This is a genomic window from Thermotoga sp. 2812B (assembly GCF_000789335.1).
Taxonomy (GTDB): Bacteria; Thermotogota; Thermotogae; order Thermotogales; family Thermotogaceae; genus Thermotoga; species Thermotoga maritima.
Genome location: NZ_CP003408.1, coordinates 515669 through 746354, shown reverse-complemented (window position 1 = coordinate 746354; position 230686 = coordinate 515669). Strand labels below are relative to the sequence as shown.

Here is a 230686-nt window from a genome sequence, read left to right as displayed (position 1 = left end):
TGCTTGTCGAAGCTCGTGGCTCCGAAAGAGTTTTCACTGAGTATAGAAAAACCTTTCCTTGAACTTCCAAGAACTCCTTCAGACGCCAGTTTCATTCTGAGTTCATAGACGTTGTAACTGTCAGGAACGTATATATCTCCCCCAGGGGATACTTTGTAAGGAACGTTCATCTCTTCGAGCTTCTGGATGATCACACCTGCCTCGTCTTCGTTGAGGCCAGCCACAAGGAGTCTGTAGTGAGGAACGGACGCAACAACGGCGAACAGAACGATCGTTATTACAAGGGCAATCCCTATTCCTCCCACGAGGAATTTCCTTTCCCGAGGCATGGAGCTCCACATGTCTACTATCTTTTTCCACAGGTCTCTCAATCGTTCAACAATGTTCATAGAGTCATTCACCTCTCGTTAAATTTTACCACGTGATATAATCTTCAACATGAGGATAGAAGTGGTCAACGTCTCTCACATCTTTCACAGGGGAACACCCTTGGAGAAAAAAGCACTCGAGAATGTAAGCCTTGTGATAAACGAAGGAGAATGTCTCCTTGTTGCTGGGAACACGGGATCTGGGAAGTCGACCCTTCTTCAAATTGTAGCAGGTTTGATAGAACCCACTTCAGGTGCTGTGCTTTACGACGGAGAAAGAAAGAAAGGTTACGAGATAAGAAGGAACATAGGAATCGCTTTTCAGTACCCCGAGGATCAGTTCTTCGCGGAGAGAGTTTTTGACGAAGTGGCTTTTGCTGTGAAAAACTTCTATCCAGATAGGGATCCTGTTCCCCTGGTGAAGAAAGCGATGGAGTTCGTGGGGCTGGATTTCGATTCTTTCAAAGACAGAGTACCTTTTTTCCTGTCCGGCGGTGAGAAGAGAAGGGTAGCGATCGCTTCTGTGATCGTTCACGAACCGGATATTCTCATCCTCGATGAACCTTTAGTGGGGCTGGACCGGGAAGGGAAAACAGACCTTCTGAGAATTGTGGAGAAGTGGAAGACCCTTGGAAAGACGGTCATCCTCATTTCTCACGATATAGAAACAGTTATAAATCACGTGGATCGTGTGGTGGTACTCGAAAAGGGAAAGAAGGTCTTCGATGGAACCAGGATGGAATTCCTTGAAAAATACGACCCTCGCTTCTTCACGAGCAAGATGCTGGTTATGAGAAGATTAGTTTTGAAAGGAGAAGACCCCTTCTCAATGAGCGATGATGAACTGTTGGAAAGGGTGTGCAATTCATGAGATTAGATTTGTTTCTTAAGATCTCGGTAGTGAAGAGAAGAACGATTGCCCAGAAACTGCTGAAGGGGCAGAGGGTCCTGGTGAACGGGAGGCCCGCGAAAGCCTCGTACGAGGTAAAGGACGGAGACATCGTGGAGGTGTTCTTACCAACCAAGAAAATAACCCTAAGGGTTGTGGGAAATGGAGGCTACGAAATCCTCAGTGAGGAGAGAGTGAGTAAACCCTTCTGATCTCTCCGTCGAAGTCTATCAACAGACTATTGGGGTTTATCTTTACGATCTTTCCCTTCTTTCCTTCCAGAGATATGATATCTCCTTCTTTCTGAAGAAGGTACCTCTTCCAGATCCTCGTCAGAGCTTCTTTTTTCTTTGAATACTTTCTGAAAATCACGCGTGCGTTCTTCAATATCGACTCCATGAGTTTCACAATGCTGATTTCTTTTCCCATGATTTCCTTCAGACTGATCGCTCTTGTTTTCAACTCGGCTGGGATTTCGTTGTTCACGTTCATGCCAACTCCCACGACAACGGCGAGAGGTTTTGCACCTTCAAAAATTCCTTCTGAGAGAACTCCCGCGAGCTTTCTCCCGTTTATGTACACGTCGTTGGGCCACTTTATGTTCGCATGTATTTTCATGTTTTCGAGAGTCTTCACAACCGCTACTGAGAACACCCTTGTGTAAAACGAAAGCTCCAGTGGCTTTCTCGGTTTGAAAAGCACAGAGAACCATAGTCCCCCCCTTGGAGAGTGCCAGTGTCTTCCGCTTCTTCCATATCCTGAGGTCTGCTCCAACGCGACCACCACCGTGCCATCGGGATAGAAGCGGTAATTCTCTTTCAAGAAACGATTCGTGGAGTCTATGGATTCGAAAGAAATGATCTTTTCTCCTATCAATCTCTCTCCCTCCCGTGCTACAATTCTAACAAACAAAAAGAGGGGGGAGACGAATGAGAATCGATCTTTCCCTTAAACCCACACCTGTTCAGTTTCTCAAAAGACTCTCGGAAGAATACGGGTTCAACATCTACGTTAAAAGAGACGATCTCACAGAGCTTGTGGGATCGGGCAACAAAATCAGAAAGCTGGAGTATCTTCTATGGGAAGCTCTTAAAAAAGGAGCAACGACTGTCTTCACCTGTGGAGGTCTTCAGTCGAACCATGCCAGAGCAACGGCATACGTTTCGAGAAAACACGGTTTGAAACCTGTTCTCTTCCTCAGAAAAGGGGAGAAGGTACTGAACGGAAATCTTCTCCTCGACATTCTCCTCGGTGCTGAAATAGTGGAGGTATCCCCGGAAGAGTACGAACGCATCGATGAGATCTTCGATGTTCACAAAAAGATGAGAGAGAAGAAAGGTGAAAAGGTGTACGTGATACCCGAAGGGGGATCGAACTCCCTTGGGGCCTTTGGCTACTTCAATGCGGTGCTGGAGATGAAAGATCAATTGAACCTCGAATCTTTCGATGCTATCGTGTGTGCTGTTGGAAGTGGGGGAACCATAGCGGGCTTGTCAGCTGGAATTTCCTTTCTGGGATACCACGTACCCGTAGTGGGTGTGAACGTCACCACGAAAAACTCGGATTATTTTGTGAGGAAGGTGAAAAGAATAATTAGTGGTATGGAAGAGTATGGTCTGAGGATCAACGAAACCGTTTTCGAAGTGGTGGACGATTACAGAGGGCCGGGATATGCGATCCCGTCCAGTGAGGATGTGGAGATCTTGAAGGAAGCAGCTTCGATAGAAGGCATCATCCTCGATCCGGTCTACACGGCGAAAGCCTTCAGAGGAATGATCGAAATGTTCAGAAATTCGGGAAAGAACGTTCTTTTCATCCACACGGGGGGAATATTCGGTCTGTTCGCGCAGAGCGGGAGGTTGGTATGATGTTTCACTACGCTGTTCTTCTGAACGCACTTGGGGTTTTGATCGGTGCGTCCGTGGGCTTCCTGTTCAAAAGAAAGATTCCTCAGAGGTTACACGACATCCTTTTCACGGTGATAGGACTCACCACACTGGGTATAGGTATCCGGATGGTCACGCAGGGTGATGATTTTTTGATGATTCTCCTAGCACTCGTCGCAGGCGGCATCATCGGAGAGTTGTTCAGAATAGAGGACAGAATAGAAGGTATTGGGAAAAAGTTCAGTAATTCTCAGGGGTTTGCGGAGAGTTTTCTCACTTCTTCGCTTCTCTTTCTGGTTGGTCCCATGACCATAGTGGGATCCATAAACATAGGACTCACGGGAAACGCGGATTTGATACTCGTGAAAACGGTGCTCGACACAGTATCAGCCACAGTGCTCACGGCAACCTTAGGAACAGGGGTTTTTCTCTCGGCAGTTTCTGTGTTCCTCGTTCAGGGACTTCTCGTTGTTTTCGCAAAGAGTTTGACTTTTCTCACAGGTGATGTGTTTATCTCCGATTTTGTTGGCACAGGTGGTGTCATGATTCTGGGCCTTGGAATAAGGATTCTTAAACTGAAAGAGGTGAAGGTTGGGAACCTACTTCCGGCGCTGGTTTTGATTCCTATTTTTGACTGGTTGAAAAACCTTTTTTAAATGGCACAGAAAAAGTGGTATAATTTTTCGTGAATAATTGTGAAATTTTTGACGAGGGGGAGTGAAGATGAGGGAGGTAATAGCAGAGATCGTCCAGAAAGCTAAAGAGACAGCAGAAGAGAGAGACGTTTTGATAAACACCCTACACGAGATACAGAAGCGCTTTGACAACTTCATACCACCGGAGGCTGCTGAGATCGTGGCTGAAGAGCTCGGTGTTCCGCTCTCCAGAGTGTACGAGGTGTTGACGTTCTACACCATGTTCTCGACAAAACCGAAGGGAAAATACGTGATAAGGGTTTGTGAGAGTCTTCCGTGTCATGTTGAAAACGGAAGAGAAGTGGTCAAAGCCCTCAAGGAAATTCTGAAAATCGACTTCGGACAGACCACTTCTGATGGTCTTTTCACACTCGAAATGACGAGTTGTCTGGGCCTTTGTGGTGTTGCACCGGTGATCATGGTGAACGACGAGTATTACGGTAACATGACGCCCGATCGTGTGAAGGATCTCATAGATAGACTGAGAGGTGAGTCGCTATGAAACCGATAACAGTCCTGGTTTCAGTGGATTCGAACAGTGTGTTGATGGGTGCTCGTCACTTTCTCAATTACTTCAGAGATCTTGTGAAGGAACACAATCTCGAAGATACCGTCGATGTACTGGAAACGGGTAGCATGGGAATTTATCCAGAAGGAGTGATTGTTTCCGTTCTTCCCGACGGTGTTTTCTACGTTGTGAGGAATGAATTGGATGTGAGGAGGATCTTCGAAGAGCACATTCTCAAAGGAAGGAGAGTGCTCGATCTTGAAATTCCCGAGAGTCAGATAAGAAGAACCGTTGAGGTAGAGAAAGTGGCTGAAGAAACTCGTATCGTTCTAAAGAACGTAGGAGAGATAGATCCCACTCGTATAGAGGAATACATCGCAAGAGACGGTTACTTTGCCCTTGCCAAGGCGCTCCAGATGGAACCGGGAGAGGTAATCGAAGAGATAAAGAGAAGTGGGCTGAGAGGAAGAGGTGGAGCCGGTTTTCCAACGGGTCTGAAATGGGAATTCACCTACAAAGCTTCTGCCGACCAGAAATATGTTCTGTGCAACGCCGATGAAGGAGAACCCGGTACCTTTAAAGACAGGCTCATCATGGAGGGTGATCCTCATTCTTTGATAGAGGGTATGATCATAGCGGGGTACGCGGTTGGTGCAACGAAGGGTTACATATACATAAGGGGAGAGTATCACAGTTCGATAGAAATCTTGAAAAAAGCTGTAGAACAGGCTTACGAGTACGGATTCCTCGGTGAGAACATTCTCGGAAGTGGATTCAACTTCGATCTGAAAATAAGGCTCGGGGCGGGAGCTTACGTGGCGGGAGAGGAGACGGCGTTGATAGAGTCCATAGAAGGAAAACCCGCTCGACCCAGGCTGAAACCTCCTTACCCTCCCACCTTTGGCCTCTTTGGAAAACCCACCGTTGTGAACAACGTGGAAACTTTTGTGAACGTTCCAAGGATAATAATGAACGGCGCGGAGTGGTTCAAAAAGTTCGGCACCGAGTCTTCTCCTGGGACGAAAGTGTTCTCCCTCGTGGGTAATGTGGTGAGAAAGGGAATCGTGGAAGTGCCAATGGGGGTGACGGTGAGAGATCTCATCTTCAAATTTGGTGGGGGGATTGAGGGTGGCAGGAAGTTGAAAGTGGTGCAAACGGGTGGTAGTGCAGGAACGTTCATCGGACCAGACAAACTCGGCATTCCACTCGATTTTGATTCTTACGCAAAGTACGGAGTTTCTCTCGGATCAGGAGTGATTCTCGTTGCTGACGAGACTCACTGTGTGGTGGATCTCGCACTCACCGTTATGAGGTTCTTCGAACACGAGTCGTGTGGGAAGTGTACACCGTGTCGGGAAGGTACGAGGATGATCGTCAATATTTTGGAGAGAATAAGCAGAGGCGAAGGCAAAAAAGAGGATCTCGATACGTTGAGGGAGATCGCTCGAAACGCGGGGGAAACTTCTTTCTGCGGACTGGGTCAAAGCATTCCGGTTCCTCTGCTCTCCATCGTTGACAACTTCGAGGAAGAGTTCAAAGTCCACATAGGCGCTGATAAATGTCCGGTGGGTGTGTGTGAGTTCAAGAAAAAGAAGGAAAGGAAGAAAATTGGTGTTAGAAAACCATAAAGAGGGCGTCAAAGAGACGCCCTCTTTTTCTGGTAGAATTCCTCTCAGGGGTGCACTGAATGGAATTTTCGATCATCATACTGATCGGTTATCTGACGAAGAAATTTTTCGAAAGAGATACTGGTAAGGTCCTTTCAAAGCTTGTGGTGAATTTCACACTGCCTGCGGCGATCTTCTACAGTTTTTCCACTTCGCGTTTTCACTTTTCGAAGTTCGCCTTCACCGCAACTGGTATTTTGAGTAACCTTCTTCTCATCTTTCTTGCCTTTCTGTTTTTCTCGAGAATAAAGGACCCAAGAGTGAGAATCCCGATCATTCTCTCTTTCGTTGGTTTCAACACAGGGTTGTTCATGTATCCTCTGGCAGAAAGTCTGTGGGGAGAAGCATCGGTGGTTAACTTCGCTCTGTTCGACCTGGGGAATTCTTTCTTCATATTTGGTGTGGGGAAAGCAGTGGCTGAGCGGAACAAAAAGGGAATACTGAAGGTTTTCACCTTCCCACCGTTTCTGGTTCTTCTCGTCGGAATAACAATGAACAGCCTCAAAGTGGTTCCACCTGATGTCGTTCTAGATGTGGCACGAACGATAAAGAACGCTAATGCCTTCCTCGTGTTTTTTCTTGTGGGATACTATCTCAGCTTCAGATCGGTTTACGACAAATTCCTTCTGATTTTAATGGCGGGACTCGTAAAGTATGCTGCCGGGTTGCTTGTTGCTCTGATTGCAGTGAAGATCTTCTCTCTTTCTTCTTTCGAAGAGATGAACCTGTTTCTTTCACCGCTTCTTCCTTCTGCCATCATGACACTCGTGTACTCGGTTGAAAAGGGTTACGATGCGGAACTCGCGAGCGGGCTCGTCACTTTCTTCACGATCGTTTCAACGTCCATAATCATGGCGGTAAACTATACATGGGGGTGATGTGAATGTGGCTGATACTCAGTGACACTCACGATAACATGGAAGTTCTGAAAAAGGTGGAAGAACTTCTATCTGAGAAGAACATCGAAAAAATTTTCCACTGTGGTGACTTCGTTGCGCCGTTCACACTTGGAAGATTGATCAAAGAAGGGGTGGATTTCTACGGTGTTTTTGGAAACAACGACGGAGAAGTACTGCTGCTGGACAAAAGATCCGGCGGAAGAATTAAAAAACCACCCATTTCCCTGGAGATCGATGGTTTAAGAATAGCAATGATGCACGAACCCGTTCTTCTGGATGCGATCGTTCGCTCCCAGGAGTTCGATCTGATTCTCTACGGGCATACTCATAGAGTGGATGTGAGAAAAGAAGGAAAAACTCTCGTGGTGAATCCCGGAGAAGCGTGTGGTTATCTTTCCGGTAAGAGCACCGTCTATTTGTTCGATCCCAGGACGCGCGAAGGAGAACTTTTGGAGCTCTGATAACGTTCCACGAACCTTCTGGAAGAGTAGATGATATCTCCGGCACCAACGAAAAGGAAGACGGTGTTTTCACTCACGGGGATTACCTTTTCCAGTTCTGGAAGCTTCTCAACGAAGTACGCCTCTTTACCGAGCGATCTGAGAGAGTCCCAGATCATCTTCCCTGAGATGCCGTTTTTCTTTTCTTCGAACGCGTCGTAGACTTCCGTGACCACAACTTCATCCGCCAGCTGAAGCGCCTTTGCGAAGTTTCCATCTTCTCTTTCCAGTCTGGAATATCGGTGCGGCTGGAATATCACCACGATTTTTTCATTTTCGAAGACTTCTTTTGCTGTCTGAAGAAGGTTTCTTATCTCATCTGGTGTGTGGGCGTAGTCGTCTATCACATAGATGTTCGTTTCCGGATCGTGAAACGCGATGGAAAAACGTCTGTGAACTCCCCGGAATTCTTCCAGTGCTTCGAGTACTGGGGTCAGATCGTACCCGAGCGAGTCGAAAAGCGCTATCACTGCCAGTGCGTTCAAAACGTTGTGAAAACCGGGAACCTTGAGTTTGAGTTCGAGATATCTCTTTCCATTTTTCTCCACTACTGCTTTTTGTTCGGCGCGAGAAGCGCTTCTCATCTCGAGGGTGTATGTGCCTTTCTTCACGCCAAAAGTTACATCACCCAGATGGGATGTGAGTTCGTCCTCTGCGAAGGTGACTACCAGATCGGTGTTCCTGCTGATCTTTTCGAAGGCCGATCTGTATCTGGACAAAGAGTTGCCGTAGTTTTCCAGATGATCTCCTCTGGCGTTTGTGATTATGAGGTAGTTTGGAGAGAACTCTGAGAAAAACTCTTCGCTCTCGTCGAGTTCGTAAACTACAGGTCCGTTTCCTTTCTCGTAGTTTCCGTGTTCGAGAGAATCCATTATGCCCCCAAGGAACACCGTTGGAGACTTTTTCAAATGTTTCAAAACGTACGCAACCATAGCGGTTGTTGTGGTTTTTCCATCGGTTCCGGTCACAGCGAACTCTTCCTTTTTCTCCCGTTTCAAAATGTCTCGGAAATAATGCAGTCTGTTTTCGATCGGGACCTTTTCCATCCTGGCGCGTACTATCTCCGGGTTGTCGTCACGAACGGCGGGGGTTTTTATAACCAGATCGGGATCGTACCAGTTGTCTGCGGAGTGTGGCACAAAAATCTGAATTCCTAATTTTCTTAAATAAGCGGTTCTTTCTGTTTCCTCTATATTTGAACCGTAAACATCGTTTCCATTCAAGAATTCGTGCAAAGCCACGGCACTCATTCCAATTCCACCAATTCCTACGAAATGAATTTTCACATTATCTCCCCCAGTATTTCCTCAGATATTTTGGAAGCAGGGTTTTCTTTCATCTTCTCTATTTTACCTTTTTTCACTACTTTATCAATAGACTCGATTATTTTCCGAGGAGACGCCTCGTTTTCTCTGATAACGATGCCATACCCCAATCTTTCCACTTCCAGGGCGTTTTCAAGCTGGTGCGATTCGGCGGAACTTTCCCACGGTATCAGTATTCCGGGAACACCGTAGTACATCATCTCTGCGATTGTACTCGCCCCTGCCCTTGAAATGGACGCGATCGCTTTCTTCCAGTAGGCTCCCACAGGATCTATGTAGGTGAGTGCTGTTACATTTGGAAAAGCGGAAAGCCTTTTTGTCCAATCGTCTGATCCCGTGGAATGTACGAATTGAGTTTCCTGAAGTTCTGGATACACCTTTTCCATCAACTCGTTTATCGCTTCACTCCCCAGACTTCCACCTAGGACAAGCACGAAATCCTTCAGAGGTGCTTCTTTTTCCGTTTCTCTCACCGGACATCCAGTGACGACGATTTTATCCTGCCATTCTCTCAGATAATTTCGGGTTCTTTCGAAAGAGACGAAAACTTTCTTCGCGTACTGTGAGAGAACTTTCACTGCGAGTCCTGGAACGATGTTTTGTTCGTGAACAAAGATGGGTATCCCAAGATCCTTAGCGGCTAGCCCCACAACTCCAGATATGTATCCACCCGTGAGAACCACTAAATCCGGTTTGAAGCGCTTCAAATGTTTCTTTACTTCGATCGTAGCAATTCCTATCTTCAAGGTTCTCCACAGGTTTTTTGGATGATGGAGTGGCCTGAGCAAACCTCTGACATCGATTGAAACTGTTTCGAACTCTGGATGATCTTTTCTCACAACTCTCTCATCGATTTTGCCTTTTACAGCGAAGAACAGGACCTTCACGTCAACTCTTTTCGCGAGCGTCTCGAGGATAGCCAGAAGTGGATAGAGATGTCCACCGGTGCCACCGCCAGCTGCAGCGATCTTTATCACTCTCTTTCACTCTCCAGAATCATATTTCCGATTATTCCAAAACCTATCATGATGGAAAGAAGTGAACTCCCTCCATAGCTTACCAGAGGAAGGGTTACTCCCGTGACTGGAAGAATTCCGGATATGACACCAACGTTCGTCATCACCTGAAGCATTATCAAAATAGCGAAACCGGAGATGAACGTTCTGACTGATGGAACCATGTGCATTTTCGTAGCGACCTTCACAAGGCTGTGAACCAATCCGTAAAATGAGAACAGGACAACTCCCAGACCTATGAAGCCAAGCTCTTCTCCCACTATAGCTAACACGAAGTCGCTTGTCACCACAGGCACGAAGAGCTTTTCCTCGCCGAGAACCAGTCCTTTACCAAGCGTACCACCGTTTCTTATAGCGTTCACTGCTTCAACAACCTGTTCTGAAACGTTCCCTCTCAGATACGATATGAGTCTTTCCATCTGGTAATTTTTCAGGAAATGTTCCAGAACACCGGTTTTATACATGGAAATAAAAAGAGAAATTATCACCAGAAAGAAACTCAGCACGTAAATCCCGCGAGTTTCAGCAGCGTAGAGTGTGAGGATAACCATTAAAACAAGAAGCACAAAAGTACTGAAATCGGGTTCTATCAGAACAAGGAAGAGTAGAGGAGAAACAAGAAGAATCGGCTTCAAAAATCCCCTGAAGAATTTTTTCATGAACAGGGAGTTTTTTTCAACGTACCACGCGAGAAACAGAAGAATGTAGATTTTGACCAGTTCGGATGGCTGGAATGAAAAGCTGCCAAGATCTATCCACCTGTGTGCACCTCTCTCACCCGAGGGGAGAAACAGCACGACCGTCAGAAGAACAAGGGAGAGGACGTATCCCCCCACGATGATTTGTTTTGAGAAAAGCAATCTGTGGTCCGTGTAGAGGAAGACAACGAAAAAAGCGATGGCCACCGCGAGCTTCATCAAATGGTTCAGCACCACATGTGTGCTGTCGCTGACTGGCTTCACGTAATCCCGAACTATTTCAAAACTGCTGAGAGATATGAAGCCCACGCACAGAAGTACGATGACAAAGAACACGAGAGATTTTTCGTTCAAACTTTATCCCCTCCGTGTCGTTTGAAGAGCTCTCTGAAGTGTTCACCTCTTTTTGCGTAGTTTTCGTACATGTCAAAGCTCGCTCCTCCCGGACTGAGAAGAATCACATCACCTTTTTCGGAGATTTCCAGTGCTTTCTCAAAGGCTTCTTCCATGTTTTCGACGATGCTGTGAGGAATTTTCCCCACAAACGGAGCGAGTTCCTTAGATATCTCTCCGAACATGATGAGATGTTTCAGCTTTGGACTGGCTTTTTCCACGAAGAGAGAATAGTTTTCTTTTTTGCCGATTCCACACATTATGAGAACCACCCTGTCGAAGTTGGAGAGTGCACCCAGTACCGCGTGTGTCGACGTGGCTTTCGAGTCGTTGTAGAAATGTCTTCCATCTATTTGACCCAGATATTCCATTCTGTGCGGGAGCGGCTTGAAATCTCTGAGAAGTTCCAGAAAACTTTCCAGTTCGTTGAACATCTCCGTGTAAAGAACGGAAACTGCCAGTATGTTTTCCCTCGTCTGATACAGATAGTTCCCAGGAAGTGTGTATTTCTTCCCGTGGACGATCAGTTCTCTTTCTGTGGCAAAGTTTTCATCCGTCCAGAAAGGGATTTTTCTGGATCTCACACCTTCCAGATCTTTCAAGCGCTCTATGTGCTTGTTGTAGACGAACAGATCTCCTTCTGTCTGGAGAAAAGCCGGTTTCAACTTTGAATCAACGTATTCTTCGAAAGAGGAGTGCCAGTCTAAATGATCTTCGGATATGTTCAGAACGAGGAAGTTTGAAAGATACGGTCTTTCGCTCCAGAAAAGCTGGAAACTGCTCATTTCCAGTACGTAATAGTCGTACTCTCCTTCCAGGGCTTCCACAGCCGGTGTACCAAAGTTTCCACCAAGGAAAGTCTTGAATCCTCTTCTGGAAAGCACATGATACATGAGAGCGGTGGCGGTGCTTTTTCCGTCAGTGCCCGTGATGCCCACGACCTTTTTTGGATCTACATTGTCCAGGAAAAGCTGAAGTTCTGTGGATAGTTTTACACCTCTGGAGGAGAGGAGTTCGATCGTGCTCGTGTCTGGTTTTATCCCGGGACTCACGTAAACAACATCACAATCCAGGAGTTTTTCGGTGTGGCCTCCTTCTTCGTATTCCACCGAATGTTCTTCCAGAAATTTTTTCGTTTCACCGTCCAGAGTTTTTGCTTCGCTCACGAAAAATTTCGCTTCTTGATGATTCAAAAGATATTTCAGAAGGGACCTGTTGCTCTTTCCAAAACCCAGAAAGCCTATTTTCATCCTATCACCCCGAAGATCTCAAGAGCGACAAGAGAAGATATCAGATTGAAAACGGTGAACACCGCCACGATTTTTTCCTCGCTCCATCCAATCAATTCGAAGTGATGGTGCAGAGGAGACATTTTGAATATTCTGCGTTTGAAGATCTTGAAAGATCCCACCTGAAGAATAACGCTCAACGTTTCGATGACGGGAATCATAAAGAAAAGCACCAGATAGAACTCCGTTTTTGTCAGAACGGAAACAGTTCCCAAAACCCCACCGAGTGTGATGGAACCTGTGTCTCCCATGAAGATCTTTGCGGGTTTCGAGTTGAACACGAGAAAGGCAAGAACACCGACTCCAAGGATCAACAGAATATCCTCCGAGACTCCCCTTTCTTTGAGGAAAAACCAGTAAGGGATGCTCCCACTCACGTATATCCACCCGGCTAGGCCGTCTAGTCCGTCCGTCAGGTTCATGGCGTTCGAACTTCCCACGATGACCAGGAGCGCGAAGAGGTAATACCACTTCCCCATTTCAATCGTGGAGCCAAAAAAGTCGACGTTCGTGTCGGGACGTATCAGAAGCAACATAATGAAGGCTGCGAGGGTCTGAAGCAGAGCCTTCTGATAAGTTTTCAACCCGGTGGAATCTTTTCTTGCCACACTGAGAAAGTCATCCAGAAAACCGATGAGGAAGAAGAGAAACATGCCGAGCAACACCATCGTATTTGTCTTCGAAATCATTCCAAACAGAAAACCGGTCAGAACGAACAGAATACCTCCCATGGTGGGGGTACCCTCTTTGTAGCCGTGAAGGTCTGGGCCTTCTTTCCTTATGTACTGCCCGATTCTTCTTCGTCTGAAGAGTTTTATGAGGATCGGATAAAGAAAAAGGTTCAGGAGAAAATTCGCTGCTATCATCTTTTCTCCAGCTCCTTTTCAAACATTTCCAGAACTCTTTCTATTCTCACCGCTCTTGAAGCTTTGAAGAGAACCACATCCCCTTTTTTTACCCTGGTGGCGAGATCTTTCGCTATCTTTTCGGGATCGTCTGACTTCAGAATGATCTTTTTGGATTTGATCCATTCCGCTTCGGGTTCTGACAAGAAAATGTACACCCCATCCAGAACGTTCAATCTCTCTCCGAGCTCTTCGTGAAATTCCTTCGACCTCTCCCCGAGCTCTTTCATCGCTCCCACAACAGCGAATTTCTTTCCGGGGAAACGAAGAAGCGCCTCTATGGAAGTTTGAAACGCTTCAGGGCTTGCGTTGTACGTATCATCCACGATCAGCACACCTTTTTTTTCTCTCACGTTGAAACGGCCGGGAACTGTTTTCAGGCTGGCAAGATCGAAGATATCCACAGTTTCGCCCAAAGTTCTCATGACACACAGAGAAGCGGCGATGTTCAGAAGTTGCCCTCCATTCCAGTATCCGGAGAGTTTCACTGTGAAAAGAGAATCAAAAGCTTCGAACTCTGCGATCGTGGAACCCTCATAGTACCACCAATCCTTTAGAACCGAGTCACCGCCTTCTTTGCCGAAGAACAGTGTATTTCTGTAGCGAGGCACTTCTTTTCTCAGATCAGGATCGTCAAAGAGTGTTACGGCTATCGCATTTTCTTTCGAGTGCTTGATGATCTCCATCTTGGTTTCCATGATTCTTTCTCGTGTTCCAAAAAACTCGAGGTGAGCGCTTCCAACGTTGAGGAGAACGGCGACATCCGGAGGAGCGATTTTACACAGGTGAGCGATATCACCGGGCCTGCTCGCGGCCATTTCGAGAACCAGGATTTCTTCTCCTTTGTAGTCGTTGAGAATGGAGAGTGGCAACCCGTACTCCGTGTTCATGTTTCCCGGTGTTTTGAAGACACTTCTCTTGTTTTTGAGAAGGTTGTACAATATTTCTTTCGTGGTGGTTTTTCCCGATGAACCTGTTACACCAACGACTGTACCGGAAAAATTCCCGAGCTTTTCTCGGGCCAGCTTAGCAAGCGTGTCAACGGAACTTTCTACGAGAAAGATTCTATCAGAATTCACCGTTTTTCTCTCGGCAATGATCGCATAAGCGCCGTTCCTGAGGGCTTCATCTATAAAATCGTGACCATCGAATCTTTTCCCTTTCACGGCGACGAACACGTCACCTTCTCTCACTTCTTTCGAATTCAGAACGAAACGCCTTGTGAGTAGATCTTTCATTGGGCGTATTTCCTCCCCTTCAGCTTGTCTCTTATGATCTCTTCCACGACTTCTCTGTCTTGGAACGGCACCTTCTTTTCTTCATCGATTATCTGGTATCTTTCATGGCCTCTCCCCGCTATGACAACAGAATCTCCTCTGTTGGCGATGGTTAGAGCCGTTTCGATGGCTTCTCTTCTGTCGAAGAGCACCAGATACGGTTTGCGTTTATCTATACCCTTTATCAGGTCTTCCATTATCTGTTCCGGGTCTTCCCCTCGTGGATCATCGGTTGTGAGGATTACGACGTCAGCGAGTTTTGATGCAACTTCGGACATCATGGGACGTTTTCCCCTGTCGCTGTTTCCCCCGGCCCCGAAGACAACTATCACTCTTCCCTGAGAGATCTTCCTGACATTTTTCAGTAATTTTTCCAGTGCATCTGGAGAATGAGCGAAATCGACGACGACGTTGAGCCCGATCTTCTTTGCTCCCCGTACTACTTCGAATCTTCCCTCGACCCCTGTGAACGTCTCAAGGGAACTCGCCAGATCTTTTGGATCGTATCCGAGCTGGTGAAGAGCCGCGATAGCGGCCGCGGCGTTGTAGGCGTTGAAATCTCCTATCGCTCTTGTGAAAACCTTCAGCAAACCATCGGGAGTTTCCAGAACGAACTGTGTTCCTTCCCAGCTCACTTCTATGTTTCCCAGCCTGTAATCGGCGTTTTTCGATGTTCCAAAGGTGATTTTTCGCGACTTCCGATTGAAAGCGTCCGCCAGTGATTCGTTCAGAACAGCGACCCCATCATCTTTCAGCAGATCGAAGAGGTGAAGCTTTGCTTTCAGATAGTTTTCGAATGTGCCGTGAAAATCGAGGTGATCGCGTGATATGTTGGTGAATATTCCTACATCGAATCTGACTCCTTCGACCCTTTGTTGGACCAGTGCGTGGGAAGAGACTTCGAGGGCGAAGAACTTCCCTCCACCTTCCCTGTTTTCTTTCATGGCGGAAAGGATGGTGATCGCATCCGGTGTGGTGATGTCGTCGTAGTAGGAGTTTCCAAGGATTCTCTTCACAGCGGTGGTGAGAACGCTTCCTCTTTCTCCAAGAGAGGTGAGCATGTGGTAGATCATCATGGTTGTTGTGGTTTTGCCATTTGTTCCTGTGACTCCAAAGGTTAAAACGTCTTTCCAGGGATCTTCGAAGAAAAGGCTGGCCACTTTCGCCTCAAAATAGCGCGAGTCAAAAACCTGAATGTAGGGAAAATCCAGATCTATTTCCCTTTCAACGACAACAGCCACTGCTCCTTTTTCCATCACTTCGGGTATTATCTCGTGGGAATCGAACTTCTCCCCTCTTCTGCAGATGAAAAGATCTCCTTTTTTTACCTTAGAAGAGTGGTTGGACACACCTGTTATTTCGAGATCATAGGGTGCACGAACTTCCAAAATGAGATCCTTTAAATTCGACACGATAGTTGATATATTCATAGTAGAACCACCTCTGAAGGAATTTTAACACTTTATTTAAAGCTTTTCCAGACGGGAGGTAGGAAAAATGATTTTAACTTACCATCTTGAGAAATGGAAAGACAGAGAAATTGTGAAGTTAGAACTGATGGAAGATGAATTCAAGGGAGGTTCGACTATAGTTCCCGAAAGATCGCTGGGAGAGCATTACAAGATTTTTGTGGCCGTGCTTGAAGAGTACGAAGGCATCCTCAAGGAAGCAAAATCGAGTCAGATTTTTGGTCTCTTCGAGAGACTCGAGGCGCATTTTCCAGAGCATCCGAAGGTGCTTTTCTCGTTATCGTGTGCCATGTTAGAGCTCTTTTCCAGACGTTATGGAGTAAGGCTCGAAGAAATGTTCGATCTGCCAGACTTCGAACCAGAAGAACTCGATTTTCCTTCCGGTGATTTTCTGATCTTCCCCGAAATGATCGGTCACGTTCTCAGGGTGATGGGATTCATGTCTGCCATGAGAAGCTTTGGAGAGAGAGTTTATCTTGTTGTGAGAGAATATCCGGATTCTAACACCAATTTCATTGTAGATTTACTGAAAAAACTTTCGGACGGTTTTATAGAAGAGGAGTGGAGGTGATAGAATTCTTTAGTGAACGAAGGAGGAGAGGTGTGAAGAATGAGGGTGCTTGGTTTGATTCTTGCTGGAGGGAAAAGTGACCGTTTGTGGCCTCTGACGAAGGTGAGAGCCAGTGCGGCGGTTCCTGTGTTCGGAAAGTACAGGGCGATAGACTTCACCCTGAGCAATATGGTGAACTCCGGTATCAGAAAGGTGGGTATCCTCACTCAGTACAATCCAAGGAGTTTGATGGACCATCTGGGTTCCGGAAAAGAATGGGACCTCGATCGGAAAAGCGGGGGATTGTTCATTCTCCAACCCTACGTTGGGCCGAACAGAGAGGTTTGGTACAGGGGAACGGCAGATGCCATCTTCCAGAACATGACAATCCTGAGAAGAGGCGAGGAAGATCACGTTTTGATAGGTTCGGGAGATCATATCTACAAGATGATCTACAGGGATCTTTTCAACTACCATCTAAAAAAGGGAGCGGACATAACTCTCGTAGTTAAAGAACTCGATGAAACGTACAACTTGAGTGAATATGGAATAGTTCAGCTCGACGATGACATGAGAGTGGTGGAGATAGAAGAAAAACCGGCACATCCAAAAGGGAACATCGCGTTTCTTGGGGTTTACTTCATGAACAAAGAGCTGCTCAAGGAGCTTCTTTATGCAACGGTTCCCCAGGGGAAGTACGATCTTCTTCTCGACATAGTGATTCCCAACCTCGACAGGTTGAAGGTCTACGCTTACAGGTTCGATGGTTACTGGAGAAACGTAAAGAAGGGAATAAAAGAGTACTACAGGATAAACATGGATATATTGAAAAAGGAAGTGCGCGATGAGCTCTTCTACAGAAACGGTAAGGTTTATACGAAGCTGAAGGATCTTCCTCCTCCAAAATTCACGACCACGGCTGTTGTTGAGAATTCTTTGATTGCAGATGGGAGCATAGTTTCTGGTACGGTGAGAAATTCTGTCATTTTCAGAAACGTGCGGATAAAAGTCGGGGCAGTAGTAGAAAATTCCATCATTATGGAGAACACCGTCGTGGAGGAAGGAGCAGTTCTGAGAAACGTGATCCTGGACAAGAACTGTATCGTGAGAGAAGGTCGTGTCATCGAAGGAGACACAGAGTTACCTGTTTTCGAAAAAAGAGCAGTTTTGTGAGGTGAAATCTTATGGGAAATACCGTTGCGATGATACTGGCGGGTGGTCAGGGGACGCGGCTCGGAGTTCTCACGGAGAGAATAGCGAAACCTGCGGTTCCTTTTGGAGGGAAATACCGTCTCATAGATTTTACTCTGAGCAATTGTGTGAATTCTGGAATCTATAGGGTAGGAGTTTTGACCCAGTACAGACCCCATGTTCTCTCGAAACACATAGGTATTGGAAGACCCTGGGATCTGGACAGAAAGGACGGAGGGGTTGAAATTCTTCCACCTTACGTCGGGAGGCACGAGTCTGACTGGTACAAAGGGACTGCCAACGCCGTCTATCAGAATCTCGAATTTCTCGAAGAAAACGATGCGGAACTCGTCCTCATCCTCTCAGGAGATCACGTGTACGCCATGAATTACAGCGATCTCATAGATTACCATCTGCTCAAAGAGGCGGATGGAACGATAGCCTGCATGGAAGTGCCCATCGAAGAAGCGAGCAGATTCGGTATCATGATAACGGACGTGGATGGAAAAATCGTCGATTTTGAAGAAAAACCGGCAAAACCCCGGTCGAACCTGGCATCTCTGGGAATCTATGTCTTCAACTATGAATTCCTGAAGAAAGTTCTCATCGAAGACGAGAACGATCCAAACAGTTCCCACGATTTTGGAAAAGACGTGATTCCAAGAATTTTGAGGGAAAATCTCGGTTCTCTCTACGCGTTCAGATTCGACGGGTACTGGAGAGACGTTGGTACGCTCAGATCTTACTGGGAAGCCAATCTGGAGCTTGTTCTTCCAGTGCCGCCTTTCAATCTCTACGATCCAAACTGGAGGTTTTTCACCCACACCGAAGAGATGCCGCCCGCTTACGTAGCTCCTGGTTCGAAGGTTTCCACCTCCCTCGTGAGTGAAGGAGCAGAGGTTTATGGCAACGTTTTCAACTCCGTTATTTTCCAGGGTGTGAAGATCGGTAGAGGAACAGTGGTGAAAAATTCAGTCATAATGACCAGAACTGAGATAGGAGAGAACTGTTATCTGGAAAACGTGATAATAGCGGAAAATGTAAAAATAGGAAGCAACGTCAGGATGGGAGTGGGTGAAGACGCTGAAAGCAAACTGGATCCAAAGGTGTACTCGGGTCTTCTGACAGTGGTTGGGATGAATTCTGTGATTCCCGACGACATGGTGATAGGAAAGAACTGTGTTATAGGTATTGGTGTAAGACCTGAAGACTTCAAATCGAAAACTTTAGAATCGGGAGATTATGTGATAGTCAGGGAGGAGTAGTGAGTGGATCTCTATTTTGTGAAGTTCAGGGTCACATCGAAGCTCACATCTGAAATCGTTCAGGGGTATTTCCTCGGCAAACTCAACCAGATCCCCGAGTACGATTTTTTTGTGATACCGGGTCGGTACGCCCGGAAATATTCTGTAGATTTGAATCTTGGATTTGAAGATTTCCTTGAAGATTTTAAAGCGAAAAAGGAATCGGCTTTGAAAGAAGTACTGGAAGCTTCTGCCATAACGGATGAATTCTTCGATTTCTGGCTGATTCAAAGCAGAAAACAGAACCTCCGGTTGGTGGGGAGCGAGTTTTTCAGGCTCGTTGAAAGCGGTGATCACGAGGCGCTCAGGGTCTTCATAGCCGACCTTTTCAGGGAGTGGTCTGAAAAACTAGAGGTTGAAGTGGTAGGAGTGCCTCTGGACTATGAAGACGTTTCTCTTGAAGTGGTGAAAGAGCACTTCGAAGAACTCTCGACTGATGAAGTTTTCAAATTGTTTCAGAGAGAAGACTTGAGAAATCTGCCGGAAGTGTTTCCGGTTCTTGATCCCTTGAACGGCGTGACCATAAGAGAGATAGATGTGGAAGAGAGGATAGATTTCGTGATCCTGAACTATGGAAATGAAGAGTTTTCGGAGAAGTTCAAGAGGTTTCTGAAGGAAAAGTTCGGGACGGAAAACGTAGCGAGTCTCCCCGGAAAAGTCCTTTCAAAAGAAATCGTGAAGACCAGGGAAGGAACTCTTTATCTTTTGAAGGTAGAGTTTGAAGAAGGAATAATTGGAAAAGCCATAGTATCCCCGAATTTGAAGATAAAACGCGGTGAAAGCAGGGTGAAGATTTCCGATGAAGAATGGATGGAAAAAATAGGAGAGATGCTCAAGGAGGGGGAAGAATCGAAGCAAGAAAAGTTGAAACTGAGAAACTCTCCTCAGCCCGTTCAAAAAACGACGAGTTCGGATTTTCTCCTCGCTCTCGTGCTGGCGCTTCTTGTCATGGGAATTCTTCTGATACTTTCTTATCTTCTTTTCAGTTAGGTTCTCTTGTCATGGAAGTCCTTTTTGCTCTTCTCATCGTCACAGTGATCTTTTTCACGGTTTGCAGTGTTTCCATTCATGCGAGAAGGATATTTTTACTTTACAGGGAAAGAGAAATAGCTGAAAGAACCGCAGATGGTGTGCTCATGCGATTGGAAGCAAAACAGTCGATTCCTGAGTTTTTGAACGGTTTCGAGATCAGTGTAGAAGGGAGCAGGGTTCGCCTGAGAAAACAAGAAAGAGAATACGAGTTTGAGGTGGAGAAATGATGCTCAGAGCATCTTACGGAACGATTCGGAAAGTAAATGGAAACTCGTCCTTAGAGATGGACACCGCTTATCTCATGCTTGGAGAAAGGTGTGTTTACAACTGTCTGTACTGCGCGCAGTCACGCTCTTCCACAAGCCCATCTCATTTTCTCTCCAGGGTCACCTGGAAAGAGGTTTCGGAAGATTTGCTTGGCAAATTGAACGATCGTTTCAAGAGGGTTTGTATCCAGGTTGTTTCTTATCCTAGCTACGGAAAGGATCTCAGGTTGATCATTCCAAGGTTTCGTATACCGGTTTCAGTGAGTGTCAGAGCAGTCAGCATAGAAGAAGTTGTGGAGTACTTCGAACTGGGAGCAGACAGAGTGGGTATCGCTGTGGATGTCCCCAACAAAACTCTCTTTGAAAAAATCAGAGGAGGAAAGTACGAGAGACACCTTCATATCCTCGAAAAGGTATCAGAAATGTTTCCTGGAAGGATCACAACACACGTGATAGTCGGACTGGGTGAAAGCGATAAAGACATCGTTGATTTTACAGTGTGGGCAAGGGAAAGAAATATCGTGGTTTCTCTGTTTGCTTTCACCCCTATCAAGGGAACAGCCTTTGAAAACAAGGGAATGCCTTCCCTGGAGCGTTACAGGAAAATTCAGCTGGTAACTTACTTGCTCGAGAAAAACCTGATAAAGCCAGAGAACATAATTTTCGACTCAAATGGTAAAATTATTGACGTTGAATGGAACGGCGAGTTTCCAGAAGAGGCTTTAAGAACCCGCGGATGCCCTCACTGCACGCGTCCCTACTACAATGAAAGCCCAAGAGGTCCCATCTACAACGTTCACTGGAGGTGAAAACGTGCTCACTTTCAAGGGAGGGGTTCATCCCCCGGAATTGAAGGAATGGTCGAAAGATAAACCCATTGAAAGGGCACCTCTACCTCAGAAGGTTTTCGTCTTTCTTTCCAATCATGCGGGGAACCCGGCGAAACCAGTGGTTTCTCCCGGTGACGAAGTGAAGACCGGTCAGGTTATAGGAGAACCTGAAGGTTTCATTTCCGCTTATCTGCATTCTCCTGTGACAGGAAGAGTACTCGAGATAAAGAAGATCCTGCACCCAATCCTTGGAAAGCCCATCGAAGCGATCGTTATAGAAAGAACCTCTGACGATGAGTGGGTTCACATAGAAACTGGGGATTTTGAACGCATGTCGAAAGAAGAAATCCTGGAAATCATCAAAAAAGCGGGAATCGTTGGTCTGGGTGGAGCGATGTTTCCAACCCACGTTAAACTCTCACCTCCTCCCGAGAAAAAAGTGGATACCTTGATCGTCAACGGGGCGGAGTGTGAACCCGTTCTCACGATAGATCACAGACTCATGCTGGAAAGGGCAGAAGACATCCTCCAGGGAATCCTGATAATGATGAAGGTTCTGGGGGTTCAAAAAGCCGTAGTCGGTGTAGAGAGCAACAAGATGGATGCGTACCACAATTTGAAAAAGGTTTTCAAGGGATATCCCGTTGATGTTGCTCTCCTCAGGACCAAATATCCGCAGGGTGCAGAAAAGCAGCTCATATACGCGATAACCGGAAGGATGGTACCGAGAGGCGGTCTTCCAATGGATGTTGGAGTGGTGGTCCAGAACGTCGGTACCTGTGTTGCTGTGAAGGAAGCGGTCGTCGATGGAAAACCGCTCGTGGAAAGAGGTATGACAGTCAGCGGTGATGCCGTGAAAAATCAGAAAAATCTGATCGTCAGAATAGGGACACCCGTGAAGGATGTTATCGACTACTGTGGTGGAATAGATGAGAACACGGAGCGTGTCATCCTCGGTGGCCCGATGATGGGAATATCCATCACAAATCTGGACATCCCTGTTATGAAAGGAACTTCTGGAATAACCGCGTTTCTTCCAAAGAAGTCTCGACCTCAGAAACCCTGTATTAGATGCAGTGAATGTGTTCAGGTGTGTCCGATGAACCTTCAGCCTTACCTTCTCTATCTCCTCTCCACGAAGAGAAAGTACGACGAAGCTGTGGAAAACGGTTTGATGGACTGTATAGAGTGCGGATCGTGTACTTACACCTGTCCTTCGAAGATAGAACACGTAAGGTACATAAAACTCGCAAAAACAGTGTATCGCGCTACAAGGAGGGGTAGAAGATGAAGCTGATAAGCGCTTACGCTCCCCATATTCGAGAAGAGGATGATGTGAGAAAGATCATGCTGGATGTGCTCATAGCCCTATCACCAGCGGTTATTGGGGCGACTTATTTCTTCGGATGGTATGCTCTATTTCTCTGCATTGCAGGAGCGGTGATAGGTGAGTTGTTCGATATACTCGTCATGAAGTACCTGAGAGGAATAAAAAACTTCGTCCCGGATGGCAGCGGGGCAGTGACAGGACTGCTTCTGGCGATGAACGTGAGCACAAGGCTTCCTTTCTGGGCTTTTTTGTTGGGGCTTGTTTTCGCTCTGGGGATCGGGAAACACGCGTTCGGAGGACTCGGCCAGAACATTTTCAACCCTGCGCTCGTCGGAAGAGCGTTTCTGCTCATTTCTTTTCCCACTTACATGACCACCTGGGTTGTACCCGGAGCAGGATTCTGGAAATCTCCAGCGGATTTGGTAACGGCAGCAACTCCTCTTGCACTTTTCAAGGAACACGGTGTTTTCACACCCTATTGGGATCTGTTCATAGGTAAGGTTGGAGGATCTCTTGGTGAGACGAGTGCTCTTCTTCTCATAATTGGTTTCATCTATCTTCTCTTGAGAAAAAGAGTGAAGATATTCATTCCTGTCTCCTATATAGGAACTGTTCTTGTGTTTTCTTCGATAGCTTATTTGATGAATCCAAGGTACGGTGATCCTCTCTTTCACCTCCTCAGTGGTGGTCTCATGCTCGGCGCGCTCTTCATGGCCACCGATATGGTGACGAGTCCCATCACCGCAAAGGGACAGGTGATCTTCGGGATCGGATGTGGCGTTCTCACGATGGCTATAAGACTCTTTGGAGCGTATCCTGAAGGTGTTTCATTTTCGATCCTTTTCATGAATGCACTGGTTCCCCTGATAGACAGGTACACCAGACCGCGCATCTTCGGTGAGGTGAAAAAATGAAGGATATCCTGAAGACTGGATTGATTCTCATGGTTTTCACGGCTATTTCTGGACTCTTTCTTGGGCTCGTGTATGTGGGAGTCAAAGGAAAGATCCAGGAAGCGGATAACGCAGCTAAGTTGAGCGCCATCAAATTCGTTCTGAAAGATCCCCTCACGGGAGATTATCTGGTGGATGAAAAAGAAATCGAGGAAATCGTCAAAAAAACAGGCATAGAAACAGTTGTTCTGAAAGAGTACAAAGAAGGGGTAGTCCTTGGTCCCTTGTATGAATTCGTGACGAAGGATGGCAGAGACGCATACGTTCTGTCGGGATACGCCCCCGGTTTTGGAGGAAACGTGACCGTTGTAGCTTGTTTTATAAAAACGGAAGATGGATTCATGCTCAATTCCGTGAGAGTAATAGATTATTCTCAGGAGACACCCGGACTCGGCGCAAAGATAGGAGAAGAAAGTATACAGAGGCGTTTCTTTCCAGTTCCACCCGAAGGACTGAAGAACGGCCTGAGGGTCGACAAAGATGCGGGACTTCCGAAGGGTTCTCCTGAGGAGTTGAAAAAGCAGGGTATTGTGAAGGTAAGCGATGTAATGACGGGAGCAACGATCACACCAAGGGCCGTGGTGACCGCTCTGAATCTCATGTACAGGTACCTCGAGGAGGTGTCGAAATGAGCCGCTTGAGAGAATTCACGAAGGGGATCATAAAAGAGAATCCCACTTATGTTCAGGTTCTTGGAATGTGTCCCACACTCGCCGTCACCACGAGTGCCATCAACGGTCTGGGGATGGGGCTTGCTACAACGGCCGTTCTCACCATGTCAAACGTGGTTATTTCACTGATAAGAAAGATCGTTCCTGATAAGATCAGAATTCCTATATTCATCGTTGTTATCGCATCTTTCGTTACCATGATAGATCTCCTCATGCACGGTTTTGCCTACGATCTGTGGAAGACCCTGGGTCTCTTTATTCCTCTCATAGTGGTGAACTGTATCATAATGGGAAGGGCGGAATCGTTCGCTTCCAAGCATGGTGTTCTGGATTCCATGCTCGATGGCCTGGGAGTGGGTCTCGGCTTTACAGGTTCGCTTGTTCTCCTTGGAAGCGTCAGAGAACTCTTCGGTAACGGTACGATCTTCGGTTACAAAGTGTGGGAGCTGAAGATATTCCTCGAGATTCTTCCACCGGGAGCCTACATAACACTCGGCCTTCTCTCTGCACTCTTCACCTACATCGGCATCAGGAGAAAGAAAAGAGGTGAAGCGAAATGAAGGTGTTTTTGCTCTTCTTTTCTGCCATATTCGTGAACAACTTCGTTCTGGCGAGGTTTCTCGGGATTTGTCCCTTCCTGGGGGTCTCCAAAAGGTTGGAAACGGCAACAGGAATGGGTATAGCCGTTACGTTCGTTATGACGGTTTCTGCTGCCATCAGCTGGTTTCTGGACAAGCTCCTTATCTCCACAGGACTTGAATTTCTGAGAACGATCGTCTTCATACTCGTCATCGCTTCTTTCGTCCAGTTCGTCGAACTGTTTTTGAAGAAAACCAGCCCGGATCTCTACGAAGCGCTTGGTATTTTCCTGCCTCTCATCACCACAAACTGTGCGATCCTTGGTATGGTGCTTTTGAACAGTCTCATGAAGCTCAACTTTGTTGAGGCGGTCTTCCACGCACTGGGATCTGGCCTTGGATTCGCTCTTGCTCTTGTAATATTCGCCGGAATAAGAGAAAAAATGGATCTCTACGATCTGCCGGAGCCTTTCAAAGGCACCGCCATAGCCCTCATTACTGCGGGACTTCTTTCGCTGGCTTTCATGGGATTCCAGGGCATGGTGAAGCTGTGAGGAGGTGAAGGAGTTGGAAGTCATCTACTCAACGCTCTTGCTCGCTGTTCTGGGTTTTGGGTTCGGTGCCTTTCTTGCCTATTCTGCGCAAAGATTCAAGGTGGAAGAAGATCCACGTGTGAAGATGATAACGGAGGTTCTTCCTGGAATAAACTGTGGCGCGTGCGGTTTTGCCGGGTGTGAAGCCTACGCGAAGGCGATCGTGAAGGGTCAGGCGGAAACGAACAGGTGTCTCCCCGGAAGACCTCAGGGTGTCGAAGAGAAGATAAAGAAGATTCTCGAGGAGTACAAGAATGTCTCCTCTTGAGATGGCTCTGCTCGTTCATCGTGGTGGGTTCCATCTTCGGGAACTGGAACCGGAGTTACCTCTCGAAAAATTTCTGAAGAACGCGGATCCAAAAAAGACGAGGAAGTTTCTTGAAAAGTGCGGAAAAGAAGAATTAGAAAGGCAAAAGGAACTGATAAGGAAACACAATGTGAAGCTCATTTCGTTCTGGGAAGATGACTACCCCCAGCACTTGAGGGAGATCAGGTATCCGCCGGCTGTTCTTTTTGTGAGGGGCGATGCTGAGCTCTTGAAAGAAAAGTGTGTGGGAGTTGTGGGAACAAGAAGACCCACAAGTTATGGAGTGAACGTTACAAAGCGTTTTGTTAAACTGCTGAGCGAATACTTTGTGATCGTTTCCGGCATGGCGTTTGGAATAGATTCCATTGCACACAAGGAAGCTCTGAGTTCTGGAGGAAAGACGGTGGCGGTTCTCGGCACAGGAGTGGATGTTGTTTATCCGCAATCGAACGAACGACTCTTCCATGAAATTGTGAAAAACGGGTGTGTTGTCAGTGAGTATCCAATGGGAACTCGTGCTCGAAAACATCATTTTCCAGCGAGAAATCGAATCATAGCGGGTCTTTCGGATGCGATTATCGTCACAGAGGCTCCCATCAAAAGCGGTGCACTCATAACGGTGAAGTTTGCTCTGGAAAGCGGTCGTGATGTGTTCGCCGTTCCTGGTGATATAGATAGGAAGACCAGCGGAGGCACGAACTATCTGATAAAGTCGGGTGCCTATCCCCTCACCGACGAGGAAGACCTTGAAACTCACTTTGGAATCAGAAGAATCGCTTCCCCATCGCTCGATGACGACAGAAAGAAAATTTACGATCTATTGAGAAGTTCGCCAAGGACTGTCGATGAGCTTGTTGAAGAATTGGGGTGGAGCGTTTCGGAAGTCCTCGGGGTAATATCGGAGATGGAACTGATGGGAATGATCTGGTTCGACGGCGGTGCATATAGATTGCTGGGGTGATAACGTGCTGGTTCTCACCAGAAGAGTAGGGGAAAAGATCGTGATCGGTGAGGACATAGTGATAACTGTCCTGAAAATAGAGGGGAATTCTGTTAAAATTGGCATAGAGGCACCCAAACATGTGAAGATTCTTCGTGAGGAACTCTACGAAGAACTCAAGAGTGAGAACATAAAAGCTTCTGAAGTTTCAAAAGATGACCTGAAGGGGGTTTTAAAAAATGATAAAGGTTACAAAGGACCTGGTACTTCATCTTGAAAATCTGGCAAGGTTAGAACTCTCCGAAGACCAGAGAGAAAGTCTGATGAAAGATTTTCAGGAGATACTCGATTACGTGGAGCTCCTCAACGAAGTCGACGTGGAGGGTGTGGAGCCGATGTACACACCCGTTGAGGACAGCGCCAAACTCAGAAAAGGAGATCCGAGGTTCTTTGAAATGCGGGACCTCATAAAGAAGAACTTCCCTGAAGAAAAAGATGGTCACATAAAAGTCCCCGGAATCCACAGATGATGAACTGGAGGGAAGCGGAAGAACTCGCATGTAAATTTTTGAAGAAAAAAGGCTACAAAATTCTTGAAAGAAACTACAGAACGAAATACGGTGAGATAGACATAGTGGCGCGCGATGGGAGAGAGATAGTTTTTGTGGAAGTCAAGAGCGGAATCGGAAAAGTAGATCCCCTTGAAAGAATAGATCTCAGAAAGGTGAGAAATCTGGAATGGGCAGCGAGATTTTACATGATTCAGAACAAATTAAAAGGACCAGCGCGGGTTGATTTTGTGAGGGTGACTCCTGAAGGAATAGACCATTTTGAAGGTATCTGGCTGGGGTGAGATGGTGAAGGTTGTTGCCACGAACAAAAAAGCCTACACGGACTACGAGATCCTGGAAACTTACGAAGCGGGGATCGTTCTCACAGGAACGGAAGTGAAATCCCTGAGGAACGGCTCAGTCAATTTCAAGGATTCCTTCTGTAGATTCAAGAACGGGGAGCTTTACCTTTTGAATTTACACATTCCACCCTACAGTCACGGTGGAGTTTACAACCACGATCCTGAAAGGCCGAGGAAGCTGCTTCTTCACAAAAGGGAACTGAAGAGACTCATGGGTAAGGTACAGGAAGAGGGAGTAACGATAGTTCCACTGAAGATATACTTCAACGATCGCGGGATTGCAAAAGTGGAGATAGCCGTTGCTCGAGGAAAAAAGAAGTATGACAAGAGAGAAGCGATAAAAAAGAGGGAAATGGAAAGAAAGATCAGGGAGTACATGAAGTATTCGAGATAGTTATGGTATACTCTTGGAGAGAGAAATCAGACTCACGGGAGGGCATGATCATGGCAAAGAGATGTGAGGTGTGCGGAAAAGCTCCTAGATCCGGAAACACCGTTAGTCACTCAGACAAGAAGTCAGGAAGATGGTTCAGACCCAATCTCCAAAAAGTAAGAGTGGTGCTTCCAGATGGAACGATTAAAAGGATGAGAGTCTGTACATCCTGTTTGAAGTCTGGGAAAGTGAAAAAGTACGTTGGACAAGTTTCGGAGGTGTGAGCGGGCTGTTGGCCCGCATTATTTATGGCTGTAATAAGATTCAGGGTCCCTTTCTGGTATAAGTTCATCATGATTCTGCTATGGGTTGTGAGCTTTGACCTCACAATTTTCCTTTTTTATAAACCTCTCCATTCAGTCTTGCGATATTCCATTCTGATTTTGGATATAATCTTTGGTGTATGGGTGTTCTCACTCTTCAGAAAAGAGATAGTGATCGATGTAGAAAAAAGCAGACTGATTCTGGGAAAGGAATCGTTTGACCTTTCTTCGATTGAGAGAGTTGAAAGGTACGGGATGTCAATTGTTTTTCATTTAAGTGATGGAACACGTCGTGTTTTCTCTCATCCCATAGAGGACTTTGAACTTTTGAGGAAATTGATTGACGAGAAGGGAAGTGGTTGGTTTGAAACTCGGTGATTTGATGCCAAGAGATCTGCTAAAACAGGAACTGTTTGTTCAGGATTTGAAAAGTCATATCAACGACAACGTAGAAATTATCTTGAAGATTAGGAGTAAAAAACTCCAGGAAACAAAAGACAGTAAGAAATTCCTGATCATGACACTGGAGGACAGGACGGGAACCGTCAGGGCTGTGGACTGGTACAACGCTGAACTCAACGATCAGCGTCTGAAAGAAGGAAACGTCGTCAGAGTGAAGGGCAGAGTGGTATTTTTTGAGAACAGGATACAGATAAACGTGGATAACGATTACGGTGCCATAAAGATTCTGAAGAGCGACGAGTACGATTACACGAAATTCGTCGCACAGTCGAAAAAAGACCTGGAGATTTTGAAGAAAAAGCTCTTTGTCCTTCTGGATCAAATAAAGGATCAACACTACAAAAAACTTCTGAAGGCATTCTTTGAAAATAAAGAGTTCTCCGAAAAATTCTTCAGATCACCGGCGGGTATGAGAGTACATCATGCCTACATAGGAGGACTTCTAGAGCACAGCGTCACGGTCGCTGAGATTTGCAAAGAGATCAGTAAATATTACTCCCTCGATAGAGATCTTCTCATAACTGGTGCCCTCCTCCATGATGTTGGAAAGGTGGAAGAATACAGAATCACAGAATCCGGGATCGAAGTGACTACCGAAGGGGAGTTGAAAGGGCATATAGCAATAGGGGCGGCTATGGTTAGAGAAATGGCGAAGAAATTGTCTATTCCAGAGCACAAGATCCTCGAGTTAGAGCACATAATTCTTTCGCACCACGGAGAGCTCGAATGGGGTTCACCCGTGGTTCCAAAGACGATAGAGGCTTTAATAGTTCATCACGTTGAGAACCTGGATTCCAAGATAGCTCGATTCATCGAGGTTATGGAAAGTTCCGAATCGAATCAGGGTTGGACGGAGTACGACAGGAATTTGGGAAGAAGAATCTTTTTAAGAGGTGGAGGAACTGATGAGTAAGAAGGTGAAGAAATATATCGTTGTTGAATCTCCTGCCAAGGCGAAGACGATCAAGAGTATTCTTGGGAATGAGTACGAAGTATTCGCTTCGATGGGGCACATCATAGACCTTCCCAAGAGCAAGTTCGGTGTGGATCTGGAAAAGGATTTCGAACCGGAATTCGCGGTGATAAAAGGGAAAGAGAAGGTAGTTGAAAAGCTGAAGGATCTTGCAAAAAAAGGCGAACTGCTCATCGCTTCTGATATGGATAGAGAAGGGGAAGCCATAGCCTGGCACATAGCCAGGGTAACGAACACACTGGGGAGAAAGAACAGGATCGTGTTCTCTGAGATCACTCCTCGTGTGATAAGAGAAGCCGTTAAGAATCCTCGAGAGATTGACATGAAGAAAGTTCGTGCGCAGCTTGCAAGAAGGATTTTAGACAGGATCGTTGGTTATTCTCTGAGTCCGGTTCTCTGGAGAAACTTCAAATCCAATTTGAGCGCTGGTAGAGTCCAATCAGCAACCTTGAAGCTCGTTTGTGACAGAGAGAGAGAAATCCTCAGGTTTGTGCCAAAGAAGTACCACAGGATCACCGTCAATTTCGATGGTCTCACAGCAGAAATAGATGTGAAAGAAAAGAAGTTCTTCGACGCTGAAACGTTGAAAGAGATCAAGAGTATAGACGAACTCGTTGTAGAAGAGAAAAAGGTTTCTGTGAAAAAGTTTGCGCCTCCAGAACCCTTCAAAACCAGTACCCTCCAGCAGGAAGCGTATTCTAAACTGGGTTTCTCCGTTTCCAAAACCATGATGATTGCCCAGCAGTTGTATGAGGGCGTGGAAACAAAAGATGGGCATATCGCGTTCATAACCTATATGAGAACAGATTCAACGCGTGTTTCGGACTACGCGAAAGAAGAAGCCAGAAATCTGATAACGGAGGTCTTTGGAGAAGAGTACGTTGGTTCAAAGAGAGAAAGGAGAAAGAGCAACGCAAAAATACAGGATGCGCATGAGGCAATTCGTCCCACGAACGTTTTCATGACACCTGAAGAAGCGGGAAAATACCTGAATTCTGACCAGAAAAAACTCTACGAGTTAATATGGAAGAGATTTCTCGCATCGCAAATGAAGCCTTCTCAATACGAGGAAACTCGTTTTGTCCTGAGAACAAAGGATGGGAAGTACAGATTCAAGGGAACGGTGCTGAAGAAGATTTTCGATGGGTACGAAAAGGTGTGGAAGACGGAAAGAAACACGGGAGAGTTTCCTTTCGAAGAGGGAGAATCTGTGAAACCGGTGGTTGTAAAAATAGAGGAACAGGAAACCAAACCGAAACCAAGGTACACAGAGGGTTCTCTTGTAAAAGAAATGGAAAGACTCGGTATAGGTCGTCCCAGCACATATGCGTCCACGATAAAGCTCCTGTTGAACAGGGGTTACATAAAAAAGATCAGGGGCTATCTCTATCCAACGATTGTTGGAAGCGTTGTCATGGATTATCTGGAGAAAAAGTACTCTGATGTTGTTAGCGTTTCCTTCACAGCTGAAATGGAAAAGGACCTCGATGAAGTCGAACAGGGTAAGAAAACGGACAAAATCGTTCTGCGGGAGTTTTATGAATCCTTTTCCAGTGTGTTCGACAGGAACGACAGAATTGTGGTTGATTTTCCGACGAACCAGAAATGTTCGTGTGGAAAGGAAATGAGGCTCTCTTTTGGAAAATACGGCTTCTATTTGAAATGCGAGTGTGGTAAAACCAGAAGCGTGAGGAACGACGAAATTGCGGTCATAGACGATGGAAAGATATTCCTGAGGAGGAAAGACAATGAAAGTGGCACTTCTGATGGGAGGAGTGTCGAGGGAAAGGGAAATCTCCCTGAGAAGCGGAGAAAGGGTAAAAAAGGCTCTTGAAAAACTCGGGTATGAACACACCGTTTTTGACGTTAGAGAAGATTTTCTCAGGAAAGTGGATCAGTTAAAAAGTTTTGATGTGGTCTTCAACGTTCTCCACGGAACTTTCGGTGAAGATGGGACGCTTCAGACAATTCTTGATTTTTTGGGAGTCAGATACACCGGGTCCGATGCGTTTTCAAGCATGATATGTTTTGATAAACTCGTGACTTACAGGTTTTTAAAAGGCATCGTTGAGATACCTGATTTTGTGGAGATCAAGGAATTCATGAAAACTTCTCCCCTCGGGTATCCCTGTGTGGTAAAACCAAGGAGAGAGGGTTCAAGCATAGGAGTGTTCGTTTGTGAATCGGATGAAGAGTTTCAACACGCGCTCAAGGAAGATTTACCACGATATAGAAGCGTGATTGTTCAAAAGTACATCCCCGGCAGGGAGATGACTGTGTCTATTTTAGAAACGGAAAAAGGTTTCGAGGTCCTTCCCGTTCTTGAGTTGCGGCCAAAGCGTCGTTTCTACGATTACGTTGCGAAGTACACGAAAGGTGAAACGGAGTTCATTCTTCCCGCTCCTTTGAATCCTCCAGAAGAACGCCTCGTTAAGGAAACAGCTCTCAAAGCGTTTGTAGAAGCTGGTTGCAGAGGTTTTGGGAGAGTGGATGGTATTTTCAGCGATGGCAGGTTCTACTTTCTGGAAATCAACACGGTACCGGGTTTAACGGAAACCAGTGATCTTCCGGCAAGTGCGAGAGCGGAGGGAATCGAGTTCGAGGAACTCGTTGATATCATCTTAAAAAGCGCTTTTTTGAAAGAAGGGGTGAGAGTATGAAATTTATAGAAAAAATGCTCCCGGAGGAGTCTCCCATCGATCTTCTCATAAATCTTTCCAGAAGAGGCGAAGCGGTCGTTGTGCTTCTCAAGGATGCCATCGAGGATTACTTCACCGGAAAATTCGGAGAAGGTCACCTCAATCGTGTGATCTCTCTGGAGCGAGAGTCAGATGAGATCAAGTCAAAGTTGAAGAAGATGTATCTCAAAATGAAGTACACCTACTTCGAAAAGGACGACTTTCTTTACATAGTTCACAAAGCAGATGAGATTCTTGACCTTGTCAGGGATATCGTCATCATGCTCGACATGAACAGAGTTGAAGATGTACCGGAGAATATCAAAGAGTTATTCGCGGAACTCGTTGAAAACGTTCTGGATACTATCAGAGAAACCACCGAGGCAATCGAACAGCTTCGCACACTCGCGGAGAGCGGTTTTTCACCTTTTGAAAAAGAAAAGGAAGAAAGAGAAATCTTTGACGTGTCCATGGAGGAGAGGGAAGTCGACACAATATCGAGGAATCTTGGTAAAAAACTCTATTCCCTCAAAAACAGTATGAATCCGGTAGATCTGATTTTCTTGAACAAAGTGGCAAGACTTATTTCAAAGATTGCCGATCAGGGCAAAGATATCACAAAGAGGATAAATTCCATCCTTAGGTGAGGAGGGAATAACGTGACAATACTCATCATAGCTGGCATACTTGGTTTCATCATGGCTTTCTCCATAGGAGCCAACGATGTGGCGAACTCCATGGCGACAGCTGTTGGGGCAAGGGCTATAACTGTGAGACAGGCAGCTCTTATAGCGATGTTTCTCGAGTTTCTTGGAGCAGTTATGTTCGGCTCCCATGTCTCCCAGACGATCGTCAAAGGAATAGTGGAAGTGGAGAAAGTTCAACCGGTAGAACTCATGTATGGTGCACTGTCAGCCTTGATCGCAGCTTCACTCTGGATCCTGATAGCGACCAACTGGGGTTATCCCGTTTCCACCACCCATTCTATAGTCGGAGGAATGATGGGATTCGGTCTTGTGGCGGTGGGCATAGATGGCGTGAACTGGAAAACGTTTCTCTTCATAGTACTTTCCTGGGTTGTTTCACCTGTTCTCGGCGGTTTGATTTCCTTTGTGATGTTCAAACTGATCTCTCTTTCGGTGTTCCACACAAAAAATCCGAAGAAATCTTCCACTGTCGCTATTCCGTTTTTCATATCTCTTGCGATTTTCACAATGATATCTCTTTTTGTAAAAAAGACGCTCAAACAGCCTCTCAGTGAATCTCTTCTGCTCGGTATCGCTTTCTCTCTCGTAACATTTTTTGTGGTTCACTTCGCTGTGAGAAAGTTGATAAACAAAAAGAAAGATGTGTACGATGCGGTTGAAAATGTGTTCAAGCGCGCTCAGATTCTCACTTCATGCTACGTTTCTTTTTCTCATGGAGCCAACGACGTTGCCAACGCGGCGGGCCCTGTAGCGGCGGTCATGATCGTTGCGTCAACGGGTGTTGTTCCAAAAACCGTCGAGATTCCGTTTCTGGCGCTTCTTCTTGGGGGAATCGGTATCTCGCTCGGTGTGTTCTTCCTTGGACAGAAGGTCATGGAAACGGTGGGTGAAAAGATAACTACGCTCACAAATTCCAGGGGATTCACAGTGGATTTTTCCACTGCGACGACGGTTCTACTCGCTTCGTCACTAGGGCTTCCTATCTCCACGACACACGTTGTGGTTGGAGCTGTCACGGGTGTTGGCTTCGCCAGAGGGCTTGAGATGGTGAACGTTGGTGTGTTGAAGAACATCGTTATATCCTGGCTTCTCATAGTACCAACGGTGGCTGCGACTTCCGCGGCTGTCTATTGGGTTTTGAAACTGATACTAAAATTCTAATGGGGGTGAGACGATGAAAGTAACTGTCACGACTCTTGAATTGAAAGACAAAATAACCATCGCCTCAAAAGCGCTCGCAAAGAAATCCGTGAAACCCATTCTTGCCGGATTTCTTTTCGAAGTGAAAGATGGAAATTTCTACATCTGCGCGACCGATCTCGAGACCGGAGTCAAAGCAACCGTGAACGCCGCTGAAATCTCCGGTGAGGCACGTTTTGTGGTACCAGGAGATGTCATTCAGAAGATGGTCAAGGTTCTCCCAGATGAGATAACGGAACTTTCTTTAGAGGGGGATGCTCTTGTTATAAGTTCTGGAAGCACCGTTTTCAGGATCACCACCATGCCCGCGGACGAATTTCCAGAGATAACGCCTGCCGAGTCTGGAATAACCTTCGAAGTTGACACTTCGCTCCTCGAGGAAATGGTTGAAAAGGTCATCTTCGCCGCTGCCAAAGACGAGTTCATGCGAAATCTGAATGGAGTTTTCTGGGAACTCCACAAGAATCTTCTCAGGCTGGTTGCAAGTGATGGTTTCAGACTTGCACTTGCTGAAGAGCAGATAGAAAACGAGGAAGAGGCGAGTTTCTTGCTCTCTTTGAAGAGCATGAAAGAAGTTCAAAACGTGCTGGACAACACAACGGAACCGACTATAACGGTGAGGTACGATGGAAGGAGGGTTTCTCTGTCGACAAATGATGTAGAAACGGTGATGAGAGTGGTCGACGCTGAATTTCCCGATTACAAAAGGGTGATCCCCGAAACTTTCAAAACGAAAGTGGTGGTTTCCAGAAAAGAACTCAGGGAATCTTTGAAGAGGGTGATGGTGATTGCCAGCAAGGGAAGCGAGTCCGTGAAGTTCGAAATAGAAGAAAACGTTATGAGACTTGTGAGCAAGAGCCCGGATTATGGAGAAGTGGTCGATGAAGTTGAAGTTCAGAAAGAAGGGGAAGATCTCGTGATCGCTTTTAACCCGAAGTTCATCGAGGACGTTTTGAAGCACATTGAGACTGAAGAAATCGAAATGAACTTCGTTGATTCTACCAGTCCATGTCAGATAAATCCACTCGATATTTCTGGATACCTTTACATAGTGATGCCCATCAGACTGGCATGAGGTGATTGGTTTGAGGCCTGAGGACGATCGTGTCTATGATGTGATCGTTGTGGGAGCCGGTCATGCGGGAATAGAGGCAGCTCTTGCGGTTGCCAGAATGGGTTTCAGAGTACTTGTCCTCACGGTGAATCCGGACACCGTGGGATGGGCCCCGTGCAATCCCGCCATAGGTGGTCCGGCAAAGGGTGTTGTGGTTCGCGAAATAGACGCTCTCGGTGGAGAGATGGCCAAAACCACCGACGAGACGATGATAAACGTGCGAATGCTGAACGTGAGCAAAGGGCCCGCTGTGAGGGCTTTGAGGGCTCAGATAGACAAGATTTCGTACAGCAGAACGATGAAAAGAAAGCTGGAAACGAATCCGAACATAGTGTTGAGACACGGTATCGTTGAAAGGATTCTAACGGAGAAGGGAAGAGTTAAGGGAGTTGTAGACAATTACGGGATAGACTATCTGGGAAAAGCCGTGATCGTGACAACAGGGACTTTTCTGAGGGGAAAGATATTCATCGGCCGTTCCACATTCCCAGCGGGTCGTATGGGAGAGTTTCCAGCGACAAAACTCACGGAAAGTCTCATAGAACTGGGATTCGAAGTTGGTAGATTCAAAACAGGAACGCCGGCTCGTGTGTTGAAGCGCTCTATAAACTTTTCCGTTATGGAAAGGCAGGACACCTCGGATGAACCCCTTGCTTTTTCCTTCTTTGACGAACCGAGAGTTCTCCCGAAGGATTATCCCTGCTGGCTGACCAGAACGAACCCGGAAACCCACAGCATAATAAAACAGTATCTGGAATTTTCGCCCCTTTATGGAACGGTCAAACTCATAGAAGGAATAGGACCAAGGTACTGTCCTTCTATAGAGGACAAGGTTGTCAAATTCAAAGACAAAGAATCGCATCAAGTCTTCGTAGAGCCAGAAGGAAGAGACACGGAGGAATACTATCTGAACGGTTTGAGTACGAGTCTTCCCTATGAAGCACAGATAAAGATGATAAGAAGCGTGAAAGGACTCGAGAACGCAATCGTTACTCGTCCTGCCTACGCGATAGAGTACGACTACATAGATCCCAGGCAGCTCTATCCCACACTTGAATCCAAGCTTGTGGAGAATCTCTATTTCGCAGGTCAGGTGAACGGGACGAGCGGATATGAAGAAGCGGCTGGTCAGGGCATAATCGCTGGTATAAACGCTGCTCTCAAACTCCGGGGAGAGCCTCCTCTCATTTTGAAGAGATCTGAGGCTTACATTGGTGTTCTGATAGATGATCTGGTAACAAAGGGAGTGGATGAACCATATCGGCTTCTCACTTCGAGGGCTGAGTATCGTCTTCTTCTACGCCATGACAACGCTCATCTGCGCCTGGCAAAGTACGGCTATCGGGTGGGGCTGATTCCCAAGTGGTTCTACGAAAAGGTGCTGAGTCTTGAGCGTAGAATAAACGAAGAGATCGAACGTTTGAAGAAGGTCATTGTGAAACCTTCTGACAGGGTCAACGATCTTTTAACTTCCTTGAGAACCAGTCCTCTTAAAGAACCGGTTTCTTTTTATCAGCTCTTGAAACGTCCTCAATTGAGTTACAGTGCGCTGAAGTTTCTGGATCCGAATCCTATAGACGATCCGGAAGTTGTGGAACAGGTGGAAATAAACGTGAAATATGAGGGATACATTCAGAAGATGTTCGAAGAGGTCGCCGTCTTTGAGAAGTATGAAAATTACGAGATACCACACGATTTAGATTACGACGCGGTTCCAAATCTCTCCACAGAAGCGAGAGATAAATTGAAGAAGATCAGGCCAAGATCCATCGGTCAGGCCATGAGAATCCCGGGAATAAATCCTTCCGATATTTCGAACCTCATAATCTACCTGGACAGGAAGAAACAATGAGACTGGACAGGTATCTTTCGAATAGTGGTGTGGGAACGAGAAAAGAAGTGAAAAAACTGATAAAACAGGGCAGGGTGACCGTTAACGGGAGAGTAGTGCTCGATCCTGGACATCCTGTGTCGGAGAACGACGCAGTTGCGCTCGATGGTGAGGTGGTGAGATTTCACAAAAAGGTTTACATTCTCTTCTACAAGCCTTCAGGATACGTGACCAGCACGAAAGATCCCCATTCGGAAACCATCATGGAATTTCTTCCCCCATTGAAAGGAATTTTCCCTGTTGGAAGACTCGATAAAGATGCCGAAGGTCTCCTGATAATAACGAACGATGGTGATTTCGCTCATCGTGTGATTTCGCCGAAATGGTCTGTAGAAAAAGAGTACATTGTGAAGGTAGAAGGAGAAGTCACAGAAGACAAGATAGAAAAGTTGAAAAATGGTGTGACTTTAAGGGATGGTTTTTTCGCGAAAGCAAAGCGCGTGGAGAAGCTGTCGAACGACACGTTGAAGATAGTTATAACGGAGGGTAAGTATCATCAGATCAAACGAATGACAGCCGCTGTGGGTCTAAAAACAGTGCACTTGAAGAGAACAAGAATCGGTGGACTCGTTTTACCCGATGACATGAAACCCGGAGAGTACAGATTCTTGAGTGAAGAGGAGGTGAAGAAGGTTTTTGAAAGAGAAGATCAGAAAGAAGATACTCCTCGCTCCTGAAGAACCTGGTGTTTACATCTTCAAAAACAAAGGGGTTCCCATCTACATAGGAAAAGCAAAGAGATTGTCCAATAGATTAAGGAGTTACCTCAATCCCCAGACGGAGAAAGTGTTCAGAATCGGCGAAGAAGCTGACGAACTGGAAACGATCGTTGTGATGAACGAAAGGGAAGCGTTCATACTCGAGGCAAATCTCATAAAGAAGTACAGGCCGAAGTACAACGTTCGTCTCAAAGACACAGATTTCTATCCTTACATCAGGATATCCGATGACGAGATACCGTACGTTGAAATTGTGAAGAGAAAACTGTGGGATGGAACGTACTTTGGGCCCTACACCAGCGTTCAATTCGTCAGAAATCTGCTGGAAATCCTTCAGAAAATAATGGGATTCAGAACCTGTAAATCCGATTTGAAAAGGATAAAGAGGCCCTGTTTTCTTTACCATCTTGGCAGATGTATCGGCCCGTGCATTGGAAACATAGAATCGCATGAAGAAGCAATAAGAAAGCTGAGAGAGTTTCTCTCGGGAAACATGGAAGAAGTCTTCGATTATCTGAAAGAAAAGATGGAAACTCATAGCAAAATGCTCGATTTTGAGAACGCTGCAAAGTACAGGGACCTTCTTTTGAATCTGTCGAATGTTCTGGAATCTCAGGGTGTGGTTTTTGAAGAAAATATCAATTGTGATGTTCTGGTCCATGCACACGACCTGTTCGTAGTTCTGAGAGTCAGGAATGGTTACCTGGTAGGGAAGATCTCCTTTGAAATGGAAGGGGGAAATGTGGAAGATTTCATCAGAGAATACTACATATCTGGGAGAGGTGATATCCCGAAAACTCTCATTCTGGAGAGTGATCTGGACGAAATGGATTACTCGTCTCTCGGTTTTGAGTATGTAGGACCGCCACGCTCCACCACAGAAGAAGATCTTCTTGAGAAAGCAAAGAAAAACCTGGAAAACGAGTTAAAAATGAGAGGATTGAGGAAGGAAGCGCTCGAAGAATTGATGAAGCTCCTGAACATGAAGGATTTTCCGTACAGGATAGAAGGGATCGATATTTCTCATCTTCAGGGAAAATACACCGTGGCTTCTCTGGTGGTGTTTGAAGATGGATTTCCCAAAAAGGGCGATTACAGACGTTATAAGATCGAACAGGATCATCCCGATGATTACGAATCGATAAGAACAGTTGTGAAAAGAAGATATTCGAAACACCCGCTTCCGAATCTTCTGTTCGTGGATGGTGGAATAGGTCAAGTGAACGCTGCTATCGAAGCGTTGAAGGAAATAGGAAAGGACTGTCCTGTGGTTGGTCTCGCGAAGAAGGAAGAGACCGTTGTCTTTGAAAACAGAGAAATACACCTTCCACACGATCACCCGGTTTTGAGGCTTCTCGTTCAGATAAGAGACGAAACACATAGATTCGCTGTGAGTTACCACAGAAAGCGGAGGGAGAAAGAATCACTCAGGTCTGTTCTTGACAATGTACCCGGAATAGGTCCCATCAGAAAGAAAAAGCTCATTGAACACTTTGGTTCCCTGGAGAATATTCGTTCTGCATCCCTGGAGGAAATAGCAAGGGTCATTGGTAGTACTGAGATAGCACGAAGGGTCCTGGATATTTTGTAAATTTTCTGTAACTGATTCTAATTTTTGTCCTATTTTTCGAAATCCCGCTTTTTATGGGGATTTTAGAACTTTCAGACTTCGAAGTGCTTTTCTAAAGGGACTTGCAACACCCCGCTGTAAAATGGTATATTTACAAGCAGTGAGAAGAGTGCTTTACAACCCTAGAAAGGAGGGGGTTTCATGAACAAGAAGGAACTCATCGACAGGGTGGCGAAGAAAGCAGGTGCGAAGAAAAAGGATGTAAAATTGATTCTCGACACCATCCTTGAAACGATCACAGAAGCTCTCGCAAAGGGTGAAAAGGTTCAGATCGTTGGATTCGGAAGCTTCGAAGTGAGGAAGGCCGCTGCAAGAAAAGGCGTGAATCCTCAGACAAGAAAACCCATCACCATTCCCGAAAGAAAGGTCCCGAAGTTCAAACCCGGAAAAGCCCTCAAAGAGAAGGTCAAGTGATAGGGGAAGGGGAAACCCTTCCCCTCATTCATTTTCCAACGCAGAAATTGGAGAATATGGTATCCAGCAGATCTTCCCTGAAGCTCCTTCCTGTCACTTCATCGAGAAGATTGAGAGCCCTCTCTAGATCTATAGAAGCCATATCAACCGGCATTCCTTCCTTCAAAGACTTTATAGCGTCTTCCAGATGTCCTTTAACGTTTTCAAGCAACTGTTTTTGTCGAAGATTTGTGATGAGAGAATCAGAACCTCTTTCAAAGATCTCCTGAGTTTCTCTGTAGATGGATTCTTCCAGCTTTTCAAGTCCTTCTCCTTTCAGGGCAGATATCTTCACCATGTGTCTGTCTGTTCCGAGTTTGTTTTTTATCTCCTCTTCATTTATCTTCTCCACCACATCTACTTTGTTTATCACCACAAGATAGCGTTTGTTCTTTATCCTTTCGAGGATTTTTCTGTCCTCTTCGTCAAGTGGTGAAGAAGCATCGAGCACAAACAGTACTATGTCAGCTTTCTCTATTTCCTGAAGAGTTCTCTCTATCCCCAGTCTCTCGACCAGATCGTTCGTTTCCGATCTCACACCCGCTGTGTCGACTATCCTGAAAAGAATTCCTCTTATGACGATTTCTTCACTGATAACATCCCTTGTTGTTCCGGGTATATCTGTGACGATCGCCCTGTCCTCGTTCAAAAGTCGATTCAGAAGAGTAGATTTTCCCACGTTGGGCTTTCCCACGATGACCATCCTGAGTCCTCTGTTGAGAAGAATACCCGCATCTGCTTTTTTCAGTTCTTCTGTGAGCTTTTCTTTTATTCGCTCCAGTCTGGTCACCACTTCGCCCGTGTTCGTTTCTATCTCGTCTGGATAATCGAGCTCTACCCGTATCTCAGCAAGGACTTCTATGAGTTCTCTTCTCAAGCTATCAACGAAGTCTCTCAATCCTCCCTTGAGGTTCCTCAGGGAGAGTTTCAAACTAGTTTCACTTTTCGCCTCTATGAGATCTCTTACAGCCTCTGCCGAAGTGAGATCCATTTTTCCGTTCAAAAAAGCTCGTTTTGTGAACTCGCCGGGTTCAGCCATTCTCGCTCCAGATTTCAAGAAGAGATCCAGCAGCTTTTTCACCACGAGCGGTCCTCCGTGGCACATCACCTCTACCATGTCCTCTCCTGTGTAGCTCTTTGGTGATTTGTAGAAAACGACCACTACCTCATCCACATCTTCTCCGTTTTCGTGGATCCAGCCGTGGATTGCCTTTCGTGGAACGATTTTCGATCGTGTTCGAAGGTGTTTCTGAACGATCTTCCAGCTATCTGGACCGCTCAACCTGAGAATCGCGATTGCTCCTTTTCCGGGAGGGGTAGCTACAGCGACAATGGTATCCACACTCTCATCTCCCAAGAGATTTCAATATTTTTACCGCTTCGGAAGCATTCTTTGCGTAATAGTCCGCTCCAAGCTCTTTTGCTAGTTTTTCGTTCAGGGAAGCACCACCCACTATGACAGGGATTTTCAGGTTCTTTTCTTTGAGCTTTTCCACAACTTCCTTTATTCTGCCGACGGTGGTTGTCATCATTGCAGACAGACCGAGTGCAACGGGTCTTTCTTTTTCCACGGCTTCCACTATTTCCGATGTGTCCACGTCTTTTCCAAGGTCCACCACGCGGTACCCGCTGCTTCTGATGACAGATGCCACTATGTTCTTTCCTATGTCGTGCACATCACCCTTGACTGTTGCAATGACGAACGTTTCACCCTGACTGTCTGATGGAAGCATCGATGTCAGTTTGTCGAACACGGGTTTCACCGTTTGAGCGGCGAGGATGAGTTGCGGCAGAAAGATCTTTCCCTTATCGTAGAGTTCTCCAATACGTTCCATCGCTGGCCTCAGGTGTTCTTCTATGACGGAAAGAGGATCTTTTTCCTTCAGAAAATCCTCCACAAGCTTCTCGAGTTCCGACCGGTTCCCGGAGAGTATGATTTCAACCAGTTTTTCTTCCTTCACTTCAGCCCTGGGAAGTTCCTTCTTTTCAAGTATCACAAGTGTAGCGTTCAAGGTCTTCATTAGTGTTTCGTCGAGGGGATTCATGATGGCAGAGCTCAGGCCTTTAGATATTCCAAGAACGAGAAAAGCGGTGTTGTAATAACTTCTGTCAGGAAGTCCGAAAGACAGGTTGGAAAGACCAACAGTCGTGTTGAAACCCCTGCTTGAAATGAATTCTATGGTCTTCAATACTTCTACCGGTTTTCCTTCTGCACCGAGGGGCAGAACTCCTGGATCGAAGATCACCCTGTCTGAGAAATCGTGTCTCTCCAGGATTTTCAAAGCCTTTTCGAAGTACTCTTTTCTCTCTTCGAAGCTTTTTGGAACGTCTTTTCCCATCAATAGTACGATGAGTGTACCTCCGTATTTCTTCAACAGGTTTATTTTCATTTCGAGTTCTTCTTCATCCACCTTGGCCGAGTTGAAAAGAGATCTTCCCGGATAGGCTCTGAGCGCTCTCTCTGTGAGGTCGACGTTCTGGATGTCCAAGGAAAGAGGAACGTTCGAAACATACGGAAGTGTTTGAACGATCTTTTCCACGTATCGTACGTCTATCTGAGATTCTATCCCGAAGTTCACATCAAGCACTTCCGCGCCTTTTTCCACCTGTGTTTTCGCTTCCTTGATCACAATTTCTTCGTTTCCTTTCTGCATCTCCGCCCATAGCTTCTTTCTACCTGCCGGGTTTATCCTCTCTCCTATGACGACGAAATGATCGAACGTCACGAGTTTTGAAGGAGAAGAGACAGCGAATATTCTCTTTTTCTTTCTTTGAAGAGGCTTTCTGTTTCCGAGAACTTTTCTGAAGAGCTTCACGTGTTCAGGGGTGGTTCCGCAGCAGCCTCCGAATATGTTCACGCCGAGTTCGTAATAGGAGTCTATGTGAACGGCAAAATCGTGTGGTTTTAAAGGATACACAGTTTTCCCGTTCTCCACGATGGGCTTTCCCGCGTTAGGTTCCACTACGAGAAACTTGTCTGTGTACTGGGACAGTTCCTGAAAAATGGGAAGGATCTCTTCGGGCCCGAGTGAACAGTTTATACCGAGGGCATCGATATCCAGTTCATCGAACGTGATGGCAAAGTTTGCGGGATCTGTCCCTGTAAGACTTCTTCCCTTCTCATCGAATGTCATGTGGGCAATCAGGAAAACATCCCGGGATACTTCCCTTGCCGCAAGCACAGCGGCTTTCAGCTCGAGAATGTCCGAGAACGTCTCAAAGATGATTCCGTCCACACCTTCTTCGACCATTATCTCCACGGTTTCTCTGAAGTTCTCGTAGAATTCCTCGAACAAAGTGCTTCCGAGTGGATAGGGAAGTTCTCCCGTCGGTCCGATATCTCCAAAAACAAGCTTTTCTCCAGCTGCTCTTCTTGCGATTCTCACAGCGTTTCTCACAATAGGGTCCAGTTTGTCCTCCAGCCCGTGTTTTCTCAGTTTCATCCTTGTGGCACCGAACGTGTTCGTCAGAATGACATCCGATCCACTCTCTATGTAACTTCTATGAACTTTCAGCACCACATCGGGTGCTTTTATATTCAGCTCTTCGGGAAGGTCATCGTATCCGTACTTCATGAATTCTGTTCCGTAAGCACCATCTAGGAGCAACACCCTTTCTGAAAGCAATTTTGAAACCTCACGTCTGTTTCTCATTCTTCTCCCTCCAGCCCACGAACGCTGTGATGGTTTTTCTGGGAACGAGCACGTAGGAGTCTTCGATCACATTGACGTCCACTTCTTCCTTGAAAATTTCGGCGATTTTCTTGTTCAAGGAAAGTGGAAGGTCTCCATATCCGGGTGAAATTCTAAAACTTCCCTCCAGGTTGGATCTTTTCATTCTGAGCTCCGCATCTACCTTTCTCAAAGCGTACTCCACCATCTCTGAAGCGATTCCATCGATGAAAAACGCGAGAAGATCCTCTCCTTTTCTAAAGTATTCCTCTATCTTTTCGTCCACCTTTTTTCCGAGGGTCGCAAGAAAAACTGTGATGATCTTACTCCCAGAAAGGTGTTTCGTTGCAAGTTCACCCGTGAGTCTCATGTCGTCGAAAGAGAGAGAACCGTCCACCTCGAAATCTCGCCACAGAACCACAGGTTTTGCCGCATCGAGAAGCTCTTCGTAAGCCCTGTTCACCGTTTTCCTGAATTCTTCAGGTATCTCCTCTGCTCCTCCAAAACCGAGCTTTGCCTTCAAAACGTTGTCTGGAATCTTTATCTCGCTGGGGGCTATTTCAACTTTTGGCAATTTCTACCACCTTCCTGATTTTTTCGAGATCTTTCACTATAGCCACTATGTAGAAACCATCCAGTACACCTTTTGTTTCTTCAACGAATCTGAGTACACTTTCAAAACTTTTTTCTTTCAGGTAATCGTCACCCTTCTCCGTGGAATTCACTATCTCATCGGGTATTTCTATTCCAGGAACACTCGAGAAGTAACTCATCTGTTTTGCGTTTTCAAAGAAGACTATAGAAGCGAGAATTTTCGTGTTCAGTTCTTCCTTGATCTTTTTCGCCACCTCGCTGTTGAAAAGTGGCTGGGTGACAAGGAAATCCACACCGGCTTCAATCTTCTGTTTAGCTCTTTTTATATCCTTATCACTGAAAGGGTTCAGCGCACCACCAACGAAGAAATCGGTTTTTCCATAGATCTTGTTTCCGGCAAGATCCGTTCCTTCGTTCATAAGTTTTGTGAGTCTTATGAGGTCCAAAATGTCTATATCGTTAACGGAGGTCGTGTCAGGGTAATCACCGTGGGAAGGATTGTCCCCAGACAGAAGAAGCAGATTCTTCACTCCGAGGGCATGACAGCCCAGAAGGTCAGATTGTATTCTTATCATATTCCTTGTGTTCCTCGTGAAATGCATGAGAACATCTTTTCCGCTTTCCACAAGAAGGTGGGAAGCAGCCCAGGGAGCCATTCTCACTCTTCCCATCGGCATGTCGGTCACCGTGAACGCGTCGATACCTGTCTTCCAGGCTTCTTCGGTGAACTCCATGAACCTACCCAGATTTGTGCCTCTTGGTGTCAGCACTTCCAGAACAACACATTTTCCTATCTCGAGAGATTTTCTCAACGTGCTACCTCCTTTCCTGTGTTATCATAAGTTTTGGTGAAGAAAAAAGAAGGAGGTTCTGAACATGAAGAAAGGGATAATCTTTATCCTGCTGATTCTCACGGCCCTCTCTTTTTCACAAATATTAAACTATGTACCGGAGAATTTCAAGGTGATTCGATATGTGAAGGATTTATCAGAGTTCTACTCCGAGATCAAAAGTCTTCCCACCGGCCGTTTCCTGACAGAGAGCCTCGGTCTTGAGATGATGATACAGGGTGTTCTGGAGTCCCAGCTTCTCAGCAGGGATATAGAGCCTTCCGACTTCTACGATCTCCTCTCTCACGAATTTCTCTTTGTACAGCTCAACAGCGAAGACACTTGCTTCGTTCTGGGACCATCTGAAAAGGCAAAGAAACTGAAAGACAGCATAAAGTCTCTTGTGGTTGATCTGCTGGGAATGGAAGATGTGGTCGTTGTTGAAAAAGATGGGTATCTCTTCTTAGGAACAGCTAAAGCAGTGAACGCTTCTTTGAAAGGTGGAGGGAAGATTCCCGACACTCTGAAGACCGCAGATTTCTTTGGCTACGGTTTGCTGCAAGGTGAGAAGTATTCCTTCACCGTTGTGAGCACAAAAGAATCCGCGAGTGATCATCTCTCGATAAAGGTGGAAATCGCTCCAGCGGATGATACTTCCAGAAACTTCCTCGAAAAAGTAGGACAGCCAAGGAAAGTCCCATCTGATTACTACACGTTCGGAGAATTGACGGTGATTTTCAACACGGAGAATTACGATGGACTGTTGGATGTTCTCTCCAGTGCTGGATTTTCTATAGAAAGCGAGAATCTACCTGTTCAACTCCCCGAATCGGACATTGAGAAAGTTGTCAAAAATCTCTTTGAAGAACTCGAACCTCCAATGTTCTTGAGTGCGAATGTATCTTCAGCGGTTATGGACCTGATAGCCGGATCCACTCCCACCAATCTCGAAGTTGTTGCAAAAGCCAGGCTGAAAACCCCTGATGCAGTGGAAAACGCTTTAAAAGCCGCGGGAGTTCAGTACAGGAAGGAAGGCAGGTGTTTTGTTCTGGAAAATGGATTATCGATTTGCACAGAGGGAGACACAGTCGTTCTGAAAAGCGAGCAATTTTCTCCCAGAGATCTCGATATCACGCCTGCAAAGAACGACGTTTTCTTCCTCTTTCTCGATATGAAAGCTGTCATGGAATCGCTTGTGGGAGAGGGTGAGGAGGCTTACATCTTTGCGAGGGGCTTCTACAAAGATGGGAAGATGGTTTTCTATGTTAACGTGAAATGATACCGAAGTTAATCGTGCGGTTTTGATTTTATAATAAATTCTTGGATACGAAAGGAAAAGGAGGGAGTCAGAAGATGGCAAAGAAATACGTGTACTTCTTCGCAAACGGTAAGGCAGAAGGCCGAGCGGACATGAAAGATATCCTCGGTGGAAAAGGTGCCAACCTCGCAGAGATGACCAACCTTGGAATTCCTGTTCCTCCCGGATTCACCATTTCCGCAGAGGTCTGTAAGTACTACTACGACCACGGAAGAACTTATCCAGAAGAACTGAAAGAACAGGTTGAAGAGGCAATGAGGAGACTCGAGGAGGTTACTGGAAAAAAGTTCGGTGACCCCAACAATCCACTCCTTGTTTCCGTCAGATCTGGTGCAGCCATTTCAATGCCTGGAATGATGGACACCGTTCTCAATCTTGGTCTCAACGATGAGACAGTGAAGGGGCTTGCAAAGCAGACGAACAACGAAAGATTCGCCTACGATGCTTACAGAAGATTCCTTCAGATGTTCGGTGATGTGGTTCTGAAGATACCACACGAAAGATTCGAAAAGGCACTCGAAGAACTCAAGAAGGAGAAAGGTGTGAAACTCGACACTGAACTGGACGCAGAAGACCTCAAAAAACTCGTTGAGAGATACAAACAGATCTACAAGGAAGCAGGAAAAGAATTTCCACAGGATCCCTGGAAACAACTCTGGCTTGCCATCGATGCGGTGTTCGGTAGCTGGATGAACGAGAGAGCTATCAAGTACAGGCAGATTCACGGAATCAAGGAAGGAGATCTCCTCGGTACGGCCGTGAACATCGTCGCGATGGTGTTTGGAAACATGGGAGAAGACTCCGGAACGGGTGTCGCCTTCACAAGAGACCCGAACACTGGAGAGAAGAAACCTTACGGAGAGTTCCTGCCCAATGCTCAGGGTGAGGACGTTGTTGCGGGTATCAGAACTCCTCTCAAACTTGAAGAGTTGAAAAACAGAATGCCAGAGGTCTACAATCAGCTCCTTGAAATAATGGACAAACTGGAAAAACACTACAGAGATATGCAGGACATCGAGTTCACCGTTGAGAGAGGAAAGCTCTACATCTTGCAGACAAGAAATGGAAAGAGAACCTCTCAGGCAGCTATCAGGATCGCCGTTGACATGGTCCACGAAGGACTCATCACCAAAGAGGAAGCTATTCTCAGAGTGAGACCTGAAGACGTCGAACAGGTGCTTCATCCTGTGTTCGATCCAAAAGAAAAGGCCCAGGCAAAAGTCATCGCGAAAGGGCTTCCTGCATCTCCAGGTGCCGCAACGGGTAAGGTCGTCTTCAACGCGAAGAAAGCTGAGGAGCTCGGCAAAGCAGGTGAACAGGTCATTCTTGTGAGACCTGAAACCAGCCCCGAAGACGTTGGAGGAATGGCCGCTGCGCAGGGAATTTTGACCTCCAGAGGGGGAATGACCTCTCACGCTGCCGTTGTCGCAAGAGGAATGGGTAAGCCAGCAGTCGTCGGAGCAGAATCCATAGAAGTCCATCCTGAGGAAGGTTACTTCAAAGTGGGAGACGTCGTTGTAAAAGAAGGAGAATGGATCTCCATCGATGGGACTACCGGTGAGGTCCTCCTTGGAAAAGTAACAACAATAAAACCACAGGGCCTTGAAGGACCTGTCGCGGAGCTTCTGCAGTGGGCCGATGAGATCAGAAGACTCGGTGTGAGAACCAACGCAGACATACCGAGAGACGCGGAAGTCGCGAGAAAATTCGGTGCTGAAGGAATCGGGCTCTGTAGAACAGAACACATGTTCTTCGAAAAGGACAGAATACCCAAGGTTAGAAGGATGATCCTCGCAAAGACAAAAGAAGAAAGAGAAAAGGCTCTGGACGAACTTCTGCCACTTCAGAAAGAGGACTTCAAGGGATTGTTCAGAGTGATGAAAGGACTTCCAGTCACCATAAGGCTCATAGATCCTCCTCTCCATGAATTCCTGCCGCAAGAAGATGAACAGATCAAGGAAGTTGCCGAGCAGATGGGAGTCTCCTTTGAGGAACTCAAGAACGTCGTGGAGAATCTCAAAGAACTCAACCCAATGCTCGGGCACAGAGGTTGTAGGCTCACCATCACCTATCCTGAGATCGCTGTGATGCAGACCAAAGCAATAATTGGAGCGGCCATCGAACTCAAGAAAGAGGAAGGAATAGATGTAATACCTGAAATCATGATTCCTCTTGTGGGACACGTTAACGAACTCAGGTACCTGAAGAAGATCATCAAGGAAACGGCCGACGCTCTCATAAAAGAAGCTGGTGTCGAGCTCACTTACAAGATCGGAACCATGATTGAAGTTCCAAGGGCCGCTGTTACCGCCCATCAGATAGCGGAAGAAGCAGAATTCTTCAGCTTCGGTACTAACGACCTCACACAGATGACCTTTGGATTCAGCCGAGACGACGTTGGAAAGTTCCTGCCTGAGTACCTTGAAAAGGGCATCCTCGAACACGATCCATTCAAGACGCTGGACTACGACGGTGTTGGAGAACTGGTGAGGATGGGTAAAGAGAAAGGAAGAAGCACAAGGCCCGATCTCAAAGTTGGAGTCTGTGGAGAACACGGTGGAGATCCGAGATCCATACTGTTCTTCGACAAAATTGGACTCGACTACGTTTCCTGTTCGCCGTACAGAGTACCTGTTGCCAGACTTGCAGCGGCTCAGGCAGCTCTCAAAAACAAGAAATAATTGAAGGCCGGGCTTGTCCCGGCCTTTACATTGAAGGAGGTGTGACAATGCCTTATGTAAAGAACACGAAAGAAATTCTGGAAAAAGCCAGCAAAGAGAGATACGCTATCGGTGCATTCAATTTCAACAACATGGAATTTCTCCAGGCAATTCTTGAAGCCGCTGAGGAAGAAAAAGCACCGGTCATCGTCGCTACATCGGAAGGAGCGATAAAGTACATAGGAAAGGGCGATATAGAAACAGGAGCAAAACTTGCCGTTGAAATGGTGAGAACTTACGCTGAAAAACTTTCAGTTCCCGTCGCACTCCACCTGGACCACGGAAGAGACTTTAAAGTTATCATGGCTGCCATAAAAGCGGGTTACTCTTCAGTGATGATCGACGCTTCGCATCTTCCCTTCGAGGAAAACCTCAGAGAGACGAAGAGGATCGTGGAGATAGCTCACGCGGTTGGTATAAGTGTAGAAGCGGAACTCGGAAAACTCAAGGGAATAGAGGACAATGTGGTGGAAAAAGAGTCCGTGCTCGTCGATCCGGAAGAAGCAAAGGTATTTGTGAAGGAAACAGAAGTGGATTTCCTGGCTCCAGCCATTGGAACCAGCCACGGTGCGTTCAAGTTCAAAGGGGAAGCACAGCTCGACTTTGAACGACTGAAGAAAGTGAAAGAATACACCCAGATACCGCTCGTTCTTCACGGAGCTTCCATGGTACCGCAGGATATTGTGAAACTGGCAAATGAATACGGTGCCGAGCTTTCCGGTGCGAAAGGCGTTCCGGAAGACATGCTGAAGAAAGCTATAGAACTTGGTATCAACAAGATAAACACAGACACCGATCTGAGAATCACCTTCGTCGCGTATCTCAGGAAGGTTCTCTCAGAAGACAAGTCTCAGATAGATCCCAGAAAAATTTTCAAACCTGTCTTCGAACAGGTGAAAGAAATCGTCAAGGAGAGAATCAGAATATTCGGATCCAGCGGAAAGGCGTGAGGTGAAAATAGGATGAGAGTACTGGTGATAAACTCGGGAAGTTCTTCAATAAAGTACCAGCTCATCGAGATGGAGGGTGAGAAAGTTCTCTGTAAGGGTATCGCAGAAAGAATCGGCATTGAAGGCAGCAGGCTCGTTCACAGAGTGGGCGACGAAAAGCATGTGATAGAAAGAGAACTTCCGGATCACGAGGAAGCGTTGAAACTCATATTGAACACATTGGTCGATGAAAAACTTGGAGTCATAAAAGATCTAAAAGAGATCGATGCCGTCGGCCACAGAGTGGTTCACGGTGGTGAAAGATTCAAAGAATCGGTACTTGTGGACGAGGAAGTGCTCAAAGCGATTGAAGAAGTTTCACCCCTTGCGCCGCTTCACAACCCTGCGAATCTCATGGGAATAAAAGCTGCCATGAAGCTTCTTCCTGGAGTACCAAATGTGGCTGTTTTCGACACAGCTTTCCACCAGACGATTCCTCAGAAAGCATATCTTTACGCTATACCGTACGAATACTACGAGAAGTATAAAATCAGACGCTACGGTTTTCACGGTACAAGCCACAGGTACGTTTCGAAAAGAGCGGCGGAGATTCTCGGGAAGAAACTAGAAGAACTCAAGATCATCACCTGTCACATAGGAAACGGCGCTTCAGTAGCCGCTGTGAAATATGGAAAGTGTGTCGATACTTCCATGGGATTCACGCCACTTGAAGGGCTCGTTATGGGTACAAGGTCCGGTGATTTGGATCCGGCAATTCCCTTCTTCATCATGGAAAAAGAAGGTATATCTCCCCAGGAGATGTACGATATACTGAACAAAAAGAGCGGTGTCTATGGACTTTCAAAGGGCTTCAGCTCCGACATGAGAGATATCGAAGAGGCTGCCTTGAAAGGAGACGAATGGTGCAAGCTCGTTCTGGAAATTTACGACTACAGAATAGCGAAATACATAGGCGCATACGCTGCAGCGATGAACGGTGTCGATGCCATAGTTTTCACAGCCGGTGTTGGAGAAAACTCTCCAATCACAAGGGAAGATGTGTGTTCTTACCTAGAATTTCTCGGAGTGAAGCTTGACAAACAGAAGAACGAAGAAACAATAAGAGGAAAGGAAGGCATAATCTCCACTCCCGATTCCCGTGTGAAAGTACTGGTTGTTCCCACAAACGAGGAGCTCATGATAGCGAGGGATACGAAAGAAATAGTCGAGAAGATTGGCAGGTAAAGGAGAGGTGATTTGCAATCCTTCCAAAATACAGAATAATTGAAAAATTTTTGATCGATGAAATAAAATCTGGAAAGTACAAACACGGAGACAAACTCCCCACCGAGAAAGAGTTAATGGAAAGATTCAACGCCAGTCGGGAAACGGTGAGAAAGGCCCTTGAAAGACTGGTAGTTAAAAACCTGGTCATCAGAAAGCCAGGACTTGGAACGTTTGTGAACATAGAAAAGAAAAACAAGGTCGTTGGCATTCTTGTCCAGCAGATCACAAGTTACATATTTCCATATATAGCACTCGGCGCCGAAGAGGTTCTGTTCGCAAACGGGTACAAGATGCTTCTTGGAAATGCTTCTGAGGACCCCCACAAGGAGAGACAGATCATAAACGAATGGCTGGAAGTTGGTGTGGATGGTCTGATAATAGACCCTGTCTACAGTGCCACCAAACGCTCCAACAGAGATTTGATAGAAGAAATAGCAAAAAGAGGTACGAAGGTGGTCCTGGTACACACCAACTGGGACATAGAAGGTGTGGGAAGTGTTGTTCTCGATGACTGGTACGGAGGAGAAAAAGCAGCGGAAATATTTTATCAGTATGGACACAGGAATGTGGCTGTATTGTATAAAACGATACACCTTCCCAGTGTTGTGAGAGCCCAGGCTTTTCTGAAACGAGGAAGAGAACTCGGTTTCGAAAAAGTCCACGAGAAATCTTTTCATGTTTCGGAGTTCACCGGTATTGTTATGCAGAGTGCTTTTGAGCTTCTATCTTTACCGAAGGATCAGCGTCCAACCGCGGTTTTCTGCTACAATGATGCAACGGCTCTTCAGTTTTTCCTTGCAGCAAAGAGAATGGGTCTGAAGATACCAGAGGACGTTTCAGTTATAGGTTTCGACGATGCTCCCATAGGTGATTTCAGAGAGATTCTGACCACCTTTGAACATCCCAAGGAAGAAGTTGGAAAGAAAGCAGTCGAGATCCTTTTGAAGATGATCGATGGAGAAAAACCTGAGAAATATGTTTTCAAACCAAAACTCATTATGAGAGAGTCGGTGACGTATCCAAAAAAATGAGGGGCTTTCGCCCCTCTTTCATCTTTTCAAAAGCCCCCAGTAGAGTTCGTTCCATCTCAGTTCTTTTTTGAAGTCCTCGAGATCCAAATTCTCATCGATGACGACGTATTCGATTTCCAATGCCTCCGCCCAGTCGATGAGGTATTCTACGTCAATGGCTGTTGAGAAGGCAGTGTGGTGTGATCCTCCAGCGAGTATCCATGCAGTAGTTGCCCTCTTGAAATCAGGCAGCGGTTTCCAGAGGACCCTGGCTGTCGGGAGTTTTGGCATCTTCCTCTCTATGGGAACGGATAAAACCTTGTTCACAACGAGTCTGAACCTGTTGCCCATATCAACGATCGATGCGTTAACGGCTGGTCCTTCCTGACCATCGAAGACAAGACGGGCAGGATCTGCTTTCCCGCCGATGCTGAGAGGGTGAACCTCTATTCGTGGTTTTTCCTTTGCTATCGTTGGACATACCTCGAGCATGTGAGCCCCTAAAACGAGTTCGTTTCCGGGAGTGAGGTGGTAAGTGTAGTCTTCCATAAAAGAAGTTCCGCCGGGAAGACTCGTTCCCATTACCTTGATAGCTCTAACCAATCCCGCTGCTTTCCAGTCACCTTCTGCACCAAAACCGTATCCTTCCTCCATGAGTCTCTGGACCGCGAGCCCGGGAAGCTGTGGAAGATCGTGCAGGTCCTCGAACGTGGTGGTGAAACCAACAGCGTTCTTTTCTTTCAAAAATTCTCTCAGAGCAATTTCTATTTTCGCCTGCTCTCTTATTGCTTTGAGACTGTATTCATCCTCTGGCATGATGTATTTTTCTCTGTATTCTTTGAGAAGTTCCTCTACTTCGCGCTCTGGAACGGCTTTCACTCTCTCTGCAAGTTCTCCAACTCCCCAAGTGTTTATGGACCAGCCGAGTTTTATCTGTGCTTCTACTTTGTCGCCTTCGGTGCTGGCGACTTCTCTCATGTTGTCACCGAACCTGACTATCTGTCCCATTCTTCCATCCTGTATCGCACAGGCCACTCTCATCCACTTTGCGATCTTTTCTCTGACTTCTTTCTCTTCCCAGTGTCCCACCACAACTTTCCTTGGAAGTCTCATCCTTGCATGTATGAACCCATGCTCTCTGTCTCCGTGTGCGGACTGGTTCAGGTTCATGTAATCCATATCGATCGTATCCCATGGAATCTCTCTGTTGTACTGCGTGTGAAGGTGAAGCAGGGGTTTTTTGTTTATGGAGAGTCCCCGTATCCACATCTTCGATGGGGAAAAAGTGTGCATCCAGACGATAACCCCTGCGCATTTGGGGTCTGCGTTTGCCTTCTCAAAGATTTCCGTGATTTCAGAAGAACTCTTCAAAACCGGCTTTAAAACGATCTTTGAAGGGAAGATGGGGTCATCGTTCAGTGAATCCACGATCTTACTTGCCTGTTGCTCCACCTTTTTCAGGGTTTCCAGACCGTAAAGATACTGACTTCCAACGAGAAACCAGAACTCGTACTGCTTGAGATCTATCATTCTCCGACCTCCTTTCTCATGGTTTCATCCTTTTAGTATAACATAAAAGTACGTACCATTATACGTATCATGTCCGTTTCTGCGGAGATTTATGTTAACTAATTGACTATAAGATAATTCTTTGTTGACAGATATGATATACTACCATCGGTACGTACCGTTATCCACTATTTTTAGGCAGGGGGGATTTGTATGAAGAGATTTTTACTGTTGATCTTTCTCATCATCACCTCGTTGATCTTCTCGGTTAAAATCTCCGTTCTCTGTTCTCCAGACAACGCGGACGCCCTGAAGTGGCTTGCCCAGGAGTTCATGAAACAGAATCCCGACATTCAGGTTGAAATCGTACCTCTTTCGTGGGAAGTACTTTATCCGAAGCTGCTGCAGGATCTCAGATCTCAGGCTGGATCGTTCGACGCTTTCACTTACGATGTGATGACCACTGGAGCCGTCTCTTTCGGACTGGTTGACCTTGGAGAGTTCATGAAACAACATCCAGAACTTGTTCCAGAAGATTACGATTTGAACGATTTTATCCCACAGGTTCTGGAAGAATCTGGAAAGTGGAAGGGAAAACTCATCGGGCTTCCGTTCTACAACAACACAATGCTCTTCTATTACAGAAAAGATCTCTTTGAAGATCCAAAGATAAAACAAGCGTTCAAAGAAAAATACGGTAGAGAACTCACCCTCCCGACCACCTGGGAAGAAGTTGTAGAAATAGCGGAATTCTTCACCAAAAAATACAACAAGAGCTCTCCAACAGACTACGGAATCGCCCTCATGTTCCCGAGAACCCACACACTCTTCTACATGTATCTGCTGTTTTTCGGTGAGTACAGGAACGCACCACTCGGTATCATGAGGCACGGAACCGCGGATCTTGAATTCGGTGAATACTTCACAGCGGATCACAAACCTGCCTTCAACAGTGAAGAGGGATTGAAAGCGCTCGAAATGATGAAAAAACTCATGCCTTACAGTCCAGATCCGCTCGGCTCTGATTACGGTGAAACGATCGAGTACTTCAACCAGGGACTCGTTGCTATGGTACCTCAATGGACGGGACCGTATCTGATCTTCAAGAGCACCCTCGGTGAAGATAAAGTCGGGATCATTCCCATGCCGGGTCGATCCGTGAGTGGTCAATGGGCACTCGGCATCAACAAATTTATACCTGAGGAAAAGAAACTCGCTGCGTTCAAATTCATCATTTTCGCCACCAGCAAATGGGCTGACAAGAACAAGTTCCTGAGATTCGCCGTCGCTCCTGCCAGAATCTCAACACTCCAGGATCCCGAGGTGAGGGCCGCTGATCCGAGAGTTCCCGCCCTCGAGGTAACGTACGTTTCTCAGACCCACAGGCCAAGGATTCCAGAGGAACCAAGACTCGAAGACATCACCGTTGAGACCTTCTCCAAGATCCTCTCTGGAGAACTCCCGCTCTCCATGGAAACGCTGAACGATCTCGCAAAGAAATGGGAAGAGATTCTTGGAAAATAAGGAGGTGAAGAGGGGGCGCTCTGCCCCCTTTTGCCATGAGAAAAAGAATTGTTCCCTGGTTGATGGTCCTTCCCGTTCTCGCTCTTTTCCTTGCAATGACGATCTATCCCTTTGGTTTCATGATCTGGGCTTCTTTCAGAGATTACGATCTTTCAAAGAGTGCGGAGACTCACTTCATTGGTCTTTCGAATTACTTCCAGATTTTCAGAGATTCAACCGCTATCGAATCCATGAAGTTCACCGCTAAACTTCTGGCTATCGCAGTTCCTGTGGAGCTCGTCCTCGGTGTTCTCATCGCTTTTCTGATAAGGGGCGTCAAGGGAGAAAAGATAATCAGGTCTTCTCTCCTTATTCCCATGATGATTCCACCGGCAGTTTCCGGGGTTGCCTGGAAGATGTTGTACAACTTTGCCTTTGGACCGGTGAACTGGTTTTTGTCACTCTTCGGTGTTCCCAAAATTTCGTGGCTTGGAGATCCATTCTATGCACAACTGGGGATCATTATCATAGACGTCTGGCAGTGGACTCCTTTCATTTTTCTCATGATATACGCAGGTCTTCAGTCGATACCTCAGGATCTCATCGACGCAGCCCGAGTGGATGGAGACGATTGGGGAAGAGTCTTTTTGCACGTGGAGTTTCCTCTTCTAAGACCTTTGATTCTGGTTGCTCTTGTTCTAAGAATCATAGACTGTCTGAAGACCTTCGATATTGTCTTCATGACAACCTGGGGTGGCCCAGGATCTGCGACCCACACCTACAGTTTCTACATCTACAAGGTAGGTATTTCTTTTGGATGGAACATCGGTTACGCCTCTGCGTTGAGTGTTCTGCTATTGATTGTGGCGATAGTCCTCGTGAATGTAGTGTTCAGGCTTGTGAGAATGAGACAACAACTGGGGTTTGGGGGTGAGGAGTGATGAAAAAAATCCTGACGATTGTGAGATACATCCTGATCGCCATTTGTCTGATATTTTTCCTTTTTCCCGTTTACTGGCTCGTGATCACGGCCTTTAAGCCTTCAGACGAGTGGTTCACCATGCCTCCTAGATTCTTTCCAACAAAGCCCACGCTTGCTAATTTCTTTGGAGCAAAAGAGACAGAAGTTTTCGGTGGAACAACCGGTTCTATTGAGAACATCTTTCCGTACTTGAGAAACAGTATCGTGGTTGGTGTATCTGTAGCACTTATAGGAACGGTAATCAGTGCCCTCGCTGCCTATGCTATAGCCCGCTACAGGGTAGGAGGTCCATTCCTGGCGGAGTGGATCATCTCCATCAGAATGCTCCCACCTATTGTGTCAGCCGTTCCCCTGTACGTGATATTCACAAAACTGAGACTCATCAACACCTGGTGGGCTCTCATTCTGTCACATCTTGTCATAGTTGTGCCTCTCGGGGTCTGGCTTCTTATCAGCTTTTTCAGAGAGATTCCAAGAGAGATAGATGAAGCGGCCTATGTAGATGGAGCTACTCCCTTTCAAGCGTTCTTCTATGTGGTTCTTCCGCTCAGTGCTCCAGGACTCGCAGCGGTTGCAGTGCTTTCTCTCATTCAAAGCTGGGGAGAGTTCCTTCTGGCCCTTGTTTTAACGAACGATGCACGTGCTCAAACGCTACCCATTTTCCTTGGAAGATACATCACTGGCTGGAGGGTTGCCTGGGGACCTCTTTCGGCTGCAGGAATCGTCACAATGCTTCCCGTTGTGGTCTTTGCTCTTGTTGCCCAGAGGTATCTAATCAGAGGCCTCACCTTCGGAGCGGTGAAAGGATAGTTTGTGAAAAAATGAGAAACCATAAGAAAAGAGCTTTTAAACGGAAATATTTGTATCTATTAAGGTATAACATGCAATATTTGTCCAGAAATATACTTGATTTAACAAAAATGGACAATGTAGAATTTGCGTAAAGAATAATGTACGTACCTAAATGTATGAAAAGGAGGAATATCGTTTATGTCCAAAATCGTAGAAGTTTCCAAAAGTCCCTACGCAAAGCTCAAAACGATACCTGTTGGTTCTGTGAGGGTAAATGGATTCATGGGTAAATATTTTGAAACTCTCGTCAACGTAACCCTTCCCACACAGTACGATCTTCTGGAGAACACAGGAAGGCTCGACAACTTCAGAATCGCCGCTGGCAAGATGGAAGGATCTTACAAAACATTTTTCCCGTTTGACGACACAGACGTGTACAAATGGGCTGAGGCAGTGTCCTTCGCCTTGGCGAACAGGAAACTGCCAGAACTAGAAAAGATCCTCGACAGCGTGATAGAAGAGGTGAAAGCTGCTCAGGATGAAGACGGTTACCTTGGAACCTATCTTTCTGGAGAGAGAAAAAAAGAGCGATGGACGAACCTTGCGTGGAATCATGAATTGTACAACGCAGGTCATTTGATTCAGGCGGCCGTTGCGCACAGAAGAGTGACAGGAAAGAACACTCTTTTCGAAGTGGCAAAAAGATTCGCAGATCACATCTACAACACCTTCGGTCCTGGAAAAAAAGAAGGGGCACCGGGGCATCCAGAAGTGGAAATGGCACTTGTAGAGCTCTACAGAGAAACAGGAGACAGAAAATATCTGGACCTTGCAAGGTACTTCATTTACGCACGTGGAAAAGGGTTTGCCAGCGTTCCAAGAAATCCAGGGCCGGAGTATTTCATCGATCACAAACCTTTTGTGGAACTGGAGGAGATCACAGGCCATGCGGTGAGAGCTCTGTATCTCTGCTCTGGGGCCACTGATCTTTATCTTGAAACGGGTGATGAAAAGATCTGGCAGGCTCTCAACAAACTCTGGGAGAATTTTGTGACGAAGAAGATGTACATCACAGGAGGGGCGGGTTCCAGGCACGACTGGGAATCCTTCGGAGAAGAGTATGAGCTTCCAAACAGAAGATCCTACGCTGAGTCCTGTGCTTCAATAGCGAATTTCATGTGGAACTTCAGAATGCTTCTTGCAACGGGCGATGGGAAATTCGCAGATGTGATGGAACAGGTACTGTACAACGGACTTCTCTCCGGTATATCCCTCGATGGGAAGCACTACTTCTACTTCAATCCACTTGAAGACCTCGGGAGAACAAGAAGACAGAAATGGTTCGATTGCGCGTGCTGCCCACCAAACCTTGCCAGGTTCATAGCGTCTTTTCCGGGATACATGTACACCACTTCGGACGACGGTGTTCAGGTCCATCTGTACGAGAAAAGTACAGCCAGGCTCGATTTCAAAGGTTCGGTTGTGGAGATAGAACAGGAAACGGACTATCCATGGAGTGGAGAAGTGACCTTCACCGTTGAAACGGATATTGAAGAACCATTCTCCATCTATCTCAGAATTCCTTCCTGGGCAGATGACTTTGTTCTCAGGGTGGACGGAAAAGCGGTGATAGCAAAGCCACAGAACGGTTATGTAAAACTGAACCAGAGCTGGAAAGGGAAACACACAGTGGAACTTTCACTTCCCATGAAAGCGGTGTTTATCGAGGCACACCCGTTCGTGAGAGACGACCTTGGAAAAATTGCAGTGAAAAGAGGTCCAGTCGTCTACTGTATAGAACAAGCAGATAACCCGGATTTCCATGTTTGGACACTGGTGTTGAACTCAGAAAGCCTGAAGGAAGAAAAAAGAAAGATACTGGACAAGGAGGCTGTTTTCCTCAAAGGAACTGGAAGAGCACTGGACATCTCTGAATGGGAGGGGAAACTGTACAGAAAGCTGTCTGAGGTTAGGGAAAAAACGGTAGAGTTCACTCTCATTCCCTACCATATGTGGGCTAACAGAGAACCGGGTGCAATGGCGGTGTGGTTGAAAAAAGAGTGAAACATCAATACTTCCAGAATACATTTAAGAGGAGGTGTCAGTCTATGAGGAAATTACTTTTATTTGTGATCCTTTTGGTGGGGTTTGTTTTAACAGTTCTAGCAGGTGACACAATAGTCATTCGCTATGCTCACTGGAACGCTCTACCGCCAGATCCATACAATTATGTGAAGGCTTTTGAAGAAAAGTATCCTAACATCAAAGTAGAATTCATACAAATACCTGAAGCTGAGTATTCCCAGAAACTTAGAACCATGGCGCTTGCAGGAAACGCTCCTGATGTTCTTTGCCTTTGGGAAGCTGATATGGCAGACTTTGCAAAGGCAGGTTGGATAATTCCTCTTGACGATTACATCAAACAGAGCAAAGAATTGAGCCTGGACGATTTTATACCCGCGGTTAAGCAACTGATGGAATTGCAGGGACATCTTTATGGTTTACCGTGGTGTTTTGCAACAGAAATTATGTACTACAACAAGGATTTGTTCGACAAGGCAGGAATACCGTATCCAAATGAGAACTGGACTTGGAAAGATTTTGAGGAAGCTGCAAAAAAGTTGACAGTTGTTGAGAATGGAAAAGTTGTGCAATATGGATGCGATGCCATAAGTTTCCAGGGACTGTGGTACTCATTAATAGGGACATTCGGAGACAAAATAGTGGATGAGAAAGGAAGGTTCGCTATTGGAGAAGGTGCTAGGAAGTTTTTGAAATGGTGGTATGACTTAACAAACAAGTACAAAGTGGTAGCTCCTCCGCAGGTTTCCACATCTGGTGTTGTATCTGCTGACCTTTTCATGGCAGGAAAAGCCGCAATGGCTTTCAATGGAAGTTGGATGACATCGGTTTACAAGGATATTACCGACTTCAACTGGGATATAGCTCCTATTCCTAAGGGTGTGAGGCATTATTCAACACTTCATACGGGCTTCTTTGCCATCAATGCAAAAAGTAAAGTAAAGGATGCAGCGTGGAAATTCATAGAATTCTGTATGAGTGAAGAGGGGCAGAAGCTGATCAATACAGCTTATAGTAACCCATCAGCTCGTGTTTCTATCCTTAAGAAGGGTTATTACAAAGTTGAAGGGCCGAAAGGGCCTCGAAATTGGGATGCTATAGAAAAAACAGCGGAGTTTGCAGAATGGGGATACACACTGTTACCTCCTGGACTGACTTTTGATTTAGTAAAAGATTTCAATGCCGCAATTCTTGGCCAAATTTCCGTTGATGAAGTTATTGAAAGAGCTATAGAAAAGGCAAAAGATATTTTAGGGGAAGACAGAGTGGCAACAGAATAACTGGTGGGGGCTTTGCCCCCACATTGAAGGGTAGAAAATTATAGTAGTTAAGGAGGTTCAATATGCACAGAAAAAACGCATGGGCTTATCTTTTTGTGTCCCCATGGATCGTCGGCTTTATACTCTTTACAGGTGGGCCCATCTTAGCAGTTATTCTTCTAAGTTTTTATAAATGGGATTTAATAACTCCCCCCAGATGGGTAGGGTTTGCAAATTATGTAAGGATGTTCCGAAGTGGCTCAGATTTTTGGATAGTTCTAAGGTTTACACTTTTATATACATTCCTTTCCGTTGTAGTATCTGTTGGTTGGGCTCTCTTTACTGCTCTTCTTCTGAACCAAAGGGTAAAGGGTGCAAAAATATTCAGCTTCTTTTATTTTGTCCCAGCGGTTGTTCCGATGATTGCTCTGACTTTCGCTTTTCAGTTGATTTTCAACAAGGAATTAGGAGTGATGAATTACCTATTGACATTATTGGGAATAAAAAACACCCCAAACTGGCTGATGGATCCACATTATGTAACATGGCTGGTAGCTATTCTGAATATTTACACCTTTTATACTGGTCAAATGATGTTGATATTTGATAGTGCTTTGAAAGAAGTTCCTAAGGAGCTCTATGAAGCAGCGGAAATAGACGGTGCAGGACCTTTCACTCGATTTTTTAGAATCACACTGCCTGCGATATCTCCCATTCTTCTCTTTAACCTGGTCACCGCTACGATAAACTCTCTGAGTGCTTCATTCACACTTATTTATCCTCTCACTGGAGGAGGGCCAGGGAAAGTTACCCAAGCAATAAGTCTGGATATCTACTACAACGCTTTTAAGACGTTCAGATTGGGTTATGCAAGTGCAGAAGCAGTAATATTGTTCATTATTTCCGCAATTGTTTCATTGTTGATGTTCGTACTGTCGAAGAAATGGGTCTATTATGAAGTTTGATGGGGAGGAACTCATATGAGAAAAAAAGCGACAGTAGGACTTCAATATGTCTTGATGATACTGGTTGCCATTATAATGTTTTTCCCAATCCTTTGGATTATTGGTTCTTCCTTTAAGCCACTCGTGGAATTCAGTTCGTATCCCCCAAGGCTGTTTCCAAAAAACTTCACGTTGAAAAATTATTATGAAGTCTTTACAAACAGCAAACTTCCTATTTACTTGCGTAATACGTTGATTCTCATGTTAGGAAATACTGTGGGTACGCTTCTTTCCAGTTCTCTTGTCGCTTATCCTCTGGCACGGATGGATTTTAAAGGGAAAAAGTTAATATTCGCTTTGATACTCGCCACCATGATGGTTCCAAGTTACGTTACGATCGTTCCACAATACATTCTCTTCAGATACTTTGGATGGCTTGATTCTTTCTTACCAATAATAGTTCCTGCCTTTTTTGCTTATCCATATAATGTGTTTCTTTTCAGACAGTTTTATAGAACGATTCCCAAAGAACTGGATGAAGCGGCTAAAATTGATGGTTGTAATGAATGGCAGATTTTTTGGAAAATAATAGTGCCCGTTTCTAAGCCCATCTTTATAACCATAGGTGTCCTTTCTTCCATATACTGGTGGAACGAATTTTTCGTCCCTATGGTTTTCATCAACTCGGAAGAACTGAAACCCCTGAGTGTGGGTATTTACAGTTTCTCGAGAACAACTTTCATTGTTCGATGGGATTTAATAATGGCAATGGCAACGATCATGATAATACCACCAATGATTCTCTTCCTTGTGGCTCGTGAATACATAACGGCAGGAATAAAAACAACGGGGTTAAAATAAAAAAGAGCCCCATGAAAGGGCTCTTTTATTGAACAAAGTGCAAAGAAGACACCATTTTCTATAAGGTGGAGATGAATTTGCAATTTAATTTGTGCCAAAATGTTAATATATCACATATAGAAGTGAAAAAGAAGGTTCTTGAATCTCAAGGAGTAATCTCAAAGGAAGGATAAGCATGCTCATAACCTACAAATTTCGTATTTACCCTACGAAGGAACAAGAAGAAAAACTGGCCAAACATTTCGGTCACACCAGATTCGTGTACAACTTCTTTCTGAACTACGCCAACATCATCTACAGAGTAATGGAACGTCCTACATACTACAACGAATGGGCATCTGTTTTGGTAAAACTCAAAAAGACAAACAAATATTCATGGCTCAACGAAGTGAACTCTCAAGCGCTCCAGCAGTCGCTGAAAGATTTAGAACGTGCATTCAAGAATTTTTTCAAAAAGCAAGCTGGCTATCCAAAGTTCAAGAAAAAGAAATTCTCCCGCCAAACCTTTCGTATTCCACAGCACATTCAGCTGTATATCAAAGAAGACAATCCAAAATACGGCTGTATATTCGTTCCCAAGTTCAAAGAAGGCATAAAAGTGCGGCTTCACAGAAAGCTTCCGAAAGACGGAAAGATAAAACAAGCAACGTTCATCAAAACACCAACGAACAAATATTACGCTGCGATAGTCTTTGAAGTCCAAGACGTTGAAGTGGAGAACAAGTCAACAGATGCTTTGGGAATAGACCTTGGAATCAAGGACACGATCACATTGAGCGACGGAAGAAAATACAGCATGCCAGACCTTTCAAAATACGAGAGACAGATCAAAAGACTTCACAGACGATTATCCAGGAAGCAGAGAGGTTCAAAGAACTGGGAGAAAGCACGTTTGCGTCTTGCAAAGCTGTACGAGAAGATAGTCACATAAAAGCGACTGCTCACAGATCACCACGATCTGTCAGCGAAGCCAACTGGAAGATCGTGGTGGAGACCTCAACATCAAAGGTATGGTTCAGAACCACAGACTTGCCAGGCACATCCACATGCAGTCGTGGAGGAGATTCTTAGAACTTCTCGAGTACAAGGCAAAGCGCTGTGGGATCGAAGTGATAAAAACAAACAGATACTATCCCTCGAGTCAGATGTGCAGTGAATGCGGGTACATAAACAAAGAAGTCAAAGACCTGAGCGTCAGAGAATGGACGTGTCCTGTATGTGGAGCGCACCACGATAGAGACGTGAACGCTGCGAAGAATCTTGCCAGGTACGGCTTGATGCTATCAGTAGGGCGGGAACCGTCCGAGTTCATGCCCGTGGACCGTGCTCTGGCGGCGGAACCCGAAAGGGGTCTACGAGCCACCACGGGTTGAAGCGGGAAGCCATGACTTCTATAAGTCATGGTAGTTCACCTTTTCTGGAAAAGTTCCTTTACCTCTTCAGCTGTCAACGGCCGATCATAGGTATTTCTATAACACCAACTTTCGTGAAGTGAGGAGGGAAAAGAGTATGTCCTACAGGATAGTGGTGGATCCAAAAGAAGTTGTCAAGCCGATTAGCAGACACATCTACGGTCATTTCACGGAACATCTGGGAAGGTGTATCTACGGCGGAATTTATGAAGAAGGTTCTCCGCTCTCTGATGAAAGGGGTTTCAGAAAAGACGTTCTGGAGGCTGTAAAGAGGATAAAAGTTTCGAACTTGAGATGGCCCGGTGGAAACTTCGTGTCGAACTACCACTGGGAAGACGGAATAGGTCCAAAAGATCAGAGGCCTGTCAGGTTCGATCTCGCCTGGCAACAGGAAGAGACGAACAGATTTGGAACGGACGAATTCATTGAGTACTGTCGTGAGATAGGAGCAGAACCTTACATCAGTATAAACATGGGAACTGGAACACTCGACGAAGCTCTCCACTGGCTCGAATACTGCAATGGAAAGGGTAATACCTACTACGCTCAACTTAGAAGAAAGTACGGTCATCCAGAACCTTACAACGTAAAGTTCTGGGGAATAGGCAACGAGATGTACGGGGAATGGCAGGTAGGCCACCTGACGGCGGACGAATACGCAAGAGCCGCCAAAGAATACACGAAATGGATGAAGGTTTTCGATCCTACAATTAAAGCGATCGCCGTGGGCTGTGACGACCCTATATGGAATCTCAGGGTTCTTCAAGAAGCAGGTGATGTGATTGACTTCATATCCTACCATTTCTACACAGGGTCCGACGATTACTACGAAACGGTCTCTACGGTTTACCTCCTCAAAGAAAGACTCATCGGAGTGAAAAAACTCATCGATATGGTGGATACTGCTAGAAAGAGAGGAGTCAAAATCGCCCTTGATGAATGGAACGTATGGTACAGAGTATCCGATAACAAACTCGAAGAACCTTACGATCTCAAAGATGGTATCTTTGCATGTGGAGTGCTTGTACTTCTTCAAAAGATGAGCGACATAGTCCCACTTGCCAATCTCGCACAGCTTGTAAACGCCCTTGGAGCTATACACACCGAGAAAGACGGTCTCATTCTCACACCCGTTTACAAGGCTTTCGAACTCATCGTGAATCATTCCGGAGAAAAGCTTGTCAAGACCCATGTTGAATCGGAGACTTACAACATAGAAGGAGTCATGTTCATCAACAAAATGCCTTTCTCTGTCGAGAACGCACCGTTCCTTGATGCCGCCGCTTCCATCTCAGAAGATGGCAAGAAACTCTTCATCGCTGTTGTAAACTACAGGAAAGAAGACGCTTTGAAGGTTCCGATCAGAGTGGAGGGACTGGGACAGAAAAAAGCCACCGTTTATACACTCACAGGTCCGGACGTGAACGCGAGAAACACCATGGAAAATCCGAACGTCGTTGATATTACCTCCGAAACCATCACCGTTGACACCGAATTTGAACACACATTTAAGCCATTCTCTTGCAGTGTGATTGAGGTAGAATTGGAGTAAGAAAAACCGCTGCCAGGAGGAGAAAGAAATGGAATATCTGATGAGCCACATTGAAAAGGAGTTCTTCGGAACAACTTCTGAGGGAATACCTGTATATCAGTACACACTCATAAACAAAAATGGAATGATGGCAAAAATCATCACTTATGGTGCGATAGTTAGAGAGTTGTGGGTGCCAGACAGTTCTGGCACCCTTTCTGATGTTGTTTTGGGATTTGACACACTCCAGGAGTACGAAGCAAAGAACTCGAACTTCTTCTTCGGAGCGATAGTGGGAAGATATGCAAACAGAATAGCCGGTGGAAGATTCGAGATCGACGGAGTCACCTATCAGCTTGCCTTGAACGATGGAGATCGTCCAAACGCGCTCCACGGTGGTGTGAAGGGATTCTACACCAGGGTCTTCAAAGCCGTTCCCATGAAAACGCCCGCTGGACCTTCCCTTGTTCTGAAGTATTTGAGCCACGATGGCGAAGAAGGCTATCCTGGAAATCTGGATCTCACAGTTATTTACACTCTCACAAACGAAAACGAACTGAAGGTAGAGTATCGTGCCAAAACGGATAAACCCACTGTTGTGAACCTCACACAACATTCCTATTTTAACCTTACCGGTGATGGTTCAATACTTGATCACGAGCTTATGATAAACGCAGATAACTACACCCCCGTTGACGAGAACCTTATACCAACAGGAGAAATCGCCCCTGTTAATGGTACGCCTTTCGATCTCAGGACATTCAAAGTTCTGAGAGATGCCATTGAACCGTTGAAAAGCACTACAACAAAAGGCTTCGATATAAACTACGTTTTAAACGGTGAAAATGGAAAGCTAAAGCTTGCAGCCGTTTTGAAGGATAGCGAGACCGGAAGAAAGATGGAAGTTTACACAACAGAGCCGGGTCTTCAACTCTACACGGGAAACTTCCTCGATGTGAAGGGAAAATGCGGTACATACTACGGACCGTACTCAGGTTTGTGTCTTGAAGCACAGCACTTCCCCGATTCTCCAAATCATGCAAACTTTCCAAGCACCATCTTGAGACCAGGTGAGGAGTACAGACAGGTTACTGTTTATAGATTCGTTGTAAACGGTTGTAAGGAGAAGAAAAACTAAGCATTCTGTTAATAATCACGAATAATTTTCTGTATTCTGGTATTTCGATATGAAATGACCGAGAACTGAATTTGAACTTTTCTGTTATTGTAGTGTATATTATGTAATGTACGTACCTATCATAACCATTAGTATTCCTACCGTAGGAGGTGTTTTTCATGAGGAAAGGTTTGCTGTTGCTTGGTATGATTTTGCTGCTGTCGGTGTTTGTTTTCTCAGAAGACATGACAATACTTCTGGCACCGAAATCACTCAACAATCCGTACTGGTTTGCGGTGGAGAACGGGATGAAAGATGCGGCAGAGAAACTGGGAATCAAAGCGATATTCGACGCACCAGTTGAGGCAGATGCAGCGAAGCAGGCAGAGAAGATACTGAGCTACATAGTGAAAGGTGTAGACGGGATAGGCATTTCACCGAACGATCCTGAAGGGATAAAGGTAGTTGTCAAGAGGGCACTTGACAAGGGGATACCAGTAATCATGTTTGACTCTGACTCACCGGACAGTGGAAGGTATGCTTACATAGGAACCAACAACTACAACGCAGGATACGAAGCAGGAAAATTGATGGCGCAGCTTATAGAAAAATACAGACCTGAGAAGAAGACAATCAAACTTGCGATACTCACAGGTGGTCTTGCTGCGTTGAATTTGAACGAAAGGATCAGAGGCTTCAAAGATGCTCTTGAGGACTACTCCAAGAAGAGCGGAAAAGAGATAGTCTACGTTGCTGATCCGTTCCCGTGTAATGACGATGCAGCGAAAGCGATTCAGATACTGAGGGATGCTTCTAGAAAGTACACGGATCTTGACGGGTGGTTCGCTTCAAACGCTTCTCTTGTTGCACCTCCGAACACCATTATTTCGGCTCTCGGTGGACCGCAGAGAGCGAAGGAACTTCTGATAGTTGCTTTTGATACTTTGGAACCAGAGCTTGAGCTTGTCAAAGCTGGTGTTATAAAAGGTCTCATAGGGCAAAGACCGTACGACATGGGTTATTTCTCCACGGTATTGCTCTATTTCATGGCAAAAGATGGTGTTGAAAAAACCCTTGGAAATCTTGAAAAAATAGTGGCAGAATACGGGAAACCTGATTACAAGATAATAAAAGAAAGGGACTACATCATCGACACAGGTGTTGATGTTGTCACGAGTGAAAATATTGATGAGTACTATGAATACGCAAAGAAAATCTATACAAAGCGATAAGTACAAATTCTAAAATTTCGAGATTAATTGGGGGGTCATCCCCCCTTCTTTATGAAAAGAAAAGGATAAAAACAATGGTGAGGAGGCGTGGTTGAGTTGTGGAAAAAGCTGTTCAAGGCGAGGGAAGCGGGGATATTTCTAATACTCATAGCGATAGTGGTGTTTTTAGGGGTAACGACGAGAGAATTTTTGACAGTGGAGAACATATTCACGGTGATACTGAACGTATCGTTCATAGCGATCATGTCATTTGGGATGACGATGGTGATCATCACATCTGGGATAGATTTGTCGGTAGGGTCCATACTTGGGGCGGCGAGTGTAGTGATGGGGCTTTTGATGAATGAGAAGGGTTTGTCACCATTTTTGAGTGTGGTCATAGGATTGGCGGTAGGAGTAGGCTTTGGGCTTGCGAACGGGCTTTTGATCACGAAGGCGAGGTTAGCACCGTTCATCAGCACATTGGGAATGTTGAGCGTAGGGAGAGGACTTGCGTACGTGATGAGCGGGGGATGGCCCATATCACCGTTTCCAGAGAGCTTCACAGTGCACGGGCAAGGAATGGTAGGGCCAGTGCCGGTACCGGTGATCTACATGGCGGTGATAGGGGTGATAGCCCACATATTTTTGAAGTACACAGTGACGGGGCGAAGGATCTATGCGATAGGAGGGAACATGGAAGCGTCGAAGCTGGTGGGGATCAAGACAGACAGGATACTGATCATGGTGTACACGATAAACGGATTTCTTGCTGCGTTTGCGGGATTTCTATTGACGGCATGGCTTGGGGTGGCCCAACCGAATGCGGGGCAGGGGTATGAGCTGGACGTGATAGCGGCTACGGTGATAGGAGGGACGAGTTTGTCTGGTGGTGAAGGGACGATACTGGGGGCGTTTTTAGGGGCAGTGATAATGGGGGTATTGAGGAACGGGATGATACTGCTTGGGGTATCGTCGTTCTGGCAGCAAGTGGTGATAGGCATAGTGATCATCATAGCGATAGCGATAGACCAGATCAGGAGGGCGAAAGAGAGATGAAGCCCATACTTGAGGTGAAGAACATACACAAGAGATTTCCAGGGGTACATGCGCTCAAAGGGGTAAGCATGGAATTTTATCCTGGTGAGGTACATGCGATAGTTGGGGAGAACGGGGCAGGTAAGAGCACATTGATGAAGATAATAGCAGGGGTGTATCAACCCGATGAAGGTGAGATCATATACGAAGGGAAGAGTGTGAGGTGGAACCATCCGAGTGAAGCGATAAATGCAGGGATAGTGACGGTGTTTCAGGAGCTATCGGTGATGGACAACCTGTCGGTTGCGGAGAACATATTCATGGGAGACGAAGAGAAGAGAGGGATCTTTGTAGATTACAAGAAGATGTACAGAGAAGCGGAGAGGTTCATGAGAGAGGAATTTGGCATAGAGATAGATCCTGAGGAGAAGCTGGGGAAATACTCCATAGCGATCCAGCAGATGGTGGAGATAGCAAGGGCGGTATACAAAAGAGCGAAAGTGCTGATACTGGACGAGCCGACCTCGTCGCTTACACAGAAAGAGACAGAAAAACTCTTTGAGGTTGTGAAGAATCTCAAGGAGAAAGGTGTGGCAATACTCTTCATATCGCACAGGCTGGAAGAGATCTTCGAGATCTGTGACAGGGTGAGTGTGCTGAGAGACGGGGAGTACATAGGGACAGATAGCATAGAGAACCTGACGAAAGAAAAGATCGTGGAGATGATGGTGGGAAGGAAATTAGAGAAGTTTTACATAAAAGAAGCGCATGAACCCGGGGAAGTGGTACTTGAAGTGAAAAACCTGTCTGGGGAAGGATTCGAGGACGTATCGTTCAGTTTGAGGAGAGGGGAGATACTTGGTTTTGCTGGGCTTGTTGGGGCAGGAAGGACAGAACTGATGGAGACGATATTTGGATTCAGGCCAAAGAGGGGAGGTGAGATATACATAGAAGGGAAGAAAGTGGAGATAAACCATCCTCTGGATGCGATAGAACAGGGGATAGGACTTGTGCCAGAAGACAGAAAAAGACTGGGACTCATATTGATCATGAGTATCATGCACAACGTATCGCTGCCGAGTCTTGATAGAATAAAGAAAGGGCCTTTCATATCGTTTAAAAGAGAGAAAGAACTGGCGAACTGGGCGATAAAGACCTTTGACATAAGGCCACCGTATCCAGACAGGAAGGTGTTGTATCTTTCTGGTGGCAACCAGCAGAAAGTAGTACTTGCGAAATGGCTTGCTTTGAAACCGAAGATTCTCATACTGGACGAACCGACACGAGGAATAGATGTAGGGGCAAAGGCAGAGATATACAGGATCATGTCACAGCTTGCAAAAGAAGGAGTAGGTGTCATCATGATCTCGTCTGAACTTCCTGAAGTTCTTCAAATGAGTGACAGAATCGCTGTGATGAGCTTTGGAAAACTCGCTGGTATCATTGATGCCAAAGATGCTTCTCAAGAAAAAGTTATGAAACTCGCTGCTGGGTTGAATTTGTAACTTATAGCAAGGAGGTAAATCATGTACGAAAAAGAAAGGAAAGAGCTATACAATGCCCATCTTCTGTTGGAAAAATACGGTCTTGTCGCTTACACAAGCGGTAACGTGAGTGTGAGAATCGGTGATCATGTTCTGATAAAGCCCTCCGGTGTTCCATACACCGAGCTGAAACCAGAAGACTTCGTCGTGGTGGACCTTGAAGGAAACGTGATCGAGGGAGAGAAGAAACCTTCCGTCGATACAGCCACACATCTGTATCTCTACAAACACCTCGACTGGGCAAAATCCGTGATTCACACTCATTCAACATTCGCCATGGTGTGGGCAATTCTCGAAAAATCAATCCCCGTTCTTTGCACGGCACATGCGGATGTTTTCGGAGAGGAGATTCCTCTTACAGAATACGCTCCTGTAGGATCCGAGGCGATTGGAAAAGCTGTTGTGAAAGTGATTGGAAAATCCGGTGCTGTTCTTCTCAGAAAACACGGTGTTATGATCGTGGGGACCTCTGTGGACGATGCGGTGAAAAAGGCGATTTTCCTTGAGGAGGTAGCAAAGGCAGCGTACTTTGCGACACTTGCAGGAAAACCCACACCATTGCCACCTGACGAGGTGGATCATCTCTACAATCAGTACCACACCAAGTACGGTCAGAAGTGAGGAGGGGGAACATGTACCTCATCGGAAGTGATATAGGAACTCAGGGGACGAAATCCGTCATTGTGAACGAAAAAGGAGAAGTACTCGCTGAGGCTTTCAGAGAGTACGAAGTCATAACTCCAAAACCAAACTGGGCAGAACAGTGGCCTGATGTCTGGGTTAAAGCAGTCTTTGAAACTGTAAAAGAAGTGGTGGAGAAATCTGGGGTATCGAAGAAAGAAATAGCTGGGATTGCCATTAGCGGGCTCTACGGTGGATCGGGCATTCCAGTTGACAGGAACATGCAACCCCTCAGACCCTGCCTCATCTGGATGGACAGAAGAGCGGTGAAAGAGACGGAGTGGGTGAAACAGAACGTTCCCAAGGAAAAGCTCTTCGAAATCACAGGAAATTACGTGGATTCGTACTTTGGCTTTACGAAAATCATGTGGATCAGAAACAACGAACCAGAGATCTGGGAAAAGATCTACAAGTTCATCACTCCTAAGGACTACGTGATCTATCAAATGACGGGAGAAGTTGTCATCGACTATTCCTCTGCTGGAAACCTGGGTGGTGTTTTTGACATCAGAAAGCTCACCTGGTCCAAGGAGATGTGCGATGTTCTCGGAATACCAATTGAGTTTCTCCCCGAGAGAATAGTGAAGTCTTCTGACGTGGTTGGAAGAGTGACGAAAGAAGCTGCGGAATTGTGCGGGCTCCTCGAGGGAACACCCGTTGTAGCTGGTGGAATAGACGCCCCAGTTGCCCAGCTTTCTGCCGGTGCACTTGAAGAGGGAGAACACGTTGCGATGGTGGGTACTTCCACCTGCTGGGGAACGGTCCACGACGGTTCGAAACTGGCTTTCGGGCTTGTGAATTATCCTTACGTGGTTTACGACACTGAAAGGATCTACACATTTGGAGGGTCCGCTACAACGGGGGCTCTCGCCAGGTGGTTTAAGGAACAGTTCGGTGAGAGCGAGACAATCGTCGGTGAAAGAACTGGCATCTCACCGTACCAGCTCTTTGACAAGGAGGTAGCAAACATCCCTGCTGGAAGCGAGGGTATCATCGTTCTTCCATACTTCATGGGTGAAAGATCTCCGATATGGGATCCTACCGCAAGGGGTGTGTTCTTTGGGGTCACTCTCTATCACAAGAGAGCACACCTCTACAGGGCACTAATGGAAGGAGGAGCGTATGCCCTGAGACACAACATGGAAGAGGGCTTGAAAGCTGGTTTGAAACTGAACGACGAGTGCTGGATCGTCGGTGGTGTTTCCAAATCTTCCGTGTGGGTTAAAATATTCGCGGATGTCACCGGTTTCAAAATGAGACAGGTTGCAAGCCTTGTGGAGGCTCCTTACGGAGATGCCTTCCTTGCGGGACTCGGAACAGGCGTTATAGACAAGCCCGAGAGAATAAAAGAGTGGGTGAAATACAGAGATCCCGTGGAGCCAGATCCGGAGAACAAGAAGATCTACGACAGGTACTACGAAATATACAGAGATCTCTATGAGAGAACAAAAGACCTGATGGCGAGGTTGTGAGGGATGAAGGATATCCTGGGAAAAACCTTCGAGTGCAGTTGCGGGAAAACTCATGAGGTTCCAGATATAGAAATCCTGGAGACATCCATAAGAGAGGCACCGGATGTTTTCCCGGATGCGTTTTTCATAGCAGACCTGAACACCGCTTCCCTGGTGGACTTGCCCGGGAAGCGGTCTTTCGTTTTCAACGAGAGAAGACCCATTGCAACGATGGAAAACGTTGAAAAAATAGTGAAAGCATCTGGAGATTTCCCGGAGATCGTATCGATTGGATCTGGCAGCCTCACAGACATAGCAAGATACGCGGCATATCTTTCTGGAAAGCGTTTCTCGTGTGTTCCCACAGCGCCTTCTGTGGATGCTTATACTTCCACCGTGGCACCTATCCTGGTGAACGGTGTGAAAAAGACCTTCATGGCGATTCCCCCCAGGAGAATCCTTTTAGATATCGAGGTGTTGAGAAACGCACCGATGGACCTTTTGAGGGCTGGCGTAGGAGACATCGTTGCCAAGATTCCCGCGAGAATGGACTGGATTCTTTCACATATCGTTACGGGTGAATACATCTGTGACTTCGTCTGGGACGACATGAAAGATCTGTTGAAAGAAATTCTTTTGAAGTCAAAGGACATTCTCAACAGAGAAAGAAGCGCCATCAAAACACTCATAGAGGCCCATCTCGTTTCGGGAATCAACATGGTCATCATGGGAAATTCAAGGCCGGCGTCCGGTGCAGAACACATGGTTTCCCATCTGATAGAGATGTTTCATGAAGAAAAAGAGGAGATGCCTCCTTTCCATGGCCTGACAGTGATGATAGGAGTTTTTGTTTCGATGAAGGCGTACGAGGCACTTGTAGAGAAAAAAGAGATACCTCTAGAAGAGTACTCCATTGAGGAAAGAAGGAAAGAACTTCTTGAGCTCTTCGAAGAAAGAAAAGTAGAAGAATTTTTAAAAACATACGCCGGGAAGAAACTCCCAAAAATCGAAGCAGATATAGTCAGAGAACCAATGGAAAGCATCTATAAGGAATTTTTCCCCCATCTCAAAAGAACTCTTGAGACGATAGATGTGAACTCGATGATCAACAGCTACAGCAAAGACTTTCTGTCAAAAGTTGTACGTCTCGCAAACACCATAAGGGACAGATTCACCGTCCTGGATGTCTTTGATGGGATGAAGATCCTCAAGAATTTTTCCAAAATAGTGTTTTGAAACATTCCAGGAGTCCGGTATAATTTTTGTTGAAAATCATAACTCTATAGATATATCTGGTGACAGTATGAGAGATACGAAAGGGCATCTCAGATTTCTTGTTCTTCACATAATTTCTCAACAACCCTCTCATGGGTACTACATAATGAAGAAGATCTCCCAGATGGTAGGATCAGAACCTCCGAGTCCTGGTGCGCTCTACCCGATACTCTCTTCCCTCAGGAAGCAGAAATACATCGAAACGTACAACGAGGGGAAAAGAAAGGTTTACCGTTTGACTGATAAGGGGAGAAAGTACCTGGAAGAACACAAAGAAGAGATCAAGAAAGCCCTGGATTTCGCAGAGAGGTTCAGAGTCTTTTCTGAAATTTGTGGTCTTTCCCTGAGAAATGTAGTGGATGTGATTTTCAAAAACGCGAAAGATCTCACACCGGAACAAAAGAAGAAATTAAAACACGCCACGGAAGACTTTGAAAGGAGCGTATACAACATTATCTACGGAGGGAAAAACTCGAAATGAAAACACTCGCCAGATATTTAAAGCTGTACTGGATATTTGCTGTTCTTGCACCGCTTTTCATGGTTGTAGAAGTGATATGTGATCTTTCACAACCCACTCTTTTGGCACGTATCGTCGACGAAGGAATCGCGCGTGGAGACTTTTCTCTGGTTTTGAAAACAGGGATCCTCATGTTGATAGTGGCACTGATAGGTGCGGTGGGAGGAATAGGCTGCACGGTCTTCGCGAGTTACGCCAGCCAGAACTTTGGAGCCGACTTGAGGCAAGATCTCTTCAGAAAAGTTCTGAGCTTTTCTATTTCCAACGTGAACAGATTCCACACTTCATCTTTGATAACGCGTCTCACCAACGACGTAACTCAGCTTCAAAACCTGGTGATGATGCTTCTCAGGATCGTTGTCAGAGCGCCTCTTCTCTTTGTAGGTGGAATTGTCATGGCGGTGTCTATCAATGCGAAGCTCTCTTCCGTTTTGATCTTTTTGATACCTCCCATCGTTCTTCTCTTTGTGTGGCTCACTAGGAAAGGGAATCCTCTCTTTCGAAAGATACAGGAGAGCACTGACGAGGTCAACAGAGTCGTGAGAGAAAACCTCATGGGTGTCAGGGTAGTGAGGGCCTTTCGAAGAGAAGAATACGAGAATGAGAACTTTCGGAAAGCAAACGAATCTCTGAGAAGATCCATCATCAATGCCTTTTCGCTCATTGTTTTTGCACTGCCCCTTTTCATATTCATCGTGAATATGGGAATGATCGCCGTCCTGTGGTTTGGAGGGGTTCTCGTTAGAAACAACCAGATGGAGATAGGAAGCATCATGGCATACACGAATTATCTCATGCAGATCATGTTCTCTCTCATGATGATCGGAAACATTCTCAATTTCATTGTAAGAGCCAGTGCTTCCGCAAAGAGAGTTCTCGAGGTGTTGAACGAAAAACCTGCGATTGAAGAAGCGGACAATGCCTTAGCACTTCCAAATGTGGAGGGGAGCGTTTCCTTCGAAAATGTCGAATTCAGATACTTCGAAAACACCGATCCTGTTCTCAGTGGAGTGAACTTCTCCGTTGAATCAGGATCACTCGTTGCCGTTCTGGGTGAAACAGGGTCCGGAAAGAGCACCCTCATGAACCTCATTCCAAGACTCATCGATCCAGAACGTGGACGTGTGGAAGTCGATGAACTGGATGTTCGGACGGTGAAGCTGAAAGATCTGAGAGGTCACATATCTGCTGTTCCTCAGGAAACCGTGCTGTTTTCGGGAACCATCAAAGAGAACCTGAAATGGGGAAGAGAAGATGCCACAGATGATGAAATCGTGGAGGCGGCGAAGATCGCTCAGATACATGATTTCATAATCAGTCTGCCCGAAGGATACGATTCTCGCGTCGAAAGGGGAGGAAGGAACTTCTCGGGAGGTCAGAAACAGAGACTTTCCATAGCCCGTGCCCTTGTAAAAAAGCCAAAGGTACTGATACTCGACGACTGCACGAGCTCAGTGGATCCCATAACTGAGAAAAGAATACTGGATGGGTTGAAGCGATACACGAAAGGATGTACGACCTTCATCATCACTCAGAAGATCCCAACGGCTCTTCTCGCCGATAAAATCCTAGTCCTTCATGAGGGGAAAGTGGCGGGATTTGGCACCCACAAAGAGTTGCTCGAACACTGCAAACCCTATCGAGAAATATACGAATCCCAGTTTGGAAACGGGGTGATGAACGATGCCTGAGATCAGAAGAAGGCCACACGGACCAATTTTAGAAAAACCCGCACTGAAAAATCCCACGGCCACGTTGAGAAGACTCCTCGGTTATCTGAGACCTCACACTTTCACTTTGATCATGGTCTTTGTTTTCGTCACCGTTTCTTCCATACTTGGTGTTCTCTCACCGTATCTCATAGGAAGAACTATCGATGTTGTTTTCGTTCCGAGAAGATTCGATCTTCTTCCCAGGTACATGCTGATTCTCGGAACGATTTATGCGCTTACGTCTCTTCTCTTCTGGCTTCAGGGAAAAATCATGTTAACGCTTTCCCAGGATGTTGTTTTTCGTTTGAGAAAGGAACTTTTCGAGAAGCTTCAAAGAGTTCCGGTCGGCTTCTTCGACAGAACACCTCACGGAGACATCATAAGCAGAGTCATAAACGATGTGGACAATATAAACAACGTTCTTGGAAACAGTATCATTCAGTTCTTCTCGGGAATTGTGACACTCGCAGGTGCTGTGATCATGATGTTCAGAGTGAATGTGATCCTTTCACTCGTCACACTCTCAATAGTTCCCTTGACCGTTCTCATCACGCAGATCGTCTCCAGCCGAACCAGAAAATACTTCTACGAAAATCAAAGAGTCCTCGGCCAGCTCAACGGGATCATAGAAGAAGACATCTCTGGCCTCAGCGTGATAAAACTCTTCACCCGAGAGGAGAAAGAGATAGAGAAGTTCGACCAGGTGAACGAGAGTCTCAGAAAGGTGGGAACGAAGGCTCAGATCTTTTCAGGTGTTCTCCCCCCTCTGATGAACATGGTCAACAACCTCGGATTTGCCCTGATCAGCGGTTTTGGAGGATGGCTCGCCTTGAAAGACATAATCACAGTGGGTACCATAGCCACCTTCATAGGCTACACGAGGCAATTCACAAGACCGTTGAACGAGCTTTCTAACCAGTTCAACATGATCCAGATGGCGCTTGCGAGTGCTGAAAGAATCTTTGAGATTCTCGATCTGGAGGAAGAAAAAGACGATCCTGATGCTGTGGAACTGAGGGAAGTCAGAGGAGAAATCGAGTTCAAGAATGTCTGGTTCTCCTACGACAAGAAAAAGCCTGTTCTTAAAGACATAACCTTTCACATAAAACCGGGTCAGAAGGTTGCACTGGTGGGTCCCACAGGGTCCGGAAAGACGACGATCGTGAATCTGTTGATGAGATTCTACGACGTGGACAGAGGGCAGATCCTCGTGGATGGTATAGATATAAGAAAAATAAAGAGGAGTTCTCTGAGATCCAGCATAGGCATCGTCCTTCAGGATACTATTTTGTTTTCCACAACCGTGAAAGAAAACCTCAAATACGGAAATCCTGACGCTACCGACGAAGAAATAAAAGAAGCAGCGAAACTGACACATTCCGACCACTTCATAAAGCACCTGCCTGAGGGTTACGAAACGGTCCTCACCGACAACGGTGAAGATCTGAGTCAGGGTCAAAGACAGCTTCTTGCCATAACAAGAGCTTTCCTTGCGAATCCAAAGATCCTGATACTGGACGAAGCCACCAGCAACGTTGACACAAAGACGGAGAAAAGCATACAGGCAGCCATGTGGAAACTCATGGAGGGGAAGACCAGCATCATCATAGCTCACAGATTGAACACGATAAAAAACGCAGATCTGATCATCGTTTTAAGAGACGGAGAAATTGTGGAGATGGGAAAACACGATGAGTTGATTCAAAAGCGAGGCTTTTATTACGAGCTCTTCACAAGCCAATACGGTCTCGTTGTAGAAAAAGAATGAGCCCCGAGATGGGGCTCATGAAAGTTTTATGGAAGCTCTGTCGTATGCCAGTATTTCTTTTTGAATTCTTCAGGTTCCATCTTTGCGAGCTTTGCTAGTTTTTCGAGAGTTTCGGGATCTTCGAGATCTTTCTTTTCCAGCCTTATCATGTATTTTCTTGCTACTCTGTAATCTTCCGATCGAACATCCACCACTCTCACCTTTGTCCTTCCGGTCTTTGGATCCATGAAAGCGTCGAAGGGAAGAATCTTGATTCTGCCACCAACCACGCACACCATCCCGCCAGGGAGATCGGAATAGTCTCCAAGGAGAAATCTCACTGCACCGTAACCGAGTGTTCTGGTGTATACTATGTCGAAAGGTATAGGGCGTGCGCTTCTGAGTTCGTATCCTATTGTGACATCGACGATGTGGATTCTTTCACCTCTTTCAGCGTATCTCCTCTCGATCGCCCGTTTCAGAATGGTGGCGAGCGGGATCTCTGCAAGTCTCAGGTGTCCGTGTGGGTCTTTTTCGACTATCACACCGGGAATGTTGGCGAGTTCTTCAGGATCCATCTTTTCTGCGATACCTTCACCTATGACCGCCACTCCATCGTCTCTTCCCATGAGTTTTCTCTTGAGAATCGCTCCATCAAGAACGTCGCACACTTCTTCGAGCGTCACTCCCTCTTTGAACTCTTCAGGAATGATCGTGATCGTTGCACTCGCCGCTTTTCCAACGCCGAGAGCGAGGTGCCCGGCTTCTCTTCCCATCATGGCCACAAAGTACCACCTGTTCGTTGTTCTTGAGTCTTGCATGAGATTGTAGACGAGCTCTGTGGCTACGTGACGAGCTGTTTCGAAACCGAACGTGGGCATGTTCTCCGGAAGAGGGAGATCGTTGTCTATAGTCTTTGGAACGTGGACCACCTTTATTTCGCCCTTCGATCTTTCACACACTTTGCTCGCGGAGAACGCGGTGTCGTCCCCGCCGATAGTAACAAGATACTTTATCCCGAGCTTTTTGAGAGTCTGAACTGTCTTCTCGAGGGTTTCTTCGGATTTGGCAGGATTCACCCTCGAGGTTCTGAGAATGGATCCACCTTCGATGTGGATTCTGGAGACATCTTCGATGGAAAGTTTTTTCACCATATTCGTTTTTCCCTCTACGAGGTGTTTGAATCCATCGTATATTCCGATCACTTCGAGTCCGTTGTTTATAGCTTCGATGGTAACAGAACTTATCACACTGTTGATTCCAGGTGCCGGCCCTCCACCAACGAGTATCCCCAATCTTTCAGCCACTTCAACCCCTCCCCTTGCTTAATGTCTTCAAAACATATTCTACCAATTTTTCTGCGAAAGTGTTAAATCTTTTTTGAAATGAAAAGCATTAAAATGCCAGCCTGTGCCATGCAGTACTGTTTAACTTTACCTTCAAGTTTGTATGGTAAAATTTCCCAAAGCCCTCCTTCATTTTTAATCGTTCCAGTGTATAGTTATACAACACGGAGGTGTTATTTTGATACAAAAGGGACTGGAAGGCGTCAAAATATGTGAAAGTTCGATATGCTATCTGGATGGCATCAACGGAAGGCTCTACTACCGAGGAATACCGGTTGAGGAACTCGCGGAAAAATCGACCTTCGAAGAAACGGCCTACTTTCTCTGGTACGGAAAGCTTCCCACAAAGAGTGAGCTTGAAGAATTCAAAAGGAAAATGGCAGATTACAGAGAGCTTCCTGATGAAGCCCTTGAAATTCTTTACCATCTTCCGAAAGACCTTCATTACATTGATGTTTTGAAGATATTCCTTTCCATTCACGGTTCCATGGATGGGAACGATGAGGATCTCAGAGAAAAAGCCATCAGGGTTGCCAGCGTCTTTCCCACAATACTGGCTTACTACTACAGGTACTCTAAGGGAAAAGAATTGATAAAGCCAAGAAAGGATCTACCGCACGTTGAGAATTTTTACTACATGATGTTCGGTGAGAGAAACGGAAAGGTCCGTCTTCTGGAATCTGCGTTCATTCTTCTCATGGAGCAGGATATAAATGCTTCTACCTTTGCTGCGCTCGTGATAGCTTCCACACTCTCCGATCTTTATTCCTGTATTGTGGGGGCTCTCGGAGCGCTCAAAGGTCCCCTACACGGTGGTGCGAGTGAAAAGGTTCCGCCCATGCTAGAAGAGATCGGAAGTGAAGACAGGGTGGAAGAGTTCGTTCAAAAGTGTCTGAAAGAGAAAAGAAAGATCATGGGATTCGGGCATCGAGTTTACAAAACTTACGATCCGAGAGCGGTGTTTTTGAAGAGAGTTCTTCAGGAACACTTTCCAGATAGCAAACTGTTCAGAATCGCCAGCAAGCTGGAAGAATACATCGTTTCTAACAAGATCAAAAACATATACCCGAATGTGGATCTGTATTCGAGCGTTCTCTTCGAAGAGCTCGGTTTTCCAAGGAACATGTTCACTGCCCTGTTTGCAACTGCTCGCGTTGTCGGATGGACCGCTCATGTGATCGAATACGTGAGCGACAACAAGCTGATCAGACCAACTAGTGAGTACGTGGGTCCTATGGATGTCGAATACATTCCTATCGAGCGGAGGGATGAGAATGGGTAAGACACTCGCAGAAAAGATCTTTTCTGAACATACTGGAAGAGACGTGAAAGCCGGAGAAATCGTACTCGCGAGAGTGGATATAGCCATGGCCCAGGATGGAACAGGCCCCCTGATGATAAACGAATTCAGAGAACTCGGCTTCAAAGAAGTGAAGGTCCCGAAGGCCTTCCTCTTCATCGATCACGCTTCTCCGAGCCCGAGGAAAGAGCTTTCGAATTCGCAGAAGATGATGAGAGAATTTGGAAAAGAGATGGGAGTCAAGGTTTTCGATGCGGGAGACGGGATATCCCACCAGATCCTCGCGGAAAAATACGTGAAACCCGGCGATCTGGTAGCAGGTGCGGATTCGCACACCTGCACTGCCGGTGGGCTCGGTGCTTTCGGAACGGGAATGGGGTCCACAGATGTTGCGATCATCTTCGGGCTTGGACAGAACTGGTTCAAAGTACCTGAGTCGATCAAAGTTGTGGTGAACGGGAAGTTACAGGATGGAGTTTACGCGAAAGACATTATTCTCGAGATCGCGAGAATTCTGGGAAGCGACGGCGCAACTTACAAAGCGTTGGAGTTCCACGGAAGCTGTATCGAAAATATGAATGTGGAGGACAGACTCACCATTTCCAACATGGCGGTGGAAGTGGGAGCGAAAGCAGGTCTCATGCCTTCTGATGAGAAGACCAGAGAGTTCCTGAAAAAGATGGGAAGAGAGGAGGACTTCAGAGAGTTGAAAGCAGATCCAGACGCGGTTTACGAGACAGAGATAGAGATAGATGCCACCACACTCGAACCACTCGTCTCTTTGCCTCACTATGTGGACAACGTGAGAAAGGTAAGCGAGGTTGAAAAGGAAAAGATAAAGATAGATCAAGTGTTCATAGGAACCTGTACGAACGGAAGACTCCAGGATCTTGAGATCGCTTTGAAAATTCTTGAGAAACACGGAAAGCACCCGGATGTGAGGCTGATCGTCGGCCCCGCTTCAAGGAAGGTCTACATGGACGCCCTTGAAAAGGGAATAATCAAGAAATTCGTTGAACTTGGAGCGGCAGTTATACCACCGGGTTGCGGCCCGTGTGTTGGAATCCACATGGGTGTTCTTGGAGACGGAGAGAGGGTACTTTCCACGCAGAACAGAAACTTCAAGGGAAGGATGGGAAACCCCAACGCGGAGATATACCTTGCTTCTCCTGCAACGGCGGCAGCCACCGCGGTAACTGGATACATCACAGATCCGAGAAGGTTCATTTGAAGGAGGGTGGAGCATGATAAGGGGAAGAGTCTGGAAGTTCGGTGACAATATATCGACTGACCATATAGCACCTGGAAGGTACTTTCATCTGAGGAACAATCTTGAGGAGCTCGCAAAACACGTCCTGGAAGATGCCATGGAAGATTTCGCAAAGAAGGTGCAGAAAGGTGACATCATCGTGGCCGGCAAGAACTTCGGACTTGGTTCTTCCAGAGAGCACGCTGCGCGTATCATAAAGATCGCTGGTGTTTCCTGTATCGTGGCGAAGTCTTTCGCAAGGATCTTTTACCGAAACGCCATCAATGTGGGGCTTCCGGTTATAGAGCTCAAAGAAGTCGACGAGATCAACCAGGGAGACGAACTTGAGATAGATCTCGAAAACGGTATTTTGAAGAACCTCACAACAGGGAAAGAATACAGATTCACTCCTATTCCGAAGTTTCTCCTCGAGATACTGAAAGAAGACGGTATAGTGAACTATCTGAAAAAACACGGTTCCTTCCCGAAGGTTTAGGGGGTGAGAGTTGTGGATGAACTCCTCGAGAAGGCGAAGAAGGTACGAGAGGCTTGGGATGTTCTGAGAAACGCGACGACGAGGGAAAAGAACAAAGCGATAAAGAAGATAGCCGAGAAACTCGATGAGAGGAGAAAAGAAATCCTCGAGGCGAACAGAATCGACGTGGAAAAGGCCCGCGAGCGGGGTGTGAAAGAATCCCTTGTCGATAGACTCGCCCTGAACGATAAAAGAATCGATGAGATGATAAAAGCTTGCGAGACGGTGATTGGACTGAAAGATCCCGTGGGAGAAGTAATCGATTCTTGGGTGAGAGAAGACGGACTCAGAATCGCGAGGGTGAGGGTTCCCATCGGTCCGATAGGGATCATTTACGAATCCAGGCCGAACGTCACTGTGGAGACCACGATCTTGGCCCTGAAGAGCGGTAACACCATACTGCTCAGGGGCGGATCCGACGCTCTTAACTCGAACAAGGCGATAGTCTCAGCCATAAAGGAAGCGCTCAAAGAAACAGAGATTCCAGAAAGCTCCGTTGAATTCATAGAGAACACCGACAGATCCCTCGTTCTTGAGATGATACGGCTCAGAGAGTATCTCTCCCTCGTCATTCCACGTGGTGGATACGGCCTCATCAGCTTTGTGCGTGACAACGCGACTGTTCCGGTACTGGAAACAGGTGTTGGAAACTGTCACATCTTCGTCGATGAGAGCGCCGATCTGAAGAAGGCTGTTCCGGTCATAATAAACGCGAAGACACAAAGGCCTGGTACCTGTAACGCTGCAGAGAAACTGCTCGTTCATGAGAAGATAGCGAAGGAGTTTCTTCCTGTGATCGTGGAGGAGCTGAGCAAACACGGCGTCGAAGTGAGAGGCTGTGAAAAGACCAGAGAAATCGTGCCGGACGTGGTACCGGCTACTGAAGAGGACTGGCCCACCGAGTATCTGGATCTCATCATCGCCATCAAAGTGGTCAGAGATGTGGATGAGGCAATTGAGCATATAAAGAAATATTCCACAGGACATTCCGAATCGATTCTGACTGAAAACTATTCGAACGCTAAAAAGTTCGTTTCAGAAATCGATGCCGCAGCCGTTTACGTGAACGCTTCGACCAGGTTCACAGACGGTGGACAGTTCGGATTCGGTGCCGAGATCGGAATCAGCACTCAGAGATTCCACGCAAGAGGTCCTGTGGGACTCAGAGAGCTCACCACGTACAAATTCGTCGTTCTTGGAAATTATCATGTGAGGGAATGATTATGAAAGTCGTTGTAAAGGTTGGAAGCAACCTGCTTGTGGGAAGTTCTGGCTTGAGAAAGTCTTACATCGCAGAACTCTGTCGCGAGGTTGCACGTTTGAAAAGTCAAGGGCACGAAATTTCCATCATCACATCTGGGGCCCGCGCTGCGGGCTTTACTTATCTTGGAAAAGGAAAGAGAACACAGGACCTTCACATAAAACAGGCTCTCTGCGCTGTGGGACAGGTCCAGCTCATGAAGGTGTACGAAAACGCCTTCGATTTCTATGGCATCAAAATCGCCCAGATCCTGCTCACAAGGGACACTTTTTCCAACAGAAAAAGGTACCTGAACCTCAGAAACACACTGATCGGACTCTCGGAGTTCGATGTTGTACCCATCGTGAACGAAAACGACACAGTTGCAACAGAGGAGATCACACTCGGTGACAACGACACGCTCGCTGCCATGTTCTCGATAGCCTGGGATGCGGACTTCCTTGTGCTTTTCACAACGGTGGATGGAGTCATCGATGAGAACGGAAAACTCGTCGAAAGATTCGACGAGTCGGTGAAACTGAAAGATATGGGAAAGAGCAGCTGGGGAACTGGTGGTATCAGATCCAAGATAGAATCTGCGTTGATGGCTTCAAGATGCGGTGTGAAAGCGACCATATGCAGCGGAAACGACGTTTCAAACCTCACAAGGTTTGTGAAGGGAGAACCTGTCGGTACTGTTTTTGAACCACAAGGACGCTTGAAAGCAAAAAAAGCCTGGATTGCCTTTCTCTCAGAACCTGCAGGAAAGATATACGTAAACAAAGGAGCTGAAGAGGCACTCAAAAGCGGTAATAGCCTTCTGCCTGTTGGTGTCACAGGTGTGGAAGGAACGTTCGATGTGGGAGATGTGGTGGAGATAGTGAACGAAGAAGGAGAACTCGTCGGTCGAGGAATCGTGAATTACTCGTCTTCGGATCTGGAGAAAATAGCGGGTCACAAATCTTCCGATTTGAGAAAGATCCTCGGATACGAAGGAAACAAGGTGGTCGTTCACATAGACAACATGTGGGTAGCTTAAAAAAGCCCGCCGGGTGGCGGGCTTTTTTCTCCTCATCACTAAGGAAAAACTCTCCAAAATCCCTTTTGTTCCCACCTTATTTTTTCATGAATTACCGCACCTTACAGAAGGTGTGACTTCCCGTTTCAACCCCTGATGGCTCGTAGACCCCTTTCGGGTTCCGCCGCCAGAACACGGTCCACGGGTATGAACTCGGACGGTTCCCACCCTACTCGACGACAGCGATTTTTGGTCGTAGTTGTAATCGTATTATAGCATATTTCACAAATTCATCCCCACCTTAAGATGGTGTCTTCTTTGCACTTTGTTTGATAAAAAGTTCAAAATCTTTTGCCCACCTCAATTTTTATATTTTCCACCTGGATACCATGTTTGTTTCTGTAATCTAATCGTTATCTGTATTTAATTAAAAATCTTGACTCATGGCATCTTTATAATCTAGAATGAGAAATGATCATGAACAATCACAATATGTCATAATCAATCATAAAGCGATCACAATCGATCAAAAAAGGAGGAATGAGTATGTTCGCGGAAGAAAGAAGAAATCGAATAGCACAGATCATAAAAAGTGGAAAAAGTGTGAGAGTTTCGGAACTTGCAAAGCTTTTTGAGGTATCTGAGTCTACCATCAGAAGAGATCTCAGAGAACTTGAGAATCTGGGGATATTAAAGAGAACACATGGAGGAGCCATTGATAGTTCCCTCACATCTTTTGAACTTTCTTTTGATGAAAAAGAAGAAAAATTTAAGAAGGAGAAAGAGTGCATTGGAAAGATAGCCGCTTCTTTCGTGAGAGATGGCGATACCATAATTTTGGATGCAGGGACAACAACAAAATACATTGCTCAGAACATAGTAGCTAAAAATGTGACCATAATAACAAATTCTGTAAATATAGCGAATGATTTATCCAATAACGATAACTTTGAAGTGATTGTAACAGGAGGGATCATAAGGACGAAAACCAAAGCACTTGTTGGGGATATTGCACAGATGGTTCTCAGACAGTTTAGAGTTGACAAAGCCTTTATTGGTGCGAACGGTGTATCTATAAAATATGGAGTAACAACTCCTAGTCTTATCGAAGCAATGATAAAAAGAACCATGATAGAAATATCTAAAGAAAGATTTTTAGTCGTTGATAGTTCAAAATTTGACCAGGTGACTTTTTCTTTCATATGTTCTGTAGAAGACTTAGACTATATCATCACTGATAGTATTTCAGAAGATCAAAAACGTGAGTATGAAAAGCTAGGAATAAATATTATCACAGGGAAGGTGATGACGGATTGATTTATACAGTTACACCCAACCCTGCAATTGATATCACCATTTACATTGACACATTGGAAAGAGGGAAAGTTAATAGAAGTCGCTATTTCTTGATGGATGCTGGTGGAAAGGGGATCAATGTTTCAAAAGTGATAAAAATCCTGGGGGGAAAATCAAAAGTACTTGGTTTTCTTGGCAAGGAGAATAGTTCCTGGTTCACAAAATATCTTCAAGATATGAAATTAGACTTCGACTTCGTCTTGGTTGAAGGTTTTACAAGAACGAACATAAAGATAGTTGAGGAAAAAGATGAGGTATATACAGATCTTAATCAGAATGGATTTGAAATAACAGAAAAAGACAAGAATGTTCTGTTAGATAAACTGAGAACCCTGGCAAATCCAAATGACATTTTCGTCTTGTCCGGAAGCCTTCCCTCGGGAGTAAAAGCGGATTTCTATGTCGAGATTATCAGACTTTTGAAAAGGAAGGGAACAGTTGTTATTTTCGATGCAGATGGAACAGCCCTTAAATATGGTTTGGAGGGGAACCCCGATATTCTAAAGCCAAATATCAACGAACTTCAGAGTGTTCTAACTCTCAACGAAGAAAATCCATTGGCCATAGCTAGATCTGCAAAATCACTCTTTCAGAAAGGTGTAAAAAAGGTACTCGTTTCAATGGGTGATAAAGGGGCAGTTTTTGTTACAGAACAAATATCTCTTTATTCAAAAGGAATTCCCGTTGAAGTAAAAAGTACCGCTGGAGCAGGAGATTCCATGGTCGCAGCCATTTCTTATGGTCTTTCAAAAGGGATGAACGATGAGGAAATTTTTAAATTGGCAGTTGCCTGTGCCACAGCAAAGGTAGCAACAGAAGGAGTAAAGCCTCCTATCAAGAAAGATATAGAAAGATTCCTTAAAAAAATAAAATTAGAAAGGTTGGTGATGTAATGGAGTTGGAAAAACTCTTTTCTCCAGGATGTATGAGTTTTGATCTTAGGTCAAAGTCAAAGATAGAAGTCATTGATGAGCTGATCGATCTTCTCCACAAAAGTGGAAAAATAACCAACAAAGAAAAGTTTAAAAAAGCAGTTTTAAAAAGAGAAGAAGAATTTTCAACAGGAATCGGTATGGGAATAGCGGTTCCACATGGTAAGGATAGTTCAGTTAAAGAACCTTGTATCGCTTTTGGTGTATCGAAAAATGGTGTTGATTTCGATTCTATGGATGGAAAACCCGCGTATATTTTCTTTTTGATAGCAGTTCCAGAAGACTCAAGTGACGAACATCTTAGAATATTGAGTTTCATTTCTAGAAAATTAATGCACGAGAATGTTAGAAACAAACTTTTTAATGCAAAATCTTTTGAGGATGTTATAGATGCCTTTACAGAAAGTGAGTAGAAAGGAGGAAGGGGAAAATGAAAAAGAAGATTGTGGCTGTAACATCCTGTCCAACTGGGATTGCACATACTTATATGGCAGCAGAAGCGCTTCAGATGGCTGCAAAGAAAATGGGTGTGGAAATCAAGGTTGAAACCCAGGGATCTGTTGGCGCAGAAAATGTAATAACGTCTGAAGATCTGAGGGAAGCACACGCGGTTATTCTGGCCTGTGATACGAAAATAGACGAAGAGAGATTCGCTGGATTGCCCATTTTGAAGGCAAGTGTGCAAGACGCTATAAAAAATGCAGAAAGCCTCATTCAGAAAGCTCTGAACATGGAAAGAAAAAATTTTGTTGATGAAGTTTACAAGGTTAAATCTGAGAGAAAGGAAAAAGCAAAGGGCGTTTATAAACATTTGATGACCGGTGTTTCACACATGATTCCGTTTGTTGTGGCAGGAGGGATTTTAATAGCAATTTCTTTCGCATTCGGTATCAGAGCATTTGAACAAGAAGGATCTTTCGCAGCTGCCCTTATGGAAATAGGAGGGAATGCTGCATTTTCACTGATGGTACCGATCTTGGCTGGTTTTATAGCGTTTTCAATTGCGGATAGACCAGGCCTTGCACCGGGAATGATAGGAGGACTGCTTGCTAGCAGAATAGGAGCTGGTTTTCTTGGTGGAATAGCAGCTGGTTTTGGAGCAGGATATTTGACGGCGTGGCTAAAAAAGACCATAAAACTTCCCAAATCTCTCGAGGGATTGAAACCAGTTCTTATAATTCCTGTTCTCTCCACATTAATTGTGGGGCTTGGAATGCTTTATGTTGTAGGAAAACCAGTCGCTGCTTTGAACAGTTCCTTGACAAGCTGGCTTAATAGTATGAATGACACCAGTATGGTTCTCCTTGGGATACTCCTTGGTTTGATGATGGCTTTTGATATGGGAGGACCTGTAAACAAAGCTGCTTATACTTTTGCAGTGTCAACACTTTCTTCTGGGCAGCCCTCGGTTGTGATGGCAGCAGTGATGGCGGCAGGTATGACTCCTCCTCTTGGAGTGGCACTGGCGACTATTCTTGCAAAGGACAAATTTACCACAGAAGAAAGAGAAGCTGGAAAGGCGGCATTCTTCCTCGGACTTTCCTTTATAACAGAGGGAGCGATTCCATTCGCCGCGGCGGATCCTATTAGAGTGATTCCTTCTATCATGGCGGGATCGGCAGTTGCATCTGTTTTAAGCATGCTGTTTGGATGTACTCTTGCAGTGCCACACGGTGGAATATTCGTTCTTCCAATACCAAATGCTGTTAGCAATCTGTTCATGTACTTGATTTCAATAACAGCAGGTACTTTGGTAACTGCTTTGATACTCTCCACACTGAAACCTAAAAGATCTGAGTAAGGAGGTAGATTATCTGATGGTTGAAGCGAAGATTACATTAAAAAATCCAACGGGACTACATGCGAGACCTGCCAGTATCTTTGTATCGGAAGCTGGAAAACTTAAAAGTGATATCTTCATAGTAAAAGAAGGGAAGGAAGCGAATGCGAAGAGCATCCTCCAAGTTTTGGCAATGGGAATAAAACAGGGTGACGAGATCATTCTTAGAGCTTCCGGTGAAGACGAGGAAGAGGCAATAAAGAGACTGACAGAATTGCTGGAAAACCTAGCAGAATGATATGGGGGTAAGAGACATTATGTTAATGAAAGGAATTCCAGCATCTGAGGGTATTGAACTGGGAAAAGCATATGTTCTGCAAGAAGAAGCCGACACCGATAGCGGTTTCCAAGAATATAATGGGAAGCATTATGAACTGGAAAGATTCTTTAAGGCAATAGATGAAGCAAAGAAACAAATAAGGGAATTGAAAAAAAAGGCTCAGGAGGAATTGAGTGAAAAGGATGCAATGATATTCGAAGCCCATTTATTGATACTTGATGATCCCGAGTTTCTAAAAATGGTTGAGAGAAAGATAGATGAAGGAAAGAACGTTTCAGTAGCTGTTAAAGAATCTATTCGCTTTTTTGAGGAAATGCTTTTGGGTTTGAATGACGAATATATGAAGGAACGAGCGGTTGATGTAAAAGATGTTGGAATAAGACTCATCAGAATATTATCAGGGAAATCGGAGCCTGATCTTTGGAATATACCTGAGGATTGTGTTTTGGTAGCAAAAGACCTGACACCATCTCAAACAGCAAAAATGAGAAAAGAACGCATCAAAGCCATTGTGCTGGAAAAAGGCGGGAAAACCTCTCATGCTGTTATTATTGCCAGATCTTTTGGTATTCCGCTGATTTTGGGAGTTAAGGAAGCCACCCGAATGATTAAAAATGGAGATCTTCTAATTGTTGATGGCAACATAGGATTAGTTCATGTGAATCCCGAAAAAAGTGTTTTGGAAAATTACAGAGAACGAATAATAGATCAATACAAGGAAAGAATGGAATTGAGAGATATTCTTCACCTTGAAACCAGAACATCTGATGGGAGAAGAATAAAACTTTTTGCAAACATAGGAAATTTGGAGGAGCTTGACATCGCTTTAAAGAATAACGCAGAGGGAATAGGACTTATGAGAACAGAAATTCTATTCATGAATAGAGAAAAGCCACCATCTGAAGAAGAGCAGTTCAAGTTCTATAGGACTGTTTTGGAAAGAATGAGGGGTAAGCCTGTTATAATAAGAACCCTGGACGTTGGCGGAGATAAGATAATACCTTATTTGTATGCAGAGATAGGAAAAGAAGAAAATCCCTTTCTTGGATATCGATCCATAAGATTGTGTTTGAACAGAAAAGATATTTTTAAAACACAGCTGAGAGCTCTTTTAAGAGCTTCTATTTATGGAAATCTAAAGATTATGTTTCCAATGATAAGTTGTGAAGAGGAAGTTTTAAAAGCAAAAACCATATTGGAAGAGTGTAAAGAAGAATTGCGAAAGGAAGGAATATCTTTCGATAGGAATGTAAAGGTTGGAATAATGGTAGAAACTCCAGCGGCTGCTCTCATATCTGATATCCTTGCAAAAGAAGTTGACTTCTTCAGTATTGGTACAAATGATCTAATTCAATACACTCTGGCAGTCGATAGAACAAATGAATCTGTCTCCTACTTGTACAATCCATCTCACCCTGCTATTTTACGACTCATCAAAATGACGATTGAGAATGCCCATAAAAATGGTATCGAGGTTGGTGTGTGTGGTGAAGTTGCTTCAGATGAGAATTTTGTTCCTAAATTAATTAAATTAGGAGTAGATGAGTTGAGTGTAAATCCTTCTAAAATACTTGTGATAAAAAAGAAAGTTCTTCAAACAAAATCTAATGAAGATATCATCAACATGTAGCTCATGAAAAAGCCCGCCGGGTGGCGGGCTCTTTATTTCTTCAGGTTCTCCAAATACTTTTTCCAGTCTTCCATGAACCTTTCTATTCCAAGATCCGTCATTGGGTGTTTGAAGAGTCTCTCCAGCACGGCAAATGGTATTGTCACGATGTCCACACCCATGAGGGCTGCCTCCACCACGTGCATCGGATGTCTGATGCTTGCAGCGATGATCTCCGTCTCGAATCCGTAGTTGTCGTAGATCTCGACTATTTCGGCGAGCATTCTCATTCCATCGTTTGAGAGGTCGTCCATCCTTCCGATGAAGGGGCTCACGTAGGTTGCGCCCGCTTTGGCGGCGAGGATGGCCTGTGCCGGGCTGAACACCAGAGTCACGTTCGTCTTAATCCCTTCGGCAGAGAGTGTCTTCACCGCTCTGATTCCATCGGGTGTCATGGGTATCTTGATCACCACGTATTCGCTGAGCTGGGCAAGTTCTCTTGCTTCTTTCACCATACCCTTGTAATCAAGTGAAACAACCTCTGCGGAGACGGGTCCCTTCACCAGATCACAGATCTCTTTCACCCTTTGCTTGAACTCGGCTCCTTCTTTTGAGATCAGTGTGGGATTCGTTGTGACTCCATCGACGATTCCCCATTCGACACCTTTTTTGATCTCCTCTAGATTTGCCGTGTCCAGAAAGATCTTCATCTTTCCACCTCCCAAAGGCTATTTTCTCTCATCTTCTTTAAGAGCCAACTGGGGATTTTTAGAAATTTCGGTTGGTTTTTGGTTAATGAAGTATCAACTCAACGTTTCTGGTTCGATAGAAAGGTTTCGACTTCATCTAACGTGGGCATCGCATCCACCCCACCTACCCTCGTGATGACGATGGCCGCAACGGCGTTTGCGAACCTTCCCATCTCAACGGCATCTTCAATCGTTTCTGGTTTTTTCTCCAGGTATTTGTGTATCAAAGCAGCCGTGAAGGAATCTCCACATCCCGTTGCGTCGACTGGTTCTACCTTGAAAGCAGGTACCATACGCACTTTACCTCTGTACTTCACAAGACATCCCTTCTCTCCCATTGTTACAAAGAGCACTGCATCTTCTCTTATCGGAATCTTCTCAACGGAAGTTTCCAGATCTTCCTGGAAGATGTATTCCAGATCCTTGTCGCTGAGTTTCACAATATCTACCTTCGAAGAGATCTCGAGAAAGTCCTTCACGAAGGTGTTTCTGTCTTCTATCAGTGAGGGTCTCACGTTCGGATCGTAAGAGACGGGCTTCCCTTCTTCCAAAAACGTTTCCATCACTTTCAAATAGGCGCTTCTCGATGGTTCAACGGCAAGAGAATATGATCCGATGTGAAGGAAAGAAAATTGTGCGGGGTTGATGTTCACTTCTTCCGGTCTCAGATTCGTATCGGCTGGTTTTTCTCTGAAGAAGACGAAATCCGGATTTCCCTGAGCGTCTCTTGCCACAAAAGCGAGGGTAGTCTTACAAGAAGAATCGAAGATGATGTGTGTTGTGTCTATGCCTTCTTTTTTCATCACCTCAAGTAGGAACTCGGAGAACTGGTCTCCTCCAAGTTTTCCGAGAAAGGAAACTTCTCTTCCCAGTCTTCTGAGGGCAACGGCGACGTTCAGAGGAGAACCTCCCGCTTTTTTTCTGAAGAGCTCACTCTGTGAAAGGTTCTTTCCTTTGTCCTCGGAGATGAAATCGATGAGGATTTCGCCGGTACAGAGGATGGTAGCCATGATAGTACCTCCCTCACTTTATTGTCGATACAGAAAGTCTTTTTAAGAATTTCACTTTTAAAACAATTTGCATTTTGGTGTTGTTATGCTTTTTATTTTTTAGTTTATTCAATAGAATGGTAGCAGCAATTAATCCTATCTCTCTGGGATCTTGTGAAACACAGGTGATGGGGGGTTCAAATATTTCATTCCATGGTGCATCATCGAAGCTCACTATTGAAACATCTTCTGGTATTTTCAAAGCCATTTCTTTTGCAGCTCTCAAACAACCAAGGGTCATATGATAGCTACCTATTATCACTGCTGTTGGCCTTTCTTTTGAACGCATGAGGTTGAGGAAAGCTTCCCTTGCATCTTCTTCTGAAGATTTTCCATCAATTAACCATTCTTCTTTGAAGACTATTTTGTCTTTGTACTCAAGGAAAGTTTTCAAACGAATTTCAGAAGTGTAGATACCTCGCAATGGATGAATGAATCCTATTTTTTTATGACCCCGCGAAATCAAATAGTCCATCAATAGCTTCATTCCCTCTGAATTGTCAGATATAACATAATCTGTCTCTATTCCTTCAACCAATCTGTCAAAAAATACAACAGGGATTTTATATTCGTTTATTATTACCTCGTAAAGCTCTTTGTTTTCCTTAAAATTCGCAGGTGCTGAGAGTATTCCTTCGACTTTTTGATTTACCAAAATCTTGAGATGTTCTTCCTCCTTTTTTGGATCGTCTTCGGTGGGGCAAAGCAACAATCGATACCCAAGATGGTACAATGCTCTTTCTACACTTTCAACTATTAGAGCAAAAAAATCACCCTTTAACTCAGGAACAAGAATTCCTACCAATTTTGTTGTACCGCTCTTCAAACCGATTGCCAATGGATTGGGTGTGTATCCTAGTTCTTCGGCGAGTTTTATAATTTTTTCACGCAAACGTTTGCTGACGCCAGGCTTTCCGTTTAAAGCGCGAGAAACCGTTGAAACAGAAACGTTCAATCGTTGAGCAATATCTTTTAAAGAAATTCCTTTCAAATTATCACCTCCAAATCTTATTTTCTGTTTTTCGCTTTTTATTTTAGCATTATGTCTTATTACGTGGCAATATGTAATCAAAAGCATGAGAAAAAGAAAGAAAATGGGCAGTAATTCAAAATAATCAAGGATAATGGTTAATGAGTATGAAAAATAGGGAATTTTGGCCCTTGACATTTGAACAAATCTCTATGTAAAATAACGGTGAAAGCAAACGTTTGAGTTACCAAAAAATGATGAAGGTTACAGAAGGAGTGATAACATGAAAGCAGTTTATCTGGTGAGACCTAAAGAATTTGAAATGAGAGAGATTGAAATTCCCTCTCCTGGCCCTGGCGAAGTGTTAATAAGGATTAAAGCAGTAGGGATATGCGGTTCCGATATTCATTACTACCAGCATGGGAGAATAGGAAATTTCGTAGTTGAAAAACCTATTATTCTTGGACATGAAGCAGCAGGTGAAGTTGTGGAAGTAGGAGAGGGAGTAGAAGATTTGAAACTGGGTGACAGAGTCGCTATCGAACCTCAAGTACCTTGTAGAAAATGTAAATACTGCAAATCAGGAAGATACAATCTGTGCCCAGATGTAAAATTTTGGGCAACTCCTCCTATTGATGGTGCTTTCAGAGAATACGTGACACATCCAGCAGATTTTTGCTTTAAACTTCCAGAAAACGTCTCATATGAAGAGGGAGCAATGATAGAGCCTCTATCGGTGGGATTGTGGGCAGTCGAACGATCGGGAGTCAAACCCGAACACAAAGTTGCAATACTTGGTTCAGGAACCATCGGAATTATGGTGTTTCAAAGTTTAAAAGCGGTGGGAGTAACAGATGTAACAGTTTTTGATATCTTTCCTTCGAAATTGGAAATTGCGAAGAATTTAGGGGCGAAAAGAGTAGCAATAGTGGAAAAAAGAGAAGATTATGAGGCTTTTCATAACAGTTTTGATGTTGTTTTTGAAACAGCCGGCAGTGAAACAACTGTTTCTGAAGTGCCTTATCTTCTTTCGAGAGGAGGAACGGGAATTTTAGTAGGTTTACCTCCTTCAAACACTGTTCCCCTGAATGTCAATGAGTTGATTGCCAAAGAAGCTAGGATAGAGACAGTTTTCAGGTATGCAAACACCTATCCCAGAGCCATAAAATTGATTTCTGAAGGAAAATTTGTGTTAAAATCTTTGATTTCCAAATATTTTAATTTGGATAATTTAGCAGGAGCCTTTGAATATGCTATAAATCATAGATCAAATGTGGTCAAAGTTATGGTTGTTAACGAATAATCGGTGAGAAAGATCGATATTTCATAGAGGAGGTGTTTTGTATGAAGAAGTTTGTTACGAAGGTTGTTTTAAGTGCGTTATTGGTAGTGGCCATTCTTAGTTTTTCCCAAAATTCGTGGTGGGCAGAAGCAGCAAAGCCGTACAAAGGAATAACCATAAGAGGGATTAGCGAAAGTACCCCTCCTTCTAAGTACATTAAGGAAGTTTTAGCACCGTTGTTTGAAAAGGAAACAGGTATTAAAGTCATTCTTGAAACAACATCTTGGGATCAGATGTACGATAAGTCTATAAAAGATATGGAAATGGGAACGGGTGTTTATGATTTTGTTTACGTTGAACAAGACATCATATATTCGTATCTACACCGAGGTTTTTTGACTGATCTAACTGCTTTTATGAAAGAGAAATCGAACCTCGTTCACCTAGAACTTGATCTTGAAGATTTCACCAACTTTATAAACTATTTCAAAGATCCTAAAACAGGTCATCTTTTTGGTTTGCCATTTGAAGCTTTTGTAAAACCATATGTTTATCGAAAAGATCTTTTTGATGATCCTAACGTAAGGAAAGAATATAAGGAAAAATACGGCAAGGAATTGGAACCTGCAAAAACTCCTGAAGAATATCTGGAAATAGCGAAATTTTTCACTGAATATGCTCAAAAACATAATTTGGAGCTTTGGGGTACAACTGTGCAGGGAGCTTCTCATCCATCTTGTTTCTATGAATTTGTAGAGACTATACTTCCTATGTTTGGTGTCTATAATTGGGGTATTAACTTGAATAACTATCGAGCCTCCGTTGAAAATGGAGGACAGCTCAATGGTGAAAAAGCAAAGAAAGCTTTAAGATGGTGGGTGGAGTTAGTGAAATATGCACCGCCTGAAGCATTGCAGAGTACATGGGATGAAGTGGCAGCTACAATGGCTGCTGGTCGAGCTGCTCAAGGATTTGTATACGGAGAGAATGTTTGTTGGATAGCTACTGATGAAGCGCGTTCTAAAGTGGTTGGGAAAATTGGAGTAGCGCTCCCGCCTGCTTATCCTGAGGTAAAGGAAGATGCCATTAAAGGAAGAGGTTACATTGGTTACTATGATGGAGGTGCATTTGGAATACCAAAAACTTCTAAGCACAAAGAAGCTGCCTTACTGTTCATTCAGTGGGTTACCGCAAAGGAAAATCAAGTCCCATTTGCTCTAGCAACTGGGAGGGTAGTAAGAAAAAGTACGTTTGAAGATCCAGAGCTTAAAAAGGCTGATCCTAAATTCAGCTATTATTTCTCCTTCATGGAAAAATACGGTAAGTTGTTTGCAGGTGCTCCTCCATTCCCATTCCACTCCATAATTGTTGATATGGGATATCCGTACATTGCAAGAGCTCTGAGAGGGGAAATATCACCTGATGAAGCTCTGGACGAACTAGCTAAAAAGATCGATGAAACACTTGCAGAACTAGGATATTGAAAACAAAGCGTGGAGGGATTGAAAAATGAAAATATCGGAAGAACGCAAAGGTTGGGGGCTGCTGGCCCCCACCATTGTAATCCTTCTTTTTGTAGGAGTTGTTCCCTTCATATATGCACTGTTCCTTTCTTTTTACAGATGGAACATCTTCAGTGCCACGGGTAAACCCATCTGGATAGGAGCCGACAATTTTAGAAAATTGGTATTCGACGAAGCTTTCTTGTCATCTTTGGGTAAGAATTTGTTGTTCGCTGGAATAGTCGTCCCTCTTGAGACCTTCTTGGGTTTGATGCTTGCTATTTCATTGATGAAACCTTATAGATTTAGAAATGCTTTCAGATTGATTCATACTTTGCCTCTTGCGATGCCACCGATTGCCATAGGTGCCATGTGGAAATTGATGACAAATCCTGGTCTTGGAATAATTTACAGATATTTAGAAAAAATAGGGATTGTGTACAACATAGGAAGAAGCTCCACTCAGGCCTTTTGGACGGTTGTGCTTATGGACGTTTGGCACTGGACACCCTTTGTTACTCTTTCGTTCCTTGCAGGATTATCAGCTTTGCCACGTTCTCCTTTTGAGCAGGCTCAGATAGATGGGGCAAACAGATGGCAAACCTTTTGGCATGTTACTTTACCTTTGTTAAAACCAGTGAGCTTAACTGTTGTCTTCATTCGTTTGATGGATGCCCTAAGAATAGTAGATGAGGTGTGGATGCTTACAGGAGGAGGGCCTGGAACAGCCACAAGGTTTACTGGTATACATGTTTGGAGAATGGTGTTTTCCAGAACAGACTACGGTTATGGATCTGCTATCTCTGTTTTTCTGCTTTATTTGACCATAGTTCTAAGCTGGCTATTCCTCCAAGTAGTTACCAGACGCGAGGAGGGATAAAGGATGGCTATAAGGAAAAAAACTGTTTTCAAAGCATTATGGTATGTTCTTTGGATTTTTCTTTCCATTATCACTATTTTCCCGATCTACTGGACTTTGTTAGTCTCCCTGAGAACGAGGCTAGAAGTGTTTACAAGAACAGATCTTATTTTGAATTCTTTTTATTGGGAAAATTATATCCGTCCTCTTTTTAGGGATATATACGGAAAATTCCTCTTCAATTCTGTAATAGTCGCAACAGGAAATACCCTCCTTGTAATATTTCTAGCTTTTTTGGCTACTTTTTCCCTGTCGCGGTTCCGATTGCGTGGATCCAATAATATTTTCTTCTGGACACTAACAAATAGAATGGCACCACCCGCTGCTTTTACTCTTCCTATTTACCTCCTGTTTGCAAAAGTGCTTCCGTTTTTCTATGACACACATTTTGCTCTGATTCTGGTTTACTGTGTCTTTAACCTACCATTTGCTATATGGTTACTCAAAGGAACAATAGATGGTATTCCAAAAGAAATTGACGAAGCAGCATTAGTAGATGGTGCAAATTTATGGCAATTAATATGGAAGATTATATTCCCGGTAGCACGGCCAGGTATAATGGCAGCAGCAGTCTTAACTTGGTTGTTTTCGTGGAATGAATATCTATTTGCATCGACTTTGACTAATTTCAGAGCTCGAACAATGCCAACAGGATTGGCAGAATTCGTAACCGTTACAGGAACAAACTGGGGTGAAATGGCTGCTATGACAATTGTTACTATGATTCCCGCTTTTGTTTTCCTTTTCCTTGTTCAGAAGTATATAGTTGCTGGAATGACATTCGGTGCTGTTAAGGAATAAGTTGTTCAAGAGGGGGAGAAATTATGAGTACAAGGTACAATCTGTTCGACCGGATTTTTATATCTGTTGTAATTTTTGTAGCCATACATCTTCTATGGATGAGGTTTCTCGAGAGCCTTTTACCCATCTACATAGCTACTGTTCTTTCTATTATAGTAGGAATATTTATTGTCACGAAGCTTCGATAATTCCGTATAGGGGGGATTATGGTATGCCAATTCTTGAAAGACTCTTTTCTTTAGAGGAAAAGGTTGCTCTGGTGACTGGTGGAGGACAGGGCATCGGGAAGGCGATCGCTCAGGCGCTGGCAGCGGCGGGTGCAGCTGCTTTAATCATGGACATAAACGAAGAAACAGCCAGAAGAACGGTCGAAGAGATAAAAGAAAAAGGTGGCGAAGCAGATTTCTATGTTGGAGATGTGACAAAAGAAGAGGATTGTTTTGGAGCAGTCAAGAAGGCGCTGGATAGGTGGGGAAGACTCGACATAGGAGTCAACAACGCGGGAATAGGAGACTGGTGTGAAGCGGAGAATTATCCGGTTGAGAAGTGGAAAAAGGTCATAGACGTGAATCTGGTTGGGGTGTTTCTTTCTGCAAAGGCAGAGTTTCACGCCATGAAGGAAAGAAAATACGGAAAGATCATAAACATCGCGTCCATGTCTGGCCACATCGTGAACAAACCTCAGAAACAGACAGCTTACAACGCTTCAAAAGCGGGTGTGATTCACCTCACCAGATCCCTGGCCGCCGAGTGGGCCCCATACGGAATCAGAGTGAACAGCATAAGCCCCGGATACATCAGAACACCTCTTATAGAATCTCCAAACGTGAAAGATCTTGTTCCCCTCTGGCTCGACATGATCCCTCTTGGAAGACTGGGAGAGGTGGACGATCTGATAGGAGCTGCCATCTTCCTTGCAAGTCCTGCTTCGGATTACATGACAGGGCACGATCTTGTGATTGATGGAGGTTACACCGTCTGGTGAGGAGGTTAGAATATGAAAGTACTTTTGATAGAAAAACCCGGTACTGTAAGTGTTGTGGAAAAAGAGATACCCGTTCCTGGTGAAGATCAGACCCTCGTGAAAGTACTCGCGTGCGGTATTTGTGGAACCGACTACAAGATATTCTCTGGAGGCACCAACGCCAACTATCCAGTTGTTCCAGGGCATGAGATCGTCGGCGCCGTTGAAAGATCGGGTGTTTTCAAAAAGGGGCAGATGGTTGTGATAGATCCCAACAGATCCTGTGGAAAGTGTGACTACTGTAGAAAAGGTATGCCTCAGTTCTGTGAGAACCTTCGAGCAACAGGTGTGACAGAACCAGGAGGATTTGCAGAATACGTGCTCGTGGAGAACTCACAGGTTTATCCTGTGAGAAATGTACCCGCAGAAAGAGCCGTTTTCGCAGAACCGCTTTCCTGTATTCTCGAAGGAGTTAAGATGGTGAAACACGGATTCCACGACAGAATCCTCGTAGTCGGAGCAGGTAGTATAGGTGTGATTTTTGGTTTGATCTTCAAGAAAATTTTTCCGGGTGCAGAGATAGTCCTTGCGGAGAAGGACGAGAAACGCGCGGAATACGTTGTACAAACTTTTGGATTGAAAGTGGATGAACCAAAAGGAGAGTACGATCTCACTGTCGAGTGCTCTGGTACGGTGGGAGGGTTCAAAGCTTGCTTTGAGCACACAGGAAAAGGTGGAACCCTCCTTCAGTTCAGCGTCATCTCCAAAGACAAGACGGTTGAGATCTCACCGTTCGAGATCTATCGAAAGGAGATGAAACTGCTCGGGTCTTACCTGAATCCTTTTACAATGAAAGAAGCGGTGAAGATCATAGAATCTGGAGAGTTTCCCTTCGAAAAACTTGTCACCGATCGTCTGGATCTTGAAGGGGTGAAAGAATACCTGTCGTCTCACAAAAAGGCATTGATGAAGGGAATTTTTTCTCAGTAAGGTGAGGGATCGTTTGTGTATTGCGGTATAGATGTGGGGACAACCAACACGAAAGTTCTGGTGTTCAATGATTATTTCAAAGTGGTGTTTTTGGAAAAATTCAAAACGCCGGTGATTTCCAGTGAAGAGGGCGATTTTCTGTCATCAAAAAAGCTTTTTGAAGAGATATTGAGATCTCTCAAAGAAATTCCAGAGGAGGTAAAAAAGAAGATAGGAGCTATTGGAATTTCTTCACTCGGAGAAACGGTGTTTCCAATATCGAAAGATGGAGAAGTACTTCAGGACGGAATGATGTGGTACAACAAAAGTGTTCTGAGGGAATACAGAGAGTTTCTGGAAAGAGTTCCACCGATTGTGATATTCAAAAAAACAGGGTTATGGCCTTCGTGGATATACTCTGTGTTCAAAATGAAGAGGTTCTACAAAAGAAATGAAGAACTGAGTCAAAGAGTTTACAAATGGCTCGATGTGACAAGTTTGATTGCCTTTTTGTTGACAGGAAACGTCGCGATGGACAGGGCACACTCCTCAAGAACGTTGTTGATGAACATACTCACGGGAGAATGGGACGATGAATTAGTGGAAACATCTGGCATTCCAAAAGAACACCTTCCCGAAGTTGTAGATAGTGGAGTTCCACGAGGAAAGATAGGGGAAGAAATTTCCAAAGAAATCGGTTTTCCTGAGGATGTGATTGTAACAACAGCTGGTCAGGACCATATAACAGCTTCCTATGCCGTTGGTGTTCACGATGAAACCAAGTTGATGGATTCTTCTGGCACGACAGAGGCTATGCTCTGGACGGTCGGTAGAGAAACTTTGGAGGGGTACCTGAAGAAGGCTCCAAAGGTGTTCCAAGCTGGTTTCCACTGTATCCCTGGTAAGTACTATCTTCTCACAGGTCTTCCCACGGGTGGATTCTGTATCGACTGGCTCCTCAACAAAATTCTCAAGGAAGATTACTCCGTTTTCAGGATGTTTAAATACCAAAAGAACACAGCCTTTTTCTTCCCCTACCTCCGTGGTACGTTCGACAGGGAAGAGATCGGAGGAGCGTTCCTCAACTTAAAAGACACGGATGATCGAGATGTTATCATCTCTGCTGTTCTTGAATCGATCGCTTTCGAAATGAGAGGTTGTCTTAGCGAATTCGAGAAACTGGGATTGAAAAACTATGAGGTTGTGGCAACGGGTGGTGGTAGTCAGCTAAGAGAGTGGTTAAAGGTAAAAGCAAGTGTTTTCGGCAGAGCCGTGAAAGTCTTCTCTGTTCACGAGAGCGTCGCTCTTGGTGCTGCTATGATAGCCAAAATCGCAAAAACAGGCCAAAAGAATTGGGAAGAGTTTTTCAAAAGAATTTCTCAAAACTTTGAATATGAATATTTCTACCCGGGTGAGAGCGATTACTTTCAAAGGAAATATCTTGAGTATTTAAAACTCAGAAACAGAATTTATGGGTTCTAAAATAAGGAGTGAGTCTGATGCATGGTGGAAAGGCGGTGAGATTTTCAAGGTTTTTGAATCCGAAATCTGGTAGGTCTCTTATTATCGCTTTAGATCATGGTTTGATGTTTGGAAACGTAGAGGGACTGGAGGATCCTGTGGAAACTTTAGAGAGAGCGATACCCTGTGGTGTGGATGGGGTTCTTTTGAGTCCTGGCGTGGCGAGATTGACAGATCAGTTGTTCAGAGGGAAAAGCGCCCCTGCTCGGATTCTAACAATAGATCTTCCAATGGGTTCAACTGTTCCGGGAGGATTCGAAAAAGTATTCGCCCATAAGCTGATATACTCCATAGAACAGGCAGTGAAAATGGCAGTGGATGCCGTGAAGATTCTATTTCCATGGGGATTAGAAAAGAGTGCACAAGCCGAAGTAGTTCAAGTGATATCAAAGGCCGTTGAAGAATGTGAGCATTGGGATATGCCACTGGTAGTCGAACCGGTTTTGTGGGGGGAGAATGTTTCAGAGGGGAACGATCTTGATCTCATAGAATCTGCTGCGAGAATAGCCGTGGAGATAGGAGCGGACATTTTGAAGATTCAATTCTTGGGGGAAAGTCGTCTCTCTCGGATAATTCATAGGCTTCGTGTTCCCGTTTTTGTGCTCGGGGGTCCAAAGTCAGACGATCCAAGACAGATCCTGAAGGTGGTTCAGGAATCGATGAGGTCAGGTGCAAAAGGAGTGATATTTGGAAGAAACTTATGGCAGAGAGAAAACATGGAAGAAGTCCTGACAGCCCTGAAATACATCATACACGATGACTTGAGCTATGAGGAAGTTATCCAGAAGTTTAATTTGTAGAAGGGGGATGCACAGTGAGTCATCGTTACAAACCCACATGGGAATCTCTGAGGGAACACACAGTACCGAAATGGTTCGACGAAGCAAAATTTGGGATCTTTATCCATTGGGGAATTTACTCTGTTCCGGGATGGGCGACGCCCACCGGTGAACTCGGTAAAGTGCCGATGGATGTGTGGTTTTTCCAGAATCCATACGCGGAGTGGTACGAAAATTCCCTTCGGATCAAAGAAAGTCCCACCTGGGAATACCACGTGAAGACCTACGGGGAAGATTTCGAGTACGAGAAGTTTGCAGATCTTTTCACCGCAGAGAAGTGGGATCCACATGAGTGGGCAGATCTCTTCAAAAAAGCAGGAGCGAAGTACGTGATTCCGACAACGAAACATCACGATGGATTCTGTCTGTGGGGGACGAAATACACAGATTTCAACTCCGTGAAGAGAGGACCGAAGAGAGATCTCATAGGAGATCTTGCAAAAGCCGTGAGGGAAGCAGGATTGAGATTTGGAGTGTACTACTCAGGGGGTCTGGACTGGCGCTTCACGACCGAGCCGATAAGATACTCTGAGGATTTCTCTTACATCAGGCCGAATACCTACGAATACGCAGATTATGCCTACAAACAGGTCATGGAACTTGTGGATCTGTACCTTCCCGACGTTCTTTGGAACGACATGGGCTGGCCGGAGAAAGGAAAGGAAGACCTGAAGTATCTCTTCACTTACTACTACAACAAACATTCAGAGGGTGCTGTGAACGACAGGTGGGGAGTGCCGCACTGGGATTTCAAAACGGCTGAGTACCACGTGAACTATCCGGGGGATCTGCCGGGCTACAAATGGGAGTTCACAAGGGGAATAGGACTCTCCTTCGGATACAACCGAAACGAAGGGCCGGAACACATGCTCTCTGTTGAACAGCTCATTTACACGCTCGTGGACGTTGTGAGCAAGGGAGGAAATCTCCTTTTGAACGTTGGGCCAAAGGGTGACGGAACGATTCCGGATCTGCAAAAAGAAAGGCTTCTAGGTCTTGGTGAATGGCTGAGAAAGTACGGAGATGCCATCTACGGTACTTCTGTCTGGGAAAGGTGCTGTGCGAAGACTGAGGACGGAACAGAGATCAGGTTCACCAGAAAATGTAACAGAATCTTTGCCATCTTTTTTGGCATCCCAGTCGGAGAAAAAATTGTAATTGAGGATCTCAATCTATCAGCAGGAACAGTGAAACATTTCCTGACGGGGGAGAGATTGAGTTTCAAAAATGTGGGGAAGAACCTGGAAATTATAGTACCCAAAAAGATTCTTGAAATAGACAGTATAACACTCGTGCTGGAGGCGGTGGAAGAATGAAGGAAAAGTACAGAGTAGGACTCATCAGCTTTTCCGATGGAAGAGAGTACGTGCACAGGGAACTTGAGGGCATTGTGAAAAAGTTCGAAGATGAGATAGCAAAAACTCTGGAAGAAACAGGAGAAGTGGAGGTAATCAGGGCGAAAGAAATCGTGTGGAAGCCTTCAATAGCGAAGAGAGAAGCAAGAAGACTCGCAGAAGAAGGAGCGGAAGTTACCATCTTTAACTACGCGGTGTGGGCGTTTCCTCACTTCACAGTTCTTGCGAGCAAATTCGCACCGGGACCGTTTTTGCTCTTTTCCAACATAAACCCGCAGTATCCTGGTATGGTTGCGATGCTTTCTGCGGCGGGAGCTCTGGAACAGGACGGAACGAAGCACTACAGGATGTGGGGCAGCATAAAAGACGAGAAAGTTCTCAGGAAAGTGATGGCATTCATCAGAGCGGGAAGCGCCTATAAAAAACTCAGGGGTCAGAGATACGGTGTGTTTGGTGGAAGATCGATGGGTATGTACACGGCCGTTCCGAACGTGGATCTGTGGAACAAGATCTTCGGTGTCGATGTGGAGCACATAGACCAGTTCGAGATCGTTCGAAGAAGCCAGCTGATACCAGACGAGCGTGCAAGGAAAGGAAGGCTCTGGATCGAAGAGAAAGCAAAAGCGGTTCACTACGATGGGAAGTACCTCACACCAGAAAAGCTTGAACTCCAGATAAAAAGCTACCACGCGGTGAGGGAGATCGTGGAGGAGATGGAATTAGACTTTGTGGGAATAAAAGGCCAGCTCGAACTCACAGAACACTTCGTAACGATGGATGTGACAGAAGCATTCCTGAACGATCCCTACGACTGGGAAGGAGAGCACGAACCGATCGTGTGCGCGACAGAGGCAGATTCCGATGGGGCGCTCACGATGCAGATATTCAAGCTGATCGCAAAAACACCTGTGCTCTTTGCGGACGTGAGACACTACGTGGAGGAGTACGATGTACTGGATCTGTGCAACTCAGGAAACCACGCAACGTACTTTGCAGCCAGATCGTTCAATCCAGACGAGAACATGAAGAAAGTGGAGTTCTATCCACAGACGTTCTACTTCCCCGCAGGTGGTGCAGCGGTAAAACACATAGCAGCACCCGGAAAAGTGACACTTGGAAGACTCACGAGGGAAGATGGAAGGTACAGGTTCACAGTCGTTCCCGGAGAGTTCGTGGACTTTGGGGAGGAGAAAAACTACGAGATAGCAGACAGCATACAAAACAACTGGCCGCACGCGTTTTTGAAGATGGAGACACCTATAGACGAATTCCTGGCCAAATATTCCTCCAACCACATCCACGGCGTCTACGGAGACTACGTGGAGGAGATCAAAACCTTCTGTGAAATAGCCGGTATCGATTTTGTGCTTATGAAATGAGGGCGCAGAAGCGCCCTCATTTTGTCTTTAAAATCGCTCTCTGAAAACTGAGAACCACCTCTGTTCCTTTTTCTAGTTCTCTTGTCTCAGCGCCTTCCACAGCTTCAAGCCTTTCGTTCCAGAACAGCAGCTTCCACGGTTTTCTGGAGTCCTTCAGGACCTCAACGTGTATCTCGTTTCCTTTTCTCTCTACTTTCACACTCAATTCCACCTCGCCCCGTGTGTTGTAAACATGCGCTGTTTTGTTTGAAATTTCAAAAACGTTCAATGTGACACCGTCTGCGTAATCGTAATCCGGCCTGTCATCGACGGACCCTGTCGGAATAATGGAGTTCGGTCTTGTAAAGAGTGGGAGTCCGAAGTAGTCGTATTTTTCTGTTCTCCATCTTCCTCCTTCTACCCTCTCGCCGGTGAGAAAGTGAGTCCAGACTCCCTCTGGAAGGTAGTAGGTCACCTCTCCCGTCTCGCTGAAGATCGGAGCGACAAGGAGTGATTCTCCCAGCATGTACTGTCTGTCCAGATAGAGACAGGTGGGATCGTCTGGAAACTCAAGAATCATGGGTCTCATGACAGGGATTCCCCTCTCATGTACTTCGACTGCGCTGGCGAATATATAGGGCATGAGCTTGCACTTCAGTTTCGTGAAAAATCTGAGCACCTCCACCGCTTCCTCATCGAAGTTCCAGGGAACCTTGTACATCGAATTTCCGTGGAGCCTGCTGTGAGATGACAGAAGACCGAATGCCACCCATCTCTTGTACAGATCCGGTGTTGTGATGTCCTCGAATCCTCCGATGTCGTGACTCCAGAAACCGAAACCGCACAGTGCCAGAGAAAGACCTCCTCTCAAGGTTTCCGCCATGGACTCATAGGAAGCCAGACAATCTCCTCCCCAGTGGACCGGGAATTTCTGACTCCCTGCCGTTGCAGACCTTGCGAAGACGACAGCGTTTCTCTTTCCGAGTTTTCTCTCAATGGTTTCGAAGACCACTTTGTTGTACAGATAGGTGTAGTAGTTGTGCATCTTCTCAGGATCGGATCCGTCGTAATAGACCACATCTGTGGGAATCCTCTCTCCAAAGTCCGTCTTGAAACAGTCAACTCCCATATCTATCAATCTTTCCAGTTTTGAAGCGAACCATTTTCTCGCCTCGGGATTCGTGAAATCGATGATCGCCATTCCTGGTTGCCAGTCGTCCGTCTGCCAGACATCTCCGTCTGGTTTTTTCAGGAAATAACCCTTTTCTTTTCCCTCGTCAAAGAGACTTGAAAACTGAGAGACATAGGGGTTTATCCAGACGCACACCTTCAGGCCCTTCTCTTTGAGACGTTTCAACAACCCTTCAGGGTCGGGGAAGTTCTCCCTGTTCCACTCAAGATCCACCCAGTGAAACTCCTTCATCCAGAAGCAGTCGAAGTGAAAGACATGAAGGGGTATGTCACGCTCTCTCATGCCATCCACGAACTCCATCACAGTTCTCTCATCGTACTGTGTGGTGAAGGATGTGGTGAGCCAGAGTCCGAAACTCCAGGCAGGAGGAAGTTCTGGTCGTCCTGTGAGAAGTGTGTAGCGTTCCAGAACTTCTTTCAGATCTTTCCCGGCGATGATGAAATAGTCCAGAGTCTCTCCTTTCACACTGAACTGCACCTTTTCCACATGTTCTGTTGCGATTTCGAAGTCCACCTTTCCAGGATCGTTCACGAAGACACCGTACTTTCTGCTGCTCACATAGAACGGGATGTTCTTGTAGGTCATATCGGAGATCGTTCCGGCGTCCTCGTTCCACATGACAACTCTCTGACCGTTTTTGACGAAAGGTGAGAACCTTTCTCCGAGACCGTAGATCATCTCTCCCACACTCAGGTGGAGTCTTTCAAGACAGAACCTCCCTTCTGGTGCCACGGCGTATCCCAGATCCGATTTCGTGAGGAAACGATCTTCGTAAAAGAATTCCACACCGAAGGGATTCTTCCTTATGATCGCTTTTGCCTTTCCTGAGGTGAAGATAAAACTTCCTTCTGTTTCTTTGATATCCGGTGTGAAGTTTTCGTCCTGGTAGATTTCGTAGTACGGGGGCTTTTCGAGTACTCCCTTGAAATGTCTGAACCGAATTCTTATTACGTTTTCAAACGGAGAGGAGATCTCGATCTCGAAGACCGGACCCTGAAGCGTCTGTCCCCGGTGCTCCACCCTCTGAAACGGCGATCGAAGGATCAATCTTTTTCCATCGCAGGAGTATTCGTACACCTGTTCTGGCCTGAACAACTGTACCCCCTCTCTCAATCTCCACAGCCCTTCCGTGAAACGCATTTTGACCCACCTCCTTTTGAACTAAGATTATCATGAAAGTGTTTTCACGCAGAGTTCGAATAATTCCTCTGAAACCAGATACCAGCGAATTATAGAAGATTAACGTCGAGTTTCTTTTCTGAAGGCTTTTTCAAATTAGGAAATACGATTTCAGATGAGAAAATTGACGGTAAAAATCGATATTTATCGATAGTTGTGAATAATTCCAGAAAATCGGATTTTTTCGTGTTTGGTTCTCTTTGTACAGCGGTGGTAGTATAATAACGAAGAAATTTCTTTAGAGGAAAAAAATAAAAACATTCATCAAAGGGGGTGTGTTCATGAGGAAAGTCTTTGTTTTTCTGCTCGTCTCACTGTTCATTGTGATTGGTCTTTCCTGGAGTGTCTACGCAACACCTGAAGACTACTACAAAGCCACGGGTAAAAGGATTGAAAAGTTCAACGAGGCACCTATGCTTGCGGAACTTGTGAAGCAAGGAAAGCTCCCACCGGTCGAGCAGAGACTTCCAAAGGAACCTCTTGTTGTAGTTCCTGAGGAGAGTGTAGGACAGTACGGTGGCACCTGGAGGAGAGTCTGGAAAGGACCTTCTGACAGGTGGGGTATTCCCAGAATCAACCAGGCGAGTCTTGTGTTCTGGGACAAGAACGGAGAGAAGTTTGTACCGGGAGTAGCGAAAAGCTGGGACATACTTGAAAATGGAAAAGTATATGTCTTTCATCTCAGAGAAGGCATGAAGTGGTCCGATGGTCATCCCTACACTTCCGAAGATATCCTTTTCTGGGTCGACGATATACTGGGGAATGATGAACTCACCCCTGCGAAACCCGCCTGGTACAGACTTCTCGACAGGGTGGAAGCTCCAGATCCCTACACGGTGAAATTCGTGTTCAAACAACCGTACGCTCTGTTTCTGCTTCAAGTGGCGAACAGAGGATTCACAGGCTCTCCAAAACATTTCTTGAAGCAATTCCACCCAAATTACACTCCTATGGAAGAGATCGAAAAGAAAATGGTTGAGGGTGTTCACAACACATGGGTAGATCTCTTCAATGACAAAAGTGATTTTCTCGAAAGTCTTGATCTGCCCGTTTTAACACCCTGGAAACCCGTCACAGATCCAACAGAACAGTTCTACATTCTCGAGAGGAACCCATACTTCTGGGCAGTTGACATCGAAGGGAATCAACTGCCTTACATCGATAGGATCAGACACGAATACGTTCAAAGTAGTGAAGTTATCATGTTGAAAGCAATCTCCGGAGAAATCGATATGCAGTGGAGGCACATCGGTCTTCTGGGACCCGGCCCGGGTGTTTTGCCGCTTCTTCTCGAAAACGCCAAGAGCGGTGGTTACAGGGTTTTGAGATGGAAAACCGACAATGGATCCGTGAGCATGGTGATGCTGAACATATCCGATCCGCCAGATCCTGTACTCGGAGAAGTTTTCAGGGATGTGAGATTCAGACAGGCGCTGTCACTTGCTATCAACAGAGAGGAGATCAACGAGATCCTCTTCAACGGACTGGCAGAACCAAGGCAAGCCTCGTTCGTGAGCGGATCTCCGTACTACGATCCTGAATGGGAGAAGGCGTATGCGGAGTATGACCCAGACAGAGCAAACAAGCTCCTCGACGAAATGGGACTGAAGTGGGACAGCAGGCACGAGTACAGACTCCTTCCCGATGGAAGACCTCTGAGATTCACCATACAGGTCACCGGTCAGACCCATGTTGATGTCTGGACAATGGTGAAAGAATACTGGAAACAGATAGGTGTTCGGGTCGAAATCGAGAACCTCGAAAGGTCACTCTACGATTCGAGGCTCAGTGCGCACGATTTCGATGCGCAGGCTTGGGTGATGGATAGGGCAAGCCAGCCTCTTGTGGATCCCCTATGGATCATTCCTGGAAGCACGGAGTACGCTTCTGCGTGGTACATTGGCTGGGCTGATTGGGCTGGTTCTTACCTTGAAGGAGAAGAATCTCTGAAGGAATATCTACAGCAGGAAGATGCGATCGTTCCACCCGAGGGTATAAAGGAGACTCTCGAAAAACTACTCGACGTATGGAAGGAGATTCAGAACACTTCCGATCCTGAAAAGATCAAGGAACTCATGAAAGAAGTAACGAAGATTCACAGAGAAAATCTCTGGATGATAGGAACGGTGGGCGAAGATATATCTCCTGCTATTGTCAAGAACAACTTCAAGAACGTACCGGAGGAACTGGTGACAGCAACGCCGTTCTTCAGCCCGTGGAACGCCATGCCGATACAGTTCTACATAGAACAGAAATGAGGAAGCCCCGGCGATCGCCGGGGTTTTTTGGAGGTGAACATGGGTGGTAAATCCGAAACTTCCTGTGATCTGGTACGGAGGAGACTACTACCCGGAACAGTGGGACGAGGAAACGTTCGAAAGAGATATTAGGATGTTCAAAGAAGCAGGTATCAACGTGGTCACCATCGGGGTTTTCTCATGGAGTCTTATCCAACCAGACGAGAACACCTACGATTTTTCGTTCTTTGAAAAAGTAATGGATCGCCTGTACAAAGAAGGTATCTACGTCTGTCTTGCAACTCCCACATCCGCTCCCCCTCACTGGATGACGCAGAAATACCCTGAAATCCTTTTCACAGACGTGAACGGTGTAAAGCGAGAAAAGGGAGGCAGACAGAACTTTTGCCCCAACAGTGAGAAGTACAGATATTTTGCAAGAAACATTGCAGAGAAACTCGCAGAACATTTCAAGGATCATCCTGCTCTCGTTCTCTGGCACGTGAACAACGAATACCTGAACTACTGCTACTGTGATATCTGCAGGGGGAAGTTTCAGAACTGGTTGAAGGAAAAGTACGGCACACTCGATGAATTGAACAGAAGATGGAACACACGGTTCTGGTCCCAGACCTTCACCGCCTGGGAAGAGATTCCTGTTCCAACAACGAGGAGTGTTCTCGTCTGGAGAAAGGACAGGTATCAATCTGTTCTTCCAGAACTTTATCTGGATTACAGACGCTTCATGACACAGAGTATGCTCGAGTGTTTCCTGGAGGAATACAGGGCAATAAAGAAACACACTCCCGACATACCCGTCACCACGAATCTGATTGCGGCAACTTTCAAGGAGTGGAACTATTTCGAATGGGCGAAGCATATGGACGTTGCAGCATGGGACAACTATCCCGGTTACAAAGAAGATTTCTCCGTGATTTCTTTGAGACACTCTCTGATACGCTGTTTGAAAGAAGGAAAACCCTTCGTCCTGATGGAACAGTCTCCTTCGCAGGCGTGCTGGAGATGGTACAACCCCCAGAAAAGACCAGGAGAGATGAGGCTCTGGAGTTATCACGCTCTCGCTCACGGTGCAGAGACTCTCATGTTCTTTCAGCTGAGACAATCAAAGGGAGGAGTAGAAAAATTCCACGGGGCTGTTATCACACATGTCGACAGTCCGAACACAAGGGTCTTTCGGGAAGTGAAAAGAGTGGGAGAAGAGATAAAGTCCTTATCGGATCTTCTCGACACAAGGGTTGTCTCACAGACTGCCCTTCTGTTCGACTGGGAAAGCTGGTGGGCGATGGAAGACACTCTCACACCGAACATAGACTTCAGATATCTGAACGAAGCAGAAAAGTATTTCAAGGCACTTGTGAAAACCGGTCTTGGAGTCGATGTTGTTGGGAAAGATCAGAATTTTGAAAGATACAGGGTCATCGTCGCTCCGGTGCTTTACATGGTGGGCGAAGAACTTGCACAGAAGCTGAAAGATTACGTCTCGAACGGAGGAATCTTGATCCTCACAACGATGAGCGGTATTGTCGATGAAGACGATCAGGTTGTTCTGGGAGGTTATCCAGGTTATCTTCGCGATCTTATGGGGGGCTATGTGGAAGAAATAGATGCTTTGCCACCTGAAGAGAAAAACGAAATCTTGATGTTTGGCAAAAGGTACGAGTGTAGTTTGGTGTTTGACTGCATAAAAACCACCACAGCGGAAGTGCTCGGAAGATTTGGAAGGGACTATTACATGAACGAACCTGCCGTGTTGAGAAACAGATACGGTGGTGGATGGGTTTACTACGTAGGTTCTTCCGCGTCTTTCGATCTTGTATGGGATCTTGTGAAGTTCATAGAGAGAGAACACGATCTCAGAGCAGAGATCACACCGCCAGATGGTGTAGAGGTGATAAAGAAAGTCAAGGGAGAGAAGACCTTCTACTTTCTCTTCAATCACTCTCATGAACCGCAGATCGTTGACTTGCCGGAAGGAACGTTCAGGGATCGGATCAAAGGAAATTTGTATGAAAAAAAGGCAAGGCTGCAACCGCTCGATGTCTTGATCCTTCTGAAAGAGTGAGAGTTTTACCAACAGAAGCGTGTTCAAGGGCGGATTTCCGCCCTTTTTTGTTCTGGTGTTAGAATTTGTACAAGCTTCGTATAGGGGAGGTGTGATGATGCTCTGGAAGGCTTTGATCTTTCTGGGTATCTACGCTGTTCTTCACTTTGGCTACGAACTCTCCGGCTGGGAATTCTTAAAGCCCATCTGTGGAGTTGACGAGTCTGTCTTTGAACATCTCAAGATCGGTTTCTGGGCGTACTTTTTCACGAACATCATCGAGTATTTCTTCGCGAAGAAAAAACACGGGTTCTGGTATCCTCGTATCCTATCAACAGTTCTTCTTCCCTGGTTCATAGTGCTCATCTGGTACATGCTCCCTGTGTTCTTTGGACATATCGAATCGCTTGCTGTGGATCTTTCCTGGGCTTTTGTGGTGACCTTCCTTGCTGCGATTCTGTCAGAGATTTTCGAGAGAAATCTGGAAAGAAATTCTCTCGGAACAGATTTCAAAATAGTGATAGTTGTACTTTTTATCGTCTCCATAATCTTCTACACCGTTTTTTCATTTGAAAAACCCTGGATCGATGTTTTCACCGAACATTGAAATGAAAACATTTTCAAACTATAATGTATTGGGAAGCCACATGAAAGAAGGTGAAGCCTTTGAGAAGAATCAGGTTGGGTGTTGTGGGGTGTGGAATCGCCGCTCGAGAGCTGCACCTTCCTGCTCTGAAGAACCTTTCCCATCTTTTTGAGATCATGGCTGTCACGAGTAGAACAAAGTCTCACGCTGAAGAGTTCGCGAAAATGGTCGGAAAACCTGTTGTTTTCGATAGCTACGAGGAACTTCTGGATTCTGGTCTTGTTGACGCGGTCGATCTCACACTCCCCGTTGAATTGAACCTCCCGTTCATCGAAAAGGCCCTTCAAAAGGGAGCCCATGTGATCTGTGAAAAACCCATCTCAACGGACGTAGAAACGGGAAAGAAGGTTGTCGAGTTATCCGAAAAGTCTGAAAAGACAGTCTACATCGCGGAAAATTTCAGGCACGTTCCAGCGTTCTGGAAGGCAAAAGAGCTCGTTGAGAGCGGGGCGATAGGTGATCCTGTTTTCATGAGCTGGCAGATCTGGGTGGGGATGGACGAAAACAACAAGTACGTTCACACCGACTGGAGAAAGAAACCGAAGCACGTTGGAGGTTTTCTCTCGGACGGTGGTGTTCACCACGCGGCGGCGATGAGGTTGATCCTTGGTGAGATAGAATGGGTTTCCGCCGTCGCGAAGGATCTTTCTCCTCTTCTCGGGGGAATGGATTTTCTTTCCTCTATCTTCGAGTTCGAAAACGGCACAGTTGGAAACTACACGGTTTCTTACTCCTTGAAGGGAAAAGAGCGGTTTGAAATCACAGGAACGAAGGGAAGAATTTCAGTATTCTGGGACAAGATTGTTGTGAACGAGGAGGAAATAAGAATTCCACAAGAAAACAGCTACCAGAAAGAGTTTGAAGATTTCTATCAGGTGGTTATGGAGGGGAAACCTAACGATCTGGGAAGTCCGGTTCAGGCTCTGAAGGATCTTGCATTCATAGAAGCCTGTGTGAAGTCCGAGGGAAACAGAGTGCTCGTTTCAAGTCTGCTGTAAGGGGGTGTTTTCGATGGAGTACAGAAAGGTAGGAAAATGGGGTGTCAAGATCAGTGAACTCTCTCTTGGATCCTGGCTTACGTTCGGAAAACAGCTCGACCTCGATACTGCCACAGAAGTGGTGAAAAAGGCGTTCAACAGTGGAATAAACTTCTTCGACACGGCAGAGGCGTACGCGGGTGGAATAGCAGAGGCGATGCTTGGAAAAATACTCAAGAACTTCAGAAGAGAGGACCTTGTCGTTTCCACGAAGATCTTCTGGGGTGGAAGTGGGCCGAACGATCTGGGGCTTTCGAAGAAGCATCTTCTCGAGGGGACCTGGAACTCTTTGAAGAGGCTTCAGATGGACTACGTGGATATCCTCTACTGTCACAGACCCGATCCGAACGTTCCCATGGAAGAGGTTGTCTTCGCGATGGACTACATTTTGAGAGAGGGGCTTGCACTCTACTGGGGAACCTCCGAGTGGAGTGCAAAGGAGATAGAGGAAGCGCACAGGGTTTGTAAAGAACTGGGTGTCATGCCTCCCATCGTGGAACAGCCGCAGTACAACATGTTCGTGAGAGAAAGGGTGGAAAAAGAGTACGCACCTCTCTACGAAAAGTACGGCATGGGTCTCACCACTTATTCACCACTCGCGTCTGGCCTTCTCTCTGGAAAATACAACAACGGAATACCTGAAGGCTCAAGGCTTGCCACGTTCCCGCAGGTGAGGAAGTGGCTCGAAGAAGGAGGACTTCTCAACGAAAAAACCTTCAAAAAGCTCAGAAAACTCCAGAATATAGCGGATCAGCTCGGTGCGAGTCTTCCACAGCTTGCCATCGCGTGGATCTTGAAGAACAAAAACGTCAGCAGTGTCATTCTCGGAGTGAGCAGACCGGAACAGCTCGAAGAGAACCTGAAAGCAGTTGAGATCAAAGAAAAACTCACAGAAGATGTGATGGAAGAGATAGAAAAGATCCTGAATGAATAAAAGGCGCCGGGCGGCGCCTTTTTCAATGACAACAACCGCGTGATCTTCCCTGATGGGCGTACTGTTCCGGATTGTCTTTGAACTTTTCAGCGCATTCGTGAGAACAGAAATAGTACTCTTTCCCCATGTACTCGACCTTTTCTGCCGCTTCTTCCTTTTCGATCTTCATTCCACAGACAGGATCTTTCACTTTCATAAAATCCACCTCCTTACTGGAAAATTTCGATTTGAATTAGGCTTCCATAATATGCTACAATTAGTATAGCATAATTTAGCAAGGAGGAATAAACGATGTGTCCATTCTGTTTTTGGAGCTGGGGCTTCTGGCCCTGGAACTGGGGAGGTCTTATCATGATGATTTTCTGGGCAGTTATTCTGGTGGTACTCTTTGTCTTTCTTTTCAGATGGCTTGGAGGAGAAAGACATGAAAGAGTGGGAAGAACTGATAGAGCTCTTGAGATCTTGAAAGAAAGGTTCGCTCGCGGTGAGATCACAGAAGAAGAATACGAGAGAATGAGGGGGAAGATCCAGAATGGATGAATTCGAAAGGTGGAGGAGAGAATTTCCTGAGGTGAGCGGTGCGGTTGTGAGGATGAGAAATAAGGCTTTTTCTGATGGTTCAATCCCTGCAAAGTACAAAGTGCTGACAGCCCTGGCCATAGCGGTTGTGGAAAAGTGCAAACCCTGTGCCCGGAGTTACTACCAAAAAGCAGTTGAAATGGGTGCCACAAAAGATGAAATAAAAGAGATCCTCGAGGTCGCCGTTACCATGGGAGCATGCATCGCGGAAACCTGGGCGAGGGAGGTGTGGCAGGATGGCCGATCAGAAAACGATGGAGGATCGTGCTGCAAAGAATGAAGAGATAAAGAAGACCTTCACCGTGACGGGGATGACTTGCGCCACCTGTGCAAAGACCGTTGAAAAGGCCCTGAGAAAACTCGACGGGGTGAAATTTGCAGCGGTGAACCTTGCTACTTCGACTGGGTTCATCGTGGCAGAGAAAGAGATTTCCTTCGAGGAGATCAAAAAAGCCGTGGAGGAAGTGGGATACGGAGTAACAACAGAATCTCCAGAAGATGTGGAAAGAAAGCGATACGAAGAGTCAAAAAGAAATCTGATACTTGCCTGGCTCGTCACAGCCCCCCTTGCCCTCCTCATGATCTACCACATGTTTGTTTCTGAAGTGCCCTATTTCACCTGGATAGAGGTCTTCGCGGGTGCGTTCGTTACGTTCTACGTGGGAAGAGGAACGATCAGAGGAGCATGGATAGCCCTCACACACAAACACACGAACATGGACACACTCATCTTCTTCGGTGCGGTGACTTCCTGGGTGACGGCTGTACTTGACAGTGTGGGACTTCCTGTGATGTCCTTTGGTGCCATCGGTGCGATGATCGTTGCGTTCCACATCACAGGACGTTTCATAGAATCTTACCTGCGTGACAGGGCCAGCAAGGAAATCAAGGCCCTTTTGAAACTTCAAGCAAAAGAAGCCCGCGTCATCACCGATGAAGGAGAAGTAATGATGCCGATAGAAGCAGTGAAAGAAGGGTTCATCGTACTGGTAAAACCCGGTGAAAGGATTCCTGTGGATGGAGTGATTGTGGAAGGCCAATCTTCAATCGATGAATCTGTAGTAACGGGAGAATCCATACCGGTTTTGAAGAGGGAAAACGATGAAGTGATCGGCGGTTCTTTGAACGTATCGAGTCCTATCAAAATAAAAGTCACAAAAATAGGAGAAGACACCTTTCTGTCTCAAATGATCAAATTGATTCAGGAAGCACAGGGTTCGAAGGTACCGATTCAGGCTCTGGCCGATAGAATCACCATGTGGTTTGTCCCCACGATCATTATTCTTGCAGTAGTCAGTGCCCTGGTGTGGTATTTCAATTACGAACGGTTCCTTCCCTTTGTAGAAAAGGCAAGAGAGATCTTTCCGTGGATCATACAAACCAGTGACCCGCTGACCTTCTCTGTCTTCGTCTTCGTTGCAACCATCGTCATAGCGTGTCCGTGCGCTCTTGGTCTTGCAACTCCCATGGCGCTCGTCACGGGAACGGGACTTGCTGCAAAGAAGGGCCTTCTCATAAGAAACGCCGAGGCGATTCAGACATCGAAGGATGTAGGAGTGGTGCTCACAGACAAGACGGGAACGCTCACCGAAGGAAGTCCGAAAGTGGTGGATCACAATTTCTCCGCTGAACTGATCAAAATTGTTGCGAGTATAGAGAGAAACTCGAACCACCCGCTCGCGAAGGCAATCTCTGAACTCTCTCAGGATGTGGTTGAGATAGAAAACGTGGAAGAGATCCCAGGAGAAGGAGTGAGGGCACGTTACAAAGGAGAAGAGTATTTTGTTGGAAAGCCTCTGGATTATTCAAAGTATGAAACTCTTCTGGAGGAAGGAAAGACCGTGGTTGAGGTGAGAAGAAACGGTGAAGTTGTGGGATTTCTCGCAATAGAGGATCCAATCAGAGAAGACAGTCCCGAGGCCATTAAAAAACTCAGGGAGATGGGAATAGAACCTGTCATGATAACGGGAGACAACGAAAAGACTGCAAGAGCGGTTGCAAGACGCCTTGGAATAGAAAAGTTCCACGCAGGTGTGAAGCCTTCTGAAAAACTGGACCTTGTGAGGTCTTACCAGGCTCAGGGAAAGAAAGTTGCGATGGTGGGAGACGGTATGAACGATGCCGCCGCTTTGAAAGGGGCAGATGTTGGAATAGCGATAGGTTCGGGAACAGATCTTGCCATCGACAGCGCAGACATCATCATAACAAAAGGTGGCATATCGAAAGTGGTCGATGCCATCGAAGTATCAAGAAAAACCTTCAAAATCATAAAACAGAACCTGTTCTGGGCCTTCTTCTACAACGTAGTAGCCATTCCCATGGCGATGATGGGACTGCTTCATCCGGTGATCGCAGAACTCGCCATGGCCTTCAGTTCCATCACCGTGACCCTCAACTCCATGAGGGTGAGGGAATGAGTGTTGAGAGAAAGTACGACAGATTCGCGGCACTGTACGATAGGTTCGAAGGTTTTATCGAGAAAAAGTTTTTCTCACGGTTTCGTGAAGAACTCTTCAAAAGAGTAGAAGGGAAGAAAATATTGGAAGTTGGTATCGGCACTGGAAAGAACGTTCCGTACTATCCAGACGATGTGGATGTTGTAGGTGTAGATATCAGTGAAGGAATGCTCAGGGTGTGTCAGGAAAGGTTGAAAAAATTTCCTGAGAAAAGGGTGAGGTTGTTGAGAGCGGACGTTCAGAATCTTCCTTTTTCAGATGGAGAGTTCGACTGCGTTGTTTCCACGTTTGTCTTCTGTACAGTGCCTGATCCTGTGAAAGGTTTGAAAGAAGTTCACAGAGTTCTCAAACCCTCTGGAAAAGCAGTTTTTCTCGAACACATGAGAAGTAGAAAATGCTACGTTAACGCGATGCTGTTTGTGATGCACATCTTCACAAAACTTCTTTTGGGAACAAGCATGCTCAGAAAAACGGTTGACAACATAAAAAAAGCAGGATTTGTGATCGAGAAAGAAAAACACCTCCTGGGCGATGTGGTACGTTTGATAACTGCTAGAAAGGGAGGTGAGGAAAATAATTGAGAAGATAAGAGAGGATACCACTCTCAAGGAAATCATGGAAGCCCATGAGAGACTGGAAAAGGCGCTCAGAAAATACGGTTTTGACACTTGCTGTGCGAAGATGGCAAGTTTGAAGGATGCCTGTGAAAAGAAAGGTCTGGATGTTGAAAAGGTTCTGGAGGATCTCAACAGGGTTGTGAAAGAGATCAACGAAGAAGAGAGGATAATAAAAGAGATAGAATCTCAATTTCTGTGAGGAGGTGCTGCTATGAAGTACGTTCTCAACGTTCCGGATATTTCCTGCAATCACTGCAAAATGAGAATTTCGAAGGCACTGGAAGAACTGGGAGTTAAAAACTACGAAGTGAGTGTGGAAGAGAAAAAGGTGATTGTCGAAACGGAAGATCTGGACAGTGTTTTGAAGAAGCTCGAGGAGATCGACTATCCGGTGGAGAGTTACCAGGAAGTCTGATCGACAAAGGTGTTGAGAATTTTCTTCAAAAAATCTCTAAAGACCTGATCCTTCAGGCCCTCGCTGTGAGCAGGTGTGAGGGCCAGTATTTTTCCGTTGTGGTATCTTTTCGTCCAGCCCGCAATGGAAGTACCGTCTTCTGATTCGCTCCAGAGGAATATCTCCACATCGGAATACAGATCCACGAAATAGTGTTCATCCACGAGTTCAAATTCAACGTCCTTGCCGTAGTATCTCACTTTCTTCTGAGGTGGATGGTGGATGAACCTTCCTCCAACGAGCCTGTTGTAACTCTCTGGAAAACGTGCAAGGCCGGAGTGCCAGACAAAGAGCTTTCCTCCAGATCTCACATAGTCTTCCAGAATCTCGATGTCTCCGTCTTTGAGCCACGGTGTTTCATCATCGAGGAGGTTCCAGCGTCCTATGACAACAAGACCTGGGAGTTTTCTGACCTCTGGGAAATTCTCAGGTTGAAGATCATTGATCTCACAGTTTAAGGCATATTTCAAGGTTTCCAGAAAGAGATCGTGATCGTGGTATTTGTCGCCAAGAAAAGAGAAAACTCTCATCTCATCCCTCCTCATCAGTATACTATCACCACATTATGTAACAGAAATGTTAACCATTGACTTTCTATCCGATTGAGACATAAAATTTTTTTGCAAAGATATGGTTATAGTACCATAAGAAAAAAATATTTTTATCGAGGAGGTGTGGGTTAATGGGTAGAAAGCTTCTTTTGATGCTGATTTTAGGCGTGTTTTTAGTGTCGGCTGTGTTCGGCGCGAAGTACACACTGAGATTTGGACACGTTCTTGCTCCAGGCGAACCGTACCATCAGGCGTTTCTGAAGTGGGCCAAGGCAGTTGAAGAGAGAACGAACGGCGATGTTAGAATTGAAGTCTTTCCGAGTTCACAACTCGGAGTGGAAGAGGACATCATCGAGCAGATCAGAATGGGAGCGCCTGTGGGATGGAACACGGACTCTGCAAGGCTTGGAATGTACGTTAAAGACATCGGTGTCATGAACCTTGCATACTTCATCGATTTCATGGGCGCAAAAACTCCTGAAGAGGCGATGGAGGTTCTGAAGAAGATCAAGCAGTCTCCAACGATGCAGAAGTGGTTGAAAGAGTTGGAACAGAAATTCGGTATAAAAGTTCTCTCCTTCTACTGGGTGCAGGGTTACAGACACTTTGTGACAAACAAACCCATCAGGAAACCGGAAGACCTGAATGGTTTGAGAATCAGAACTCCCGGTGCACCTGCATGGCAAGAATCCATAAGAGCTCTCGGTGCCATCCCTGTTGCCATCAACTTCGGAGAGATCTACACGGCGGTCCAGACGAAGGCGGTCGATGGAGCGGAACTCACTTACGCGAATGTTTACAACGGTGGTCTGTACGAAGTTTTGAAGTATATGTCTGAAACGGGACACTTCCTTCTCATCAACTTCGAAATCGTCAGCGCAGACTGGTTCAACAGCCTGCCTAAGGAATATCAGAAGATTATTGAGGAAGAGATGGACAAGGCGGGAATCGAAGTTTCTCTCAAAATCATGAAAGAACTCGAAGAAGAATACAAACAGAAGTGTATCGAAAAGGGTATGACAGTGATACCAGCTTCTGAAATCGACAAGGAAGCCTTTATGGAAAGGGCAAAACAGGCTTACAAGAATCTCGGTCTTGAGGATGCTCTCAACCAGTTGATTAAGGAAGTGAAGGGAGAGTAATCATCAATTGCCCGGCCCCTTCTGGGTCGGGCTTTCACTCTATTCAGACAGAGGTGAGAGACGTGAAAAAAGTGGACCAAATTCTTTTGAAGTTTGAAAAACACGCCGCTAAGATTCTCCTTATGGTTATGATTGTTCTCGTTTTTGCTTCAGGAGTTGCCAGATTTCTAAAGCATCCAATAAACTGGGCTGTTGATATAAGCAGTTTTCTTTTTGCCTGGGCCTGTTTCTTTGCAGTGGATGTGGCCTGGCGTGAAAACAAGATGATGTCTGTGGACATCCTTGTGAAGAAATTTTCCGAAAGGACTCAGAAAATTATCAGAATAGTGAATTACCTCATTATCCTTGCTTTCATTGTTTATCTTATCGTGTGGGGCTTTTATCTTTCCTATAAAACAAGATACAGAACCTTCGTGGGGATACCGAACTTCAGCTACACGTGGGTCACACTGAGTGTTCCTGTTGGTGCAATTTTGCTATTCAGAACAACTGTACTGAAGCTGATAGAAGAATTCAGAGGCAACAAGAAGGAGGAAAGATGACATGATCATAGTGCTCATTGCCTTCGCTGTTTTTCTGATGCTTGGCATGCCTGTTGCCTTTGCTATAGGAATATCCGGATTCCTCTGGTTTCTTCAACATCCAGAACTTCCCATCACCATTCCGATACAGAGACTGCTTTCTCAAACGGTGAATTTCACGTTGCTTGCTATTCCCATGTTTATTGTGGCTGGTAATGTGATGAATTCTGCCGGTGTGACGAGAAGACTTCTCGATTTTGCCTCTACCCTCGTTGGTCACATGAGAGGAGGACTCGGTCAGGTTTCAGCTGTTCTTTCCACGTTGATGGGAGGAGTTTCCGGATCCAGTATTGCGGACGCGGCGATGGAAACAAGGATGCTCGGTCCAGAGATGCTCAGACGAGGCTATCCAAGAGGATTCGCTGTTGCTGTGAACGTCTGGACGTCCCTGATCACTCCTATCATTCCTCCCGGTATCGCTTTCATCATTTACGGTACGATCGGTCAGGTCTCCATAGGAAGGCTCTTTGCGGCGGGAATAGGACCTGGACTTCTTTTGATGGTGGTTTACATGATCACCATATGGTTTGTTGCTAAAAGATTGAACCTTGCACCTGAACGAGAGAAACGAGCACCGGTAAATGAAGTTTTCAGATCTCTTGGAAAGAGTATCTGGGCTCTTATGTTTCCGGTTTTGCTGATTGTGGGTTTGAGAGGCGGTATCTTCACCCCTTCGGAGGTTGGTTCTTTCGCAGTTTTGTACGGAATGCTGGTGGGATTCATAATACACAGGGAGATGTCTTTCAAAACCTTTTATTGGGAAACCCTGGAGAATTCTCTTGGTGATATCGGTAGTGTGATGTTCATACTTTCGATGTCCACAATTTTTGGTTACGGTATGATCTGGGAAAGGATACCGGAAAAGCTCGCGGAGTTCCTCCTTGGAATATCTTCCAATCCAAACGTTCTGATGATAATGATCTCCTTGTTCCTGGTCTTCGCTGGTTTGTTTGTGGACGCAACGGCTTTGATTCTCATGCTTACAGCAATCCTGCTTCCTGTGGCAAGACAGGTGGGAATAGATCCCGTTCACTTCGGTCTGGTGTTCATTCTATCTGCTGCCATGGGTAACCAGACACCACCTGTAGGTGCTTCCATGTATGCCGGCTGTTCTGTGCTCGGTGCAACCATAGAAGAATACATACAGGCATCCTGGCCTTTTCTGTTTGTGACGATACTGGCGATACTTCTGGTTATCTTCTTCCCGCAGATCGTACTGTTCATTCCGAATCTCATCTTTGGATAAGGAGGGAGCAGAGCTATGAATTTCCAGGGAAAAGTGGTTTTGATAACAGGAGCAGGTTCCGGTATTGGAAAGAAGGCAGCCATTATGTTCGCAGAAAGAGGAGCGAAGGTAGCAATTAACGATATCTCTGAGGAAAAAGGGAAAGAAACAGTGGAGCTGATAAAAAGCAAGGGAGGAGAAGCCGCGTTTATATTCGGAGATGTGGCGAAAGATGCAGAACAGATAGTGAAGAAAACAGTGGAAACGTTCGGAAGGCTCGACATCCTGGTGAACAACGCTGGTATTGTGCCTTATGGGAACATAGAAGAGACTTCAGAGGAAGATTTCGACAAAACGATAGCCGTGAACGTCAAAGGACCTTTTCTCCTCTCAAAATACGCCGTCGAACAGATGAAAAAGCAGGGCGGAGGAGTCATTGTTAACGTCTCCTCCGAAGCAGGACTCATAGGGATTCCAAGAAGGTGTGTCTACAGTGTTTCAAAAGCGGCACTTCTGGGACTCACACGATCTCTTGCCGTTGACTACGTCGATTACGGAATCAGGGTCAACGCGGTGTGTCCAGGCACCACTCAGTCTGAGGGGCTCATGGCGAGGGTGAAGGCTTCTCCAAATCCAGAAGAACTCCTGAAAAAGATGACCTCCAGGATCCCCATGAAGAGACTGGGGAAAGAAGAGGAAATTGCCTTCGCAATCCTCTTTGCGGCGTGTGACGAAGCCGGATTTATGACGGGCAGTATCATAAACATAGATGGAGGTTCTACCGCTGTGTGAGGAGGTCTTAGTGTGGATGTTATTCAGAGGATCAAGGAAAAATACGATGAGTTCACGAATGCAGAGAAAAAAATAGCTGATACCATTCTTTCCGATCCGAAGGGAATTATAGAGAGTTCCATCAGCGATCTCAGTGAAAAAGCAGGTGTGAAGAGTGAAGCCTCCGTCGTGAAGTTTTACAAAAAACTGGGATTGAACAGCTTTCAACAGTTCAAGGTGCTTTTGGCTCAGAGCATCTCCAGGGCACCGCTCGAGATCGTCTACGAAGATGTCTCGGGTGAGGACGATGCGAAAACCATCACAGAGAAGATATTCAAAGCAACGGTGAGAGCCATTCTGGACACACTGAATTGGCTGGATGTCGATTCCATTGAAAGGGCCGTCGATCTGTTTAAAAACGCTCAGAGGATCATATTCATCGGTTTTGCAGCGTCGGCTGCTGTCGCGTTCGATGCGTTTCACAAATTCACAAGAATAGGAAAGAACTGTCTGTTTTCCAACGATGAGCACATCATAGCAACCATTCTTGCTACAGCTTCACCAAACGATCTGCTGGTTGCCATTTCGCACACCGGAGAAACGATCTCTGTGGTGAACTTCGCCAAAAAAGCTAAAGAGATGAAAATGCCGGTTGTTGCTATCACAGGGAATAGAAAATCCACGCTTGCGAAGTACTCGGATGTTGTCCTTGCCACCAACACAAAAGAGACGAAAATAAGAACCGATGCGATGACTTCGAGGATAGTTCAGCTTGTGATTCTTGATACGATATACACGCTTTTAGCAGCAAGAGATCCAAGGGCAATAGAAATTCTCAACAGGAGTAGACTCGCGGTTTCAGAATTGAAGTACTGAATCTGGAGGGGGAAGATATGAAAAAAGTATTGATCGTGACACGAACCTTCGGAAAGTACTCCCAGAAACCTGTTGAATTCCTCAAAAAAGAAGGCTTCGAAATAATAAGATCCGATACTATAGACCCTGACATCCTGAAGGAAGTAGATGCTTTGATTGTGGGAACACACCCAGTAACAGCAGAAATGATAGAAAATTCCAGTCTTAAAGTCATAGCAAAGCACGGTGTGGGGGTGGACAACATAGATTTGGAAGCTGCCACGAAAAAAGGTATTCCTGTTACCATCACAGCCGGTGCAAATTCCCTTTCCGTCGCGGAGCTCACAATCGCTTTCATCTTCGCACTGAGTAGGGGTCTTGTATGGGCTCACAACAAACTGTTTCTCGAAAGAAAATGGGAAGGAACGGTGGGACAGGAAGTTTCTGGAAAAACACTGGGTGTGGTGGGGTTTGGTTCGATAGGAAGAGAAGTGGTTAAAAAGGCCGTCTGCCTTGGAATGAACGTGCTGGTCTACGATCCTTACGTGAGCAAAGATAGTGTTAGATTACTGGAGGCTACCCCTGTTGATGATCTGGATCAACTTTTGAAGGAGAGTGATTTCATCTCGCTCCATGTTCCGCTGAACGAAAGTACAAAGAACATGATAGGGGAAAGAGAACTCTCACTCATGAAGAAATCTGCTTTTTTGATCAACACCTCCCGCGGAGGGCTGATAGATGAAGAGGCACTTGTGAAGGCTTTGAAAGAAGGAATAATAGCGGGCGCTGCCTTGGATGTCTTCTCTGAGGAACCTCCGAATCCCAATTCACCTCTTTTCGAATGTCCCAATCTCATCACCACAGCCCATATAGGTGCACACACAAAGGAAGCCATCCTCAGAATGAATATGATGGCTGCTCAATCTGTGGTGGAATTTTTCAAGGGTAATATTCCGAAGTACGTGGTGAATAAAGAAGTAGTCCAGATTTTGAAAGAGAAGGGTTATCAAGAAGTATCTTGAACAGAAAACGTTCGTGTGTTAAAATAACCACGAAGGCGAGCAGGCGTAGCTTCAAGCGGTGGAGCGCCGCCTTGGTAAGGCGGAGGGTGTGGGTTCGAGTCCCACCGCCTGCTCCATTTTCTATTTTAATATCCCCAGGGGATGGCATTATGAAGAGAAGAAAATCAACAAGAACCAGTTCTTTTGGAGTAAAAGGCAGGGAAAGCCATGATTCGTCTCCATTTTATAGTAGAGCGATCTATTCCAACTTTTCCCTTCCGAAACCTTCAGAGGAAGATCTCATCGAGAATCCACTTCCTGAAAATCTCCTGGACAAAGTTATTGAGGGAGATGCCAGAGAAGTTCTGAAAAAAATACCTGACTGTTCGATACATCTCATGGTGACTTCACCTCCGTACAATGTAGGGAAAGAATACGATGAAGATATGACTCTTGATGAATACCTTGAATTCATAGAAGAAATCATGAAAGAAGTGTACAGGGTTCTCGTCTGGGGTGGAAGAGCCTGTTTTAATGTAGCAAATCTTGGAAGAAAACCGTACATTCCTCTTCATGCGTATCTCATCCATTTGTTTGAAAAGATAGGCTTTTTGATACGTGGAGAGATCATTTGGGACAAAGGGGAAGCGGTGAGTGGTTCTTCGACTGCGTGGGGTTCGTGGATGTCTCCTGTAAATCCCGTGCTAAGAGATCAACACGAATATATAATTGTAATGAGTAAAGGAGATCTAAAGCGAAGAAAACCCAGTGATAGAGAAGCAAAATCAACAATAACAAGGGAAGAATTTTTAGAATTCACAAGGAGTGTGTGGAAATTTCCACCAGAGTCAGCTAAGAGAGTAGGACATCCTGCCCCCTTTCCTGAGGAACTTCCTTACCGTTGTATACAGCTCTACACCTTTAAAGGAGATGTCGTTCTCGATCCTTTTGCTGGTGTAGGAACAACTTGTGTGGCTGCCGTTAAAACAGGACGGCATTTTGTTGGAATAGAGATAAATCCCGAATACGTAAAAAAGGCCGAAGAAAGGGTAAAGGATATTCTCAGCAAACCTACTCTTTTTGAAGATCACTGTTGATATTTTTCTATCAACTCTTTTATGAGATCGTACCATCCTTTGAAATATTCTTCTTTTGCTTTGAGTATCAATTCAACGGGAAAAGGTTTGTAATCGATCTCTAAATAGTTTTCCTCTTTTTTTGAAAGCTCGATCAATCTTTTTACAGTAGAACTCTTCAATCCAAAACCACGCGGGTTTGTGTTGCTGCTCGGGAGTGAGTAGTACTCCTCCAACTTTGATTCATTTTTTTCTACTTCTCTCTGTAGGTCTCTCAATTTTTCTAAATCAATAACGCATAGTATTATTTTGTCTTTGTTTCTTGCAATGTAGAATATATCTGCCTGGAAGTTGAAAGTTAAAATTCTATCTTTGGTTGGGAATCCATCCCATGCTATTTTAACGTCGGAAAATCCTTCAGTTGTTTTTATACTGTACCTCTTTGTTGAGTCGTCTTGAAAAGTTATTTCAATATCCCAGTTTCTTTCTGTGTCTGGGGCTTGATTGACGGATTTTATGAGGTGTGGGAGTTCTTTTCTTAGCATCTCAACTATGAAATTCTCACGCCTTTTACCTACATCGGGAGCTCTTCCTTCAAAATAAAAGATATCCCATGCTTTTCCAAGGATATCGATTCTCTCTTTGTTCTTTTTGAAAATATCAATGAGAGGATCCGTTTTTCTCATAAATCTTCTCCCCCTCCACAAACACCGCAATGGGATCATCCTCGAAAAGAAGTGGATTTCTCTCGTAGAGACAAAAGTCTGCTCTGTACCCTGCTTCTATCTTTCCTGTTTTTATTCCCACCTGACTTGCCCCCGCTTCCGTCATCAGGTAGAACGTTTCTTCTCTGAAGAAACCCATTTTGAGTGCGTGTTCTGCGATATATTTTGGATCACAGGGGGAAACAGGAGAATCTGAAGAGAAAGATATGGAAACACCCGCTTTGAACATTCTGTAGAACGGATAGTGAAGCGCGTTCACCTTCACCTTCTTCAAAAGGGGTTGATCTTCGAACAAAAAATGAGGTTGAACGGAAAAAGTGGTGTTTTTCACCCGTTGTAGATCCTTTTCCTGGACGAACTGAGCGTGGATGATTCTGTGACCGCGGTGTCTTTCGAGAACATCGAGAACAAGGCTCACCGCACTGTCTCCTATGGCGTGAACGTTCAAAATGAGATCGTGTTCGTCGCAGAAGCGAGCCAGTTCTTCGAGTTTTTCTTCTGTGAGAAGTTGCACACCCTGCGTTCCGTCGTCGTATTCACCGGAGATGAGAGCCGTTTTTGCTCCAAGGGAACCGTCCATGAAGACTTTGACTCCTTTAACGTGCACTCTCTTGTTGAGATCTCCGAAGTGTTCGGGTTTTAGATCCTTTGGTTTCAGCTTCTCGAAGAGTCTGATTCTGGAGTGTCTTATAATGGAAAGAAGCCTTTCCACGCTCACACCGTAAAGATCGTCGCTCTGAACAAAAGTCACACCGTGTTTGAGAAATTCCTTTTCTCCAACCCTGTAGAATTCGGCCATTTTCTCTTTGAAGGCGTACTCGTAGATCTTTTCTAAGTTCTCTACGAGATACCTTTCTTTGACTCCCAGAACCTCCATCGCTTTTTTGTTGAGAAACGCTTTGTGACCGCACCGTCTTATGAGAAAAATGGGCACTTCGATTCTGTCCAGTCTCTCGACAACTGATCCGTCTGGTTCTTCGAACCAGCCCCTTCCCACCACGACTTCACCGGTGAGGTCTCTTTCGAAAAGCTCGTCCCAATCGTTGAACTGGATACTGAGTTTCGAAAAGCCCGTTCCCACAACGTGTGCGTGTGAATCGACAAAGCCAGGAACGAGGAAGCATCCTCTCGCATCGATGACAGGTTCACTCGATTTTTCGACGAACTCTCCGTTTTCCACGAACAGATCTTTTTGAACAAACTCCCTTCCACTCCACACCAGGGCACCTTTTATTATCATTTCAATCCCCTGCTTCCCGGTTTTTCTGCCAGGATTCCCTGTTTGCAGAGTGGACAGTCTTCAGGATCGTAGACCGGAAGGTCGAGCTTCAGAAGACTTTCGAACGGAACTCCAAAGTCCACTTTTCCACCGGAGCGATCGATGATGGAACCCACACACACCACGTTTGCTCCATACTCTTTCAAGAGCTCTATCACTTCCTTCACAGAACCACCCGTGGTCACCACGTCTTCAACTACCGCTACTTTCTCACCAGGTCTTACGAAAAAGCCCCTTCTGAGTTTCATCACTCCGTTTTCTCTTTCCGCGAACAACGACCTCGCTTTCAGGTACCTTGCAACGATGTACGAGAGTATCACTCCCCCCATTGCGGGACCCACTACTGTTTCCACATCGTACTTCCTCAGAAGCTTTGCTAATTCTTCTCCCACGATGTCGCCGTACTCTGGAAACTCGAAAAGACGTGCGCACTGAACATATCTTGAGGAGTGTTTCCCGGAAGAGAGAATGAAGTGCCCTTCCATCAAAGCACCGGTTTTCTCGAGGATTTCCTTTATCACAGTCTCATCTCCTTTATTCTTTTGATCTTTTCTCTGGGATTTTCGCTCAGGTAGATCTCTCTTCCGAGCACAGCAAAATCCGCTATTCCCTTCATTTCTTCGAGCGTTACGACGTCCTTTTGATCGCCTGCTTTCACTTCCATTCTGATGCCGGGAACGAGAATTTTGCCTTTTATCTTCTCTCTCAAAGCCTTCGCCCATGGACCGGGAAGCACGAAATCACAGCCGAGTTCGTTCAGTTTTTCTATCCTGTCCATGTAATCCTCGAGAGACCCTTCCATAGAAGTGAGTTTCACCACAACGAACACGTGTTTGTCTGTTGCACTGAGAGCCCTCTCCACGCTTTCGTATCCAGCGCAGGAGTGAACTGTGAAACCTATGATCGCCGGATGATCCCAGCTCTTTATGGAACGTTCCACCGTTGAAGGGATATCGCAGAACTTCAGGTCGAGGATTATCTTCAGATTTCTCCTTGCGAGTTCGTCGAAGATCTTTTTTCCGTGTACGGCGAGGTTGTGCCCCACCTTCACCACTTCGAAACTGCCGTTCTCGTCGATGAATCTGATAGGATCCTCCATGTCCAGACTGAGAACAGGTGTCATCTTTTCACCTCCAGCAGATATTTTCCAATTTCTTCCACAACACCAGGATCTTTGAAGAGAGCGCTTCCGACCCCTATCACGTCCGCTCCCACTTTCAGGAATTCTTCTGCGTCTTTCACGGAGTACACACCACCGCTCGCTATCACAAAGAGTTCTGGGAATCTTTTCTTCACTTCGTACACTGCCCTGAGTGCGATCGGTTTTAGCACAGGACCAGAAAGTCCTCCTAAGATCATCGTGTCTCTTTCAAAATGCAGTCCCCTCACCGTGTTCACGAGTGTGATGCCGTTCCATTCTGCTTTCATCACGAATTCCGCGGCGTCTTCCACGAAGATACCCTCCACTCCCACTTTCGCTATCAGAAAGGAGTCGGGAAGTTCTTCTCTGAGTGTGTTCAGGAGTTTCTTCCACTCTTCCGCGTTTTTGACTATGGAGAGTCCTCCTTCTTTCACGTTCGGACAGGAGAAATTGAACTCCACCGCATGGAATCTGTCCGCTACCTTTTTGAACACACGGGCCACTTCCAGATACTCCTCGAAAGAATCACCACCGAGACTTGCGATCATGGGAACAGGAAGTTCTGGAACGTTTTCAACGAACGCGTGTATTCCGGGATTTTCCAGTCCGATCCTGTTTATCACGTAGAAATCGCTGTCTGCCATTCTAGGAGTGGGGTTTCCTTCTTTCGGATGGAGCGTGACGGTTTTCAGCAAAACACCGCCCACGTATCTGTGATCCATGAGCTTCAGATACTCTCCAAAGCCGGCAGGACCGGAGAGAAGAACAAGGGGAGGTTTCAGCTCCAGCACAGTTCATCACCTCTGAATATGGGGCCATCGGTGCAGACGTGTTTCACACCCTCTTTTGTGAAGACGGCACAGGACTTACACGCTCCTATTCCGCATCCCATGTATTCTTCGAGCGAGAAGTAAACTTCTTTTCCTCTCAGGTGTTCCCAGCAGACTTTTTCCATTCCCCGAGAACCGGAGACGAGGTACCAGTCGTACTCTCCCGTGGAGGAGAGTTTTCTCAAAAACTCCTCATCACCAACGGCCGTTTCGTGTTCGAGCGGTATCTGGAAGGGAGTTCTGCTTCCCACGAGTACATCTACGTTCATCTTCTTTCGAAGCGCTTCGGCCATTGTGAGGCATGTGGGAGAGATGATGAGAAGGCCTTTTCCAGGCTTTTCGAAGCCGTTTCCAAGAGGACCGTGACCTTTTATCTTCTCTGCTTCTTCGACGATCCACTTCGTTCCCTTTCCCTTCACCTGAACGGAGATCGCCGTGTGATCTTCCCAGTATCCGAGAACGAAAGGCTTTCTGACGAGTTTCGGTGTCTCCAGCATGACGAACTGTCCTGGAGAGAAATCAATCCGTTCCTCGAAGAGAACGATCCAGGTATCCTCGTTCACTCTAATCGTTTTCTTTTTGGTCAGCAATAACCTCTCCATCTATCATCACCCATCTTCCTTTGAGTTTAAGAGCGACCACTTTTCCCTTCAGTCTGACACCGTCGAACATGGAATTCTTCCCTTTGCTTTTGAATTTTTTTGCATCCACGATGAACTCCGCCTTCGGATCGATGAACACAAGGGTATCTTCTGTGAGACGAGCTTCAACACCAAGCACTTCGAGGGGATTTTTCGTGAGTTTTTCTACGACGAGTTCGAGATCACCCAGGGCTGTGTAATAGGCAGGAAAGGCGATTTCTATGGATGTTGAGCCGTAGGGAGCGGTGAGAAAATTGTCCGGTTTCTCGTGGTGTGGCGCGTGATCTGTCGCTAAAACATCGATCACATCTTTCTTCACGGCTTCGATGAGAGCTTTTCTGTCTTCTGGAGATCCGAGAGGAGGGTTGATCTTGAAGTTCGTGTTTTTGATGTCTTCGTAGCAGAAAAACAGATGGTGTGGTGTTACTTCACAGCTGACCTTTGCTAGATTCTTCAAAAACGATATCACTTCTACGGAGTACTTCGTTGTTACGTGCTGGATGTGGAATCTTTCGAATCCGTACTCAAGGCCCGTCAAAACGGTTCGTGTTATGGCTATCGCTTCGTTCGATCTCGGTCTTTTCTGAAACGGCAAAGGAGCCCCCTCGTAGAAGATTCCATCCACCTCGTACATCTGGCTGTGGTCGAACCAGAGGGCTTTCTTTTTCTTTTTCATTGTTTCAATGAGTGTAGGGTAGTCGCACTCTATGCCGTCCGTTGAAAAGCCCACCACTCTTTCTCCTTCAGCTTCGATCGATCCGAAGGGAGAAACGGCAAAGAGAAACTCGACCGCTCTGTTTCTGGAGAGATCCAGATGTCTTTCCAGAACTTCTTTGCTTTCTATGGGCGGCTTTGTGTTGGGCTGTACCACCACTTTAAAAAAGCCTCCCACAAGGGAGGCTTCTTCTAAGGAGCTGTAATCTTCTCCACCGTTGAGACGAACATGAACGTGAAGATCGACAAAGGGAAACGTGGCAACCAATCCTTTCGAGGGAAAGGGTGTTTCTATTTCTTCTTCTATCCATTTCTTTCTAAACGGATCGTAGATCCTCACGCTTTTCCCTCCGAATTCCTTTCCTGTTATTTTACCATCCACCTGGCGATCTCATCTATTACTCTTTTGTCAACGTGACCTTTCTTCATGTATTCAACCGGCGTTGATTTTCCTTCTCCTGAAATCATCAGGTGATTGAGATCGTCGAAGACGAGTATTTTCACATTTTCCCTGCCTGAAAGTTCCTTCAACCAGATTTCTCGGTCCTTTTCAGTCACCTGGTAGTCTCTGCCGCCGAAGATCAAAAGCATGGGGATGGTTAGTCTCTTCGCAATTGAAACAGGATCTCTTTCTCTCAAGTCGTAGAAGTACTTCGCGGGAGCTCCAAGGACGAATTCATCTGGAGGAATCTCTTTTCTTTTGAGTTTTTCCAGAATGTTCAGAGTTTCTTCTACGTTGCTTGCAAGACCCAGAGACTGAAGATATTTCAACTGATCTTCCATGACTTCTTCGAGCGGTCTTGCGGGCGGTGCTATCATGACAACACCGTCTGCCTTCGATCTTTCCGCTATCTCCGGTGTGAGCATCGCACCGAGGCTGTGTCCCAGCATATAAACTCGGGAGACGTCTTTTCTCTCTTTGAGTATCTTCACCGCTTCCAGTGCGTCTTCTATGACTTCTTTTTCGACGGTCAAGGTGGTGGGGTCCACTTTCTCGACGAACGTTCTTTTGTGGTATCTGAGAACGATGATACCCTTCGAAGACAGACCGTACGCGATGTCCTTGAATATCTTGTTTGGACCGATGGTTTCGTCCATGTCGTTCGGTCCAGAGCCGTGCACGAGGACAACAGCTGGGAACGGTCCGTTTCCTTTTGGGATCGTGATCTTCCCGGGAAGGCCGTTCACGGTGATATCCTTCTCCTCGAAGCTCTCCGGGTCCACGTAGTCTGGAAGTTCGTACTCTGTCTTTGTAGCCTGTTTGAAGAAGAGTCCGGCGACTTTTCCTTCTCTGTCCATGGTGACAAGTGCTGAGATTTCTCCTCTTTCGAACCTCAGAGTGAAGTTGTAGATCTCGTATTCACCCTGGGTGATTTTTTCGTATCCAGTGATTTCTCTGAAGTCACCGAGCTGTGCTTTCAGAGAGTTCCAGATGTTCAAAAGGCTCTGGACACTGAGCTGTGCTTTTACCTGATTGGAACACATATTCAAAGCCGATTCGAAGTTTTCAGCGGTGAGATGCTGAACGAAGAGAAACGCTTCCTGATCGAAGGCACCAAACACCATCACACCAAGAAAGATCAAAAGGAAGACAGTGAGTCTCATCTCTTTTCCCTCCCCTTCTTTTTGAACAGCACGTTCTCCTTCATCTTGTTTCTCACCTTCAGCGATCTTTCGACGTGGACCTTTTCACCTGTGAAGGGATCCACACCAGAGTAGTACATCGCGGTGCTCACCGTTCCGGGAGTAGGTGTGAAGATCTGGATCTGCTGGGGAAAGTACCCGAGGTGTTTGAGTATGAAGTCTCTCAAGTAATTGTTCTCCCTCCAGCCTTCTCCCGGGTGTCCCACTATGAAGTAGCCGATCACATACTTTCTCTTTCCCATCTTCTTTGCGAGTGTTTCGAAGCGTTTTTTGAACTCGAGAAACAGTTCCACAGGCGGTTTTCTCATCAGAGATAGCACCTTTGGATGAGCGTGTTCGGGGGCGAGTTTCAGCTGTCCCGGGGTGTACTTCACGAGTTCCCTTATGAAGACATCTGGGTCTTTTTCGGCAAAGACAAAGTCGTGTCTGATTCCTGAAGAGACAAAGACGTTTCTGACACCTGGAATTTGCCTGATCGACTCGAGAAGAGAGATGAATTCGTCGTGGTTCGGTCGGACAACCTTGCACACGATGGGATACAAACAGAACTTCTGGCACTGTCCTTTCGTTTCTCTGATGGAACAGCCCGAACCGTAGAGGTTCGCAGTCGGTCCTCCAACGTCTGTGATGGTGCCTTTGAAGTCCTTTTTCTTCGTGAGGATCCTCACTTCTTCGAGAATGGAATCTTTGCTGCGGTAGGAGACGTGAGTTGTCTGATGCTGTGTGAGGGCGCAGAAAGAACAGTTTCCGAAACAACCTCTCACAGCCGTTATCGAGAACTTCACCGTCTCTATCGCTTTCACTTTTCCCATCTTTGCGTAAAACGGATGAACTTCTCTTTCGAAAGGGAGAAGGTAGAGCCGGTCGAGTTCTTCCTGGCTGAGCGGTGGCTGGGGTGGATTCTGCACCACGTACCTCGTGTCTTGCCTCTGGTAGATCGGAATGTTCTTGTATGGATCAGTGTACCAGGTCTGAAGTTTCAATGCTTCGGCGTATTTTTCGGGATTCTCTGAGATTTCATCGTAAGAGGGCAGTTCGATGCCTTCTTCGGGTTTTTGAGAGGCCCACCAGACGACTCCACGAATACTTTTGCACTTTTCTATATCACCCGTTCTGGAAAGGATCTGTGCGATCCCAAGAACTGCCTTTTCACCCATTCCATAGACGAGGAGATCTGCCTTTGAATCGACGAGAACAGACTTTCTCACTCTATCGCTCCACCAGTCGTAGTGTGCGAACCTTCTGAGGCTCGCTTCCAATCCACCAAGGACAACGGGAACTTCCGGGAAGAATCTCTTGATGAGATTCGTATAGACGATGGTTGCCCTGTCGGGTCTTTTTCCACCGATTCCACCCGGTGTGTAGTCGTCCGTTTTTCTTTTTTTCTTCGAGGCCGTGTAATTCGCCACCATCGAGTCAACGTTTCCAGCGGTGACACCGAAGAAAAGACGAGGCCTTCCAAGGCGTGTGATGTCTTTCTCTGTTCTCCAGTCTGGCTGAGCGATGATCCCCACTTTGAAGCCATGAGAGACGAGATAATGACCGATGAAGGCAACACCGAAGGAGGGATGATCCACATAAGCGTCGCCTGTGACAAGGATGATATCGAGCTCTTTCCAGCCTAATTTTCTCATTTCCTCACGTGTTGTGGGAAGAAACACAGTATCACCCTATGTATTTTAAAACAAAAAAAGCCTCGTTTCGAGGCCTGGTTAAAAAATGGGGACGCAGGGGTACGGCACTTACTTTTTGTTATTCTTCTTTCTGTTTTCCTGTGTTTTTCCACCAAAAATCTCTATGACCACATCCAGCGGTATCAGTTCTAACATCTTCTTCACCTCCTTTCAGATATCATCATCCTTCGCCTGTAAATGTAGCATCGGAATATTAAGCACAAAATAAGAATTAATAATTATCTGTTCCTTTTCTGTCCTATCTTCTCGCTGTGAATGGCTATCAACACATCTACCGGTATCAACACAAACATTTTCCTCACCTCCTTTTTGAGAATAATTCTCATCTTTCACATAAGAGTGTACCACCGGTGTATTAAAAATCAAATAAGGCAATACTAATTATATGTAAAGAAAATCTCGTTTCACGGCGGGAAAAGGGGCAACGAAAATCCTTACAGAAAAATTTTTTTGGAGACTTGACAAAATATTTGGTAATATTCTAAAATATTTTGCAGGAGGTGACAAAATATGTTGCCCAAGTGCCCGGTCTGTGGAAAAGAAATGATAGTTACAGAGCTTCACTGCAAAAGAGATGAGGTCACCGTGCGAGGACGTTTCAGAGCGAGTCCGTTCGATTTTCTCGATAAAGACGAGCTCGAGTTCGTGATTCTATTTTTCAGAGCGCGTGGAAATCTGAAGGAGATAGAGCGCTACACAGGGCAGGGTTACTTCGCTCTGAGAGGAAAACTGGAAAAGATTCTGGAGAAGATGAACCTCCAACCTCTTGGAGAGATGAAAGAGGAAATCTCAGAAGAGGATCTCTTCAAACAGGTGAAAGAGGGAAAGATCGGCGTTGAAGAAGCCCTGGAAATTCTGAAAAAGAGAAAAAAAGGAGGGGAGAGCGATGTCTGACGAAATCAGAAAGATTCTGGAGGCCGTGGCAAGAGGAGAGATCAGTCCAGAAGAAGGGGAGATGCTGATAAAAGCGATGCAGGAAAAGGAAAGAGAAGAAAACGGGTCAAAAGATGATTTTTCTGAACGGGAGGGCGACTACATCCTCGACGAAGACGAGATGGTGGAAGAAGATCTCGTCCTTTCTAAAAAGAAAGCGATCATAAGGGGGAAAATCAAAGGAGATCTCGCACTCATCAACTGTGAGACGTTCTTTTCCGGAGAGGTGGAAGGTGATCTTGCCGTCATCGGTGGAAAGATCGAATTCGGTGGAGGAACGGTGAAAGGAGACCTCGCCCTGATCGATGCCAAAGAATCAGGGAAAACACCAGTGGTGGAAGGTGATATCGCGAGGATATCGAATTTCTTCGTCGGCGGTATTTTGAAGATGATTTCTCCTTTCATCAGTAATATCTCTGTTTCTTCCAGAAAGAAGAAGGTCGAAGGAGAGGAGTGATCTTCCATGAAGGTGTATCTGATGGTTTCAACGATTCTTGTGGTGATGTTGTTTTCTTTGATATGGCTGTATGTGCTGTTTTTTTCTACTTTAGAGACAGTTCCATCTTCACCGGCGGTTTGGGAACCGGGTATCACAGAAACATCCAGTACAATGGTACCTGGAAGTCTTCAGAATCGATGAGGAGGGAGTACTGTGAATGAGATCTTACACTGGAAGAGGAACTTCTTCCTTCTCGCACTCGGAAGATTCGTATCGATTCTTGGAAGTTCCGTTCAGGCGGTTGCGATTCCTCTTTTTGTACTGGATCTGACACACTCCGGATCTGCCGTTGCCCTGATGACCGTAGCCTACATGGTTCCAAGGATCCTTTTCACACCCATAGCCGGGATCGTGGGAGACAGGGGAGACAGGAAGTTCCTCATGGTGTCGATGGATTTTTTGAGGGGATTTCTCATCTGTTTTCTGGCTCTTCTCGCGTTCAGGAACTCCATCACTCTTCCCGTTCTCTACGTTTCTCAGATAGCCATGGCTATTATGGACAATCTCTTCGACATACCGACAGGCGCGATGTTTCCCGATATTGTTCCGCAGGATTTTCTCATGAGAGCCAACTCCATCATGGGTATGGTGAGGATCTTTCCTCAGATTCTGGGTCCTGCACTGGGAGGAGTGATCTACGGATTTTACGGTATAGCGATCGTGTTTCTTGTGAATGGAGTGTCTTTTGTCCTCTCTGCCATCAGTGAGATCTTCATCGTTTACAGCCGAAAGGTGGAGAAAAAGCCAGCAAAATTCTCTCAGATCCTTGAAGATCTCAAAGAAGGATTTCTCTTCATCTGGAACCACGAGCTCATACGAACCATTCTGATCTTCGCACTTTTTCTGAATCTGCTCATCTCTCCGCTGTTCATGGTGGTGTATCCTTACACGATCAGGGAAGTGATGAAATTTTCGGCTCAGGAATTTGGTTTCCTGGAGACCTCCTTCACTTTAGGGGCACTCCTTGGGAACTTTTTGATTGCATCGTACCTGTCGAAGAAGAACATGTGGAAGGCCATGAAGATCTCTATCTTTCTTTTTGAGCTTCCCATCGTCTTCCTTGGCTTTCTCGTTATGCCTGATTTTTCCTTGAACAGACTGGTCCTCTTCTCGTTGTTTTTCATCACTTTCCTGATAATGGGTTTTTTGAATCCCATCATCAACGTTCCGCTGGACACGGCGTTTCAAAAGATGACACCTTCTCACATCAGAGCGAGGGCCTTTTCTTTCCTCATTCTCGTGGCAAACGGAGTCACTCCGCTCGGATCGGTTCTCTACGGATACCTCGTTGATAGAGTGCCGGTCCATTTTCTCTACTACGTTGTCGGGGCACTTTCTTTTCTGGTCGCTGTACTGCTTCTGGTAGCTTTGAGGGGAAAAGAGCTTCCCACTTGATTTTTCCAGCGTTGTTTGTTAGAATAGTAACCAAACAGGGGTGAAAGGTTATGCGACGTGGAAGAATAATATGTCTCAAATCGGTTGAACACAATTATTATTACTTTTGGTTTAACAGGGGCACCTGTCCGTGAGTGCGACCGCTCCGGGCAGGTGCCTCTTTCGGTATCTGCCCGGAGCGATAGAAAACACTGAAGGGCTCCGGGCAGCGGAGCCCTTTTTTTATTACCAGAATCCCGTAGGAGGTGGTAGGTCTATGATAGTCGTTTTGAAACCCGGTTCCACAGAAGAAGATATAAGGAAGGTGGTGAAGTTGGCCGAGAGTTACAACTTGAAGTGTCACATTTCCAAAGGTCAGGAAAGAACGGTTATTGGGATCATCGGGGACGACAGGTACGTGGTGGCGGACAAGTTCGAGTCGCTGGATTGCGTGGAAAGCGTTGTGAGGGTGCTCAAACCTTACAAACTCGTTTCTCGTGAGTTCCATCCGGAGGACACGGTGATCGACCTCGGAGATGTGAAGATAGGAAACGGCTACTTCACCATCATAGCGGGACCGTGCTCAGTTGAAGGCAGGGAAATGCTCATGGAAACCGCACACTTTTTAAGCGAACTCGGTGTTAAAGTTTTGAGGGGAGGGGCCTACAAGCCTCGAACATCTCCTTACTCTTTCCAAGGACTCGGAGAAAAGGGGCTGGAATACCTGAGAGAGGCTGCCGACAAGTACGGTATGTACGTGGTGACGGAGGCTCTCGGAGAAGACGATCTTCCAAAAGTGGCCGAGTACGCTGATATCATTCAGATAGGAGCGAGAAACGCTCAGAACTTCAGATTGCTCTCTAAAGCGGGAAGCTACAACAAACCCGTTCTTCTGAAAAGGGGTTTCATGAACACCATCGAAGAGTTCCTTCTCTCCGCTGAATACATTGCAAACTCTGGAAACACGAAGATCATACTGTGTGAAAGGGGAATCAGAACGTTCGAAAAGGCCACGAGGAACACACTCGATATATCCGCTGTTCCTATAATCAGAAAGGAATCCCATCTTCCCATTCTGGTGGATCCGAGCCACTCTGGGGGAAGAAGAGACCTCGTCATTCCACTCTCCCGAGCCGCTATAGCGGTTGGAGCCCATGGAATCATTGTGGAGGTTCATCCGGAGCCCGAGAAGGCACTTTCGGATGGAAAACAGAGTCTTGACTTCGAGCTCTTCAAGGAACTGGTTCAGGAAATGAAGAAACTCGCTGATGCCCTGGGGGTGAAGGTGAATTGAAAATTTCTGTGCTCGGAGCGGGATGCATCGGTGGATCGATCGCGCTGAAATTGAAAGAAAAGCATCATGTTACAGCCTTCGATAGGGACGAAGAAACGATGAAAGCACTGGAGGAAAACGGAATAGAAACTGTTTCAAAGGAAAGCGATCTCTACGATACAGACCTTCTCGTTCTTGCGCTTCCCATGAGCGTCGAGGAGAGATTCCTGAAAGAGACGGACTTTTCAGGCAAGATTCTCGATGTAGCGAGTGTGAAGACACCTTTCATGGAAATAGCCAGAGAGAGGGAATTGAACTTTACAGGAGGACACCCCATGGCCGGAAACGAACGAAAGGGAAAATCGGGTTGGGATCGGGAAATGTTCGGCGGAAAGATCTTCTTTCTCTGCTCTCTCGACGGAAAAGAAGATGGGATGATTGAAAACATCGTGAAAGATCTTGGTGCCAGACCTTTGTGGATAGACTACAGGATCCACGACGAGATCGTCGCTGCGGTGAGTCACGTTCAGTATCTGATCTCGCTGAGCGCGCGGTACGTGGGGAAACCCTTCGAAGAATACGCGGGACCTGGTTATCTTTCCAACACGAGACTTTCTAAACAGAACATGGAGATGGCGCTGGATATGATCAGATATAATAAAGAAAACATCCTCAAATATCTGGAGAACGCAAGAAACTTTCTGAATATTCTCTATCATCTCATAGAGAAAGAAGATTTCGAAAACCTGAAAAAAACGATAAGGGAAGTGATATCTTGAAGGTGCTTCCAGCGAAGAAGGTTGAAGGAGCTCTGAGCGTTCCTCCGGACAAATCCATAACTCACAGGGCTCTCATTCTATCTGCTCTGGCAGAAACGGAGAGCACCCTGTACAACCTTTTGAGGTGTCTCGACACAGAGAGGACCCACGACATTCTCGAAAAACTCGGTACACGTTTTGAAGGCAACTGGGAAAAGATGAAGGTCTTTCCGAAGCCCTTCGCTGAACCGATAGAACCTCTCTTCTGTGGAAACTCCGGAACGACCACAAGGTTGATGAGCGGGGTTCTCGCTTCATACGAGATGTTCACAGTGCTTTATGGGGATCCTTCTCTCTCCAGAAGGCCGATGAGAAGAGTGATCGAACCTCTGGAGATGATGGGAGCGCGTTTCATGGCGAGGCAGAACAACTACCTTCCCATGGCTATCAAGGGAAATCACCTTTCCGGTATCAGCTACAAAACACCGGTGGCGAGCGCTCAAGTGAAGAGCGCTGTTCTTCTGGCGGGGCTCAGAGCCAGCGGACGAACGATCGTTATCGAACCAGCAAAAAGCAGAGATCACACGGAAAGGATGCTCAAAAACCTCGGTGTTCCCGTCGAAGTGGAAGGAACACGTGTAGTTCTGGAGCCTGCTACCTTCAGGGGCTTCACGATGAAAGTCCCCGGTGATATCTCGTCGGCTGCTTTCTTCGTGGTTCTCGGTGCTATTCACCCCAACGCTCGAATCACAGTAACGGACGTTGGCCTGAATCCCACCCGAACGGGACTCCTTGAAGTTATGAAACTCATGGGAGCCAACCTGGAGTGGGAGATCACGGAAGAAAATCTCGAGCCGATAGGAACTGTGAGGGTGGAGACCTCTCCAAATCTGAAGGGAGTGGTTGTTCCCGAACATCTCATACCTCTCATGATAGATGAACTGCCTCTTGTGGCGCTTCTTGGTGTCTTCGCAGAGGGAGAAACGGTCGTGAGGAACGCGGAGGAGTTGAGAAAGAAGGAATCCGACAGGATAAGGGTTCTGGTGGAAAACTTCAAACGGCTCGGTGTCGAAATAGAAGAGTTCAAAGATGGTTTCAAGATCGTTGGAAAGCAGAGCATAAAAGGTGGATCGGTAGATCCAGAAGGCGACCACAGAATGGCCATGCTCTTTTCCATAGCAGGGCTCGTGAGTGAAGAGGGTGTTGAAGTGAAAGATCACGAGTGCGTGGCGGTGTCATTCCCGAACTTTTACGAACTGCTGGAGAGAGTGGTGATATCATGAAATTCTGCATCATAGGGTATCCAGTAAAGCACAGTATATCACCACGGCTTTACAACGAGTATTTCAAAAGGGCGGGGATAAGCCACTCGTACGGTATGGAAGAGATACCACCTGAATCTTTCGACACGGAGATAAGAAGGATTCTCGAAGAATACGATGGTTTCAACGCGACAATTCCTCACAAAGAAAGAGTGATGCAGTACGTCGAACCATCGGAAGATGCGCAGAGAATAAAAGCCGTGAACTGTGTCTTTCGGGGAAAGGGATACAACACCGACTGGGTTGGCGTTGTGAAGTCGCTCGAGGGTGTAGAGGTGAAGGAGCCCGTTGTCGTTGTGGGAGCGGGCGGAGCCGCACGTGCCGTGATCTACGCTCTCCTCCAGATGGGCGTGAAAGACATCTGGGTGGTGAACAGAACGATCGAAAGGGCGAAGGCTCTCGATTTTCCTGTGAAAATTTTCTCTCTCGATCAGCTCGATGAAGTTTTGAAAAAGGCGAAGAGTCTCTTCAACACCACTTCCGTTGGAATGAAGGGAGAGAAACTGCCCGTTTCCGAAGCTTCTTTGAAAGGTCTGTCTCTTGTTTACGACGTGGTGTACTTTGAGACTCCTCTCGTTTCTGATGCGAAGAGATTGGGAGTGGAACACGTTGTAAAGGGAAACCTCATGTTTTACTATCAGGCGATGGAAAACCTCAAAATATGGGGAATCTACGATGAAAGATCGTTCAAAGAAGTGTTCGGGGAGGTACTGAGATGAAGCTCACAATAGCGGGAGATTCCCACGGAAAGTACATGATAGCGGTTTTGGAAGGGATTCCTGCGGGTTTGAAGATCGATGAAGAGATCATAAGAAGGGAACTTTTCAGGAGAAGAAATTGCTACGGTAGAGGAAAAAGGATGAGCATAGAAGAAGATGCCTTCGAGATCGTCTCCGGAGTGTGGAGAGGTATCACAACGGGAGCACCGCTGACGATTCTCGTTCCAAACAAAGCGGGCAACCCGGTGAAAGACGTTCGGAGCGTGCCGAGACCGGGTCACATAGATTACGCTGCTTTTGTGAAGTACAAACTGCCGGATCTGAACGTCTACGTGGAACGATCCAGTGCCAGATGGACGGTGGCTCTCACGGCGGCGGGTGCTCTTCTGAAGAGTCTTCTCAGAGAGTTCAACATAGATGTTCTTGGGTTCGTCACGAGACTTGGAAACGTGGAAGCGAAGAATATCCCAGACGATTTTGAGGAGTTGAGAAGAAAGAGGGACGAATCGGCCGTTTTCTGTCCGGATCCAGAGGCAACGGAGGGGATGATCTCCGAGATCGACAGGGCGAAAGAAGAGGGAAACACCCTCGGCGGCAAGGTGAGGATCATTGCAAGAGGTGTCCCGGCAGGCATCGGGAGCTACTCCGATCTTTTCAAAAAGCTCGACTCGAAGATAGGTTCTCTCTTTTTTGCCATTCCCGCTGTGAAGGGAGTGGTGATTGGAAGTGAAGAAATGTGGTACGGCTTCGACTATCTGGATGAATTCGAACTGGAAGACGGCAAGATAAAGAGAAAAACGAACAATCTGGGAGGAATAGAAGGGGGCATCACCAACGGAGAAGACGTGTGGGTGAACGTCTCTGTGAAGCCTATTCCCACCACGGGAAAGCCGTTGAAATCCGTTGATCTGAGAACGATGGAACCAGCGAAGACACCGTACGTGAGATCTGACGTGACGGCCGTTCCTCCTGCTTCTGTCGTGTGTGAAGCCGCGCTCGCTGTGGTGATCTCGGACGCTTTGCTCGAACATCTGGGCGATGGAAACATCGACGACCTGAAAAGGAGGTTCGAGAATGAGAATCTTCCTCGTTGGAATGATGGGTTCTGGAAAGAGCACTATCGGTAAAAGGATTTCCGAGGTGCTCGACCTTCAGTTCATAGATATGGATGAAGAGATAGAAAGAAGAGAGGGAAGAAGCGTTCGAAGGATTTTCGAAGAAGACGGTGAGGAGTACTTCCGCCTGAAAGAAAAAGAACTTCTTAAAGAACTTGTGGAAAGAGACAACGTGGTTGTGGCAACGGGTGGAGGTGTTGTGGTCGATCCAGAGAACAGAGAGCTTTTGAAGAAGGAAAAGACTCTCTTTCTCTACGCTCCCCCTGAAGTGTTGATGGAAAGAGTAACAACAGAGAACAGACCTCTTCTGAGCGAAGGAAAAGAGAGAATACGGGAGATCTGGGAAAAGAGAAAACAGTTCTACGCGGAGTTCAGAAGGATCGACACCTCCAGGTTGAACGAGTGGGAAACAACCGCACTCGTTGTGCTGGAGGCTCTGGACGAGAAAGAAATCTCAACGATAGAAAAACCACACCTGGTGAAGATCATCCTCGGTGGCTTCAAGAGGGTGAGAAACGAAGAGCTGGTTTTCACCACGGAGAGGGTGGAGAAGATATACGGAAGGTACCTCCCGGAGAATCGGCTTCTTTTTCCGGATGGAGAGGAAGTGAAGACGCTGGAGCATGTCTCCAGAGCGTACTACGAACTCATCCGAATGGACTTTCCCAGGGGAAAGACCATAGCGGGTGTCGGGGGAGGTGCTCTCACCGACTTCACCGGCTTTGTAGCGAGCACGTTTAAAAGAGGAGTGGGACTTTCTTTCTATCCAACAACACTTCTGGCTCAGGTGGACGCTTCCGTTGGTGGAAAGAATGCCATCGATTTCGCTGGAGTGAAAAACGTCGTTGGGACTTTCAGAATGCCAGACTACGTGATCATAGATCCCACCGTCACGCTTTCCATGGATGAGGGCAGGTTCGAAGAGGGAGTCGTGGAAGCCTTCAAGATGACGATTCTTTCGGGTCGCGGGGTAGAACTCTTCGATGAGCCGGAGAAGATTGAGAAGAGAAATCTCAGAGTTCTCAGCGAGATGGTAAAAATCTCCGTTGAAGAGAAAGCGAGGATAGTGATGGAAGATCCCTACGACATGGGTTTGAGGCACGCCCTGAATCTGGGACACACGCTCGGTCATGTGTACGAGATGCTGGAAGGGGTACCTCACGGTATAGCGGTAGCGTGGGGCATCGAAAAAGAGACGATGTACCTGTACAGAAAGGGAATAGTGCCTAAGGAAACCATGAGATGGATCGTAGAAAAGGTCAAACAGATCGTACCAATTCCTGTTCCATCCGTCGATGTTGAGAAAGCCAGAAATCTCATTCTGAACGACAAGAAGATCCTGAAAGGTTCCAGAGTTAGGCTTCCTTACGTGAAAGAAATCGGAAAGATCGAATTCTTAGAGGTCGATCCGCTCGAACTTTTGGAGGTGGTAGATTGAAAGTACTCGTGGTGAACGGACCCAACTTGAACATGCTCGGAAAAAGAGACAAAAACATCTATGGAAACTTTTCTCATGAGGATCTTGTGAAGATGATAGAAGATTGGGGAAGGAAAAACGATGTGGAAGTGGAGGTCTTTCAGTCGAACCACGAGGGAGAAATTTTGGATAGACTGCACAGGCTCGATTTCGATGGTCTTGTGATAAACCCGGGGGCTTTCACCCACTACAGCTACGCCATAAGGGATGCCCTGGAGATTGTGAAGGTGCCGAAGGTGGAGGTTCACATATCGAACGTACACAGGAGGGAAGAGTTCAGAAGAAGGAGCGTTACGGCTGAGGTGTGCGACGGCCAAATAAGCGGCCTTGGTGTATACGGTTACCTTCTGGCTCTGGAGTACATAAAAAAGAAGCTGGAAGAACTCACCTGAGAGAGTCAAGCACGAAGAAAAGACCAAAACCGATGAGGAACAGACCGGTCACGGCCATCACTATTTTATAGATCCGTGAGGATTTCAATATGGTGTTTCCAAAGACACCTATCAGAGAGTACCAGAGAATGTCTGAGAGAATGTGGCCGAAGTAGAAGGCAGTAACCCCAGCCAGAAACGATGTCTGCGCTTTGACAAGGAAAGCGCTGCCGACGGACATCCACCAAAGAAGAAAGTACGGGTTGGACAGTGAAACGAGAGCTCCTGTGATGGGAAGGGGGATTTTCAGATCGTTTTTTTCTACCTGTGAGATCTCACCTTTGATGGCTGTTAGCTGAGAAATCCCCATGAAAGCAAGGAAAGATCCTCCAAGAAGACCTATCACTTTTGTCACAAGCGGAGATTTCAGGACCCATTGAAAGCCAAGAACCAGCAGGAGAACAAGAAAAGCTTCCAGAACAACGTGGCCGGATATCAGTTTTATAGAGTTTTTCCAACCTTTTGCACTCTGGGATATGGCTATCATCATTAGAGGGCCCGGTGCGACCGCACCGGAAAGCCCCACAAGGAAACTCCCGAAGAATATGGAAATCATCATCTTCCTCCCCAAGAATTTTGAAAAATTTTACCACTCTGTTCTTTGCTTTTGTGTTAGTGTGAAATATATTTGTTTTAACATATTATGTTTTATGCATACAAACCAGGTTAGTTCCAATCATTCACAAAGTAGGTGATGCGTGTATCTGGCACTGGAAGAACGATACAGAGTATGCAATTACCGGTAACGAAAAATTTCATGCAGGTTTGTGGTACCGGAAGCTATGCGTTAAAAAAGGAATAATGGATGATATTAAGAGACAATATGAAGAGAATTTGTGGTAATCGATGACGTGTAAGTGCTTTGAATTCGAGAAATTAGTAGTTAACTTCTAACACACTGAGGAATACCTTCTTTCATCTATTTGTGAAACATGGAACTAATCGATTTTTACCAGAAACACCTCAAAACACCCTGACGTAGGTTGATATAATTTATCTTCTGTTTTTTGCTTGTGTTCTTTCGTTGTTGGACTATGCAATTATTCCATTTTTCCAAACAGTACTTGAAGGTGCTCTTTTGTGTGTTAGAATGGTTTATGGAAAGGGAGGATATGGAAGGTCAAAAAACATCTTGCTTTCAGATTGTGTTTGTGGTATAATTTCTCTTGAACTCAACGGGTTTCAATACTTCCTTAGAGGTATGGAAACCCCTATCCTACCACGTCGTGTCAAGTCTTGTGTGTGTTTCAATACTTCCTTAGAGGTATGGAAACCGCAAGGATCAACAGCTGCTTTTATCACGGCTCCGCGTTTCAATACTTCCTTAGAGGTATGGAAACACTGCAGAATTTCAGGATCATCCACTTCTACTTGGAATGTTTCAATACTTCCTTAGAGGTATGGAAACTACATATACACTTCTTTTATGCGGTGCCATTCGCCCCGTTTCAATACTTCCTTAGAGGTATGGAAACCGTTTTTGCCATACACTCTGAACATAATTCCACCTCCGTTTCAATACTTCCTTAGAGGTATGGAAACCATTCTTAGATTCAGCCATTTTCTCGGCAAGTTTCGTTTCAATACTTCCTTAGAGGTATGGAAACAGCGGTACTTCAACTTGCAGACGAGGATCTCATCGCCGTTTCAATACTTCCTTAGAGGTATGGAAACCCGCTTCCGCAGAGCGAATACCTGCGGTGGTTAGTGGTTTCAATACTTCCTTAGAGGTATGGAAACACCCTCTGCGAATGGTAGTCAAAGCGGGAGAGCGAAGTTTCAATACTTCCTTAGAGGTATGGAAACGTTGAGTACACTTGGTACATTTTTCCAATATCTTTTACAGTTTCAATACTTCCTTAGAGGTATGGAAACGGGAACTCTACAAATGGCTTCAGGAGGCGGATATCGGTTTCAATACTTCCTTAGAGGTATGGAAACCCGGAGCATTGGACATAATTTTTGATGCTTCAGTTGGTTTCAATACTTCCTTAGAGGTATGGAAACTTTCGAAAGGGAGGTTTGGCTTCGGTTTTTCACCTTGGTTTCAATACTTCCTTAGAGGTATGGAAACATGAGGTCGTTTGATGCAACGTTACCTACGTATATCGTTTCAATACTTCCTTAGAGGTATGGAAACAAAAGATAAAACAGACGAAATAATTGATGCGGTGAAGGTTTCAATACTTCCTTAGAGGTATGGAAACTTGCTTCTCTCAGCGAGACACCGAGGTTTCTTGCTGGTTTCAATAGTTCCTTAGAGGTATGGAAACAATAGTGGATTTTGGTAGAAATTTGTCGTCCCCTCCTCCAGTTTCAATAGTTCCTTAGAGGTATGGAAACAGGGGAGGGACGATTATGGAAAATTCAAGAGATTATTCGTTTCAATAGTTCCTTAGAGGTATGGAAACATCTCGTCCACTAACGAGTTCGTCCAGTACGCGACCGTGCCTGGTTTCAATAGTTCCTTAGAGGTATGGAAACGCGTAGAAGAGAATCTTCTTGTAGCGTGTAGGATGTCGCCAGGTTTCAATAGTTCCTTAGAGGTATGGAAACTCGGGAGTGACGTTTCCTTTGTCTGCGGGGTTCTTGTTTCAATAGTTCCTTAGAGGTATGGAAACACAGACTCGAAAGCATTCTGAACAAAAGCACAATACACGTTTCAATAGTTCCTTAGAGGTATGGAAACAATGATTTCTCAGTAGTGAGTATCTCATATCCTTTAGTTTCAATAGTTCCTTAGAGGTATGGAAACTTTACAAAGCGGAGAATATTTCTGATCTCTCGCAATGTTTCAATAGTTCCTTAGAGGTATGGAAACTCGTATCTACTACCTGAAAGAACAATTACATCATCATCGTTTCAATAGTTCCTTAGAGGTATGGAAACTCGGTTTCTGGATTCATTGCCGCAGCAACCCATGTACGTTTCAATAGTTCCTTAGAGGTATGGAAACACTATTCACCCGAAAATCCTGACGAATGGTCTCAACGTTTCAATAATTCCTTAGAGGTATGGAAACGCTGTTTTGTAGAATGCCCGGTATAGACATCTTAAGTTTCAATACTTCCTTAGAGGCATGGAAATCTGATACAAAACAAAAAATGCCCCTTTCGGGGCAAATGTTTGTTTTTGTGTTTCCGCTATCCGGTTAAATTACTCGTACCTCAGGGCTTCTATTGGACTCAGTCTGGAGGCTCTGTATGCGGGATAGAACCCAAAGAACAATCCAACGCTTGCCGAAACTCCAAATGCAACAATCACAGAGAGCGGATCTACCACGGCTTTCAATCCGTACTGACTGCCAAAGGTGTTAACTATCGTGTTCGAACCTAAGATACCCAGAGCAACACCTATGGCACCAGCAACGAATGTGATCACAACGCTTTCCACAAGAAACTCCAAAAGAATTCTGAGTCTTGATGCTCCTATAGCCATCTTTATACCTATTTCCCTGGTTCTTTCAACAACAGAGACGAGCATGATGTTCATGATACCGATACCACCAACGATCAGCGACACAGCGGCGATTGCAACGAGAACAAGGTTGATGATAGACACACTCTCAGAGACCACGTTCAAGATGGCTTGCTGACTGATGATGTTGTAGTAACTTTCTTCCTCGTGAAACTTTGTGTAGAGCAGGTGATCTATCTCCATGACTGCCCTTTGAGCAACATCCGCGGATTTACTTGTTGCGAGTATCATGGAAACCTTCCCGTGTGTCTGGAAGACCCTGAATTTTCCCGTTTCATAGGGGATCAGAATCATGTTGTCTGGGTTGAACATGAGAATGCTACCGGTTCTTTCGAAGATTCCAATGATTTCAAAGACGAGTTTTCTATTTCCCTGAACGAGGTAAATCTTTTTGCCCAGAGGATTTTCGTTTCCGAACAGGTTGTACGCCACTTCTTGTCCGATGATCGCGACGTTGGCAGTGTTGTCCTCCTGGGAGAAGGTCCTTCCAGAAGAGACTTTCAGATTCAAAATGTGGAAAATATCAGCTGGTGCAGAGTACACGTTAGATCTGGTGTTTGTCTCTCTGTACTGAACAAGGAAACTTCCATTCACAAGACCGATCGCTTTGTCAACACTCGGGCACATCTTCAGGATATCTTCTACATCGTCTTCCTCGAGCGATTCCACCGATTGAGCGATCGTACCTCCTCTTCCTCCAGTGAATCCAGGTGTGATCATGATGATGTTCGATCCAAGCGAAGTGAGCCTCTCTGTCACGCTTTCTTTCATACCTGCCCCAAGAGACATCACCATGATAACGGCGGTCACTCCGATCACAATACCGAGCATCGATAGAAACGTTCTCATCTTGTTGGCAAGAAGTGATCTCAGAACCTCTTTAAGTATCTCCATACACAACACCTCGACGTTCTACACCTTCGATTTTTCCATCTCTGATTCTCACGATGCACGTTCCTTCGTCCACCATCTCGAGGTTGTGAGTCACAACAACCAGCGTTTTTCCCATCTCGTGGAGTTTTCTGAACAGCTCCAGTATCTCTTCGCCAGTTTTTGTGTCCAGATTTCCCGTTGGTTCGTCTGCGAGGATGAAGACAGGATCGTTTGCCAGAGCCCTCGCTATCGCAACTCTTTGTTGCTGACCTCCTGAAAGCTGATTCGGCCGGTGATGGAGTCTGTCTCCCAGACCGACCAATTCCAGAAGCTCTTTTGCCCTCCTTTTTCTCTCCTTCGCCGGTACACCCGCGTAGATCATTGGAAGCTCCACATTTTCCAAAGCGGTGAGACGGGGAAGAAGGTTGTAACTCTGAAAGACAAAGCCTATTTTCCTGTTTCTAACCTGCGCGAGCCTTCGATCACCCATCCTCGAAACCTCTTCTCCTTCTATGAGTACCTTTCCCTTTGTAGGACGATCGAGACATCCAAGAATGTGAAGGAGTGTAGACTTTCCGCTTCCAGATGGTCCTATTATGATCACGTATTCTCCTTCGAACACCTCGAAAGAAACACCACGAAGAGCCTCGACCTTCACCTCACCCAGGTCATATATTTTCCACACATCGACAAGCTCCATCACCTTTTTCATCTTGCTCGTCCCCCTCCGGGGCCGAACATCGGAAGACCTTGCCTTGTTCGAAGTCTCTGGATTTCCTGCTGTGACGGGATGAGAAGCAAAACGTCTCCTTCGGAAACACCCTTTTTGATTTCTATCTTATCGTTCAGCTCTTCACCCACCTCAACATACACCTTTTGAGGTCCTTGGGGTGTTTGTTTCATCACGTAGTAACCGTTTTGATCCTGACTGACCGCTTCTTTTGGTACAAAGAAAGAACTTGTAGCTTCTTTGATGATTATTTCCACGTCGCACGTGAGACCAGGTATCACTAAGCTGGGAGGTATCTGATCGAAAGAAAACTCCACCGGTATCACGGTAACTCCACCGGACGTTTCCGCAACAGGACTGATTCTTTTCACCTTTCCGGTCAGGGTGAGGCCAAGCTGTTCGAAGGTGAAAACAGCCTTCATTCCTTCTTTGACGTTCTTGAGGTCGTATTCACTGATGGAACCTTCTACTCTGAGGGTATCTGTTTCCACTATAGTGACTATGCTGGTACCAACCGACACACTGTCTCCCACATCCACATTGACCGATTGAACTACTCCATTCACAGGCGAAACCACCGTTGTGTTCTCCAGGTTCTCTTTTGCTTTCTCCAGATTCAAACGGTTGATCTCGGTGGGAGAAGTTTTGTAGCTGTTGAGAGCGGAAAGATAACTGATTTGATAATCTGTGTCGTCTATCTTTGCTATTTTCTGACCTACCTGAACCACATCTCCCTCTTCCACGTAAATTTCCAGAACGTCTCCAGATACTTTGGAAGTGACTTTCTTCGTATCGGCGGTGACCTGACCCACTATTTCTACAGTTTCATTCTCTTTCGTCACAGTGTAGGTGAGATAGACAGGAGTCTGTGTTGAAGTGGCGTCTTTTTCAGAAACGGTCTGGGCACTGGCTCTGTTCAAAAAGATCACAACAGCTACCAAAACCACCAGTACTGCTATGATCAGCAGGGTTATCCACTTTTTCAATTCTGATCACCTTCCTTGAGGAATTTCTCAAGATCGTATCCTAAGATGCTTATGTATTTCAGTTTTTCCAGAATCAATGAATTTTCCAGATTTTCTTTCTCGAGAGTTCCTTCCACGTAGTCGAGTTTCGAGAGAGCGTAGTCTTCTTCACTCAGGAAGCCTTTATTGAAAAGCTGATCGTTTGTTTTGGAGCTTTCCTCCAGATCTTCCAGTTCGATTTCTTTTTGTCTCAGCTGAGACTCGAGATTGGCAATGTTGACAAGCTCTTGGCTCAACGAGTTTTCTATGTTTCGCACCTTTTCCTGATATTCCAGAGAAACCAGCTGGGATTTTCTTTTCTCTGCTTCCAGTTTTCTTTCTCCAAAGTCCCAGAGCGTCATCTGAAATCCTATTCCGATCGACCACTCGTTCTCTTCGAAGTCGTAGTTGAACGAGAACGTCAGATCCGGAAGATACGGAAGAAACCATGTTTTCTTTTCTATCTCTTCGGCTTTCTTTTGAAGCTCCAGAGCTTTCAGGTCTTCTCTGTACTCCAGAGTGGTGGCCGGCAGAGTGACCCCCTCGAGAAACTTTCTTGTTTTCTGATACACTTCTTCGTCGATGTTCTTTGTTTGAATCGTCTGAAGACTGTATTCTGCGCTTCTCAGGGTTTGTTCAGTGGAGAGTATCTGCTTTTCCAGAGCTTTCTTTTCGTCGTCATCTTTTGCCTTGCTGAGTTTTTCGTTCAACACCTGAAGTCTCTGCGAGAGTATCTCGATCTTCTTTGTGTAGTAGTACCAGTCGAATATGTCCTGGACGGTCTGGATGAAAATGCTGTTCTTTGTGGATTTCAAAGAATACTTGCTGGAAAGGTAGTTTGCCTCAGTCTTCAACTTGTCCACTGTGTATTCCGTTTTGAGATTTCTGGACACACTGAGCTGTGTTCCTTCGAAGTTAAAAGACCAGTCGTCGGTGTTCACCGAGATCGGAAAGGAAAGTCCGAGCTCGAATCCGTAGATGTTTACAAAGTTGACAATTGGAGATATTGAGAAATCAGAGATACCATCCTCTGTTATGGTGATACCTGTCTTCCCCAATGAAACGGATATCTCAGGATTCCAGAAGTTTGTGTAACGTTTGTAGTTGAGCTGTGCTTCTTTGAACTTTTCCACACTCGACCAGTAACCGGACGAATTTTTCAGGTTCTCCTCGAACAGATCGAAGACGTTCCCCACGAGGAAAACCGGAACAAGGAGAAAAACCAGAAAAAATCGTTTCATTTCTTACCACCTTCTTCAAAAGGAGACTTCTTTTCCAGCGTCTATCAGGAAGTTCACGATCGAAGTGTAGTAGCTGCGTAGCGAATTGAAGTAGTTCTTTTTGGTGTTGAGAAGATTGATCTTCTGGGTGTTCAGTTCTTTCTTTGAGATCAGTCCCTTTTCGTATCTTTCCTGGTAATCTTTGAGGATGTTCTCGTTGAGCTCAATCTTCTCTTTCAGTACTTTCAAGTTCAAGAAGGCGATTTCCAGAGAATCGAGGGTGCTCTTATAGCTGTCTTTTGCTTCTTTCAAAGCTTCGTCGTAGTTCATCTTTGATTTCTTGTAATTCAGCTCTGCCTTTTTCTGTTCGTACTTCGAAGCGTAAGCGGAGAGGTTGTTGAGATCGTATTCATAGATCTTCATGTTCAGCTCCGCGATCTTGACGGAAGAAAGATTGTCGAGGTATTCGTCTTCACCTACAAGGTTCTGATAATCGATGAGAGGAAGCTCTATTTCACTCACTTCCACGCTGAAGATCTCCTCATAATCTTTTTGGGCTTCTTCAAGGTCTTTTTGGGCGGAAAGGAGGTTGTTGCTGGCTTCTTCGAGGGTGAGCTCTGAATCTTTCAGGTCGTTCTCGGAAATGAGATTCTTCTTGAAAAGCTCCTGACTGGTTTTGTAGTCTTCCTGGGCGTTTTCGAAGTTCAGCTGTGCGATTTCGTAGGAAAGGTCAGCGGTCAAGAGATTGAAAATCCTTCCAAGAACATCTTGATAAGCGGATTTCAGCGAATTTCTGTAGCTTTGAAGGTTGTTGTAGTAGCTGAGTTCTGCGGAGAGTTCTGATCTCTTGTTCGTTGCTTCGAGTTTTGCTTTTTCGTAGTCCATCGTCGCGGATTCTAAGTTGATCTGCGCGATTTGATAATCTGTACTGCTCGCAAGAGCGGTTTGAAGAACATCATTCAGAGAAACAGAAAAGCTCAGCACAGAAACGAGAGACAACAGCACCACGAAGAGATTTTTCATACGAATACCTCCTTTTTCGATTGTTTGACGATAAAATTCTATGCCTTTTTTTGTGAAAAAAACGTGAATTTCTCACAAGTAAAATGAGAAACTCCTTCTTTCAAACGAGTTCGGGCCTGGAGTAAGATTAAAACTGTGGTTGCTCAGAAAACCGGGAGGTGTTTCTCGTGATCACACTCGAGGATATAAAAGAAGCCCAAAGAACGCTGAAGAATGTGGTGCACAGGACCGCTCTTGCTTACAGCTCTGTTCTGAGCGAAGTGACAGGTGGAGAGATCTACCTGAAGATGGAAAATCTCCAGAAGACCGGTTCGTTCAAAATAAGGGGAGCGTACAATAAAATAGCCCACCTGAGCGAAGAGGAAAGAAAGAGAGGAGTCGTTGCCGCGTCCGCTGGAAACCACGCGCAGGGAGTGGCACTTGCTGCTCAAATCTTCGGTATTCCCGCTACCATCGTGATGCCGAAGTACGCTCCTCTTTCTAAAATCACCAAAACGAGGAATCTTGGAGCTCAGGTGATTCTTGAGGGGAACATTTTTGACGAGGCCTACGAAGCAGCTCTCAGAATACAGGAGAAAACAGGTGCGGTTTTCGTGCATCCTTTCAACGATCCTCATGTCATCGCTGGGCAGGGAACTATAGGGCTGGAAATAATGGAAGATCTTCCGGATGTGGAAGTGGTGGTAGTGCCCGTTGGTGGAGGTGGTTTGATTTCGGGAGTATCCGTTGCGATCAAATCGATGAATCCTGAGGTTAAAGTAATAGGCGTTCAAACGGAGAACATGCCTTCCATGATCGCTTCACTGAGAAGGGGCAGGGCAGAGCGGGTCGAGGGTAAACCCACGCTTGCCGATGGAATAGCCGTGAAAAAGCCCGGTGACCTGACCTTCGAGCTGGTGAAGAAGTACGTCGATGAGATGGTCACGGTGAACGAAGAAGAAATAGCGGATGCCATCCTTTTCCTTCTTGAGCAAGCAAAGGTGGTTGCTGAAGGTGCAGGAGCAGTGGGGGTGGCCGCTGTTTTGAACAAACTGGATGTGAAGGGAAAGAAGGTAGCTATCGTGATAAGCGGCGGCAACATAGATGTGAACATGATAGACAGAATCATAAACAAAGGGCTCGTGAAGAGCGGAAGGAAAGTGTTCATAGAAACGTTTGTGATGGACAGACCCGGTACCCTGAAAGAGCTTCTCGGGATAGTGGCGGAACTCGGCGCAAACGTCCTTTCCGTTTTTCACAATCGCTCCGCGAAGGAAGTTCCCATTGGTTTTGCCAAAATAGAGCTCGAGCTTGAGACGGTCGATGAAAAACACGTTGAAGAGATAGAGAGGGTGTTGATCGCAAAGGGATACGAGGTGAGAATAGTCGTGTGAGAAAATTTTCACAAATGTAATTGTTATGAAATTCACAATGAAGAAAGTCCGGGTACAATGAAAATCAGGAGGTGATAGATTATGTGGTCCAAAGAGATTAACATCAAAAATGTAATTGAAATAAGAACAAAAACGACTTGTTACTTTGGGGCGGGTGCATTAGCTAAAATCGAGGATATACTGGATTTTCTGAAGGAAAGAGGTATAAAGTCTGTGGTAGTTGTTAGTGACAAAGTTGCGTACAAAGTTACAGGTGCATGGGATAAAGTGAAGCCTGCTTTGGAAAAGAGAGGTATAGAATACGTAGTTTATGATGATGTGACACCAAATCCCACAACCGAACAGATAAACGAGGCTACAAAAAAAGCGCTTGAAATAAACGCTCAAGCCGTGATAGGAATAGGCGGAGGAAGCCCTATCGACACTGCAAAAAGTGTCGCAATATTACTTGAGTATCCTGAAAAAACAGCTGAAGAATTGTATGAACAAAAGTTCATACCCGAAAAAGCAAAACCCATAATTGCCATAAACACAACACATGGTACAGGAACAGAAGTCGATAGATTTGCAGTGGCATCTATTCTGGAAAAAGAATACAAACCACCAATAGCCTATGATTGCATTTATCCAACCTTCTCTATCGATGATCCAGAGCTAACTAAAAGTCTTCCAGAAAAACAAAGTATTTATACCTCTCTTGATGCACTGAATCATATCACAGAAGCAGCTACAACTTCTTTAGGAAATCCATTTTCAATAAATCTTGCAAGAAATACTGTGGAATTGATATCTGAATACTTACCCGAGGTTCTCAAAAAACCTGATAACTTAGAAGCGCGTTACTTCCTGATGTATGCTTCTGCAATAGCAGGTATCTCTTTCGATAATGGTATGCTACATCTCACGCATGCTCTTGAACATCCGCTGAGTGCTATCAAACCCGATCTTCCCCATGGTTTGGGACTTGCTATGCTGCTTCCAGCTGTTTTTAAATACACATATAAAGCGAAACCACAAATACTTGCTTACGTATATCAGCCTATAATTCCTGATTTAAAAGGAAGACCGAATGAAGCGGAAGAAGCTGCTTCAAAACTTGAACAGTGGATTTTTAACTTGGGTGTCAAAGAGAAACTGGCGGATGTTGGATTTTCTGAAAAAGACATCCCTAAACTTGTAAGGCTTGCTTTTGAAACTCCTGCATTAGATCTTCTGCTGAATTTGGCACCAATGAAAGTAGATGAGAATCTGGTGGAAGCAATCTATAAAGAATCCTTGAAGCCTTATTGAGTAAAGGAATCAGAAACACTAAAGAAGGGCAGGGATTTCCTGCCCTTTTTTTGGTAGAATATCCCCTGCGGAGGTGAGACTTTGAGATTTGTATCGGATTTTCTGTTCTTTGCCGGATTTGGACTTTTGTTCATCGCGATAGTGTTTTTCGATCTTGGAACACGTGCTATAAAGAAGAAGCAGAATCAAAAGAAAAAGTTCTACGATAAAAAAGGATGGCAGTTCCTCTCTGTGAGTCTTGGGGCTTTTGCTGTATCTATTCTGCTTGCTCTGATCGGAAGGGGATGAACATGGTATTCCTGATCTACAATCCCGCTGCGGGTGGAGGAAGAGCTGGAAAAATCTGGGACAGAGTCGAAGATCTTCTGAAGAAACACGGGATAGATCACAAGGTTGCCTTCACAGAAAGGCCAGGTCACGCGATGGAAATTTCAAAGAAGGCTTTCAAAGAGGGATACAGAAGAATAGCAGCGTTCGGTGGAGATGGAACGGTAAACGAGGTGGTAAACGGGATCTTCTTGAACGGATACGATTTAAGAGAAGTTGTCTTCGGGTGGATACCGTTCGGAAGCGGCAAAGACTGGGCGAGAACGATCGGCGTTTCTCTTGAGATCGAAGAAGCGATCAAAACATTGAAAGATGGAAAAGAATTCGTTCAGGATCTGGGAGTAGGTGAATACGAAAAAGCGAGCGGAGAGATAGAAAAGCGCGCGTTCGTGAATGTTGCAGGCCTTTTCTTCGACGGATTTGTGACCTACAGGACCAACCTTCTCAAGAGGAAGAACCGTGTTTCTTACTTCTCGAGGATTTTCTCCTCTATCATCGAATACGATCCCCCTACTGCCAGAATCCAGATCGATGAAAAGGTGTGGGAGAAGAGGGTTTTTTCCATGAACGTTGGGATCTGTAAATACAATGGAGGAGGCATGAACCAGCTTCCCCACGCTGTGCCAGACGACGGCCTTCTTGCTGTGACAGTGATAAACGACATAGGAAAATTGAGAATCCTGGCTAACCTGCACAGGGTGTTCAACGGAAAGCTATTGGAACATCCCAGGGTGGAGGGTTATCAGGCGAAAAAGGTGGTGGTGGAGTTTCAAAGAGATGAACCGGTGGAATTCGATGGTGAATCTTTCTGGGCCAAGAAGATTTTCTTTTCAATAATCCCCGGGGTTATAAGGGTGCTGGTGAAAAAATGAGGGGGCTGCCCTCTCATTTGGTGATGGTCTTTGCAAGATCCAGGAATTCCTGAGCGATCTTGTCACCGCCGTACTTTTCCACAAAAACCCTCACTTCTTTCTTGATATCCTCGACCAGCTCTCTGTCCAGCATCAAAAGCTCAAGCTTGTGAACCAGATCGTGAATATTTCTGTACTTCACGATGGGGCCGAATCCGTACACGTCGGTCTCTATGGTTTCAACGAATCTACTGTCTCTTATGACGATGGGGGTTTCACTCGCTATGATCTGATACAGGGTAGAAGACACAACAACGTTCGGAGTGTTTCCTTTTGGTAGAAGGTGTACGTTCGAGCCTTTCAGATAACTGTAGAGTTTTTCGACGGTTGGTCTTTTCTGCCACTGGGTGATCCACTCAGCCTCGTAATCCACCCTTCCATCTGACCTGATGATCCAGTAGTGAACGTTGTCGAATCTCTTTCTGAGTTTTTTCAGGGCGTTGAGGAAGTCACAGTATTCTTCGACGGGTTGTCTTCCAAACGAAAAGAACAGGAACTTGTCTTCACTGACGGGTCTTTCTGGTTCCGCATCGTAGGGTTTCATTACCGGGTAGCTGATCACTTCGACCTTTTCCCGGGGGATCTCGTAAAACTCCAGAATCTCATCGTAAAACCTTCTATCGAAAACCACGATTTTATCGCAGGGCAGTTTCACCACTTCTCTTGCTTTGAAGATGTTTGCTTCATGGAAAACGGAAATAACCGGAATCTTCAGCTTTTCTATGAGCCTGGTGAGTGGTTTTACCGGAACTCTCCAGAAGGTTTCTATTATGAGCAGGTCCAGGTTTTCCTTTAAAATCTCTTCTTCTTTCACCCAGCCCTCCTCTGTTACGTTGTCCACTTCCGTGTAGATCTCTCTCTTCACGAACTCCGGATCCTGGGCTTCCGTTCTTTTGTAGTATTTAACTTCCTTGCTGGCACTCTCTTCTGTTGGTGCAAAGACCACAACTTCGTGTCCCATTCTGATGAACTCTCTTGCAAGTATCTCTGCGTGCATCCCCACACCGCACGTGGCACCCCATCTGCTGAGGAATCCGATTTTCATACTCTCACCTCCTTTTTGTGATGCAAATTTTAAGAACCTCTATAATATATTATAGAATTCATCGAATTTAGGAGCGTGATGAAATTGAAAGAAATTTCGAGCATGGAAACAAAAGAGCTGATTCTAAAAGCAAATAGAATGACGATGATGATATAAAACTCATTGAAGGATTGAGGGAGCTGATGGGATGGTAGAAAGACTTCTTGAAATCATCGAAAGAAGTTTGAGGAAGTGCCCCTGGTTAGAGAAACAGAGCATTGAAACTCTGCTTGAAGCACTCGCTTCTGAAATAGAAGAAGTCGCTGAAGCTGTGAAGAAAAACGACCTCGCAAATCTCGAGGAAGAGATAGGAGATCTCATCTACGACGCTCTTCTCGTGGCAGCAGTGGCACAGAGAGATTACGGAATAGACCTTGAAAGTGCTATTCAGAAGGTGGTGGAAAAGATCTCACACAGGAAACCCTGGCTGTTCTGGGAAGAAAAGATCTCCTTAGAAGAAGCGGAAAAAATATGGAAAGAGCGCAAAAAGAAAATTTAATCTTTCTTCTCCAAAGGAACCTCTCCAAAAAGCTTTGCAGGTATGAAATAAAGAGGTGATTTGAGTTTCCTGTTGAATTTCTCTACCTCAAAGTTGTAGTCTTCCCTGGCTTTTTCGAGGAGCTTCAGTATTTTTTCGTATTTTTCTTTGACAAAGTCATTTCCTGAGACGACTTCTCTTCTGAAGAGCTTCTCTCTTTCTTCTAACTCCAAAATCTCTCTTTCTATGTACGAGATGATCTTTCTGTGACGAACAAGAAACGCCCAGGTGTAAAATGAATATAGAGTGAATCCAAGAACAACAAGCGCAGTGATCCACACGATGTCACCCCCATGCACCGTTTCATTATATCACCGGGAAAGGGGTAAGAAGCATGATAAAAATAGGAGCTCACATGCCCATCTCGAAAGGATTTGACAGGGTACCACAAGACACAGTGAACATAGGGGGGAACTCCTTCCAGATATTTCCTCACAACGCTCGCTCCTGGAGTGCAAAACTCCCTTCTGACGAGGCCGCCACGAAATTCAAAAGGGAGATGAAAAAACACGGTATCGACTGGGAAAACGCGTTTTGTCACAGTGGATACCTCATAAATCTCGCCAGTCCAAAGGATGACATTTGGCAGAAATCTGTTGAACTTTTGAAAAAAGAAGTGGAAATTTGCAGAAAGCTGGGTATAAGGTATCTGAACATTCACCCCGGAAGCCACCTCGGAACTGGAGAGGAAGAGGGAATAGACAGAATAGTAAGAGGTCTGAACGAAGTGCTGAACAACACCGAAGGTGTGGTGATTCTTCTTGAAAACGTTTCACAAAAAGGAGGAAATATCGGATACAAATTGGAACAGCTGAAAAAAATCAGAGATCTCGTCGATCAAAAAGACCGTGTGGCCATCACCTACGATACGTGTCACGGGTTCGACTCTGGATACGACATCACAAAAAAGGAGGGTGTCGAAGCCCTTCTCAACGAGATAGAGAGCCTGTTCGGTCTGGAAAGACTCAAGATGATACACCTGAACGATTCTAAATACCCCCTCGGTGCGGCAAAAGACAGGCACGAAAGAATAGGAAGCGGATTCATAGGTGAAGAAGGTTTTGCCGTATTTTTCTCCTTCAAAGAGATCCAGGAAGTTCCATGGATCCTGGAAACCCCTGGTGGAAACGAAGAGCACGCGGAGGATATAAAGAAAGTGTTTGAGATCATAGAAAAATTCGGTATAGAGGTCGATTGATATGCCCTTCGATGGGTTGCTTTTGCACAAAGCAGTCCGAGAGTTAAAGGAACTCGAAGGAGAACACTTGAGGCAGATTTATCAACCAACGACGGTTGATTATTATTTTCTTTTCAGAAGTGCGACCGTTCGGGTGTGTTTGAGACCCGATGTTTCCCATGTAGCGATCGCTGAAAAAGAAGAGGCATCGGAGAAGATGCCCTCTTCGTTCACGATGCTTCTGAGAAAGGAACTGAAAGGTGCGAAACTTCTAAAGGTAGAACAAATTGGGATGGACAGAACACTGCGGTTTTCCTTCGAGAAATTCGATGAGATAGAGGGAATCGTTCAAAAAGATCTCTACATCGAAATAATGGGGATCCACTCGAACATGATACTGGTCAGAGATAGGAGGATCATTGACGCACACAGACGCATTGTAACGAAAAAGAGAGAAATCCTCCCCGGCAGGGAGTTCGTGATTTTTCCCTCCGGAAAGGTTTCCATTTTTGAATTGAGAGAGCTTCCACCAGAGAGTGAAAAAACGATCCGAAACGTTCTCCTTTCACTTCTCGAAGGCTTCTCTCCCGTCTCCGTGGAAGAGCTGATCCACAGAACCGGCTACGAACTGGATACTCCGTGGAAGGCTGTGGATCAAAGGAAGATACTCGAAGTTCTTGAGGAGATAAAAAAGGAGCTGGAACTCCCGGGGGTGTTTGTCTACTACGAAGCTTCACACCCTGTGGAAGTTTCTGCTTTTAGGTTTACTATGCTGAGCCTCAAAGAAAGGTACTTTGAAAAACCCTCCGAGGGTATCAACGAATTTGTGAGATGGAAAGAAGAAAAATCCACCTTTGAAAACACCAAAAATCGTTTTATCAAAGTGGTTGTGAGCAGAATTGAAGATCTGGAGGATCTTGAAGAAAAACTCTCGAGGGAACTTTCCGAAGCGGAGAAAGCCGAAAGATACAAAAAACTCGGCGATCTCATCGTTCAGAACCTCTGGAGTATAAAGGGAAAATCCGGAGAGGTCGAACTCACGGATTGGGAGACAAACGAAAAGATCGTTGTGGATGTGGGAAAAGATCCTGCCCAGACGGCCCAGAAGTTCTACAATACCTACAAAAAACTGCAGAGAAAGAAAGAACAGGTAGAAAAACGGCTCGAAGAGATACAGCGGGAAAAAGAGTATCTCTATCAGCTGTGGGAGACGATCGAAGACGCGGAAGATCTGGAAACACTCGAAGAGATAGAAGAAGAAATGAGAGAATTTGGACTCCTGAAAGAGAGGAAAACGAAAAAACAAAAAGCAAAGAAAACCCGTTTCAGAGAGGTGTACTACGGCGGGTTCAAAATTCTCATAGGAAGAAACAACAAACAGAACGATGAACTCGTGAGAACTTCCTCGAAGGAGGACCTGTGGTTCCACGCTCACGAGATGCCGGGAGCCCACGTTGTGGTGAAGACAGAAGGAAAGAAGGTGCCTCAGGAAGTCGTGGAATATGCGGCGAGTCTCGCGGCCGGTTACTCGAAGGGAAAAAACTCCGGAAAAGTGCCGGTCGATTACACATTCATAAAATATGTAAGAAAACCTAAGGGTTTCAAACCCGGTATGGTGATATACAAGAACTACAAAACCATTCTTGTTGAGCCAAGGAGGATAGAGGGATGATAGGCTATCAGATCTACGTGAGATCTTTCAGGGATGGAAACCTCGACGGTGTGGGAGATTTCAGGGGATTGAAAAACGCTGTTTCCTACCTGAAAGAACTGGGGATTGACTTTGTCTGGCTCATGCCTGTTTTTTCCTCCATATCTTTTCACGGGTACGACGTGGTGGATTTTTATTCTTTCAAAGCTGAGTACGGTAGTGAGAGAGAGTTCAAAGAGATGATCGAGGCATTCCACGACAGCGGAATAAAAGTCGTTCTTGACCTTCCCATCCATCACACAGGCTTTCTCCACACGTGGTTCCAGAAGGCGCTGAAAGGAGATCCACACTACAGAGATTACTACGTATGGGCAAACAAAGAGACGGATCTGGACGAAAGAAGAGAGTGGGATGGAGAAAAGATCTGGCATCCCCTGGAAGATGGGAGGTTCTACAGAGGGCTCTTTGGACCTTTCTCACCCGACTTGAACTACGACAACCCGCAGGTATTCGATGAAATGAAAAGACTGGTTCTCCACCTTCTCGATATGGGAGTGGATGGTTTCAGGTTCGATGCAGCAAAGCACATGAGAGATACGATCGAACAGAATGTTCGCTTCTGGAAGTACTTTCTTTCCGATTTGAAGGGCATCTTCCTCGCAGAGATATGGGCAGAGGCCAGAATGGTGGATGAACACGGCAGAATATTTGGCTACATGCTCAACTTTGACACATCCCACTGTATAAAGGAAGCTGTATGGAAAGAGAACACAAGAGTTCTGATAGAGTCGATCGAAAGGGCCGTTATCGGCAAAGACTACCTCCCGGTGAATTTTACTTCGAATCACGACATGTCGAGGCTTGCAAGCTTTGAAGGAGGCTTCAGCAAAGAAAAGATCAAACTTTCGATTTCCATTCTTTTCACTCTCCCGGGAGTTCCTCTCGTGTTCTATGGGGATGAGCTTGGAATGAAGGGAGTTTACCAGAAACCGAACACAGAAGTCGTCCTGGATCCGTTCCCGTGGAACGAGAGTATGTGCGTTGAGGGACAGACCTTCTGGAAGTGGCCCGCGTACAACGGGCCTTTCTCTGGTATCTCCGTAGAATACCAGAAGAGAGATCCCGATTCGATTCTTTCACACACTCTGGGATGGACGAGATTCAGAAAGGAAAACCAGTGGATCGATCGGGCAAAGCTCGAATTTTTGTGTAAAGAGGACAAGTTTCTTGTGTACAGACTCTACGATGATCAGCATTCTTTGAAGGTGTTTCACAATCTTTCAGGGGAAGAGGTTGTCTTTGAGGGAGTTAAAATGAAGCCTTACAAAACGGAGGTGGTTTGATGAAAATGGAAAGGAAAAACGTCTGGCACCACAGGAAGAAGGAGGAAATAGAAGCCTTTTCGAAAGAGTACATGGAATTCATGAGCAAAGCAAAAACCGAAAGGATGACGGTGAAAGAGATCAAGAGAATCCTCGACGAATCGGGATTCGTTCCTCTTGAAGACTTCGCGGGGGATCCCATGAACATGACAGTTTACGCTGTGAACCGGGGAAAAGCCATCGCCGCCTTTCGTGTGGTGGATGACCTCAAAAGAGGTCTGAACCTTGTGGTTGCGCACATAGATTCTCCAAGGCTGGATTTCAAACCCAATCCGTTGATAGAAGATGAGCAGATAGCCCTGTTCAAAACACACTACTACGGAGGAATAAAAAAGTATCACTGGCTGAGCATTCCTCTTGAAATACACGGTGTTCTTTTCAAAAACGATGGAACGGAGATAGAGATTCACATAGGGGATAAACCGGAGGATCCCGTCTTCACGATTCCAGATCTTCTTCCGCATCTTGACAAGGAAGACGCGAAGATCTCTGAGAAGTTCAAGGGAGAAAACCTCATGCTCATAGCCGGAACGATTCCTCTCAGTGGAGAAGAAAAAGAAGCGGTGAAGACGAACGTTCTTAAGATTTTGAACGAGATGTACGGTATCACCGAAGAAGACTTCGTGAGCGGTGAGATAGAAGTGGTTCCTGCTTTCTCACCGAGAGAGGTAGGAATGGACAGAAGTCTCATAGGAGCGTATGGACAGGACGACAGGATATGTGCCTACACAGCTCTTCGGGCTCTTCTGTCTGCAAATCCCGAAAAATCGATAGGTGTGATCTTCTTCGACAAGGAAGAGATAGGAAGCGATGGAAACACGGGAGCAAAAGCTAGATTCTACTTGAAAGCCCTCAGACAAATTCTGAAAATGCAAGGTGCGAAAGATTCGGAGTTCGTGCTCGATGAAGTGCTTGAGAATACCTCCGTGATCTCTGGAGATGTGTGCGCTGCCGTGAATCCTCCTTACAAAGATGTCCACGATCTTCACAACGCTCCGAAACTGGGATACGGAGTTGCTCTTGTGAAGTACACGGGTGCAAGGGGAAAATACTCCACGAACGACGCGCACGCTGAATTCGTAGCTCGTGTGAGAAAAGTGCTGAACGAACAGGGAGTCATCTGGCAGGTGGCCACCCTCGGGAAGGTGGACCAGGGCGGAGGAGGAACAATTGCCAAGTTCTTTGCTGAGAGAGGATCCGATGTGATCGATATGGGACCCGCTCTTCTGGGGATGCACTCTCCTTTTGAGATCTCCTCGAAGGCGGACCTCTTCGAAACCTACGTTGCTTACAGGAGTCTCATGGAAAAACTGTGAGGTGGTACTTTGATAGAAGAGCTGGCAAGAGAAATCGTGAAGCGATTTCCAAGGAACCACAAAGAAACGGATCCATTCAGAGTTCTCATCTCCACTGTCCTGAGCCAGAGAACGCGCGACGAGAACACAGAGAAAGCGTCGAAGAAGCTCTTCGAAGTTTACAGAACACCGCAGGAACTCGCAAAGGCGAAACCAGAGGATCTCTACGATTTGATCAAAGAATCCGGGATGTACAGGCAAAAAGCCGAGAGGATTGTGGAGATATCCAGGATCCTCGTGGAAAAGTACGGCGGAAGAGTTCCCGATTCGCTGGAAGAACTGCTCAAACTTCCCGGTGTGGGAAGAAAAACAGCGAACATAGTGCTGTGGGTGGGTTTCAAGAAACCTGCCCTCGCGGTTGATACGCATGTTCACAGAATCAGCAACAGACTGGGTTGGGTGAAGACAAGAACACCGGAAGAAACAGAAGAAGCCCTCAAGAAATTGCTCCCGGAAGATCTCTGGGGGCCGATCAACGGTTCTATGGTCGAATTCGGAAGAAGAATCTGCAAACCGCAGAATCCTCTGTGTGAAGAGTGCTTTCTGAAGAATCACTGTGAGTTTTACAGAAGGAGGGGAAAGGGTGAAGTACGAAATCGTACTGAAAGGTAGCTACGCTCTTTTGAAGGTGTTTCTTTCGATTGGGGAGAGTGTTGTGGTAGAACCGGGTGCGATGGTTTACATGAAAGGACCCATCGAAGTTAACACTTCAGCAACGGGAGGTGTCTGGAAAGCCCTCAAAAGAGCCATTTTGGGCGGGGAGAACTTTTTCATGAACACGTACATCTCCCGCGGAGAAAGTGAAGTCGGTCTGGCTCCTCAGCTTCCGGGAGATATAGACGTGATACCTCTGAAAGACATCCTCTACGTTCAATCGACTTCTTTCCTGGCATGTGATCCTTCGGTGGAAATGGACGTTTCATTCGGTGGTTTGAAATCATTCTTCTCTGGTGAAGGAATATTTCTCTTGAAATTCGTTGGTCACGGTGATGTGGCCGTTTCTTCTTTTGGAGGAATAAAATCTATAGAACTCCAGTCGGGAGAGGAGTTTACCGTTGACACAGGACATGTCGTGGCGTTCGATGGAACGGTGAAATGGAACGTTAGAACATTTGGTGGGCTGAAATCCACACTCTTCGGTGGAGAAGGTCTGGTGTGTACCTTCACAGGCCCAGGAAGAATTTATGTCCAGACGAGAAATTATCCCGCTTTTGTCGAGTGGATAAAGTCTCTTGTTCCTAGGCAGACGGGTAGCAGATGATTTGATAGGTACATGATAAGTTGTTGGATTTTTTGTTTGCTATTCTTTTGATGTTTGATGTTTTTCGTCATTGTGATAAAATAATTCACATACCGAACTAATTGCTGGAGGGTTGAAGGATGCTCTTTCTCACCAACGTTCTTCGCTCTATGGGCACCATGAGTTTCAATCTTCTGATACAGCTTCGCATGAAAGAAATAGGAGCAACTCTCTTTCTAATAGGGCTCCTTTCCAGTTTGCAAGGGGCAATGAACACCTTTTCTAACGTTTTCTGGGGAAGAATTTCAGACAAAATCGGGAAAAGAAAAGTATTCATCATATTGAGCCTCGTTCTAGCATCTGCTTTTTATCCTCTGTACGCGGTCATAGACGTTCCTTCTGCCATTCTGATCGTTTCCATGATCATAGCGTTCTTCAACGGAATGTATCCTCCCGCTGCCATGGCGCTCAGCAGCACTGCAAAGAAAATGTCACTTGGATTTTCACTTTACAACTCTTCAAATTCACTTGGGATGCTTCTGAGCAGGATTTCCATAGGTTTTCTGCTGATGTTTATCGATCTGAAGCTCGCTTTTGTTTTCTTTTCGATAGTCGTGGCAGTATCCGTGATTCCTGCTCTCGGGTTGAAAGAAGAGAAGATCCAAAAGAAGAAAGAGGAAGACTTTCATTTTGGAAGGAAGGTAATGGAGCATGGAATCTGGGCACTGTACCTGGGGAGTCTCTTGAGGCAGATGGGAACTTCCGGCTCTATGTCACTGATCGCTGTCTATCTAAACGAAAGATTTCATTATAGTGCTTCGACGATAGGCTTTATCACGGCTGTGAATCCACTAGTTCAAATACCATCCCATTTTTTGTTCGGGAAGATGGTAGAAAAGGTCGATCCGAAATTCATAAGTGTTCTAGGCATTTTCATGTCTTCACTGGTTCCCTTTCTCATGATGATACCTGAGAACTGGGCACCAGTGCTGGCTTATGCCTTTTTGGGAGCGAGTTTTGGAGCTTTCATCAACGGATCGAACAATTTTCTTGGAAGAAGATTCCACTACCTTCAGAGGGGAAGAGCACTTGGTCTTTTGAGCTCTGCCAGATTTCTTGGAGCAACCATCGGACCTTTCCTGGCGGGATTGCTCGCAGAAAAGTCTTACTCTCTTATGTTTTCGACACTGGGTCTTGCTGTGCTTTCAGGAGGAATAGTGGTTCTTCTGTTCACAAAAGGCGGGGATTGATTCCCCGCCTCACAGTTTCTGAATCACACTTTCAAGTTTCTGTTTGATCTCCTCGAGTTCTTTTTTGACTTCCTGGAGCTTTTCGTCACTACCAGTAGTAGTAGTGACTACCTTGATACCCTCACCTATCAATCCTTCCACACTCAACTTTCCTTCCTTCAGAAGTTCATAAGTTTCGTTCACCAGCTTTCCGGCTTTGGTTTCTCCCTTGACGTGTTCTCTGATTGTTGCTTCTGTCCTTCCAAGTTCCTCTGCTATTTCGGAAGCTGTCATTCCTGCCTTTGCCCTTGCAAGGGCACCGGCTGCCACCGCCAGGCTGTCAACCCAGGTGAGCCTCTCAGCAGAATTTCTGATCTCCTCGAGCACTTCCTTTCTGAAAAGTGTACCAACGAGCAAAGCGGTCTCGAGCTGGTGAATCTCCTCTTTGGTCACGGGATTGAAGTTGAGTTTCATCTTCCTTCACCCCCCTCCGAAGGATATATGACGATTCCTTTATCGGTTATTTCGAACGGATGCCTCCTCATCGAGTGGGATGTTCCTCTCATCTTCCAGACGATCAAGCTTCTTTTGAGTTCTCCATCGATTTCGTCAAGGTCCAGCCTGATGATACCGTCCACTCCGTGTTCGACACCAGGACCTCCGAATCCCTTCTCAGTGACTGACACCTGGCTCACAAAGAGCGATGTACATCCAAGGCCTGAGAGTATTCTCTTGAGCTGGAAGATAATACTTCTCGCCATTGCGGGTTTCGTGATATAGAGAGTGGTTACAGAATCGATCACAACTCTTTTTGCCTGTGTTTCTCTCACCGCTCTCTTCAGCACTTCGGCGAGTTCTCTGACATCGTCTATGTCTCTTACGACGTATTTTTCTTTCTCGGCATATTCACCGATTCCACCTGTGAACGCGTCCACTATGGCAAACTTTCCTTCCTTCTCAAAAGGATCAACGTTCCAGCCGAAAACTTCCATGTTTTTCTTCACCTGAACAGGATGTTCCTCGAGTGCAACATAGATTCCGGGTTCCCCCATCTGAAGACCGTTCCATATGAACTGCTGGGAGAAGATTGTCTTTCCGGTACCGGGTCCTCCAGAGATGAGCACGATGTTTCTCTCAGGAATTCCACCGTGAAGGATTTCGTCCATCCCCGGGATACCCGTCTTGACCCTTTTGATCATCTTCCCACCCCCTACAATTATCTTAGCAATGATTTTTTTCGTTTGATAAACCAATAAGTTACTTTTTTGATAACAACATCATAAAAATTGAATTTTCCGTTCATATTTTTCATATTTATGCTATATATATAGTTGTATGCTTTCAAAAATGTTCTTCGGAGGTGTTTGCAATTGAAAATTTCAAAGAAGAGAAGACAGGAACTGATAAGGAAGATTATACATGAGAAAAAAATAAGTAATCAATTCCAGATTGTTGAAGAACTGAAAAAATATGGAATAAAAGCTGTTCAACCAACCGTTGCTCGAGATCTGAAAGAGATAGGTGCCGTGAAGATCATGGACGAGAGTGGAAACTACGTGTACAAACTTCTCGATGAGACCCCTGTGATCGATCCGTGGAAAGAGCTGAAAAGAAACTTCAAATCCTTCGTTGAGAGTATAGACAGGGCAGGGAATCTCATCGTCATAAAGACGATACCAGGTACCGCAAGCGGTATCGCTCGGGTTATAGACAGACTCGACATAGACGAGATAGTAGGTACCCTTGCAGGAGACGATACCATATTTGTTGCTGTGCGCGATCCAGAAAGCTGTGAGAAGATAGTTGAGAAGCTCTCATCTATACTCTGACTTTTCTTCTGATCGCAGTGTAGATCACAGGGATCACAAACAAAGTGAACAGCATGGATATAAGCATTCCAAAGATCACCACCCAGGATATCGGAGACTCTATTTCCGATCCTTCTGCGTGACTCAGTGCAGTTGGTAGAAGCGCAACGATCGTGGTGAAGGTGGTCATCAGGATGGGTCTCAGCCTGTTCTGAGCACCTTCAAGTGTGGCCTCTAAGAGGCCTTTTTCTTGTCTTATCTGTTCTATTCTTGTCAGCATCACGATGGCGTTGTTCACAACCGTTCCCGAAAGGGTGAGGAGTCCAACAAGAACGGGTACATTCAGTGAGTATCCGTTCACGAAAACCGCGAAGGCAACCCCAACGACAGCGAAGGGTATGGTGAAGAATATGACAAAAGGTAGTACAAAAGACTCGAACTGCGCAGCGAGAATCATGTATACGAGCGCGATCGCTATGTAAACAACATACTGAAGCTCCGAAAACGCTTCGTCCATGAAACTTTTCTGTCCGGTGATTTCCACTTTTACACCAGAAAGATCAATTTCATTTAAGAGCTTTTCTACTTTCTTTGCAACTTCACCGATCGAACCTTCTATACTCACCAGATCCACGTAAACAACACGTTCTCCATCGGAGTGTTCCACTATAGAAGGAAGTGTTCTTCTCGATATTCTCGAAACAGCACCAAGAGGGACATCTCCTTTGAGACCAGTAAGCGAAATTTTCGGTAATTCTTCGGGGGATAGAGATTTTGCCTTTTTCAAAACGATGGGAAGTGTTCCTTCTTCCGTTCTCAGTGTTCCGATTTTCTTCCCGAGAAGGTAAGTCTGGAGATCCAGAAAGACCTGCCCTGCCACCACTCCGTTCATGAGGGCTTTGTTTCTGTCTATTCTCACATGAAGGACTTCCTTTTCAAAGGAATTTCTTATCTGAATCTTTTTGACTTCCTTTAGTTCCCTTAAACGCTCGAAGATTTCTTTCGCTTTTTCCTGTATCAGGGAAAGGTCATCTCCTCTCACTTCGATCGTCACAGGATAGCCCAGAATTTCGTATATTTGCTGTGATTGCTCAAGAACTTCTATTTTCGCTTCTGGAATGTTCAGCTGGGAGATGGCATTCTTCAGTTTCTCTCTGTTTTTCGCGAATTCCCTCCTGCTTCCTCCGAGGTTCACCATTATTCTTGCTTCGTTCTGTCCCCTTCCCATTATCTGCGAGTAAACGTTCGTTATTCCAACTTCCGCGTAGAAGGAAGAGATTTTGTACTCGTCTCTGTGTTCGTTCAGGTAATCTTCTATTTGCTTCACAGCTTCGGCGGTTTTCTCATAGGACGACTGAGAGGGAAGTTTCACATCTATCACCATGAGATTCGTCTGGAAAGATGGGAGAAAACCCAGAGGTTTCGAAAGAAGGTAAATCACGGAGATTGCAACCAGAGAGAAAGAAATCACCAGGACCAGTTTCTTCCTTTTCAAACACCATTCCAATGCCTTCCGATAATGCTTTTGCAGCGCTTCGGTGAGTTTTCCTCTTCTTGGTTTTATCCACCTTGTACCCGCTGGAACGACGACTGTAGATACGAACAGCGAGGAAGAAAGCGCGAAGACGAACGCAATGGCGAAATACTTGAACAGTCTCACTACAAAACCTGTGAAGAACACTATGGGAAGAAAAACAGAAACGGTTGTGAGTGTGGAAGCAAGAATCGCCAGCCATACCTCTCCTGCGCCTTTTCTCGCGGAGTCCGGTATTGGATCACCGAGGGAGCGATGGCGGTATATGTTCTCAAACACGACTATGGAATTGTCCACCAGCATTCCCAGTGCCATTATGAGACCGCCCAGCGTGAGTGTGTCGAGGTTCAAGCCGAAAGCATAAAGAAGAACAAAGGTGATCGTGAGGGACAGCGGAATGGAAAACGAAGTGACGATGGTTGACGTGAAATCCTTCAAAAAGATCAAAACCACCACGAAAGCTGCGATAAAGCCGTAGAGAAGATTCTTGAGAAGATTGTCGATCGCTCTTTCAGTGTAATAAGCCTGGTTCATGGCCTCTATGTAATTTATTTTGGAATCTCTCAGTATCCTCTTTATTTCACGGACAGTTTTGACAGTGTTTGCACCGCTTCTCTTGTAGATAGCGATGAGAGAAGCCTTCTTTCCGTTGACCCTGACTTCTCCCTGAACACTTTCGTTCGTTATATTAACCTCGGCTATGTTTCTCAATCTCACGGGAACGAGTATGTTCGGTACCTTACCCTGCAGAAGAGACTGGTACTTCACTCCCCTGAAACCAACGATGGTGTTTTTGAGATCTTCTATATTTTCGAATCGGCCATCGACGGAAACGGGGTAGATGTTTCCTTCAGAATCGCTCACATAGCCGAACGGGTAAACGAGATTCCCTGAAAGGATGGTCTCTATCAACGAAGGATCAACATCGAACCGTTTTATTTTTTCCTGATCAAGCACAATCTCAACGATTTTTTCTGGTTTTCCCATCACTTCTACACTGGCGACTTCCGGCAGTCTTTTGATTTTCGACACGACATCTTCGCAGTTCTCTTCTGTTGAGAAAGCATACACGGGAAGTAAGGAAGGATCGAACTCTACGACCACAGGATTCGCACCCTCTGGCAGGTCGCGAGTGGCAAGATCTACGTACCTTGAGAGTCTTCCAACGGCTTCGGAGGTTTTCACATTCCAGTCGAACTCGACGAGGATGAAAGAAACGGAATCCATCGACATGGAGGTGAACCTTCTGACACCCGGAGTTGAGGAAATGTACCCTTCAAGAGGTTTGGTTACGAGTTCTTCGACTTCTTCCGTGCCCGCTCCCATGTACGTGGTTATAACGACAGCGTAAGGGTACTCTATCTGAGGAAGAAGATCCAGCTTGAGATGCTGAAACGAGATGAAACCAAGGAAGACAACGGCCATCAACAGCATGAAGATAGCTATGGGTCTTTTTGAAGAAATTTCCGCGATCTTCACTTCGATCCCTCCCTGACAGAACAAATTATAGCTCACTTTCGATCCGAATTGTTATTATCATTCAAAAGTTTCATTTGCTATACGATATTGTTTCTAATAAATTATGCATTCGATTTCCCTCATTATGAGATGAATGTATGTTTTTGCAAATTTTCATACGACCCCTTGACATCTCGCTCTGTACCTCACTATAATTTCTCATGGATGAGAAAAGGTTCTAAGGAGGTGACACAATGGCAGAAAAGAAAGAATTCGTTGTGGGAATAGACCTTGGAACGACCAATTCTGTTATAGCCTGGATGAAACCGGACGGTACAGTTGAAGTGATACCGAACGCTGAAGGAAGCAGGGTCACACCATCCGTGGTTGCGTTCACAAAGAGTGGAGAGATACTCGTAGGAGAACCCGCCAAGAGACAGATGATACTCAATCCTGAACGAACGATAAAGTCCATAAAGAGAAAAATGGGAACTGATTACAAAGTGAGAATAGACGATAAAGAATACACTCCTCAGGAGATCAGCGCGTTCATCCTCAAGAAGCTGAAGAACGACGCGGAAGCGTACCTCGGTGGTGAAATAAAGAAAGCCGTCATCACCTGTCCCGCTTACTTCAACGATGCCCAAAGACAGGCAACGAAAGAGGCTGGAATCATAGCAGGTCTTGAAGTCTTGAGGATCATCAACGAACCAACCGCAGCGGCCCTCGCGTACGGACTCGATAAAGCTGGGAAAGAAGAGAAAGTGCTGGTTTACGACCTCGGTGGTGGAACGTTCGATGTCTCCATACTCGAGATAGGAGAAGGTGTGATCGAAGTTATCGCGACAGCCGGTAACAACCACCTCGGTGGAGACGACTTCGATCAGAGGCTCATCGACTGGATGGCAGAGGAATTCAAGAAACAGCACGGAATAGATCTCAGAGAAGACAGACAGGCGCTTCAGAGATTGAGAGACGCTGCCGAAAAAGCCAAGATAGAGCTTTCAACGAAGATGGAAACCGATGTGAGTTTGCCGTTCATCGCTGTCTCTCCGAGCGGACAGCCTCTGCACCTTGAAATGAGAATCACCAGAAGTCTCTTCGAATCGCTCACAAGAGATCTCGTTGAAATGACAAGAGGCCCAATCGAACAGGCACTGAACGATGCAAAGCTCTCACCACAGGATATCGACGAAATCATACTCGTCGGTGGTATGACCAGAGTTCCGATGGTGCAGAGGTTCATAAAGGAGTTCTTTGGAAAAGAACCCAACAAGAGCGTCAACCCGGACGAAGCAGTTGCTATCGGAGCAGCGATTCAGGCGGCGATACTCGCAGGCACCGAAGGAGCGAAGGGAAGAGATATCGTTCTCGTCGATGTAACACCATTAACACTCGGAATAGAAGTCAAAGGCGGACTCTTCGAACCGATAATCCCGAGGAACACCAAGATACCTGTGAGAAAGAGCAAGATCTTCACAACGGTTGAAGACGGTCAGACCGAAGTAGAAATCAGAGTCTATCAGGGTGAAAGGCCGATTGCAAGGGAAAACATCTTCCTTGGAAGCTTCAAACTCGTTGGAATTCCACCGGCACCGAGGGGTGTTCCTCAGATAGAGGTCACGTTCGACATAGACAGCGACGGAATAGTCCACGTTTCCGCAAAAGATCTCGGTTCTGGAAAAGAACAGTCAATGGTAGTCACAGGAAGACACAAGCTCTCCGAAGACGAAATAAAGAGAATGATAGAAGATGCGAAAAGATACGAAGAACAGGACAAACGTCTCAAAGAAGAAATCGAACTCAAGAACAGAGCAGACGATCTCGCATACAGCGTAGAAAAGACTCTGAAAGAACACGGAGATAAGATACCAGCGGATCTCAAGTCCAGACTTGAAGACATGATCAGAGAACTCAGAGACGCGATAAACAGAAACGACATACCAAAAGTGAAGATGCTCTTCGATGATCTCCAGAAGGAAAGCATGAAGATAGGAGAATACCTATACAAATCTGCAACTGGTGGAGAAACATCAAATCAGTAAAAGGGGGGTGACACTATGCTTCTTGGAAGAAGAGAAGACATCTTCAGGCCGTTCAGGGAACTCCAGAGGGAGATCGACAGGCTCTTCGATGACTTCTTCAGGACGGAGGTCAGACCCGCTAAGGAGTTCTTTGCACCGGAAATGGATGTGTACGAAACAGACGATGAAGTAGTGATAGAAGTAGAAATCCCAGGCATAGACAGAAAAGACGTTAAAATAACGGTCGAAGAGAACATCTTGAAGATCTCTGGTGAAAAGAAACTCGAAAGAGAACAGAAAGGCAAGAACTACTACTACGTTGAAAGAAGCGCTGGAAAATTCGAAAGAGCAATCAGACTCCCAGACTACGTTGACGTGGAAAAGATCAAAGCAGAGTACAAGAACGGTGTTCTCACGATAAGGGTACCAAAGAAAGAAGAAAGGAAGAAGAAAGTGATCGAGGTGGAAGTTCAGGAGTAAGGGGAGCGAACGCTCCCCTTTTTATTTTTTTAGAACTCCACAATGTAAACGAAGTCCCCGGTGTTGAGCATCGCTGCGTTTGCTTCATCCGTGTCCACATGGAATTCCAGTGCGAAGTCTTCCCTCACTCTTATGAGAACATCATCGAAGATCAGTTTTCTGTCTCCGCTTTCAACGATCACCTTCACAAGATCTTTGTCTTTAACTCCGTAATGTTCGGCGTCCTTTGGATGCATGTGTATGTGTCTTTTTGCTATGATGACTCCCTTCTCTTTAACCAGAATGCCGTTTGGACCTATGATGACTATTCCCGGTGTTCCCTCGAGATCTCCCGAGTCTCTAACAGGGGGTCTGAGTCCGAGTTTGAAGGCATCCGTTCTGGAGATCTCGACCTGTGTTTCTCTTCTGACAGGCCCCAGTACGCGAACGTTCTCTATCGCGCCTTTTGGCCCTACTATGGTTACCGTCTCTTTCGCTGCGTACTGACCAGGCTGTCTGAGATCTTTTATGGGGGTGAGCTCGTAGCCTTTGCCGAAGAGAATCTCCAGGTCCTCTTTTGAGAGATGGACATGCCTGTTGCTCACACCGACGATTATTCCGGGTTCTTTCTTTGTCACTGGTACACCTCCCTCACTTTATGCATTATTCCATCCTCTATCATGACACACTTCTATTTCTTTTTGATTGAAAGTTAATTAAAAAACGTATCTTATTCCAACCACAATTATTGCTGCAAAGACGATCCATCTCACCCAATTTGCACCTTTTTTGATGGAGAAAGTGGCAGCGAGCCACGCACCAGTCATATTCCCAAGAGCGAGAATGAAGCCGTAGAGAAAGTTCACCTTTCCGTTCAGAATGAAGATCACAAGTGAGATTATATTGTAAGAAGCCACGATGAAAACTTTTATCGCATTTGTTTTGACAAGTTCGTATCCAAGAAGAAGAGCGATCGCTGGCATGAGAAGAAAACCGACCCCCGCTTGAATGAACCCACCGTAGATACCGATCAGAAAAAAGACGATGTATATGAGAACCCAGTTTCTTTTGACGGATCTATCCTCAAGCCAGATTCTGGGTTTCCAGACAAGAGAAACGGCCATGACGAGGAAGATAGCACCTACGATTTTCTGAAGCATCTCTTTCTCTATCTGAACTGCTATGGAGCTTCCCAGAACCGCTCCCGCTATGGCCGGCAAGGCAACAAGAATCGCTTCTTTTATTTTCAAAACCTTTTTGGCTTTGAACCTTTCAATTGCCACAAGATTTTGAAGTATTATGGCGATCCTGTTCGTTCCGTTTGCAACATCTATTCCGAGTCCCAGTGCTGTTAGAATGGGAAGTGTGATCATTGAGCCACCACCTGCGAGAACGTTCAAAAAACCTGCGAGGATACCCCCAAGGAACACAAGAACGATCACCTCAGAACACCTCCAAAAAAGTTTTGAAAAATTTTACCACTCTGTTCTTTGCTTTTGTATTAGTGTGAAATATATTTGTTTTAACGTATTATGTTTTATTCATACAAACCAGATTAGTTCCAATCATTCACAAAGTAGGTGATGCGTGTACATGGCACTGGAAGATCGATACAGAGTATGCAATTACCGGTAACGAAAAATTTCATGCGGGTTTGTGGTACCGGAAGCTATGCGTTAAAAAGGGAATAATGGATGATATGAAGAGACAATATGAAGAGAATTTGTGGTAATCGATGACGTGTAAGTGCTTTGAATTCAAGGAGTCAATAGTTAACTTCTAACACATTGAGGGAGACCTTCTTTCATCTATTTGTGAAACATAGAACTAATCGATTTTTACCAGAAACACCCCAAAATGCCCTGACGTAGGTTGATATAATTTATCTTCTGTTTTTTGCTTGTGTTCTTTCGTTGTTGGACTATGCAATTATTCCATTTTTCCAAACAGTACTTGAAGGTGCTCTCTTGTGTGTTAGAATGGTTTATGGAGAAAGAGAATATGGAAGTTCAAAAAACATCTTGCTTTCAGAGTGTGTTTGTGGTATAATTTCTCTTGAACTCAACGGGTTTCAATAATTCCTTAGAGGTATGGAAACTCGGACTTTGCGCGGGTCTATTACTCCCCGCTTTTGTTTCAATAATTCCTTAGAGGTATGGAAACAGCTGAGGGAAGATTTCAAGCGTATGGTCGAAATCGGTTTCAATAATTCCTTAGAGGTATGGAAACGTCTGCAAACGAGAACCTCATCGCCGTCCTCGAGTGGTTTCAATAATTCCTTAGAGGTATGGAAACCGTGATAACTTTCACATGGTAGGTTTCCAACAAAAAAGTTTCAATAATTCCTTAGAGGTATGGAAACCGGCGATGAGATAAGCCGTGACGCCGTAGTTGTAGGTTTCAATAATTCCTTAGAGGTATGGAAACAGAGCCACCTTGAGATCGCTGACGTCATCTACACCGGTTTCAATAATTCCTTAGAGGTATGGAAACCCATTTGGCCGGCGTTTTCCTATCCCAGAGAAGTCAGTTTCAATAATTCCTTAGAGGTATGGAAACACATAAAACTTCCTCATGCTAATCCCTCCTCCCTGAGGTTTCAATAGTTCCTTAGAGGTATGGAAACCGCTTATTCCTCTTACCACACAGCCGTTATAAACCTGTTTCAATAGTTCCTTAGAGGTATGGAAACGTGAGTGCTCCGCCCTTTCACTGTTTCAATCATTCCTTGTTTCAATAGTTCCTTAGAGGTATGGAAACAGTCGGCGGAATTCAATTACATCTGGATGGAAGAGGGTTTCAATAGTTCCTTAGAGGTATGGAAACGAAATATTCTGAAAGAACTGCCCCTTCCAGAACTTTTGTTTCAATAGTTCCTTAGAGGTATGGAAACAGATCGAAGGAGTCAAAGAAACAGTCGAGAAGCTCAAGTTTCAATAGTTCCTTAGAGGTATGGAAACTTCGAGATGCCGACGACAAGATCTTTCCACGGAACCGTTTCAATAGTTCCTTAGAGGTATGGAAACACAAGTACATAAATCCCACGCATCGTATCACCTCCAAGTTTCAATAGTTCCTTAGAGGTATGGAAACGAGGCAAGCACACAACCAACACCCGAAAGTCCTATAAGTTTCAATAGTTCCTTAGAGGTATGGAAACATAAAAACCTTTCCTTCCATGAAATCAACCTTGAAGTTTCAATACTTCCTTAGAGGTATGGAAACACGCACAGACGGTTGATGAGCTCTCCAAAAAGGTTTCACTACTTCCTCAGAGGTGCGGAAATTCGTTTTGTATCGATAATCTCCGCTGAGCTCAACAAATTTCAATGCATCCTTAGCGTACAAACAAAAGTGCCCCTTCACGGGGTGCTTTTTTGTTTCAATGTATGGTAGTATTACATTCAAAGGAGGGATTTTTCTGGAGGTTTTGAAAGTCGTTGATTTGAAAAAACACTACGGTGATGTGAAGGCCGTTGACGGGATAAGTTTCACCGTGGAGCGTGGAACTGTTTTCTCCTTCCTTGGGCCCAACGGTGCGGGAAAAACTACGACCGTTGAGATACTCGAAGGCCTCAGAAAGAAAGACTCCGGGGAGATCTATTATTTTGGTGAGAGAAAGGAAATCTTGGATAGAGAAACGAAGAGAAAAATTGGTGTGTGTCTTCAGAAAAGCGCGTTTTTTGAAAACCTCACTGTTTGGGAAACTCTCAAATTGTTCCGCGGACTGTACGGAACGGGATTGGATCTCAAAAAAGTGATGGGATTGTTTTCTCTTGAAAACATAGAGAAAAAAATGGTGAAAACACTCTCTGGGGGCCAGCTTCAGAGACTCGCGGTAGCTGTGGCGTTCATCAACGATCCGGAGATTGTTTTCCTCGACGAACCAACGACAGGTCTTGACCCACAGGCGAGAAGACAGATATGGGATATCATAGAACACTTCAAAAATCTTGGAAAGACCATCTTTCTCACCACTCATTACATGGAGGAGGCAGAAAAATTATCTGACCATGTCTGCATCATAGATCACGGGAAGATCATAGCAGAAGGAACTCCTTCCTCTCTCATAAGCTCTTCCGGGCTGAAAACCGTTGTCGAGTTTGACTGTGATCAGGACGTGAACGTGAAATACTTGGAGAAAAAAGAAAACCACTACGTTGTGGAAACTGACACCCCAGAAGAACTCATAAAAGATCTCCTGAAAAACTGGAACGTTTCAAATATCGTGATAAGAAAACCGAATCTTGAAGATGTTTTCCTGAAGCTCACAGGCAGGGATCTCAGAGAATGAGGCATCTTGTTTTTTCTATCCTGAAAAACGATTACTTCAGAACCAAAAGTGTTCTCTTCTGGAATTTCCTTTTTCCGATACTCCTCTATCTCATTCTCGTGTCCATCTTCGGAGATGTACCCTCAAACATGAACCTGAAGATAGGACTTGTAGGAGAAAGCTCTATTGCAGAAAGTGTTTTCAAGAATTTCCCGTCTGGGATCGAAATAGTTGAAACAAACGACCCGGAAAAGGACCTCAAATACGGAAAAATCGACGTTTGTGTGATTCTACCGGAGAACTTCGACAATCTCTTCACAAAAGCCATTATCTTTTCCAAAACGAAGATCTCTGTTCCTGTGGAGATCACCGTTCTTTACGCTCCAGAGAGGCAGGAATCTGTCGTCCTTGCGAACGTTGTTTCTAACATACTCGAGTCGCTCGATCTTCAACTCAGAAAGGTTAAGGAGGTAGAAGTAGAGTACAGAAAAAAAGAAAGGCAGGCTATCAATTACTCTCACTACATTCTTCCTGCCATTCTTCTTGTGGGTGTGATGTCCGTTGGTTTGTTCACGATCCCGTATCAGCTCGCTCTCTACAGAGAACAAGGAATTCTGAAAAGAATCCTCGCTTCTCCACTGAAAGGTTATCACTACTTTTTCTCCATAGTCGTCTGCGGACTTTTTGCCATGTCCATCACTTCCGCTTCTGTGACGCTCTTTGCACGTTTTGTATACAAAGTTGAGTTTCCCATTAATTCATCTTTCTTGAGTGGTGTTCTGCTTTCTTTTCTCACGTTTCTGAGTGTGTCTCTGCTCATGGTGTCTCTATTCAGAACCTTCTCCGCTTTGAGCGTTGCTTCACAGGTGTTCAACCAGGTGTTCATGTTTCTCGGAGGTTTTTACTTCGATGTTTCCGGAATTCCCTGGCCGATCAAAGCGGTTGTTCTTGGAAATCCCGCGACCTATCTGGTGGATTATCTGAGGGGATCTTTCGGTTACAGAACGATTTATTCGAATCACTTCTTAGTGCCGATCGTGTGGATAGTTTTTTCTCTCATTCTCTTTCTTTTGAACTGGAGGAAGGTGATGGTAGTTGAGTGAGTTCCTGGCTCTGCTCTCTGCTATGTGGAAGGAATCGTGGAGGGATAAGATTTCTACTTTCTTCAGCATCGCTTTTCCCGTCATGTTTCTTCTGATTTTCGGTTTTCTCCTTGGTGGCTCCGGCAGCACCGTGAAAACAGCAGTTGTAACCGCTGACTATGAGCTCTCCGATTTCGGTGATGTGTACTCTTCACTGGAAGAGGTGAAGGGCTACTACCACGAGATAGCGGTGGTAGAGAAAGATAAGATCATCTTCATAAGAAACACAACGGACGAATACTACCAATCGCTTCTCGATTCCTGGGAGGTCTCTCTCAAAAACAAGGTCACAAGGCTCCTCAACGGTCTGAATCCCGTCATCACGGTAAAGAAAAAAACCCTGAAAACCACAAGAAAGCTCACATCTTTCGATTATACCCTCACGGGTGTGATCGCCGTGTCATTGCTTTCGATCGGGATTTTTGGAACAGTGGACGTGTTCTCCCGCTATCGGGAAAGAGGCTTTTTGAAGAGACTGAAAGCGACCCCCGTTGGAAACTTTTCTTTCGTTTTTGGCCTCATCTCGGCTCGGATGTTCTACGGAATCTTGAGCACCGCTCTCATAATGCTGCTGGGAACTTTGATCTTTAAAGCGAACTATGAACTGAACGTGTTTCTCTTTTTGATATCCGTCGTCAGCTCTGTTCTATCATTCATCGCGCTTGGGGCTCTGATATCAATTCTGTTCAAGAAATCTGAAGTTGCGTCGGATGCCGCTGTGATTATCTTCACCATTATGATGTTTTTGGCAGGTGTTTATTTTCCGGTCTCGTTCCTTCCGGATTATCTGAAAGTTGTCTCACTCTTTCTTCCAGTGAAGTACGGTGTGGAACTCATCAGGTACTCACTGGGCTTTGAGATATTTCCGTTTAGCAGGTACATCGTCACCGCAGTGATTATGTTCATAGCTGGTCTTCTGTTTGTGTTTTACACAGCGTCACTCGTTCTGAGAAAAGAAGACTAAAGGTTCCATCTGAGGATCTCAGAGAGATCTTTTCTTACCCTTTCTGAGCGTTCCAGCTCCCTGTGTTTTTCGGAAAGCTCATTTTCGTCTCCCAGGTATCCCACGGCGATCAGGGTTATCAGCACGTGATCTTCTGGGAGTTTCAGGATCTCTTTGACCTTCACAGGATCGTAGCCCGCAACGGGATGAGCCACAAGGCCCATTTGTGTTGCTTGAACAAGAAGGTTTCCCACAGCGAGTCCTGTGTCGAACAGGAAGTAATCTCTGTTGTCTGGGAGTGCACAATCGAAATCTTTCTTCGAATGAACCGCTATCAAAACAGGTGCGTTCTTCATCCAGTAGTTTCCACCGGGGAGCGCTTCGTGTATCTTTCTGAGGAGTTCCTCTTCATCCACTACCACGAATCTCCAGGGCTGGGTGTTCATGCACGAGGGAGCAAGGTGAGCCGCCTTTATGAGGAGTTCTATCTCTTCTCTCGGTACTCTGTCTTTTTTCAACGCCCTCCTTGCCCTTCTCCACTCTATGTGCTTGTTCAGTGAAAGGTCTTCCTTTAACAACTGAGAGAGTGCTTCTTTCACTTCTTGGACATGTCCTTCGACCTTCACTCTTCTCCACTCTTTCCTCACAAAGCCCCACCTGTCTATCAAGAAGGTGGATCGAACTGTTTTTCCGTTTTCCAGAACGTTGAAAAATTCGTGGAGAATTCCTTCCGGATCTGAAAGGAGAGTCACTTTGAGATCGTTCCTTTCCTTGAATCTCTTCAATGCTTCAACACTGTCTCTGGAGATCCCCACTACCTGAGCTTTCTCGAAGTTTTCCCTGGAGAATTCGACGGCTTCTCTCGTGCAACCGCTCGTTCCTGCTTTAGGAAAAAAGAAGAGGATGGTGTACTTCCCGTAAAGATCAACGTGAGTGAATGTTTTCCCTTCGTCTGTAAGGAGTTCAAAATGCTTCACCCTCATGAAACTCACCTCCAAAAAGTTGAAACTAATTCTCAATAACAATTGTACCATAAAAAACCCCCGCGTTGTGCGGGGGCTGATCACTTTCTGATTGTCAGCGAATCGTAGAACTGTCTTCTGGGATACTCTATTTCTCTTCTTTCTTTGTTGAAAGCGGAAACCGGAACGAGATACCCTACGATTCTCATGTATTCATCCACTTTGGCTTTTCCACAGACCGGGCATCTCTCTCCGTAGAACGCGTGTCCATCCTCACACACGCTGATCTTCGTGTTGAACGCAAAGTACATCACACCCATGTCCGCAATCATCTTCACCATGTTGAAGGATTCTTCCTCCGTCTTGAAGGGTTCCCCAAGATTGATATGCAGAATCGCTCCTCCACTCACCTTTTTGTCCCATTTTCCGGAGTAGCGGATTCTGTTGAGAACATCAGTGTTTGCCATGAGAGGCACCCACTGGTTGGAGTAGATCTCGAACGGTTGTTTCTCACCGAAGAGGAATCTGTCTTTCTGAGCAAGAGTCACAGCCGCTTTCTCCGCGGGTACCTGTTCTATGTTGAAGGTGAAGCCGTACTCATGGTATCCCTTCTCCGCTTCTTCTCTAATGATATCCAGAACGCTGTCTATGAACTTTTCTCCTTCTTCTGTGTATTTCAGGCCGTCGATGTCTTCCGTGGTCAATCCCATGATCGAGGCGCTCTCCCAGACACCGGTGATACCGATGGTTCCGTACTGTCTGTTCAATAGCATGAGGCCGTTTTCGTAGAGAGGAAGGAGTCCTTCGGATATTCTCTCCTTTATGATCTCCCTGATCGCGGCGAGGGCTTTTTTGATGAGCTGAACACGGTGCCTGAGAATCTGAAGATACTTTTCTCTGTCCCCACTGCTTTCAAGAGCGATTCTTGGAAGGTTCACCGTGATCACTTTGAAGGATCCGATGTTCAGGTCCGATCCACCGATAGAGTTCATCCTTCCCTTCAGTTTTTCTTCTTCCTCGCTCGAAAGCGAGAACTTTTTCAAAGTTTGAGTAGACGATGTGAGCCTGCAGCAGGACGCCACAGCATCTATCGAGTCGGAGATGTACCAGTTCGTGTCCTGCCACTTCATGTTGATTTTGTTTATGAAGCGAGCACTGTCCTCGTCGAGGAACTTGCCGTCCTTATAGAGAAGGCTTGCTGTGAGTACAGGGAAGGTGAACATCTGGCGCTCTCTTTCCCTTGATACCCACTCCCAGTAGTGTTTCTGCAGAGCGATAATGTCTTCCACGTGGTCTGTGATCAAAGAACCATCTGGGTATCTTTCCCCTTCAAAAATCGCTTTTATGTAGTTTCTGTCGAGGTACGTGAAGTTCGTGTACGGAGACTGCGTTGTTCTGATGGGCTGGTTCAGCGAGTAGGTGAGTATCTGGAAATGCTGTTCTATGTACCAGTCGAGTTTGTCGCGAGGAATGATTCCTTCCTCGAGGTCTTTCTTGACGAAGTACCACATCCAGACGAAAAAGTCCGGAAGTCCAACCGCACCAGAACTCTGGTTGGATGCAAACATCACGAACTGAATGACATGCTGAATGAATGTGGACAGGTGCTTTGCGGGCTCGGATTTTATGGTTTTTATGAACGGAAGCCCCTTCTCCACTATGGGCTGCAGGGTGTAGGCGAAACAGTAAGGCATGAGAGCTGCGTGGTGTCTGTCGTGAAGATAGACGGCACCGTTTATCTGCGCTTCAACAAACTCGTCTGCGATCTCTTTTCCGAACATCTCCTTCATCTTTTGCCAGATCCTGTACAGCGAGTAGAGGTACGTGTGAGGCTTCGATATCTCGATGAAGTAAGTACTGATGTTTGTGACTCTGACGTTCGCGTTTGCATCGATCGTGGACTCGATGATTCCCCGTCTCACGAAGTCTTCTGTGAACTTCACCACATCGAGCTGATCGCCGAGACCGTCCATCTGGAACATCTCATAACCGTACTTGGAAAGAAGATCACTCATCAGTTCTTCAAATTCTCTTTCGAACGAATACTGAACCTTCATAGTGTCCCCTCCTCAACACTGCTTCGATCATTCTCTCAAAAGTTCTCCTGTCAATATGAATCTGGTTCTTAGAAGCCGGAAACCCATCCCGGCGGTAAGTGTGGAGGTACCTTCCCATGACGAACTCATCCACGTATTGAACGTACTTGAGAAGGTTCTCTTTTACGATGTCCTTTGGGAGTCTCCAGGTGAACAGCAATACCGTCAAGCGTTCTCCGTACTTTTCCTTGAACATCTTCGAAAGAGAAAGCATCTCTTCTCTGTTGTACGGGGCGAGGGGTTCTCCCCCGAGAAAGACGAGGGCGGCCTTTGGGAAGTACCTCAAAAGACTCGAGAGTTTCTCATCGATGATCTTTGTCACAACCTCTGACGGTCTTTTGTATTCTTCCGAGAGGTGCCACGTCTCTGGATTGTGGCACATGTGGCACTTTGGTTTCGCATCGCACCCCTGGAAGTAAACCGACACCCCATAGAGATCTGGATGATCCCGGAAAGTTCCTATTCGGTTCACATACAAGGGAAGGACCCCCTTCCGGTGAGATCTACTGAGATTCTACCACAATATATTGTGGTTTGGTTAGTTACATCTCAATAAATTGTTAGTGGAGATTCTAAAAAGATGGATCTGTTTGTTAATGTTTTTCACCATTTTTCATAATGGATCCTTTCGGGCTTGAACCTGTCCACTTGGACGGGATGTTCTGCGGGGTATCCCACCGGAACGAGGGCAAAAGGAACGACATGTTCGGGTATCCCAAGAAGCTCTCTGAAGGCCTTCACCCTTTCCTCTCTTGGATAAACTCCACACCACACGGCTCCAAGACCGAGTTCTGTTGCTCTCAGAAGAAGGTTCTCCACGGCGGCGGAACAGTCCTGGACCCAGTAGCCTTTGCACTTTTCAAGTGTGGGATCTCCACAGACAAGGATTACAACGGGCGCCTCTGCGGCCATCTGTGCATGAGGGTGGATCTCCGCGATTTTCTTTTTTGTTTCCTCGTTTCTGATAACAACGAAATGCCACGGTTGTTGGTTGCACGCGGAAGGAGCGTGCATGGCGGCACGGATGATCTCTTTCACCAGCTCGCCCGGAACATCCTTTTTCTGATACTTTCTGATACTCCTTCTCCTGTAGATGATGCTCATCTGGTTCACCCCCCGTATAATTTTAAGTATGAGACTGACAGAACTCTACAGAAAGTTACTGGAAATACACGGATCGGTTGGGAAATGGTGGCCCGGAACACCTGAGGAAATCGTAATAACAGCAGTTCTCACCCAGAACACGAACTGGAAGAACGTTGAACGTGCCATGGAAAACATCAAAAACGAAGTCAAAGGAAACAACCTGCTGAAAGAACTGGATTCTCTTTCCGAAGAGAAGATGGCAGAGCTCATAAGACCAGCGGGGTTCTTCAACATCAAAACAAAGCGCCTCAAGGAACTGTTGAAATTTCTCAAAGAATACAACTACGATCTGTCTCGTCTGAGAGATCTTCCAACACATATTCTACGGGAGAGATTCCTCAAAATAAAAGGCATCGGCAAAGAAACCGCCGATGCCATTCTGCTCTACGCCCTGGAAAAACCGATTTTCGTCGTTGACAGCTACACAAGAAGACTTTTGAAGAGAATCTTCAACATCGAGCTGAACGACTACGACGAAGTGCAAAGGCTTTTCATGACTCACTATCCAGAGGATGTCCAACTTTACCAGGAGTTTCACGGGCTCATCGTGGAACATGCGAAAAAATTTTGCAGCAAAACTCCGAAGTGTGATGCCTGCCCTTTAAGGAAAGAGTGCTACCACGTATCACAGATGAATAGGCTTTCCTGAAACCCCTTCAAGAGCCCCGAGTATGGTTTCTGTCAAAGTCGGATGTGGGTGAATGGCTTTCTCCAGATCTTCCGCTTTCATCCTGAACTTCACAGCGATGACGCCTTCCATGATCATATCGGTTGCCGATGGTGAAACGATGCTCATGCCAAGAACCGTTCCGTCTTTCTTGTCCGCTATGACCTTGGCAAATCCCAGATTTTCGAGCATCGTTCTTGCCCTTCCGTTTGCAGAGACCGGGAACCTGGAGATCACAACTTCCTCGGGGTTCACGTCCTTTTCTCTAACACCGACGGATGCCACTTCCGGAGAGGAGAAGATGATGCTTGGAACGGCCGAGTAATCCATTTCTTCCTCTTCTCCCGCGATGTTCTTTGCCGCAACTATTCCCTCGTACATGGCCACATGAGCAAGCATGATTCCGCATCTGATATCTCCTATCGCGTAGACGTTTTCCACATTCGTTCTCATCCTGCTATCAGTGACGACTCCTTTTTCTATCTTCACTCCGAGAGCTTTCACGTCCTCCGGTATGTTGGGCTTTCTTCCTGTGGCAAGCAGGACCTTTTCTGCCTTCAGGGTTTCTCCATTTTCGAGTGCGACTTCAAAGCCGTCATCGACTTTGCTCAGGGAGGAAACTTTTGTTTTTTCCAGGATCTTAACTCCCTTCCTTTTGAGGGCCTTTTTCACTTCTTCTGCCACATCTGAGTCTTCATAAGGGAGGATATGTTCTGCGATCTCAACGATCGTCACATCCACACCGAAAGAACCGAAAAACGTCGCGAATTCAACACCGATGACACCACCGCCCACTATCACAAGCGACTTTGGGAATTCTTTCAAATTGAACACGTCGTCACTCGTCCAGACTCCGTCGATATCGAAGGGAGAAAACACGGAGGGAACGGATCCGTGTGCGAGAACGAGATTCTTTGCTTCCAGTTTTTCTCCCGTTTCCTGGACGACAACCGTGTTCTTGTTTTCCACGACGGCCGTTCCTTTGAAGACTTCAACTCCATTCTTTTTCAGCAGGTACTCTATTCCCTTTCTTGACATCATCACGCTCTTTTGAACGTGTTTCATTATGGCGGCAACGTCGTATTCGACTCCTGCGACTTTCAAACCGTACTTTGAAGCTTTCTCTTTCATTTCATCCATGAGATGGGAGACTGTGAGCATCGCCTTCGTTGGGATGCATCCCCTGTTGGTACAGGTTCCCCCGAGGGCATCTTTTTCGACAAGAGCAACCTTCTTTCCAAGCTGTGCGAGTTTTATAGCGCAGACGTAACCTCCGGGTCCTCCTCCTATGATCACAGCATCGTACATGCTCGTTCCCTCCTGAGAAAACCCCTCCCGAAGGGAGGGGTGGTGTTATTTTCCGAGGAATTCAAGGGCGATTTCGTATGCCTTCAAACCGTACATGAGTGCTGGGCCACCGCCCATACAAACCGCCACTTTGATTGTGTCGAGGATCTCTTCTTCTGTTGCTCCCGCTTTCACAGCGGCTCCCGCATGCCAGACGATACACGGTTCACATCTCACTGCCACAGCTATTCCAAGAGATATGAGTTCCTTCGTTTTTGTGTCGAGTGCTTTTGGGCTTTCAGCCGCGTGAACGTATTCTGCGAACTTTCCGATCTCAGGTGCCTTTCCGATGATCTCCTGAAGTTGCTTCTGAATCTGTTCCAGTTTTTCTTTCGCTGTCATGAGCAACACCTCCATATGAGAAATTTATAATACCATTTCAGCCGCTTTCGCCAATGGATACACCGTTGGAGCGGATGTAAGAAGTGGATGGGTCCCGATCTGCATGGTGAACAGATCGTTGGCTGTGATGCCCTTCTGTATGCCGAGACTTATGAGGTTCACTATCTCTCCGACGCTCTTTCCACCACAAACCTGCGCACCGAGCAGGATCTTGCTGTCTTCCGAGAAGATGAGTTTCACCACGAGTTTTGAGGTATCTTCGAACTTTCCGGGGTGTCTGTCTGGTGCCTCTGCCTTTCCAACGACAACCTCGAATCCTTCTTCCTTCGCTATTCTCTCTGTTATTCCCACAGAGCCGAAGGCCTTGCTTCCTATGACGGTCGAGTACGCGTTCAGAGAACCCTTGTTCGTTCTGATCACCTTCAAACCGTACAGGTTGGACGCTGCGATTCTGGCATCGAAAACGGCAGCGGAAGCAAGCATGAGTCTGGAGGGTTTTCCGGTGAGGAAGTCTTTGTGCTGTACGCAGTCGCCCGCAGCGAAGATATCAGGTTTTGAAGTTCTCATGTACTCATCCGTTTCTATGAAACCGAGTTCTGTCACCTTGAGCCCGAGTTTTCTGGCGAGTTCAGAATTTGGTTTGTAACCTGTTGCGAGCACAACCACATCGGCCGGAATCGTTTCTCCGCTGTCCAGCTTTACTCCCTCCACTTTTTCCGTTCCGAGGATCTCTGTTACTTTTCTTCCTGTGAGGACTTTGACGTTGTCAGATTCGAGTTCCTTTCTCGCGAGTTCTCCAAAATCCGGGTCGAAAGATACGGGAAGAAGACTGTCCATTATTTCCACGAGGGTGACGTTCTTTCCGGACTTTTTGATCTCGTCAGCCACTTCAACACCTATGAAACCGCCCCCGATGATGACCACATCGTTAGCATCCTTCACCTTCTCATGCAGCAGTTTGAGATAGTCAGCCTCTTTTGGAACGGTGAACACACCTTTTAGATCCACACCAGGGATCTTTGGTGTGTTCGGTGAAGATCCAGTTGCGATGATGAGCTTGTCGTAGAAAACCTCTTTTCCGCTCTTCGTGAAAAGCTTCTTTTCATCGGGGTTTCCATCGACAACTTCGTCTATCAGAAGATCTATGCCTGCGCTTTTGAAGCGGTCTTCAATTCCCATGTAGTCGTTTTCCACACTGCCGAGAGTGTGAAAGATGTACGGTATTCCACAAGGTACCATTTCTTTCTCGGTCTTCTTGACGACGAGAATTTTTTTGTCTCCAAAGAATCTTTTTGTGGTGAATGCCGCCACAAGACCGGCAGGTCCACCTCCAACAACGACAACATCGTATTTCATGTTTTCCCCTCCAAAAGAGAAATTTTTCACGATCTTCCATTCACAATTTTACTACTTTTCGAATTAAATTTCAACTACAAAGGTAGAAAAAATTATGGTGTCTAATCAGCTCGCCCAGAATTCGTCTTTCAAGCTTCTTCTCATGAGATCTCTCATCGACTGGAGGGGTGATTTTCTTTCGTAAATGACTCGGTAGACCTCTTCAGAGATGGGCATATCTATTTTATTTTCTTTGGCCATTTTCATCACGGCTTTCACAGTGAAGGCACCTTCTACAACCTGGTGTGAGCTTTCAAGAAGTTTCAGCGGATCGAATCCCCGCGCTATCAATTCTCCGAAACGTCTATTTCTACTGTAACGACTGTTGCAGGTAACTATGAGGTCTCCTATTCCAGCAAGACCCATGAAGGTCTTTTGATCCGCTCCAAAAAACATTCCAAATCTCGCTATTTCGTATATACCGCGAGTTTCGAGTGATGCTTTTGCGTTGTCCCAACCACCGAGTCCATCGAGGATCCCTGCGGCGATAGCGATGACGTTTTTCAATGCTCCTGCGATTTCCACTCCTGCCACATCTTCACAGGTGTACACCCTGAAGTACTCGGTGGAGATCCTCTTTTGAAGTTCTTTCGAATTTTCTCCAGCGAGCGTGACGGCAGTTGGAAGTTTCTTTGCGACCTCTTCGGCATGTGAAGGCCCGGAGAGAACAGCGTAAGGACAACCCAGTATCTCTTCAACGATCTCAGACACCCTTTTACCTGTCTTGATCTCTATTCCCTTTGAAAGATTCAGCACCATGGAAGGCTTCACAGGCAGTCTCAGAAGGTGCTTCCTTATGTATTGAACGGGAATCGCTATAACGAGAACGTCTTCTTTTTTGATTTCTTCAAGATCGTTTGTGGCTCTTACGGTGATCTTCGATTCCTCCACATAAGGGCTCGTGTGTGAAACGTTTATGAGATCGACGATCTCTTTCCTCCTTGCCCAGAGAACAACTTCTTCTCCGTTTTCATACAGCATCTGTGCAAAAACCGTCCCCCAGCTCCCTGCACCGAGAACAAAAAATCTCATCTCCATTCCTCCTCAAAAACAGAGTTCCTCAAGAATTTTAACAAAAAACAAAAAGCAGGGTTTTCCCCTGCTTCATAAAATGGTTCTCTCATATCTCACGGAATCGGGTGTTTCCATACCTTTAAGGAAGTATTGAAACGGGCGATGTAATTCCCTCGATGCTTCGAAAGTACGAGTTTCCATACCTCTAAGGAATTATTGAAACTTGGTTGTATTCACAGATTTTGGTAGGATATATGCTAGTTTCCATACCTCTAAGGAATTATTGAAACCATGCGACCCATCCAGCGATGGCCGGCGATTGGCTGGGTTTCCATACCTCTAAGGAATTATTGAAACTAGAGATGATGTGGTACAGAAGGCAAGTCAGGGTGTGTTTCCATACCTCTAAGGAATTATTGAAACGAGAATTTCTTGAAGATGTAGATATCGTTGAGGGGTAGTTTCCATACCTCTAAGGAATTATTGAAACCTTCCAAATCTCCAAACTGTATCGAAATTCCACGGATGTTTCCATACCTCTAAGGAATTATTGAAACAGTTAGAGACCAAGAAGTGGTAAAAGCTTCTAACGGGTTTCCATACCTCTAAGGAATTATTGAAACGACAATGTGGCACGAAACTCGGTTGCCTCGTGTACAAAGTTTCCATACCTCTAAGGAATTATTGAAACTTTACCCATCCTTCAGGTAATTTTTCTGCTATATCCGTTTCCATACCTCTAAGGAATTATTGAAACCCCGTCTTCGATCCACACATCATGCCACAGCCCCTGTTTCCATACCTCTAAGGAATTATTGAAACTAAGCCTGGAAGCTTGCTCCTTGGAAAGATCTGTGTTTCCATACCTCTAAGGAATTATTGAAACTGGAAACAAGAGCCGCGTCAACTTCTCGGCTCCTGATTTGTAGTTTCCATACCTCTAAGGAATTATTGAAACCCGATACTGGGACGAGAATTTAGCACAGGTCAACCACGGTTTCCATACCTCTAAGGAATTATTGAAACGTAGAATTGTCCGAGCTTTGTAGTGCCCTGTAAGAGTTTCCATACCTCTAAGGAATTATTGAAACTTCCAGCCGGTTCAAACGATGTGCAATTCAACTACGCGTTTCCATACCTCTAAGGAATTATTGAAACGCGACGGAGGTGGAAAAATGAACTTCAAGAAGGTTGCGTTTCCATACCTCTAAGGAATTATTGAAACGAGAAGTTCCTTACATCCACGCAGGGATCAACCTCAGTTTCCATACCTCTAAGGAATTATTGAAACCCGTTGAGTTCAAGAGAAATTATACCACAAACACACTCTGAAAGCAAGATGTTTTTTGAACTTCCATATTCTCTTTCTCCATAAACCATTCTAACACACAAGAGAGCACCTTCAAGTACTGTTTGGAAAAATGGAATAATTGCATAGTCCAACAACGAAAGAACACAAGCAAAAAACAGAAGATAAATTATATCAACCTACGTCAGGGCATTTTGGGGTGTTTCTGGTAAAAATCGATTAGTTCTATGTTTCACAAATAGATGAAAGAAGGTCTCCCTCAATGTGTTAGAAGTTAACTATTGACTCCTTGAATTCAAAGCACTTACACGTCATCGATTACCACAAATTCTCTTCATATTGTCTCTTCATATCATCCATTATTCCCTTTTTAACGCATAGCTTCCGGTACCACAAACCCGCATGAAATTTTTCGTTACCGGTAATTGCATACTCTGTATCGATCTTCCAGTGCCATGTACACGCATCACCTACTTTGTGAATGATTGGAACTAATCTGGTTTGTCATGACATAAACACACATATTGTTCAAAACTACCTTTATTTTCGCTAACTCGAAAAAACCTCTTGAAACATTTCCATCCTGTGGTATGATTAATTGTGTATTAATTCAAGTTACGAATAAATTCGGGAGGGATCACCGTGGATGTTGTGTTGAGAGAGCGAAACATAGAGGAGTACCGCACCATAATCGGAAACGAGGTGGACGAGATAAAAAAACTTGCAGAACCTCTTAAAGGAAAAAAGGTTCTTCACGTCAATGCGACTGCCTACGGTGGAGGAGTTGCCGAAATCCTCCACAATCTCGTTCCGCTTATGAGATCGGTTGGTCTGGATGCCAGGTGGAGGGTCATAGAGGCACCCGATGAGTTCTTCAACGTCACAAAAAAGTTTCACAACACGCTTCAAGGTGCGGATATAGAGATTTCAGAAGAAGAGTGGAACCTTTACGAAGAGGTCTGTGGAAAAAACGCAGAACTGATCCAGGACGAAGAGTTATTCGTGATCCACGATCCCCAACCAGCAGCTCTGAGAAAATTCGTGAATTTGAACGACAGAAAGTGGATCTGGAGATGTCATATAGATCTATCCACTCCAAACATGAAGGTCTGGCAGAGATTTTCCCAGTATTTGGAGGGATACGACAGACTTGTTTTCCATCTTGAGGAGTATTTCCCGCAGGGATGGGAAGAAAGGAGCATAGCTTTCCCACCGAGTATAGATCCCCTGAGTGAAAAGAATCGAGATCTTGATGAAGACACAATAAGAAAAACTCTCGAAAGACTCGAAATAGACCCGGAAAGGCCTCTGATAACTGTTGTGGCTCGATTTGATCCATGGAAAGATCTCTTCAGTGCCATCGACGTCTATAGACTGGTGAAGAAAGAGATCCCGGAGGTTCAGCTTGCCGTAGTTTCCGCCATGGCAACAGACGATCCGGAGGGATGGTTCTTCTTTGAAAAGGTCCTCAGATACGCTGGAACGGACGAAGATATAAAATTCTGCACGAACCTGAAAGGTGTTGGAAACAAGGAAGTGAACGCTATTCAGAGGGCCACGACTGTCGCTCTGCACACGGCAACAAGAGAAGGCTTCGGTCTCGTCATAAGTGAAGCACTTTACAAGAGAGTTCCGGTCGTAGCAAGGCCAGTTGGTGGTGTTAAGATACAGGTGAAACATGGAGAAAATGGTTATTTGGCATGGGAAAGAGAGGACCTTGCAGGATACGTGGTAAAACTCATAAAGGATGAAGAACTCAGAAGAAAAATGGGAGAAAAAGGAAGGCAAACTGTGGTGGAGAATTTCATTATCACGGTGCATCTGAAGAACTATCTGAAACTCTTCTTAGATCTGTTGAGGTGAGAGAGTGCCTTCACCGCTTCTTCGAAGAGAGAACAAGATAAAGATTTTGAGGTACATACTGAGAAATGGAAAAACTACCAGAAACCAGCTTGCCAGCAATTTGAACCTCGCACACAGCACTCTGAGCTACATAATCGACGAGTTGCTCGATGAAGGTTTCCTCGTCTTTGAAGAGATCAGGAAGAGGAGAGGAAGACCATATCAGATTTTGAAAGTCAATCCAGAAAAATTCACCGCGATCGGGGTGAAGGTGGGTCGCGAAGAGGTACGGGGTGTACTCTTTGACGCAAGCATGAATCCTTTGAAAGAACACAGAGTGCAGATTCTGTCCGGTATGAGAAACAACGACGGTTATACTCGTGCTCTCAGAGAAACCATCGAACAACTTCACAGTGAAAATCTTCTCGGAGTGGGTATTTGCTCTTCTGGTATCGTGAAGGAAGGAAGAGTGGTTGTTTCTCATGTGATGAACGTGAAAGACTGGGATCCAAGGAAAGTCCTGAAAGATCTTGAAAGGATCCTCGTCATGAACGATTCGGATGCTCTCTGCCGGGAAATTTCCCAGAGAGTGAACGCAGACTTTCTTCTGGTGAGCTACGGCATCGGCATAGGTGCGAGTCTCTGGAAAGATAAGAGGATTCATCACTTAGAAATGGGACACATGCTGGCTTCTTCAGAAGGAAAGTGCTACTGTGGACAGACAGGTTGTCTGGAGTATCATTCTTCAGAGTACGCTGTTTTGAAGTCTTGCCTTGGAAAAGAGATTGATTTCGAAGATTTCATCACAAGCGAAGAAGAAAAGTACAGGCAGACAATCGAAGAATTGAGAGAAAAAGCCAGAAAGGATTTTGATTCTGTGAAAGTGCACTACGAAAAGGCATTCAAAACCTTTTCTGTGGTCTTGGGGAACGTTATCATGGGTTCGGGTGTTTCTCGGGTGTTCTTCGCGGGAGAGGGTGTGGTCAACGAAGAAATGATCAAGATCTTGGAAGAGATGGTTAGAGCTCGATTCAATCGCGATTTTGTGGGAGAAGTGCAATTTCAGGTGGCCAATGCGAACTGGATGCTCGGCGCGGCTCGGGCGGTTGTTGACAAATACCTTCCTTATATTGTGAAATAAGCTCCCGGAATCCCGGGAGCTCTTTTTTAATACGCATACAATCTTCCGTACGGTCTGTGTGTGTAGGGTTTGAGGATGATGAATTCTCCGTTCAGAATCTCCTCTGAGTCGTAGTCAAAGAGTCTGCAGAACTCTTCAACATAAGGCTTGATCCTGTTGATATCCTCTTCGGTGGGCTGGAAGATTTTCACTTCTTTTCCGAGTTTGTGCTCTTCTACGGTTCCTCTGAGAAAGATCTCCCCACCGTGCATTCCTGTTCCAACGTAGTTTCCTGCGATGTTTCCATCTTCATCTTTTTCCAGTCCCAGCACTATGAGAAGTCCTCCTGCCATGTATTCTCCGAGGAAGTCTCTCGCAAAGCCTCCTATGACGACAACGGGGTAATTTTCTTTGTAGGCCTTCATGTGTATTCCCACTCGATATCCAGCATTTCTTTTTATGTAGATGTGTCCACCCCTCATGGCGTATCCTATGATGTCGCCCGCGTGCCCGTGAACCACGATTTTTCCTGCGTTCATGGTGTTTCCTACACCGTCTTGTGCGTTTCCGTTCACGATGATTTCAGGACCGTCCATGAAAACACCAAGATCGTTCCCCGGAACGCCGTTTATTTCTATTTTTACTTTCTTTCTGATTCCGGCTCCGATGTATCTCTGACCGCAAACGTTGTCCAGAACTATTTCTTCTTCTCCGTTTTCTATCGCTTCCCAGATCAAGTCGTTCAGTTTTTTGTAGTGGAGGCCTTTCGCGTCTATTCTAACCATATCTTGATTTCCCCCTCCAGCATCTTCTTTCTGAACTCTTTTGGAAGGTAAACGAGGCCGAAGTTCTCGTCGAGTAGTCTGTCTTTGAAAGAAGACACGTCGAGTTTTTGAAGGATGAGGCCTGTGTAGATTCCGGCCCTGTCTATGTCGTTCACAAGGATGGCACCTATGAGTCTGTTGTCCTTCAACACCATTTTTTTGTAGGTGTTTCCTTCTTCGAAGGTGAGGATTTCATACCCATCGTCTTCCACGTTCGAGTGCCCGACCGATATGGTTGGAATACCGGCGAGTTCAACGGAGTTCATCGGGATACCGCCGGGATACCTCACGTTTCTCCCAGCCATGTTGTAGCCAGCCACTCTTCCCTGCGCAACAGCCACAGGCCAGATGGCGATCGTTTTTCTCTGACCATCTATCAGATCGTAGAATTCAGTGCAGTCTCCCGCAGCGTAAACACCTTCCACGTTTGTTTCCATCTTTTCGTTCACCACAATACCGCGGTTTATTTCTATCCCGGAGTCTTTGAGGAATTCCACATTCGGTCTCACACCAATTGCGATGACGAGAAGCTTTGTTGGGATCTCCTTTCCGCTTTTTAGAACAACGGAGGAAACCGTGTCGTCACCGTTCACTTTCACCACTGTGTCGTTCGTTATAACGCTGCATCCTTCTTTTTTCAAAGCTTCGGTGATGATCTCAGATGCCTTTCTGTCGAAGGTAACGGAGAGTATCCTGTCTGCCAGTTCAACGATGGTGACCTTCACTCCGAGTTCCATCAGCGCTTCCGTTGTTTTAAGACCGATCAGACCTCCACCGAGCACCACGGCTTCTTTCACATCGTTTTCTTCTATGTACTTTTCTACCTTCTCTTCGTCTTCCCACGTGGTGAATGTGAACACACCTTTCTTTCCAGTGAGTCCTTCTATGTTTGGAACAAACGGCTTTCCACCGGTGGCAATCAGGAGTTTGTCGTAGCGAATTTCTTCTCCGCTGTCTGTTACTACTGTTTTCTCCTCTGGTATCACCTTTTCGACTCTTGTAGCGGGTTTTATATCGACCCTCATTTCTCTCAGATAGTCTTCCGTTCTGTAATACATCTTCTCCTCTGTGACCTTTCTTCCAAGCAAGTAGGTGATCAAAGGTCTTGAGTATCCCACGTATTTCTCTGCCGTGATCAGAAGGATTTCTCCTTCTTTGTCAACTTCTCTGATCGCTTCTATCGCGTTCAAACCGGCTGGCCCGGATCCAACTATCACGTACCTCATTCTCTCACCTCAACCAGAACGAGCGCTTCGTTTGGACAGCCTTCAACACAGCCAGGAGTTCCTCTATCGGCACAGAGATCGCACTTTGAGGCAACTTTCTTTTCTTTTGTGTTCCTTCTTATCACACCGAAGGGACAAGCCATCACACACATCCAGCATCCAACACACTTTTCTTGATTCACTCTAATGGCTCCTGTTTTTGGATCTCTGTGCATCGCGCCCGTCATACAGGCCTTCAGACAAGATGGATCATCACAGTTTCTGCACTGAAGTGCGAAGGTGACGTAATCGTGTTCTTCCACGATCACATTCGGCTCGGGAAGTTCCGGGACGTATCTGTACACCTTTATGAGGTTTCCCGTTCCCACCTGTGCAGCGACGCAGTTTATCTCACACAGCTTGCACCCTATGCAGTATTCTTCCCTGATAAGTATTCTTCTCACTGCTATCACCACGCCTCTCCTGCGGGTTTGATACCAAGGAGTTTCAGTTCGTATTCGTGGAGTCCCACACCTCTGAGGACTTCCCTGTTGCCTCTCAGTGACTCTATGGCGTTGATACCCATTCCACCGAGGATTTCTTTTATCTCATGAGCCCAGGCTCTCAGAAGGTTCGCGGCTCTTCTTGCGCCTATCTCTGGATTCAGTCTCTTTGTGAGTTTTGGATCCTGGGTGGCGATTCCCCAGTTACACTTTCCAAGGTAACACGTCTGACAGAGATGACAGCCGAGTGAAATGAGAGCGGCCGTTCCTATGTAAACCGCGTCTGCTCCGAGTGCGATCGCTTTGATCACATCGGCACTGTTTCTGATTCCACCCGCAACCACGATAGAGGCCATGTGCCTTATGCCTTCCTCTCTGAGTCTCTGATCAACAACGGCTACAGCGAATTCTATGGGAATTCCGACGTGATCTCTTGTTATCTTGGGAGCGGCTCCTGTACCACCCCTTATACCATCTATCACTATGTAGTCCGCACCGGCTCTGACTGCACCGGCAGCGATTGGAGCCACGTTGTGGACTGCAGCGATCTTGACACCAACTGGTTTTTCGTATCTTGTGGCTTCTTTTATGGCGTAGATGAGCTGTCTCAAATCTTCTATGGAGTAAATGTCGTGGTGCGGTGCGGGAGAGAGAGCATCGGTTCCAACAGGAATCATTCTGGTTTCCGATATGGGCTCGGTGACCTTTTCTCCCGGAAGGTGTCCACCGATACCCGGCTTTGCACCCTGCCCTATCTTTATCTCAACCGCAGATCCAGCGTTCAGATAATCTGCACTCACACCGAAGCGTCCGGATGCAACCTGGACGATCATGTTGTCCTTGAACTCTCTCAGTTCTTTCGGGAGTCCTCCTTCACCTGTGTTGAAGAAGGTTCCCACGGTCCTTGCAGCTCTTGCGAGTGAAAGGATTGCATTCAAACTGATCGAACCGTAGGACATAGCGGTGAACATAACGGGAACTTCCAGCTTGAGCTGAGGAGCGATTTCCGTTTTGAGTTTCACCGTTCCGTCTTCGTCTTCTTCAATTTCCAGTTTTTCTTCTTTTCTTCCGACGTACGTTCTGATCTCCATGGGTTCTCTGAGGGGGTCTATCGAGGGATTTGTCACCTGACTCGCGTTGAGCACTATGCGGTCGAAATAGCTGAAATAAGGTCGGTCGTTGCCCATGCTGGTGAGAAGAACTCCTCCGGTTTCTGCCTGCTTCATGATGCCTATGAGATGTTCTGGAGTCCAGTGGGCAAGAGGCCTTATGTCGAAATCGTTCTTTCGAACCGTGATGGCCTCTGTTGGACAGATAGCCTCACAGAAGTGACATCCAACACACTTGGTGTTTTCTGTGTACACTCTGTTGGCGTTTTCATCGTAGAAGTTCGCACCGTAGGAACAAACCCTCACACAGGCGAGACACCTTATACATTTATAATCATCGCGTTCCACAACAAATTCGGGGGGTACTTTTCTCTTAGCCATTTTCTCCCTCCAGTACCACCTGAGTTTTCCTGGCGGATTTCAGCACTCCAACGACGGGGTCACCGGCTTTTGGAGCCCAGACCTCATCAGGTTCCGGGCAAACAACTCTTATAGCAGACTCCTCGGAAGCGATGTATAGAAAGTCGTCTTTTGTAGCGGCGACGAGTGGTCTGAGTTTTATTCTGTCGTTCAGCCCCATCATCATGTTGTTGTTCGCAACGATAATGGCAAACGGTCCGTTCAAAAGTGCTCCTCCGTAATTCATTCTCAAAGCGGTGTAGAGTTTTCTTTCCTCTTCTGGCATGAGGTCTATATCTTTCCAGAGAGGCGCTGCGAGGATCTTTGCCGTGAGCTGAGGACTGTAGCCGAACCGTCTCATGAAGAGATCCACCAGGTACGCCACCACTTCAGTGTCCGTCATGAGTGTACATTTGTAGCCGTACGCTTCCAGAAACCTTCTGTTTATACCGTAGGAAGATATTTCTCCGTTGTGAACGACTGTCCAGTCGAGAATACCGAACGGATGTGCTCCTCCCCACCATCCGACGGTGTTCGTGGGGAACCTGTTGTGCGCTGTCCAGATGTAACCCTTGTACTCGTCTATTCTGTAAAAATCAGCGATGTCTTCCGGAAATCCCACTCCTTTGAAGACACCCATGTTCTTTCCACTGGACATGACGAAGGCTCCGTTAATTTTTTCGTTTATGAACATGACGGTGCTGACAACAAAGTCTTCTTCGCTCATGCCTTCAGGAATAAATTTTGGTTTCAGAAAGTATCGCCAGAGGATGTGGACTTCCTTGATGTGGGGATTTTTCCTGGTGGGGATGGGTTCACTTTCGATGATTTCGTAGTGATCTTTTATGTATTCTTCGGCATTTTTCTTATCGAGATCGCTGTCGTAGAGCATGTGGAAACAGTAAAGATCTTTCAACTCCGGATATATTCCATACGCAGCGTATCCAGCCCCAAGCCCGTTTCCTCTTTCTCTCATGAGCGCCATGCTTTCCACGATCACGCTACCGCTGAATCTCTTTCCAGAGGTGTTCATTATCCCGGAGACTCCACAGGCGGATGGGACTTTGAAGTCTTTATCTGGTATCAGACGGGGAAGGTCATAGGACAAGGCATTCACCTCCTGAAGGAGAAAAGCATGAATATAAAATCTTGTGTATAACATTTATACCATATGTGTTCTCTCAATCAAAGGACTGTATCAGTATTGTTTCGTTTGAGAAAAGTAAAAGTCTGTTATGAAACATCCGTGTAATTATTCCAGTTATGGCATAAAAATTAATTTGGTCTGTGGATAAAGAAAAAGGGGATGCATTGCATCCCCTTTCTGGCTGGGAGGGGAGGACTCGAACCTCCACCAGCGGATCCAGAGTCCGCCGTCCTACCGTTAGACGACCTCCCAACGGCCTTTCAAATTATACATCAAGAACAGGGATAGTTCAAGGGGTGGTGTTTCACGTTTTTTTCACGTTCAAACTGATAGTATTTGATCAAGGTCAAAAATCGGGGTGATGAACGTGAGAGTTCTTGTGGTAGAAGACGAAAGAGATCTCGCCGATCTGATAGCCGAGGCTTTAAAGAAAGAAATGTTCACCGTCGATGTTTGTTACGATGGAGAAGAGGGTATGTACATGGCTCTGAACGAACCTTTCGATGTTGTGATTCTTGATATAATGCTTCCCGTCCACGATGGGTGGGAGATCCTGAAGTCTATGAGAGAAAGTGGAGTGAACACCCCCGTTTTGATGCTCACGGCTCTTTCGGATGTGGAGTACCGTGTGAAAGGTCTCAACATGGGAGCGGACGATTACCTTCCTAAACCTTTCGATCTCAGAGAGCTCATAGCCAGGGTGAGAGCTCTCATCAGAAGAAAGAGCGAAAGCAAAAGCACAAAACTCGTGTGCGGTGACCTGATTCTGGATACAGCCACTAAAAAGGCATACAGGGGCAGTAAAGAAATAGATTTGACAAAGAAAGAGTACCAAATTTTGGAATACCTTGTGATGAACAAAAACAGAGTTGTCACGAAGGAGGAGCTCCAGGAACACCTGTGGAGCTTCGATGATGAAGTTTTCTCCGATGTTTTGAGAAGTCATATAAAGAATTTGAGGAAAAAAGTGGACAAAGGGTTTAAAAAGAAAATAATTCACACGGTGAGAGGTATCGGTTATGTTGCCCGTGACGAGTGAAAGAAAGGCCTTCAGAAAAACACAGCTCATCTGGACGGCCGTGTTCACACTCTCCATAGTTCTCATAGTGGCCATCACAGTGGGCGCTGTTTTCATTGTAGAAAAGAGAAGAATAACCACCCAATTCGATGGTGAGCTGAGGAGAACGGCGGATCTCATCGAAAGAAGATTGAGAGCGCCTGGAATGATGGGAATGCTCCGCACGTTTAGGGGAGTGGATCCCCTTTTTGTCCCACGTGGTGAGGCGTTCCAGTTCCTGCTTCCCTCGGGAGAGGTCTTTCTGGAGGTGGGAGAACAGATAGGAACTCCCGAAACTCCCGTGGAAGAGGGGTTTTCCACGGAAGGGAACTACAGGATTTTCACCAAAAAGATAGATCTGGGAGACACCACAATATTTCTGAGAGTGGGAAAGGACATCTCCGATCTCATAGAGCGAAGTAAAAGACTTCTTTCCATGTATTTGCTCGTGATTCTGTTTTCTGCGGGGGGAGCCGCTGTATTCGGATATTTCGTGTCCAGCCTGGCTCTGCTTCCTGTGAGGAATGCCTACAACAGCCTGAAAAGATTCTCGATGGACGCCTCCCACGAGTTGAAGACGCCTCTCTCTGTTCTGAAAACAAGTCTCGATGTTTTGAAGTATCGAGAAGATTTACCAGATGATGTGAAAAACAAGCTGGGCATAATGGAAAAGAACGTCGAGAAGATGAGCAAACAAATAAACCAGCTCCTTCTTCTCGTGAAAAGCGAAGGTTCTCTCAACAGCGTTGTGAAGGAAAGAATAAACCTCAAGGATTTTCTCCAGCAAATCGTAGATGAATTCAAGCCGAAAGCAGAATCAAAGGGGCTGGAGCTGGAAATAGATTGCCCAGAAGATCTATTTTTAGAAACCGAGAAAGACACCTTGAGGGTGATAATGGAGAATCTGGTCGACAATGCTGTGAAGTTCACGGAGAAAGGGAAAGTGATCGTCGGTGCAAGAAAGGAAGGTAGATTAACCATCTACGTTCAGGACACAGGACCTGGAATTCCGAAAAAAGAGCAGAAGAGAATCTTTGAGAGATTCTACAGAATATCCAGAAACACAGAGGGTTCCGGACTTGGTCTTTCCATAGTCAAAGAACTCGCTTCCAGATTGAAAGCGAAGGTAATTCTTGAAAGCGAAGAAGGAAAAGGTAGCACCTTCAAACTCGTTTTTTGAGGGTGTTGTAACAGTCTCTGCAGACCGCAATGTATTTTTCCTGTCCTCCAACGTCTATTTCTTCTTCACCTCCTGCTACTTTTAGTGTGAGGGTAGCGTTGTACTCACCGCATCTGTGACAGACTGCCTTCTTTTTGATCACGGTGTCGGCGAGACTGAGGAGCAGAGCAGTTGTTTCAAAGGGATTTTGCTTGTGTGTGAGATCGAGCCCTGCACAGAAGACATCTATTCCTCTGTCGAGAAGATCTTTCACCACTTCAAACAAACTCGGATTGAAGAACTGCACCTCGTCTATGAAAACTCCCCGGGTGTCTTTTTCGATGTACTTTCGCATTTCTTCAGGACGTTCTATCACGTGTGCTTCAACACCGTTTCCAGAATGAGAGACGATCATGGTGGAGTGATATCTGCTGTCGATTTTTGGTTTAAAAACAGCGACTTTTTTCTTTCCCAGTTTGTATATTTCCACAAAGGAGAGAAGCTCGGTTGTCTTTCCGGAGTACATGGGACCCGTGATTACGGTCAATTTTCCCGACATGTCGATCCCTCCCTGACGATTATACAACCCGGAGTGTTAACAATCTTCCCAGTCAAACTGAAACATTCTCATAATTGACAGCGGTTTTTTGAATTGATAGTATTGAGACATATAAAATCCTCCAGAAATTTATTCCCGAAAATTAGTAATAAATATCTAATCCAACATGGGGTTTGTGCCCTCTAAAAAAAAGAACCCCATGGTGTTTGTTTTTTGTTTTTCAAGAATATTGTTTATTTGTATCATATTGATAGAGAATTAATCTTAAAAGAGTCAACAAACATATTTACCAAAAGGAGGTGTTTTTATGCGAAAGAGAGTTTTTTCCTTGTTGCTAGTTCTTGCTTTTCTTTCTGTGGGTTTCGCCCAGGACGGTGTCACAGATGTCGGCTGGTCACTCGACATGGTCTGGATCCTCATTTCCGCAGCGCTGGTCTTCTTCATGCAAGCGGGTTTTGCCATGGTAGAGTCCGGTTTCACCCGCGCAAAGAACACGGTGAATGTGCTCATGAAAAACCTCATGGATTTTGCGATCGGATCTGTGGTCTTCTTCATCTTCGGCTACTGGATCATGTTCGGGAAACATCCTCTCACCTTTGATCCCTCCACAAAAGAAGGTCTCTGGGATTTTGCCATGTGGATGTTTCAGATGGCTTTCGCAGGTACGGCCGCGACGATTGTGTCCGGAGCGATGGCAGAGCGCACTAAGTTTCCCGCGTACCTCGCTTACACAGGTTTCATAACAGGAATCATCTATTCGGTTGTTGGAAGGTGGATCTGGGGAGGAGGATGGCTTGCACAGAAAGGTTTTATCGATTTTGCAGGTTCCACAGTTGTTCATTCTGTTGGTGGATGGGCTGCCATGATAGGTGCATCCCTTCTTGGTCCCAGGTTTGGAAAGTACGACAGTCAAGGTAATCCCAAGCCTATTCCAGGGCACAACATTCCTCTTGCTGCTCTCGGAACCTTCATCCTATGGTTTGGATGGTTCGGGTTCAATGGAGGAAGCACTCTTGCCGGAACGAACGGTGCGATAGGGATGATCATATTGAACACCAACCTCGCTGCTGCCACTGGAGCACTCGCTGCAATGGTCACCGTATGGGCAAAATATGGAAAGCCGGATGCGAGTATGACGATGAACGGTGCTCTTGCTGGCCTTGTTGCCATCACCGCACCGTGTGCTGTGGTGTCTCCTGTGAGTTCTTTGATCATAGGAGCGATCGGAGGGGTGCTCGTAGTGTTTGCGGTTGAGTTCTTCGACAAAGTTTTGAAAATCGACGATCCCGTTGGGGCCATATCCGTTCACGGTGTCAACGGTGCTTGGGGGACTCTCGCCGTGGGACTCTTTGCGGAGAGCAAGTACGCTCTTGCAAGCGGGATGGGGGATGTGAACGGGCTCTTCTTCGGTGGAGGAGTGCATCAACTTGGAGTTCAGTTTCTGGGTGTTATCAGTGTGTTCGCCTGGACAGTAGTGACCAGTTTCCTTGTGTTCTGGTTCATCAAAAAGACAATTGGTTTGAGGGTGGACAGAGACATAGAGTTGAAGGGGCTGGATATAGAAGAGCACGGCATGGAAGGATACGCTGATTTTGAAATCTTCACCACAAGATGAAGGAGGTGACAGTATGAAACTGATCATAGCTGTTATACAACCCCACAAGTTACCGGATGTGAAAAAGGCACTTTTCGATGCACAGGTTTACAAGATGACTGTCATGAACGTTCTTGGATGTGGTCAACAGAAGGGATACACAGAAACGTATCGAGGTGAAGTAGAAGAGGTGAATCTTCTCAAAAAGGTGATGCTTCTCATAGCGGTCAATGAAGAATTCGTTGAACCAACTATCGAGGCGATTCAAAAAGGGGCAAGGACAGGAAACATAGGAGATGGGAAAATTTTTGTGCTGGATCTGCTGGATTGCATTAGGATCAGAACGGGAGAAAGAGGACGGGAGGCCATAGGATAAGGTTTCCTTTCGGGAGAAGAAACCTCCTCCCCTTTTTTCGGCCTCCCTTGAAACGACGTCTGGGATTGAAATTATACTACAGAAGGCGAGGGCACGTAAAGCCCTCGCTTTTGTTTGTGATACAATCTCATAAGGGTGAGTTTGTGAAAGACAGGCTGGAGGAATACCTGAACAATCTGAAAATAGAGAAGAAACCGGATAGTAGAGAATCCTGGGACTCCTACTTCATGAGGATTGCCAGGATGGTTAGTGAGCGATCGACCTGTGTTCACAGAAAAGTGGGAGCTGTGATTGTGAAAGATCACAGAATCCTCGCCACCGGATACAACCAGCCTCCCTCGAAATTTCCCCACTGCAACGAAATCGGATGTATCCGCGATGACCTTGAAATAAATTCTGGAGAACACCAGGAGATATGCTACGCGCTACACGCGGAGCAGAACGCATTGATGCAAGCGGCAAAGTTCGGTATAGCGGTCAACGGTGCTACCATATATGTCACGCACAAACCGTGTTCAATCTGTGCAAGACTCATAGTTAACGCTGGAATAAAGAGAGTCGTTTACGAGAAGGATTATCCTGATCCTCTGACAGATTTCTTCTTCAAGTTCACGGGAGTGGAAAGTGTTCGCTTTGTAGGTGATGAGATGTGAAGACGGAAAGACTCATTTCTTACCTCAGGCCGGGCAGGTGGCCGAGCGTCTGGTGCCCGGGTTGTGGGAACGGAATAGTCCTGAAAGCGTTCCTGGAAGCCGTGGATGACCTCGCACTTCCAAAAGAAAAAGTGGCTGTGGTGTCTGGAATCGGTTGTTCCTCGAGGGCTACAGGGTACCTCGATTTCAACACGTTGCACACCCTTCATGGAAGGGCAATCGCCTTCGCAACGGGAGTGAAGCTGGCAAAGCCGGATTTCGAAGTGGTTGTGATGGGAGGAGACGGAGACATTCTCTCGATAGGTGGGAACCATTTCATACACGCGTGTAGGAGGAACATAGATATAACCGTTGTCATTTTCAACAACATGATATACGGCATGACAGGTGGCCAGGTTTCTTCAACGACTCCTCAGTATTATCAGACTTCGACAACTCCTCTTGGGGCCTTTGAAAAACCGTTCGACGCGGTGGAGATAGCTCTCTCCGCTGGAGCCACTTTCGTTGCGAGAAGTACCGTTTATCACTACGATCACCTGGTGAGAGTCCTAAAAAAGGCCCTTCAGCACCGGGGAATTTCTGTTGTTGACGTTCTAACGAACTGTCACACCTACTTTGGACGGTACAACGGCATGCCCGAACCTCATCAGATGATGGAATACTTCAAGAACAACACGTGTTTTCTGGAACGACCCGAAGAAGGTAAAATAAAGATAGGAATCTTCCGTGAGGAAGAAAAAGAAGACTTTCTGACTGTTTACAGGCGTTTGACCAGAAAAGAAGGTGCGATGGAATGACAGAGCCTGTTTCCATACGAATAGCGGGTATCAGCGGACAGGGAAACATACTGGCGGGTTTGATACTCGCGAAGGCTCTCGTTTATGAAGGTAAATGGGTTGTCCAAACGCAGTCTTACAGCGCTCAGGTGAGAGGAGATGTCAGTTACTGCGACGTGCTTTACGACGACTCACCGATAGACTATCCAGAGAGTGAATATTTCGACATTGTGTGTATTCTTCATCAGAAAGCGATGGACGAGCTTTACAAGTCGGTGAAAGTAAACGGTGTGGTCATTCTCGATCAAACTTTTGTGAAGAACGTTCCTGACTTCGTAAAGAGAATAACCCGAAAGATTCTGTTTGTACCCGCTACAGAAAGGGCCATTTCAGAATTCAAGACGGCTATGGTTTCTAACGTCATAATGGTGGGGGTACTTGCCAAAGTTTGTAACATAGTGAAGCTCGATTCTTTGAAAAGAGCACTGAAAGATCACGTGAGGAGGCCTCTGTGGGACATAAACCTGAAGGCTTTGGAGTTCGGCTACAACATGTTCGAAAAACAGTTCAAGATAAAAACAGAGAGGGTGTGGAAGAGGCTTGCAGCGGGATTCGAATAATATTTTGAAATCCTTCAAAAACGCCTTTGAAGGAATAGAAAATGCCTTAAAACTGGAAAGAAATCTCAAAATACATTTCTTCATAGGGATCGTTGTGGCTATTTTTTCTCTCTTTTTGCCGTTGAGTGCGAATGATCTTTTGTGGATATACTTTGCCATATTCTCTGTCATTGGAGCGGAGCTTCTCAACACGGTGGTGGAAAAATTTCTCGATCTTTTCTTCAAGGAGTACAGTGAATCGGTAAAGCTCGTGAAAGATATAGCGGCCGGTGTGGTTCTCTGGTATTCACTTTTTTCAGTGGTTGTGGGTATTTTGATACTGGGAAAAGCTCTTTTCTCCTGGGAACCTTCGTTTGCCAAGTTCTTCGTTTCTGGTGTTTTGATATTCTTTCCTGTAATCTCTTTTTCCATGAGGAGGTACAGAAATGACAGACAGGGTGATAAGAGTACTGGTGGTAGATGACTCGGCGTTCATGAGGATGGTACTCAAAGATATCATAGATTCTCAGCCAGACATGAAGGTAGTGGGATTCGCTAAAGACGGTTTGGAAGCCGTTGAAAAGGCTGTAGAACTCAAACCAGACGTCATAACCATGGACATCGAAATGCCGAATCTGAACGGAATTGAAGCGCTGAAACTCATCATGAAAAAAGTCCCCACACGAGTCATCATGGTGAGCAGTTTGACGGAAGAAGGCGCGGCGATCACAATAGAAGCTCTCAGAAACGGTGCGGTGGATTTCATCACCAAGCCGCACGGTTCGGTTTCTCTCACTTTCAGACAAGTTGCCCCGGAACTTCTGGAAAAGATCAGACAGGCGATGAACGTGGATCCACGCACTCTCCTCTTTAAGCCGAAGGTTTCACGGCTCACCATAACCAAACCAGCTGTAAGTGGGAAAATCGTGGTTATAGGTTCCTCAACCGGAGGGCCCAGATCGCTCGACATGATCATCCCAAACCTTCCGAAAAACTTCCCAGCTCCAATAGTGGTGGTCCAGCACATGCCTCCTGGTTTCACAAAATCGCTCGCAATGAGGCTGGACAGCACCTCTGAACTCACAGTGAAGGAGGCCGAAGACGGAGAAGAGGTCAAGCCCGGTTTTGTTTATATCGCTCCCGGGGACTTCCATCTTGGTTTGAAAGCCCAGAACGGCAAGGTTTTTTTCTTCCTGGACAAGTCTGATAAAATAAACAACGTGAGGCCATCGGTGGATTTCACCCTGGACAAAGCAGCGGAGATATACAAATCCAAAACGATAGCTGTAATTCTCACGGGTATGGGCAAAGATGGCACCAAGGGAGCATTCAAGGTCAAGTTTTACGGTGGAACGGTAATAGCCGAAGATAAAGAAACATGTGTCGTCTTTGGAATGCCCAAGTCGGTGATCGAAGAAGGTTACTCTGATTACGTTCTTCCGGCCTATAAAATACCTGAGAAGCTGATAGAACTCGTATGAAAGGATGGGGAGGATGAAGAGAGGCTTCTTTTTGCTTTTTCTTGTTGTCTTTTTCGTACACGGATTCTCATCCTACTTCCTGATTCATTACAAGGTCCAGAAGAACGACACCCTTTACAGTATATCCCTCAACTTTGGGATTTCCCCCTCTCTTCTTCTTGACTGGAATCCCGGACTCGACCCTCACAATCTCAGAGTGGGGCAGGAGATCGTGATTCCTCAGCCGCCTGGCTACCTCTACACAGTAAAAAAAGGAGACACCCTCGATACTATTGCAAAAAGGTTCTTCACAACCGCTACTTTCATAAAGGAAGCGAATCAGCTCAAGTCTTACACCATATATGCGGGACAGAAGCTGTTCATACCTGAAAGTATCATTGGAAAGGCGTTCAACGATGAGAAATTCTTCATCTGGCCTGTTTATGGTGTCATTTCCTCCGGTTTTGGCTGGAGGATTCACCCCATAACCGGGAAATATTCCTTTCACTCAGGAGTTGATATATCGGCACCGGAGGGTACACCCATATTCGCTGCTGAAAGCGGAGTGGTGGAGTTCGCCGGGGAAAACGGCGGGTACGGTCTCATGATAAAAATAAAATCTGCTTCTTACGAACACATATACGGGCATCTTTCCCAAATAGATGTATACGAGGGTCAGTACGTAAAGAAAGGTCAGATAATAGGAAGGGTTGGAAACACCGGTTTGAGTACAGGGCCTCACCTTCATTTCGAGGTTAGAGTGAATGAGAAAGCCGTGAATCCGATCAATTACCTGCCAAACCAGATCTGGGTGTTGAAAAAAGAACTCATAGGAACCGGTGGAGAATGAAGATCCTGGTAAGCGCGTGCCTTCTGGGACTTCCCACAAGATACGACGGACGTTCAGCAGCAGATGAAAGAGTTCTTTCGCTGCTGGAAAGGCACGATCTGATACCTGTCTGTCCCGAGCAACTTGGTGGTCTTCCAACTCCAAGGCCCCGGTGTGAGATTTATGGAGGCTGCGGATGGACCGGGAAGGAAAGAGTTCTCGATGAGTTTGGAAGCGACAGAACTGAGAATTTTTTGAAAGGCGCGGAAACCACCCTCAAGGTTGCTCGCCTTCTGAAAGTAGACCTCGCCATTCTGAAATCTAAAAGTCCCTCCTGTGGAAAAAAATTCGTCTACGATGGAAGTTTTTCCGGAAGATTGGTTCCGGGAAAGGGAGTTACCGCTTTCGTTCTGGAAAGAAACGGTGTGGAGGTACTGGACGAAACAGAGATACCAGGTGATTTGTGAATAACGATGATTCTACTTGATGTGAAATGATCCCATAAAAATATTCTCCTTTAACCCGAGGAAACTTTTGTTCCCTCTTTTTTTCTAATTTTTCTTATAGTTGACAAATTGATTATAATGTGGTTGGTTAGTTAACGATAACAAACGAAAGGAATGGAAAAATGCTGAATGAAATGGAAAAGACAGTTCTTCAAATGATAATGGCTGGAAGCGACATTTCAAGGGTGGATATCAGCAGAGCTCTTGGGATAAGTAAGCCAGTGGTGTCTAAGGCTGTGAACAGGCTTATAGAACTGGGTTTCGTCAAAGAAGCGGGAAGGAAAGAAAGTTCTTCCAAAGGTGGAAGAAAGCCCGTTTTGCTTTCTTTTGTTCCGGAGAGCAGATACGTCATAGGTGTGGATATCGGCGGCACGAAAATCGACGCTGTGCTCACCGATCTGGTTGGAAATGTTTTGAACAAGGAGCACATACTTTTACCCTCAAACCTGGACAAGAGGAAGTTGCTTGAATTGATAAAAAAGGTGATCCATCCATTTCTTGTCTATGAGAGGATTCTTGGAATAGGAATTGGAATACCGGGCACTGTCGATGAAGATCATCTTGTAAAGCGTATTCCGGCTTTCGATGTCACAGATTGGGATCTAAAAGAGGAGCTGGAGAAAACTTTTGGATATCCCGTTTTTGTCGAAAATAACGCGAATCTGGATGCTTTCGCGGAGGCAAAGATAGGAGCTGGACGAGGATTCAGGTGTGTCTTGCTCATTTCTGTCGGCTGGGGAATTGGATCGGGAATTGTTTACGATGGAAAGATCTTCAGGGGGGCGAGGGGGAAAGCAGGGGAGTTCGGGCACATTGTTACGGACTGGTCAAAGGAAAAGGAGATAGTACTCGAAAAGGGTTTTGGACATCTGGAAGAGTGGTTCTCTGGTTTTTCTATGAGTAAAAGATTTGGAAAAAGTCCTGAATGGGTATTTGAAAAACGCCACAACGAGATAAAAAAGAACCTGGAACACTTTGGAGTCGCTGTCGCGAATGCGATTGTACTTTTCGATCCAGACGTTGTCATCATAAAAGGAGGAATAGGACTCCATCAATTTGAAAAAATCTCGGCTGTAGTGAGGTCGGTTGTCTCAAAGATCGTTCCCGAGGATATATTGAAGGATGTTGAGATCAGAAAAGGAGAAATCGAGGAATACGGAGTTGCGATCGGTGGGGCTCTTTTTGTGATTGAAAATATCCTGGGGTTAAAAGGAGGGGGAAAGTATGAGGGCTGTCAGGCTTCACGCGAAGTGGGATCCAAGGCCGGAGTTTAAGCTCGGTCCAAAAGACATTGAGGGGAAACTCACCTGGCTCGGTAGCAAGGTTTGGAGATATCCGGAAGTGAGGGTGGAAGAGGTACCAGAACCAAGAATCGAAAAACCCACGGAAATCATAATCAAGGTGAAAGCCTGTGGAATCTGTGGAAGTGATGTCCATATGGCTCAAACTGATGAAGAAGGTTACATTCTCTACCCAGGTCTCACCGGTTTTCCTGTCACTTTGGGTCACGAGTTCTCGGGAGTTGTGGTTGAAGCGGGACCGGAAGCCATAAATAGAAGAACAAACAAAAGATTCGAAATTGGGGAACCTGTCTGTGCGGAAGAGATGCTCTGGTGTGGCCATTGCAGACCGTGTGCGGAAGGATTTCCTAACCACTGCGAAAATCTCAACGAACTTGGGTTCAATGTGGATGGAGCGTTTGCGGAGTATGTAAAAGTGGACGCAAAGTATGCGTGGAGTCTCAGAGAACTTGAAGGAGTGTACGAAGGTGACAGACTATTCCTCGCAGGAAGTCTTGTGGAGCCCACATCTGTTGCTTACAACGCTGTGATCGTAAGAGGTGGGGGTATCAGACCGGGCGACAACGTGGTGATTCTGGGAGGAGGTCCTATTGGGCTCGCGGCCGTTGCGATCCTGAAACACGCTGGTGCTTCAAAGGTGATTCTTTCTGAACCTTCGGAGGTTCGGAGAAATCTGGCAAAAGAACTCGGAGCGGATCACGTGATAGACCCCACCAAAGAGAATTTTGTTGAGGCGGTTCTCGATTACACCAACGGCCTTGGAGCAAAACTCTTTCTTGAGGCTACTGGAGTTCCTCAGCTCGTCTGGCCACAGATAGAAGAGGTAATCTGGAGAGCCCGCGGTATAAACGCCACCGTGGTGATCGTGGCAAGAGCCGACGCGAAGATACCTCTCACTGGGGAAGTGTTTCAGGTCAGAAGGGCACAGATCGTGGGATCTCAGGGACACTCTGGTCATGGTACCTTCCCGAGGGTGATCAGTCTCATGGCCTCCGGGATGGACATGACCAAAATCATCTCCAAGACCGTTACCATGGAGGAAATACCTGAGTACATAAAGAGGCTTCAAACCGACAAGTCCCTGGTGAAGGTTACCATGGTGAACGAGTGAGGTGAGAGTTATGGGTAAGTGGCAGATACCACCTGAGGGAGGTCACATGGAAAGACCAACGGGTGTCTATTATCAGACGATGACGATGAAACAGATAAAGGAAAGACTAAAGGAATGTGACCTCATAATAATCCCTGTGGGAAGCACGGAAAACCACGGACCAAATGCACCAACAGGAGAAGATACCTTCCTCGTCACGAGGATGGCCGAGCAGGTCGCATTGAAAACAGGTTGTACAGTTGCAGAGCCCATCTGGTATGGATACCATCCGTACCACCACATAGGAATGCCAGGAACGGTTCCAGTAAAAGATGAGGCGTTCATAGACTATCTTGTGAGCGTCATAGCAGGATTCTGGAACACTGGTTTCAGAAAGCAGATCCTTCTGAACGGCCATGGCCAGGAGTTCGTGATTCCTGTAGCCATTCACAAGTTCGCAAAGATTTTCCAGGTTCCTGCCATCATCATCAATCTGAACTGGTATCACGCCATACAGGACAAGTTCAAGACGAAGGAAGAAGGCGGCCCCTACGAAACACCGTTCATTCACGCAGACGAAGTGGAGACGTCATGGAGCCTTGCGCTCTTTCCGGAACTCATGCACCAGGAATGGGCTGTCGACACAGAGCCGAAAGGGTTCCTACCGGAAGGACACATAGACAAGGCGGGAAATCTCCTTCACAGACCCATTGCATGGTACGGACACGTAGGGGGAGGTCCCATAGAGGTTGTGGCGTATCCTGAGGGGGTTGTAGGAAAGGCAACCCTTGCGTCTGCGGACAAGGCCAAGGAAGGAGTTGAAGCCCTTCTGGATTACCTGGAAAAACTCGTGAGGGACATCATGGAAAGGTTCCCGCCGGGGAAACTGCCACCTGCGGAGATGCTGTCTCAGAGGCCAAAGGAAGAACTCGATGCACTCACAAAAGAGCCACTTACGGAAGGCTGGAGGAACCTGTACACGGCTGGGAACCTGTGGGGATGAGACCGTGAAACTTGGAATAATCGGTCTGGGGCGCATAGGAACGATACATGCCGAAAACGCAAAACTCCTGGAAGACGTGGAACTGGTGGCGGTGTCCGATATAAGGATTGAAAGAGCAAAGGAAGTGGCCGAGAAGTTGAAGGTGAAAAAGGTCTTTGCCAGCCCGGAGGACCTCATACGTGATCCAGAAGTGGAAGCGGTGATGATCTGTTCCAGTACCAACACGCACGCACCACTTGTCCTTGAATGTGCCAGAGCAAGAAAACACGTGTTCTGCGAGAAACCCCTCTCCCTGGATCTGGTGGAAGTGGACAGGATGATAGAGGCAATGAAAGAGGCTGGAAGGATCCTCTTTGTTGGATTCAACAGAAGATTCGACAGGAATTTCAAAAAGGTAAAAGAAGCAGTAGAGGAAGGAAAGATAGGGACACCCCATGTTTTGAAGATAACGAGCCGGGATCCTGAGCCACCCCCGATAGAGTACGTGAAGGTCTCAGGAGGAATATTCCTCGACATGACCATACACGACTTCGATATGGCGCGCTACATAATGGGTGAGGAAGTGGAAGAGGTCTACGCCAGTGGATCTGTGCTTGTGGACGAGGAGATAGGAAAAGCAGGGGACGTGGACACAGCCGTGGTCGTTCTGCGTTTCAGAAGCGGGGCTCTCGGGGTGATAGACAACTCCAGAAAGGCTGTTTATGGTTACGATCAGAGACTGGAGGTCTTTGGAACAAAAGGGAAAATCACCGTCGACAACATCAGAGAAGACACCACCATGCTCACAGATGAACAGGGTGACCACGGTTCGAAGTATCTCTACTTCTTCCTGGAAAGGTACAGAGAGTCGTATCTGGAAGAGTTGAAAACGTTCGTTAAAAACGTAGCAGAGAACGAACCACCGGCCGTGAGTGGAGAGGACGGGAGAATGGCTCTTCTGCTGGGATACGCTGCAAAGAAATCTCTGGAAGAAAAAAGGGCCGTGAGATTGGAAGAGGTGATTCCATGATCACCTTCATTGGACACGTGTCGAAGGACATCAACGTGATACATGGAAAAGAGGAAACAGCGTACGGTGGAGGAGTGGTGGCTGGTTCTATCACCGCAGCTCTTCTTGGGGTGAAAGCGAAGGTGGTTACAAAGTGTGCAAGGGAAGATATCGTACACTTTGAGTTTTTACGTGAAAACGGAGTTGAAGTGGTCTTTCTGGAAAGTACCAGGACAACCAGCATAGAGAACAGGTATGGAACCAGTCCAGACGAAAGGGAAAGTTTTCTGATTTCGGCAGCTGATCCGTTCACAGAGGAGGATCTTCTGCACGTTGAAGGAAAGGTTTGCCACGTGAATCCCCTGTGGTACGGTGAGTTTCCAGAAGAGCTCATAACAAAATTGCGCGAAAAGGTGGATTTTCTATCTGGAGACGCACAGGGTTTTGTCAGAGCCCCAGAAAACGGAAAACTCGTCTACAGAGACTGGAGAAAAAAAGAACACCTGAGATTTTTTGATCTCTTCAAGGTCGATATCAAAGAAGCAGCGGTTCTGACAGGAACAAAGGATCTAAAAGATGCGTGTAGAATCATCGGCTCCTTCGGGACCAGGATTGTACTTGCAACTCACTCCGCCGGTGTTCTTGTGTTCGATGGAGAGTTTCATGAAGCACCCTTTGAAGGATGGACTCTGGAGGGGCGAACAGGAAGAGGCGACACGTGTACAGCCGCGTTTCTCGTTGCTTTTCTCTTCAAAGGAATGAGTGTGGATGAGGCCACACGGTTTGCAGCAAGGGTTACTTCTGTTAAGATGAGACATCCAGGACCTTTGAGGAGGGATGATGTTGAAACTCTCTCTGGTAATCAGCACCTCTGATGCTGCCTTTGACGCACTGGCTTTCAAAGGAGACCTGAAAAAAGGAATGGAACTTGCAAAAAGAATCGGCTATCAGGCGGTGGAGATCGCTGTCAGAGACCCTTCTGTTGTGGACTGGAACGAGGTGGCCAGGCTTTCAAAAGATCTGGGACTTCCCGTCTGTGCCATAGGAACTGGTCAGGCGTTCCTCGCTGATGGGCTTTCTCTAACACATCCGGATGAGAAGATCAGAAAAAAGTCGATCGAGAGGGTCAAGAAACATGCGGAAGTTGCAGAGTCATTCGGAGCATTTGTTATTATCGGCCTTGTTCGTGGAAAAAGGGAAGGAAGGCCATATCGAGAGGTAGAAAAACTCTTCCTTGAAAGTATGAACTCTTTACTGAGCGATACAAAAGAAGTGAGATTCGTCATAGAGCCTCTCAACAGGTACGAGTCAGATTTCATAAACACCGTTGAAGAGGCACTGAGGGTGATTGAAAAAATCAACTCTGACAGGGTGGGAATTCTCGCAGACACCTTCCACATGAACATAGAGGAGGTAAACATTTCAGAGAGTCTGAAAGTAGCGGGAAAGAAACTGTACCACTTCCATGTGGCAGACAGCAACCGATGGGCACCGGGATGCGGACACTTTGATTTTGAAAGCACTTTCAAAACCCTGAAAGAGATTGGCTACGATGGATACATCTCCGTTGAGTGTCTTCCTCTTCCGGGAGGGATGGAAAAGGCTGCGGAGGTTGCCTTCAGGACTCTAAAAGAACTAATTGTTAACTTGTAGTAACACAATGAGGGCAGTCTTGATTAATGATAAACAGGACGATTGCTCATACTCTTTAGTTGTGGGAGTAAAAATCAACCTGAGATGGCTTTTCTATTACAATGGGTAGCACTGCACCTGACCTTCCGAGCCTACAGGAAAGAAATTTGATGTTTTTTAACGGAAATTGAAAAAATAGTGATAAAATTAATAAAACGGGGGGTGAAAGTATGAGAAAGCTTCTACTTGTGATCATCTTGACCATAGGTCTTTTGATGTTCGCAGAAGAGATCACCATCACCGCGTGGACCGTGGGACCCGATAATCCATCTTACTACAGGTTCGACAACCTGAAAACAGCTGCGGAGAGGCTAAACAAGATTCTGAAGGATCTGGGAGTCGATCTCACCATCAAGGTTGATGGCTATTTCGATACCACAGACTGGAGTTCTTTCAAGCAGAAAGTAGTTTTCGGAATCAAATCTGGTCAGACGGTGGACATCATCTGTTCCGGTCACGACGACATAGGAGCCTGGGCAAAAGCGGGATACATCATACCTCTCGACGAATACGTGAAGAAGTACTGGGACGAGGTTTACTACGATTTCATCCCATCGCTCTGGGAATCAACGAAGTACAAGGGACAGATCTATGGAATTCCTCAGGACACAGAAGCACGGCCTTTCTACATCAACAAGCAGGTTCTTAAGAAACTCGGCTGGTCGGACGAAGAGATCAATTCCCTGCCAGACCGAATCGCCAGAGGAGAGTTCACCTTCGAGGACTTCATCGAAGTGGCAAGAGAAGCCATTGAAAAGGGCCTTGTGGAATGGGGCCTCTATCACAGGCCGAAAGCAGGTATCGATTACTACCAGCTCATGATCAGCATGGGCATTGACTTCTACGATGAAGAGAAGGCAGTCTTTGTTTACAATGTGGAAGAGATGAAAGATTACTACAAATTGCTCTACGACCTTGCAAATACCTACAAGATTCTTCCAAAGAACATGATAGGAACACCGTGGACTTCTGTTCACAAAGACGTTACAGGTGGAAAGGTCCTGGCGTGGATGGGCGGAACGTGGAACTGGGCTGAGTGGAAAAAAGATTACGGAAAAACAGAAGAAGAACTCCAGGAAATGTTCATTCTTGCTCCCGTTCCTAAGTTCAGAGACAGAGGAAGACCAAACACCCTGTCTCATCCGGTTGTTTACATGATCCCAAGCACGAGTAAGTACCCGGACATCGCGTTCCTTCTGATAACACTTGCGTCTGCTCCAGAGCTCAACATGAGGCATGCGGTTGAGAGTGGACATCTGCCGATCAGATGGCAGCAGACTGTGCTTCCCGAATACACCAAGGAATTCATCATGATGGAAGGAACAAAGCTTCTGCCGTACTCGGGGTTCATTCCAAACGACGACATGTTCAATCTCTACAACCAAATCATCTTCGAAGGAATGCAGATGGCAGAAAGTGGCATGAATCCAGAGAAGGTAGCGGAGGATGTGGCAAAGAGGCTCAAATCACAGCTGAAAGATAGAGTAGTGATCATTGAGTGAGGGGGTTCCCCCTCACTTCGCTTTTGTGAGGTGATTCCATGAAAAAACTGAAGCCGTGGCTTTTGCTTTCTCCTCTTCTCATCTTCGTGATCATCTTTTTTGTTATCCCAGTCATTCTCACCGTTGTCATTGCCTTCACTGATATGGATTATTCTTTCACATGGAATTTTGTAGGTTTCCAGAATTTCAAAGACATTTCCACGGATTTTATAATTCCAAGAGTGATCGCAAACACTTTTATTTATACCTTCGGGACCCTGGGACTGTTCAACCTCGGTACCGCTCTTTTGCTCTCTCTTCTCACCACATCGATCAGCGATAGATGGGGAAATTTTTTCAGAACTCTCTGGATGTTACCAAGACTCACTCCTTCTGTGGTCTATGGTCTTCTCTGGCTCTGGATGTTCGATCCCACGGAGTATGGACTTGTGAACTTCATACGGGGGCTCTTCGGTCTTCCACCACAGGACTGGCTGCACAGCGCTCCAATGTGGATGATCATATTCGCCAATGGCTTCATAGGTGCTTCGATGGGTATGCTGGTTTTCACAGCGGCGATAAAATCTATTCCAGAAGATTACTACAGGGCAGCTCGTATCGATGGGGCGAGCTGGTTCATGATAGTGAGAAAAATCACTCTTCCTCTCATAAAGTGGCATTTGCTGTTTGTAACTGCCTATCAGACTCTTTCACTCCTTGCTTCGTTCGAATACATTCTCATCATCACGGATGGAGGACCTGTTTACAGAACTGAAGTATGGGCGCTTTACACTTATCACAACGCCTTTTCACACTTCAGATTCGGTTACGGTGCCGCTCTTTCCATCATTTTAGTGATCATAGGTGTGATCTCTGCGTTTGTTTACATGAAATTCTTCGGTTTTGAATCCCTCATGGAAAAGCCGAAGGTCGAGGTGGAATGATGAAGGTCACTTTCTGGCAAAAGAACTCGGAGAAAATCAGGAATCTCATAATAATAGTGATCCTTTTTCTCATAACCTCCCCGATACTGATCGGGTATGTTTGGCTCGTTCTCAGATCTTTCAGCGAAGATCTGGTGAACGGTTTTGTGCCCACCAAACTCACATTGAAGAATTGGAGATTTCTATGGGAAGAAATTAAAGGCTATCCGAACATATGGCAAACTACCCTGAACACGGCGCTTTTAGCGCTTGGTGTGATGGGAGTTGAGGTGGCGATTACAAGTCTGGGTGGATACGCTCTGTCCAGGTACGATTTTCCGGGACGTTCTTCGATGATGAAGTTCATTCTCGCTTTGCACGCCTTCCCGGCGATTTCTCTTATGACGGCTGTGTTCTATCTTCTGTGGACCTTAAAACTTCTCGATACCCTCTGGGGGGTGATTCTCCTCAAAGCTTCTCTGGAGGTACCATGGGGCACTTGGATCATGAAGGGATTTTACGATGGTATACCGTGGGAACTCGAGTGGGCAGGACTCGTTGATGGTTACAGCAGGTTCCAGGTGTGGAGAAGAGTTCTTCTTCCACTTGTAAAACCCGGGATCGCCGTTACAGCTATCTTCGCATTTCTTTCTGGATGGTCTGAGTTTGTCTTTGTGAACACGTTCATCTTCTCGCAGAATCTGTGGACTCTTTCCAAGTACGTGAAAGGCTTCATCGGAGACTACAGATTTGCTGACTATGGTCTCGTGACCGCTGTTGGATTGTTTTACATGATACCAACGATCATCTTTTTCTTCTTCGTCAGCAAACACATGATAAAACTGACCATCGGGGGAGTGAAAGGATAATGCCCAGTATCAGGGTTGTAAATCTGAAAAAGTACTTCGGAAAAGTAAAAGCGGTGGATGGTGTGAGTTTTGAAGTGAAAGATGGAGAGTTCGTAGCGCTGCTTGGTCCATCTGGCTGTGGAAAGACCACGACTCTTTTGATGCTTGCCGGTATATACAAGCCCACCTCTGGTGAGATCTACTTCGACGACGTGCTGGTCAACGACATTCCTCCAAAGTACAGAGAAGTGGGTATGGTGTTCCAAAACTACGCGCTTTATCCTCATATGACTGTTTTTGAAAACATAGCCTTTCCACTCAGGGCAAGAAGAATCTCAAAGGACGAAGTCGAAAAAAGGGTCGTTGAGATAGCCCGGAAACTTCTCATAGATAATCTTCTCGACAGAAAGCCAACCCAACTTTCCGGAGGACAACAGCAAAGAGTGGCGCTCGCAAGGGCTCTGGTGAAGCAACCAAAGGTGCTCCTTTTCGATGAACCACTGTCAAACCTGGACGCAAACCTCAGGATGATCATGCGGGCGGAAATAAAACACCTTCAGCAGGAACTTGGAATCACCTCTGTTTACGTCACTCACGATCAGGCTGAGGCGATGACGATGGCTTCAAGAATCGCTGTTTTCAATCAGGGGAAACTCGTTCAGTATGGAACACCCGATGAGGTTTATGACTCTCCAAAGAACATGTTTGTCGCCTCGTTCATAGGTAATCCTCCAACGAACTTCCTGAGGGATTTCTCTGTCTCCGTGGAAAACAAACAAACGATTTTGAAAAGAGACGATGTCATCATTAAACTGCCAGAACCAGTTGATGTAAAATTGAAGGAAGTCGTTGTCGGCATTAGACCTGAGCACTGCAGGATTTCCCGCGAGCGTGTGGAAAACTCAATTCCCGGTGTTGTCTATGTTGTAGAACCATTGGGAAGGGATATAATAGTGAACGTGAAAACGGAGAAAGGAGAGATAATAAAGGTCTTCGGCGACACTGGAAAAGCCCCACAACCGGGTGAGAATGTATTTCTGGTTCCTGATCTAAGGAAGATTCATCTGTTTAATCCAGAAACGGAGGAAACGATTCTGTAAAAGAAGGTGCAGTTATGATAAAGGGAATAGGAACCAACGTGGATACAAGGAGGGTAAACGGTTCAATAAAAAGACTGGTGAGTGAACTCGAGTTTTTCAAAAGCATAGGATTCGATTACGTGGAGATTCCAGCTGCTGGCCTCGATGTGATAGCACGGGGCAGGATCATTAGGAAAAGGCTTGAGCGAGTGAAAGAACTTCTTTCCAACTACAATTTCCGATACACGGTTCATGCTCCCGATGTGATAAATCTGAAGATAAAAACCAATCCCTGGCATTACCGGGTTATGGAAGCCACAATAGAATTCGCCGGTGAGATAAATGCGGAAGTGGTGGTTTACCATTACGGAGAGGTGGATCATTCGATAGATGTTCCCGAGAGAGTTCAAAGAAAGGCTGAAATCGTGGCTCTCCGTGAATTGGCGGATCTTGCAAAAGAGAAGGGTGTTGTCATAGGCGTTGAAAATGTTGGTCATCCAGTTTCTGAGGTGTTGAAGCTTGTAAGAGCGGTGAATCATCCAAACGTGAAGCTCGTCATAGATGTGGGTCATTTGTTTATAGTTTCAAACTACACCGGTATAGATTTCTACGATGAGTTGAAGAAGGGCCTTCCATATGCAGTTGAACTGCATCTCAGCGATAACTTCGGGGAGTCTCCGCAGACTTATCAAAAAATACCGGATGTAGAAGCCTTTCGTTTCGTCTATGGAATAGGAGATCTTCACCTTCCCATTGGAGAAGGGGATATTCCGTACAACAAGGTCTTCAGGATAATCAGAGAGTCTGGTTTCGATGGTATCGTAATTTTGGAAATAAATTCCATGGACAGATTCGCTGATGAGTATGCGGACTCCCTCAACCTTCTGAGAAGGCGTCTGATTCTTGCAGCAGACAACAACAAGACTAAAAAAAGAAGAAAGGTCAAGTGAGGTTTTTTCTCATCCTTCCGTACCTGTCTGCTGCTTTTAGGGCGAAAAACACATCTTTTGATGTCACAGGTTGGGGTTCGTTGTGTATTGTTTCACTCTTGTCACAGGCTTTCTCTGCCACCCTCATCAGATCCTCGTCCGAAACACCATCAAGTCCTATCTCTGCCAGAGTAGTGGGTAATCCCACTTCTTCACAGAAAGAGTAGACCTCTTCGATCATCTTTCTGGGTTTGTCAGTCAAAAACAGTGATGCGAGAACTCCTACGGCAACTTTTTCACCGTGTAAATACTTGTGGGTATTTTCCAGAACGGTGAGACCGTTGTGAATAGCATGTGCAGCTGCCAGTCCTCCACTTTCGAATCCCAGACCACTTAAAAGGGTGTTTGCCTCAACGATTTTTTCAAGGGCAGGTGTGACAGACTTTTCCTCCACCGACCTTTTTGCGAGTACACCGTATTCTAGAAGTGTCTCATAGCAAAGTCTTGCGAGTGCGTAGGCTGTCATCGAACCTAGTCTTCCCGTCATATTTGGAGCGTATTTCTGTTTACAAGATTCTGCCTCAAACCACGTGGCAAGGGCATCTCCCATTCCAGCCACGAGAAATCTCGTGGGGGCTTTCGCCACAATCTCCGTGTCTACCAGAACGACATCTGGATTCTTTGGCAAAAACAGGTATCTTTTGAACTCCCCGTTTGGTGTGTAAATCACGGAAAGGGCGCTGCATGGAGCATCTGTAGAAGCAATAGTTGGAACAATCACAACAGGCTTTTTCAATTTATAGGCGACCGCTTTAGCGGTATCGAGTGTTTTTCCACCACCTATACCCACCACCACGTCTGTTTCTTCCTCAACAAGACCTGAAAGTCTCTCTATCTCTTCATCTGAGCACTCTCCACCAAAGGTCTGTTTGTTTACCCTGACTTTTGTGAAAGAGCTGAAGAAGTTTCCCCCTAGCACGTTTTTGTCCACAAAATCATCAATCACCACGAATGCCTTTTCTCCAAAACGAGAAAGTTCTTCTTCTTCTAGAATATTGATAGCACCTGTCCCCTGAACATATCTACCTGGAAATATGGTGGTTGTTATCATGATTATCAACTCCTACCGTTATTATCAACTTTAATTGTTAAATTTTTCACGAAGTATAGAAAAATTTTTATTAAGACTTGCAAGAAAGGCTCCATTTTTTACAAGGACGTGACAAAAATGCTTCGAACCTACAATTCAGAATCTATCCTAACCAGATTCGTGTACAACTTCTTTCTGAGCTATGCCACGGCTTGAATGTTAGAGAACAGATGTGTCCTGCATGTGGAGCGCATCACGATAGAAACAGGAACCGTCCGAGTTTATGTCCGTGGACCGTGCTCTGGCGGCGGCTCCCGAAAAGGGTCTACGAGCTATCACGAGTTGAAGCGGGAAGTTTTGCCTCCTATGAAGCGGGGTAGTTCACAATATCAACTGAAGATTCTCTCTAGGATGACAGCCCAGACAGGAAGAGTAAAGATGGCAAAGAAGGTGGTGAGAGTGACACCATAACCCACTGTTTCGCTGTCTCCGCCCAGGGCGGAGGTAAGAACAACTGCGTTTACCGCGGCGGGCATGGCCGTTTCAAGGACGAAAACCTTGGCTGTGAGTCCTTCAAGACCGTAAACCAGAGCGAAAACCAGCGCAATGAAGGGGGCAAAAAAGAGTTTATTCACAACGATAATCCCGCCAATTTTTGAAAGATGCCTTCCCAGTTTCAGTGTGGAGACAGACAATCCCACGTAAAGAAGAAGGTACGGTATAGCAGATTGCTTCAACATCAAAATAGCATTTACAAGCCACTCGGGAAGTTCTCGAAAACTCCAGCCCAATTTTCCGGTTAGAAATCCTGCAATCAGAGCGTACACGTAAGGAAGTTTGAACAGATTTTTGATGTTCACTTCCTCACCGAGGAACATGGGAAGAACTGCAGAGAACATGATGATGTTCAGGGTGGCGTAAACAACTCCGAGAGAAAGTGCTTCTTCTCCCCACAAAGAAAGAAGGATAGGATATCCCAAATAGCCAACGTTCGCGGTAACTGCAGTGACGTGAATCACTTCTTTTTTCTCTTTGAAGAGTCTGGAATAAAGATAGAAGATAACAAAAATAATAGCCACTCCAAGTCCGAATTCTCCAAGGGTTGAAAAACTGGGAGTGTATTCGTTTATGAAGGTAAACGTTACCGTTGGAACCATGACCCAGATTGCAACTTTTGAAACAAGACCCATTGTTTCTTCAGAAAAGACTTTTCCCACTGTGTAGCCGATGAGTATGATAAGAAAAGAAGGAATTATCGCCGAGAATGTCGTGTAGAGCATTCTTTTTCCTCCTTCAAATCCTAACGATCTGTCCTGTATCCGCTGAAAGTCTTGCTTTCAATGCGATCTCGGTGGTAAGAATGGAGTCTTCCGGAGTTACCATACACTTTCCTTGACCACGAATTTCCCTCAAAAAGTCTTCGAAAATCTGCCCTTTTTCAACGAGTGGTACTTCTCTGTGTCCTTTCTCGTCCGTGAGAAACACTCTTTCATTAATGACCTCGACGATTCCTTTGGTTCCCACTATTCTCATTCTGTCGTCATCGTGGGTAGGGGAACCCTGGGGTCTGAGATAATCTATGGAAAGAGAGGCGAAAACCTCGTCTTCCAATGTGAAGTGGCAGAGCGCTGTCGTTTCGAGTTCTCCATGGCCTGAATTGTGAAGACGTGAGTGAGTAGCATAAACGGAGAGAAATTTTTTTCCGGTGATCCAGTGGATCCAGTCAATCGCGTGTATTCCAACCCAGGGAATGGTCCCTCCGTATGTTTCCCTCTTTTTGTAAAAATCTGGTCTTTGTCCGAGTTTGTATGACTTCTGTGTGTTCACAAGTCTGATTTCACCCACAGCACCTTCACTGACAAGTTTTTTGGCGGTGAGAAAATGTGGCCGGTATCTAATACCAAACATGGCTGTGAAGAAAACCTCGTTCCTCACCTTCTGATAGACAGACCTGATCTTTTCCAGATCTTCAAAGGTGGTAGCTATAGGTTTCTCTACGAAGGCGTGGATTTTCCTCTCTAAAGCTTCTAGCAGGATCTTTCCGTTCAGAGAAAAAACGGTATTTATAACCAGAATATCGGGTTTTTCTTTTTCTAACATTTCCCACCAGTTGTTGTATTTCTTCGGTTTTATGTTCATTTCAGATATAGCTTTTTCCAGCTTTGACAAATCTTCTTCTGGTACCCCTGGTGCGATCCCGGTAATGGAACACTCCTCGTCGAGTCCTTCTAAAGCATATCTGAAATGACCAGAGGAGCCAATTACGCATATCTTCAGCATGTTATCTCCCCTTCGAGCCCCTCGAAGTTTTCAAGCTTTACTTCTTCACCACGCTTCGCCCACGGTAGATTCAGTTCAGAAAAGATTTTTTCCTCCTCGTAGGCTCTCTCCATGGCCTCTTTTAATCCTTCTACCCAAATCATAGGAGGTTCTCCCTCTACTCTCTTCAATTCTTTTGGAAAATCCTGGATTTCTTTCATGGAAACGTGTGCTCCATTTATAGCAATTGTGTGGGCCATGGCTGATTCAAGGGTACAGATGAATTCCTTTCGCCCCCTCGCTGCATCTACCACAACCCAGAGTTTTCTCATACTACCATGATCTGTTGGACCGTAAATCTCTTTTCTACCATCTTCATAAACAACGAGAAGATTCTCTTCACTTTCAGGATATTCCGGGTAATTACATATGACCCGGGCCTTTTCAAATCTGTATTCAAAAACAGGTCCTTTACGTTCTTTTACAGCGTGTGTTGCGAAGAAAAGAACGGGTATCTTTCTCACAGTCATTTTCAAAGCACAAGTGTCGAAACTTTCTATGTCGTTGGCTCTGTAGAGTTCCGCAACCATACTTTCAGGATACGCACTTTCTTCCATTTTTTCGCCCAGCAAGAAAAGCATGTTGTGCAGAAAGTGTGCTGTAGCGTTTCCTGCCACACTGTCTAAAACCCATCGATTGTTCACCTTCAATTTTCCTGCCCAGGAGTTTCTTCTGTAATAAGCCGTATCTCTTGGCCAGAGGACAAGAGTTTTAAAAAGAACCGGCTTTCCAAATTTTCCAGCGAGAATATCCTCCTTGAGCTTGAGAACCGCAGGATTGTAGGACCACTGATAACCTATCGCTACGATCTTTCTGTATTTTTCTCTGCATTCGATCATCTTTTTTACTTCCTTTACAGTAGCTGCAGCGGGTTTTTCACAGAGCACGTGACTTCCGTTTCTGACTGCCGTACAGGTTTGCTCGCAGTGATAATGGATAGGAGAAGAAATGATAGCAAGATCTGCTGTATGGTGAGAGTAAAATTCTTCGAGTGTGTTGTACATAGGAACGTTTAACGAACGGAGTTCATCATAGAACCTGCTATTCTGTGGATACGGATCCACTACACCAGATATTCGAACACCTTTTTCTCTTCCTTCTCTCAGTATGTACTCTACATATTTGTTACCGTAACCTCCGATACCCACGAGAACCACAGAGATTTCTTTCATGAGTCGTTGCCTCCTTCTCATCTGAAAACTTCTCTCCTCATGAAGCTGTTCCATACCGTTTCGAACCAGGTATCTTCCCTTGGAATTTCCTTCACAGGATCCCAGAAAAATTCACACTTGTTTTCTTTGTAACGAACTCTCTGAATTTTCTTGTTGAAAGATTCGCCGGCCAGGCTGTATCTGAACATCTCTGGTAGATTTGGGACGGGGAGTTCTCCAGTCGGATCGTGAACGATGTAAGAACCTCTACTCTTTCCACCCGATTCTATGTAATTTTCAACCGCTGAAAGATACACGTATTGTGTGAGAAGAACGTCGTAGAGTCTGAATGCGAAAGGAAGTTGTCTTATAGAGGAGAGTTCTACTTTTTCAATCAGATTATTGAAATCTCTGAGGGCCTCGTTTTTCCCTTTTCCCGCTTCTTCAAGAGATCTCACTATACCCATACTTCTCATGGAACGCTCGCTTATCTCTTTGAGAATGGATGACACATTGGATTTTCCAGTGATTTTTTTCACAAAACTTTCGCCCAGTTCAATTTTTTTGAGGATTTGATCTTTCGCCTCTTCCAGAATTTCCTCTTCACGCAGAGGATCACCGGAGTAGTTCTCTACTATGTACTGGGCGGCCCTTACTCCTCCAACCTGTCCAGAGTTCAGAGCGCTACCCCCGGGTCTGTATACTCCATGGGATCCGTTCACTTCTCCAACTGGGAAGAAATGTTTCAGATTGCTTTCCCACCAGATGTTTCCGTGAAGACCTCCGTTGTTGTGCTGCGCACAGACTCCGATTTCTAAGTATTCTTTTCTCAGATCTATTCCGTGCTGTAAATAGACTTCTATCGCGGGTCTGTTCATTTTTTCAAGCCTGTCTATGGGTCGACCAAAGAGAGCACCTGAATTTTTCAGGTATTCGTACGCTTCTTTTCCAAGAAGGGAGAAGTCCAGTTCTCCGTTTTTGCTTCCCCAACCTGGGTTTTTCGTGAAATCCAACCAGACTCTTCTACCTTTGATCACTGTCTCGTAGAACACAAGAATGTCTATCAAAGAGGAACCGTAGTTTTTTATCTTTCTCACATCGAACGGCCACTGATAACCTTTCAAGAAGATGGCGTTCAGCATCGTGGAAGGATCCGGGAAGTACTCTTCAAGGAACTCTCTTTCATCGTTTCCATTTTCATCCGTAGAAACGTACCTCGGTATGACCTGTTGATAGGTACCAGACAAATTCCATCTGAACTTTTTGGAAGCGATTCCAAACTGCCATTCCGTCAGATTCTTCCCCATAACCCCCGCTTCGAAAGCGATACCCGTGGCTCCAAAATGCACAGGAGGATAAACCGAGTGGAAATAGAACATTCCCGCAGGTCCACCGGTTGCATAGATTATGTTTTTCACGTTGAAGAGAACGTATCTCTTTTCCGGATCATCGATATTGTTCAGATCGAGTGCGATGAGGCCAATTGTTTTCTCTCCGTTCCTGTCTGTTAATATACCAATCACCTGGTAACCTTCAAGGATCTTTATACCCTTTCTTCTAATCTCCTCCAGAAGTTTTTCACACATGTAATAGGAAGTCAGAGGACCTGCAGAGGTAGCGCGCTGTTTGGGATCATGATCTGTCTTGTATCCAACGTACTCACCGTACCTCGAATGGGGAAAAGGAACCCCAAGTTCCACGAGCCTGAAAAACGCCCGGGCCGAAAGGGCAGCTTCAACGAGTGCGATGTCACCGTCCATACTTCCTCCGTTGAACAATGTTTCAGCAAGTTCATAAACGGAATCAGGTACATTACCTGCAAGCGTGAGCTTGTAGTATGTTTGCTTGTCAGAGCCAGTGTTTCTGGATGTTCCCCATTTCAGGTTATCCGTTAAAAGTGCCACATCTTTCTGGCCAAAAGAGAAAACCCTATCTACCGCATTCAAACCTGCAGCACCAGAACCCACCACGATAGTATTGAGAGAGAAAATTCTCAGGGTGTATTCGTTTAACTTAACAACCGACTCTCTCATGATTTCTTGCTCTCCTCCATCTTTCTGTATATGGGAAGGTACACTTCACCATCTCTGACAACACAACCACAGCTTTCTCCCGCAGCTTTCAGTTCCGCGCACTTGTTACAGGTGATACAGACTTTTTTCGGATCGAGTTTCCCCTTTGTCAGTATGTCTTTTGGATAATCTGGGTACGCGAATGTCATTCTTCCAAAACCCACAAAGTCGCACCAGCCGTTCTTCAGCATACCGGCTGCAACGTAGGGTGCGAACTGTCTGAACCAGGTGAAGCCGCTCGCAACAACGAGCGTTTTTGAAAGAGTTTCTTTGGCCAGTTTCGCCAGGTTCAGAAGTCTCATGGCTCCAACGATGGGATGCTCAGGAGGATTGTACTTTCCCATTTCATCATACGGTCTGTTTATATGAGGTTTCAGATACGGTGTGGAAGCGGTCACGTTGATTATTTTCACACCGAGTTCTTCCAGTTCTTTCAGAAGTCTTCCAGGTTCTGTGAAATCGAGTGTTCCCTCTTCTGTCGATCCCCACCCGTATGGGTAAGGAATGAAGTCAGAAAGGTTCAATCGCACGGTAATGTCTATTTCGACTTCCTTTCTAACGAGTCTTACGATGTCTTTCAGAAGTTTTGTTCTGTTTTCGTAGGAACCTCCATATTTTCCCTCGCGTGTGTGTGCTGCAAGTAGTTCGGAAAGAAGGTATCTGTGACACGCTTTAATATCAACCGCATCGAAACCAGCTGTTTTTGCAAATTTTGCAGCTCTCAGGTATTGTTCTTTCAAACTGTCCAGTTCTTCATCGGACATGAGGGGAAAATCCTCTGTTATACCGTATTTTTCATCTAAGAATTTATCGTGAAAGAGAATCTTTCTGTTCTTTCCGAACCTTCCAGGATGGGTGAGCTGGGCTACAACGTACGGTTCAAAGCTGTTTGTTTTCAAGGAAACACTTTTTATCTCTGCAACAAAGCTTCTGAAAGAGTTCACAGTTTCTTCTGTCAACATTAGTTGTCTGTCGTTTCCCCTCGCTTCCCTGGAAACGGCAATGGCTTCCACCCATATCACACCAGCTCCACCTTCGGCAAGTTTCCTGTAACGCCTCAGTGTGAGGGGACCAGGGGTTCCATCGAGCTGTGCGTCGTTTCCTTCCATAGGTTGATCAACGAACCTGTTCGGGATTGTCTTTGAACCAAGATCAACAGGATCTCTGAAAACATCGAAATCATCCAACAGTGGAAGATCCATTCCCAACGTAATAGCTTCCCAGCGCATCTCTTCGATTGTTCTGTATTTGAACCTTTTTTTCACTCAGATTCACCTCACACCTTGAACTTCTGAACGAGCGTTGATAGCTGTTCAGAAAGCTCAGACAGTTTTTCAGCGGCCTCAGAGACCTTGGCAGCAGATTCGGTTTGATCTTCTATGAGAGATTCCATTCTATTGAGGCTTTCCACAACTCCTTCAACGATCTTTGTAACGTTGTCCATAGCGCTTGCCATCTCTTCAGCAGCCGCTCCCTGCTCCTGCGCGGTGGCAGCTGTGTTCTCTATCATGCTGTTGATCTCTTCTATCCTTCTAAGGATCTCTCTGAATCTCTTTGTGACTTCTTCTCCCATCACCGCTATCTCGTCCACTCCTTCGAACATCTCTTTCGAACCGTTCTCCACGTGTTCTATCGTTGTTCTCAGGCTGCTCAGCATCTTCGCTATGTCTTCTGTCGCCCTCTGGCTCTCTTCTGCGAGTTTCCTTATCTCGTCTGCCACCACCGCAAAGCCTCTTCCCGCTTCCCCAGCTCGAGCTGCTTCTATCGCTGCGTTCAACGCGAGCAGGTTCGTCTGCTCTGCTATCGAGCTGATCGTGTCCACTATCTCTCCTATCGTCTTGGCCGAGTCAACGAGTTCTCTCAGGTAGTCCCTTTGTCTCTCAGCTGACCCTTTGAGTTTGTTTATGACTCCTCCCACCGCTTCTACTCTCTCCGCTCCTTCTCTTGCCGCTTTCGTCACAGCTTCTGACCTTTCTGTCAAATCCTGGGTGATCTTTGAGATGTTCTGAGCACTCGCTGCTACTTCTTCTACGCCGCTCGTCACTTCTGTCAGCGCACTGCTCATGTTGTTCGCCTCGTCCAGTATCTTCTTGGCTTCTTCGTGCAGGTTCTCTGACATCTTGTGGCTCTCTTCTGAGAGAACTTTTATCTCTTCTGATGCACCGCTTAGCTCTCTTGCCGCTTCTATGATGCTCACTATCATCTCTTTGAGTGAGAGTGCCGCTTCTTTCAGGCTCTCTTCTATCTGGGTCAGCTCGTCTCTTCCTTTCGCTTCAAACTCTACTGTCAGGTCCCCTTCTCCAAATCTCTTCACTTTCTCCACTTGCTGCCTCATTCTCTTCACTATCGGCATCATCGAGATAAACAGAACTGCAAAGATCACTCCGCCAAACACTACATACGTCACTATCGTCCCAAGGGTCGCTTTCCTTCCTTCTGCAAGAAGTTCTTCCAGGTACCCTGTTGAGAAGATGTAGAAGTCGTACCCGGGCACTTTCTCCCATACGGTGTATTTCTTCTCCCCGTTGTATTCGTATTCTACGTATTTCTCTCCACCGCTCTTTGCTTCCTCGAATGCTTTCTCAAAGCCGCCTAACTCCTTCACGTCTTTCATGAAGTTTCCCATGTCTTTGTGGATCAGTACCTTTCCGTCGCTTGTGACAAGTACTCCGTACCCACTCTTACTTGCCTTCCCTTCTTCTACAACTGCCTTCCAGAGATCGGAGTTTTCGGAAAGATTTATTCCAAAACCCACAATCCCGGTACGGGTATTCATAGTTTCTATGGGAACCACTACGGTCAGGACGGGCGTTCCCTGAAAGGTTTCTGGTATCAAAACGTAATCTTTGTTTTCGACCAGTTTAACGTACCGCTCATATTTACTGTAATCTTCTCTCACCGTTCTTTCTTTGGTAATAATGGCAGCACTTTTGTTCAGGGTAAGGACAGCAAAACCAAAAGCAAAAGTTCCCTGATCTTTCTCAACGGTTGGCTTCATCTGATTCGCTATCATGAATGCCTCAAAAAATTGCGAACCAAGATAGGTGGCAGCTGCTTTTGATATGTTTATGATGTTCACGATTTTTTCGGAAATGAATTTTGAGAGAGCGCTTGTTTGGTTTGATATATTTTCTTTAACAGTGTTAATTATCGACGTAGAGACATTATTATAGAGGAAACCGAAGCTTACGATCAATCCAGATGCGAGGACTAACATTATAATTATGACTTTCAATCTCAAAGACATACCTTCTCCTCCCTTCCAGAGTTTTATTCAGTATTTCAATCCACCTGCCATTATACCTCTCATGAAGAATCTCTGGAAGAGGAGGAAAATAATCAAAGTAGGTATTATTGTCAAAGTTGAGAAGGCCAGAATCACGTTCCATGGAGTTCCGCCGTATTCTCCCTGTATAGTTGCGAGAGCAAGCTGGAGAGTGTAAAGACTTCTTTTGTTGACAACAAGGAGTGGAAGAACGAAATCGTTCCATCTCCAAGTGAAAGAGAAAATCGAAAGAGCAGCTACCAGTGGCTTCGAGAGTGGGAAGACTATTCTCCAGAAAATTTGCCATTCATTTGCTCCATCGATTTTGGCACTTTCCAGTATTTCATCAGGAATTTCCTTCATGTATTGTATGGCGGTGAACATACCGGTGGGGGTATAAACTGCTGGTATAATCAATCCCCAGAGGCTGTTTATGAGTCCAAGGTTCCTAATCATAACAAAGAGGGGAACCATGATAACCTGTGCTGAAACAAACAGTGTCATTACAACAACTCTGTTGAGGACTATTTTTCCGAGAAAGGTACCCTTGGCAAGGCCGTATCCTCCCATTACACAAACTACGACAGTTATTACAGTTGCTACGATTGCGACGAATAGAGTATTTTTGAGATAGGTCAAAAGGTCTTGCCCTTGGATGGCTTCTTTGTAAGCTTTCAAAGTGAATACCTTAGGAATTATGGTTGGGGGATAGGAGTAAATCTCACCCAAACTTTTGAAAGATGAAACGATAGCATAATACACAGGTAACATGTAAAGAACAAGGAGTGTTATGAGAAATAACCATTTTATTATAGAAGATATTTTCATCTCTTCTCACCTCGATTCTCTAATTCTTAGAGATATCATAGCTATTATGAAGGATATAAGTAAGAAAACGATAGAAAGGGTGTATGCATAACCTATTCTGAAATGAGTAAAGGCAGTGAGATAAATGTAAAGAGGTGTGACAGTTGTGGCATAACCGGGGCCTCCACCTGTCAAGACATATATGGTCGCGAAATCTCTAAATACATGCGCAATAGACGTGACAAGAACTAGAAGATTGGTATTTTTCAAAAGAGGAAACGTGATTTTCCAGAATATCTGCCATCGATTTGCACCATCTATCATGGCTGCCTCATAATATTCATTTGGAATGTTTTGCAGACCTGTTATAAACATCATCATAAGTAACCCCGTCATTCCCCAGGTTCTGACAAATACTATGGACATAGTAGCAGGTGTGGGAGACAAGAGCCAGGGTACAGGTTTCAATCCTACAATTCTGAGCAAATAGTTCAGCAATCCTGTGTCATAGGAAAGCAACCATTTCCACATGGTCGTTCCCGCCACAGCTGGCATCATGTAAGGCCAGTAAAAGAGTGCTCTTAACACCTTCGAAGATGTTGTCTCTCTGTGAAGAGCAAGTGCTAAAAAAAGTGGTATAAAGAATGTGAAAGGCACTGTGATGATCAGTAGTTTGAGTGATATAAGAATAGAATTCCAAAACATTTTGTCTTTGAACATCATCAGAAAGTTTTTGATGCCGGCAAACTGAGGGGGAGATAGTAAATCCCAATTGTAAAAACTCATAACAAAAACACTGACGATGGGTATCAGAACGAAAAGACTAAGGAAAACAAACGCGGGTATGACGAATATGAACCTGCTCTTTACCAGCTTATAGAACATCAAATTACCTCCTCAGTCTTTTGTGTTTTGTGAAAAAGGAGGGGGTATTCCCCCTCCGGGATTATTTCTTTCCAACTTCTGCTACTATTTTGTCGTATTCATTCCGAAGCACCTTTATAACATTGTCCACTGTCGTTTGTCCGGCTACCAGAGCAGACATCTGACTGACTATTGGAGACTGTAATCTGGACCAGACAACAGAATTTCTTATGGTGACAACCCATTCCGGTGTGTTGTCTATCATATCGCCACAGACTTTCTGAACCTGATCCATGATTGGATTTCCATATTCCACATGGTGATTTTTGTAGGCAGACATATGAAATGTAGTCTTCAAATAGATGTCATAGCCGAAACCTTTCCAGCCAGCCCACAGCGCGAATTTAGCAGCTGCTTCTTCTCTGGCTTTATCACCCGTTTTGAAAGCACCGAAGAACCTTCCACCTTCGATACTCAGCCAGTACATATCTTTTGGAAGATAAGCTGGCACAAAGTTTTTACCTTCGATTGAAAGAAGATCGGCTGTGCTCCAGCTTCCAGCCCACAGAACTGCTGTCAATCCTCCTCCAAATGCCATGTTTGGATCCTGAGCAGAGATCCATTCGGCGGGAACCATGAGACCTTCTTTAAACATGTTTACAAAATCCTGAAGCAGCTGTTTTGCTCTTGGATCCTTATCCAGTGTAAAATCGAGATTTTCATCAATTATTTTGACTCCTCTGATCGCCATGTATGCGAACAATCTTTCGGCAGTTCTCTGCATAGAGAGAGCGTAAGGAATACCGTTCGCTTCTTTCACTT

General features: G+C 45.7%; 221 protein-coding genes, 2 tRNA genes and 3 CRISPR repeat arrays (2 of these 226 cut by a window edge). Of the genes, 155 read left to right on the top strand and 68 right to left on the bottom strand.

The features are described 5' to 3' along the window. Positions 1 to 389 carry the start of a flagellar basal-body MS-ring/collar protein FliF gene (gene fliF / locus T2812B_RS03755; RefSeq protein WP_008193870.1) on the bottom strand. 1210 nt of this gene lie to the left of the window's left edge, so 389 of the gene's 1599 nt are visible here — the first part of the coding sequence; its start codon is at positions 387 to 389; its stop codon lies beyond the left edge, outside the window. Between the two features lie 49 nt (positions 390 to 438). Between fliF and ecfA2 the strand changes: the two genes are divergently transcribed. Further along, positions 439 to 1239: an energy-coupling factor ABC transporter ATP-binding protein EcfA2 gene (ecfA2, locus tag T2812B_RS03750; RefSeq protein ID WP_038050880.1), complete on the top strand. Its 801-nt coding sequence runs from the start codon at positions 439 to 441 to the stop codon at positions 1237 to 1239. Next, complete coding sequence (locus T2812B_RS03745; protein WP_008193867.1) at positions 1236 to 1469, top strand: RNA-binding S4 domain-containing protein; 234 nt, start codon at positions 1236 to 1238, stop codon at positions 1467 to 1469. Before ecfA2 ends, T2812B_RS03745 begins: the two co-directional genes overlap by 4 nt. Here the strand turns inward: T2812B_RS03745 and T2812B_RS03740 are convergent. Next, the gene (locus tag T2812B_RS03740; protein WP_008193865.1) at positions 1438 to 2133 is read right to left on the bottom strand and encodes a biotin--[acetyl-CoA-carboxylase] ligase; all 696 of its coding nucleotides are present in this window, start codon (positions 2131 to 2133) and stop codon (positions 1438 to 1440) included. The genes T2812B_RS03745 and T2812B_RS03740 overlap by 32 nt on opposite strands. Positions 2134 to 2186: 53 nt before the next feature. Between T2812B_RS03740 and T2812B_RS03735 the strand changes: the two genes are divergently transcribed. The 6 genes from T2812B_RS03735 to T2812B_RS03710 all read left to right on the top strand — a co-directional run bounded on the left by T2812B_RS03735 (position 2187) and on the right by T2812B_RS03710 (position 7373). Next, complete coding sequence (locus tag T2812B_RS03735; RefSeq protein ID WP_008193862.1) at positions 2187 to 3125, top strand: pyridoxal-phosphate dependent enzyme; 939 nt, start codon at positions 2187 to 2189, stop codon at positions 3123 to 3125. Next, positions 3125 to 3799, top strand: a complete 675-nt coding sequence (locus T2812B_RS03730) for a DUF554 domain-containing protein (RefSeq protein WP_008193860.1) — start codon at positions 3125 to 3127, stop codon at positions 3797 to 3799. Before T2812B_RS03735 ends, T2812B_RS03730 begins: the two co-directional genes overlap by 1 nt. Positions 3800 to 3866: 67 nt before the next feature. Continuing rightward, a complete protein-coding gene (gene nuoE, locus T2812B_RS03725; protein WP_008193858.1) occupies positions 3867 to 4340 on the top strand; it encodes an NADH-quinone oxidoreductase subunit NuoE in 474 nt (157 codons plus the stop codon). Next, positions 4337 to 5974, top strand: a complete 1638-nt coding sequence (gene nuoF, locus T2812B_RS03720; protein WP_008193856.1) for an NADH-quinone oxidoreductase subunit NuoF — start codon at positions 4337 to 4339, stop codon at positions 5972 to 5974. The genes nuoE and nuoF overlap by 4 nt, the downstream gene beginning before the upstream one ends. A gap of 59 nt (positions 5975 to 6033) precedes the next feature. Further along, positions 6034 to 6891 (top strand): AEC family transporter, encoded by an 858-nt coding sequence (locus T2812B_RS03715; protein WP_008193855.1) that lies wholly within the window; start codon positions 6034 to 6036, stop codon positions 6889 to 6891. Positions 6892 to 6896: 5 nt separating this feature from the next. Further along, a complete protein-coding gene (locus T2812B_RS03710; protein WP_008193852.1) occupies positions 6897 to 7373 on the top strand; it encodes a metallophosphoesterase in 477 nt (158 codons plus the stop codon). Here T2812B_RS03710 and murC read toward each other — a convergent pair. From murC to T2812B_RS03675, 7 genes are read right to left on the bottom strand one after another with little or no spacing between them, the layout of a single operon-like run. Continuing rightward, positions 7325 to 8698 carry a UDP-N-acetylmuramate--L-alanine ligase gene (gene murC / locus T2812B_RS03705; protein WP_008193851.1) on the bottom strand — a complete coding sequence of 458 codons (1374 nt, stop codon included), beginning with the start codon at positions 8696 to 8698 and terminating at the stop codon, positions 7325 to 7327. The two genes, T2812B_RS03710 and murC, sit on opposite strands and share 49 nt — an antisense overlap. Beyond that, positions 8695 to 9714: an undecaprenyldiphospho-muramoylpentapeptide beta-N-acetylglucosaminyltransferase gene (murG, locus tag T2812B_RS03700; protein ID WP_008193849.1), complete on the bottom strand. Its 1020-nt coding sequence runs from the start codon at positions 9712 to 9714 to the stop codon at positions 8695 to 8697. Before murG ends, murC begins: the two co-directional genes overlap by 4 nt. Beyond that, a complete protein-coding gene (locus T2812B_RS03695) occupies positions 9711 to 10805 on the bottom strand; it encodes an FtsW/RodA/SpoVE family cell cycle protein (RefSeq protein ID WP_008193847.1) in 1095 nt (364 codons plus the stop codon). The genes murG and T2812B_RS03695 overlap by 4 nt, the downstream gene beginning before the upstream one ends. Next, positions 10802 to 12094, bottom strand: coding sequence for a UDP-N-acetylmuramoyl-L-alanine--D-glutamate ligase (gene murD, locus T2812B_RS03690; protein ID WP_008193845.1), 1293 nt, complete (start codon positions 12092 to 12094; stop codon positions 10802 to 10804). The genes T2812B_RS03695 and murD overlap by 4 nt, the downstream gene beginning before the upstream one ends. After that, positions 12091 to 12999: a phospho-N-acetylmuramoyl-pentapeptide-transferase gene (gene mraY / locus T2812B_RS03685; protein WP_004082932.1), complete on the bottom strand. Its 909-nt coding sequence runs from the start codon at positions 12997 to 12999 to the stop codon at positions 12091 to 12093. The genes murD and mraY overlap by 4 nt, the downstream gene beginning before the upstream one ends. Then, on the bottom strand, positions 12996 to 14276 hold the full coding sequence (murF, locus tag T2812B_RS03680) for a UDP-N-acetylmuramoyl-tripeptide--D-alanyl-D-alanine ligase (RefSeq protein WP_008193840.1): 1281 nt from the start codon (positions 14274 to 14276) through the stop codon (positions 12996 to 12998). The genes mraY and murF overlap by 4 nt, the downstream gene beginning before the upstream one ends. After that, positions 14273 to 15745, bottom strand: coding sequence for a UDP-N-acetylmuramoyl-L-alanyl-D-glutamate--2,6-diaminopimelate ligase (locus tag T2812B_RS03675; RefSeq protein WP_004082936.1), 1473 nt, complete (start codon positions 15743 to 15745; stop codon positions 14273 to 14275). Before T2812B_RS03675 ends, murF begins: the two co-directional genes overlap by 4 nt. 67 nt (positions 15746 to 15812) lie before the next feature. On the opposite strand from T2812B_RS03675, the gene T2812B_RS03670 reads away from it, so the two are divergent. The 28 genes from T2812B_RS03670 (at position 15813) to hup (ending at position 39726) form a co-directional block, all read left to right on the top strand. Then, positions 15813 to 16355 carry a hypothetical protein gene (locus T2812B_RS03670; protein ID WP_008193837.1) on the top strand — a complete coding sequence of 181 codons (543 nt, stop codon included), beginning with the start codon at positions 15813 to 15815 and terminating at the stop codon, positions 16353 to 16355. Between the two features lie 39 nt (positions 16356 to 16394). Further along, entirely contained in the window at positions 16395 to 17507 is a 1113-nt protein-coding gene (glgD, locus tag T2812B_RS03665) for a glucose-1-phosphate adenylyltransferase subunit GlgD (RefSeq protein WP_004082940.1), read from the top strand. 11 nt (positions 17508 to 17518) lie between these two features. Continuing rightward, a complete protein-coding gene (locus tag T2812B_RS03660) occupies positions 17519 to 18790 on the top strand; it encodes a glucose-1-phosphate adenylyltransferase (protein WP_008193834.1) in 1272 nt (423 codons plus the stop codon). Between the two features lie 3 nt (positions 18791 to 18793). Next, on the top strand, positions 18794 to 19819 hold the full coding sequence (locus T2812B_RS03655; RefSeq protein ID WP_004082943.1) for a DUF4899 domain-containing protein: 1026 nt from the start codon (positions 18794 to 18796) through the stop codon (positions 19817 to 19819). An 11-nt stretch (positions 19820 to 19830) separates the two neighbouring features. Next, complete coding sequence (locus tag T2812B_RS09690; protein WP_004082945.1) at positions 19831 to 20088, top strand: hypothetical protein; 258 nt, start codon at positions 19831 to 19833, stop codon at positions 20086 to 20088. Continuing rightward, on the top strand, positions 20085 to 20936 hold the full coding sequence (locus T2812B_RS03645; protein WP_008193831.1) for a radical SAM protein: 852 nt from the start codon (positions 20085 to 20087) through the stop codon (positions 20934 to 20936). Before T2812B_RS09690 ends, T2812B_RS03645 begins: the two co-directional genes overlap by 4 nt. Before the next feature lie 4 nt (positions 20937 to 20940). Continuing rightward, a complete protein-coding gene (gene rsxC, locus T2812B_RS03640; protein ID WP_004082948.1) occupies positions 20941 to 22248 on the top strand; it encodes an electron transport complex subunit RsxC in 1308 nt (435 codons plus the stop codon). Continuing rightward, positions 22245 to 23201 carry an RnfABCDGE type electron transport complex subunit D gene (locus tag T2812B_RS03635; protein WP_008193829.1) on the top strand — a complete coding sequence of 319 codons (957 nt, stop codon included), beginning with the start codon at positions 22245 to 22247 and terminating at the stop codon, positions 23199 to 23201. The genes rsxC and T2812B_RS03635 overlap by 4 nt, the downstream gene beginning before the upstream one ends. Next, on the top strand, positions 23198 to 23872 hold the full coding sequence (locus tag T2812B_RS03630) for an RnfABCDGE type electron transport complex subunit G (protein ID WP_008193827.1): 675 nt from the start codon (positions 23198 to 23200) through the stop codon (positions 23870 to 23872). The genes T2812B_RS03635 and T2812B_RS03630 overlap by 4 nt, the downstream gene beginning before the upstream one ends. Continuing rightward, positions 23869 to 24471 carry an electron transport complex subunit RsxE gene (gene rsxE, locus T2812B_RS03625; RefSeq protein ID WP_008193824.1) on the top strand — a complete coding sequence of 201 codons (603 nt, stop codon included), beginning with the start codon at positions 23869 to 23871 and terminating at the stop codon, positions 24469 to 24471. Before T2812B_RS03630 ends, rsxE begins: the two co-directional genes overlap by 4 nt. Continuing rightward, positions 24468 to 25043: an electron transport complex subunit RsxA gene (gene rsxA / locus T2812B_RS03620; RefSeq protein WP_004082952.1), complete on the top strand. Its 576-nt coding sequence runs from the start codon at positions 24468 to 24470 to the stop codon at positions 25041 to 25043. Before rsxE ends, rsxA begins: the two co-directional genes overlap by 4 nt. Positions 25044 to 25056: 13 nt before the next feature. Beyond that, positions 25057 to 25350: an RnfABCDGE type electron transport complex subunit B gene (locus tag T2812B_RS03615; RefSeq protein WP_004082953.1), complete on the top strand. Its 294-nt coding sequence runs from the start codon at positions 25057 to 25059 to the stop codon at positions 25348 to 25350. After that, positions 25337 to 26350: a DNA-processing protein DprA gene (gene dprA / locus T2812B_RS03610; RefSeq protein ID WP_008193821.1), complete on the top strand. Its 1014-nt coding sequence runs from the start codon at positions 25337 to 25339 to the stop codon at positions 26348 to 26350. The genes T2812B_RS03615 and dprA overlap by 14 nt, the downstream gene beginning before the upstream one ends. Before the next feature lie 4 nt (positions 26351 to 26354). Next, a complete protein-coding gene (csrA, locus tag T2812B_RS03605; RefSeq protein ID WP_008193819.1) occupies positions 26355 to 26606 on the top strand; it encodes a carbon storage regulator CsrA in 252 nt (83 codons plus the stop codon). Further along, on the top strand, positions 26569 to 26859 hold the full coding sequence (gene gatC, locus T2812B_RS03600; RefSeq protein ID WP_004082956.1) for an Asp-tRNA(Asn)/Glu-tRNA(Gln) amidotransferase subunit GatC: 291 nt from the start codon (positions 26569 to 26571) through the stop codon (positions 26857 to 26859). Before csrA ends, gatC begins: the two co-directional genes overlap by 38 nt. Next, a complete protein-coding gene (locus T2812B_RS03595; protein WP_008193816.1) occupies positions 26856 to 27182 on the top strand; it encodes a YraN family protein in 327 nt (108 codons plus the stop codon). Before gatC ends, T2812B_RS03595 begins: the two co-directional genes overlap by 4 nt. Before the next feature lies 1 nt (position 27183). Continuing rightward, on the top strand, positions 27184 to 27636 hold the full coding sequence (smpB, locus tag T2812B_RS03590; RefSeq protein WP_011943280.1) for an SsrA-binding protein SmpB: 453 nt from the start codon (positions 27184 to 27186) through the stop codon (positions 27634 to 27636). 50 nt (positions 27637 to 27686) lie between these two features. Continuing rightward, entirely contained in the window at positions 27687 to 27899 is a 213-nt protein-coding gene (gene rpmB / locus T2812B_RS03585; RefSeq protein WP_008193812.1) for a 50S ribosomal protein L28, read from the top strand. A 403-nt stretch (positions 27900 to 28302) separates the two neighbouring features. Beyond that, entirely contained in the window at positions 28303 to 29313 is a 1011-nt protein-coding gene (locus tag T2812B_RS03575; RefSeq protein WP_008193805.1) for a 3'-5' exoribonuclease YhaM family protein, read from the top strand. Further along, a complete protein-coding gene (gene topA / locus T2812B_RS03570; protein ID WP_008193802.1) occupies positions 29306 to 31207 on the top strand; it encodes a type I DNA topoisomerase in 1902 nt (633 codons plus the stop codon). Before T2812B_RS03575 ends, topA begins: the two co-directional genes overlap by 8 nt. Next, positions 31122 to 32033 (top strand): D-alanine--D-alanine ligase, encoded by a 912-nt coding sequence (locus T2812B_RS03565; protein ID WP_008193798.1) that lies wholly within the window; start codon positions 31122 to 31124, stop codon positions 32031 to 32033. The genes topA and T2812B_RS03565 overlap by 86 nt, the downstream gene beginning before the upstream one ends. Continuing rightward, positions 32030 to 32698, top strand: a complete 669-nt coding sequence (locus T2812B_RS03560) for a DUF47 domain-containing protein (RefSeq protein WP_008193795.1) — start codon at positions 32030 to 32032, stop codon at positions 32696 to 32698. The genes T2812B_RS03565 and T2812B_RS03560 overlap by 4 nt, the downstream gene beginning before the upstream one ends. A 12-nt stretch (positions 32699 to 32710) precedes the next feature. Then, positions 32711 to 33919, top strand: a complete 1209-nt coding sequence (locus T2812B_RS03555; RefSeq protein WP_008193793.1) for an inorganic phosphate transporter — start codon at positions 32711 to 32713, stop codon at positions 33917 to 33919. A gap of 13 nt (positions 33920 to 33932) precedes the next feature. Continuing rightward, on the top strand, positions 33933 to 35033 hold the full coding sequence (dnaN, locus tag T2812B_RS03550; RefSeq protein ID WP_004082966.1) for a DNA polymerase III subunit beta: 1101 nt from the start codon (positions 33933 to 33935) through the stop codon (positions 35031 to 35033). Positions 35034 to 35043: 10 nt separating this feature from the next. Further along, positions 35044 to 36924, top strand: a complete 1881-nt coding sequence (mnmG, locus tag T2812B_RS03545; protein ID WP_008193790.1) for a tRNA uridine-5-carboxymethylaminomethyl(34) synthesis enzyme MnmG — start codon at positions 35044 to 35046, stop codon at positions 36922 to 36924. Beyond that, entirely contained in the window at positions 36921 to 37640 is a 720-nt protein-coding gene (locus T2812B_RS03540; RefSeq protein ID WP_008193788.1) for a pseudouridine synthase, read from the top strand. Before mnmG ends, T2812B_RS03540 begins: the two co-directional genes overlap by 4 nt. Continuing rightward, on the top strand, positions 37600 to 39273 hold the full coding sequence (gene uvrC / locus T2812B_RS03535) for an excinuclease ABC subunit UvrC (protein WP_004082969.1): 1674 nt from the start codon (positions 37600 to 37602) through the stop codon (positions 39271 to 39273). Before T2812B_RS03540 ends, uvrC begins: the two co-directional genes overlap by 41 nt. A gap of 180 nt (positions 39274 to 39453) precedes the next feature. Further along, positions 39454 to 39726 carry a DNA-binding protein HU gene (hup, locus tag T2812B_RS03530; RefSeq protein ID WP_004082970.1) on the top strand — a complete coding sequence of 91 codons (273 nt, stop codon included), beginning with the start codon at positions 39454 to 39456 and terminating at the stop codon, positions 39724 to 39726. 28 nt (positions 39727 to 39754) lie between these two features. Here hup and mnmE read toward each other — a convergent pair whose 3' ends face one another. The 4 genes from mnmE to T2812B_RS03510 are packed head-to-tail and all read right to left on the bottom strand — an operon-like array spanning position 39755 to position 44842. Beyond that, the gene (gene mnmE, locus T2812B_RS03525; RefSeq protein ID WP_004082971.1) at positions 39755 to 41107 is read right to left on the bottom strand and encodes a tRNA uridine-5-carboxymethylaminomethyl(34) synthesis GTPase MnmE; all 1353 of its coding nucleotides are present in this window, start codon (positions 41105 to 41107) and stop codon (positions 39755 to 39757) included. 4 nt (positions 41108 to 41111) lie between these two features. Further along, on the bottom strand, positions 41112 to 43418 hold the full coding sequence (locus T2812B_RS03520; protein ID WP_008193781.1) for a homocysteine S-methyltransferase family protein: 2307 nt from the start codon (positions 43416 to 43418) through the stop codon (positions 41112 to 41114). Beyond that, complete coding sequence (locus T2812B_RS03515) at positions 43402 to 44010, bottom strand: hypothetical protein (RefSeq protein WP_004082973.1); 609 nt, start codon at positions 44008 to 44010, stop codon at positions 43402 to 43404. Before T2812B_RS03515 ends, T2812B_RS03520 begins: the two co-directional genes overlap by 17 nt. Further along, positions 43997 to 44842, bottom strand: a complete 846-nt coding sequence (locus tag T2812B_RS03510) for a methylenetetrahydrofolate reductase (RefSeq protein ID WP_008193779.1) — start codon at positions 44840 to 44842, stop codon at positions 43997 to 43999. Before T2812B_RS03510 ends, T2812B_RS03515 begins: the two co-directional genes overlap by 14 nt. 64 nt (positions 44843 to 44906) lie before the next feature. Here T2812B_RS03510 and T2812B_RS03505 point away from each other — a divergent pair, with 64 nt between their 5' ends. The 5 genes from T2812B_RS03505 (at position 44907) to T2812B_RS03485 (ending at position 52145) form a co-directional block, all read left to right on the top strand. Then, complete coding sequence (locus T2812B_RS03505) at positions 44907 to 46139, top strand: hypothetical protein (protein WP_004082975.1); 1233 nt, start codon at positions 44907 to 44909, stop codon at positions 46137 to 46139. 74 nt (positions 46140 to 46213) lie between these two features. Continuing rightward, positions 46214 to 48859, top strand: coding sequence for a pyruvate, phosphate dikinase (ppdK, locus tag T2812B_RS03500; protein WP_008193776.1), 2646 nt, complete (start codon positions 46214 to 46216; stop codon positions 48857 to 48859). A 47-nt stretch (positions 48860 to 48906) separates the two neighbouring features. Further along, the gene (gene fba / locus T2812B_RS03495; RefSeq protein ID WP_004082977.1) at positions 48907 to 49848 is read left to right on the top strand and encodes a class II fructose-1,6-bisphosphate aldolase; all 942 of its coding nucleotides are present in this window, start codon (positions 48907 to 48909) and stop codon (positions 49846 to 49848) included. Between the two features lie 12 nt (positions 49849 to 49860). Next, on the top strand, positions 49861 to 51072 hold the full coding sequence (gene ackA / locus T2812B_RS03490; RefSeq protein ID WP_004082978.1) for an acetate kinase: 1212 nt from the start codon (positions 49861 to 49863) through the stop codon (positions 51070 to 51072). A gap of 17 nt (positions 51073 to 51089) precedes the next feature. After that, positions 51090 to 52145: a GntR family transcriptional regulator gene (locus T2812B_RS03485; protein WP_081501930.1), complete on the top strand. Its 1056-nt coding sequence runs from the start codon at positions 51090 to 51092 to the stop codon at positions 52143 to 52145. A gap of 18 nt (positions 52146 to 52163) precedes the next feature. On the opposite strand, the gene araA is transcribed toward T2812B_RS03485, so the two are convergent. Beyond that, positions 52164 to 53654, bottom strand: coding sequence for an L-arabinose isomerase (gene araA, locus T2812B_RS03480; protein ID WP_004082981.1), 1491 nt, complete (start codon positions 53652 to 53654; stop codon positions 52164 to 52166). 192 nt (positions 53655 to 53846) lie between these two features. Here araA and T2812B_RS03475 point away from each other — a divergent pair, with 192 nt between their 5' ends. From T2812B_RS03475 to T2812B_RS03385, 20 genes are all read left to right on the top strand, one after another. Beyond that, complete coding sequence (locus T2812B_RS03475; RefSeq protein WP_004082983.1) at positions 53847 to 55157, top strand: sugar ABC transporter substrate-binding protein; 1311 nt, start codon at positions 53847 to 53849, stop codon at positions 55155 to 55157. Positions 55158 to 55219: 62 nt separating this feature from the next. Next, a complete protein-coding gene (locus T2812B_RS03470; RefSeq protein ID WP_231556610.1) occupies positions 55220 to 56077 on the top strand; it encodes a carbohydrate ABC transporter permease in 858 nt (285 codons plus the stop codon). After that, entirely contained in the window at positions 56077 to 56928 is an 852-nt protein-coding gene (locus T2812B_RS03465; protein WP_004082987.1) for a carbohydrate ABC transporter permease, read from the top strand. Before T2812B_RS03470 ends, T2812B_RS03465 begins: the two co-directional genes overlap by 1 nt. A gap of 180 nt (positions 56929 to 57108) precedes the next feature. Continuing rightward, positions 57109 to 58974 carry a glycoside hydrolase family 127 protein gene (locus tag T2812B_RS03460; protein ID WP_008193766.1) on the top strand — a complete coding sequence of 622 codons (1866 nt, stop codon included), beginning with the start codon at positions 57109 to 57111 and terminating at the stop codon, positions 58972 to 58974. A gap of 44 nt (positions 58975 to 59018) precedes the next feature. Continuing rightward, positions 59019 to 60272 carry a sugar ABC transporter substrate-binding protein gene (locus T2812B_RS03455; protein WP_008193763.1) on the top strand — a complete coding sequence of 418 codons (1254 nt, stop codon included), beginning with the start codon at positions 59019 to 59021 and terminating at the stop codon, positions 60270 to 60272. Positions 60273 to 60334: 62 nt separating this feature from the next. Further along, positions 60335 to 61216 (top strand): carbohydrate ABC transporter permease, encoded by an 882-nt coding sequence (locus T2812B_RS03450; RefSeq protein WP_008193762.1) that lies wholly within the window; start codon positions 60335 to 60337, stop codon positions 61214 to 61216. A 15-nt stretch (positions 61217 to 61231) separates the two neighbouring features. Next, positions 61232 to 62056 (top strand): carbohydrate ABC transporter permease, encoded by an 825-nt coding sequence (locus T2812B_RS03445; protein WP_008193760.1) that lies wholly within the window; start codon positions 61232 to 61234, stop codon positions 62054 to 62056. A gap of 175 nt (positions 62057 to 62231) precedes the next feature. Beyond that, positions 62232 to 62987, top strand: coding sequence for a transposase (locus tag T2812B_RS09880; protein ID WP_255347108.1), 756 nt, complete (start codon positions 62232 to 62234; stop codon positions 62985 to 62987). Between the two features lie 16 nt (positions 62988 to 63003). Further along, positions 63004 to 63429: an RNA-guided endonuclease TnpB family protein gene (locus T2812B_RS09875; RefSeq protein ID WP_369792335.1), complete on the top strand. Its 426-nt coding sequence runs from the start codon at positions 63004 to 63006 to the stop codon at positions 63427 to 63429. A gap of 136 nt (positions 63430 to 63565) precedes the next feature. After that, positions 63566 to 65020: an alpha-N-arabinofuranosidase gene (locus tag T2812B_RS03435; protein ID WP_008193756.1), complete on the top strand. Its 1455-nt coding sequence runs from the start codon at positions 63566 to 63568 to the stop codon at positions 65018 to 65020. Positions 65021 to 65048: 28 nt separating this feature from the next. Further along, a complete protein-coding gene (locus T2812B_RS03430; RefSeq protein WP_008193754.1) occupies positions 65049 to 66137 on the top strand; it encodes an aldose epimerase family protein in 1089 nt (362 codons plus the stop codon). Positions 66138 to 66295: 158 nt separating this feature from the next. Further along, complete coding sequence (locus tag T2812B_RS03425; protein ID WP_008193751.1) at positions 66296 to 67348, top strand: sugar-binding protein; 1053 nt, start codon at positions 66296 to 66298, stop codon at positions 67346 to 67348. A gap of 87 nt (positions 67349 to 67435) precedes the next feature. Continuing rightward, positions 67436 to 68386 carry an ABC transporter permease gene (locus T2812B_RS03420; protein ID WP_231556597.1) on the top strand — a complete coding sequence of 317 codons (951 nt, stop codon included), beginning with the start codon at positions 67436 to 67438 and terminating at the stop codon, positions 68384 to 68386. Then, positions 68383 to 69870 carry a sugar ABC transporter ATP-binding protein gene (locus tag T2812B_RS03415; protein WP_008193747.1) on the top strand — a complete coding sequence of 496 codons (1488 nt, stop codon included), beginning with the start codon at positions 68383 to 68385 and terminating at the stop codon, positions 69868 to 69870. The genes T2812B_RS03420 and T2812B_RS03415 overlap by 4 nt, the downstream gene beginning before the upstream one ends. Positions 69871 to 69891: 21 nt before the next feature. After that, on the top strand, positions 69892 to 70530 hold the full coding sequence (locus T2812B_RS03410) for an L-ribulose-5-phosphate 4-epimerase (protein ID WP_004082992.1): 639 nt from the start codon (positions 69892 to 69894) through the stop codon (positions 70528 to 70530). Between the two features lie 11 nt (positions 70531 to 70541). Next, positions 70542 to 72062, top strand: a complete 1521-nt coding sequence (locus T2812B_RS03405; RefSeq protein WP_008193744.1) for an FGGY-family carbohydrate kinase — start codon at positions 70542 to 70544, stop codon at positions 72060 to 72062. A 3-nt stretch (positions 72063 to 72065) separates the two neighbouring features. Continuing rightward, positions 72066 to 73277, top strand: coding sequence for a sn-glycerol-1-phosphate dehydrogenase (locus tag T2812B_RS03400; RefSeq protein ID WP_008193742.1), 1212 nt, complete (start codon positions 72066 to 72068; stop codon positions 73275 to 73277). A gap of 67 nt (positions 73278 to 73344) precedes the next feature. After that, a complete protein-coding gene (locus tag T2812B_RS03395; protein WP_008193739.1) occupies positions 73345 to 73797 on the top strand; it encodes a PadR family transcriptional regulator in 453 nt (150 codons plus the stop codon). Then, positions 73794 to 75527: an ABC transporter ATP-binding protein gene (locus T2812B_RS03390; protein ID WP_008193738.1), complete on the top strand. Its 1734-nt coding sequence runs from the start codon at positions 73794 to 73796 to the stop codon at positions 75525 to 75527. The genes T2812B_RS03395 and T2812B_RS03390 overlap by 4 nt, the downstream gene beginning before the upstream one ends. Next, positions 75520 to 77316 (top strand): ABC transporter ATP-binding protein, encoded by a 1797-nt coding sequence (locus T2812B_RS03385; protein ID WP_008193735.1) that lies wholly within the window; start codon positions 75520 to 75522, stop codon positions 77314 to 77316. The genes T2812B_RS03390 and T2812B_RS03385 overlap by 8 nt, the downstream gene beginning before the upstream one ends. Positions 77317 to 77342: 26 nt before the next feature. Here the strand turns inward: T2812B_RS03385 and pfp are convergent, their stop codons facing one another. Then, complete coding sequence (gene pfp, locus T2812B_RS03380) at positions 77343 to 78602, bottom strand: diphosphate--fructose-6-phosphate 1-phosphotransferase (protein WP_004083005.1); 1260 nt, start codon at positions 78600 to 78602, stop codon at positions 77343 to 77345. Positions 78603 to 78819: 217 nt separating this feature from the next. Here pfp and T2812B_RS03375 point away from each other — a divergent pair, with 217 nt between their 5' ends. From T2812B_RS03375 to ptsP, 11 genes are all read left to right on the top strand, one after another. Then, positions 78820 to 79923 (top strand): citrate synthase/methylcitrate synthase, encoded by a 1104-nt coding sequence (locus T2812B_RS03375; protein WP_008193731.1) that lies wholly within the window; start codon positions 78820 to 78822, stop codon positions 79921 to 79923. Beyond that, complete coding sequence (locus tag T2812B_RS03370) at positions 79916 to 81172, top strand: 3-isopropylmalate dehydratase large subunit (protein WP_008193729.1); 1257 nt, start codon at positions 79916 to 79918, stop codon at positions 81170 to 81172. The genes T2812B_RS03375 and T2812B_RS03370 overlap by 8 nt, the downstream gene beginning before the upstream one ends. A 13-nt stretch (positions 81173 to 81185) precedes the next feature. Further along, the gene (locus tag T2812B_RS03365; RefSeq protein WP_008193726.1) at positions 81186 to 81686 is read left to right on the top strand and encodes a 3-isopropylmalate dehydratase small subunit; all 501 of its coding nucleotides are present in this window, start codon (positions 81186 to 81188) and stop codon (positions 81684 to 81686) included. 12 nt (positions 81687 to 81698) lie between these two features. Then, entirely contained in the window at positions 81699 to 82946 is a 1248-nt protein-coding gene (locus tag T2812B_RS03360) for a glutamate-5-semialdehyde dehydrogenase (protein ID WP_008193725.1), read from the top strand. 2 nt (positions 82947 to 82948) lie between these two features. Continuing rightward, complete coding sequence (gene proB, locus T2812B_RS03355; protein WP_008193722.1) at positions 82949 to 84004, top strand: glutamate 5-kinase; 1056 nt, start codon at positions 82949 to 82951, stop codon at positions 84002 to 84004. Between the two features lie 525 nt (positions 84005 to 84529). After that, positions 84530 to 85300, top strand: a complete 771-nt coding sequence (locus tag T2812B_RS03350) for a DeoR/GlpR family DNA-binding transcription regulator (RefSeq protein WP_008193719.1) — start codon at positions 84530 to 84532, stop codon at positions 85298 to 85300. Further along, positions 85297 to 86232: a 1-phosphofructokinase gene (pfkB, locus tag T2812B_RS03345; RefSeq protein ID WP_012310649.1), complete on the top strand. Its 936-nt coding sequence runs from the start codon at positions 85297 to 85299 to the stop codon at positions 86230 to 86232. The genes T2812B_RS03350 and pfkB overlap by 4 nt, the downstream gene beginning before the upstream one ends. After that, the gene (locus tag T2812B_RS03340) at positions 86232 to 86684 is read left to right on the top strand and encodes a PTS sugar transporter subunit IIA (protein WP_008193715.1); all 453 of its coding nucleotides are present in this window, start codon (positions 86232 to 86234) and stop codon (positions 86682 to 86684) included. Before pfkB ends, T2812B_RS03340 begins: the two co-directional genes overlap by 1 nt. A gap of 17 nt (positions 86685 to 86701) precedes the next feature. Then, positions 86702 to 88072, top strand: coding sequence for a PTS fructose transporter subunit IIC (locus T2812B_RS03335; RefSeq protein ID WP_008193714.1), 1371 nt, complete (start codon positions 86702 to 86704; stop codon positions 88070 to 88072). A 16-nt stretch (positions 88073 to 88088) separates the two neighbouring features. Beyond that, entirely contained in the window at positions 88089 to 88349 is a 261-nt protein-coding gene (locus T2812B_RS03330) for an HPr family phosphocarrier protein (RefSeq protein ID WP_008193712.1), read from the top strand. Positions 88350 to 88368: 19 nt separating this feature from the next. Continuing rightward, the gene (gene ptsP, locus T2812B_RS03325) at positions 88369 to 90021 is read left to right on the top strand and encodes a phosphoenolpyruvate--protein phosphotransferase (RefSeq protein ID WP_008193710.1); all 1653 of its coding nucleotides are present in this window, start codon (positions 88369 to 88371) and stop codon (positions 90019 to 90021) included. 32 nt (positions 90022 to 90053) lie between these two features. On the opposite strand, the gene fsa is transcribed toward ptsP, so the two are convergent. The 3 genes from fsa to T2812B_RS03310 all read right to left on the bottom strand — a co-directional run bounded on the left by fsa (position 90054) and on the right by T2812B_RS03310 (position 92966). Next, entirely contained in the window at positions 90054 to 90710 is a 657-nt protein-coding gene (gene fsa / locus T2812B_RS03320) for a fructose-6-phosphate aldolase (RefSeq protein WP_008193708.1), read from the bottom strand. Between the two features lie 98 nt (positions 90711 to 90808). After that, positions 90809 to 91759, bottom strand: a complete 951-nt coding sequence (locus T2812B_RS03315; protein WP_008193704.1) for a carbohydrate kinase — start codon at positions 91757 to 91759, stop codon at positions 90809 to 90811. A 13-nt stretch (positions 91760 to 91772) separates the two neighbouring features. Then, a complete protein-coding gene (locus T2812B_RS03310) occupies positions 91773 to 92966 on the bottom strand; it encodes a LacI family DNA-binding transcriptional regulator (protein ID WP_008193701.1) in 1194 nt (397 codons plus the stop codon). Between the two features lie 85 nt (positions 92967 to 93051). On the opposite strand from T2812B_RS03310, the gene T2812B_RS03305 reads away from it, so the two are divergent. From T2812B_RS03305 to T2812B_RS03255, 10 genes are all read left to right on the top strand, one after another. Further along, positions 93052 to 94071, top strand: coding sequence for an NAD(P)-dependent alcohol dehydrogenase (locus T2812B_RS03305; protein ID WP_008193698.1), 1020 nt, complete (start codon positions 93052 to 93054; stop codon positions 94069 to 94071). A gap of 41 nt (positions 94072 to 94112) precedes the next feature. After that, the gene (locus T2812B_RS03300) at positions 94113 to 95534 is read left to right on the top strand and encodes an ABC transporter substrate-binding protein (protein ID WP_008193694.1); all 1422 of its coding nucleotides are present in this window, start codon (positions 94113 to 94115) and stop codon (positions 95532 to 95534) included. Positions 95535 to 95559: 25 nt separating this feature from the next. Then, entirely contained in the window at positions 95560 to 96432 is an 873-nt protein-coding gene (locus T2812B_RS03295) for a carbohydrate ABC transporter permease (RefSeq protein ID WP_008193691.1), read from the top strand. A 3-nt stretch (positions 96433 to 96435) separates the two neighbouring features. After that, the gene (locus T2812B_RS03290) at positions 96436 to 97272 is read left to right on the top strand and encodes a carbohydrate ABC transporter permease (protein WP_008193689.1); all 837 of its coding nucleotides are present in this window, start codon (positions 96436 to 96438) and stop codon (positions 97270 to 97272) included. Positions 97273 to 97483: 211 nt separating this feature from the next. Beyond that, a complete protein-coding gene (locus T2812B_RS03280; RefSeq protein ID WP_008193687.1) occupies positions 97484 to 98257 on the top strand; it encodes an SDR family NAD(P)-dependent oxidoreductase in 774 nt (257 codons plus the stop codon). Positions 98258 to 98269: 12 nt separating this feature from the next. After that, entirely contained in the window at positions 98270 to 99226 is a 957-nt protein-coding gene (locus T2812B_RS03275; protein ID WP_008193685.1) for a mannitol dehydrogenase, read from the top strand. 15 nt (positions 99227 to 99241) lie between these two features. Next, positions 99242 to 100687 (top strand): L-fuculokinase, encoded by a 1446-nt coding sequence (locus tag T2812B_RS03270; RefSeq protein ID WP_008193683.1) that lies wholly within the window; start codon positions 99242 to 99244, stop codon positions 100685 to 100687. Positions 100688 to 100704: 17 nt separating this feature from the next. Continuing rightward, positions 100705 to 101526 (top strand): class I fructose-bisphosphate aldolase, encoded by an 822-nt coding sequence (locus T2812B_RS03265; RefSeq protein WP_008193680.1) that lies wholly within the window; start codon positions 100705 to 100707, stop codon positions 101524 to 101526. Between the two features lie 14 nt (positions 101527 to 101540). Next, a complete protein-coding gene (locus T2812B_RS03260) occupies positions 101541 to 102881 on the top strand; it encodes an alpha-L-fucosidase (RefSeq protein ID WP_008193678.1) in 1341 nt (446 codons plus the stop codon). Then, a complete protein-coding gene (locus T2812B_RS03255) occupies positions 102878 to 104299 on the top strand; it encodes an L-fucose/L-arabinose isomerase family protein (RefSeq protein ID WP_008193676.1) in 1422 nt (473 codons plus the stop codon). Before T2812B_RS03260 ends, T2812B_RS03255 begins: the two co-directional genes overlap by 4 nt. A gap of 16 nt (positions 104300 to 104315) precedes the next feature. Here the strand turns inward: T2812B_RS03255 and yicI are convergent, their stop codons facing one another. Continuing rightward, complete coding sequence (gene yicI / locus T2812B_RS03250; RefSeq protein ID WP_008193673.1) at positions 104316 to 106610, bottom strand: alpha-xylosidase; 2295 nt, start codon at positions 106608 to 106610, stop codon at positions 104316 to 104318. A 320-nt stretch (positions 106611 to 106930) separates the two neighbouring features. Between yicI and T2812B_RS03245 the strand changes: the two genes are divergently transcribed. The 5 genes from T2812B_RS03245 to T2812B_RS03225 all read left to right on the top strand — a co-directional run bounded on the left by T2812B_RS03245 (position 106931) and on the right by T2812B_RS03225 (position 113565). Further along, positions 106931 to 108907, top strand: a complete 1977-nt coding sequence (locus T2812B_RS03245; protein ID WP_008193671.1) for an ABC transporter substrate-binding protein — start codon at positions 106931 to 106933, stop codon at positions 108905 to 108907. Positions 108908 to 108950: 43 nt separating this feature from the next. Next, on the top strand, positions 108951 to 110969 hold the full coding sequence (locus tag T2812B_RS03240) for a beta-galactosidase (protein WP_008193669.1): 2019 nt from the start codon (positions 108951 to 108953) through the stop codon (positions 110967 to 110969). A 97-nt stretch (positions 110970 to 111066) separates the two neighbouring features. After that, a complete protein-coding gene (locus tag T2812B_RS03235; protein WP_008193666.1) occupies positions 111067 to 111555 on the top strand; it encodes a DUF6512 family protein in 489 nt (162 codons plus the stop codon). Positions 111556 to 111614: 59 nt separating this feature from the next. Next, positions 111615 to 112592: a Gfo/Idh/MocA family protein gene (locus T2812B_RS03230; RefSeq protein WP_008193664.1), complete on the top strand. Its 978-nt coding sequence runs from the start codon at positions 111615 to 111617 to the stop codon at positions 112590 to 112592. A gap of 13 nt (positions 112593 to 112605) precedes the next feature. Then, positions 112606 to 113565, top strand: a complete 960-nt coding sequence (locus tag T2812B_RS03225; protein WP_004083050.1) for an aldo/keto reductase — start codon at positions 112606 to 112608, stop codon at positions 113563 to 113565. A gap of 22 nt (positions 113566 to 113587) precedes the next feature. On the opposite strand, the gene T2812B_RS03220 is transcribed toward T2812B_RS03225, so the two are convergent. Continuing rightward, positions 113588 to 113761, bottom strand: a complete 174-nt coding sequence (locus T2812B_RS03220) for a YHS domain-containing protein (protein WP_008193661.1) — start codon at positions 113759 to 113761, stop codon at positions 113588 to 113590. Between the two features lie 95 nt (positions 113762 to 113856). On the opposite strand from T2812B_RS03220, the gene T2812B_RS03215 reads away from it, so the two are divergent. The 6 genes from T2812B_RS03215 to T2812B_RS03190 are packed head-to-tail and all read left to right on the top strand — an operon-like array spanning position 113857 to position 117632. Next, positions 113857 to 114105 carry an SHOCT domain-containing protein gene (locus tag T2812B_RS03215; RefSeq protein ID WP_008193659.1) on the top strand — a complete coding sequence of 83 codons (249 nt, stop codon included), beginning with the start codon at positions 113857 to 113859 and terminating at the stop codon, positions 114103 to 114105. Next, the gene (locus T2812B_RS03210; RefSeq protein ID WP_008193656.1) at positions 114098 to 114424 is read left to right on the top strand and encodes a carboxymuconolactone decarboxylase family protein; all 327 of its coding nucleotides are present in this window, start codon (positions 114098 to 114100) and stop codon (positions 114422 to 114424) included. Before T2812B_RS03215 ends, T2812B_RS03210 begins: the two co-directional genes overlap by 8 nt. After that, entirely contained in the window at positions 114381 to 116561 is a 2181-nt protein-coding gene (locus T2812B_RS03205; protein ID WP_008193654.1) for a cation-translocating P-type ATPase, read from the top strand. The genes T2812B_RS03210 and T2812B_RS03205 overlap by 44 nt, the downstream gene beginning before the upstream one ends. Further along, positions 116558 to 117181 (top strand): class I SAM-dependent methyltransferase, encoded by a 624-nt coding sequence (locus T2812B_RS03200; protein ID WP_008193653.1) that lies wholly within the window; start codon positions 116558 to 116560, stop codon positions 117179 to 117181. Before T2812B_RS03205 ends, T2812B_RS03200 begins: the two co-directional genes overlap by 4 nt. Beyond that, complete coding sequence (locus T2812B_RS03195; RefSeq protein ID WP_008193650.1) at positions 117165 to 117416, top strand: DUF542 domain-containing protein; 252 nt, start codon at positions 117165 to 117167, stop codon at positions 117414 to 117416. Before T2812B_RS03200 ends, T2812B_RS03195 begins: the two co-directional genes overlap by 17 nt. 12 nt (positions 117417 to 117428) lie before the next feature. Then, the gene (locus T2812B_RS03190) at positions 117429 to 117632 is read left to right on the top strand and encodes a heavy-metal-associated domain-containing protein (protein ID WP_008193649.1); all 204 of its coding nucleotides are present in this window, start codon (positions 117429 to 117431) and stop codon (positions 117630 to 117632) included. Here T2812B_RS03190 and T2812B_RS03185 read toward each other — a convergent pair. Further along, entirely contained in the window at positions 117617 to 118201 is a 585-nt protein-coding gene (locus T2812B_RS03185) for a ThuA domain-containing protein (protein WP_008193647.1), read from the bottom strand. The two genes, T2812B_RS03190 and T2812B_RS03185, sit on opposite strands and share 16 nt — an antisense overlap. Before the next feature lie 152 nt (positions 118202 to 118353). Here T2812B_RS03185 and T2812B_RS03180 point away from each other — a divergent pair, with 152 nt between their 5' ends. The 8 genes from T2812B_RS03180 (at position 118354) to T2812B_RS03145 (ending at position 124894) form a co-directional block, all read left to right on the top strand. Next, entirely contained in the window at positions 118354 to 119364 is a 1011-nt protein-coding gene (locus T2812B_RS03180) for a C4-dicarboxylate TRAP transporter substrate-binding protein (RefSeq protein ID WP_008193644.1), read from the top strand. A 62-nt stretch (positions 119365 to 119426) separates the two neighbouring features. Further along, positions 119427 to 119906 (top strand): TRAP transporter small permease, encoded by a 480-nt coding sequence (locus tag T2812B_RS03175; RefSeq protein WP_008193643.1) that lies wholly within the window; start codon positions 119427 to 119429, stop codon positions 119904 to 119906. A 1-nt stretch (position 119907) separates the two neighbouring features. Then, positions 119908 to 121191 carry a TRAP transporter large permease subunit gene (locus T2812B_RS03170; protein ID WP_008193641.1) on the top strand — a complete coding sequence of 428 codons (1284 nt, stop codon included), beginning with the start codon at positions 119908 to 119910 and terminating at the stop codon, positions 121189 to 121191. A 15-nt stretch (positions 121192 to 121206) separates the two neighbouring features. After that, the gene (locus tag T2812B_RS03165) at positions 121207 to 121962 is read left to right on the top strand and encodes an SDR family NAD(P)-dependent oxidoreductase (protein WP_008193639.1); all 756 of its coding nucleotides are present in this window, start codon (positions 121207 to 121209) and stop codon (positions 121960 to 121962) included. A 12-nt stretch (positions 121963 to 121974) separates the two neighbouring features. After that, positions 121975 to 122817 (top strand): MurR/RpiR family transcriptional regulator, encoded by an 843-nt coding sequence (locus tag T2812B_RS03160; protein WP_008193637.1) that lies wholly within the window; start codon positions 121975 to 121977, stop codon positions 122815 to 122817. Positions 122818 to 122834: 17 nt separating this feature from the next. After that, complete coding sequence (locus T2812B_RS03155; protein WP_008193635.1) at positions 122835 to 123818, top strand: phosphoglycerate dehydrogenase; 984 nt, start codon at positions 122835 to 122837, stop codon at positions 123816 to 123818. 39 nt (positions 123819 to 123857) lie between these two features. After that, a tRNA-Thr gene (locus tag T2812B_RS03150) sits at positions 123858 to 123934 on the top strand. A 33-nt stretch (positions 123935 to 123967) separates the two neighbouring features. Continuing rightward, positions 123968 to 124894, top strand: coding sequence for a site-specific DNA-methyltransferase (locus tag T2812B_RS03145; protein WP_008193633.1), 927 nt, complete (start codon positions 123968 to 123970; stop codon positions 124892 to 124894). On the opposite strand, the gene T2812B_RS03140 is transcribed toward T2812B_RS03145, so the two are convergent. Genes T2812B_RS03140 through T2812B_RS03100 form a run of 9 tightly spaced genes read right to left on the bottom strand, consistent with a single transcriptional unit; the run spans position 124885 to position 133508 of the window. Further along, the gene (locus T2812B_RS03140) at positions 124885 to 125559 is read right to left on the bottom strand and encodes a hypothetical protein (protein ID WP_008193630.1); all 675 of its coding nucleotides are present in this window, start codon (positions 125557 to 125559) and stop codon (positions 124885 to 124887) included. The two genes, T2812B_RS03145 and T2812B_RS03140, sit on opposite strands and share 10 nt — an antisense overlap. Then, the gene (locus T2812B_RS03135; RefSeq protein ID WP_008193628.1) at positions 125534 to 126838 is read right to left on the bottom strand and encodes an amidohydrolase family protein; all 1305 of its coding nucleotides are present in this window, start codon (positions 126836 to 126838) and stop codon (positions 125534 to 125536) included. Before T2812B_RS03135 ends, T2812B_RS03140 begins: the two co-directional genes overlap by 26 nt. Beyond that, positions 126835 to 127398: an orotate phosphoribosyltransferase gene (gene pyrE, locus T2812B_RS03130; RefSeq protein WP_008193627.1), complete on the bottom strand. Its 564-nt coding sequence runs from the start codon at positions 127396 to 127398 to the stop codon at positions 126835 to 126837. The genes T2812B_RS03135 and pyrE overlap by 4 nt, the downstream gene beginning before the upstream one ends. Beyond that, positions 127395 to 128000 (bottom strand): orotidine-5'-phosphate decarboxylase, encoded by a 606-nt coding sequence (gene pyrF, locus T2812B_RS03125; protein WP_008193625.1) that lies wholly within the window; start codon positions 127998 to 128000, stop codon positions 127395 to 127397. Before pyrF ends, pyrE begins: the two co-directional genes overlap by 4 nt. Beyond that, positions 127997 to 128809 carry a tRNA-dihydrouridine synthase gene (locus T2812B_RS03120; RefSeq protein WP_008193623.1) on the bottom strand — a complete coding sequence of 271 codons (813 nt, stop codon included), beginning with the start codon at positions 128807 to 128809 and terminating at the stop codon, positions 127997 to 127999. Before T2812B_RS03120 ends, pyrF begins: the two co-directional genes overlap by 4 nt. Then, complete coding sequence (locus tag T2812B_RS03115) at positions 128797 to 129450, bottom strand: dihydroorotate dehydrogenase (protein ID WP_038050869.1); 654 nt, start codon at positions 129448 to 129450, stop codon at positions 128797 to 128799. The genes T2812B_RS03120 and T2812B_RS03115 overlap by 13 nt, the downstream gene beginning before the upstream one ends. Next, entirely contained in the window at positions 129413 to 130543 is a 1131-nt protein-coding gene (locus T2812B_RS03110; protein WP_038050902.1) for a dihydroorotase, read from the bottom strand. Before T2812B_RS03110 ends, T2812B_RS03115 begins: the two co-directional genes overlap by 38 nt. A gap of 26 nt (positions 130544 to 130569) precedes the next feature. Further along, positions 130570 to 131808, bottom strand: coding sequence for an esterase EstD (gene estD / locus T2812B_RS03105; RefSeq protein ID WP_008193616.1), 1239 nt, complete (start codon positions 131806 to 131808; stop codon positions 130570 to 130572). Next, positions 131805 to 133508: a YgiQ family radical SAM protein gene (locus tag T2812B_RS03100; RefSeq protein ID WP_004083105.1), complete on the bottom strand. Its 1704-nt coding sequence runs from the start codon at positions 133506 to 133508 to the stop codon at positions 131805 to 131807. Before T2812B_RS03100 ends, estD begins: the two co-directional genes overlap by 4 nt. Before the next feature lie 543 nt (positions 133509 to 134051). Between T2812B_RS03100 and T2812B_RS03090 the strand changes: the two genes are divergently transcribed. The 11 genes from T2812B_RS03090 (at position 134052) to aroQ (ending at position 143403) form a co-directional block, all read left to right on the top strand. Then, positions 134052 to 134435 (top strand): DUF2089 domain-containing protein, encoded by a 384-nt coding sequence (locus tag T2812B_RS03090; RefSeq protein WP_004083106.1) that lies wholly within the window; start codon positions 134052 to 134054, stop codon positions 134433 to 134435. Next, positions 134428 to 134931: a hypothetical protein gene (locus T2812B_RS03085; RefSeq protein ID WP_004083107.1), complete on the top strand. Its 504-nt coding sequence runs from the start codon at positions 134428 to 134430 to the stop codon at positions 134929 to 134931. The genes T2812B_RS03090 and T2812B_RS03085 overlap by 8 nt, the downstream gene beginning before the upstream one ends. Before the next feature lie 6 nt (positions 134932 to 134937). Beyond that, positions 134938 to 135114, top strand: a complete 177-nt coding sequence (locus T2812B_RS09760; protein WP_004083108.1) for a hypothetical protein — start codon at positions 134938 to 134940, stop codon at positions 135112 to 135114. A 12-nt stretch (positions 135115 to 135126) separates the two neighbouring features. Beyond that, positions 135127 to 136368, top strand: coding sequence for an MFS transporter (locus T2812B_RS03075; RefSeq protein WP_004083122.1), 1242 nt, complete (start codon positions 135127 to 135129; stop codon positions 136366 to 136368). Positions 136369 to 136624: 256 nt separating this feature from the next. Beyond that, a complete protein-coding gene (gene aroF, locus T2812B_RS03070) occupies positions 136625 to 137641 on the top strand; it encodes a 3-deoxy-7-phosphoheptulonate synthase (protein ID WP_004083125.1) in 1017 nt (338 codons plus the stop codon). Then, positions 137638 to 138399, top strand: coding sequence for a prephenate dehydrogenase (locus T2812B_RS03065; RefSeq protein ID WP_008193603.1), 762 nt, complete (start codon positions 137638 to 137640; stop codon positions 138397 to 138399). Before aroF ends, T2812B_RS03065 begins: the two co-directional genes overlap by 4 nt. Continuing rightward, entirely contained in the window at positions 138396 to 139661 is a 1266-nt protein-coding gene (aroA, locus tag T2812B_RS03060) for a 3-phosphoshikimate 1-carboxyvinyltransferase (protein ID WP_008193601.1), read from the top strand. Before T2812B_RS03065 ends, aroA begins: the two co-directional genes overlap by 4 nt. Continuing rightward, a complete protein-coding gene (gene aroE / locus T2812B_RS03055) occupies positions 139658 to 140419 on the top strand; it encodes a shikimate 5-dehydrogenase (protein WP_008193599.1) in 762 nt (253 codons plus the stop codon). Before aroA ends, aroE begins: the two co-directional genes overlap by 4 nt. Further along, positions 140416 to 141546 (top strand): chorismate synthase, encoded by a 1131-nt coding sequence (aroC, locus tag T2812B_RS03050; protein WP_008193596.1) that lies wholly within the window; start codon positions 140416 to 140418, stop codon positions 141544 to 141546. Before aroE ends, aroC begins: the two co-directional genes overlap by 4 nt. Then, complete coding sequence (aroB, locus tag T2812B_RS03045; protein WP_004083135.1) at positions 141494 to 142972, top strand: bifunctional shikimate kinase AroK/3-dehydroquinate synthase AroB; 1479 nt, start codon at positions 141494 to 141496, stop codon at positions 142970 to 142972. Before aroC ends, aroB begins: the two co-directional genes overlap by 53 nt. After that, complete coding sequence (aroQ, locus tag T2812B_RS03040) at positions 142969 to 143403, top strand: type II 3-dehydroquinate dehydratase (RefSeq protein ID WP_008193588.1); 435 nt, start codon at positions 142969 to 142971, stop codon at positions 143401 to 143403. The genes aroB and aroQ overlap by 4 nt, the downstream gene beginning before the upstream one ends. Here aroQ and T2812B_RS03035 read toward each other — a convergent pair. The 6 genes from T2812B_RS03035 to T2812B_RS03010 form a co-directional block, all read right to left on the bottom strand. Beyond that, on the bottom strand, positions 143396 to 144001 hold the full coding sequence (locus T2812B_RS03035) for a LysE family translocator (RefSeq protein ID WP_231556596.1): 606 nt from the start codon (positions 143999 to 144001) through the stop codon (positions 143396 to 143398). The genes aroQ and T2812B_RS03035 overlap by 8 nt on opposite strands. A 620-nt stretch (positions 144002 to 144621) precedes the next feature. Continuing rightward, positions 144622 to 146529: direct repeats of the CRISPR family, unit length 30 nt; unit sequence GTTTCAATACTTCCTTAGAGGTATGGAAAC. Positions 146530 to 146598: 69 nt separating this feature from the next. Beyond that, on the bottom strand, positions 146599 to 147813 hold the full coding sequence (locus T2812B_RS03030; protein ID WP_008193578.1) for an ABC transporter permease: 1215 nt from the start codon (positions 147811 to 147813) through the stop codon (positions 146599 to 146601). Further along, positions 147800 to 148504, bottom strand: coding sequence for an ABC transporter ATP-binding protein (locus T2812B_RS03025; protein WP_008193575.1), 705 nt, complete (start codon positions 148502 to 148504; stop codon positions 147800 to 147802). The genes T2812B_RS03030 and T2812B_RS03025 overlap by 14 nt, the downstream gene beginning before the upstream one ends. Continuing rightward, on the bottom strand, positions 148501 to 149508 hold the full coding sequence (locus T2812B_RS03020) for an efflux RND transporter periplasmic adaptor subunit (RefSeq protein WP_008193569.1): 1008 nt from the start codon (positions 149506 to 149508) through the stop codon (positions 148501 to 148503). The genes T2812B_RS03025 and T2812B_RS03020 overlap by 4 nt, the downstream gene beginning before the upstream one ends. Continuing rightward, complete coding sequence (locus T2812B_RS03015) at positions 149505 to 150767, bottom strand: TolC family protein (RefSeq protein ID WP_008193568.1); 1263 nt, start codon at positions 150765 to 150767, stop codon at positions 149505 to 149507. Before T2812B_RS03015 ends, T2812B_RS03020 begins: the two co-directional genes overlap by 4 nt. 15 nt (positions 150768 to 150782) lie before the next feature. Continuing rightward, entirely contained in the window at positions 150783 to 151769 is a 987-nt protein-coding gene (locus T2812B_RS03010; RefSeq protein ID WP_008193565.1) for a TolC family protein, read from the bottom strand. Between the two features lie 167 nt (positions 151770 to 151936). Here T2812B_RS03010 and ilvA point away from each other — a divergent pair, with 167 nt between their 5' ends. The 4 genes from ilvA to T2812B_RS02990 all read left to right on the top strand — a co-directional run bounded on the left by ilvA (position 151937) and on the right by T2812B_RS02990 (position 155631). Then, positions 151937 to 153142: a threonine ammonia-lyase gene (ilvA, locus tag T2812B_RS03005; RefSeq protein WP_008193563.1), complete on the top strand. Its 1206-nt coding sequence runs from the start codon at positions 151937 to 151939 to the stop codon at positions 153140 to 153142. 81 nt (positions 153143 to 153223) lie between these two features. Then, a complete protein-coding gene (locus tag T2812B_RS03000) occupies positions 153224 to 154432 on the top strand; it encodes an iron-containing alcohol dehydrogenase (RefSeq protein ID WP_008193562.1) in 1209 nt (402 codons plus the stop codon). An 81-nt stretch (positions 154433 to 154513) separates the two neighbouring features. Then, positions 154514 to 154720: a hypothetical protein gene (locus T2812B_RS02995; protein ID WP_004083158.1), complete on the top strand. Its 207-nt coding sequence runs from the start codon at positions 154514 to 154516 to the stop codon at positions 154718 to 154720. Between the two features lie 2 nt (positions 154721 to 154722). After that, positions 154723 to 155631 (top strand): diacylglycerol kinase family protein, encoded by a 909-nt coding sequence (locus T2812B_RS02990; protein WP_008193553.1) that lies wholly within the window; start codon positions 154723 to 154725, stop codon positions 155629 to 155631. A 13-nt stretch (positions 155632 to 155644) separates the two neighbouring features. Here T2812B_RS02990 and mds read toward each other — a convergent pair whose 3' ends face one another. Next, positions 155645 to 156715: a GDP-mannose:di-myo-inositol-1,3'-phosphate beta-1,2-mannosyltransferase gene (gene mds / locus T2812B_RS02985; RefSeq protein ID WP_004083160.1), complete on the bottom strand. Its 1071-nt coding sequence runs from the start codon at positions 156713 to 156715 to the stop codon at positions 155645 to 155647. 187 nt (positions 156716 to 156902) lie between these two features. On the opposite strand from mds, the gene T2812B_RS02980 reads away from it, so the two are divergent. Continuing rightward, entirely contained in the window at positions 156903 to 157253 is a 351-nt protein-coding gene (locus T2812B_RS02980) for a MazG nucleotide pyrophosphohydrolase domain-containing protein (protein WP_004083161.1), read from the top strand. On the opposite strand, the gene T2812B_RS02975 is transcribed toward T2812B_RS02980, so the two are convergent. After that, a complete protein-coding gene (locus tag T2812B_RS02975; protein ID WP_004083163.1) occupies positions 157250 to 157573 on the bottom strand; it encodes a hypothetical protein in 324 nt (107 codons plus the stop codon). The genes T2812B_RS02980 and T2812B_RS02975 overlap by 4 nt on opposite strands. 53 nt (positions 157574 to 157626) lie before the next feature. On the opposite strand from T2812B_RS02975, the gene T2812B_RS02970 reads away from it, so the two are divergent. The 7 genes from T2812B_RS02970 (at position 157627) to T2812B_RS02940 (ending at position 165347) form a co-directional block, all read left to right on the top strand. Next, a complete protein-coding gene (locus T2812B_RS02970; protein ID WP_008193547.1) occupies positions 157627 to 158490 on the top strand; it encodes a deoxyribonuclease IV in 864 nt (287 codons plus the stop codon). A gap of 1 nt (position 158491) precedes the next feature. Next, positions 158492 to 160141, top strand: coding sequence for an NFACT family protein (locus T2812B_RS02965; RefSeq protein ID WP_008193545.1), 1650 nt, complete (start codon positions 158492 to 158494; stop codon positions 160139 to 160141). Continuing rightward, entirely contained in the window at positions 160138 to 161463 is a 1326-nt protein-coding gene (gene mgt, locus T2812B_RS02960; RefSeq protein WP_004083169.1) for a 4-alpha-glucanotransferase, read from the top strand. The genes T2812B_RS02965 and mgt overlap by 4 nt, the downstream gene beginning before the upstream one ends. Next, positions 161463 to 162818 carry an aminopeptidase gene (locus tag T2812B_RS02955; protein ID WP_004083171.1) on the top strand — a complete coding sequence of 452 codons (1356 nt, stop codon included), beginning with the start codon at positions 161463 to 161465 and terminating at the stop codon, positions 162816 to 162818. Before mgt ends, T2812B_RS02955 begins: the two co-directional genes overlap by 1 nt. Positions 162819 to 162827: 9 nt before the next feature. Continuing rightward, entirely contained in the window at positions 162828 to 163469 is a 642-nt protein-coding gene (nth, locus tag T2812B_RS02950) for an endonuclease III (protein ID WP_004083173.1), read from the top strand. Next, a complete protein-coding gene (locus T2812B_RS02945; protein WP_008193539.1) occupies positions 163441 to 164118 on the top strand; it encodes a TIGR00266 family protein in 678 nt (225 codons plus the stop codon). The genes nth and T2812B_RS02945 overlap by 29 nt, the downstream gene beginning before the upstream one ends. A gap of 119 nt (positions 164119 to 164237) precedes the next feature. After that, entirely contained in the window at positions 164238 to 165347 is a 1110-nt protein-coding gene (locus T2812B_RS02940) for an MFS transporter (RefSeq protein ID WP_008193538.1), read from the top strand. 9 nt (positions 165348 to 165356) lie between these two features. Here the strand turns inward: T2812B_RS02940 and T2812B_RS02935 are convergent, their stop codons facing one another. Next, positions 165357 to 165800 (bottom strand): transcriptional regulator, encoded by a 444-nt coding sequence (locus T2812B_RS02935; RefSeq protein WP_004083181.1) that lies wholly within the window; start codon positions 165798 to 165800, stop codon positions 165357 to 165359. Continuing rightward, on the bottom strand, positions 165797 to 166525 hold the full coding sequence (locus T2812B_RS02930) for a KaiC domain-containing protein (RefSeq protein ID WP_004083183.1): 729 nt from the start codon (positions 166523 to 166525) through the stop codon (positions 165797 to 165799). Before T2812B_RS02930 ends, T2812B_RS02935 begins: the two co-directional genes overlap by 4 nt. Before the next feature lie 171 nt (positions 166526 to 166696). Here T2812B_RS02930 and argR point away from each other — a divergent pair, with 171 nt between their 5' ends. Beyond that, a complete protein-coding gene (gene argR / locus T2812B_RS02925) occupies positions 166697 to 167155 on the top strand; it encodes an arginine repressor (protein ID WP_004083185.1) in 459 nt (152 codons plus the stop codon). On the opposite strand, the gene T2812B_RS02920 is transcribed toward argR, so the two are convergent. Then, the gene (locus tag T2812B_RS02920) at positions 167145 to 170147 is read right to left on the bottom strand and encodes an efflux RND transporter permease subunit (protein ID WP_008193533.1); all 3003 of its coding nucleotides are present in this window, start codon (positions 170145 to 170147) and stop codon (positions 167145 to 167147) included. The genes argR and T2812B_RS02920 overlap by 11 nt on opposite strands. Before the next feature lie 233 nt (positions 170148 to 170380). On the opposite strand from T2812B_RS02920, the gene dnaK reads away from it, so the two are divergent. Together dnaK and T2812B_RS02910 are read left to right on the top strand one after the other, a co-directional pair. After that, positions 170381 to 172171: a molecular chaperone DnaK gene (dnaK, locus tag T2812B_RS02915; RefSeq protein ID WP_004083187.1), complete on the top strand. Its 1791-nt coding sequence runs from the start codon at positions 170381 to 170383 to the stop codon at positions 172169 to 172171. Between the two features lie 15 nt (positions 172172 to 172186). After that, positions 172187 to 172630 (top strand): Hsp20/alpha crystallin family protein, encoded by a 444-nt coding sequence (locus T2812B_RS02910; protein WP_008193529.1) that lies wholly within the window; start codon positions 172187 to 172189, stop codon positions 172628 to 172630. A 29-nt stretch (positions 172631 to 172659) separates the two neighbouring features. Here the strand turns inward: T2812B_RS02910 and T2812B_RS02905 are convergent, their stop codons facing one another. Both T2812B_RS02905 and T2812B_RS02900 read right to left on the bottom strand, forming a co-directional pair. Next, on the bottom strand, positions 172660 to 173247 hold the full coding sequence (locus T2812B_RS02905) for a phosphate propanoyltransferase (RefSeq protein WP_008193527.1): 588 nt from the start codon (positions 173245 to 173247) through the stop codon (positions 172660 to 172662). Between the two features lie 78 nt (positions 173248 to 173325). After that, positions 173326 to 174051 (bottom strand): sulfite exporter TauE/SafE family protein, encoded by a 726-nt coding sequence (locus T2812B_RS02900; RefSeq protein WP_008193523.1) that lies wholly within the window; start codon positions 174049 to 174051, stop codon positions 173326 to 173328. Between the two features lie 626 nt (positions 174052 to 174677). Continuing rightward, a CRISPR array of direct repeats spans positions 174678 to 175896; the repeat unit is 30 nt; unit sequence GTTTCAATAGTTCCTTAGAGGTATGGAAAC. Positions 175897 to 175994: 98 nt separating this feature from the next. On the opposite strand from T2812B_RS02900, the gene T2812B_RS02895 reads away from it, so the two are divergent. Genes T2812B_RS02895 through T2812B_RS02885 form a run of 3 tightly spaced genes read left to right on the top strand, consistent with a single transcriptional unit; the run spans position 175995 to position 178988 of the window. Then, a complete protein-coding gene (locus tag T2812B_RS02895; protein WP_155982632.1) occupies positions 175995 to 176903 on the top strand; it encodes an ABC transporter ATP-binding protein in 909 nt (302 codons plus the stop codon). Continuing rightward, positions 176900 to 177985 (top strand): ABC transporter permease, encoded by a 1086-nt coding sequence (locus T2812B_RS02890; protein WP_008193505.1) that lies wholly within the window; start codon positions 176900 to 176902, stop codon positions 177983 to 177985. The genes T2812B_RS02895 and T2812B_RS02890 overlap by 4 nt, the downstream gene beginning before the upstream one ends. Then, the gene (locus tag T2812B_RS02885) at positions 177978 to 178988 is read left to right on the top strand and encodes an ABC transporter permease (RefSeq protein ID WP_008193503.1); all 1011 of its coding nucleotides are present in this window, start codon (positions 177978 to 177980) and stop codon (positions 178986 to 178988) included. Before T2812B_RS02890 ends, T2812B_RS02885 begins: the two co-directional genes overlap by 8 nt. Here T2812B_RS02885 and T2812B_RS02880 read toward each other — a convergent pair. From T2812B_RS02880 to T2812B_RS02865, 4 genes are all read right to left on the bottom strand, one after another. Next, entirely contained in the window at positions 178985 to 179950 is a 966-nt protein-coding gene (locus tag T2812B_RS02880; RefSeq protein WP_008193501.1) for a nitroreductase family protein, read from the bottom strand. The genes T2812B_RS02885 and T2812B_RS02880 overlap by 4 nt on opposite strands. Before the next feature lie 80 nt (positions 179951 to 180030). Beyond that, complete coding sequence (locus T2812B_RS02875; protein WP_008193499.1) at positions 180031 to 181986, bottom strand: anaerobic ribonucleoside-triphosphate reductase; 1956 nt, start codon at positions 181984 to 181986, stop codon at positions 180031 to 180033. Then, positions 181952 to 182503 carry an anaerobic ribonucleoside-triphosphate reductase activating protein gene (nrdG, locus tag T2812B_RS02870; protein ID WP_008193497.1) on the bottom strand — a complete coding sequence of 184 codons (552 nt, stop codon included), beginning with the start codon at positions 182501 to 182503 and terminating at the stop codon, positions 181952 to 181954. Before nrdG ends, T2812B_RS02875 begins: the two co-directional genes overlap by 35 nt. Before the next feature lie 125 nt (positions 182504 to 182628). After that, positions 182629 to 183129, bottom strand: a complete 501-nt coding sequence (locus T2812B_RS02865; protein ID WP_008193493.1) for a nitroreductase family protein — start codon at positions 183127 to 183129, stop codon at positions 182629 to 182631. 28 nt (positions 183130 to 183157) lie between these two features. Here T2812B_RS02865 and T2812B_RS02860 point away from each other — a divergent pair, with 28 nt between their 5' ends. After that, positions 183158 to 183820, top strand: coding sequence for an endonuclease III domain-containing protein (locus T2812B_RS02860; RefSeq protein WP_038050862.1), 663 nt, complete (start codon positions 183158 to 183160; stop codon positions 183818 to 183820). Here the strand turns inward: T2812B_RS02860 and lpdA are convergent. The 4 genes from lpdA to T2812B_RS02840 form a co-directional block, all read right to left on the bottom strand. Further along, entirely contained in the window at positions 183797 to 185146 is a 1350-nt protein-coding gene (gene lpdA, locus T2812B_RS02855; protein ID WP_008193489.1) for a dihydrolipoyl dehydrogenase, read from the bottom strand. The genes T2812B_RS02860 and lpdA overlap by 24 nt on opposite strands. Before the next feature lie 45 nt (positions 185147 to 185191). Beyond that, the gene (locus T2812B_RS02850) at positions 185192 to 185527 is read right to left on the bottom strand and encodes a carboxymuconolactone decarboxylase family protein (RefSeq protein WP_008193488.1); all 336 of its coding nucleotides are present in this window, start codon (positions 185525 to 185527) and stop codon (positions 185192 to 185194) included. Positions 185528 to 185551: 24 nt separating this feature from the next. Then, complete coding sequence (locus T2812B_RS02845; RefSeq protein ID WP_008193486.1) at positions 185552 to 186883, bottom strand: FAD-dependent oxidoreductase; 1332 nt, start codon at positions 186881 to 186883, stop codon at positions 185552 to 185554. A 105-nt stretch (positions 186884 to 186988) separates the two neighbouring features. Continuing rightward, complete coding sequence (locus T2812B_RS02840) at positions 186989 to 187954, bottom strand: NAD(P)H-dependent glycerol-3-phosphate dehydrogenase (RefSeq protein ID WP_008193485.1); 966 nt, start codon at positions 187952 to 187954, stop codon at positions 186989 to 186991. A gap of 109 nt (positions 187955 to 188063) precedes the next feature. Beyond that, a CRISPR array of direct repeats spans positions 188064 to 189227; the repeat unit is 30 nt; unit sequence GTTTCCATACCTCTAAGGAATTATTGAAAC. 660 nt (positions 189228 to 189887) lie between these two features. On the opposite strand from T2812B_RS02840, the gene T2812B_RS02835 reads away from it, so the two are divergent. Both T2812B_RS02835 and T2812B_RS02830 read left to right on the top strand, forming a co-directional pair. After that, a complete protein-coding gene (locus tag T2812B_RS02835) occupies positions 189888 to 191108 on the top strand; it encodes a glycosyltransferase (RefSeq protein ID WP_008191941.1) in 1221 nt (406 codons plus the stop codon). A gap of 4 nt (positions 191109 to 191112) precedes the next feature. After that, on the top strand, positions 191113 to 192228 hold the full coding sequence (locus T2812B_RS02830; RefSeq protein WP_008191942.1) for an ROK family transcriptional regulator: 1116 nt from the start codon (positions 191113 to 191115) through the stop codon (positions 192226 to 192228). A gap of 26 nt (positions 192229 to 192254) precedes the next feature. On the opposite strand, the gene T2812B_RS02825 is transcribed toward T2812B_RS02830, so the two are convergent. From T2812B_RS02825 to T2812B_RS02800, 6 genes are all read right to left on the bottom strand, one after another. Further along, positions 192255 to 192992, bottom strand: a complete 738-nt coding sequence (locus T2812B_RS02825; RefSeq protein WP_008191950.1) for a hypothetical protein — start codon at positions 192990 to 192992, stop codon at positions 192255 to 192257. Further along, positions 192980 to 194257: an NAD(P)/FAD-dependent oxidoreductase gene (locus T2812B_RS02820; RefSeq protein WP_008191952.1), complete on the bottom strand. Its 1278-nt coding sequence runs from the start codon at positions 194255 to 194257 to the stop codon at positions 192980 to 192982. Before T2812B_RS02820 ends, T2812B_RS02825 begins: the two co-directional genes overlap by 13 nt. Continuing rightward, positions 194254 to 194709, bottom strand: a complete 456-nt coding sequence (locus tag T2812B_RS02815) for a 4Fe-4S dicluster domain-containing protein (protein WP_008191955.1) — start codon at positions 194707 to 194709, stop codon at positions 194254 to 194256. Before T2812B_RS02815 ends, T2812B_RS02820 begins: the two co-directional genes overlap by 4 nt. Further along, positions 194706 to 196229 carry a glutamate synthase-related protein gene (locus T2812B_RS02810; RefSeq protein ID WP_008191957.1) on the bottom strand — a complete coding sequence of 508 codons (1524 nt, stop codon included), beginning with the start codon at positions 196227 to 196229 and terminating at the stop codon, positions 194706 to 194708. Before T2812B_RS02810 ends, T2812B_RS02815 begins: the two co-directional genes overlap by 4 nt. Further along, the gene (locus tag T2812B_RS02805) at positions 196222 to 197355 is read right to left on the bottom strand and encodes a glutamine amidotransferase family protein (RefSeq protein WP_008191959.1); all 1134 of its coding nucleotides are present in this window, start codon (positions 197353 to 197355) and stop codon (positions 196222 to 196224) included. Before T2812B_RS02805 ends, T2812B_RS02810 begins: the two co-directional genes overlap by 8 nt. A 217-nt stretch (positions 197356 to 197572) precedes the next feature. Next, positions 197573 to 197646: transfer RNA gene (locus tag T2812B_RS02800), tRNA-Gln, on the bottom strand. Between the two features lie 115 nt (positions 197647 to 197761). On the opposite strand from T2812B_RS02800, the gene T2812B_RS02795 reads away from it, so the two are divergent. After that, positions 197762 to 198433, top strand: a complete 672-nt coding sequence (locus T2812B_RS02795) for a response regulator transcription factor (RefSeq protein ID WP_008191961.1) — start codon at positions 197762 to 197764, stop codon at positions 198431 to 198433. After that, on the top strand, positions 198414 to 199631 hold the full coding sequence (locus T2812B_RS02790) for a HAMP domain-containing sensor histidine kinase (RefSeq protein ID WP_008191963.1): 1218 nt from the start codon (positions 198414 to 198416) through the stop codon (positions 199629 to 199631). Before T2812B_RS02795 ends, T2812B_RS02790 begins: the two co-directional genes overlap by 20 nt. On the opposite strand, the gene T2812B_RS02785 is transcribed toward T2812B_RS02790, so the two are convergent. Then, positions 199615 to 200169 (bottom strand): thymidine kinase, encoded by a 555-nt coding sequence (locus T2812B_RS02785; RefSeq protein WP_008191964.1) that lies wholly within the window; start codon positions 200167 to 200169, stop codon positions 199615 to 199617. The genes T2812B_RS02790 and T2812B_RS02785 overlap by 17 nt on opposite strands. A gap of 307 nt (positions 200170 to 200476) precedes the next feature. On the opposite strand from T2812B_RS02785, the gene T2812B_RS02780 reads away from it, so the two are divergent. The 20 genes from T2812B_RS02780 (at position 200477) to T2812B_RS02685 (ending at position 218317) form a co-directional block, all read left to right on the top strand. Beyond that, positions 200477 to 201784, top strand: a complete 1308-nt coding sequence (locus T2812B_RS02780; RefSeq protein WP_008191965.1) for an ammonium transporter — start codon at positions 200477 to 200479, stop codon at positions 201782 to 201784. 13 nt (positions 201785 to 201797) lie between these two features. Beyond that, on the top strand, positions 201798 to 202139 hold the full coding sequence (locus T2812B_RS02775) for a P-II family nitrogen regulator (RefSeq protein WP_004083241.1): 342 nt from the start codon (positions 201798 to 201800) through the stop codon (positions 202137 to 202139). Positions 202140 to 202282: 143 nt separating this feature from the next. Further along, the gene (locus tag T2812B_RS02770) at positions 202283 to 202792 is read left to right on the top strand and encodes a cytidine/deoxycytidylate deaminase family protein (RefSeq protein WP_004083243.1); all 510 of its coding nucleotides are present in this window, start codon (positions 202283 to 202285) and stop codon (positions 202790 to 202792) included. After that, positions 202789 to 203589, top strand: coding sequence for a 2-oxoacid:ferredoxin oxidoreductase subunit beta (locus T2812B_RS02765; RefSeq protein WP_004083245.1), 801 nt, complete (start codon positions 202789 to 202791; stop codon positions 203587 to 203589). The genes T2812B_RS02770 and T2812B_RS02765 overlap by 4 nt, the downstream gene beginning before the upstream one ends. After that, positions 203586 to 204188 (top strand): 2-oxoacid:acceptor oxidoreductase family protein, encoded by a 603-nt coding sequence (locus T2812B_RS02760; RefSeq protein WP_004083247.1) that lies wholly within the window; start codon positions 203586 to 203588, stop codon positions 204186 to 204188. Before T2812B_RS02765 ends, T2812B_RS02760 begins: the two co-directional genes overlap by 4 nt. Then, positions 204169 to 204651: a diacylglycerol kinase family protein gene (locus T2812B_RS02755; protein ID WP_011943146.1), complete on the top strand. Its 483-nt coding sequence runs from the start codon at positions 204169 to 204171 to the stop codon at positions 204649 to 204651. The genes T2812B_RS02760 and T2812B_RS02755 overlap by 20 nt, the downstream gene beginning before the upstream one ends. Next, positions 204614 to 205648 carry a chemotaxis response regulator protein-glutamate methylesterase gene (locus tag T2812B_RS02750; protein ID WP_008191974.1) on the top strand — a complete coding sequence of 345 codons (1035 nt, stop codon included), beginning with the start codon at positions 204614 to 204616 and terminating at the stop codon, positions 205646 to 205648. Before T2812B_RS02755 ends, T2812B_RS02750 begins: the two co-directional genes overlap by 38 nt. A 13-nt stretch (positions 205649 to 205661) precedes the next feature. Continuing rightward, positions 205662 to 206477 (top strand): peptidoglycan DD-metalloendopeptidase family protein, encoded by an 816-nt coding sequence (locus T2812B_RS02745; protein WP_008191984.1) that lies wholly within the window; start codon positions 205662 to 205664, stop codon positions 206475 to 206477. Then, positions 206474 to 206923: a DUF523 domain-containing protein gene (locus T2812B_RS02740; protein ID WP_008191986.1), complete on the top strand. Its 450-nt coding sequence runs from the start codon at positions 206474 to 206476 to the stop codon at positions 206921 to 206923. Before T2812B_RS02745 ends, T2812B_RS02740 begins: the two co-directional genes overlap by 4 nt. 161 nt (positions 206924 to 207084) lie before the next feature. Beyond that, positions 207085 to 208236 (top strand): ROK family transcriptional regulator, encoded by a 1152-nt coding sequence (locus tag T2812B_RS02735; RefSeq protein ID WP_004083258.1) that lies wholly within the window; start codon positions 207085 to 207087, stop codon positions 208234 to 208236. Beyond that, positions 208187 to 209374 (top strand): scyllo-inosose 3-dehydrogenase, encoded by a 1188-nt coding sequence (gene iolM / locus T2812B_RS02730; RefSeq protein WP_008191987.1) that lies wholly within the window; start codon positions 208187 to 208189, stop codon positions 209372 to 209374. The genes T2812B_RS02735 and iolM overlap by 50 nt, the downstream gene beginning before the upstream one ends. Before the next feature lie 10 nt (positions 209375 to 209384). Then, positions 209385 to 210356, top strand: a complete 972-nt coding sequence (gene iolN / locus T2812B_RS02725) for a 3-dehydro-scyllo-inosose hydrolase (RefSeq protein ID WP_008191988.1) — start codon at positions 209385 to 209387, stop codon at positions 210354 to 210356. A gap of 4 nt (positions 210357 to 210360) precedes the next feature. Beyond that, positions 210361 to 211365 (top strand): inositol 2-dehydrogenase, encoded by a 1005-nt coding sequence (iolG, locus tag T2812B_RS02720; protein WP_008191990.1) that lies wholly within the window; start codon positions 210361 to 210363, stop codon positions 211363 to 211365. Continuing rightward, complete coding sequence (locus tag T2812B_RS02715) at positions 211362 to 212219, top strand: PfkB family carbohydrate kinase (protein ID WP_008191991.1); 858 nt, start codon at positions 211362 to 211364, stop codon at positions 212217 to 212219. Before iolG ends, T2812B_RS02715 begins: the two co-directional genes overlap by 4 nt. Then, positions 212188 to 212997, top strand: coding sequence for a 5-keto-L-gluconate epimerase (iolO, locus tag T2812B_RS02710; RefSeq protein ID WP_008191992.1), 810 nt, complete (start codon positions 212188 to 212190; stop codon positions 212995 to 212997). Before T2812B_RS02715 ends, iolO begins: the two co-directional genes overlap by 32 nt. A gap of 209 nt (positions 212998 to 213206) precedes the next feature. Continuing rightward, positions 213207 to 214538: an ABC transporter substrate-binding protein gene (locus tag T2812B_RS02705; protein WP_008191994.1), complete on the top strand. Its 1332-nt coding sequence runs from the start codon at positions 213207 to 213209 to the stop codon at positions 214536 to 214538. Between the two features lie 38 nt (positions 214539 to 214576). After that, a complete protein-coding gene (locus T2812B_RS02700) occupies positions 214577 to 215461 on the top strand; it encodes a carbohydrate ABC transporter permease (protein WP_004083273.1) in 885 nt (294 codons plus the stop codon). Continuing rightward, a complete protein-coding gene (locus T2812B_RS02695) occupies positions 215461 to 216309 on the top strand; it encodes a carbohydrate ABC transporter permease (RefSeq protein ID WP_004083275.1) in 849 nt (282 codons plus the stop codon). The genes T2812B_RS02700 and T2812B_RS02695 overlap by 1 nt, the downstream gene beginning before the upstream one ends. Continuing rightward, a complete protein-coding gene (locus tag T2812B_RS02690; protein ID WP_004083278.1) occupies positions 216309 to 217388 on the top strand; it encodes an ABC transporter ATP-binding protein in 1080 nt (359 codons plus the stop codon). Before T2812B_RS02695 ends, T2812B_RS02690 begins: the two co-directional genes overlap by 1 nt. 14 nt (positions 217389 to 217402) lie before the next feature. Further along, the gene (locus T2812B_RS02685) at positions 217403 to 218317 is read left to right on the top strand and encodes a TIM barrel protein (RefSeq protein WP_008192002.1); all 915 of its coding nucleotides are present in this window, start codon (positions 217403 to 217405) and stop codon (positions 218315 to 218317) included. On the opposite strand, the gene T2812B_RS02680 is transcribed toward T2812B_RS02685, so the two are convergent. The 10 genes from T2812B_RS02680 to T2812B_RS02635 form a co-directional block, all read right to left on the bottom strand. Then, complete coding sequence (locus tag T2812B_RS02680; RefSeq protein WP_008192004.1) at positions 218310 to 219407, bottom strand: glycerol dehydrogenase; 1098 nt, start codon at positions 219405 to 219407, stop codon at positions 218310 to 218312. The genes T2812B_RS02685 and T2812B_RS02680 overlap by 8 nt on opposite strands. 368 nt (positions 219408 to 219775) lie before the next feature. Next, complete coding sequence (locus T2812B_RS02675) at positions 219776 to 220666, bottom strand: AEC family transporter (RefSeq protein ID WP_008192009.1); 891 nt, start codon at positions 220664 to 220666, stop codon at positions 219776 to 219778. 13 nt (positions 220667 to 220679) lie between these two features. Continuing rightward, positions 220680 to 221666, bottom strand: a complete 987-nt coding sequence (locus T2812B_RS02670) for a Gfo/Idh/MocA family protein (RefSeq protein ID WP_008192011.1) — start codon at positions 221664 to 221666, stop codon at positions 220680 to 220682. After that, positions 221660 to 222877, bottom strand: a complete 1218-nt coding sequence (locus T2812B_RS02665) for a Gfo/Idh/MocA family protein (RefSeq protein ID WP_008192013.1) — start codon at positions 222875 to 222877, stop codon at positions 221660 to 221662. The genes T2812B_RS02670 and T2812B_RS02665 overlap by 7 nt, the downstream gene beginning before the upstream one ends. A 17-nt stretch (positions 222878 to 222894) precedes the next feature. Beyond that, on the bottom strand, positions 222895 to 224889 hold the full coding sequence (locus T2812B_RS02660; protein WP_008192015.1) for an FAD-binding protein: 1995 nt from the start codon (positions 224887 to 224889) through the stop codon (positions 222895 to 222897). After that, complete coding sequence (locus T2812B_RS02655) at positions 224886 to 226193, bottom strand: NADH:flavin oxidoreductase (protein WP_008192017.1); 1308 nt, start codon at positions 226191 to 226193, stop codon at positions 224886 to 224888. Before T2812B_RS02655 ends, T2812B_RS02660 begins: the two co-directional genes overlap by 4 nt. 11 nt (positions 226194 to 226204) lie before the next feature. Next, a complete protein-coding gene (locus tag T2812B_RS02650) occupies positions 226205 to 228175 on the bottom strand; it encodes a methyl-accepting chemotaxis protein (protein WP_008192018.1) in 1971 nt (656 codons plus the stop codon). 27 nt (positions 228176 to 228202) lie between these two features. Next, positions 228203 to 229021 (bottom strand): carbohydrate ABC transporter permease, encoded by an 819-nt coding sequence (locus T2812B_RS02645; RefSeq protein WP_008192020.1) that lies wholly within the window; start codon positions 229019 to 229021, stop codon positions 228203 to 228205. Between the two features lie 6 nt (positions 229022 to 229027). After that, a complete protein-coding gene (locus T2812B_RS02640; RefSeq protein ID WP_008192022.1) occupies positions 229028 to 229885 on the bottom strand; it encodes a carbohydrate ABC transporter permease in 858 nt (285 codons plus the stop codon). A gap of 61 nt (positions 229886 to 229946) precedes the next feature. After that, positions 229947 to 230686, bottom strand: partial view of an ABC transporter substrate-binding protein gene (locus T2812B_RS02635; protein WP_008192027.1) — the 3' portion only. 532 nt of this gene lie beyond the right edge of the window; 740 of the gene's 1272 nt are visible here — the last part of the coding sequence; the start codon falls outside the window, past its right edge — the gene reads right to left on this strand; the stop codon is at positions 229947 to 229949.

Excerpts from the sequence above, each read along its gene's own strand:
- ecfA2 (WP_038050880.1), top strand. The coding sequence starts at position 439 with ATGAGGATAGAAGTGGTCAACGTCTCTCACATCTTTCACAGGGGAACA.
- T2812B_RS03745 (WP_008193867.1), top strand. The coding sequence starts at position 1,236 with ATGAGATTAGATTTGTTTCTTAAGATCTCGGTAGTGAAGAGAAGAACG.
- T2812B_RS03735 (WP_008193862.1), top strand. The coding sequence starts at position 2,187 with ATGAGAATCGATCTTTCCCTTAAACCCACACCTGTTCAGTTTCTCAAA.
- T2812B_RS03730 (WP_008193860.1), top strand. The coding sequence starts at position 3,125 with ATGTTTCACTACGCTGTTCTTCTGAACGCACTTGGGGTTTTGATCGGT.
- nuoE (WP_008193858.1), top strand. The coding sequence starts at position 3,867 with ATGAGGGAGGTAATAGCAGAGATCGTCCAGAAAGCTAAAGAGACAGCA.
- nuoF (WP_008193856.1), top strand. The coding sequence starts at position 4,337 with ATGAAACCGATAACAGTCCTGGTTTCAGTGGATTCGAACAGTGTGTTG.
- T2812B_RS03715 (WP_008193855.1), top strand. The coding sequence starts at position 6,034 with ATGGAATTTTCGATCATCATACTGATCGGTTATCTGACGAAGAAATTT.
- T2812B_RS03710 (WP_008193852.1), top strand. The coding sequence starts at position 6,897 with ATGTGGCTGATACTCAGTGACACTCACGATAACATGGAAGTTCTGAAA.
- murD (WP_008193845.1), bottom strand. The coding sequence starts at position 12,094 with ATGAAAATAGGCTTTCTGGGTTTTGGAAAGAGCAACAGGTCCCTTCTG.
- mraY (WP_004082932.1), bottom strand. The coding sequence starts at position 12,999 with ATGATAGCAGCGAATTTTCTCCTGAACCTTTTTCTTTATCCGATCCTC.
- murF (WP_008193840.1), bottom strand. The coding sequence starts at position 14,276 with ATGAAAGATCTACTCACAAGGCGTTTCGTTCTGAATTCGAAAGAAGTG.
- T2812B_RS03675 (WP_004082936.1), bottom strand. The coding sequence starts at position 15,745 with ATGAATATATCAACTATCGTGTCGAATTTAAAGGATCTCATTTTGGAA.
- T2812B_RS03670 (WP_008193837.1), top strand. The coding sequence starts at position 15,813 with ATGATTTTAACTTACCATCTTGAGAAATGGAAAGACAGAGAAATTGTG.
- glgD (WP_004082940.1), top strand. The coding sequence starts at position 16,395 with ATGAGGGTGCTTGGTTTGATTCTTGCTGGAGGGAAAAGTGACCGTTTG.
- T2812B_RS03660 (WP_008193834.1), top strand. The coding sequence starts at position 17,519 with ATGGGAAATACCGTTGCGATGATACTGGCGGGTGGTCAGGGGACGCGG.
- T2812B_RS09690 (WP_004082945.1), top strand. The coding sequence starts at position 19,831 with ATGGAAGTCCTTTTTGCTCTTCTCATCGTCACAGTGATCTTTTTCACG.
- T2812B_RS03645 (WP_008193831.1), top strand. The coding sequence starts at position 20,085 with ATGATGCTCAGAGCATCTTACGGAACGATTCGGAAAGTAAATGGAAAC.
- T2812B_RS03635 (WP_008193829.1), top strand. The coding sequence starts at position 22,245 with ATGAAGCTGATAAGCGCTTACGCTCCCCATATTCGAGAAGAGGATGAT.
- T2812B_RS03630 (WP_008193827.1), top strand. The coding sequence starts at position 23,198 with ATGAAGGATATCCTGAAGACTGGATTGATTCTCATGGTTTTCACGGCT.
- rsxE (WP_008193824.1), top strand. The coding sequence starts at position 23,869 with ATGAGCCGCTTGAGAGAATTCACGAAGGGGATCATAAAAGAGAATCCC.
- rsxA (WP_004082952.1), top strand. The coding sequence starts at position 24,468 with ATGAAGGTGTTTTTGCTCTTCTTTTCTGCCATATTCGTGAACAACTTC.
- dprA (WP_008193821.1), top strand. The coding sequence starts at position 25,337 with ATGTCTCCTCTTGAGATGGCTCTGCTCGTTCATCGTGGTGGGTTCCAT.
- gatC (WP_004082956.1), top strand. The coding sequence starts at position 26,569 with ATGATAAAGGTTACAAAGGACCTGGTACTTCATCTTGAAAATCTGGCA.
- T2812B_RS03595 (WP_008193816.1), top strand. The coding sequence starts at position 26,856 with ATGATGAACTGGAGGGAAGCGGAAGAACTCGCATGTAAATTTTTGAAG.
- smpB (WP_011943280.1), top strand. The coding sequence starts at position 27,184 with ATGGTGAAGGTTGTTGCCACGAACAAAAAAGCCTACACGGACTACGAG.
- rpmB (WP_008193812.1), top strand. The coding sequence starts at position 27,687 with ATGGCAAAGAGATGTGAGGTGTGCGGAAAAGCTCCTAGATCCGGAAAC.
- topA (WP_008193802.1), top strand. The coding sequence starts at position 29,306 with ATGAGTAAGAAGGTGAAGAAATATATCGTTGTTGAATCTCCTGCCAAG.
- T2812B_RS03565 (WP_008193798.1), top strand. The coding sequence starts at position 31,122 with ATGAAAGTGGCACTTCTGATGGGAGGAGTGTCGAGGGAAAGGGAAATC.
- T2812B_RS03560 (WP_008193795.1), top strand. The coding sequence starts at position 32,030 with ATGAAATTTATAGAAAAAATGCTCCCGGAGGAGTCTCCCATCGATCTT.
- dnaN (WP_004082966.1), top strand. The coding sequence starts at position 33,933 with ATGAAAGTAACTGTCACGACTCTTGAATTGAAAGACAAAATAACCATC.
- T2812B_RS03540 (WP_008193788.1), top strand. The coding sequence starts at position 36,921 with ATGAGACTGGACAGGTATCTTTCGAATAGTGGTGTGGGAACGAGAAAA.
- hup (WP_004082970.1), top strand. The coding sequence starts at position 39,454 with ATGAACAAGAAGGAACTCATCGACAGGGTGGCGAAGAAAGCAGGTGCG.
- T2812B_RS03520 (WP_008193781.1), bottom strand. The coding sequence starts at position 43,418 with ATGAGAAACAGACGTGAGGTTTCAAAATTGCTTTCAGAAAGGGTGTTG.
- T2812B_RS03505 (WP_004082975.1), top strand. The coding sequence starts at position 44,907 with ATGAAGAAAGGGATAATCTTTATCCTGCTGATTCTCACGGCCCTCTCT.
- ppdK (WP_008193776.1), top strand. The coding sequence starts at position 46,214 with ATGGCAAAGAAATACGTGTACTTCTTCGCAAACGGTAAGGCAGAAGGC.
- fba (WP_004082977.1), top strand. The coding sequence starts at position 48,907 with ATGCCTTATGTAAAGAACACGAAAGAAATTCTGGAAAAAGCCAGCAAA.
- ackA (WP_004082978.1), top strand. The coding sequence starts at position 49,861 with ATGAGAGTACTGGTGATAAACTCGGGAAGTTCTTCAATAAAGTACCAG.
- araA (WP_004082981.1), bottom strand. The coding sequence starts at position 53,654 with ATGATAGATCTCAAGCAGTACGAGTTCTGGTTTCTCGTTGGAAGTCAG.
- T2812B_RS03475 (WP_004082983.1), top strand. The coding sequence starts at position 53,847 with ATGAAGAGATTTTTACTGTTGATCTTTCTCATCATCACCTCGTTGATC.
- T2812B_RS03470 (WP_231556610.1), top strand. The coding sequence starts at position 55,220 with ATGGTCCTTCCCGTTCTCGCTCTTTTCCTTGCAATGACGATCTATCCC.
- T2812B_RS03465 (WP_004082987.1), top strand. The coding sequence starts at position 56,077 with ATGAAAAAAATCCTGACGATTGTGAGATACATCCTGATCGCCATTTGT.
- T2812B_RS03460 (WP_008193766.1), top strand. The coding sequence starts at position 57,109 with ATGTCCAAAATCGTAGAAGTTTCCAAAAGTCCCTACGCAAAGCTCAAA.
- T2812B_RS03455 (WP_008193763.1), top strand. The coding sequence starts at position 59,019 with ATGAGGAAATTACTTTTATTTGTGATCCTTTTGGTGGGGTTTGTTTTA.
- T2812B_RS03450 (WP_008193762.1), top strand. The coding sequence starts at position 60,335 with ATGCACAGAAAAAACGCATGGGCTTATCTTTTTGTGTCCCCATGGATC.
- T2812B_RS03445 (WP_008193760.1), top strand. The coding sequence starts at position 61,232 with ATGAGAAAAAAAGCGACAGTAGGACTTCAATATGTCTTGATGATACTG.
- T2812B_RS09880 (WP_255347108.1), top strand. The coding sequence starts at position 62,232 with ATGCTCATAACCTACAAATTTCGTATTTACCCTACGAAGGAACAAGAA.
- T2812B_RS03435 (WP_008193756.1), top strand. The coding sequence starts at position 63,566 with ATGTCCTACAGGATAGTGGTGGATCCAAAAGAAGTTGTCAAGCCGATT.
- T2812B_RS03430 (WP_008193754.1), top strand. The coding sequence starts at position 65,049 with ATGGAATATCTGATGAGCCACATTGAAAAGGAGTTCTTCGGAACAACT.
- T2812B_RS03425 (WP_008193751.1), top strand. The coding sequence starts at position 66,296 with ATGAGGAAAGGTTTGCTGTTGCTTGGTATGATTTTGCTGCTGTCGGTG.
- T2812B_RS03415 (WP_008193747.1), top strand. The coding sequence starts at position 68,383 with ATGAAGCCCATACTTGAGGTGAAGAACATACACAAGAGATTTCCAGGG.
- T2812B_RS03410 (WP_004082992.1), top strand. The coding sequence starts at position 69,892 with ATGTACGAAAAAGAAAGGAAAGAGCTATACAATGCCCATCTTCTGTTG.
- T2812B_RS03405 (WP_008193744.1), top strand. The coding sequence starts at position 70,542 with ATGTACCTCATCGGAAGTGATATAGGAACTCAGGGGACGAAATCCGTC.
- T2812B_RS03400 (WP_008193742.1), top strand. The coding sequence starts at position 72,066 with ATGAAGGATATCCTGGGAAAAACCTTCGAGTGCAGTTGCGGGAAAACT.
- T2812B_RS03395 (WP_008193739.1), top strand. The coding sequence starts at position 73,345 with ATGAGAGATACGAAAGGGCATCTCAGATTTCTTGTTCTTCACATAATT.
- T2812B_RS03390 (WP_008193738.1), top strand. The coding sequence starts at position 73,794 with ATGAAAACACTCGCCAGATATTTAAAGCTGTACTGGATATTTGCTGTT.
- T2812B_RS03385 (WP_008193735.1), top strand. The coding sequence starts at position 75,520 with ATGCCTGAGATCAGAAGAAGGCCACACGGACCAATTTTAGAAAAACCC.
- T2812B_RS03370 (WP_008193729.1), top strand. The coding sequence starts at position 79,916 with ATGGGTAAGACACTCGCAGAAAAGATCTTTTCTGAACATACTGGAAGA.
- T2812B_RS03365 (WP_008193726.1), top strand. The coding sequence starts at position 81,186 with ATGATAAGGGGAAGAGTCTGGAAGTTCGGTGACAATATATCGACTGAC.
- proB (WP_008193722.1), top strand. The coding sequence starts at position 82,949 with ATGAAAGTCGTTGTAAAGGTTGGAAGCAACCTGCTTGTGGGAAGTTCT.
- T2812B_RS03350 (WP_008193719.1), top strand. The coding sequence starts at position 84,530 with ATGTTCGCGGAAGAAAGAAGAAATCGAATAGCACAGATCATAAAAAGT.
- T2812B_RS03340 (WP_008193715.1), top strand. The coding sequence starts at position 86,232 with ATGGAGTTGGAAAAACTCTTTTCTCCAGGATGTATGAGTTTTGATCTT.
- T2812B_RS03335 (WP_008193714.1), top strand. The coding sequence starts at position 86,702 with ATGAAAAAGAAGATTGTGGCTGTAACATCCTGTCCAACTGGGATTGCA.
- T2812B_RS03330 (WP_008193712.1), top strand. The coding sequence starts at position 88,089 with ATGGTTGAAGCGAAGATTACATTAAAAAATCCAACGGGACTACATGCG.
- ptsP (WP_008193710.1), top strand. The coding sequence starts at position 88,369 with ATGTTAATGAAAGGAATTCCAGCATCTGAGGGTATTGAACTGGGAAAA.
- fsa (WP_008193708.1), bottom strand. The coding sequence starts at position 90,710 with ATGAAGATCTTTCTGGACACGGCAAATCTAGAGGAGATCAAAAAAGGT.
- T2812B_RS03315 (WP_008193704.1), bottom strand. The coding sequence starts at position 91,759 with ATGGCTACCATCCTCTGTACCGGCGAAATCCTCATCGATTTCATCTCC.
- T2812B_RS03310 (WP_008193701.1), bottom strand. The coding sequence starts at position 92,966 with ATGTCAAGGGCCAAAATTCCCTATTTTTCATACTCATTAACCATTATC.
- T2812B_RS03305 (WP_008193698.1), top strand. The coding sequence starts at position 93,052 with ATGAAAGCAGTTTATCTGGTGAGACCTAAAGAATTTGAAATGAGAGAG.
- T2812B_RS03300 (WP_008193694.1), top strand. The coding sequence starts at position 94,113 with ATGAAGAAGTTTGTTACGAAGGTTGTTTTAAGTGCGTTATTGGTAGTG.
- T2812B_RS03295 (WP_008193691.1), top strand. The coding sequence starts at position 95,560 with ATGAAAATATCGGAAGAACGCAAAGGTTGGGGGCTGCTGGCCCCCACC.
- T2812B_RS03290 (WP_008193689.1), top strand. The coding sequence starts at position 96,436 with ATGGCTATAAGGAAAAAAACTGTTTTCAAAGCATTATGGTATGTTCTT.
- T2812B_RS03280 (WP_008193687.1), top strand. The coding sequence starts at position 97,484 with ATGCCAATTCTTGAAAGACTCTTTTCTTTAGAGGAAAAGGTTGCTCTG.
- T2812B_RS03275 (WP_008193685.1), top strand. The coding sequence starts at position 98,270 with ATGAAAGTACTTTTGATAGAAAAACCCGGTACTGTAAGTGTTGTGGAA.
- T2812B_RS03265 (WP_008193680.1), top strand. The coding sequence starts at position 100,705 with ATGCATGGTGGAAAGGCGGTGAGATTTTCAAGGTTTTTGAATCCGAAA.
- T2812B_RS03255 (WP_008193676.1), top strand. The coding sequence starts at position 102,878 with ATGAAGGAAAAGTACAGAGTAGGACTCATCAGCTTTTCCGATGGAAGA.
- yicI (WP_008193673.1), bottom strand. The coding sequence starts at position 106,610 with ATGCGTTTCACGGAAGGGCTGTGGAGATTGAGAGAGGGGGTACAGTTG.
- T2812B_RS03245 (WP_008193671.1), top strand. The coding sequence starts at position 106,931 with ATGAGGAAAGTCTTTGTTTTTCTGCTCGTCTCACTGTTCATTGTGATT.
- T2812B_RS03235 (WP_008193666.1), top strand. The coding sequence starts at position 111,067 with ATGCTCTGGAAGGCTTTGATCTTTCTGGGTATCTACGCTGTTCTTCAC.
- T2812B_RS03225 (WP_004083050.1), top strand. The coding sequence starts at position 112,606 with ATGGAGTACAGAAAGGTAGGAAAATGGGGTGTCAAGATCAGTGAACTC.
- T2812B_RS03220 (WP_008193661.1), bottom strand. The coding sequence starts at position 113,761 with ATGAAAGTGAAAGATCCTGTCTGTGGAATGAAGATCGAAAAGGAAGAA.
- T2812B_RS03215 (WP_008193659.1), top strand. The coding sequence starts at position 113,857 with ATGTGTCCATTCTGTTTTTGGAGCTGGGGCTTCTGGCCCTGGAACTGG.
- T2812B_RS03210 (WP_008193656.1), top strand. The coding sequence starts at position 114,098 with ATGGATGAATTCGAAAGGTGGAGGAGAGAATTTCCTGAGGTGAGCGGT.
- T2812B_RS03205 (WP_008193654.1), top strand. The coding sequence starts at position 114,381 with ATGGCCGATCAGAAAACGATGGAGGATCGTGCTGCAAAGAATGAAGAG.
- T2812B_RS03200 (WP_008193653.1), top strand. The coding sequence starts at position 116,558 with ATGAGTGTTGAGAGAAAGTACGACAGATTCGCGGCACTGTACGATAGG.
- T2812B_RS03190 (WP_008193649.1), top strand. The coding sequence starts at position 117,429 with ATGAAGTACGTTCTCAACGTTCCGGATATTTCCTGCAATCACTGCAAA.
- T2812B_RS03185 (WP_008193647.1), bottom strand. The coding sequence starts at position 118,201 with ATGAGAGTTTTCTCTTTTCTTGGCGACAAATACCACGATCACGATCTC.
- T2812B_RS03180 (WP_008193644.1), top strand. The coding sequence starts at position 118,354 with ATGGGTAGAAAGCTTCTTTTGATGCTGATTTTAGGCGTGTTTTTAGTG.
- T2812B_RS03170 (WP_008193641.1), top strand. The coding sequence starts at position 119,908 with ATGATCATAGTGCTCATTGCCTTCGCTGTTTTTCTGATGCTTGGCATG.
- T2812B_RS03165 (WP_008193639.1), top strand. The coding sequence starts at position 121,207 with ATGAATTTCCAGGGAAAAGTGGTTTTGATAACAGGAGCAGGTTCCGGT.
- T2812B_RS03155 (WP_008193635.1), top strand. The coding sequence starts at position 122,835 with ATGAAAAAAGTATTGATCGTGACACGAACCTTCGGAAAGTACTCCCAG.
- T2812B_RS03145 (WP_008193633.1), top strand. The coding sequence starts at position 123,968 with ATGAAGAGAAGAAAATCAACAAGAACCAGTTCTTTTGGAGTAAAAGGC.
- T2812B_RS03140 (WP_008193630.1), bottom strand. The coding sequence starts at position 125,559 with ATGAGAAAAACGGATCCTCTCATTGATATTTTCAAAAAGAACAAAGAG.
- T2812B_RS03135 (WP_008193628.1), bottom strand. The coding sequence starts at position 126,838 with ATGATAATAAAAGGTGCCCTGGTGTGGAGTGGAAGGGAGTTTGTTCAA.
- pyrF (WP_008193625.1), bottom strand. The coding sequence starts at position 128,000 with ATGACACCTGTTCTCAGTCTGGACATGGAGGATCCTATCAGATTCATC.
- T2812B_RS03115 (WP_038050869.1), bottom strand. The coding sequence starts at position 129,450 with ATGGAGAGGTTATTGCTGACCAAAAAGAAAACGATTAGAGTGAACGAG.
- estD (WP_008193616.1), bottom strand. The coding sequence starts at position 131,808 with ATGAGACTCACTGTCTTCCTTTTGATCTTTCTTGGTGTGATGGTGTTT.
- T2812B_RS03090 (WP_004083106.1), top strand. The coding sequence starts at position 134,052 with ATGTTGCCCAAGTGCCCGGTCTGTGGAAAAGAAATGATAGTTACAGAG.
- T2812B_RS03085 (WP_004083107.1), top strand. The coding sequence starts at position 134,428 with ATGTCTGACGAAATCAGAAAGATTCTGGAGGCCGTGGCAAGAGGAGAG.
- T2812B_RS09760 (WP_004083108.1), top strand. The coding sequence starts at position 134,938 with ATGAAGGTGTATCTGATGGTTTCAACGATTCTTGTGGTGATGTTGTTT.
- aroF (WP_004083125.1), top strand. The coding sequence starts at position 136,625 with ATGATAGTCGTTTTGAAACCCGGTTCCACAGAAGAAGATATAAGGAAG.
- aroE (WP_008193599.1), top strand. The coding sequence starts at position 139,658 with ATGAAATTCTGCATCATAGGGTATCCAGTAAAGCACAGTATATCACCA.
- aroC (WP_008193596.1), top strand. The coding sequence starts at position 140,416 with ATGAAGCTCACAATAGCGGGAGATTCCCACGGAAAGTACATGATAGCG.
- aroB (WP_004083135.1), top strand. The coding sequence starts at position 141,494 with ATGAGAATCTTCCTCGTTGGAATGATGGGTTCTGGAAAGAGCACTATC.
- T2812B_RS03035 (WP_231556596.1), bottom strand. The coding sequence starts at position 144,001 with ATGATGATTTCCATATTCTTCGGGAGTTTCCTTGTGGGGCTTTCCGGT.
- T2812B_RS03030 (WP_008193578.1), bottom strand. The coding sequence starts at position 147,813 with ATGGAGATACTTAAAGAGGTTCTGAGATCACTTCTTGCCAACAAGATG.
- T2812B_RS03025 (WP_008193575.1), bottom strand. The coding sequence starts at position 148,504 with ATGAAAAAGGTGATGGAGCTTGTCGATGTGTGGAAAATATATGACCTG.
- T2812B_RS03015 (WP_008193568.1), bottom strand. The coding sequence starts at position 150,767 with ATGAAACGATTTTTTCTGGTTTTTCTCCTTGTTCCGGTTTTCCTCGTG.
- T2812B_RS03010 (WP_008193565.1), bottom strand. The coding sequence starts at position 151,769 with ATGAAAAATCTCTTCGTGGTGCTGTTGTCTCTCGTTTCTGTGCTGAGC.
- T2812B_RS03000 (WP_008193562.1), top strand. The coding sequence starts at position 153,224 with ATGTGGTCCAAAGAGATTAACATCAAAAATGTAATTGAAATAAGAACA.
- T2812B_RS02990 (WP_008193553.1), top strand. The coding sequence starts at position 154,723 with ATGGTATTCCTGATCTACAATCCCGCTGCGGGTGGAGGAAGAGCTGGA.
- mds (WP_004083160.1), bottom strand. The coding sequence starts at position 156,715 with ATGAAAATCGGATTCCTCAGCAGATGGGGTGCCACGTGCGGTGTGGGG.
- T2812B_RS02980 (WP_004083161.1), top strand. The coding sequence starts at position 156,903 with ATGGTAGAAAGACTTCTTGAAATCATCGAAAGAAGTTTGAGGAAGTGC.
- T2812B_RS02970 (WP_008193547.1), top strand. The coding sequence starts at position 157,627 with ATGATAAAAATAGGAGCTCACATGCCCATCTCGAAAGGATTTGACAGG.
- T2812B_RS02965 (WP_008193545.1), top strand. The coding sequence starts at position 158,492 with ATGCCCTTCGATGGGTTGCTTTTGCACAAAGCAGTCCGAGAGTTAAAG.
- mgt (WP_004083169.1), top strand. The coding sequence starts at position 160,138 with ATGATAGGCTATCAGATCTACGTGAGATCTTTCAGGGATGGAAACCTC.
- T2812B_RS02955 (WP_004083171.1), top strand. The coding sequence starts at position 161,463 with ATGAAAATGGAAAGGAAAAACGTCTGGCACCACAGGAAGAAGGAGGAA.
- T2812B_RS02940 (WP_008193538.1), top strand. The coding sequence starts at position 164,238 with ATGCTCTTTCTCACCAACGTTCTTCGCTCTATGGGCACCATGAGTTTC.
- T2812B_RS02935 (WP_004083181.1), bottom strand. The coding sequence starts at position 165,800 with ATGAAACTCAACTTCAATCCCGTGACCAAAGAGGAGATTCACCAGCTC.
- T2812B_RS02930 (WP_004083183.1), bottom strand. The coding sequence starts at position 166,525 with ATGATCAAAAGGGTCAAGACGGGTATCCCGGGGATGGACGAAATCCTT.
- dnaK (WP_004083187.1), top strand. The coding sequence starts at position 170,381 with ATGGCAGAAAAGAAAGAATTCGTTGTGGGAATAGACCTTGGAACGACC.
- T2812B_RS02910 (WP_008193529.1), top strand. The coding sequence starts at position 172,187 with ATGCTTCTTGGAAGAAGAGAAGACATCTTCAGGCCGTTCAGGGAACTC.
- T2812B_RS02895 (WP_155982632.1), top strand. The coding sequence starts at position 175,995 with ATGTATGGTAGTATTACATTCAAAGGAGGGATTTTTCTGGAGGTTTTG.
- T2812B_RS02890 (WP_008193505.1), top strand. The coding sequence starts at position 176,900 with ATGAGGCATCTTGTTTTTTCTATCCTGAAAAACGATTACTTCAGAACC.
- T2812B_RS02880 (WP_008193501.1), bottom strand. The coding sequence starts at position 179,950 with ATGAGGGTGAAGCATTTTGAACTCCTTACAGACGAAGGGAAAACATTC.
- T2812B_RS02875 (WP_008193499.1), bottom strand. The coding sequence starts at position 181,986 with ATGAAGGTTCAGTATTCGTTCGAAAGAGAATTTGAAGAACTGATGAGT.
- T2812B_RS02865 (WP_008193493.1), bottom strand. The coding sequence starts at position 183,129 with ATGAGCATCATCTACAGGAGAAGGAGTATCAGAAAGTATCAGAAAAAG.
- T2812B_RS02860 (WP_038050862.1), top strand. The coding sequence starts at position 183,158 with ATGAGACTGACAGAACTCTACAGAAAGTTACTGGAAATACACGGATCG.
- lpdA (WP_008193489.1), bottom strand. The coding sequence starts at position 185,146 with ATGTACGATGCTGTGATCATAGGAGGAGGACCCGGAGGTTACGTCTGC.
- T2812B_RS02850 (WP_008193488.1), bottom strand. The coding sequence starts at position 185,527 with ATGACAGCGAAAGAAAAACTGGAACAGATTCAGAAGCAACTTCAGGAG.
- T2812B_RS02845 (WP_008193486.1), bottom strand. The coding sequence starts at position 186,883 with ATGAAATACGATGTTGTCGTTGTTGGAGGTGGACCTGCCGGTCTTGTG.
- T2812B_RS02840 (WP_008193485.1), bottom strand. The coding sequence starts at position 187,954 with ATGAGATTTTTTGTTCTCGGTGCAGGGAGCTGGGGGACGGTTTTTGCA.
- T2812B_RS02825 (WP_008191950.1), bottom strand. The coding sequence starts at position 192,992 with ATGGTTAGAATAGACGCGAAAGGCCTCCACTACAAAAAACTGAACGAC.
- T2812B_RS02820 (WP_008191952.1), bottom strand. The coding sequence starts at position 194,257 with ATGAGGTACGTGATAGTTGGATCCGGGCCAGCCGGTTTGAACGCGATA.
- T2812B_RS02810 (WP_008191957.1), bottom strand. The coding sequence starts at position 196,229 with ATGGCTAAGAGAAAAGTACCCCCCGAATTTGTTGTGGAACGCGATGAT.
- T2812B_RS02790 (WP_008191963.1), top strand. The coding sequence starts at position 198,414 with ATGTTGCCCGTGACGAGTGAAAGAAAGGCCTTCAGAAAAACACAGCTC.
- T2812B_RS02785 (WP_008191964.1), bottom strand. The coding sequence starts at position 200,169 with ATGTCGGGAAAATTGACCGTAATCACGGGTCCCATGTACTCCGGAAAG.
- T2812B_RS02780 (WP_008191965.1), top strand. The coding sequence starts at position 200,477 with ATGCGAAAGAGAGTTTTTTCCTTGTTGCTAGTTCTTGCTTTTCTTTCT.
- T2812B_RS02775 (WP_004083241.1), top strand. The coding sequence starts at position 201,798 with ATGAAACTGATCATAGCTGTTATACAACCCCACAAGTTACCGGATGTG.
- T2812B_RS02760 (WP_004083247.1), top strand. The coding sequence starts at position 203,586 with ATGACAGAGCCTGTTTCCATACGAATAGCGGGTATCAGCGGACAGGGA.
- T2812B_RS02750 (WP_008191974.1), top strand. The coding sequence starts at position 204,614 with ATGACAGACAGGGTGATAAGAGTACTGGTGGTAGATGACTCGGCGTTC.
- T2812B_RS02745 (WP_008191984.1), top strand. The coding sequence starts at position 205,662 with ATGAAGAGAGGCTTCTTTTTGCTTTTTCTTGTTGTCTTTTTCGTACAC.
- T2812B_RS02740 (WP_008191986.1), top strand. The coding sequence starts at position 206,474 with ATGAAGATCCTGGTAAGCGCGTGCCTTCTGGGACTTCCCACAAGATAC.
- T2812B_RS02735 (WP_004083258.1), top strand. The coding sequence starts at position 207,085 with ATGCTGAATGAAATGGAAAAGACAGTTCTTCAAATGATAATGGCTGGA.
- iolM (WP_008191987.1), top strand. The coding sequence starts at position 208,187 with ATGAGGGCTGTCAGGCTTCACGCGAAGTGGGATCCAAGGCCGGAGTTT.
- iolN (WP_008191988.1), top strand. The coding sequence starts at position 209,385 with ATGGGTAAGTGGCAGATACCACCTGAGGGAGGTCACATGGAAAGACCA.
- T2812B_RS02715 (WP_008191991.1), top strand. The coding sequence starts at position 211,362 with ATGATCACCTTCATTGGACACGTGTCGAAGGACATCAACGTGATACAT.
- T2812B_RS02705 (WP_008191994.1), top strand. The coding sequence starts at position 213,207 with ATGAGAAAGCTTCTACTTGTGATCATCTTGACCATAGGTCTTTTGATG.
- T2812B_RS02700 (WP_004083273.1), top strand. The coding sequence starts at position 214,577 with ATGAAAAAACTGAAGCCGTGGCTTTTGCTTTCTCCTCTTCTCATCTTC.
- T2812B_RS02695 (WP_004083275.1), top strand. The coding sequence starts at position 215,461 with ATGAAGGTCACTTTCTGGCAAAAGAACTCGGAGAAAATCAGGAATCTC.
- T2812B_RS02690 (WP_004083278.1), top strand. The coding sequence starts at position 216,309 with ATGCCCAGTATCAGGGTTGTAAATCTGAAAAAGTACTTCGGAAAAGTA.
- T2812B_RS02685 (WP_008192002.1), top strand. The coding sequence starts at position 217,403 with ATGATAAAGGGAATAGGAACCAACGTGGATACAAGGAGGGTAAACGGT.
- T2812B_RS02680 (WP_008192004.1), bottom strand. The coding sequence starts at position 219,407 with ATGATAACAACCACCATATTTCCAGGTAGATATGTTCAGGGGACAGGT.
- T2812B_RS02675 (WP_008192009.1), bottom strand. The coding sequence starts at position 220,666 with ATGCTCTACACGACATTCTCGGCGATAATTCCTTCTTTTCTTATCATA.
- T2812B_RS02670 (WP_008192011.1), bottom strand. The coding sequence starts at position 221,666 with ATGCTGAAGATATGCGTAATTGGCTCCTCTGGTCATTTCAGATATGCT.
- T2812B_RS02665 (WP_008192013.1), bottom strand. The coding sequence starts at position 222,877 with ATGAAAGAAATCTCTGTGGTTCTCGTGGGTATCGGAGGTTACGGTAAC.
- T2812B_RS02660 (WP_008192015.1), bottom strand. The coding sequence starts at position 224,889 with ATGAGAGAGTCGGTTGTTAAGTTAAACGAATACACCCTGAGAATTTTC.
- T2812B_RS02650 (WP_008192018.1), bottom strand. The coding sequence starts at position 228,175 with ATGTCTTTGAGATTGAAAGTCATAATTATAATGTTAGTCCTCGCATCT.
- T2812B_RS02645 (WP_008192020.1), bottom strand. The coding sequence starts at position 229,021 with ATGAAAATATCTTCTATAATAAAATGGTTATTTCTCATAACACTCCTT.
- T2812B_RS02640 (WP_008192022.1), bottom strand. The coding sequence starts at position 229,885 with ATGTTCTATAAGCTGGTAAAGAGCAGGTTCATATTCGTCATACCCGCG.